Source organism: Prauserella alba (assembly GCF_024171735.1).
Classification (GTDB): Bacteria; Actinomycetota; Actinomycetes; order Mycobacteriales; family Pseudonocardiaceae; genus Prauserella; species Prauserella alba.
In genome coordinates this window covers 689,049-916,990 of record NZ_JAMTCH010000004.1, presented here as the reverse complement: position 1 = coordinate 916,990, position 227,942 = coordinate 689,049, and the positions used below count along the sequence as shown (strand labels likewise).

Annotated in this window: 209 protein-coding genes, 2 tRNA genes, 2 pseudogenes and 1 riboswitch (1 of these 214 only partly in view); of the genes and pseudogenes, 119 read left to right on the top strand and 94 right to left on the bottom strand. The window is 69.4% G+C overall.

All coding sequences use genetic code 11. The features are described from left to right. Positions 1 to 45: 45 nt before the first annotated feature. The 3 genes from LY12_RS13100 to LY12_RS13090 are packed head-to-tail and all read left to right on the top strand — an operon-like array spanning position 46 to position 3,353. A complete protein-coding gene (locus tag LY12_RS13100) occupies positions 46 to 1,533 on the top strand; it encodes an FAD-dependent oxidoreductase (RefSeq protein ID WP_253856406.1) in 1,488 nt (495 codons plus the stop codon). Next, positions 1,530 to 2,672 carry a DUF7802 domain-containing protein gene (locus tag LY12_RS13095; RefSeq protein ID WP_253856404.1) on the top strand — a complete coding sequence of 381 codons (1,143 nt, stop codon included), beginning with the start codon at positions 1,530 to 1,532 and terminating at the stop codon, positions 2,670 to 2,672. Before LY12_RS13100 ends, LY12_RS13095 begins: the two co-directional genes overlap by 4 nt. A 27-nt stretch (positions 2,673 to 2,699) precedes the next feature. Continuing rightward, positions 2,700 to 3,353: a TetR/AcrR family transcriptional regulator gene (locus LY12_RS13090; protein WP_253856402.1), complete on the top strand. Its 654-nt coding sequence runs from the start codon at positions 2,700 to 2,702 to the stop codon at positions 3,351 to 3,353. Between the two features lie 90 nt (positions 3,354 to 3,443). Here the strand turns inward: LY12_RS13090 and LY12_RS13085 are convergent, their stop codons facing one another. Then, positions 3,444 to 3,932: a DUF2231 domain-containing protein gene (locus LY12_RS13085; protein WP_253856400.1), complete on the bottom strand. Its 489-nt coding sequence runs from the start codon at positions 3,930 to 3,932 to the stop codon at positions 3,444 to 3,446. Positions 3,933 to 4,010: 78 nt separating this feature from the next. On the opposite strand from LY12_RS13085, the gene LY12_RS13080 reads away from it, so the two are divergent. The 11 genes from LY12_RS13080 to LY12_RS13030 all read left to right on the top strand — a co-directional run bounded on the left by LY12_RS13080 (position 4,011) and on the right by LY12_RS13030 (position 16,663). Then, complete coding sequence (locus tag LY12_RS13080) at positions 4,011 to 4,565, top strand: sigma-70 family RNA polymerase sigma factor (RefSeq protein ID WP_301302494.1); 555 nt, start codon at positions 4,011 to 4,013, stop codon at positions 4,563 to 4,565. After that, positions 4,562 to 5,254: an anti-sigma factor family protein gene (locus LY12_RS13075; protein ID WP_253856398.1), complete on the top strand. Its 693-nt coding sequence runs from the start codon at positions 4,562 to 4,564 to the stop codon at positions 5,252 to 5,254. The genes LY12_RS13080 and LY12_RS13075 overlap by 4 nt, the downstream gene beginning before the upstream one ends. 107 nt (positions 5,255 to 5,361) lie before the next feature. Next, complete coding sequence (locus LY12_RS13070) at positions 5,362 to 5,889, top strand: COG4315 family predicted lipoprotein (RefSeq protein WP_253856396.1); 528 nt, start codon at positions 5,362 to 5,364, stop codon at positions 5,887 to 5,889. Positions 5,890 to 6,159: 270 nt separating this feature from the next. Continuing rightward, positions 6,160 to 7,167 (top strand): 2,3-diaminopropionate biosynthesis protein SbnA, encoded by a 1,008-nt coding sequence (sbnA, locus tag LY12_RS13065; protein ID WP_253856394.1) that lies wholly within the window; start codon positions 6,160 to 6,162, stop codon positions 7,165 to 7,167. A gap of 11 nt (positions 7,168 to 7,178) precedes the next feature. Next, entirely contained in the window at positions 7,179 to 8,195 is a 1,017-nt protein-coding gene (sbnB, locus tag LY12_RS13060; RefSeq protein WP_308292109.1) for a 2,3-diaminopropionate biosynthesis protein SbnB, read from the top strand. A gap of 6 nt (positions 8,196 to 8,201) precedes the next feature. Beyond that, on the top strand, positions 8,202 to 9,899 hold the full coding sequence (locus LY12_RS13055; RefSeq protein WP_253856392.1) for an IucA/IucC family protein: 1,698 nt from the start codon (positions 8,202 to 8,204) through the stop codon (positions 9,897 to 9,899). 10 nt (positions 9,900 to 9,909) lie between these two features. Beyond that, on the top strand, positions 9,910 to 11,193 hold the full coding sequence (locus LY12_RS13050; RefSeq protein WP_253856390.1) for an MFS transporter: 1,284 nt from the start codon (positions 9,910 to 9,912) through the stop codon (positions 11,191 to 11,193). Continuing rightward, the gene (locus LY12_RS13045) at positions 11,186 to 12,892 is read left to right on the top strand and encodes an IucA/IucC family protein (protein ID WP_253856383.1); all 1,707 of its coding nucleotides are present in this window, start codon (positions 11,186 to 11,188) and stop codon (positions 12,890 to 12,892) included. Before LY12_RS13050 ends, LY12_RS13045 begins: the two co-directional genes overlap by 8 nt. After that, positions 12,889 to 14,640, top strand: a complete 1,752-nt coding sequence (locus tag LY12_RS13040; protein WP_253856382.1) for an IucA/IucC family protein — start codon at positions 12,889 to 12,891, stop codon at positions 14,638 to 14,640. The genes LY12_RS13045 and LY12_RS13040 overlap by 4 nt, the downstream gene beginning before the upstream one ends. Beyond that, positions 14,640 to 15,410 carry an HpcH/HpaI aldolase family protein gene (locus LY12_RS13035; protein ID WP_253856380.1) on the top strand — a complete coding sequence of 257 codons (771 nt, stop codon included), beginning with the start codon at positions 14,640 to 14,642 and terminating at the stop codon, positions 15,408 to 15,410. The genes LY12_RS13040 and LY12_RS13035 overlap by 1 nt, the downstream gene beginning before the upstream one ends. Next, a complete protein-coding gene (locus LY12_RS13030; RefSeq protein WP_253856379.1) occupies positions 15,407 to 16,663 on the top strand; it encodes a type III PLP-dependent enzyme in 1,257 nt (418 codons plus the stop codon). Before LY12_RS13035 ends, LY12_RS13030 begins: the two co-directional genes overlap by 4 nt. A 120-nt stretch (positions 16,664 to 16,783) precedes the next feature. On the opposite strand, the gene LY12_RS13025 is transcribed toward LY12_RS13030, so the two are convergent. Both LY12_RS13025 and LY12_RS13020 read right to left on the bottom strand, forming a co-directional pair. Continuing rightward, entirely contained in the window at positions 16,784 to 18,295 is a 1,512-nt protein-coding gene (locus tag LY12_RS13025) for an SLC13 family permease (RefSeq protein ID WP_253856378.1), read from the bottom strand. A 310-nt stretch (positions 18,296 to 18,605) separates the two neighbouring features. Further along, positions 18,606 to 20,060, bottom strand: coding sequence for an alanine/glycine:cation symporter family protein (locus LY12_RS13020; protein WP_253856377.1), 1,455 nt, complete (start codon positions 20,058 to 20,060; stop codon positions 18,606 to 18,608). Between the two features lie 367 nt (positions 20,061 to 20,427). Between LY12_RS13020 and LY12_RS13015 the strand changes: the two genes are divergently transcribed. From LY12_RS13015 to LY12_RS12960, 12 genes are all read left to right on the top strand, one after another. Then, the gene (locus LY12_RS13015; RefSeq protein ID WP_253856376.1) at positions 20,428 to 21,333 is read left to right on the top strand and encodes a dihydrodipicolinate synthase family protein; all 906 of its coding nucleotides are present in this window, start codon (positions 20,428 to 20,430) and stop codon (positions 21,331 to 21,333) included. Between the two features lie 132 nt (positions 21,334 to 21,465). Next, the gene (locus LY12_RS13010) at positions 21,466 to 22,965 is read left to right on the top strand and encodes an aldehyde dehydrogenase (NADP(+)) (protein ID WP_253856375.1); all 1,500 of its coding nucleotides are present in this window, start codon (positions 21,466 to 21,468) and stop codon (positions 22,963 to 22,965) included. 48 nt (positions 22,966 to 23,013) lie between these two features. Further along, positions 23,014 to 24,015, top strand: coding sequence for a proline racemase family protein (locus LY12_RS13005; RefSeq protein WP_253856374.1), 1,002 nt, complete (start codon positions 23,014 to 23,016; stop codon positions 24,013 to 24,015). A 56-nt stretch (positions 24,016 to 24,071) separates the two neighbouring features. Continuing rightward, positions 24,072 to 25,226 carry an NAD(P)/FAD-dependent oxidoreductase gene (locus LY12_RS13000; RefSeq protein ID WP_253856372.1) on the top strand — a complete coding sequence of 385 codons (1,155 nt, stop codon included), beginning with the start codon at positions 24,072 to 24,074 and terminating at the stop codon, positions 25,224 to 25,226. Further along, positions 25,223 to 25,561, top strand: coding sequence for a (2Fe-2S)-binding protein (locus tag LY12_RS12995; RefSeq protein WP_253856370.1), 339 nt, complete (start codon positions 25,223 to 25,225; stop codon positions 25,559 to 25,561). Before LY12_RS13000 ends, LY12_RS12995 begins: the two co-directional genes overlap by 4 nt. Then, positions 25,554 to 27,044: an FAD-dependent oxidoreductase gene (locus LY12_RS12990; protein ID WP_253856369.1), complete on the top strand. Its 1,491-nt coding sequence runs from the start codon at positions 25,554 to 25,556 to the stop codon at positions 27,042 to 27,044. Before LY12_RS12995 ends, LY12_RS12990 begins: the two co-directional genes overlap by 8 nt. Before the next feature lie 82 nt (positions 27,045 to 27,126). Then, the gene (locus LY12_RS12985) at positions 27,127 to 27,798 is read left to right on the top strand and encodes a GntR family transcriptional regulator (protein ID WP_253856367.1); all 672 of its coding nucleotides are present in this window, start codon (positions 27,127 to 27,129) and stop codon (positions 27,796 to 27,798) included. A gap of 88 nt (positions 27,799 to 27,886) precedes the next feature. After that, on the top strand, positions 27,887 to 28,546 hold the full coding sequence (locus LY12_RS12980) for a hypothetical protein (RefSeq protein WP_253856365.1): 660 nt from the start codon (positions 27,887 to 27,889) through the stop codon (positions 28,544 to 28,546). 473 nt (positions 28,547 to 29,019) lie between these two features. Beyond that, the gene (locus LY12_RS12975) at positions 29,020 to 29,289 is read left to right on the top strand and encodes a metal-sensitive transcriptional regulator (protein ID WP_253856363.1); all 270 of its coding nucleotides are present in this window, start codon (positions 29,020 to 29,022) and stop codon (positions 29,287 to 29,289) included. A gap of 249 nt (positions 29,290 to 29,538) precedes the next feature. After that, complete coding sequence (locus LY12_RS12970; protein WP_253857349.1) at positions 29,539 to 30,957, top strand: MBL fold metallo-hydrolase; 1,419 nt, start codon at positions 29,539 to 29,541, stop codon at positions 30,955 to 30,957. 38 nt (positions 30,958 to 30,995) lie between these two features. Beyond that, positions 30,996 to 31,589, top strand: a complete 594-nt coding sequence (locus LY12_RS12965) for a rhodanese-like domain-containing protein (protein WP_372493506.1) — start codon at positions 30,996 to 30,998, stop codon at positions 31,587 to 31,589. Positions 31,590 to 31,664: 75 nt separating this feature from the next. Continuing rightward, positions 31,665 to 32,447 (top strand): sulfite exporter TauE/SafE family protein, encoded by a 783-nt coding sequence (locus tag LY12_RS12960; RefSeq protein WP_253857345.1) that lies wholly within the window; start codon positions 31,665 to 31,667, stop codon positions 32,445 to 32,447. Positions 32,448 to 32,524: 77 nt separating this feature from the next. Here the strand turns inward: LY12_RS12960 and LY12_RS12955 are convergent, their stop codons facing one another. From LY12_RS12955 to LY12_RS12925, 7 genes are all read right to left on the bottom strand, one after another. Further along, positions 32,525 to 33,253: an MIP/aquaporin family protein gene (locus tag LY12_RS12955; RefSeq protein WP_253856361.1), complete on the bottom strand. Its 729-nt coding sequence runs from the start codon at positions 33,251 to 33,253 to the stop codon at positions 32,525 to 32,527. 125 nt (positions 33,254 to 33,378) lie between these two features. Then, complete coding sequence (locus tag LY12_RS12950) at positions 33,379 to 34,131, bottom strand: SDR family NAD(P)-dependent oxidoreductase (RefSeq protein WP_253856359.1); 753 nt, start codon at positions 34,129 to 34,131, stop codon at positions 33,379 to 33,381. Next, positions 34,128 to 34,889, bottom strand: a complete 762-nt coding sequence (rpiA, locus tag LY12_RS12945) for a ribose-5-phosphate isomerase RpiA (protein WP_253856357.1) — start codon at positions 34,887 to 34,889, stop codon at positions 34,128 to 34,130. Before rpiA ends, LY12_RS12950 begins: the two co-directional genes overlap by 4 nt. Before the next feature lie 28 nt (positions 34,890 to 34,917). Beyond that, complete coding sequence (locus LY12_RS12940) at positions 34,918 to 35,559, bottom strand: HAD family hydrolase (protein WP_253856355.1); 642 nt, start codon at positions 35,557 to 35,559, stop codon at positions 34,918 to 34,920. Further along, the gene (xylB, locus tag LY12_RS12935) at positions 35,559 to 37,061 is read right to left on the bottom strand and encodes a xylulokinase (protein ID WP_253856353.1); all 1,503 of its coding nucleotides are present in this window, start codon (positions 37,059 to 37,061) and stop codon (positions 35,559 to 35,561) included. Before xylB ends, LY12_RS12940 begins: the two co-directional genes overlap by 1 nt. A 22-nt stretch (positions 37,062 to 37,083) precedes the next feature. Continuing rightward, positions 37,084 to 38,535, bottom strand: coding sequence for an aldehyde dehydrogenase family protein (locus LY12_RS12930; RefSeq protein ID WP_253856351.1), 1,452 nt, complete (start codon positions 38,533 to 38,535; stop codon positions 37,084 to 37,086). Between the two features lie 143 nt (positions 38,536 to 38,678). Next, positions 38,679 to 39,392 carry a FadR/GntR family transcriptional regulator gene (locus tag LY12_RS12925; protein WP_253856349.1) on the bottom strand — a complete coding sequence of 238 codons (714 nt, stop codon included), beginning with the start codon at positions 39,390 to 39,392 and terminating at the stop codon, positions 38,679 to 38,681. A gap of 182 nt (positions 39,393 to 39,574) precedes the next feature. On the opposite strand from LY12_RS12925, the gene LY12_RS12920 reads away from it, so the two are divergent. From LY12_RS12920 to LY12_RS12910, 3 genes are all read left to right on the top strand, one after another. After that, positions 39,575 to 40,774: a fumarylacetoacetate hydrolase family protein gene (locus LY12_RS12920; protein WP_253856347.1), complete on the top strand. Its 1,200-nt coding sequence runs from the start codon at positions 39,575 to 39,577 to the stop codon at positions 40,772 to 40,774. Then, positions 40,771 to 41,724, top strand: a complete 954-nt coding sequence (locus LY12_RS12915) for a C-terminal binding protein (protein WP_253856345.1) — start codon at positions 40,771 to 40,773, stop codon at positions 41,722 to 41,724. The genes LY12_RS12920 and LY12_RS12915 overlap by 4 nt, the downstream gene beginning before the upstream one ends. Before the next feature lie 74 nt (positions 41,725 to 41,798). Beyond that, entirely contained in the window at positions 41,799 to 43,307 is a 1,509-nt protein-coding gene (locus LY12_RS12910) for an aldehyde dehydrogenase (NADP(+)) (protein ID WP_253856343.1), read from the top strand. Between the two features lie 54 nt (positions 43,308 to 43,361). Here the strand turns inward: LY12_RS12910 and LY12_RS12905 are convergent, their stop codons facing one another. Continuing rightward, positions 43,362 to 44,573, bottom strand: coding sequence for a cytochrome P450 (locus LY12_RS12905; RefSeq protein ID WP_253856340.1), 1,212 nt, complete (start codon positions 44,571 to 44,573; stop codon positions 43,362 to 43,364). Positions 44,574 to 44,735: 162 nt separating this feature from the next. Then, positions 44,736 to 45,119, bottom strand: coding sequence for a DUF488 domain-containing protein (locus LY12_RS12900; protein WP_253856332.1), 384 nt, complete (start codon positions 45,117 to 45,119; stop codon positions 44,736 to 44,738). 225 nt (positions 45,120 to 45,344) lie between these two features. On the opposite strand from LY12_RS12900, the gene ykgO reads away from it, so the two are divergent. Beyond that, a complete protein-coding gene (ykgO, locus tag LY12_RS12895) occupies positions 45,345 to 45,467 on the top strand; it encodes a type B 50S ribosomal protein L36 (protein ID WP_183782934.1) in 123 nt (40 codons plus the stop codon). 130 nt (positions 45,468 to 45,597) lie between these two features. On the opposite strand, the gene rpmF is transcribed toward ykgO, so the two are convergent. After that, on the bottom strand, positions 45,598 to 45,759 hold the full coding sequence (rpmF, locus tag LY12_RS12890) for a 50S ribosomal protein L32 (RefSeq protein WP_253856330.1): 162 nt from the start codon (positions 45,757 to 45,759) through the stop codon (positions 45,598 to 45,600). Between the two features lie 21 nt (positions 45,760 to 45,780). Beyond that, positions 45,781 to 47,025 (bottom strand): ribosome hibernation factor-recruiting GTPase MRF, encoded by a 1,245-nt coding sequence (gene mrf, locus LY12_RS12885; RefSeq protein WP_253856328.1) that lies wholly within the window; start codon positions 47,023 to 47,025, stop codon positions 45,781 to 45,783. Between the two features lie 262 nt (positions 47,026 to 47,287). Here mrf and LY12_RS12880 point away from each other — a divergent pair, with 262 nt between their 5' ends. From LY12_RS12880 to LY12_RS12870, 3 genes are all read left to right on the top strand, one after another. Beyond that, entirely contained in the window at positions 47,288 to 49,120 is a 1,833-nt protein-coding gene (locus LY12_RS12880; protein WP_308292108.1) for a calcineurin-like phosphoesterase C-terminal domain-containing protein, read from the top strand. A gap of 341 nt (positions 49,121 to 49,461) precedes the next feature. Then, the gene (locus LY12_RS12875; protein WP_253856321.1) at positions 49,462 to 49,641 is read left to right on the top strand and encodes a hypothetical protein; all 180 of its coding nucleotides are present in this window, start codon (positions 49,462 to 49,464) and stop codon (positions 49,639 to 49,641) included. Then, positions 49,638 to 50,675, top strand: a complete 1,038-nt coding sequence (locus tag LY12_RS12870; protein WP_253856320.1) for a fatty acid desaturase family protein — start codon at positions 49,638 to 49,640, stop codon at positions 50,673 to 50,675. The genes LY12_RS12875 and LY12_RS12870 overlap by 4 nt, the downstream gene beginning before the upstream one ends. A 17-nt stretch (positions 50,676 to 50,692) precedes the next feature. Here the strand turns inward: LY12_RS12870 and LY12_RS12865 are convergent, their stop codons facing one another. Further along, positions 50,693 to 51,184 carry a DUF6292 family protein gene (locus tag LY12_RS12865; RefSeq protein ID WP_253856319.1) on the bottom strand — a complete coding sequence of 164 codons (492 nt, stop codon included), beginning with the start codon at positions 51,182 to 51,184 and terminating at the stop codon, positions 50,693 to 50,695. 345 nt (positions 51,185 to 51,529) lie between these two features. On the opposite strand from LY12_RS12865, the gene LY12_RS12860 reads away from it, so the two are divergent. Next, positions 51,530 to 52,015, top strand: coding sequence for a DUF5994 family protein (locus tag LY12_RS12860; protein WP_253856318.1), 486 nt, complete (start codon positions 51,530 to 51,532; stop codon positions 52,013 to 52,015). Positions 52,016 to 52,174: 159 nt separating this feature from the next. Continuing rightward, positions 52,175 to 52,600 (top strand): nitroreductase family deazaflavin-dependent oxidoreductase, encoded by a 426-nt coding sequence (locus tag LY12_RS12855; protein ID WP_253856317.1) that lies wholly within the window; start codon positions 52,175 to 52,177, stop codon positions 52,598 to 52,600. 67 nt (positions 52,601 to 52,667) lie between these two features. Here LY12_RS12855 and LY12_RS12850 read toward each other — a convergent pair whose 3' ends face one another. From LY12_RS12850 to paaI, 3 genes are read right to left on the bottom strand one after another with little or no spacing between them, the layout of a single operon-like run. Then, positions 52,668 to 53,282: a TetR/AcrR family transcriptional regulator gene (locus LY12_RS12850; protein ID WP_253856314.1), complete on the bottom strand. Its 615-nt coding sequence runs from the start codon at positions 53,280 to 53,282 to the stop codon at positions 52,668 to 52,670. Between the two features lie 22 nt (positions 53,283 to 53,304). Then, positions 53,305 to 54,651, bottom strand: coding sequence for a phenylacetate--CoA ligase PaaK (paaK, locus tag LY12_RS12845; RefSeq protein WP_253856312.1), 1,347 nt, complete (start codon positions 54,649 to 54,651; stop codon positions 53,305 to 53,307). Positions 54,652 to 54,665: 14 nt separating this feature from the next. Continuing rightward, complete coding sequence (gene paaI / locus LY12_RS12840) at positions 54,666 to 55,055, bottom strand: hydroxyphenylacetyl-CoA thioesterase PaaI (protein ID WP_253857343.1); 390 nt, start codon at positions 55,053 to 55,055, stop codon at positions 54,666 to 54,668. 282 nt (positions 55,056 to 55,337) lie between these two features. Here paaI and LY12_RS12835 point away from each other — a divergent pair, with 282 nt between their 5' ends. The 7 genes from LY12_RS12835 to paaE all read left to right on the top strand — a co-directional run bounded on the left by LY12_RS12835 (position 55,338) and on the right by paaE (position 62,158). Continuing rightward, positions 55,338 to 56,207, top strand: coding sequence for a 3-hydroxyacyl-CoA dehydrogenase family protein (locus LY12_RS12835; RefSeq protein WP_253856310.1), 870 nt, complete (start codon positions 55,338 to 55,340; stop codon positions 56,205 to 56,207). 127 nt (positions 56,208 to 56,334) lie between these two features. Continuing rightward, on the top strand, positions 56,335 to 58,401 hold the full coding sequence (paaZ, locus tag LY12_RS12830) for a phenylacetic acid degradation bifunctional protein PaaZ (RefSeq protein ID WP_253856305.1): 2,067 nt from the start codon (positions 56,335 to 56,337) through the stop codon (positions 58,399 to 58,401). Then, entirely contained in the window at positions 58,398 to 59,363 is a 966-nt protein-coding gene (paaA, locus tag LY12_RS12825; RefSeq protein WP_253856303.1) for a 1,2-phenylacetyl-CoA epoxidase subunit PaaA, read from the top strand. The genes paaZ and paaA overlap by 4 nt, the downstream gene beginning before the upstream one ends. Next, positions 59,360 to 59,644, top strand: coding sequence for a 1,2-phenylacetyl-CoA epoxidase subunit PaaB (gene paaB, locus LY12_RS12820; protein ID WP_183649888.1), 285 nt, complete (start codon positions 59,360 to 59,362; stop codon positions 59,642 to 59,644). The genes paaA and paaB overlap by 4 nt, the downstream gene beginning before the upstream one ends. A 42-nt stretch (positions 59,645 to 59,686) precedes the next feature. After that, positions 59,687 to 60,565, top strand: coding sequence for a 1,2-phenylacetyl-CoA epoxidase subunit PaaC (gene paaC / locus LY12_RS12815; protein ID WP_253856301.1), 879 nt, complete (start codon positions 59,687 to 59,689; stop codon positions 60,563 to 60,565). After that, complete coding sequence (gene paaD, locus LY12_RS12810) at positions 60,559 to 61,068, top strand: 1,2-phenylacetyl-CoA epoxidase subunit PaaD (RefSeq protein WP_253856299.1); 510 nt, start codon at positions 60,559 to 60,561, stop codon at positions 61,066 to 61,068. Before paaC ends, paaD begins: the two co-directional genes overlap by 7 nt. Further along, entirely contained in the window at positions 61,052 to 62,158 is a 1,107-nt protein-coding gene (paaE, locus tag LY12_RS12805; protein ID WP_253856297.1) for a 1,2-phenylacetyl-CoA epoxidase subunit PaaE, read from the top strand. Before paaD ends, paaE begins: the two co-directional genes overlap by 17 nt. Positions 62,159 to 62,624: 466 nt before the next feature. On the opposite strand, the gene LY12_RS12800 is transcribed toward paaE, so the two are convergent. The 6 genes from LY12_RS12800 to LY12_RS12775 form a co-directional block, all read right to left on the bottom strand. Beyond that, a complete protein-coding gene (locus tag LY12_RS12800) occupies positions 62,625 to 62,966 on the bottom strand; it encodes a hypothetical protein (RefSeq protein WP_253856295.1) in 342 nt (113 codons plus the stop codon). Between the two features lie 944 nt (positions 62,967 to 63,910). Then, positions 63,911 to 65,779, bottom strand: coding sequence for a serine/threonine-protein kinase (locus LY12_RS12795; RefSeq protein WP_253856293.1), 1,869 nt, complete (start codon positions 65,777 to 65,779; stop codon positions 63,911 to 63,913). Next, the gene (locus LY12_RS12790) at positions 65,776 to 67,650 is read right to left on the bottom strand and encodes a serine/threonine-protein kinase (protein ID WP_253856292.1); all 1,875 of its coding nucleotides are present in this window, start codon (positions 67,648 to 67,650) and stop codon (positions 65,776 to 65,778) included. Before LY12_RS12790 ends, LY12_RS12795 begins: the two co-directional genes overlap by 4 nt. Then, entirely contained in the window at positions 67,650 to 68,696 is a 1,047-nt protein-coding gene (locus LY12_RS12785) for a tryptophan--tRNA ligase (RefSeq protein WP_253856290.1), read from the bottom strand. Before LY12_RS12785 ends, LY12_RS12790 begins: the two co-directional genes overlap by 1 nt. A gap of 71 nt (positions 68,697 to 68,767) precedes the next feature. Next, positions 68,768 to 69,580: an SGNH/GDSL hydrolase family protein gene (locus LY12_RS12780; RefSeq protein WP_253856289.1), complete on the bottom strand. Its 813-nt coding sequence runs from the start codon at positions 69,578 to 69,580 to the stop codon at positions 68,768 to 68,770. 168 nt (positions 69,581 to 69,748) lie between these two features. Beyond that, on the bottom strand, positions 69,749 to 71,791 hold the full coding sequence (locus LY12_RS12775; RefSeq protein ID WP_301302493.1) for a propionyl-CoA synthetase: 2,043 nt from the start codon (positions 71,789 to 71,791) through the stop codon (positions 69,749 to 69,751). Positions 71,792 to 71,817: 26 nt separating this feature from the next. Between LY12_RS12775 and LY12_RS12770 the strand changes: the two genes are divergently transcribed. Then, a complete protein-coding gene (locus LY12_RS12770; RefSeq protein ID WP_253856285.1) occupies positions 71,818 to 73,491 on the top strand; it encodes a serine/threonine-protein kinase in 1,674 nt (557 codons plus the stop codon). Between the two features lie 96 nt (positions 73,492 to 73,587). Here LY12_RS12770 and LY12_RS12765 read toward each other — a convergent pair whose 3' ends face one another. Further along, the gene (locus tag LY12_RS12765; protein WP_253856283.1) at positions 73,588 to 75,144 is read right to left on the bottom strand and encodes a dolichyl-phosphate-mannose--protein mannosyltransferase; all 1,557 of its coding nucleotides are present in this window, start codon (positions 75,142 to 75,144) and stop codon (positions 73,588 to 73,590) included. Positions 75,145 to 75,301: 157 nt separating this feature from the next. Here LY12_RS12765 and rsmI point away from each other — a divergent pair, with 157 nt between their 5' ends. Next, positions 75,302 to 76,129, top strand: coding sequence for a 16S rRNA (cytidine(1402)-2'-O)-methyltransferase (gene rsmI, locus LY12_RS12760; protein WP_253856275.1), 828 nt, complete (start codon positions 75,302 to 75,304; stop codon positions 76,127 to 76,129). On the opposite strand, the gene LY12_RS12755 is transcribed toward rsmI, so the two are convergent. Then, on the bottom strand, positions 76,096 to 77,481 hold the full coding sequence (locus LY12_RS12755; protein ID WP_253856272.1) for an aminodeoxychorismate synthase component I: 1,386 nt from the start codon (positions 77,479 to 77,481) through the stop codon (positions 76,096 to 76,098). The genes rsmI and LY12_RS12755 overlap by 34 nt on opposite strands. Before the next feature lie 118 nt (positions 77,482 to 77,599). On the opposite strand from LY12_RS12755, the gene LY12_RS12750 reads away from it, so the two are divergent. Beyond that, entirely contained in the window at positions 77,600 to 78,619 is a 1,020-nt protein-coding gene (locus LY12_RS12750) for a glycoside hydrolase family 183 protein (protein WP_253856270.1), read from the top strand. 10 nt (positions 78,620 to 78,629) lie between these two features. On the opposite strand, the gene LY12_RS12745 is transcribed toward LY12_RS12750, so the two are convergent. The 6 genes from LY12_RS12745 to LY12_RS12720 form a co-directional block, all read right to left on the bottom strand. Continuing rightward, positions 78,630 to 78,935, bottom strand: a complete 306-nt coding sequence (locus LY12_RS12745; protein ID WP_253856268.1) for a HigA family addiction module antitoxin — start codon at positions 78,933 to 78,935, stop codon at positions 78,630 to 78,632. Further along, positions 78,922 to 79,203, bottom strand: coding sequence for a type II toxin-antitoxin system RelE/ParE family toxin (locus tag LY12_RS12740; protein ID WP_253856265.1), 282 nt, complete (start codon positions 79,201 to 79,203; stop codon positions 78,922 to 78,924). The genes LY12_RS12745 and LY12_RS12740 overlap by 14 nt, the downstream gene beginning before the upstream one ends. Positions 79,204 to 79,282: 79 nt before the next feature. Further along, entirely contained in the window at positions 79,283 to 79,876 is a 594-nt protein-coding gene (locus LY12_RS12735) for a GH25 family lysozyme (protein WP_253856263.1), read from the bottom strand. An 83-nt stretch (positions 79,877 to 79,959) separates the two neighbouring features. After that, on the bottom strand, positions 79,960 to 80,727 hold the full coding sequence (locus LY12_RS12730) for an ABC transporter permease (RefSeq protein ID WP_253856262.1): 768 nt from the start codon (positions 80,725 to 80,727) through the stop codon (positions 79,960 to 79,962). Continuing rightward, entirely contained in the window at positions 80,717 to 81,772 is a 1,056-nt protein-coding gene (locus tag LY12_RS12725) for an ATP-binding cassette domain-containing protein (protein WP_253856260.1), read from the bottom strand. The genes LY12_RS12730 and LY12_RS12725 overlap by 11 nt, the downstream gene beginning before the upstream one ends. Before the next feature lie 303 nt (positions 81,773 to 82,075). Further along, positions 82,076 to 82,690 (bottom strand): PadR family transcriptional regulator, encoded by a 615-nt coding sequence (locus LY12_RS12720; RefSeq protein ID WP_253856259.1) that lies wholly within the window; start codon positions 82,688 to 82,690, stop codon positions 82,076 to 82,078. A gap of 197 nt (positions 82,691 to 82,887) precedes the next feature. On the opposite strand from LY12_RS12720, the gene metG reads away from it, so the two are divergent. The 10 genes from metG to LY12_RS12670 all read left to right on the top strand — a co-directional run bounded on the left by metG (position 82,888) and on the right by LY12_RS12670 (position 95,477). Further along, positions 82,888 to 84,681, top strand: a complete 1,794-nt coding sequence (gene metG / locus LY12_RS12715; protein ID WP_253856258.1) for a methionine--tRNA ligase — start codon at positions 82,888 to 82,890, stop codon at positions 84,679 to 84,681. A gap of 165 nt (positions 84,682 to 84,846) precedes the next feature. After that, the gene (locus LY12_RS12710) at positions 84,847 to 85,698 is read left to right on the top strand and encodes a TatD family hydrolase (protein ID WP_253856257.1); all 852 of its coding nucleotides are present in this window, start codon (positions 84,847 to 84,849) and stop codon (positions 85,696 to 85,698) included. 333 nt (positions 85,699 to 86,031) lie between these two features. Next, positions 86,032 to 87,402 carry a resuscitation-promoting factor gene (locus LY12_RS12705; RefSeq protein WP_253857341.1) on the top strand — a complete coding sequence of 457 codons (1,371 nt, stop codon included), beginning with the start codon at positions 86,032 to 86,034 and terminating at the stop codon, positions 87,400 to 87,402. 79 nt (positions 87,403 to 87,481) lie between these two features. Then, positions 87,482 to 88,354, top strand: coding sequence for a 16S rRNA (adenine(1518)-N(6)/adenine(1519)-N(6))-dimethyltransferase RsmA (rsmA, locus tag LY12_RS12700; RefSeq protein ID WP_372493524.1), 873 nt, complete (start codon positions 87,482 to 87,484; stop codon positions 88,352 to 88,354). A gap of 91 nt (positions 88,355 to 88,445) precedes the next feature. Beyond that, a riboswitch (SAM riboswitch) is annotated at positions 88,446 to 88,533 on the top strand. Positions 88,534 to 88,847: 314 nt separating this feature from the next. Continuing rightward, entirely contained in the window at positions 88,848 to 89,858 is a 1,011-nt protein-coding gene (locus tag LY12_RS12695) for a methionine ABC transporter ATP-binding protein (RefSeq protein WP_253856255.1), read from the top strand. Between the two features lie 77 nt (positions 89,859 to 89,935). Then, positions 89,936 to 90,205, top strand: coding sequence for a type II toxin-antitoxin system Phd/YefM family antitoxin (locus LY12_RS12690; protein ID WP_253856254.1), 270 nt, complete (start codon positions 89,936 to 89,938; stop codon positions 90,203 to 90,205). After that, complete coding sequence (locus LY12_RS12685; protein ID WP_253856252.1) at positions 90,202 to 90,615, top strand: type II toxin-antitoxin system VapC family toxin; 414 nt, start codon at positions 90,202 to 90,204, stop codon at positions 90,613 to 90,615. The genes LY12_RS12690 and LY12_RS12685 overlap by 4 nt, the downstream gene beginning before the upstream one ends. 157 nt (positions 90,616 to 90,772) lie before the next feature. Next, positions 90,773 to 91,765: a 4-(cytidine 5'-diphospho)-2-C-methyl-D-erythritol kinase gene (locus tag LY12_RS12680; RefSeq protein WP_253856250.1), complete on the top strand. Its 993-nt coding sequence runs from the start codon at positions 90,773 to 90,775 to the stop codon at positions 91,763 to 91,765. 170 nt (positions 91,766 to 91,935) lie between these two features. Next, positions 91,936 to 93,729 carry an ABC-F family ATP-binding cassette domain-containing protein gene (locus tag LY12_RS12675; protein WP_253856248.1) on the top strand — a complete coding sequence of 598 codons (1,794 nt, stop codon included), beginning with the start codon at positions 91,936 to 91,938 and terminating at the stop codon, positions 93,727 to 93,729. 65 nt (positions 93,730 to 93,794) lie between these two features. Beyond that, positions 93,795 to 95,477, top strand: a complete 1,683-nt coding sequence (locus LY12_RS12670) for a fatty acyl-AMP ligase (RefSeq protein WP_253856245.1) — start codon at positions 93,795 to 93,797, stop codon at positions 95,475 to 95,477. A gap of 38 nt (positions 95,478 to 95,515) precedes the next feature. Here LY12_RS12670 and LY12_RS12665 read toward each other — a convergent pair whose 3' ends face one another. The 7 genes from LY12_RS12665 to LY12_RS12635 all read right to left on the bottom strand — a co-directional run bounded on the left by LY12_RS12665 (position 95,516) and on the right by LY12_RS12635 (position 102,384). After that, the gene (locus tag LY12_RS12665; RefSeq protein WP_253856243.1) at positions 95,516 to 95,908 is read right to left on the bottom strand and encodes a DivIVA domain-containing protein; all 393 of its coding nucleotides are present in this window, start codon (positions 95,906 to 95,908) and stop codon (positions 95,516 to 95,518) included. A 197-nt stretch (positions 95,909 to 96,105) separates the two neighbouring features. Further along, entirely contained in the window at positions 96,106 to 96,699 is a 594-nt protein-coding gene (gene pth, locus LY12_RS12660) for an aminoacyl-tRNA hydrolase (RefSeq protein WP_253856241.1), read from the bottom strand. A 20-nt stretch (positions 96,700 to 96,719) separates the two neighbouring features. Beyond that, positions 96,720 to 97,367, bottom strand: coding sequence for a 50S ribosomal protein L25/general stress protein Ctc (locus LY12_RS12655; protein ID WP_253856239.1), 648 nt, complete (start codon positions 97,365 to 97,367; stop codon positions 96,720 to 96,722). 486 nt (positions 97,368 to 97,853) lie between these two features. Then, positions 97,854 to 98,834: a ribose-phosphate diphosphokinase gene (locus LY12_RS12650; protein ID WP_253856238.1), complete on the bottom strand. Its 981-nt coding sequence runs from the start codon at positions 98,832 to 98,834 to the stop codon at positions 97,854 to 97,856. Beyond that, on the bottom strand, positions 98,831 to 100,303 hold the full coding sequence (gene glmU, locus LY12_RS12645; RefSeq protein ID WP_253856230.1) for a bifunctional UDP-N-acetylglucosamine diphosphorylase/glucosamine-1-phosphate N-acetyltransferase GlmU: 1,473 nt from the start codon (positions 100,301 to 100,303) through the stop codon (positions 98,831 to 98,833). Before glmU ends, LY12_RS12650 begins: the two co-directional genes overlap by 4 nt. A 63-nt stretch (positions 100,304 to 100,366) precedes the next feature. Next, entirely contained in the window at positions 100,367 to 102,103 is a 1,737-nt protein-coding gene (locus LY12_RS12640; RefSeq protein ID WP_253856228.1) for a GGDEF domain-containing protein, read from the bottom strand. A gap of 209 nt (positions 102,104 to 102,312) precedes the next feature. After that, positions 102,313 to 102,384, bottom strand: a tRNA-Gln gene (locus LY12_RS12635). Positions 102,385 to 102,580: 196 nt separating this feature from the next. Between LY12_RS12635 and LY12_RS12630 the strand changes: the two genes are divergently transcribed. The 6 genes from LY12_RS12630 to LY12_RS12605 all read left to right on the top strand — a co-directional run bounded on the left by LY12_RS12630 (position 102,581) and on the right by LY12_RS12605 (position 111,299). After that, positions 102,581 to 103,525 (top strand): acyl-CoA desaturase, encoded by a 945-nt coding sequence (locus tag LY12_RS12630; protein WP_253856226.1) that lies wholly within the window; start codon positions 102,581 to 102,583, stop codon positions 103,523 to 103,525. 111 nt (positions 103,526 to 103,636) lie between these two features. Beyond that, complete coding sequence (locus LY12_RS12625; protein ID WP_253857339.1) at positions 103,637 to 104,233, top strand: TetR/AcrR family transcriptional regulator; 597 nt, start codon at positions 103,637 to 103,639, stop codon at positions 104,231 to 104,233. Positions 104,234 to 104,394: 161 nt separating this feature from the next. Beyond that, a complete protein-coding gene (gene mfd / locus LY12_RS12620; protein WP_253856224.1) occupies positions 104,395 to 107,961 on the top strand; it encodes a transcription-repair coupling factor in 3,567 nt (1,188 codons plus the stop codon). A gap of 564 nt (positions 107,962 to 108,525) precedes the next feature. Next, positions 108,526 to 109,467 (top strand): hypothetical protein, encoded by a 942-nt coding sequence (locus LY12_RS12615; RefSeq protein ID WP_253856222.1) that lies wholly within the window; start codon positions 108,526 to 108,528, stop codon positions 109,465 to 109,467. Next, on the top strand, positions 109,464 to 110,429 hold the full coding sequence (locus LY12_RS12610; protein ID WP_253856220.1) for a nucleoside triphosphate pyrophosphohydrolase: 966 nt from the start codon (positions 109,464 to 109,466) through the stop codon (positions 110,427 to 110,429). The genes LY12_RS12615 and LY12_RS12610 overlap by 4 nt, the downstream gene beginning before the upstream one ends. A 9-nt stretch (positions 110,430 to 110,438) precedes the next feature. Further along, positions 110,439 to 111,299, top strand: a complete 861-nt coding sequence (locus LY12_RS12605) for a lysozyme family protein (protein ID WP_253856218.1) — start codon at positions 110,439 to 110,441, stop codon at positions 111,297 to 111,299. A gap of 112 nt (positions 111,300 to 111,411) precedes the next feature. On the opposite strand, the gene LY12_RS12600 is transcribed toward LY12_RS12605, so the two are convergent. Continuing rightward, positions 111,412 to 111,864: a tetratricopeptide repeat protein gene (locus LY12_RS12600; RefSeq protein ID WP_253856216.1), complete on the bottom strand. Its 453-nt coding sequence runs from the start codon at positions 111,862 to 111,864 to the stop codon at positions 111,412 to 111,414. A 154-nt stretch (positions 111,865 to 112,018) separates the two neighbouring features. Here LY12_RS12600 and LY12_RS12595 point away from each other — a divergent pair, with 154 nt between their 5' ends. The 6 genes from LY12_RS12595 (at position 112,019) to LY12_RS12570 (ending at position 118,044) form a co-directional block, all read left to right on the top strand. Then, the gene (locus LY12_RS12595; RefSeq protein WP_253856214.1) at positions 112,019 to 112,618 is read left to right on the top strand and encodes a VOC family protein; all 600 of its coding nucleotides are present in this window, start codon (positions 112,019 to 112,021) and stop codon (positions 112,616 to 112,618) included. Positions 112,619 to 112,798: 180 nt separating this feature from the next. Further along, a complete protein-coding gene (gene eno / locus LY12_RS12590; RefSeq protein WP_253856212.1) occupies positions 112,799 to 114,085 on the top strand; it encodes a phosphopyruvate hydratase in 1,287 nt (428 codons plus the stop codon). Between the two features lie 7 nt (positions 114,086 to 114,092). Beyond that, positions 114,093 to 114,632 carry an FtsB family cell division protein gene (locus LY12_RS12585; RefSeq protein WP_253856206.1) on the top strand — a complete coding sequence of 180 codons (540 nt, stop codon included), beginning with the start codon at positions 114,093 to 114,095 and terminating at the stop codon, positions 114,630 to 114,632. Beyond that, complete coding sequence (locus LY12_RS12580; RefSeq protein WP_253856205.1) at positions 114,625 to 115,131, top strand: DUF501 domain-containing protein; 507 nt, start codon at positions 114,625 to 114,627, stop codon at positions 115,129 to 115,131. The genes LY12_RS12585 and LY12_RS12580 overlap by 8 nt, the downstream gene beginning before the upstream one ends. 144 nt (positions 115,132 to 115,275) lie before the next feature. Then, positions 115,276 to 117,030, top strand: coding sequence for a lytic transglycosylase domain-containing protein (locus tag LY12_RS12575; RefSeq protein ID WP_253856204.1), 1,755 nt, complete (start codon positions 115,276 to 115,278; stop codon positions 117,028 to 117,030). Positions 117,031 to 117,090: 60 nt separating this feature from the next. Further along, positions 117,091 to 118,044 carry a Ppx/GppA phosphatase family protein gene (locus LY12_RS12570; RefSeq protein ID WP_253856203.1) on the top strand — a complete coding sequence of 318 codons (954 nt, stop codon included), beginning with the start codon at positions 117,091 to 117,093 and terminating at the stop codon, positions 118,042 to 118,044. Positions 118,045 to 118,292: 248 nt separating this feature from the next. Here the strand turns inward: LY12_RS12570 and LY12_RS12565 are convergent, their stop codons facing one another. Then, on the bottom strand, positions 118,293 to 119,792 hold the full coding sequence (locus tag LY12_RS12565) for a S10 family peptidase (RefSeq protein WP_253856202.1): 1,500 nt from the start codon (positions 119,790 to 119,792) through the stop codon (positions 118,293 to 118,295). A gap of 83 nt (positions 119,793 to 119,875) precedes the next feature. On the opposite strand from LY12_RS12565, the gene LY12_RS12560 reads away from it, so the two are divergent. The 7 genes from LY12_RS12560 (at position 119,876) to LY12_RS12530 (ending at position 124,793) form a co-directional block, all read left to right on the top strand. Continuing rightward, positions 119,876 to 121,015, top strand: coding sequence for a macrolide family glycosyltransferase (locus LY12_RS12560; RefSeq protein WP_253856201.1), 1,140 nt, complete (start codon positions 119,876 to 119,878; stop codon positions 121,013 to 121,015). A gap of 42 nt (positions 121,016 to 121,057) precedes the next feature. Beyond that, complete coding sequence (locus LY12_RS12555; protein ID WP_253856200.1) at positions 121,058 to 121,771, top strand: uracil-DNA glycosylase; 714 nt, start codon at positions 121,058 to 121,060, stop codon at positions 121,769 to 121,771. Between the two features lie 37 nt (positions 121,772 to 121,808). Next, positions 121,809 to 122,093: a FitA-like ribbon-helix-helix domain-containing protein gene (locus LY12_RS12550; RefSeq protein ID WP_253856198.1), complete on the top strand. Its 285-nt coding sequence runs from the start codon at positions 121,809 to 121,811 to the stop codon at positions 122,091 to 122,093. Then, positions 122,090 to 122,491 carry a type II toxin-antitoxin system VapC family toxin gene (locus LY12_RS12545; RefSeq protein WP_253856196.1) on the top strand — a complete coding sequence of 134 codons (402 nt, stop codon included), beginning with the start codon at positions 122,090 to 122,092 and terminating at the stop codon, positions 122,489 to 122,491. The genes LY12_RS12550 and LY12_RS12545 overlap by 4 nt, the downstream gene beginning before the upstream one ends. 126 nt (positions 122,492 to 122,617) lie before the next feature. After that, on the top strand, positions 122,618 to 123,112 hold the full coding sequence (locus LY12_RS12540) for a GNAT family N-acetyltransferase (protein WP_253856188.1): 495 nt from the start codon (positions 122,618 to 122,620) through the stop codon (positions 123,110 to 123,112). 159 nt (positions 123,113 to 123,271) lie between these two features. Beyond that, positions 123,272 to 124,594, top strand: a complete 1,323-nt coding sequence (locus tag LY12_RS12535; RefSeq protein WP_253856186.1) for an NAD(P)/FAD-dependent oxidoreductase — start codon at positions 123,272 to 123,274, stop codon at positions 124,592 to 124,594. Positions 124,595 to 124,719: 125 nt separating this feature from the next. Beyond that, positions 124,720 to 124,793 (top strand) — tRNA-Leu (locus LY12_RS12530). Between the two features lie 60 nt (positions 124,794 to 124,853). Here the strand turns inward: LY12_RS12530 and LY12_RS12525 are convergent. The 8 genes from LY12_RS12525 to LY12_RS12490 form a co-directional block, all read right to left on the bottom strand. Next, positions 124,854 to 125,705 carry a DUF72 domain-containing protein gene (locus LY12_RS12525; RefSeq protein ID WP_504967628.1) on the bottom strand — a complete coding sequence of 284 codons (852 nt, stop codon included), beginning with the start codon at positions 125,703 to 125,705 and terminating at the stop codon, positions 124,854 to 124,856. Between the two features lie 74 nt (positions 125,706 to 125,779). Beyond that, positions 125,780 to 126,802 carry an LLM class flavin-dependent oxidoreductase gene (locus LY12_RS12520; protein ID WP_253856184.1) on the bottom strand — a complete coding sequence of 341 codons (1,023 nt, stop codon included), beginning with the start codon at positions 126,800 to 126,802 and terminating at the stop codon, positions 125,780 to 125,782. A gap of 302 nt (positions 126,803 to 127,104) precedes the next feature. Next, entirely contained in the window at positions 127,105 to 128,319 is a 1,215-nt protein-coding gene (locus LY12_RS12515; protein WP_253856183.1) for a dipeptidase, read from the bottom strand. Positions 128,320 to 128,350: 31 nt separating this feature from the next. Further along, entirely contained in the window at positions 128,351 to 129,820 is a 1,470-nt protein-coding gene (locus LY12_RS12510; protein WP_253856181.1) for a sodium/proline symporter, read from the bottom strand. Further along, complete coding sequence (locus LY12_RS12505) at positions 129,820 to 129,969, bottom strand: hypothetical protein (protein WP_253856179.1); 150 nt, start codon at positions 129,967 to 129,969, stop codon at positions 129,820 to 129,822. Before LY12_RS12505 ends, LY12_RS12510 begins: the two co-directional genes overlap by 1 nt. After that, positions 129,966 to 130,646, bottom strand: coding sequence for a hypothetical protein (locus LY12_RS12500; RefSeq protein WP_253856178.1), 681 nt, complete (start codon positions 130,644 to 130,646; stop codon positions 129,966 to 129,968). Before LY12_RS12500 ends, LY12_RS12505 begins: the two co-directional genes overlap by 4 nt. Continuing rightward, the gene (locus LY12_RS12495) at positions 130,643 to 131,464 is read right to left on the bottom strand and encodes an aspartate/glutamate racemase family protein (RefSeq protein ID WP_253856176.1); all 822 of its coding nucleotides are present in this window, start codon (positions 131,462 to 131,464) and stop codon (positions 130,643 to 130,645) included. Before LY12_RS12495 ends, LY12_RS12500 begins: the two co-directional genes overlap by 4 nt. Further along, complete coding sequence (locus tag LY12_RS12490; RefSeq protein ID WP_253856174.1) at positions 131,461 to 132,420, bottom strand: Lrp/AsnC family transcriptional regulator; 960 nt, start codon at positions 132,418 to 132,420, stop codon at positions 131,461 to 131,463. Before LY12_RS12490 ends, LY12_RS12495 begins: the two co-directional genes overlap by 4 nt. 265 nt (positions 132,421 to 132,685) lie before the next feature. Here LY12_RS12490 and LY12_RS12485 point away from each other — a divergent pair, with 265 nt between their 5' ends. Next, on the top strand, positions 132,686 to 135,571 hold the full coding sequence (locus LY12_RS12485; protein ID WP_253856172.1) for a glycosyl hydrolase: 2,886 nt from the start codon (positions 132,686 to 132,688) through the stop codon (positions 135,569 to 135,571). Between the two features lie 144 nt (positions 135,572 to 135,715). Continuing rightward, positions 135,716 to 136,108 (top strand): VOC family protein, encoded by a 393-nt coding sequence (locus tag LY12_RS12480; protein ID WP_253856170.1) that lies wholly within the window; start codon positions 135,716 to 135,718, stop codon positions 136,106 to 136,108. Positions 136,109 to 136,228: 120 nt separating this feature from the next. Here the strand turns inward: LY12_RS12480 and LY12_RS12475 are convergent, their stop codons facing one another. Beyond that, positions 136,229 to 136,864: a TetR/AcrR family transcriptional regulator gene (locus LY12_RS12475; protein WP_253856168.1), complete on the bottom strand. Its 636-nt coding sequence runs from the start codon at positions 136,862 to 136,864 to the stop codon at positions 136,229 to 136,231. A gap of 104 nt (positions 136,865 to 136,968) precedes the next feature. Here LY12_RS12475 and LY12_RS12470 point away from each other — a divergent pair, with 104 nt between their 5' ends. Together LY12_RS12470 and LY12_RS12465 are read left to right on the top strand one after the other, a co-directional pair. Further along, complete coding sequence (locus LY12_RS12470; protein WP_253856167.1) at positions 136,969 to 137,538, top strand: NADPH-dependent FMN reductase; 570 nt, start codon at positions 136,969 to 136,971, stop codon at positions 137,536 to 137,538. A 20-nt stretch (positions 137,539 to 137,558) separates the two neighbouring features. Further along, the gene (locus LY12_RS12465; RefSeq protein WP_253856166.1) at positions 137,559 to 139,007 is read left to right on the top strand and encodes an MFS transporter; all 1,449 of its coding nucleotides are present in this window, start codon (positions 137,559 to 137,561) and stop codon (positions 139,005 to 139,007) included. Positions 139,008 to 139,074: 67 nt separating this feature from the next. Here LY12_RS12465 and LY12_RS12460 read toward each other — a convergent pair whose 3' ends face one another. Beyond that, positions 139,075 to 141,150 carry an MMPL family transporter gene (locus tag LY12_RS12460; RefSeq protein WP_253856165.1) on the bottom strand — a complete coding sequence of 692 codons (2,076 nt, stop codon included), beginning with the start codon at positions 141,148 to 141,150 and terminating at the stop codon, positions 139,075 to 139,077. Between the two features lie 87 nt (positions 141,151 to 141,237). On the opposite strand from LY12_RS12460, the gene LY12_RS12455 reads away from it, so the two are divergent. Then, positions 141,238 to 141,741 (top strand): MarR family winged helix-turn-helix transcriptional regulator, encoded by a 504-nt coding sequence (locus LY12_RS12455; protein WP_253856164.1) that lies wholly within the window; start codon positions 141,238 to 141,240, stop codon positions 141,739 to 141,741. 137 nt (positions 141,742 to 141,878) lie between these two features. On the opposite strand, the gene LY12_RS12450 is transcribed toward LY12_RS12455, so the two are convergent. The 3 genes from LY12_RS12450 to LY12_RS12440 form a co-directional block, all read right to left on the bottom strand. Then, complete coding sequence (locus tag LY12_RS12450) at positions 141,879 to 142,574, bottom strand: fasciclin domain-containing protein (RefSeq protein WP_253856163.1); 696 nt, start codon at positions 142,572 to 142,574, stop codon at positions 141,879 to 141,881. Positions 142,575 to 142,680: 106 nt separating this feature from the next. Further along, the gene (locus LY12_RS12445; RefSeq protein WP_253856162.1) at positions 142,681 to 144,294 is read right to left on the bottom strand and encodes a molybdopterin-dependent oxidoreductase; all 1,614 of its coding nucleotides are present in this window, start codon (positions 144,292 to 144,294) and stop codon (positions 142,681 to 142,683) included. A gap of 42 nt (positions 144,295 to 144,336) precedes the next feature. After that, positions 144,337 to 145,116, bottom strand: a complete 780-nt coding sequence (locus LY12_RS12440) for a DUF1295 domain-containing protein (protein WP_253856161.1) — start codon at positions 145,114 to 145,116, stop codon at positions 144,337 to 144,339. A 406-nt stretch (positions 145,117 to 145,522) separates the two neighbouring features. Here LY12_RS12440 and LY12_RS12435 point away from each other — a divergent pair, with 406 nt between their 5' ends. The 7 genes from LY12_RS12435 (at position 145,523) to LY12_RS12405 (ending at position 152,267) form a co-directional block, all read left to right on the top strand. After that, a complete protein-coding gene (locus LY12_RS12435; protein WP_253856159.1) occupies positions 145,523 to 146,794 on the top strand; it encodes an NAD(P)/FAD-dependent oxidoreductase in 1,272 nt (423 codons plus the stop codon). Continuing rightward, on the top strand, positions 146,791 to 147,504 hold the full coding sequence (locus LY12_RS12430) for a DUF1365 domain-containing protein (RefSeq protein WP_253856158.1): 714 nt from the start codon (positions 146,791 to 146,793) through the stop codon (positions 147,502 to 147,504). Before LY12_RS12435 ends, LY12_RS12430 begins: the two co-directional genes overlap by 4 nt. Continuing rightward, a complete protein-coding gene (locus tag LY12_RS12425) occupies positions 147,501 to 148,784 on the top strand; it encodes an SAM-dependent methyltransferase (protein WP_253856156.1) in 1,284 nt (427 codons plus the stop codon). The genes LY12_RS12430 and LY12_RS12425 overlap by 4 nt, the downstream gene beginning before the upstream one ends. A 50-nt stretch (positions 148,785 to 148,834) precedes the next feature. After that, positions 148,835 to 149,437, top strand: a complete 603-nt coding sequence (gene sigK / locus LY12_RS12420; RefSeq protein ID WP_372493503.1) for an ECF RNA polymerase sigma factor SigK — start codon at positions 148,835 to 148,837, stop codon at positions 149,435 to 149,437. Next, the gene (locus tag LY12_RS12415) at positions 149,437 to 150,186 is read left to right on the top strand and encodes an anti-sigma factor (RefSeq protein ID WP_253856154.1); all 750 of its coding nucleotides are present in this window, start codon (positions 149,437 to 149,439) and stop codon (positions 150,184 to 150,186) included. The genes sigK and LY12_RS12415 overlap by 1 nt, the downstream gene beginning before the upstream one ends. Positions 150,187 to 150,206: 20 nt before the next feature. Then, the gene (locus LY12_RS12410; protein WP_253856152.1) at positions 150,207 to 151,547 is read left to right on the top strand and encodes a cryptochrome/photolyase family protein; all 1,341 of its coding nucleotides are present in this window, start codon (positions 150,207 to 150,209) and stop codon (positions 151,545 to 151,547) included. Between the two features lie 123 nt (positions 151,548 to 151,670). After that, entirely contained in the window at positions 151,671 to 152,267 is a 597-nt protein-coding gene (locus LY12_RS12405; RefSeq protein WP_253856150.1) for a CBS domain-containing protein, read from the top strand. A gap of 210 nt (positions 152,268 to 152,477) precedes the next feature. On the opposite strand, the gene LY12_RS12400 is transcribed toward LY12_RS12405, so the two are convergent. Together LY12_RS12400 and LY12_RS12395 are read right to left on the bottom strand one after the other, a co-directional pair. After that, positions 152,478 to 152,846, bottom strand: coding sequence for a hypothetical protein (locus LY12_RS12400; protein WP_253856147.1), 369 nt, complete (start codon positions 152,844 to 152,846; stop codon positions 152,478 to 152,480). A gap of 127 nt (positions 152,847 to 152,973) precedes the next feature. Continuing rightward, positions 152,974 to 153,438: an ATP-binding protein gene (locus LY12_RS12395; RefSeq protein WP_253856145.1), complete on the bottom strand. Its 465-nt coding sequence runs from the start codon at positions 153,436 to 153,438 to the stop codon at positions 152,974 to 152,976. 271 nt (positions 153,439 to 153,709) lie between these two features. On the opposite strand from LY12_RS12395, the gene LY12_RS12390 reads away from it, so the two are divergent. Further along, positions 153,710 to 155,137, top strand: a complete 1,428-nt coding sequence (locus tag LY12_RS12390; RefSeq protein WP_253856143.1) for a PP2C family protein-serine/threonine phosphatase — start codon at positions 153,710 to 153,712, stop codon at positions 155,135 to 155,137. 113 nt (positions 155,138 to 155,250) lie between these two features. Beyond that, positions 155,251 to 156,273, top strand: coding sequence for an ABC transporter substrate-binding protein (locus LY12_RS12385; RefSeq protein ID WP_253856141.1), 1,023 nt, complete (start codon positions 155,251 to 155,253; stop codon positions 156,271 to 156,273). Between the two features lie 123 nt (positions 156,274 to 156,396). Here LY12_RS12385 and LY12_RS12380 read toward each other — a convergent pair whose 3' ends face one another. The 3 genes from LY12_RS12380 to LY12_RS12370 all read right to left on the bottom strand — a co-directional run bounded on the left by LY12_RS12380 (position 156,397) and on the right by LY12_RS12370 (position 159,951). Continuing rightward, positions 156,397 to 157,734, bottom strand: coding sequence for a coiled-coil domain-containing protein (locus LY12_RS12380; protein ID WP_308292107.1), 1,338 nt, complete (start codon positions 157,732 to 157,734; stop codon positions 156,397 to 156,399). Between the two features lie 101 nt (positions 157,735 to 157,835). Continuing rightward, a complete protein-coding gene (locus LY12_RS12375) occupies positions 157,836 to 158,561 on the bottom strand; it encodes a class F sortase (RefSeq protein WP_253856139.1) in 726 nt (241 codons plus the stop codon). A 1-nt stretch (position 158,562) separates the two neighbouring features. After that, complete coding sequence (locus LY12_RS12370) at positions 158,563 to 159,951, bottom strand: MSCRAMM family protein (RefSeq protein ID WP_253856137.1); 1,389 nt, start codon at positions 159,949 to 159,951, stop codon at positions 158,563 to 158,565. Positions 159,952 to 160,441: 490 nt separating this feature from the next. Between LY12_RS12370 and LY12_RS12365 the strand changes: the two genes are divergently transcribed. Next, positions 160,442 to 161,263: a Bax inhibitor-1/YccA family protein gene (locus LY12_RS12365; protein ID WP_253856135.1), complete on the top strand. Its 822-nt coding sequence runs from the start codon at positions 160,442 to 160,444 to the stop codon at positions 161,261 to 161,263. A 425-nt stretch (positions 161,264 to 161,688) separates the two neighbouring features. Here the strand turns inward: LY12_RS12365 and LY12_RS12360 are convergent, their stop codons facing one another. The 5 genes from LY12_RS12360 to LY12_RS12340 all read right to left on the bottom strand — a co-directional run bounded on the left by LY12_RS12360 (position 161,689) and on the right by LY12_RS12340 (position 166,805). Further along, on the bottom strand, positions 161,689 to 162,720 hold the full coding sequence (locus LY12_RS12360; protein WP_253856133.1) for a C40 family peptidase: 1,032 nt from the start codon (positions 162,718 to 162,720) through the stop codon (positions 161,689 to 161,691). Further along, complete coding sequence (locus tag LY12_RS12355) at positions 162,717 to 163,811, bottom strand: dipeptide epimerase (RefSeq protein WP_253856132.1); 1,095 nt, start codon at positions 163,809 to 163,811, stop codon at positions 162,717 to 162,719. The genes LY12_RS12360 and LY12_RS12355 overlap by 4 nt, the downstream gene beginning before the upstream one ends. Position 163,812: 1 nt before the next feature. Further along, on the bottom strand, positions 163,813 to 164,958 hold the full coding sequence (locus tag LY12_RS12350; protein WP_253856131.1) for a DUF819 family protein: 1,146 nt from the start codon (positions 164,956 to 164,958) through the stop codon (positions 163,813 to 163,815). A 140-nt stretch (positions 164,959 to 165,098) separates the two neighbouring features. Beyond that, positions 165,099 to 165,419, bottom strand: coding sequence for a DUF3870 domain-containing protein (locus LY12_RS12345; RefSeq protein ID WP_253856130.1), 321 nt, complete (start codon positions 165,417 to 165,419; stop codon positions 165,099 to 165,101). 165 nt (positions 165,420 to 165,584) lie between these two features. Continuing rightward, positions 165,585 to 166,805 carry an acetyl-CoA C-acetyltransferase gene (locus LY12_RS12340; protein ID WP_253856129.1) on the bottom strand — a complete coding sequence of 407 codons (1,221 nt, stop codon included), beginning with the start codon at positions 166,803 to 166,805 and terminating at the stop codon, positions 165,585 to 165,587. A 113-nt stretch (positions 166,806 to 166,918) separates the two neighbouring features. On the opposite strand from LY12_RS12340, the gene LY12_RS12335 reads away from it, so the two are divergent. After that, on the top strand, positions 166,919 to 167,845 hold the full coding sequence (locus tag LY12_RS12335) for a pentapeptide repeat-containing protein (RefSeq protein WP_253856128.1): 927 nt from the start codon (positions 166,919 to 166,921) through the stop codon (positions 167,843 to 167,845). Between the two features lie 275 nt (positions 167,846 to 168,120). On the opposite strand, the gene LY12_RS12330 is transcribed toward LY12_RS12335, so the two are convergent. Next, complete coding sequence (locus LY12_RS12330) at positions 168,121 to 169,998, bottom strand: bifunctional metallophosphatase/5'-nucleotidase (protein WP_253856127.1); 1,878 nt, start codon at positions 169,996 to 169,998, stop codon at positions 168,121 to 168,123. Between the two features lie 134 nt (positions 169,999 to 170,132). Here LY12_RS12330 and LY12_RS12325 point away from each other — a divergent pair, with 134 nt between their 5' ends. The 3 genes from LY12_RS12325 (at position 170,133) to LY12_RS12315 (ending at position 174,369) form a co-directional block, all read left to right on the top strand. Continuing rightward, the gene (locus LY12_RS12325; RefSeq protein ID WP_253856126.1) at positions 170,133 to 171,506 is read left to right on the top strand and encodes a cystathionine beta-synthase; all 1,374 of its coding nucleotides are present in this window, start codon (positions 170,133 to 170,135) and stop codon (positions 171,504 to 171,506) included. A gap of 117 nt (positions 171,507 to 171,623) precedes the next feature. Next, a complete protein-coding gene (locus LY12_RS12320; RefSeq protein WP_253856124.1) occupies positions 171,624 to 173,048 on the top strand; it encodes a hypothetical protein in 1,425 nt (474 codons plus the stop codon). Between the two features lie 163 nt (positions 173,049 to 173,211). Beyond that, positions 173,212 to 174,369 (top strand): cystathionine gamma-synthase, encoded by a 1,158-nt coding sequence (locus LY12_RS12315; protein WP_253856122.1) that lies wholly within the window; start codon positions 173,212 to 173,214, stop codon positions 174,367 to 174,369. A gap of 85 nt (positions 174,370 to 174,454) precedes the next feature. Here LY12_RS12315 and LY12_RS12310 read toward each other — a convergent pair whose 3' ends face one another. Then, positions 174,455 to 174,730 (bottom strand): hypothetical protein, encoded by a 276-nt coding sequence (locus LY12_RS12310; protein WP_253856120.1) that lies wholly within the window; start codon positions 174,728 to 174,730, stop codon positions 174,455 to 174,457. Between the two features lie 108 nt (positions 174,731 to 174,838). Between LY12_RS12310 and ilvA the strand changes: the two genes are divergently transcribed. Next, on the top strand, positions 174,839 to 176,062 hold the full coding sequence (ilvA, locus tag LY12_RS12305) for a threonine ammonia-lyase (protein ID WP_253856118.1): 1,224 nt from the start codon (positions 174,839 to 174,841) through the stop codon (positions 176,060 to 176,062). A gap of 219 nt (positions 176,063 to 176,281) precedes the next feature. Here the strand turns inward: ilvA and hppD are convergent, their stop codons facing one another. After that, positions 176,282 to 177,490 (bottom strand): 4-hydroxyphenylpyruvate dioxygenase, encoded by a 1,209-nt coding sequence (hppD, locus tag LY12_RS12300; protein ID WP_372493502.1) that lies wholly within the window; start codon positions 177,488 to 177,490, stop codon positions 176,282 to 176,284. Between the two features lie 121 nt (positions 177,491 to 177,611). Here hppD and LY12_RS12295 point away from each other — a divergent pair, with 121 nt between their 5' ends. Continuing rightward, entirely contained in the window at positions 177,612 to 178,088 is a 477-nt protein-coding gene (locus tag LY12_RS12295) for an Lrp/AsnC family transcriptional regulator (RefSeq protein ID WP_253856116.1), read from the top strand. A 117-nt stretch (positions 178,089 to 178,205) separates the two neighbouring features. On the opposite strand, the gene LY12_RS12290 is transcribed toward LY12_RS12295, so the two are convergent. From LY12_RS12290 to LY12_RS12275, 4 genes are all read right to left on the bottom strand, one after another. Beyond that, complete coding sequence (locus tag LY12_RS12290) at positions 178,206 to 179,012, bottom strand: MBL fold metallo-hydrolase (protein WP_253856114.1); 807 nt, start codon at positions 179,010 to 179,012, stop codon at positions 178,206 to 178,208. Between the two features lie 114 nt (positions 179,013 to 179,126). Beyond that, positions 179,127 to 179,624, bottom strand: coding sequence for a transcription elongation factor GreA (gene greA / locus LY12_RS12285; RefSeq protein WP_253856113.1), 498 nt, complete (start codon positions 179,622 to 179,624; stop codon positions 179,127 to 179,129). Between the two features lie 190 nt (positions 179,625 to 179,814). Continuing rightward, positions 179,815 to 180,219: a DUF4307 domain-containing protein gene (locus LY12_RS12280; RefSeq protein ID WP_253857335.1), complete on the bottom strand. Its 405-nt coding sequence runs from the start codon at positions 180,217 to 180,219 to the stop codon at positions 179,815 to 179,817. Positions 180,220 to 180,370: 151 nt separating this feature from the next. Further along, the gene (locus LY12_RS12275; protein WP_253856111.1) at positions 180,371 to 180,544 is read right to left on the bottom strand and encodes a hypothetical protein; all 174 of its coding nucleotides are present in this window, start codon (positions 180,542 to 180,544) and stop codon (positions 180,371 to 180,373) included. Between the two features lie 67 nt (positions 180,545 to 180,611). Here LY12_RS12275 and mca point away from each other — a divergent pair, with 67 nt between their 5' ends. Together mca and LY12_RS12265 are read left to right on the top strand one after the other, a co-directional pair. Then, the gene (gene mca / locus LY12_RS12270; RefSeq protein ID WP_372493523.1) at positions 180,612 to 181,472 is read left to right on the top strand and encodes a mycothiol conjugate amidase Mca; all 861 of its coding nucleotides are present in this window, start codon (positions 180,612 to 180,614) and stop codon (positions 181,470 to 181,472) included. A 29-nt stretch (positions 181,473 to 181,501) separates the two neighbouring features. Beyond that, positions 181,502 to 181,801, top strand: a complete 300-nt coding sequence (locus tag LY12_RS12265) for a hypothetical protein (RefSeq protein WP_308292106.1) — start codon at positions 181,502 to 181,504, stop codon at positions 181,799 to 181,801. A 19-nt stretch (positions 181,802 to 181,820) separates the two neighbouring features. On the opposite strand, the gene LY12_RS12260 is transcribed toward LY12_RS12265, so the two are convergent. Together LY12_RS12260 and LY12_RS12255 are read right to left on the bottom strand one after the other, a co-directional pair. Then, positions 181,821 to 182,450 carry a VOC family protein gene (locus LY12_RS12260; RefSeq protein ID WP_253856108.1) on the bottom strand — a complete coding sequence of 210 codons (630 nt, stop codon included), beginning with the start codon at positions 182,448 to 182,450 and terminating at the stop codon, positions 181,821 to 181,823. Positions 182,451 to 182,633: 183 nt separating this feature from the next. After that, the gene (locus tag LY12_RS12255; protein ID WP_253856106.1) at positions 182,634 to 183,353 is read right to left on the bottom strand and encodes a GNAT family N-acetyltransferase; all 720 of its coding nucleotides are present in this window, start codon (positions 183,351 to 183,353) and stop codon (positions 182,634 to 182,636) included. A 186-nt stretch (positions 183,354 to 183,539) separates the two neighbouring features. Between LY12_RS12255 and LY12_RS12250 the strand changes: the two genes are divergently transcribed. The 3 genes from LY12_RS12250 to LY12_RS12240 all read left to right on the top strand — a co-directional run bounded on the left by LY12_RS12250 (position 183,540) and on the right by LY12_RS12240 (position 188,448). Continuing rightward, on the top strand, positions 183,540 to 185,567 hold the full coding sequence (locus tag LY12_RS12250; protein WP_253856103.1) for a thioredoxin domain-containing protein: 2,028 nt from the start codon (positions 183,540 to 183,542) through the stop codon (positions 185,565 to 185,567). Positions 185,568 to 185,727: 160 nt separating this feature from the next. Beyond that, positions 185,728 to 187,614 (top strand): acyl-CoA dehydrogenase family protein, encoded by a 1,887-nt coding sequence (locus LY12_RS12245; RefSeq protein WP_253856101.1) that lies wholly within the window; start codon positions 185,728 to 185,730, stop codon positions 187,612 to 187,614. Positions 187,615 to 187,665: 51 nt separating this feature from the next. After that, positions 187,666 to 188,448, top strand: coding sequence for a hypothetical protein (locus tag LY12_RS12240; RefSeq protein ID WP_253856099.1), 783 nt, complete (start codon positions 187,666 to 187,668; stop codon positions 188,446 to 188,448). Here the strand turns inward: LY12_RS12240 and LY12_RS12235 are convergent. After that, the gene (locus LY12_RS12235; RefSeq protein ID WP_253856096.1) at positions 188,435 to 189,640 is read right to left on the bottom strand and encodes an MFS transporter; all 1,206 of its coding nucleotides are present in this window, start codon (positions 189,638 to 189,640) and stop codon (positions 188,435 to 188,437) included. The two genes, LY12_RS12240 and LY12_RS12235, sit on opposite strands and share 14 nt — an antisense overlap. Before the next feature lie 82 nt (positions 189,641 to 189,722). Here LY12_RS12235 and LY12_RS12230 point away from each other — a divergent pair, with 82 nt between their 5' ends. Beyond that, positions 189,723 to 190,184: a winged helix-turn-helix transcriptional regulator gene (locus LY12_RS12230; protein ID WP_253856094.1), complete on the top strand. Its 462-nt coding sequence runs from the start codon at positions 189,723 to 189,725 to the stop codon at positions 190,182 to 190,184. On the opposite strand, the gene LY12_RS12225 is transcribed toward LY12_RS12230, so the two are convergent. Both LY12_RS12225 and LY12_RS12220 read right to left on the bottom strand, forming a co-directional pair. Beyond that, positions 190,181 to 190,621 (bottom strand): NUDIX domain-containing protein, encoded by a 441-nt coding sequence (locus LY12_RS12225; RefSeq protein ID WP_253856092.1) that lies wholly within the window; start codon positions 190,619 to 190,621, stop codon positions 190,181 to 190,183. The two genes, LY12_RS12230 and LY12_RS12225, sit on opposite strands and share 4 nt — an antisense overlap. A 132-nt stretch (positions 190,622 to 190,753) precedes the next feature. Next, on the bottom strand, positions 190,754 to 191,692 hold the full coding sequence (locus LY12_RS12220) for an AraC family transcriptional regulator (RefSeq protein WP_253856090.1): 939 nt from the start codon (positions 191,690 to 191,692) through the stop codon (positions 190,754 to 190,756). Between the two features lie 202 nt (positions 191,693 to 191,894). On the opposite strand from LY12_RS12220, the gene LY12_RS12215 reads away from it, so the two are divergent. Both LY12_RS12215 and LY12_RS12210 read left to right on the top strand, forming a co-directional pair. Continuing rightward, the gene (locus LY12_RS12215; protein WP_253856089.1) at positions 191,895 to 193,118 is read left to right on the top strand and encodes a cytochrome P450; all 1,224 of its coding nucleotides are present in this window, start codon (positions 191,895 to 191,897) and stop codon (positions 193,116 to 193,118) included. Position 193,119: 1 nt separating this feature from the next. Next, complete coding sequence (locus tag LY12_RS12210; RefSeq protein ID WP_253856086.1) at positions 193,120 to 194,130, top strand: 2Fe-2S iron-sulfur cluster-binding protein; 1,011 nt, start codon at positions 193,120 to 193,122, stop codon at positions 194,128 to 194,130. A gap of 176 nt (positions 194,131 to 194,306) precedes the next feature. Here the strand turns inward: LY12_RS12210 and LY12_RS26255 are convergent. After that, positions 194,307 to 194,787, bottom strand: a pseudogene (locus LY12_RS26255) (GNAT family N-acetyltransferase). Positions 194,788 to 194,926: 139 nt separating this feature from the next. After that, positions 194,927 to 195,379 (bottom strand): anthrone oxygenase family protein, encoded by a 453-nt coding sequence (locus LY12_RS12200; RefSeq protein ID WP_253856084.1) that lies wholly within the window; start codon positions 195,377 to 195,379, stop codon positions 194,927 to 194,929. Between the two features lie 84 nt (positions 195,380 to 195,463). Between LY12_RS12200 and LY12_RS12195 the strand changes: the two genes are divergently transcribed. Then, positions 195,464 to 196,051, top strand: coding sequence for a TetR/AcrR family transcriptional regulator (locus LY12_RS12195; protein ID WP_253856083.1), 588 nt, complete (start codon positions 195,464 to 195,466; stop codon positions 196,049 to 196,051). A 16-nt stretch (positions 196,052 to 196,067) separates the two neighbouring features. Here LY12_RS12195 and trhA read toward each other — a convergent pair whose 3' ends face one another. Further along, positions 196,068 to 196,763: a PAQR family membrane homeostasis protein TrhA gene (gene trhA, locus LY12_RS12190; RefSeq protein WP_253857333.1), complete on the bottom strand. Its 696-nt coding sequence runs from the start codon at positions 196,761 to 196,763 to the stop codon at positions 196,068 to 196,070. A 126-nt stretch (positions 196,764 to 196,889) separates the two neighbouring features. Here trhA and LY12_RS12185 point away from each other — a divergent pair, with 126 nt between their 5' ends. Both LY12_RS12185 and phoH2 read left to right on the top strand, forming a co-directional pair. Further along, positions 196,890 to 197,669: an isoprenyl transferase gene (locus LY12_RS12185; protein WP_253856081.1), complete on the top strand. Its 780-nt coding sequence runs from the start codon at positions 196,890 to 196,892 to the stop codon at positions 197,667 to 197,669. A gap of 569 nt (positions 197,670 to 198,238) precedes the next feature. Continuing rightward, positions 198,239 to 199,633, top strand: a complete 1,395-nt coding sequence (phoH2, locus tag LY12_RS12180; RefSeq protein WP_253856079.1) for an RNA 5'-3' helicase PhoH2 — start codon at positions 198,239 to 198,241, stop codon at positions 199,631 to 199,633. A 152-nt stretch (positions 199,634 to 199,785) separates the two neighbouring features. Here phoH2 and guaB1 read toward each other — a convergent pair whose 3' ends face one another. Further along, entirely contained in the window at positions 199,786 to 201,234 is a 1,449-nt protein-coding gene (guaB1, locus tag LY12_RS12175) for a GMP reductase (protein ID WP_253856077.1), read from the bottom strand. A 92-nt stretch (positions 201,235 to 201,326) separates the two neighbouring features. Here guaB1 and LY12_RS12170 point away from each other — a divergent pair, with 92 nt between their 5' ends. Further along, a complete protein-coding gene (locus LY12_RS12170; RefSeq protein ID WP_253856075.1) occupies positions 201,327 to 202,211 on the top strand; it encodes an AraC family transcriptional regulator in 885 nt (294 codons plus the stop codon). Next, entirely contained in the window at positions 202,208 to 202,645 is a 438-nt protein-coding gene (locus tag LY12_RS12165) for a VOC family protein (RefSeq protein ID WP_253856073.1), read from the top strand. The genes LY12_RS12170 and LY12_RS12165 overlap by 4 nt, the downstream gene beginning before the upstream one ends. Before the next feature lie 47 nt (positions 202,646 to 202,692). Here LY12_RS12165 and LY12_RS12160 read toward each other — a convergent pair whose 3' ends face one another. Then, positions 202,693 to 203,664, bottom strand: a complete 972-nt coding sequence (locus tag LY12_RS12160; protein WP_253856071.1) for a helix-turn-helix transcriptional regulator — start codon at positions 203,662 to 203,664, stop codon at positions 202,693 to 202,695. A 61-nt stretch (positions 203,665 to 203,725) separates the two neighbouring features. Between LY12_RS12160 and LY12_RS12155 the strand changes: the two genes are divergently transcribed. Together LY12_RS12155 and LY12_RS12150 are read left to right on the top strand one after the other, a co-directional pair. Beyond that, positions 203,726 to 204,328, top strand: coding sequence for a DinB family protein (locus tag LY12_RS12155; protein ID WP_253856069.1), 603 nt, complete (start codon positions 203,726 to 203,728; stop codon positions 204,326 to 204,328). 1 nt (position 204,329) lies between these two features. Further along, entirely contained in the window at positions 204,330 to 204,767 is a 438-nt protein-coding gene (locus LY12_RS12150) for a VOC family protein (RefSeq protein WP_253856068.1), read from the top strand. Positions 204,768 to 204,945: 178 nt separating this feature from the next. Here LY12_RS12150 and LY12_RS12145 read toward each other — a convergent pair whose 3' ends face one another. Beyond that, positions 204,946 to 205,482: a winged helix-turn-helix transcriptional regulator gene (locus tag LY12_RS12145; RefSeq protein ID WP_253856066.1), complete on the bottom strand. Its 537-nt coding sequence runs from the start codon at positions 205,480 to 205,482 to the stop codon at positions 204,946 to 204,948. On the opposite strand from LY12_RS12145, the pseudogene LY12_RS12140 reads away from it, so the two are divergent. Next, positions 205,431 to 206,963, top strand: a pseudogene (locus tag LY12_RS12140) (MFS transporter); the annotation flags it as partial. The gene LY12_RS12145 and the pseudogene LY12_RS12140 overlap by 52 nt on opposite strands. A 28-nt stretch (positions 206,964 to 206,991) precedes the next feature. On the opposite strand, the gene LY12_RS12135 reads toward LY12_RS12140, so the two are convergent. The 3 genes from LY12_RS12135 to LY12_RS26100 all read right to left on the bottom strand — a co-directional run bounded on the left by LY12_RS12135 (position 206,992) and on the right by LY12_RS26100 (position 209,998). Continuing rightward, positions 206,992 to 207,450, bottom strand: coding sequence for a GNAT family N-acetyltransferase (locus tag LY12_RS12135; RefSeq protein ID WP_253856064.1), 459 nt, complete (start codon positions 207,448 to 207,450; stop codon positions 206,992 to 206,994). 74 nt (positions 207,451 to 207,524) lie between these two features. After that, entirely contained in the window at positions 207,525 to 209,000 is a 1,476-nt protein-coding gene (locus LY12_RS12130) for an ATP-dependent DNA ligase (protein WP_253857331.1), read from the bottom strand. After that, positions 208,901 to 209,998 carry a DMT family transporter gene (locus LY12_RS26100; RefSeq protein ID WP_253856052.1) on the bottom strand — a complete coding sequence of 366 codons (1,098 nt, stop codon included), beginning with the start codon at positions 209,996 to 209,998 and terminating at the stop codon, positions 208,901 to 208,903. The genes LY12_RS12130 and LY12_RS26100 overlap by 100 nt, the downstream gene beginning before the upstream one ends. 169 nt (positions 209,999 to 210,167) lie before the next feature. Between LY12_RS26100 and LY12_RS12120 the strand changes: the two genes are divergently transcribed. Then, positions 210,168 to 210,746: a TetR/AcrR family transcriptional regulator gene (locus LY12_RS12120; protein ID WP_253856050.1), complete on the top strand. Its 579-nt coding sequence runs from the start codon at positions 210,168 to 210,170 to the stop codon at positions 210,744 to 210,746. 214 nt (positions 210,747 to 210,960) lie between these two features. Here the strand turns inward: LY12_RS12120 and LY12_RS26095 are convergent, their stop codons facing one another. Next, positions 210,961 to 211,578, bottom strand: a complete 618-nt coding sequence (locus LY12_RS26095) for a GntR family transcriptional regulator (RefSeq protein WP_253856048.1) — start codon at positions 211,576 to 211,578, stop codon at positions 210,961 to 210,963. Beyond that, positions 211,575 to 213,047, bottom strand: coding sequence for an FAD-dependent tricarballylate dehydrogenase TcuA (tcuA, locus tag LY12_RS12110; RefSeq protein ID WP_253856046.1), 1,473 nt, complete (start codon positions 213,045 to 213,047; stop codon positions 211,575 to 211,577). The genes LY12_RS26095 and tcuA overlap by 4 nt, the downstream gene beginning before the upstream one ends. A 104-nt stretch (positions 213,048 to 213,151) precedes the next feature. Between tcuA and LY12_RS12105 the strand changes: the two genes are divergently transcribed. Beyond that, the gene (locus tag LY12_RS12105; protein ID WP_253856044.1) at positions 213,152 to 213,685 is read left to right on the top strand and encodes an AbrB family transcriptional regulator; all 534 of its coding nucleotides are present in this window, start codon (positions 213,152 to 213,154) and stop codon (positions 213,683 to 213,685) included. After that, positions 213,685 to 214,224, top strand: a complete 540-nt coding sequence (locus LY12_RS12100; protein WP_253856042.1) for an AbrB family transcriptional regulator — start codon at positions 213,685 to 213,687, stop codon at positions 214,222 to 214,224. Before LY12_RS12105 ends, LY12_RS12100 begins: the two co-directional genes overlap by 1 nt. On the opposite strand, the gene LY12_RS12095 is transcribed toward LY12_RS12100, so the two are convergent. Beyond that, entirely contained in the window at positions 214,212 to 215,177 is a 966-nt protein-coding gene (locus LY12_RS12095) for a LysR family transcriptional regulator (protein ID WP_253856040.1), read from the bottom strand. The genes LY12_RS12100 and LY12_RS12095 overlap by 13 nt on opposite strands. A 224-nt stretch (positions 215,178 to 215,401) precedes the next feature. Between LY12_RS12095 and LY12_RS12090 the strand changes: the two genes are divergently transcribed. The 3 genes from LY12_RS12090 (at position 215,402) to LY12_RS12080 (ending at position 219,702) form a co-directional block, all read left to right on the top strand. Then, positions 215,402 to 216,496 carry a PrpF domain-containing protein gene (locus LY12_RS12090; RefSeq protein WP_253856038.1) on the top strand — a complete coding sequence of 365 codons (1,095 nt, stop codon included), beginning with the start codon at positions 215,402 to 215,404 and terminating at the stop codon, positions 216,494 to 216,496. A 40-nt stretch (positions 216,497 to 216,536) separates the two neighbouring features. Further along, positions 216,537 to 217,631: a Bug family tripartite tricarboxylate transporter substrate binding protein gene (locus LY12_RS12085; RefSeq protein WP_253856036.1), complete on the top strand. Its 1,095-nt coding sequence runs from the start codon at positions 216,537 to 216,539 to the stop codon at positions 217,629 to 217,631. Positions 217,632 to 217,725: 94 nt separating this feature from the next. Further along, a complete protein-coding gene (locus tag LY12_RS12080; protein ID WP_253856034.1) occupies positions 217,726 to 219,702 on the top strand; it encodes a tripartite tricarboxylate transporter permease in 1,977 nt (658 codons plus the stop codon). 121 nt (positions 219,703 to 219,823) lie between these two features. Here LY12_RS12080 and LY12_RS12075 read toward each other — a convergent pair whose 3' ends face one another. Then, on the bottom strand, positions 219,824 to 221,221 hold the full coding sequence (locus tag LY12_RS12075) for a class II fumarate hydratase (RefSeq protein WP_253856033.1): 1,398 nt from the start codon (positions 221,219 to 221,221) through the stop codon (positions 219,824 to 219,826). 210 nt (positions 221,222 to 221,431) lie between these two features. Here LY12_RS12075 and LY12_RS12070 point away from each other — a divergent pair, with 210 nt between their 5' ends. After that, complete coding sequence (locus LY12_RS12070; protein ID WP_253856031.1) at positions 221,432 to 222,460, top strand: NAD(P)/FAD-dependent oxidoreductase; 1,029 nt, start codon at positions 221,432 to 221,434, stop codon at positions 222,458 to 222,460. Positions 222,461 to 222,464: 4 nt separating this feature from the next. On the opposite strand, the gene LY12_RS12065 is transcribed toward LY12_RS12070, so the two are convergent. The 5 genes from LY12_RS12065 to LY12_RS12045 form a co-directional block, all read right to left on the bottom strand. Continuing rightward, the gene (locus LY12_RS12065) at positions 222,465 to 223,352 is read right to left on the bottom strand and encodes a S1 family peptidase (protein ID WP_372493501.1); all 888 of its coding nucleotides are present in this window, start codon (positions 223,350 to 223,352) and stop codon (positions 222,465 to 222,467) included. After that, a complete protein-coding gene (gene glpX / locus LY12_RS12060; protein ID WP_253856027.1) occupies positions 223,352 to 224,404 on the bottom strand; it encodes a class II fructose-bisphosphatase in 1,053 nt (350 codons plus the stop codon). The genes LY12_RS12065 and glpX overlap by 1 nt, the downstream gene beginning before the upstream one ends. Before the next feature lie 118 nt (positions 224,405 to 224,522). Beyond that, positions 224,523 to 224,819, bottom strand: coding sequence for an exodeoxyribonuclease VII small subunit (locus LY12_RS12055; protein ID WP_253856025.1), 297 nt, complete (start codon positions 224,817 to 224,819; stop codon positions 224,523 to 224,525). 75 nt (positions 224,820 to 224,894) lie between these two features. Then, the gene (xseA, locus tag LY12_RS12050; protein WP_253856023.1) at positions 224,895 to 226,157 is read right to left on the bottom strand and encodes an exodeoxyribonuclease VII large subunit; all 1,263 of its coding nucleotides are present in this window, start codon (positions 226,155 to 226,157) and stop codon (positions 224,895 to 224,897) included. After that, on the bottom strand, positions 226,154 to 227,050 hold the full coding sequence (locus LY12_RS12045; RefSeq protein ID WP_253856021.1) for a lipid droplet-associated protein: 897 nt from the start codon (positions 227,048 to 227,050) through the stop codon (positions 226,154 to 226,156). The genes xseA and LY12_RS12045 overlap by 4 nt, the downstream gene beginning before the upstream one ends. Positions 227,051 to 227,293: 243 nt before the next feature. On the opposite strand from LY12_RS12045, the gene LY12_RS12040 reads away from it, so the two are divergent. Continuing rightward, positions 227,294 to 227,942 carry the 5' portion of a 4-hydroxy-3-methylbut-2-enyl diphosphate reductase gene (locus LY12_RS12040; RefSeq protein ID WP_253856019.1) on the top strand. Its footprint extends 344 nt past the window's final position, so only the first 649 of its 993 coding nucleotides appear in the window; its start codon is at positions 227,294 to 227,296; its stop codon lies off the right edge, out of view.

Here is a 227,942-nt window from a genome sequence, read left to right as displayed (position 1 = left end):
CATACAGTTTTCGAGAATCTGTATGATCAACGCGGAGGTCGGTCGATGGTGCTCGGCAACGTGGCGGTGGTCCTCGGGGGTAGTGTCGGCGGCTTGTGCAGCGCAGGGGCGCTCGCGCCGCACTTCGACCACGTGGTGGTGCTGGAACGCGACGAACTGCCCGCCGAGGCCGAGCATCGGCAGGGAGTGCCGCAGAGCAAGCATCCGCACTTCCTGCTGAACTCGGGCAGGCGCGCGATCGGAAAGCTGTTCCCCGGTTTCGAGGACGAACTCATCGCCGCGGGCGGACTCCACCTGATGCCCTCGATGGATGCGGCCTACCTCGACGGTGAGGGATGGTCGGCGCGCAAACGCAGTGCGATGACGATGATCTACAGTTCGCGCATCCTCATCGAACGCGTGCTGCGCGACAAGATCCGCGGGTTGTCCAATGTGGAACTTCGCGAGGGTGTCGGTGTCAGCGGGCTCACGGTCCACGACGGAGCGATCACCGGGGTACAGCTCTCGACTCCCGGCGGCGACGAGCACCTCGATGCGGACTTCGTCGTCGACGCGATGGGGCGTGGTTCCTCGGTGGGTGACTGGCTCGCCGCCGCAGGCTGGCCGTCCCCGCCGGTGCAGACGCTCGATGCCAAGGTCACCTACACCTCCCGGTGGTACGACCTACCGCCAGCCGGGCAGCGGCCGTCCTCCTGGTGGTGGCAGCATCTCGTGATCATGCCGACCCCCGACAAGGGCAGGCACCCCGCTGAACACGACTTCCTGGTGAACTTCTTCCCGGTCGAGGGTGATCGTGTCATCGCCTGCATGGGTTCGTGGGGACACAAGATGCCCCGCACCACCGAGCAGTTCGTCGAGTCGGCCCGCAGGGTGCGGACACCGTTGTTCGCCTCGGCCATGGAACAGTCCACCCCTACCTCGCCGGTGCACCTGACCCGTTCGACCGGCAACAAGTGGCGCCGGTTCGACCGGTGGTCGACGCCGCCGAAGGGGCTCGTGTTCGTCGGCGATTCGATCTGCGCGTTCAACCCGTTCTACGCGCAGGGCATCAGTTCCGCGGCGAATTCGGCGCTCCTGCTGCGAGAACACCTCTCGCGGGGCCGGCGTCTCGACGGGAAGTTCTGTGCGCGATTCCTGCGCAGGCAGCGCACCCTGCTCGGGGTGCCGTGGCGCCTGGCGATGGCGCGGGACCAGGGCTACGAATGCGCGGTCGGCACGGAGCAGCTCCCCAAGTGGAAACGCCGGATTCTCGCAGCCGTTTCCGGCCCCGCGTTCAGCCTCATCGTCGGCGCCGCCCGCGAGGACGCCGTCGTCGACGAGCATTTCTCCAAGGTGTTCAATCTGGACGAATCGCTGGGCCGGATGATGACGAACCCGCGGGTGCTCGCCGGCCTCGTGCGCTATCGCATCCGCGCGGCGCTGGGGCGTGAGCGGGTTCCGTACGGATTCGATCCCCAGGCCGAACCACCCGCCACCGACTACTCACCGGCCGACGCCGCGAGTACCCCGGCGGGTGCCGGGGCGCAGCCATGACCGACACGGCGTGCGGACCGCACGCCGAGGAGGCCACGCGCGTCCTCGGCTTCGACTGCGCCGACGTGTCCTCGGTGGTCTCGCTCCGCTGGCCCTGGGAACTCACGAACTGGACGATGCCGCTGCTCGAACTGCTCGTCATCGGCGGAGTCGTGTTCGCACTGGTGCATGCCGTTCGCCGATACCGCAACGGCGATCCGGTCAACCTGGCGTTGTGGTGCGCTTCGCTCGTGTATCTGTTCGTGATCGAACCACCGCTGTACTTTCCGGAATGGTTCGGTCTCGACGAGCTGTACGGGTTCATCTTCGCCCACAACCGGTTCACCGCGGGATTCATGGCGGACCGATTGCCGCTCTACATCGTGGCGTTCTATCCGATGATCAGCCAACTGGCCTACGAGCTCGTGCGGTCGCTCGGGATCTTCCGGTGGCGCGGTGCATTGGCAGGATCGGTGGCCGTGGCCCTGGCCTGTCAGGTCTTCTACGAGATCTTCGATCACGTCGGTCCGCAGCTGAAGTGGTGGACGTGGAACGACGACAACCACATCGTCAACCATCCGGCGATGGCATCCGTGCCGTTGACCAGCATGCTGCTGTTCGCGTCGGTGTCGATGGGCGCCATGACGTATCTCGTCGTGCGCCTGACGGCAACACCAGCGGCGGACGGCCGGCCGCGGCGAGGGTGGGACCTCGGGCTGCGCGTACTGCTGGCCGGAGTCCTGACACCGGTGGCCATGGTGATCGCCAACGTTCCGTCGAGCCTGTTCGGTGGCGCGACACCCGATGGCACCGCCCGGGCGTGGATCCTCGGTATCGAGCTCGCCCTCATCTGGCTCGCCGGCGGCTGGATCATCGTCTCGCACCTGAGAGACCCCGGCCGCGGGCCCGGCGAACCACCGTCGGCCTTCGCCCGCTACTACCCGGTGATCTACCTCGGGGCGATGGCGGTGTTCTGGGCCGCGGCGCTGCCGCAGTACCTCGCGGCGCAGTACCTCGGGGCGCAGGACGGCATCACCCGCGACGGCACCCCGACGGGAAGCGGACCCTACGTGGTCGCCTGCTTCCTCGGAGCCGGTCTGCTCGTCGCCCTGCTCCATCGCAGGGCCCGAACCCACCGGACGGATCCTGCCGGTGTCTGACCTTCGCCTTCGGGGAAGATGGCACCCATGGGTCACCACGGATGGCAGGGAAACCCGCCTGGCGCCGAGGAACAGGCACGTCGTCGCATCGTCGAGGCGGCGATCGCGTGCATCGGGCGCACCGAGGTTTCCAAGATCAGCTTGTCCGATGTCGCCACCCAGGCCGGTGTGACACGCCAGACCGTCTACCGCTACTTCCCGGGGCTCTCGGAGATACTCAGGGCCGTCGGGCAGGCGGGCGCCGACGAGTTCGCCGAGCGCATGCAACAGCACCTGGCCGCCTGCGACAGTCCCGCCGAGGCAGCGGTGGAATCGGTGGTGTTCGCAGTCCGAACCGTGCCCGACGAACCCTATATGGGCCTGCTGCTGCAAGCGGGCGAACCGGACTACTTCACCGCCGGGTCGACCTCTCCCGCGGCCTTCGCCCTCGGCGCCCGCATCCTGCGGAACGTGCCGGTGGACTGGCCAAGTGCCGGAGTCACCACCGACGAGGACCTCGAGGGACTCGCCGAGGTTCTGATGCGGCTGTTCATCTCGTTTCTCCAGTACCCCTCGACCCCGCCCCTCACCGACGACGGGATCCGATCCCTGGTCCGCCGCTGGGTCGGACCGTCCCTCGGTGGACACCCCGCACGGCGCGGTGAACCCGGCGACCTCACGCAGGATCGGACGGCGCCGTAGCCGGTCGGCAGGAGACCACTGCTCCGGAGGGCCGCGCGGAGAAGCGCATCGGAGGTTTCCGGCACCTGTCCGCGCGTTCGGGTGAGCAGGTCACGGCATGACCGAGCCCCACACCGAGCGGCTTCCGGAGTGGCCCGTGAGGACCAACACGGTCACGTTCCCGGCGGCCACGGCGATCACCGCGACGCCGAGGAGCAGCGAGCCGATCATGGCTGCGCGCTGCCTGCCCGCCTGGCGGAGAGCAGCCACTTCCCACCGGAACCACCCCCATTGTGCTGTCGCGACCAGGAACAGGCCGACCGACCACGGGAGCAGCATCCGCCCGTAGCGTTCGTGTTCCAGCACCGAGGGCAAGGGGCCGACGACGCTCGCGAGCGCCTGCCCGGCGGTGATCGTGACGGGTACGAGGACGGCGACGGCCAACGCTGCGAGCGGGGTCACCAGGCCGAGTCGGTGGCGTGCGGCCGGCCAGAACTGTGCGAACAACAGCGCGAGCACCACCAGCGGAACCAGCACGACCACGGCGTGGACGAGCAGCGGATGCAGCGGTAGGCCGAAGAATGTCCCGGTATCGTCCATGGTGGGAGACACGAGGCGCGCACCCGCAACGTTCACTCCGGCGGTGAACTCTCGGATGCTCCGCACCGTGTTGTGGATATGGGCGAGGGCAGCACCGGCGAACAGCGACGGCCGGGTCGGTCGGGAACCGATGCGAGCCGCGTCGAGATGCTGCGCGACCTGCACGACCGCTACGCCACCGCGCTGTGGCGGTACGTGGTTTCGCTGACGAAGCGACCAGCCGACGCCGACGACATCGTGCAGGAGACGCTGCTGCGGGCTTGGCGCACGCCGAGCGTGATCAGGGACGACCCGGTTCGGGTCCGTGGGTGGTTGTTCACCGTCGCCCGCAACCTGGTCATCGACCAAGCGCGCAGCGCGAGCCGGCGCCACGAGCACGCGACCGCGGAATCGGCGGAGGAGGTCGCCGAGGATCGCGTGGATCGGCTCTTCGACGCGATGCTGGTCACTGACGCGCTCGCTTCACTGGGCCCGCACCACCGTGAGGTGATCGTGCGGGCCTACTACGGCGGGCTGAGCACGGCAGAGCTGGCCGAGCAGCTCGGCATCCCGGAGGGGACGGTGAAGTCGCGGCTGCACTACGGGCTGTGCGCCCTGCGCCTGGCGTTCCAGGAGAGAGGGGTGACCCGATGAATCGGCAGGACCACGAAGGCTTCGCCGAATGGGATGCCGCCTATGTGCTCGGCGCACTCAACCCGGCGGATCGGCGAGCCTACGAGGAGCACCTGGAACAGTGCCCGCTGTGCCGCGATGCGGTCGGCGAGCTCGCTTCCATGCCGGGCCTGCTCGCGCAGATCCGGCCCGGCCCCGAAGCCGACCCGCCGGATCAGCACCGCGAACCGGCCGATCTGATGGACGCCATGCTGCGCAGGGAACATCGGCGCGGTGTCCGTCGCCGCCGGCGGCTGCTCGCGTGGACGACCGCCGCAGTCGTTGTGCTCGTCCTCGTGCTCGCGATTCCGGCCGCCCTGGTGCATCGGCCCGCTGCGGATGCCGTGTCGGTGGGACTGGAGCCGGTCGGTTCGGTTCAGCCGTCGATGGACGTCGACGTCACGCTCGCGCCGGAAGCGTGGGGAACCCGGCTGTCCATCGAATGCGAGTACGCCGCTCGGCTGGACTACGGACGGCAGCGGTCGTGGTACGCGCTCGTCGTGACCGATGCCGACGGCACCAGCACCCGGGCGTCGAGCTGGCAGGCCGTTCCCGGTGAAACCGTCGTTCTCGGTGCCGCGACCGCGGTGAGCCTCGACGACGTCCACTCCGTCACCGTGGTCACCGCCGGTGGCGAGGAAGTGCTCACCGCGCCGGTTCCCGAGCGATAGGGGCCGAATCCGCATCCGGTGGATGAACCGCAGCGGCTCGCGCCTCGTGTTTCCCGAGTGCCCCGAACAGTGGGCCAGCACCCGCGAGGACAGGAAGGCGCGAAACGATGAAAACCGGACACACCCTCAAGGCCGTGGCGGTGCCACTCCTCCTGCTCACGTTGACCGCATGCGGTGCGGGCGACGGGGGATCCTCATCGGACGGCGGTGACAGCGGCAACGGAGGCTACGGAGCACCCCCGGCCACCGGCGACGGAGATTCCGGCGGTGGAGCCTCCGGCGAAGCGCCGGGGCTGCGAACCGCCGACACCCGGCTCGGCACGATCGTCGTCGACGACGACGGCATGGTTCTCTATCAGTTCGACAGCGACGACCGCGGTTCGGGAACGTCGACCTGCGAGGGGCAGTGTGCGCAGAACTGGCCCTCGGTCCCGGGCGGTGAGACGCCCGACGTCGACGGTGTCAGCGGCGAGGTCGGCACCATCACCGGCGTCGACGGCCGGTCCCAGCTCACCCTCAACGGATGGCCGCTGTACTACTACGCAGGCGACCAGGCGCCCGGCGACCTGAGCGGGCAAGGCGTCGGAGACGTCTGGTGGGTCCTCACACCGGAGGGGGAGCCGATCCGGGACTGACTCGGCGGCGAGCGTGGGCCGGCGAGTGATTCCGTGACGTCGGCCGCTCGTCCCTCTTCGATCGAGTACGGCTGGTCATCACCGGCGCCACAGGCCGTACCAGGACTTCCTGCCTGCCGGCCGGGAGTCCCGTCCTCGCGCTCCGTGATGTCAAGACCACTCGCACGGTGAGGCTACTCACCCGGCTTGGCTATTTAAGTAAGGCTAGCCTTTGCTAACGTGCCAGGGCGTCGACACCGCCCGTTCCGGCCGCTCTAGCAAGGGAGAAACGTGGCTACTGCCGCCGACACTGTTGCCGAGCCCGACGAGTCGATTGCCGAGTCCGTTTTCGACTGCGTCGGCAACACCCCGGTCGTCGCACTGAACCGGCTGTTCTCACAGCCGGACGTCGACGTCCTCGCGAAGTTGGAGTTGATGAATCCGGGCGGGAGCATGAAGGACCGCTCGGCCCGGTACATCGTCGACTCCGGTCTGCGCGACGGATCGATCACCCCGGGCTGCAGACTGGTCGAGAGCAGCTCGGGCAACTTCGGCATCGCGCTGGCGATGGCCGCCCGGGTGCGGGGCCTGCGGTTCACGTGCGTGCTCGACCCCAAGACGACGACGGCCAACCTGGCGTTGCTGCGCAGCCTCGGCACCGATGTGGAGATGGTCGACGACGTCGACGATGCGGGAGGTTATCTGCACTCCCGCATCCGCAGGGTGAACGAACTGCTCACCGCGGACCCCGACGCCGTGTGGATCAACCAGTACGCCAACGACCGGAACTGGCAGGCGCACTATCACGGCACGGGCGCGGAACTGGCCGAGCAGCTGGTCCGCCCGCCGGACTACCTCTTCGCCGCGGTCAGCACGACCGGCAGCATCCTCGGATGCTCGCGCAGGCTCCGCGAGGAGTTCCCCGACATGCGGGTGATCGCGGTCGACTCGGTCGGCTCCGTGATCTTCGGCGGCGCTCCCGGCCCGCGGGACATCCCGGGAATCGGGTCCAGCCGCGTGCCCGAGCTGTGCAGGCCGGAGGAGATCGACGAGGTGGTCTACGTCGACGACGTCACCGCGGCGACCGGATGCAGGCAACTCCTTGCCACGGAAGGGGTTTTCGCGGGCGGCTCCACGGGCGCGGTGGTCGCCGCGATCCAGCGGACGCTGCCACGGCTCGACCATCCCAGCCGGATCGTCGCGGTGTTCCCCGACCGCGGTGACCGGTACCTCGATCTCGTCTACGACGACAACTGGCTCACCGGCGCCCGCCGGCGCCGTACGGAGCACCCAGCGTGAAGGAGGAACCGGTGGCAGACGACGCCGTCCGGATGCTGTACCTGTCCCGATCCGATGTCGCCGCCGTCGGTGGCGACCACTCCGACCTGTACGTCGGCGCGTTGCACGAAGGGCTCGTCGCTCATGCGAACGGCGACACCGTGCAGCCGCTCAAGCCGTATCTGCGCACCGATGGACCCGACGGGCACATCGCGGACCGCATCATCGCGATGCCCGCACACGTCGGTGATCCCGGCCTGTCCGGGATCAAATGGATCGGCAGCAAGCACGACAACCCCACGCGCGCAGGCCGAGAGCGTGCCAGCGCACTGATCGTGCTCAACGACCCGGCGACGAAATACCCGGTCGCCGTCATGGAAGGCAGCCTGATCAGTGCCTGGCGCACCGCGGGCGTCACCTGCCTGGCCGCGCGGCACCTCGCGGTGAGCGGATTCACCGACGTCGCACTGGTCGGCTGCGGGCTCATCGGCAGCACCCAGGTCACGGCGCTGCTGCAGCAGTTCGACCACATCACGACCGTGCACCTCTACGACGTCAACGCGGACGCGGCCTGCGGGCTGGCCGACCGGATCACCCGGGACCACCCGAACGTGAAGGCGGTCGTGGCCGACACCGCCGAGGACGCGGTCGGCCAGGGCGATCTCGTCGTGCCGTGCACGGTCACCGACCAGCCCTACATCACGTTTTCCTGGCTCAAACGGGGAGCGCTGCTGTGCAATGTGTCCATCATGGACGTCCACAAGGACGTGTTCCTGGGCGCGGACAAGGTCGTCGTGGACGACTGGGAGCAGAGCAACCGCGAGAAGAAGATCATCAATCGGCTGGTGCTGGAGGGCTCGTTCTCCCGCGAGCAGCTGCACGCCGAACTCGGCGAGATCCTCACGGGTGATCGCCCCGGCAGGGACAACGACGACGAGATCATCGTGCTGAACCCCATGGGAATGGCTGTCGAGGACATCGCCTGTGCCGGCGAGGTCTACCGGAGGGCCACCGAGTCGGGCACCGGCACGTGGCTCGACCTGCACTGATCGGTGATGGCGATGCTCTCGGAGGTCGATGGCGGGGCGGCCGAACTGGTGCTGCGTGACCTCGTGGACGCCCTCATCCAGGAGAACGTGGCGGGTTTCGGCGAGGCCGGTGCGCGTGCCGACGGAACCCTGGCCGTCCCGGTCGCGGACGGCGAGGTGACCGTCGCCGTCCGCGACGGCGGCGGTCTGCAGCGGTATCGCCTCGACCGCGGGCCCGCCCGCCACAACGGCGGGCCCGTGAGCCCGGACGAGCTGGTGCGACTGGTCGCACCGCACGCGGCCCAGGTCGGCGGCGTTTCCGGGGACGTCGCGACCGCGGTGGAGCACGCGGCGACGGTACTCGCGGCGCGGTGTCACGGGGAGACCGTCGACCTGTTGGAGGGGGAACGCATGGCCGCGACGAGAAACCGCCCGTTCCATCCCACGGCGCGCGCAGCGGCGGGGTGGCAGGCGGCCGAGCTCGCGCGGTACGGCACGGCGAGGCAGGCCGCGCTCGGCCTGGACTGGGTCGCGGTGGACACCCGGTTCGTCCGCACCGGCGGTGACCCACGGTCGACGGACCTCGCCGCGCTGGTTCTGCAGGGCGACGAGTTGCCACGGCTGCAGGAGACCGCCGCGCTCGCCGGGGTGGACACCACGAGGTACACGATCCTGCCGGTCCACCCCTGGCAGTACGAGAACGTGCTCGGCCGCGAGTTCGCCGACGAACTCGCCACCGGCGCGATCGTGCCCGTGATGCGCGACCTCGGGCGCTTCCACCCGACGGCGTCCCTGCGCACCCTGACGACGTCGCCGCCGGGGCCTCGTCACCTCAAGCTTCCGCTGGGCGTGGCCACGCTCGGCGCGGCGCGGCTGTTGCCACCCCGCTACCTCGCCAACGGCGACAGTGCCCAGCGCACCATGCGCGCCGCCGTCGACCGCGATCCGGTCCTCCGGGCGCGCGTACGGCTGTGTGACGAGGGCATCTGGTGCGGCTGGTCCGACGGCGACGAGTTCGCCGACCGGCCGGGGCAGCTCGCCGCACAGGTACGGACGTACCCGGAGCTGGGGGAGGCCCTCGCCGTGCCGATGGCGGCCCTCGCCGCGCACGAGTGGCGCACGCTGGCACCGGTCCTCGTGCCGGATGGTGATCCGGTGCGGTTCTTCGCCCGGCTTGCGCGCGGGTTCTGCGAGCTCGGACTGGGTTTCCTGCGCCACGGCGTGCTTCCCGAGCTGCACGGGCAGAACGTGGTGACCGTCTTCGACGGCGGGGAGGTACCCGGATTCGTCCTGCGGGACCACGACACGCTGCGGTACGTGCCGGAACGGATGGCCGCGGCCGGACTGGCCGAACCGGCCTACGCCATCAAACCGGGCGCGCGGCAGTCGCTGCGGCTCGACACCGCCGAGCAGCTGATCGGCTACTTCCAGACGCTCGGACTCCAGGTGAACCTCTACGGCATCGCCGACGCGTTGTGCCGCCACTTCTCGCTCGACGAGCGTGCACTGTGGACGCAACTGCGGCGGGAGATCGTCGCGTGCCTCGACCGGATGGAGTTGCCGGACCGGTTCGGTGACACGCTTGCCGACTGCCTGCTGCATGCCCCCACCTGGCCGAGCCGCACCGTACTCGGCCCACTGCTGGAGCGAGGGGCGTCGAGCGGTGTCTCCATGCCGGCCGGCACCGGAACGGTGCCGAACCCGCTGGCCGGGGTGCGGGAATGACGGTGCGGTGATGACGCAGCCGAAACGGATGTTCGCGGTGCTCTGGCTCGGCCAGTTCGCGGCGACGGCGGGACTGACGGTCGTCGTTCCGCTGCTGCCGTTCTACCTGGCCAGTCTCGGCACGCCGCCGGGGGACATCGCACTGTGGACCGGGATCGCGCTGGCGGCCCCCGCGGTGACGCAGATGCTCACCGGTCCGCTGTGGGGCGCGGTGGGAGACCGCTACGGGCGCAAGGCCATGGTGGTGCGTGCGCACGCGGGGCTCGCGATCTCGCTGGTACTCATGGCGACGGCGAGCACGCCCGCTGCCTTCGTCGCGTTCCGCCTGCTGCAGGGCGCGTGCGGCGGCGTGGTGAGTGCGACCGCCGCCTTCGCCGGCACGCTGGCCACCGGGCACCGGCGGGGCCGCGCCCTCGGCGGCCTGTTCGGCGCGACCGCGGCCGGTGCTCTGCTGGGGCCGCTCGCGGGTGGTGTGCTGGCCGGTACGTGGGGATTCGGGCCGATCTTCGTGACCGTCGCGGCACTGCTCGCGTGCTCGAGTGTGGCCGCCGGGTGGCTGCTCACCGAACCCGAACCCGAACCCGACACCGAGCGGGAGCCCGGGGCCGGACGCACGGCGACAGCCTCGGAGGGCGCCCCGCTGCGCGCCGCCCCGTTGCGGGAGGCCGCGGGAATCCTGGTGAGCCGCGCCGACACCCGCAATGTGCTGCTCGCGGGGCTGGCGGGACAAGCCGCGATCTATGCGCTCGTCGTGGTTTTCGCGCCGCAGGTACACCGCATCACCGGCTCCATCGCCGACGCGGCGGTGTGGGTCGGCATGCTGCAGGCGACGACCTGGGCTGCCTCGTGGGCGGGAGGCCCGTGGTGGGGCCGCTACAACGACCGCGCCCCCGCCCAGCGCGGGTTCGCGATCGCCGCTGCGTGCTGCGCCGTCGCGACCGCCCTGCAGGCCGCGGTGACCTCTGTGGAGCTGTTGATCCCGTTGCGCCTGGTGCAGGGGTTCTGCTTCGCCGCATTCCTGCAGTCGGTGCTGCACGTGGCGAGTGGGCGGGTGCGGCAGCGGCTCTCCGGCACGGCGTTCGGCTTCTCCACCGGGGTGCTCGACCTCGGTCAGGTCGTCGGACCGTTGTTCGGGGCGGCCATCGCGGTCACGCTTCCGCCGGTGGGCGCCTTCGGCGTCATCGGCCTCGTGCTGGGCATCGCCGCCCTGCTGGCGGTGCGCAGTGCCGTGCAGCGCGACGGCCACGATCCGACGACCACCGCCCGCCCCGAACCGAGGAGTGCACATGTCTGATGCCTGCGCGCAGGCGGCCACCCGGCAGCGACTGGTCAACGCCTTCCTCCGCGAGATCGGGCACGAGGTGCGCGGGCCGATGGTGCGCGTACCGCTGTCGTCGATCGACGACACGCTCACGATCGAGCTCGCGCACGTCTCGCCGTTCGGCCACCACGTGCCCACCCAGGCGATACGCCTCGACGGTGGTTCCGGCGTGCTCGGCCACGATCACCTCGTCGACATCCTGCTCGACGAGCTGGTGGCCCGGTACGGCGGCGCGGAGAACCGGGATGAGCTGGCGCGGCAGATCGCCAACAGCACCGGGCACATCGCGCTGTTCCTCGCCCGCGAGGAACCGGCCGGTGCGGGTGCCGGTGCCACCCGAGAACCCGCGACCGGTGATGCCGACGCCGGTGCTTCGAACGCCGCTGCTCCGAATGCCGGAGATGCCGGCGCCGGAGGCGTCGAGGTCGGTGACTCCGAGTTCGCAGGACTCCGTGCCCGCGAAACCACTCGGCGTGCGGAGCAGTCGCTGCTGCGCGGGCATCCGTTCCACCCGACTCCGAAAAGCACGGAAGGCTTCGACGACCAGGACCTGCGCCGCTACGCACCCGAGCTGGGCGGCGAGTTCGCGCTGCACTACTTCGCGGCCGATCCCGCGCTCGTGCGCTCGGATCACGTCGTGCCGGCCCGATGGCTGCCGTCCGGTGTGGACGGACCACCGGACAGGACACTGCTGCCGGTGCACCCGTGGCAGGCCGACTTCCTCGCCAAACAGCCCGAGATGCAACCGCTGCTCGACCGTGGTGCCGTCGCGGCGTTGGGCCCGCTCGGGCCGACGGTGTACCCGACGTCGTCGGTGCGGACCGTGTGCGATCCGGCCTCGGCGGTCGCCTGGAAGCTGCCGCTGCATGTGCGGATCACGAACTTCGTGCGGAACAACCCCGTCGAGCACGTCCGCAGGGCGGCCGATGCCGGGCGGCTGATCGCGGGACTCCGGCACCGGTGGCCGGCGGAACTCGGCGTGCTCGTCGAGACCGGGTATCGCATGCTGGATCCGGACGTCGCGGGTGACCTCGCGGCGGAGACGGCCGTGTTGTTCCGCGAGAACCCGTTCCCCGGCACGGAGTGGGCACCCCGGGTGGTGGCCGGGCTGCTGGAGCCGGGACGCGGCGGGGAGGAGCCCGCGTTGGCCGCTCTGGTGCGGGAATCGGGCGCCGGCCCGGCCGCGTGGCTCCGCCAGTACGCGTCGATCTCGTTGCGACCGCTGCTGCACGCGTTCACCGCCGACGGGGTGAGCTTCGAGGCGCACGTGCAGAACTCGCTGGTGCACACCGATCACGGCTGGCCGACTCGCTTCTGGGTGCGCGACATGGAGGGCACCAGCGCGAGCGCGGACCGGGCCGACGTGGCGCCGGGCTCGCCGCTGCGCTACAGCGACGACGAGGCCTGGCTCCGGCTGCGCTACCACCTGGTGACCAACCACTTCGGACATCTCGTCCACGTGCTGGGCACGCACACAGGTGTGGGGGAGGAGGAGCTCTGGGCGCAGCTGGCCGGCTTCCTGCGCGATGACTGTCCGGGCCGTTACGCGGCCGATCTGCTGACCTCGCCGACACTGCCGGCGAAGGCGAATCTGGTGAGCCGGTTCCTCGAACGCGGGGAACGGCCGCTCTACGTCGAGGTGGGAAACCCGTTGCACGAGGTGAGGACGTGACCGTGGAGTTCGTCGAGCGCGCGCTGACCGGACCGGGCTTCGGCACCGTCCGGCGCAGGGTGTTGCGCCAACTACTGGAATCCCTGATCTACGAGCAGGCCATCGATCTCGAGGAGATCGGGCCGTGCCGCTACCGGGTGGCGGGAAAGGAGGTGTCCTACGAGTTCACCGCGTTCCGCCGGCACGGCTTCGCCAGGGTGGGCCTCGGGCGCGACCCCGTGCTGCGCATCGCCGGTGCCACCGAGGAAGCCGAGTCCGCACTGCGATTCCTGCACGAGACGCGTGACGTCATCAAGGCGGACCCCGATTGCCTGGAACGGTTCGCCCGCGAGCTCGCGCGCACCGAGTTCAACGACGCGCTGGCGCAGGCGGCCCGTGCCGAGCGAGGCGACGTGCTCGCCGAGTCCGACTACGACCGGCTCGAGTGCGCCGTCACCGACGGCCACCGGTATCACCCGACCTACAAGTCCCGTATGGGTTTCGACAGCGAGGACAACGTGGCGTTCGGGCCGGAGTTCGCGCCAGGAGTGCGCCCGCTCTGGCTGGCGGCGCGGCGGAGCATCGCCGAGGTGTCGAGCGTGCCCGACGTGGCCGAGTCGGCGTACCTGCGTGATCAGCTCGGCGAGACCTACGACGAGTTCGTGCGGCGCGCCGACCCTGCGGAGTACACCTATCTTCCGGTGCACCCGTGGCAGTGGCGCGAAGTGGTCTCGGGCGCTTTCGCCGAGCAGCTCGCGTGCGGCGACATCGTGGTGCTCGGCGAGGATCCTGAGCAGTTCCTGCCACAGCAGTCGATCCGCACACTGTCGTGCGACGGCCGTCCTTACCTCAAGCTCGCACTGTCCATCGTCAACACCTCGACGCGCCGGGAACTCGCGCCGCACACCGTGGCCAACGCACCGCGGATCTCCGGATGGCTGCGCGAAGTGGTTGACGGCGATCCGTTTCTGCGGGAGGAGTGCCGGCTCATTCTGCTCGGGGAGGTGATGGGGACGGCCGTCAGCACCGACACCGCCTCCGGCGACACCGCTATTGTCTCCGGCGACACCGAGGGCACACTGTCGTGCATCTGGCGGGAGAACCTGCACGATCAGCTCGAGGCGGGCGAGCAGGCCGTGCCGTTCAACGGGCTGACCGCCTGCGAAGCGGACGGCACGCCGTTGATCGACCGGTGGGTCAGGCGGCTCGGCCTGGCCGAGTGGCTCCGGCAGCTCGTGGACGTCAGCGTCCTGCCGGTGATCCACCTGCTGTGCCGGCACGGGATCGCGGTGGAATCACATGCGCAGAACATGGTGCTGGTGCACGCCGGTGGGGTGCCCACCCGGGTGGCACTGAAGGACTTCCACGACGGCGTGCGGTTCTCCCGCGCAGAACTGGCCGAACCCCGGCGGTGCCCGGAGCTGCGAGCGACCCCCGAGCACCACGGCAACCGCAACTCGTTCGTCGAGACCGACGACCTCGGCCTGGTCGCGGACTTCGTGCTCGACGCGTTCTTCTTCATCAACATCGGCGAGCTCGGCATCTTCCTCGGCGACGCCTACGCGTTCGACGAGCGGGAGTTCTGGGCGATCGTGCGGGAGCGCATCGGAGCCTACCGGCAGCGTTTCCCCGAGCTGGCGGAGCGCTTCGCGACCTTCGACGTGACCAAACCCTGCATCGACGTCGAGAAGTTGACGAGCCGCAGGCTGCTTCCCGACACCGAGCTGCGGTTGCACACCGTGCCGAACCCCCTGGCCGAGGAAGGCTGATGCTGACGACGAATGCGCTCAAGCAGAAGATCCGCGCGGGCGAAGAGGCTTATGGGCTGTTCTGCGCCACCCCGGCCCCCGCCATGGTGGAGATGATCGGCTGCGCCGGTTACGACTTCGTCATCATCGACACCGAGCACACGCTGGTCGATCCGCAGCAGGTCGAGAACATGATCCGCGCCGCCGAAGCGGTGGGTCTCACCCCGCTCGTGCGGGTCGCCGAAGGCGACACGGCGGGCATCCTCCGCGTGCTCGACGCCGGTGCCATGGGCGTCGTGCTGGCCCACGTCCGCCGGAGGTCCGATGTGGACGCAGCTGTCCGGGCAGCCAAGTACGCGCCAGAGGGCATGCGCAGCCTGAACGGTGGCCGCGTGCCGGGATTCGGCAGCATCGATCTCGCCGAGTACCTCCGCAGGGCCAACGCCGAGACCATGGTCGTCGCGATGATCGAGGACGCCGAAGGTGTCGACGACATCGCGTCCGTTCTCGACGGTGGTGGCATCGACCTCGTGCTGGAGGGTGCCGCCGATCTGTCCCAGTCCTACGGTGTGCCGTGGCAGACCCGGCACGAGAGGGTGCGCGACGCCGTCCGCGAGGTCCACGAGGCGTGCGCCGAGCGCGGGATGCCGTTCTGTGCCCTTCCACGCGAGCGCGACGACCACGAGGAGTGGCTGGCCGCGGGTGTGCGCACGTTCGTGCTCGGCGAGGAACGTGGGATCGCGGCGCGTGCGCTGCGCGCCCACCTCGCCGAGGCCAGGAGGCGGGGATGACCGAGGCGGCAACGAACGAAACCGGGATCGGCGAGGCCGGTGCCAGCCGGCCCGGGATCAGCCAGGTGCTCGCCGGTCTCCTCACCGACCGGGTCGCGGGCGACGACCCGGTGTGCCTGTACGGCTACGACCTCGATGCGCTCACCCGGCACGTGCGGGCCACCGTCGACGCGTTGCCGGAACCGTTCCGGATGTTCTATGCGATGAAGGCCAACAGTGCGCCGGAGATCCTGGAGGCGTTGGCGCCGCACGTGGCGGGGTTCGAGGTGGCCTCGGGCGGTGAGGTGGCGAAGGCGCGTGCCGCCGGTCCGGGCTCGGCCGTGATCTTCGGCGGCCCCGCGAAGACGGAACGGGAGATCGCCGACGCGATCGGACACGGGGTCACGCGGCTGCACGCGGAGAGCGTGCTGGAGCTGTACCGGATCTCGGAGGTCGCCACGCGACTGGCCGCTCGCGTCGACGTGCTGCTGCGGGTGAACCTCACGGGCCCGTTCCCCTCGGCGACCCTCGCGATGGCGGGCCGCCCGACGCAGTTCGGCATCGACGAATCGGTGCTCGGCGAGGCGGTGGCCGCGGCGAAGCAGCTTCCGGGAATCCGGCCGGTCGGGTTCCATCTGCACTCGCTGTCGAACAATCTGTCCGCGGCCGCTCATCTGGAGATGCTGGAGCTGTATCGCGGCAAGGTGCTCGAGTGGGAGTCGGCGTTCGGCATCCGGTGCGAAGTGCTGAACGTCGGTGGCGGCATCGGCGTCAACTACGCCGACCTCGGGGCACAGTTCGAATGGGAGGGTTTCGCCCGCGAGTTGAAGGGTTTCGCGGAACGGTTGCCGCGGCACTGGACCGAGGTCGACTTCGAATGCGGGCGGTACCTGACGGCGGCGTGCGGCTACTACGCGGTGGAGGTGCTGGACGTGAAGACGAATCACGGCACGCACTACGCGATCGTGCGGGGCGGCACGCACCATTTCCGGCTGCCCGCGTCGTGGCAGCACAACCATCCGTTCACGGTGTTCGGCGTGGACGAGTGGCGCTCCGGCGCGCCGAGGCCCGAGGTGCGTGACGCTCCGGTCACGGTCGTCGGTGAACTGTGCACGCCGAAGGACGTCCTCGCACGGGACGTCCCGCTGCCTCGGGTGCGTGCGGGGGACGTGCTGGTGTTCCAGCACGCCGGGGCCTACGGCTGGGACATCTCCCACCACGACTTCCTGTCGCATCCCCATCCGGAGCACGTCTACTTCCGTGGAGGACGGTAGGGGCGCTGGGATACGTTCGAACACGATCCGTTCGAACACCCGGGAGGTCCGCCGCCTGCGGGAGCGGACCTCCCGGGTGTGGCACGCGTGCGAGTGCGCGCCGTCGTCCGGGCCCGTGGGCTACAACCCGATGCCCAGGATCCAGCCGCCCAGCGTGTAGACGCCCAGTGTCACGAGCACGATCCCGATGATGTTCAGCCAGACACCGCCCTTGATCATCTGCCCGATCGTGACGTGACCGGAACCGAACACGATCGCGTTCGGCGGAGTGGCGACCGGCAGCATGAAGGCGCACGTGGCGGCCAGCGCCGCCGGCACCACGAGCAGCATGATGTCCATGCCCAGTCCGGCTGCGACCGCGCCGAGAATGGGAACGAAGATGCTGGCCATGGCGGTATTGCTCGTCAGCTCCGTCATGAACAGCACGATCACGACCGCGGCGGCGACGAACAGGATCGTCGGCAGTACGTCGAGATTGGCGACCTGGTCACCGAGCCAGGTCGCGAATCCGGTCTCCTCGAACTGTTTGGACAGTGCGAGACCGCCGCCGAACAGCAGCAGGATTCCCCACGGCAGCTGTTTGGCCGTGTCCCAGTTCATGGTCCGCATGCCGCGCCGCACGGGCAGGATGAACAGCAGGACCGACGCCATCATCGCGATCACGCTGTCATCGGCGTACTCCAGCCAGGTGAGCGCGGCTCCGCCCATGATCTCCTCGTCGGCCAGCAACGGCAGGATGATCCAGGCCGCAGCTGCGCCGACGAACACGCCGAGTGCGTTCTTCTCGCCGCGTGACATCGGGCCGAGTTCGTGGAGCTGCTCACGGATCAGGTCCCGGCCGCCCGGCAGTTCGGTGAGCTTCGGCCGGAACACCACCTTGGCCAGGATCAGCCAGGCGAGGAACAGGAACACGACGGCGATCGGCAGGCCGAACAGCATCCACTGGCCGAACCCGATCGAGATGCCCTGCTCGCTGAGATAGCCGACCAGCACGGCGTTCGGAGGCGTCCCGATGATCGTGCTGAGCGATCCGATCGACGCGGCGTAGGCGATGCCGAGCATCAGTGCCGTGGCGAAGTTCGGATCTCCCTTGCCGTCACCCAATTGCAGCACCAGCGCGAGCACGGACACGCCCACGGGTAGCATCATCACCGCGGTCGCGGTGTTGCTGACCCACATGCTCAGGAACGCGGTCGCGATCATGAACCCGGCGATGAGCCGCACGGGGCTCGTGCCCACCAGCAGCACCGTGCGCAACGCGAACCGTTTGTGCAGGTCCCAGCGCTGCATTGCCAGGCCGATGATGAACCCGCCCATGAACAGGAAGATGATGTCGCTCGCGTAGGGCGCCGTGACGTCGTCGATCTCGGCGACGCCGAACAGCGGGAACAGCACCAGGGGCAACAGAGCGGTCGCCGCAAGGGGGATCGCCTCGGTGACCCACCAGGTGGCCATCACCAGGGCGATCGCGGCGGCCGCCTTGCCGTCCGCCGACAGACTGTTCGGCAGCACGACGTACAACAGGGCCGCGAGCACGGGGGCGAGCCCCAAGCCGATCCACCGTCGCGTATTGGCACCGCCGGCATCCGCCTCGCCGACCGCGGTTCCCGACTCACTGTTGGTCTGTGACATGGAGCACCTCCCGATCTGGTCGGGAAATGTACCGTGATCGGCTCCCGATGTGTCCATTCGGTACCGCCCCGTTGCCTCGTCGCAGGAAGTGCGGCGATCGACCTCGGTCGCCAGGTGGTGCGGGTACCGCGTGGCGACCGAGGTCGGTCCTTCTCCGGGGCCGTCGGTTCAGGGGTGAGTGGCCGGGGCGCCGGATGCAGGATCCCGGAAGCAGATAGCCGGATGTAGGTACCCAGGTGCCGGCAGCCCGGTTCTCGGGAGACCCGGTCCGCTGCGCATCGGACGCGGGTCTCCGGTCGCGATACGATTCTCAGCGGGCGGAGCGCGCCGCGGAGCTGTGCCCGGCTTCGGGTTCCCAACAGTCGAGGTTGCCGAGGCCGATCGAGGCCGGGTCGAAGGTCGGATCCAGCCCTCGCCGTCGTTGTGCGTCGAAGTCGCGCAGGGCCCGCAAGGCCGGTTTCGTCAGCAACAGCAGGCACAGCATGTTGACCCAGGCCAGCGAGGCGTAGCCGATGTCTCCGATCGCCCAGATCAGGTCGGCGGACTGCACCGCGCCCCAGAACGTCATCGTCAGGAGGGCGGCTTTCAGGACGGCGGTGGCCGCGGTCGGGGTCCGGCGGAGCACGTACGCCAGATTCGTTTCGCTGATGTAGTAGAAGGCGACCAGTGTCGAGAAGGCGAACAACGCGAGCGCCACCGCGACGAAGGGACCACCAGCCCCTGCGGACACCGAGTCCATCGCGGCCTGGGTGTACGCAGGTCCGGCTTCGGTGCCGGGGAGGTTCGACGCCAGGGCGGGTCCTTCCGCAGGCTCGACGTTGTACGCACCGGTCACGATGATCATCAATCCGGTGGCCATGCAGACGAACAACGTGTCGATGTAGACGGACAAGCACTGCACCAGACCCTGTTTGGCCGGGTGGGAAACCTGAGCGGCCGCGGCGCTGTAGGTGCCCTCGCCGACACCGGCGACGTTCGAGAACAGTGCGCGGCGCACACCCCACGCGATCGCCGCTCCCAGAATGCCCCCGTACACGGAGTGGGCGCCGAATGCGCTCGAAAGCACCAGCCCGACGGCGGAAGGCAGCGCTGTCACGTTGAACGCGAGCACGACCACGGCCGCCAGGATGTAGGCACCAGCCATGAACGGGACGATCACCTGGACGAACTTCACGATGCGTTTCCGCCCGCCGATGATGATGAACGCCAGTGCCACCGTGATGACGACCGCGCTGATCAGCGGGTCGACGCCGAGGGCCGAGTCGAAGCTGCTGGAGATGGCGTTGGACTGGATGCCGGGCGCGAGGACCGCGTAGAGCAGCGCCGCGACGACGGCCGCGCCGACCGCGACCTTCCGTAGTCCGAGGCCCTTCTCGATGTAGTACGGCATGCCGCCACGGAACTGACCGTCGATACGGCGCTTGAAGATCTGGGCGAGCGTCGATTCCACGAAAGCAGTCGCCCCGCCCAGGAAGGTCATCGCGGCCATCCAGAACAGGGCTCCGGGGCCGCCTGCGGCGATCGCCGTGGCGACACCGGCGATGTTGCCGACGCCGACCCGGCTCGACATGGCCAGCGACAAGGCCTGAAACGGGGAGATCCCCTCGCCGGACTGCTGCTCCCCTCGCGCGAGCTGCCGAATCATCGTCGGGAGCAGTCGGATCTGCATGCATCGGGTCAAGAACGTCAGTAGCAGTCCGAAGCCCAGCGCCACGACCACCAGTGGCGTCCAGAGCCACTCGTTGATCTGTGTCAACACTTCCATTCGCGAGTCCTCCTCGTCGAGTCGGCGAATGCGATGTGCCATGTAACATTGCACTACCGTGAGATGTCCAGAGCGCGCCGAAAAACATCGCGACGCAGTGGGGTCGCGACACAGAGTGGGGTCGCGACACGCCGGAGTCGCGGTACCCGGGACCGGTGTCGCAACGGATCGGTGTCGCAGGTCGCACCGGCCGACAGGACACCCTGCGCCGGCTGCACGTCGGCTGTGCGATCCCAAGGGTCGCGGGCCCTGCTTCTTCCGAAGCGGTGGCGATGTGCACCCAGGGGCAGTGGACCCTTGCGGATGACAGTGCAATGTCACATACTACGGTTGTTTTGCATTTCGTTCCCAATGAAGGGGAGGCTCGATGACCGAGCAGCTCAAGCCCTGGCACGGCATCCACGTCGCCTCGGCCCTGCAGTTCAACGATGACCTGTCGGTCGACTACGACGGCTTCGCCGAGCACGTCCGGTGGCTCGCCGCGAACGGCATGCACGGCATCACGCCGAACGGTTCACTGGGCGAGTACCAGACGCTGACCGCCGAGGAACGGGCTCGCGTGGTGGCCACCGCGATCGAGGCCGCCCCGGACGGTTTCCACGTCATGCCGGGCGTCGCGGCCTACGGTGCCCTCGAAACCCGCCGCTGGGTGGAACATGCCGCCGAGTCCGGAGCGCACTCGGTCCTGCTGCTGCCCCCGAACGTCTACCGCGCCGACAAGGCGGCGATAGTGGAGCACTACCGCGCTGCCGCGGAAGTCGGCATTCCGATCGTGGCCTACAACAATCCCTTCGACACCAAGATCGACCTGTCTCCGGCACTCTTGGCCGAGCTGCACTCGGAGGGTTACATCGTCGGAGTCAAGGAGTTCACCGGCGACGTCCGGCGTGCCTACGAGATCGCCGAGCTCGCACCGGATCTCGACCTGCTGGTCGGCACCGACGACGTCGTCCTCGAGCTGGGTCTGGCTGGAGCCGTCGGCTGGATCGCGGGCTACCCCAACGCGCTGCCGGCCGCGAGTCTCGAGCTGTACAACCTGGCCACGTCGGGCGACGCGGCCGACATCGCCAAGGCGTTGCCGCTGTACCGGGACGTGCACTCGCTGCTGCGCTGGGATTCCAAGACCGAGTTCGTCCAAGCGATCAAGCTGTCGATGGACGTGGCCGGCCGCAAGGGCGGTCCGTGCCGCCCGCCGCGGTCGCCGCTGTCCCCTGAGGTCGCTGAGCGGGTCGTCGCCGATACCAAGAACGTGTTGGCCAAGGGCTACAAGTAAGCGGATGTGGGCGGGACGGACCGCGCCGTCCCGCCCACGTTCGGCGCCCAGCGGCGAGAACCGGCCACCCTGGTGCGCCCTCGACGTCCCCACCGCGTCCACGCGTAACCGCATGGAAAGGCACCACCACCGATGACGACCACCGACACGAATCCGGCTCGCGCGCTCGCGGCACCGGAAGAACCGACCACGGCCGAGGAAGTCGATCGGATCGTCGCCGCTTCCGCAGCGGCCGGCCGCGTCTGGGCGAGCAGGGACCGCGGCGACCGCAGTCGTGCGCTCGAGGCCGTGGCCGACGCGCTCGACGACGCCGCTGCGGTGCTCATCCCGATCGCGGAGCGCGAGACCCACCTCACGGAGGGCCGGCTGCGTGGTGAGCTCGCACGCACGACATTCCAATTGAGACTCTTCGCCGAGACGGTCGGGGAGGGCTCCTATCTCGGCGCGCGGATCGACAATGCCGATCCCGACTGGCCGATGGGAGCGCCGCGGCCGGAGCTGCGCCGTTCCCGGGTGCCGCTGGGGCCGGTCGTGGTCTTCGCGGCAAGTAACTTCCCGTTCGCCTTCAGTGTCGCGGGTGGTGACACCGCCTCGGCACTCGCCGCCGGCTGTCCCGTCATTCTCAAGGCTCATCCCGGGCACCCGGATCTGTCCGCGACGACCGGCGCCGTGGTGCAGGCCGCGCTGGAGAAGGCCGGTGCCCCGGCCGGGCTGTTCGACCTCGTATGGGGTGCCGAGGCGGGCCGAGTCGCGCTCTCGCACGCGCAGGTCAAGGCGGGCGCCTTCACCGGCTCCATCGCGGGCGGTCGTGCGCTGTTCGACATCGCGTGCTCGCGGCCCGAGCCCATCCCGTTCTTCGGGGAACTGGGCAGCGTCAACCCCGTGTTCGTGACTCGCGCGGCCGATGCGGCGCGAGGGGCCGAGATCGCCACGGAGTTCACCGGCTCGTTCACGCTGGGCGCGGGGCAGTTCTGCACCAAGCCCGGCCTGCTGCTCGTCCCGTCCGGAGCCGCCGTCACCGAGGCGCTGCGCGACGCCGAACTCTCGCAGTCGGCTCCGCTGCTCGGCGACCGCATCGCGGCCGGCTACCACGAAACTCTCCGGCGGCTGAGCACGGAATCCGGGGTCGAGGTGCTGCGACGCGGATCGAAGCCGGAGGGCGAGGCTCCGACCCCGACGCTGCTGGCCACCCACGTCACAACGTTGCTCGCCGATCCGGACCCGCTCGTCACCGAGTGCTTCGGCCCGGCCGCTCTGGTGGTCACCTACGACGACGAGCGGGAACTCGTCGACGTCGCCAGGGCCATCGGCGGTCAGCTGACCGCGACGCTGATCGCGGAGGAGACCGACGTCGTGGCCGCCGATCTCACGCGCGTCCTTGTCGAGAAGGCCGGCCGGCTGCTGTGGAACCAGTGGCCCACCGGTGTCTCGGTGACCTACGCCCAGCAGCACGGCGGTCCGTACCCTGCAACGACTGCACCGGCGACCACCTCGGTCGGCACCGCCGCGATCGACCGTTTCCTGCGCGCCGTTGCGTTCCAGAACTATCCGCAGCACCTGCTGCCCGACGAATTGAGCGATTCCCCCGCCGCGCCCGTCCCCCGTCGGGTCGACGGTGTTCCGCAGAACTGATTCACCCCGAACCGGCTCGGCCCGGTTCGCAGCTGAGAGGAGCGGTCGATGAGGACCGGTCGTGTCCTGCACGCCGTCGATTCCCACACCGAGGGCATGCCCACCAGGGTCGTCACCGGCGGCGTCGGGGTCATTCCCGGGGCGACGATGGCCGAGCGGAGAAAGTGGTTCATCGAGAACAGTGACGATCTGCGCACCCTCCTGATGTGCGAACCCCGTGGGCACGCGTCGATGTCGGGCTCCATCCTGCAGCCGCCCACTCGCGGGGACGCCGACTGGGGTGTGCTGTTCATCGAGGTCTCCGGACTGCTGCCGATGTGCGGTCACGGCACCATCGGCACCGCCACGGTTCTGGTCGAAACCGGGATGGTCGCGGTGACCGAACCCGTCACGCGGGTTCGCCTCGACACGCCCGCAGGCCTGGTTGTCGCCGACGTCGCGGTCCGCGACGGGCACGCCGAATCGGTGACGATCAAGAACGTGCCCTCGTTCAGCCACGTCCTCGATCAGCGGGTCGACGTTCCCGGTTTCGGCCGGGTCGGCTGCGACATCGCTTTCGGCGGCAACTTCTACGCCATCGTCGACCTGGACGAGCTGGGTCTGCCGTTCGACCGGTCGGCCAAACAGCAGCTCCTCGAAGCCGGTCTCGCCATCATGTCGGCGGTCAACGAGCAGGCCCCGCCGGTGCACCCGGAACGTCCCGACATCTCGGGCTGTCACCACGTCTATCTCAAGGCGCCCGGCTCGACGGCCGCACACTCGCGGCACGCGATGGCCATCCACCCGGGCTGGTTCGACCGCTCGCCGTGCGGCACCGGCACCAGTGCCCGGATGGCGCAGCTGCACGCCCGCGGCGAGCTCGCCCTCGACACCGAGTTCGTCAACGAATCGTTCATCGGCACGACCTTCCGGGGCAGGCTCGTCGAGCAGACCGAGATCGGTGGGCGCGTCGCCGTGGTCCCGACGATCACCGGACGTGCGTGGGTCACCGGAACCGCCCAGTACATGCTCGACCCCTCCGACCCGTTCCCGGCAGGCTTCGAACTCTGAAGCGGCAGTCACGCGGCAAACGTCCCCGTGTCCAGAACCGACAACCGGAGGCAGCCATGGCCCACACCGCCGACGTCGTCATCATCGGCGCGGGTGCTCTCGGCGCGGCATGCGCCTATTTCGCCACCGAACAGGGCCTGCGTGTCCACATCGTCGAGCGTGGCGAGATCGCGGGCGGGACCACCAGTGCCTGCGAGGGCAATCTGCTGGTCTCGGACAAGGAGGCAGGCCACGAACTCGACCTGGCGTTGTATTCCAATCAGGTCTGGCGCCGTGACCTCGCCCCGTACAACCATCTGTGGGAGTTCGAGAACAAGGGCGGCTTGATCGTCGCGGCCACGGAGTCCGGTGCCCGGAATCTCGCCGAGCTAGCCGGGCGTCAGCGCGAAGCCGGGATCGACGTCACCGACGTCGCCGCCGACGAGGTGCACGCCTACGAACCCCATCTCACCGAGGACCTCACCGCCGCCGCCCACTACCCGCAGGACTGCCAGGTCCAGCCCATGCTCATGGCAGCGCAGCTCATCCGCATCGCCCGCGAACGCGGTGCCCGGATCTGGACGCGCACGGAGGTCACGGACCTGCACCGCGACGGCGACGCGGTGGCCGGTGTGGTCACCAGCCGCGGCACGATTCACGCCGACCACGTCATCAACGCAGCCGGGACCTGGGCGGGTGACATCGCGCGGCTCGCCGGAGTGTCGGTGCCGATCCTTCCGCGCCGCGGGTTCGTGCTGATCACCGAACCGCTGCCGCGAACGGTGTTCCACAAGGTCTACTCCGGCGACTACGTCGCCAGCACCACCTCGTCCGACGAGGGATTGCAGACGTCCACGGTCATCGAGGGCACCAGGGCGGGCACCATCCTCATCGGATCCTCCCGCGAGCGGGTGGGCTTCGACTCCACCGTGTCGTTGCCCGCGCTGCGGCAGATCGCGGCCAAGGCGTTGACCCTGTACCCCGTGCTGGCGAAGACCAAGATCATGCGCAATTACCACGGATTCCGCCCGTACTGCGCAGACCATCTGCCCGTGATCGGCCATGATCCGCGTGCGCCCGGGTTGTGGCACGCCTCGGGGCACGAGGGCGCAGGCATCGGGCTCTCGGTCGGTTCGGCGAAACTGTTGGTCCAGCAGCTGACCGGCCGGGAACCCGATCTCGATCTGACTCCGTTCGCGCCAGAGCGCTTCGACCTCGTGGAGGCATCATGAGTCCCGCCCATCAGCACGACGTCCCTGACGACGCGACCGCTGAACCCGAGCGTTTCGAGGTCGCCTTCGACGGCCGCCCGTTACCGGCGACCGCGGGGCAGAGTGTCGGTTCGGTACTGACCGATGCCGGGATCCGGTCATGGCGAACGACCCGCACCGGACATCGACCGCGCGGCCTGTTCTGCGGGATCGGGGTCTGCTACGACTGCCTGATCACCGTCGACGGCGAGCCCAACCAGCGCGCCTGCCTGGTCCCCGCCCGGCCCGGCATGACGCTGTCGAGCACCGTGCCCGGCAACGGCCCCTTCGAGACGGCAGGTGACACCGATGACTGAGCGGCCCCGCGACACCGCATCCACGAGCCCTCGTTACGACGTCGCCGTGGTCGGGGCAGGCCCGGCCGGCCTCGCCGCCGCCGTCGCCGCCGCCGAGGCCGGGCGCCGGGTCGTGCTCGTCGACGCCGGAGGGCAGCCCGGCGGCCAATACTGGCGCCATCCTGACGAGACCGCCCCTCGCGGCGACGAATCGCTCGGCCACCACGACTGGTCCACGTTCACGGCCTTGCGCAGCCGACTTCACGGGCTCGTCCGGCGGCGGCGCATCACCCACCTGCCGTGGCGCCAGGTGTGGTTCGTGGAGCGTCCGTCGGTCGGTGACGAGCCGCCGGCCCACACCCTGCATCTGACCACGTCCTACGCCGGGGCGGACACCGGCGGCGAAGGTCCCGACGCGGTCACCGGCGACGCGGTGATCCTGTGCCCCGGCGGGTACGACCGCCAGTTGCCGATCCCAGGGTGGGATCTTCCTGGTGTGATGGCGGCGGGCGGGGTTCAAGCCCTGCTCAAGGGGCATCGCACCGTGGCGGGCCGCCGTGCGATCGTCGCCGGTACCGGGCCGTTCCTGCTGCCGGTCGCCACCGGCCTGGCTCAGGCCGGTGCGGACGTCGTGGCTGTCTGCGAGGCCGGATCGATCACCGGATGGTCCCGGGATCCGCTGGCCGCCGCTGCGGTCCCCGGCAAGGCGCGCGAGGCCCTCGAGTACGCCACCGAGCTGATCCGCCATCGCATTCCGTACCGGCAGCGCACGGCCATCACCGCGATCCGCGGCACCGAAGCCGTCCGGTCCGTCGAACTGTCGCGGCTGGATCGGGAGGGGCGCATCCGCGAGGACGCGGGCACGGCGGACGTCGACCTCGTCGCACTCGGATGGGGTTTCACGCCCTCGCTGGAGCTCGTCTCGGCGACGGGTGCGGCGACCCGCAAGGACATCGACGATTCGCTTGTCGCGGTCGTCGACGACGAGCAGCGCGCAACGGTGCCCGGGGTCTACGTGGCCGGCGAGGCCACCGGCGTCGGGGGCGCGATGCTGGCGGTCGCCGAAGGCGAACTCGCGGGCCTGATGACCGCACGGGACCAGCGCGCACCGGTATCCCAGGGAAACGTGCGGACACTGCAGAAACGCATCACTCGGCATCGGCGCTTCGCCGCAGCCATGCACGCCGCCCACCCGGTTCCCCGCCACTGGCACGAATGGTTGAGCCCGGAGACCACGGTCTGCCGTTGTGAGGAGGTCAGCTATCGGCAGGTGTGCGGTGCCCGCGACGAACTCGGGGCCGGCGACGCCCGTACGGTCAAGCTCATGGCGCGTCCGGGGATGGGCTGGTGCCAGGGCCGCGTCTGCGGTTTCGCCTCGGCGAAGCTCGCCGCCGCCACGGAGGGCAGGGCGCTCACCGCCGACGACCTCCGGCCGACGGCCAAGCAGCCCTTCACCGCACCCGTCTCGCTCGAGCAGCTCGCGGAGAGTCCGCGATACGAGTGAACCGAGACCGCGGGGTGAGCACTCGCGGCACCGGCTGTGCGACGTCACATACCATGACCGTGACTAGATCGTGGAGGTAGTGGTGGCTCCGAAGCTGGTTCAGATGGAGAAGGTCAGCATGCGTGACCGCGTCGGGCGGGCGCTGCGGGCGGCGATCATCTCCGGTGAGATGGAGCCCGGCGTCGTGTACTCGGCGCCTTCCCTCGGTACGCGGTTCGGCGTCTCCGCCACTCCGGTCCGTGAGGCCATGCTCGACCTGGTGCGCGAGGAACTCGTCGAGATCGTGCCCAACAAGGGTTTCCGGGTGACGGAAGTCAGCGAGACCGATCTGGATCAGATCACCGAGATCCGCTTGCTCATCGAGCCCCCGGCGGTCAGCAAGGTCACGCCGATCATCCCGGACGCCGACTTCGCCGAGCTCAGGGAGCTCGCCCAGAACATCGTCACCGCGGCCGAGGCCGGTGACCTGGTCGAGTACACCGAGGCGGACCGCGTGTTCCACCTGCGGTTGCTCTCGTACGCCGACAATCCGCGCATGACCAACCTCGTGTCCGACCTGCGTGCCCACACCCGCCTGTTCGGCTTGGCCGCGCTGCGTGAGCGAGGCGAGCTGGTCGACGTTGCACGTGAGCACCACGACATCGTCGACGCGCTCCACGCACGTGACCAACACCAAGCCGAGTCGCAGATGCGAGCCCACATCAGCCAGGTCCGGGGGCGTTGGGCCAGCCCTGGTCCGGAACCGGCCGACTGACCCCGGCGGCCACCTGCCCCGGCCGGTCGGCGTTCCTTTTCACTCGTTTCGGCCGAAACGTCGCGGTCGCGCCGCTAAGGTCACGATCATGAAGACGTTCGTTTCATGGCGGGGTGCGCTGGCCGTCGGGCTCCTGATTCCCGCGCTCGCGGGCTGTGGCGGCTCGAACGAGGGCGAACAGCAGGGCGACACGGTCGACGGGGTTCCGCAGCACTGGCTGACGGCTACGGCCGACGGTTGGGAAGGTTCCAAGGGGCAGGCGAACGGCGTACTGACCGTCGAACACGGCACTGATTGCCTCGTGCTCCCGGACGGGGCGACCCTGGAGGGGGAACCGTTCACGTCCGACGGTGCGGGCTGGGGTCCCGAGGGCGGCGAAACCGGCTACCGCTACCGGTGTGAGACCGAGACCGACGACCACATCGCCTCGTCGCTGTCGCTGGTCCGGCTCGACGACGCCGCGGCGGTCGACGAGTACGTGGAGGGCTTCCTCGCCACCGGTGACAGTTCCGTGCAGGACAACACCACGGAAACGCTGACCGCCCGGGGTGCGGAGGTGCACGTCCTCGTCACCGACTACATCACCAACCCGAAGGCGGGCAGCGCCTACACGGCGGTGCTCGCCGACCGTGATTCCTCGGCACTCGTTCAGCTCGAAGTGAGCAGCCTCGACGACGAGGACCTCGAGCGCTACTCGACCCGGAACCTCGCCGACGATCTGGCGGCCATCGTCGCGGCCGCCGGATGATGCGGCCCCGCTGACGGCGTCTCCCGACGTGCGCCCGGCTCGGGCGGCACGGGTGCCGGAACCTCACGCTGCTCGGACTTGACCGTCGGCGATCCGCGTGGCGACCCCGCGACGGGACAGCACACCTTGATTGTCCGATGTGGACTCTGCTGGCCGGCCGGATGCGTTGCGGGGCCGTGGGTTCGTGCTTCACATGCGGTGTGGTGACGACGCGTCGGATACGGACGGGTACGCGGGCTCGTAGACGGAAGTCCGCGTGCCCGGCGGTTCGGCGACCATCGCCCGTGCGGCGCGCTGGTCGGCGCCTCGTTTCGGACGGCGCGGTGCCGCCACCGAACGGCTGGCGACAACGCCTGCGGGCGTTCGGTTTCTCGGACCAGCCGGCTCTCGCCGGGCCTTGGCGGCTCCCTCCTTGTGGTTGAAATACCCCAGGGGGTTTATTACGTTGTGGCGAGAGAAGGGAGATGGTCGTCGTGGAGATGAAGCCGGAGATGGTGGGCGACGCGCTGACACGGTTGCGCAGGGCCAGGGGGCAGTTGGGTGGTGTGATCGAAGCCATCGAGGAGGGCCGCGACTGTGCCGAGGTGTTGACGCAGCTCGCAGCTGTTTCCCGTGCGCTGGACCGGGCGGGATTCAGGATCGTGGCCAGTGGCATGCGGCACTGTCAGCAGGCTCGCGACGATGGTGACGAACCGCCGATGACCGAGCAGGAACTGGAACGCTTGTTCCTCGCACTCGCCTGAGCGGGACATGTCCGCGGTGCCCCGTCGGCGGCGTCGGCGTTGCACATTGGTTGAATACCCCCAGGGGTTTAATCGCAGGGCCGGTCGGCAAGCGGTCGGCCATCGCCGACGATGCCTTCGCAGCAAGGTGCCGTGGTACCCGCAGCCCAGTACCCGGATGCCCGGTACGCGCTGTTTCTCCGCGTGTGGGGCGTCGGGGTGGATCGAAACAGGACACGAGATGGAAAGGGGAGACCGGCGGTGACGACGATGGATACGCCGAAGGAGCCCGAACAGCAGGTGGGCGGCCTGGCCGTCGAGGTGATCGAGACGTCGTCGCTGGGGGATCGCAGCTATCTCGCCACCGACGGCGAGGTCGCCGTGGTCGTCGATCCGCAGCGGGACGTCGACCGTGTGATCGCGGCCGCCGGGCGGCTCGGCGTCCAGATCGTGCTGGTGCTCGAGACGCACGTGCACAACGACTATGTGTCCGGTGGTCTCGAACTGGCGCGGCTGACCGGGGCGGACTACGGACTGTCGGCGGCCGACGAGGTGCCGTTCGACCGGCGGCCGCTGTCGGACGGCGAGGTCGTGGAAGTCTCGGCGCGGATGCGGGTGCGGGCGGTGGCCACTCCGGGGCACACGTTCCACCACCTCTCCTATGCGCTGGAAGGCCAGGACGGACCGGTTGGCGTGTTCACCGGCGGATCGCTGCTGTTCGGCACCACCGGGCGCACCGACCTGCTGGGGGAGCAGCACAGTGAGGATCTGGCGCGTCATCAGCACGCTTCTGCGCGGCGGCTCGCGGCGAACCTGCCTGACGGCGCCCAGATCTGGCCGACCCACGGATTCGGCAGTTTCTGCTCGGCCACACAGGCCTCGGGCGATTCGGCAACCCTGGGGGAGCAGAAGCGCATCAACCCGGCGCTGACGCTGTCGGAGGGCGAGTTCGTCGAACAGACCCTGTCCGGGCTCGACGCCTATCCGGCGTACTACGCGCACATGGGTGTGCAGAACACCAGTGGGCCGGAACCGCTGGACCTGCGCGAGCCGGCACGTGCCGAACCGGAGGAGCTGCGGCGTCGCCTTGAGCACGGCGAATGGGTCGTCGACCTGCGGTCCCGCAAGGCCTACGTCGTCTCACATCTCGCCGGAACCGTCAGTCTCGGACTGGACGGGCCGATGGCGACCTGGCTCGGCTGGATGATCGACTGGGGCGCCCCGATCACCCTGCTGGGCGAGTCGCGCGAGCAGGTCGGCGAGGCTCAGCGCGAGCTGGCCCGTATCGGCATCGACAAGTTCGCCGCGGCGGCGGTCGGCACTCCGAAGGAGCTGGCAGCCGACCCGGATCAGGTGCGCAGCACTCCGACCGCGACCTTCGGTGATTTGGCCGCGGCGCTGAGCGGGGATCCCAACGGGCTTCCGGCGCCGGAGGTGGTGTTGGACGTCCGGACCAACAACGAGTTCGGCGCCCGGCACGTCACCGGTGCCGTGCATGTGCCGCTCTACGAGCTCAAGGACCGGCTCGACGAGGTTCCCACCGGCGCGGTCTGGGTGCATTGCGGAAGCGGTTACCGCGCCACCGCCGCGGCGTCGCTCCTCGAAGCCGCGGGCCGCACGGTCGTACTCATCGACGACATGTTCGACGCCGCTGCCCAGGTCGACGTGCCGATGACCGGCGGAAGCTGACAGCACGACACCGAACGAATTGCGGAGGTATCCCCGGAGTGCCCCAAACATTGCCGAAGACCGTGGACACCGCGCAGGTCCGCGAATTGCGCGACGTCGATCCGCAGATCCGGCTGATCGACGTGCGCGCACCCGGCGAGTTCGCCTCGTCGCACATCCCGGGCTCCTACAACGTCCCCCTCGATCTGTTGAGGGAACACCGCGAGGAACTCACGGCCCGGCACGGCGACCCGGTGGTGCTCGTGTGTGCCTCGGGTGGCCGTGCCGAGCAGGCACGCGGTCTGCTGGAGAACGCCGGGCTGGAACGGCTGAGCGTCCTGCACGGCGGTATCGCCGGGTGGGAACAGCAGGGAGGGGAGCTCAACCACGGACGCGGCACCTGGGCCATGGAGCGACAGGTACGGCTGGCCGCCGGGTTGCTCGTACTCACGGGCGTGGTGGCGAGCATCGCCTACGAACCGCTCAAGTGGATCGCGGGGTTCGTCGGTGCCGGCTTGACGTTCGCGGCGGTGAGCAACACGTGTGCGATGTCCCGCGTGCTCGGACTGCTGCCGCACAACCGCAGCCGCACCGACGACCGCGTGCTCCTCGAAGCCCTCACCGAGCGCAACGGTGCCGAAGGCCGAGGCTGATTACCGGTGTGGGTACGACTTCGCACACCGCGCGGGTGGTTGCCGACCGACGCGTTGGGCGGCTAGGTGTTTCCGTTGCTGTTGGCCGCGGTGTTCGGCGCCGTCATCGGATTGGCGTTGGGATTGCTCGGCGCCGGTGGTTCGATCCTCGCGGTGCCTGCGTTGGTCTACGGCGTCGGACTGCCCTGGGAGACCGCGGTTCCGGCGTCGCTGGTGGTGGTCGCACTGTCCTCGCTGGGAGCGCTGCTGCCACGCGAGCGTCGGACGGCGGTGCGGTGGCCGGTCGCGTTGGTGTTCGGTGCGGCGGGTGTCCCGGCCGCCTTCGGCGGCACGACCCTTGGGAAGCTCCTTCCACAACGCTGGCTGCTGTTGGCGTTCGCAGCGCTCATGATCGTCGTCGCTGTGCGCATGCTGCGTGGCGGCGAGAATCAGACCGGTGCCTGCCGCACGGTGCAGGGTGGGATCAACTGGCGCACCTGTCTTCCCAAATCGGTGCTCACGGGTGCGTCCGTCGGGGTGCTGACGGGATTGTTCGGTGTCGGCGGCGGTTTCGTCGTCGTACCGGCCCTCACCCTGTTACTGGGCTTGGGGGCCCAACAGGCGGTCGCGACGTCCCTGGTGGTCGTTCTGATCAACTCGGTGGCCGGGTTCACCGCGCACGCGGGCACGGCCGGTGACATCGACTACCGGATCCTGCTGCTGTTCGCCGGTGCGGCGCTGGCCGTGTCGGTCGTGGCCGCACGGTGGTCGGCCAAGCTCGACGCGTCCACGGTTCGCCGCTGGTTCGCCGTCGTCGTGCTGGCCGTGGCGGGGTTCGTCGCGACGGCTTCCTTCGCCGGCCCATCGGTCGTGGGCTGACGGCAGGCGGTTCGCCGACAAGACGAGCCCGCCGTGCGGCGGATCGGCGCACGGCGGGCTCGGCGATGCGGCCCCCGTCAGACGACGACGGGCGTGACGTGGAACAGGAGTCCCGCCACGGCTCCGCCGAGCAGCGGTCCGAGGATCGGGATCCAGCTGTACGACCAGTCGGCGCCCTCACGACGTCCCATCGGCAACAGCGCGTACACGATGCGCGGGCCGAGGTCACGTGCCGGGTTGATCGCGTAACCGGTCGGGCCGCCGAGCGACGCGCCGATCCCGACGACCAGCAACGCGACCGCCAACGGGCCGAGCCCGGTCGGCGTGTTGCCGAACACCAGCACCACGTACACGAGTACGAACGTGCCGATGGCCTCGGTCACCACGTTCCAGCCCGGCGTGCGCAGCGCCGGCCCGGTGGCGAACACCCCCAACGTCCCGGAGTGGTCCTCCTCGGCGTCGAAATGCTTCTTGTACGCCAGATACACCAGCACGGCGCCGAGCATCGCACCAAGCAGCTGCCCGGCAAGGTAGACCGCGACGTGCCACGGCGTCGCGGGAACGCCCGGTGCGAGGTCGTTACCGGCGACCCAGATGCCCGCCGTCACCGCGGGGTTCAGGTGCCCACCGGAGTACGCCGCGGCGTACACACCGGCGAACACCGCGAGCCCCCACCCGAAGTTGATCAGCAGCCAGCCGCCGCCGAACCCCTTCGTCGTCGCCAGGCTCACGTTGGCACCGACACCGCAGCCCAGCAGGACGAGCAGGGCGGTGCCCATGGTTTCGGAAAAGAGAACGCTCCCCATCGAGCCTCCTTGACGTCACCGCAGGGACGCGCGGAATCGGCGCGCGAATTCGGAAACGCGCGCGACTCAGGGCGTCAGCAGTGGGAAATGAGAATGTCAGAAATGTGCCGGGTGGCGGTGAGAACTCACCAGACGGTGTAGCCGCCGTCGACGACGAGGTCCGTACCGGTGCAGAAGCTGGCTGCCTCGGAAGCCAGGAACACCACGGCCGGTGCGATCTCGCGAGGCTCGGCCACCCGGCCCATCGGCGTGCCGTCGAGCCATGCGCGGCGCCATTCGTCGTTGTTCATGCCGCGTTTGGTCAGTTCGGTGCCCACGTATCCCGGTGAGACGGAATTGACCCGGACCCCGCGGTCGGACCATTCACCTGCGAGCGACTTGGTCAGGTGGACGACCGCGGCCTTCGCGGCGTTGTAGGCGGACTGCGGCTGCGGGCGGTTGGCGATGTGCCCGCTCATGCTGCCGGTGTTGATGATGCTGCCCGAGCCCTGCTCCAGCATGCGCTTGCCCGCGGCGCGACAGGAGTAGAACACGCCGTCGAGGTTCACCGACAGAACCCGGCGCCAGTCCTCGTCGCTCAGGTGCTCGCTCGGGTGGTTGTGAACGATGCCTGCATTGTTGACCGCGACGTCGAGCGAGTCCGCGGTCTGCACGACGTGGTCGACTGCGGCGTCGATGCTCGTCGAGTCGGTCACGTCGGCCGCCACGAATTCCGCCCCGAGTTGCTCGGCGGTGGCCTTGCCGACGTCGGCGTCGAGATCGCACACGAACACCCGGGCGCCTGCGTCGCACAGTCCCTTGGCGATCGCGGCGCCGATGCCCTGCGCGCCTCCGGTGACCAGTGCGGTCCTGCCTTCGAGCGTGTACGGGTTGGTCACTTCGTCTCCCTACCGGTCGTCGAGGGCCGCGCCGACGGCGCGGAACTGACATCTCGGATCTCGTGTGTTCCGTCGGCGCGGCCGATCACCATCTCGTCGGCGATCCCGGTGAACAGCCCGTTCTCCACGACCCCCGGGATCCAGTTGAGCTGGCCGTCCAACGCGACGGGGTCGAGGATCCGCTGCAGGTGGGCATCGATCAGGTAGTTCCCGCTGTCGGTCACCACCGGCTCGTGACCGTTCATGCGCAGGGGCAGGTCCGGGTTCCGGTAGCCGAGCCGCTCGAGCAGCGCGGCGACCGAACGACGTGTCGACTCCCACGAGAACGGCACGATCTCGATGGGCAGGGGGAAGGCACCGAGGGTCTCGACCACTTTGGACTCGTCCACCACGGCGACCATGCGGCGGGAGGCATCGGCCACGATCCGCTCCCACAGCAGACACGCGCCGCCGCCCTTGATCATGGCGCCGTCGCCGTCGATCTCGTCCGCGCCGTCGATGGTCACGTCGAGGTGCTCGACGTCTTCGAGCGTCGTCAGTGGGACGCCGACCTCCAGAGCCAGGTCTCTGGTGCCGGTCGACGTCGGCACCCCGATGACATCCAGGCCGCCGGCGACGGCTTCGCCCAGCTTGCGGACGAACCAATGCGATGTCGTGCCGGATCCCAGGCCGATGATCATGCCGTCGGACACGTAGGCGTCGATGGCGGCGGTTCCCGAGACCACCTTGGCGGTGTCCTGTGACGTGCGTGGTTCCATGAACTTCCTGTCTGCCGTTCCTGCTGTGTTAGGCCGGTCGGATTCGTTCGAACAGTTCGTGGAACCGCTCGATCACGGTGTGCTCGCCCACGTGTCCCCAGGCGACGTGCACGTAGTCGACGCCGACCCGCTTCGCGGTCTCCGCGTCGATCGCGGTGTCGCCGACGTACAGCGACTCCGACGGCGGGACCTCAAGGCGGTCGAATGCGGTACGGAGGTGCTCCGGGTCGGGTTTGCCGGCCGAGACCTCGTCGATGCCGACGACCGCGTCGACGGCGCCTGCGAGACCGGTGTGGTGCAGCACGCGGTGGGCGAGTGCCGACCGTTTGTTGGTGCACACGCCGATGCGTACGCCGTGGGCGTGCAGCTCGGCCACCGCGTCGCCCGCGTCGGCGTACAACGTCGTCTCCGCGACCGGATCGGCGGTGTACGCGGTGGTGTAGTCGGCCAACGCGGTGTCCACACCCGCCTCGGAGCCACCGGCGAGCGCCAGCGCCCTGCCGACCAGGGCACGCGCTCCCTCACCGAGGAGGCCACGCACCTGATCGGCCGTCACGGGAGGTAATGACTGCGCTGCCAGGGCCGTGTTCAACGCGCGGGTGATGTCCGGAGCGCTGTCCACCAACGTGCCGTCGAGGTCGAAGACGACGGCGCGCGCGCCAGGCGCCATCACGCGTCCGCGGTGGCGTAGAGCGGTCGCAGCCCTTCGTACAGGGCGCGGTGCCGGGCGAAGACCGAGTCGTAGACGCGGGTGCTGCCGGTGTCCGGGGTGAACGTGCGCTCGATGCTCACCCCGGACACCGCCTCGTCCAGACTGCCCCAGTAGCCGACTCCGACGCCGGTCGCCAGCGCAGCACCGTAGGCTCCGCCCTCGGTCGCGCCGGTGACGGTGACGGTCTCCCTGCCGAGGACGTCGGCGAGCATCTGCAGCCACAGCGTCTCGCTCGTCGCTCCGCCGGAGGCGACGACGCGGTCGCACTCCAGTCCGGCCTGTCTGCAGACCTCGAGGATCTCCCGCATGTTCAGCAGCACGCCTTCCAGGACGCTGCGCGAGAAATGCCCGAGGTGGTGCATCGGAGTCAGGCCGATCCAGCTCGCCGACGCCTCCGGGGCGAGATTTGGCGATCTCTCGCCGAGGAGGTAGGGAAGGAACAACAGCCCCTCCGCACCGGGTTCGACGTCCTTGGCCAGTGCGACGAGTTTCTCGAACGACACGGGGTCGGCGGTCGTCACCGGTGCCAGCGCGTCACGCAGCCACTGGAACGCGCCTCCCGCGCTGAGTGAGACACCCATGACGTGCCAGCGGCCCGGCCCGTTGCCGCACGAGACCTGCACTCGCCCGCTCGGGATGTTCGGGCAGCTCGCCGCTCCACCCGCGACAATGCCCGCCGTCCCGATGGTGAAGCCGACCGGCCCCGGGTCGATGAGCCCCATCGCGGTGGTCTGGATGACGGCGTCGCCACCGCCGCCGTACACCTGGACGCCCTCGGGGATGTTCCAGCGACGTGCCAGTTCCGGGAGCAGCGCCCCGGTGGCGTCGATGGATTCGACCGCGTCCGGAAGCAGTCCGCGATCGATGTCCAACAGTTCGAGCAGCTCGTCCGACCAGGTGCGCTCCGCGACGTCGAACAGTCCCGTGCCGGAGGCGTCCGACACGTCCGTGACGTGGTTTCCCGTCATCTTCAGGCGCAGGTAATCCTTCGGGTTGAGCACGTGCGCCATGCGCGTGAAGAGTTCGGGCTCGTTGTCCCGGAACCAGATGATCTTCGGTGCGGTGAATCCGGGCAGCATCCGGTTGCGGGTCATGCGGATGAGCTCGTCGAGTCCGCCTGCGCGCTCGGTGATCCAGTCGCATTCGGCGGCCGCTCGTTGATCGTTCCACAGAATGGCGTGTCGCAGCGGCTGTCCGTTGGAGTCCAGAGCGGTCAGGCCGTGCATCTGTCCGCACAGGCCGATGCCGACCACTTCGCGTCCCCGCTCCGGAAGCGAGGCGGTCACCGCCGCGATCGCCTCGTCGGTGGCGCGCCACCAGTCGGCGGGGTCCTGTTCCGCCCAGCCGGGACGGAGGTTGTGAACGGGATAGTCCCGCGATTGCTTGGCGACCACCTCGCCCGTTTGGGATACGGCTATGACCTTGCACGACGAGGTGCCCAGATCGATGCCAATCAGCATGATGCGACCGTCCTTTCGCGCCTCACTGCGCGTTGTGGCGGAGCCGGATGTGCTTGAGTTGCAGGTAGTTCTCGAGTCCTTCGTGGCCGTGTTCGGAGCCGAAGCCGCTTTCGCGCCGGCCCCCGTATGGCGCGTTGATGATTCCCGCGTCGACGTTGTTCACCGCGACGTTGCCGAAGTCGAGGTCGCCCGCGAGCGTGAACGTCTCCGTGGTGTCGGTGGTGTAGGCGTATGCGGCCAGTCCGCCGGGCGCGGCGTTGGCGCGGGAGACGGCGTCATCGAGCTCGGTGAACCGTGCGACTCCCACCAACGGCCCGAACGTCTCCTCGTGCATGACCAGTGCCTCGTCCGGTGCATCGGCCACGACGGTCGGGCGCAGGAACAGCCCCGGGGAATCCGAACGCGGCGGCTCACCTCCGGCGACGACTCGCGCCCCCTGCGCGCGGGCGTCGGCGATGTGGTCGAGGGTGCGCCGGTACGTCTCGGGCATCGTCATCGCGCCGACGTCGGCATCCGGCTCGGCGAGCCCGTCGGCGACGGTCAGCGCGTCGGCGGCCTTCGCCAGCCCGGCGACGAACTCGTCGTACACCCCGTCCTGCACGTAGATCCGGTTGATCGCGATGCAGATCTGCCCGGCGTTGCGGAAGGACCGCCGGGTCGCGCCCGCGATCGCGGCGTCGACGTCCGCCCGGTCGGTGACGACCATCGGGCAGCTGCCGCCCAGTTCGAGTGACAAGCCGGTGATCCCGCTGACGGAGCGGTAGATCGCCTGCCCCGTGCGCATCGACCCGGTGAACGCGATCTTCGCGACGTCCGGGTGCTCGGCCAGTGCCTGACCGGCCTCCCCGTCGCCGTACACGAAGTTGACGACACCCGGGGGCATCGCCTCGGCGACGCATTCCGACAGCAGCTGCGCCGACCCCGGCGTGTACTCCGACGGTTTCAGCACGATCGTGCAGCCCGCGGCGGTCGCACCGGCGAGCTTCCAGCCGGTGAGTTCGATCGGATAGTTCCACGGCACGATGCCCGCGACCGGCCCGATCGGCTCCTTCTGCACGATGCTGAGGAAACCGGCCGTGTCGTTGGGAATCGTCCGGCCGAAGACGCGTTCGGCCTCTTCCGCGTAGTAGTGCAGCGCGGACACGAACTTGGTGACCTCGCCGCGTGCCTCGCTGCGCGGTTTGCCCTGTTCGCGGGTGATCGAGACGGCCAGCTCGTCGACGCGGGTCGCGCAAACCTCGGCCAGCCGATGCAGGTGGCGGGCACGCTCGGCGGGCAACGTCTTGCGCCACGCGGGGAACGCGCGTACCGCGGACCCCACGGCCGCGTCGACGTCACGGGAGGTCGACCGCGGTGCCACGGCGGCGAGGGCACCGGTCGCGGGGTTGTGCCGGTCGATCGTGCCGCCGCCGGAGTCCCGCCAGTCTCCGCCGTGGAAGTTCCGGCACGTGATCACGTCGGTGTGAGGTTGCATGGTGCTGTGTCCGCTCTCATGGACGGCGGACCCGGTGCGGTTTCGGTCGTCACCGAGTGGGGCACTCCGGATCCAGTAATTTGTATGATGATCGGACTTTAGCTCTGGACGGACATCGACCGCAACCCGTTCCGGGTGCCGCTTCAGGTGGGCTCGTCGCCCTTTCGGCCGGGAGCGAGGCGATCGGCGTGCCGCATGATCCGCCGGAGATGGTTCTCCGTCGCGAACCGTGCGCGTGACGGGTCACCTGCGGAGATGGCGTCGGCGATCTCGGCGTGCTCGCGCACGGTGTCGGTCGCCTCCGACGGATATGCGGGGCCGGACGAGTACGTTTCGCGCAGGAAGCCGTTGATCGGTTTGATCATCAGCGAGAAGAACGGGTTTCCGCTGGCCTTCGCCAGGATCTCGTGGAACGACAGGTCGGCGTCGAGGAACTTCTCGCGCACGTCGAGGTTGGCGGCGAGCCGGTCGTTCTCCGCCTGCATCGCCTCGAGGTGCGCTTCCTCCCTGCGCGCCGCCGCGAGTACCGCCATCTCGACCTCGAGTACGAGTCGCAGTTCGAGCAGCTGCTCGAAGCTGCCTTCGCTGAGTCGGAGAAGCAGCGAGTACTGGTCGGCGATCAAGCGGCCGTCGAACTCGGAGACGACCATGCCGCGCCCCGGCTTCACCGTGACGAGTCCTCGCTGGACCAGCAGTCGGGCCGTCTCGCGCACGACCGTGCGGCTCACGTCGAACCGGTCGGCGAGCTCGGCCTCGGTGGGCAGCCGTTCGCCGACCGGCAACCGCAGGATCTCGTCCTGGAGCGTGTCGGCGAGGGTCTCCGGAAGCCGCCGCCGGGCGCCGTGATCGAAGTTCATAGCACGATTGTATGGGCTCACCGGGCGCTGTATGACGACGTGTGTGCGCAGGTCGCCGTGCGAAAGAGTGACAGATGCGGGGTGCTAGTCGTGTTCGAGGTGGGGTTCACATCTGGTGTGGACGAGTATTTGTATGACAAACTGACATTTGCTGGGTTCGACACGGCAGGGAAGGCACATCTGTGAAGCTCACCGACTACGCCAGCAGCGTTCTCCCGGACGACGCCGACCGGGCGACCCTCGTGGCACGGATTCACGACCCCGGAAGCGGGGGACCGTGCGTCGCCGCACTGCGAGGAGACGCGCTCGTCGACCTCACCGAGGTCACGCCTACGGTCGCCGACCTGTTGGACCGGCCGGACGCCGTCGACGTGGTACGCACCGCGCAGGGTTCGCGCAGCTGGCCGCTCGCCGACGTGCTGAAGGCGACGTTCGACAACGACCGAACCCGGGCGCGCCTGCTTGCTCCTGTGGACCTGCAAGTACTCAAGGCCGCGGGAGTGACATTCGCGCGCAGCATGATCGAGCGTGTCATCGAGGAACGGGCGGCAGGCGACCTGCATCGCGCCGAGGAGATCCGCGGCAAGCTCGGCGCACTGGTCGCGGGTCACATCTCGCAGGTCGTGCCCGGATCCGAGGAAGCCGCACGGGCGAAGGAAGTGCTGGTCGCCGAAGGACTGTGGTCGCAGTACCTCGAGGTCGGCATCGGTCCCGACCCGGAGATCTTCACCAAGGCACCCGTGTTGTCTTCCGTCGGTACCGGCGCGCAGATCGGCGTCCTGGAACGCTCGACGTGGAACAACCCCGAACCCGAACTCGCCGTCGTGGCGGATTCCCGCGGTGCGCCGATCGCCGCCACCCTGGGCAACGACGTCAACCTTCGCGACTTCGAGGGGCGCAGCGCACTGCTGCTCGCCGAGGCCAAGGACAACAACGCGTCGTGCGCACTCGGCCCGTTCCTGCGTCTGTTCGACGACGGTTTCGGCCTCGACGACGCGCGTGGGATCGACGTCGAGCTCGAGATCACCGGCCGCGACGGGTTCTCGCTCAGCGGTGTCAACCCGGTCAGGGAGATGAGCAGGGACATCCGCACACTGCTCGAACACGCACACGGCCCGCATCACCGCTATCCGGACGGGTTCGTGTTGTTGACCGGCACGATGTTCGCTCCCACCGAGGACCGCGACGTCCCGGGACAGGGCTTCACGCACAAGATCGGTGACATCGTCCGCATTTCGTCCCCGAAGCTCGGGGCTCTGGTCAACGAGGTCAACACCGCCGAGGAAGCGCCGGACTGGACGTTCGGGATCCGTGCGCTGCTGCGCAATCTTGCCGCGCGCGGACTGCTGTCCGGTGCGCGGGGACAGGAGGTTCCGGCATGAGACGCGTCGTCGTCACCGATCACGCCTTCGGCGATGTGACCGGCGAGGCCGCGGTCGCCGACCGGCACGGCGCCGAGTTCGCGGTGCACCAGTGCCGGACCGAGGAAGAGACCGTCGAGGCGGTGCGGGGTGCGGACGTCGCGTTCGTCAACTTCGCCCCGACGACCCGTGCCGTTCTCTCCGCCATGGCCGACGGTGCGGCGGTGATCCGTTACGGCATCGGCTACGACAACGTCGACGTCGCTGCCGCGGCCGACCTCGGTGTCACCGTCGCGAACGTGCCGGACTACGGCGTCGACACGGTCGCCGACCACACCGTCGCCTGCCTGCTGACACTGTTGCGCAGGCTGACCCGGTTCGACCGGGCCGTGCACCGGGACGGCTGGTGCGCTCCCCGCGACCTCGGGTCGGTACCCGGGTTCGCCGGCACCACGATCGGCCTCGTCGGCCTCGGGCAGATCGGGCTCGCGGTCGCGAAGCGGTTGGCGCCGTTCGGTTTCACCGTGCTGGCCCACGACCCCTACGCCGACGCGCACGCGGCCGCCGCCCACGGTGTCCGGCTGTCCGAGTTGGACGAACTGCTCGGTGCGGCCGACGCGGTGTCGTTGCACGCCCCGTTGACCGCGGAGACCAGCAAGCTGCTCGACGCGTCGGCCTTCGCCCTGATGCGCAGGGGAGCGTTCCTCGTGAACACCTCCCGCGGCGGCCTCGTCGACCAGGACGCGCTCGCCGACGCGGTCGAGTCGGGTCAGGTCGCCGGTGCCGCACTCGACGTCTTCGATCCCGAACCGCTCGCGGCGGACTCCCGGTTGCGGGAGCTTCGCGAGGTTTTGCTGACCCCGCACGCGGCGTTCTTCTCGGACAGCTCCCTCGCCGCGTTGCAGCGGCTGGCGGCCGAGGAGGCCGACCGCGCGCTGTCGGGCAAACCGCTGCGGTGTCCGGTGCGTTGACGGACACTGTCGAGGCGGTTCCGGCGGTCGCGCCACCCGAACCGTTCCCATCGGCGAGTCTCGACGGAAAGGTGATGTCGTTGAACCAGGGAGTCGATCCGCGTACCGGCGAGCCGGTCGGTGATCCGGTCCCCGACACCCGCGCCGAGCAGGTGCGCAGCGTCGCGCAGCGCGCGGCCGACTGCGCACCGCGGTTGGCCGGCCTGCCCTACGCCGGGCGGGGCCAGTTGCTGAACGCGCTGGCTACGGCGCTGCGGCAGAACGAGAACGAGCTGGTCGAGCTCGCCGACCGCGAGACCGCGCTCGGCAGTCCGCGGCTCCCCGGCGAGCTGGCCCGCACGGCGGCGCAGTTGGACATGTTCGCCGACGTGCTGCGTGACGGCGCCTTCTGCGAAGCGGTCATCGACCGGCCGGATGCGAACGCCGTCCCGCCGCACGGGGACCTGCGCCGCATGCTCGTGCCGCTCGGTCCGGTCGCGGTGTTCGCGGCCGGCAACTTCCCGTTCGCGTTCTCGGTGCTCGGCGGTGACACCGCGAGTGCACTGGCCGCCGGGTGTCCCGTCGTGGTGAAGGCCCATCCAGGGCACCCCGGCCTGTCCGAACGGATCGCGGACCTGGCTGCCGGGGCCCTGTCGGAGGCGGGCGCTCCCGACGGGACGTTGAGCGTCGTGCACGGTTACGAGGCGGGGCCCGCACTGGTGACCGATCCGTCGATCACGGCGGTCGGTTTCACCGGGTCGACCGGTGGCGGTCGGGCGCTGTACGACCTGGCCGTCGGACGGGAGAACCCGATTCCGTTCTACGGGGAACTCGGCAGCATCAACCCGGTCGTCGTCACCGGGTCCGCGGTCGACGCGCGCGGCCGCGAGATCGCCGAGGGGCTGGCCGGTTCCTTCCGGCTCGGTACCGGGCAGTTCTGCACGAAGCCGGGCGTGGTCTTCGTGCCCGCCGATTCCGGCTTCGACTCGCAGGCTGCCGACGCTGTGCGGCCGTCGGCGCCCGCGCCGATGCTCACCGCGCGGATGCGGGACGCCTTTCAGTCCGGCGTCGCGGCCCTGTCGGAGGTGCCCGGCGTGCGTGAGCTGGTGAAGGCCGAGCCGCTGGACGCCGACGGTCACGACGTCCTCCCTGCAGTGCTGGCCGTGGACGCCGAGACCTTCGCCTCCCGGGCCGATGCGCTGGCGGGCGAATGCTTCGGTCCGGTCACCGTGCTCGTGGAATACCGCGACACCGACTCCCTGCACCGGGCTCTGCGCACCGTGCCGGGCAGCCTCACGGGAAGTCTGCACGCCGAACCCGGCGATCCCACGGCGGGTGACATCGTCGGGGTGCTTCGGGAGAGCGTCGGGCGGATCATCGTCAACGGCTGGCCGACCGGCGTGGCCGTGACCTGGTCGCAGCACCATGGCGGGCCGTGGCCCGCCACCACCGATCCGCTCCACACGTCCGTGGGCGCCACGGCGATCCGGAGGTTCCTGCGCCCGGTGACCTACCAGGACGTGCCGGACGAGCTGCTTCCCGAGGAGCTGCGGGACGGCAACCCGCTCGGCATTCCCCGGCGCGTCGACGGCGTCCCGGCCTGATGTGATGCCGGTCCCTCCCCGCGGCGGGACCCGGCATCACGCGTCGGTGGGCCGTCACGCCGGCGTGCGGTCGATCCAGAGTTGTGTCGGGGCCCGGGTGAACACACCTGCCTCGGCGGGCGCTCCGTCGGCGAACCGTACCGTGGGCATGGCGTCGAGCAGCATGTCCACGCCGACCTCGATCTCGGTCTTCGCCAGCATGGCCCCGACGCAGAAGTGCCTGCCGAGGCAGAACGCGAGGTGGTCGGCCGCCGCGGAGAACGCCTTGGTGGTCGACAGGTCGTCGCGGAAGATGTCGAACGTCTCCGGATTCGCGTAGTGCTGCTCGTCCCGCCCCGCCGCGCCGATCAGGCAGGTGACCGTGCTGCCCGCGGGCACGACTCCGCCCGACAGTTCGACGTCCTCGCTGGGTTGGCGCATGATCATGTGCACGGGTGGGGAGAAGCGCAGCGTTTCCGCGAAGGCGGCCCCGATGAGCGAGCGGTCCGCCCGCACGGCTTCGAGCTGGTCGGGATGTTCGAGCAGGTTCTTCATCAGACTGGCGATCGCTTTGTCCGTCGTCTCGCCGCCTGCGGTCAGCAACAGGCTGCAGAACGCCTTGATCTCCTCGTCGGACATGTGCTCGCCGTCGATCTCGGCGGCGCACAATGTCGAGAGCAGGTCGTCACCCGGGTTCTGCCTGCGCTGCCGGATGATCGGGATCAGGTATGAGGCGAACTCCTCCTTGGTGCGCATTCCCTCGGCCATCACGTCCGGGTCCTGCGTCAAGTTGGACAGGAACGCCATGATCGACGTGTACCACTGGTGGAACTTGTCGTGGTCGCTCTTCGGAAGTCCGAGCATGTCGACGATCACGTTGATCGGAAACCGGGTGGCGAAATGCTCGACGAGGTCGACCGGGTTCCGATCACGCAGCCCGTCGATCAGTTCCCGGCTGTTTCGCTCGATGACCGGGAGGAACTTCGTTTCCAGCTCGTTGCCGCGGAACGCCGAGGACACCAGTGCCCGGTGTGTGGCGTGCTCGCGGCCGTTCATCTGCAAGATGGTCCGGCCGTGGACCGGTTCGAGCTGCCAGTCGTAGTTGTCACTGGTGAAAACCGGGTCGCGGAAGGCCTTCTCGACGTCGTCGTATCGAGAGATGAGGTAGCTCTGCATTCCCTCGTGCCAGATCAGCGGGTGCTCGTCGCGCATGATCCGGTAGTGCGGGTACGGATTCTCGGCGAATTCCGCGGAAAGAATGTCGGGTGCTTCGTGCAGAGCAGTCATCGTGAGCGATCTCCTTTGATCAGAAACGACGGACGACTCGAACCGGAACGCGCTCAGGACCACCGCCGTCCGCATGCACCTCTCGTCGGCGACCACGACATCCTGCGGTCGCATATGAACCGGATCACACTCGTAGCAGTATCGAGTCCGCCGAAATCCATGTCAAGGATTCGCATGGAATGAAGTCGATGGATGCAGTAGATCGGCCAGTACCTGTGCGTGGCTGTGTGGGACGTCCTTGGTGGCGGTCAACAGGGTGAGGCCGTCGGGGTTCGCGCGCCCCCGTAGCTCCGCCAGGGCCGTCGCGGCGTCCGGCGATTCCAGTTCCGCCAGGTAGCGGCGGCGGAACTCGGCGAACTTCTCGGGGTCGTGCGCATACCATTTCCGAAGTTCGGTCGACGGCGCGATCGTCTTGACCCAGTCGTCCAGTCGGGCGGACTCCTTCTTCATGCCTCGTGGCCACACGCGGTCGACGAGTACGCGCGCGCCGTCGTCGTCGCGTGGGGACTCGTAGATCCGGCGTACCCGCACGGTTCTGCTCGCCACTCTCCTGCCTCCTTCGCGGATCGTGACACCGGCTGCGGCTTGCATGGGTGCCAGCCGGCGGGCCACGTTCATGGTGCGCCGACCGCGGGTTACCCGGCGACCGCCCGGGCCCACGGGTGGTCGTCGAGGAGCGACCGCCGCCGTCGTTGCCCGCTACGGGACGTAATTGGAAATGATAACCATTATCGTCTATGGTGTTGGCCGGTCCTGCAAGAAGGAGTGGTGATGAAGGTCCGCAAGTCGCTGCGCTCGTTGAAGCAGAAGCCCGGCGCGCAGGTCGTGCGCAGGCACGGCAGGGTGTTCGTGATCAACAAGAAGAACCCGCGCTACAAGGCGCGCCAGGGCTGATCTGCCCGGCCGTTCCGGTTCTCGGAGCGGCCGACGGCCTGCGCCGTCGTGTCCGCCCCTCTGGGGCGGTGAAAAGGCGAGGCGTGACCGCGTGTCACGCCTCGCCTTTTCCAGTTCCGTCGGCGGATGCCTATTCGCCGCCGTAGCGGTGGTAGTAAGCGACGAGCCTGCGTGGCACGAGTTTTCGTTCGCCGCGCACCACGATCGGCACCAGGTCCGGAGCCTTCGCCTTCCACTGTGAACGCCGCGTCCGGGTGTTGGCGCGCGACTTCTTGCGTTTGGGTACTGCCATGGTGTGTGCCCTTCGGTGTGTTCAGGACTCGTTTCGTCCGTTGTGGACCGTCTCCGAATCGGAGTCGGCATCGGTGTCGTCGCACGGTTCCTCGTGCCACGCCCCGAACGGATCCGGGTAGTGGGCCCAGGCCCGGCGGCCCGCTGCGAGTTCCTCGTCGGTCAGCAGTGCGCCGCGCAGCGTGTCCTCGACGAACTGCGGATCCGCCTCGTGGGAGATCACGACGATCTCCTGGTCCCGGTCGCCGAACAGTGGGTCCCAGCGCAGTGACGCGAGCGTCCGCCGTTCGGCCGAGACGTCCGTCCACTCCGGAGCGTCCGGCGAGTCGAGCCACGGGCCGAGGTGACCGACGCCGAGTCCGCCGCCCGCCGATTCCAGCCACAGCGCCACGTCGGGCTGGCTGGCGATCCACACGCGGCCACGGGCGCGCAGTACGCCGTCGAGCAGCACGTCGATGGCTTCGTGCAGGCGTTCCGGGTGGAAGGGTCTGCGTTCGGAGAAGACCGCGACGGCGACGCCGCAGTCGGGGTGCAGCGGCGGCTGGCCGCGCAACAACGCTCCGTGGGGGTCGTCGCCCGTGCCTCGCCGCGCGTCGGACGGCACCGCCGCGAGCAGTGTGTCGCGATCGGTCACCGCGAGGTCGAGCACGGGTGCCGACGGGGCGACGCGCTCGAGGATCGCGTTCGTCCTGGCCGCTGACCACGCGTCAGCAGCGCGTCCGGCGGACACGACCACGTCGGCGAACTCGATCTGGGCCAGTGCGACGTGGGCGACCGTCCGCTCGTCGTCGGCGGATCCGTGCAGCCCGCGTTCGGCCATGGTCGTGTCACCCGTGACGTCGTGGACGAAGCTCTCGGCGTCGATGGCCGTGACCACGACTGCCAGGTCGATGTCCTCGCCCACCGGGCGGTCGCCGAGGACGACGTGCTCGATGGTCAGGCACACCTGCTCGGGGTCCATGGCTTCGTCCAGCTGCAGCACGATCCGTTCGACGGTGGCGTCGGCGGCCAGCCGCCGCAGCAGTGGGAGCAGGTCTTCGCGCACGGTGCAGGTGACGCAGCCGTGGGCGAGTTCGACGATCGTCGTCGTCTTCCCGGTGCCGAGCCGTACGGTGCGCCGCACGACGCCGGACGAGACCTCGCGCAGGTCGTGGTTGACGACTGCGGTGGCCGGGTCTTCGTCCTGCAGTCGCAGCGCGACATCACGGTCGGCGGCGGGGGAGACGCCGCTGACGACGATCACGGGGGTTCGAGGGTGGTCCGTCACGGCACACATCGTAAACGATAGTGAAAACCATTTCCAATAAGGGTCGTGGTGTGCACGTGCGGGTCCGCCGTGGGGCAAGGCCCCGCCTCGCTTCGGCCGATCGTCGTCCCTTTCGCTCGTGTTCGCCGGTTGTGCGGAACCTGTTCAGCCTCGTCCGGAATGGTTGCTTCCTGCCGGTCCTCGGCCGGTCAACGGCCCCCGACACATCGGAGCGCAACGTATGTTCAGGTCAGCCGAACGAGAACGCAGAACCCTACGTGCGGTGGTCGCGGCGTGCTCGGCCGTGGCGATCGCCGCGACGTCGGCCGCCGTCGTGGCCCCGGCCGCAGGCGCCCAGCAGGAGCAGGCAGGCGACGGCGTCTACCGCGGTGAGGTACAGGTGGTGCCGGCCTCGGCGGGAACCACCGAGCAGAACGTGCTGACGGGCACGGTGTTCGTCGACGACAACGAGGACTCCAGCGCGGGCGACGGCGAACGCGGTCTGGCGGGCGTCGTCGTGTCGAACGGGCGCGACGTCGTCACGGCCGACAGCGAGGGCCGCTACCGGCTGCCCGCGTTCGACAACATGACGGTCTTCATCACTCAGCCGAACGGCTACCAGGTTCCGGTCGACGAGTACAACGTCCCGCAGTTCCACTACAACCACCTGCCGGAAGGCTCGCCGGACCTGAAGTACGGCGGCATCGAGCCCACCGGACCCCTGCCGTCGGCCGTCAACTTCCCGGTGGTCGAGAGCCCCGGCACCGCGGCGCCCGAACAGAGCTGCGTCGTCGCAGGCGACCTGCAGACCTACAACCGCACGCAGCTCGAGTACGCGCGCAAGGGCGCCATCAACGACCTGGCCCAGCGGAACGACTACGCGAGCTGCGGTTCGCTGTTCGTCGGCGACGTCGTCGGTGACGACCTGTCGCTGTACCCGGAGGTGAAGGAGCTCACCAAGCAGACCAACGGGCCTGCGCGGTTCCTGCCTGGCAACCACGACCTCGACTTCGACGCGGCGACGCCGGAGCACTCGTTCGACACCTTCCGGGCGCAGCTGGCGCCGACCTACTACTCCTACGACGTCGGCGACGTCCATTTCGTCGCCCTGAACACCGTCGAGTACCCGTGCACGCCGGACGAGGACAATCTCGACGGCCTCGGCTCGCACTGCGACGACCCGGAGGGTGACCCCAGCTACAACGGCTCGATCGACGACCGGCAGCTCGCGTGGCTCGAGCGCGACCTCGAACACGTCGCCAAGGACAAGCTGATCGTCGTCGCGGGCCACATCGGGCTGATCAACTACAACGACCAGGCCAGCGCGGTGCACCAGACCGACCAGGCACGCGACGTGTACGAGTTGCTCAAGGGCCGCAAGGCCGTTGCCGTCTCCGGCCACAGCCACACGACCGAGAACATGAAGAAGGGCGACTCGGCGCAGGGCTGGAAGGACACCCTCGGCCTCGACAAGCTGCCCTTCCCGCACATCACCGCAGGTGCCATCTCCGGTGACTGGTACTCCGGCGAGGTCACCGAGGACGGTTATCCGACGGCGATCGGCAAGGACGGTGGCCGCCCCGGAGTGCTCACGCTCGACATCGACGGCACGAAGTTCCAGGAGCGCTACACCGTCACCGGCGCCGACGACAGGGTGCAGACGCAGCTCGGCATCAACAGCCCGACCTACCGCGAGTGGTCCGAGGAACGGGCCGAGTGGAACGAGAACCCGCAGGGTGACGCTCCGGAGCTCGACGAGCCGCTCGTCGTCGACTCCGGCGACCTGGCGGGAACCACCTGGCTCACGACCGACTTCTGGATGGGTGCCAGCGGTTCGTCGGTGAAGGTCGCGCTCGACGGCGGCCCGGCGAAGAAGGCTGCGCGTACGCAGGAGATGAACGGTGAGGCCAAGCGGAACGGCCCGGAGTGGTCGGATCCCTACGCCGTCGCCCAGCAGCTCGTGCACGGCGGGAGCATCGCGGACTCATCGATGCATCTGTGGCGCTACGAGCTGCCCGTCGACCTGGAACCCGGCGAGCACACCGCCGAGGTGACGGCCACCGACTCGTACGGCCGCGAGTTCACCGATTCGCTGACCTTCGAGGTCGTCGGGTAACTCCGTGCCGTCATCGGGGTCCCGGCCGGGGCGCGTCTCCGGCCGGGACCCGGCGTCCGGCCACGGCGGCGGAAGGATACCCACGCCGAAACCGTCGCCGGTGTACTGCGAGCGGGCCGAACGTGTAGGGTCGAAATCGGCGGGCCCTCCGTGCACAGCCAGCAGCTGTGATCAACGTCGACCGTCCGAACGACGCCGAGCTACGCGACCTGCCCCGAATTTTGCTTTTCCGAACGGACCTCGCCACGAAGCGAAGCGTCGAGTTCGCTCAGTTCGTACGCACTTGCGTGCACATGTACAGAGCCGACGGCCGAGACCGTCGTCGCCAAGGAGTTTTTCCCATGTCCACCACCCACGTTGACCAACGTGTATCCGGAACCGACGTCGCACCCGTGGTTTTCAGCCACGTGCCGACTCAGACCCCGACCGCCGCGCCGGTGACGGCCGCCGCGGCCGACCGCGCGCGCAGCGTCGCGTTCTCCGCCGCCCCCGCCGCGTTCGGAGGCGAACTTCCCCGATGACCGATTACGCCGAAGCTCCCGCGAAGACCGGCGGCGAGTACGCGGCTCTGCTCCACGAGGTGCGCGAGGCGGGCCTGCTGCGCCGCCGGTACGGCTACTACGCGCTCCGGATCTTCGCCAACCTGCTGGTGCTCGCGGGTGCCTGGGTGGCGTTCGCGTTCCTCGGTGACAGCTGGTGGCAGCTCGGCATCGCCGCCGTGTTGGCCGTGGTGTTCGCCCAGTTGGCGTTCATCGGCCACGACGCGGGGCACAAGCAGATCTTCCGGACTCGTAAGCCGAACGATGTCATCGGCACCGCGCACGGTGGGCTCGTCGGGATGAGTTACCGCTGGTGGGTCAGCGGGCACAACCGTCATCACGCGAACCCCAATCACGAGGAACACGACCCCGACCTCGACATTCCCGCGCTGGCGTTCACCAGCAAGCAGGCCCGGCTCAAACAGGGTTTCCTGCGCTGGATGGCCAAGCACCAGGCCGTGCTGTTCTTCCCGCTGCTCTGCCTGGAAGGACTGAACCTGCACGTCAACGGTGTGAAGGCGGTGTGGCAGGGCAAGACGAAGGGTCGCAAGGTCGAAGGTGCCCTGCTCACGGCCCACTTCGTGGCCTATCTGACCGCCGTTTTCCTGGTGCTGTCGCCGGGGCTCGCCGTGGTGTTCATCGCGGTGCACCAGATGTTGTGGGGCGTCTACATGGGATGTTCGTTCGCGCCGAACCACAAGGGCATGCCGACGATGACCGGTCAATCGGTCGACTTCCTGCGCAAGCAGGTGCTGACTTCCCGGAACGTGCGGGGTGGCTGGTTCACCGACTTCCTGCTCGGCGGGTTGAACTACCAGATCGAACACCACCTGTTCCCCAACATGCCGCGGCCGCACCTGCGCCGTGCCCAGCCGATCGTCCGACGCTTCTGCGACGACCACGGCATCCCCTACAGCCAGACCGGTCTGCTCCGGTCGTACCGGCACGTTCTGGAACATCTGCACGAGATGGGCGCGCCGTTGCGCGCGGCCGACCGGGCCCGTTCCGCCGCGTAGCGTCGGTGGACGGACCGTCAGCCGGAGGCGTAGCCGGAGAGGCGGACGGCGAGGGCGTGCCGGTCGACCGGCTTCGCCGTCGACGGCTGCGGTGCGGTGTACGGCACCGCCGGCTGTGTGGACGTGGTCCGATTGGGCACTGTCTGCGTCGTCGTGGTCTGCGGCTGAGCGGTCTCCGGCCGGGTGCCGGTGAACGTGCTCGCGACCCAGTGGGATACCGCACGTGGCGACGGAACCGGTTCGCCTCCCAGCCGCGCGATCACGACCGCGCGTTCCGCGGGCGTGGTCTCCACCGCGACCGACCATCCGGTGCGCTCATCCCAGATCAGCATCAGGTCGTGGCCCGGCCACGACGGCCACCGTGTCGACAACCCGAGATAGGCCGTTGCGGTGTCGCTGATCTCGAAGCTCATGCTTTCGGCGGGGACGTCCAGTTCGTCTGCGACCGCGCGGATGTAGCCGTCGAGCCCGCGCCGCAACGCAGGTGTGCTGTCGATGTCGGTGTCCATGTGAGCGCCTCGATCCTCCGTATCCGCCGCGAAACAGGTACTGCGGCGAAACGGAGCCACCGCTCGACAGCGCCACCGCTGAACAGCACCACAGAGAAACAGGGCTGCGGTGATCCAGGACTGCGTAGCACCAGCACCAGCACCACACAGCGGCATCGCGGCTCCGTGCGGCATCCGCCTCACCCCGACATTACGTCATCCGGCGCCGAAAAGCGGGATCACCGCGGTGGTGAAGGCGCGTAAACTCGCAGGTGTCGACGGCATTTCGCACGCGCGCGACCGAGCCCGCGGCGCCGACGACGAACCACCGCGTGGCCGCGATCACGGCCGGGACGGAGCATCGGCATGATGTCGATCCCGCACACGCCCGGTGTAGGCACACCGGTACCCGCCACGTCGGTACCGCTGCCGAACGTGCGGCCCCGGGTCACGACCGAACCGCTCCCGACGGGACACGTCGACGGAGCATGGTGGCCCTGCTCCCGGGACTTGGCCGCCGAACTGCCCGAATTGCTCGATGCCCTCGGGTCGCAGTGGGGCCCGTGGGAGCGGGTGACCTACAACCTGACGATGTGGGAGCCCGTCGCGCGCGGGAGGCTGGTCGTCGACGGCCACCGGATCCGGGCGGAGGGATTCCACTCCCAGCGACCGGAAACCGTGACGGTCATCGGAGACCACGGCCGCTGCCGCCTGACGCTGCTCGTGGTTCCGCCCGAAGCCTTCCCGGCGTCGGCCCGTGCGTCGCTGGCGGACGCGTCGCAGCGCGGCGACCCGGCCGAGATGGCGATGTCGACGCAGCGCCGGGAACTCGACGGCGGGCGTGTCCGATGAACCCCACGAGGGACTTCGGCGGTCGACCTCGAGATCGCCTGGCAGCTTCACCCCGAGTTCTGGGTCGGGGCTACGCCGGGATCTCCGGCAGGCGGGAGAGTTGACACTGTCCGAGGATGAACAGGCGGAAGTCGATCGAGAACTACGCAGGAGGACGGCATGAGCGACGTTGCGAACTTCAACCGGCAGACGATCGAGGAGTTCCGTGCCCATCACGGCAAGGTCGGCGGCCCGTTCGAAGGCGCACCGCTGCTGTTGCTGCACACCCTCGGCGCTCGCACCGGAAGGCAGCGCGTCAACCCGATGATGTACCTGGCCGACGGCGACCGCTATCTCGTGTTCGCGTCCAAGGCGGGGGCCGACACTCACCCGGACTGGTACTGGAACCTGCGCGCCAACCCGAGCGCCCGGATCGAGGTGGGCGACATCGACCTGGACGTCGAGGCGACCGAGCTCGATGAACCCGAACGCACCGAGAAGTTCCGCATCCAGGCGGAGCGTTACCCCGGTTTCGCCGAGTACCAACGCCGGACGGACCGGACCATTCCCGTCATGGCGCTCACCCCGATCGCACAGACCCCCTGACCGGGGCCCGGTCCCACAGACCCCTGACCGGGGCGGCGACGGACCCGCGGACCGGTCGTGGGCCGGATCAGGTGTCGCGCTGCAGGCGCAGGCCGTCGAAGGCCACCGTCGCCACGGCGTCGGCCAACGTCTCGGCGTCGACACCACCGCGCGGCCGGTACCACTCGACCAGCGAGTTGACCATGCCGAACAGCAGCCGGGCCGACGTCGCCGGGTCGACGTCCGGACGCAGATCGCCGTCGGCGGCGGCCTTGCTGACCAGGTCCGTCACGATCTGGTCGAACTCGCGCCTGCGCGCCAGCGCCGCCTTCTCGACCTTCGTGTTCCCGCGAATACGCAGCAGCAGTGTGACGAACGGCAATTCCTGCACCAGCACGCCGACACTCGCCCGCACCAGCTGTTCGAGCTTGTCGATCGCGGGCCCCTCGACCTCGTCGAGCCGCTCCACCTCCGCGAACAGCCCGTCGAGTGCTCGGCCCACGGCCAGCTGCAGCAGCTCGTCCTTGCTGCGGACGTGGTGGTAGATCGCCGACTTCGTGATGCCCAGCTTGCGCGACAGGTCCTCCATGCTGGTGCCGTCGTAGCCGCGCTCGTTGAACAGCTTGACCGCGACCATCAGCAGCGACTCGAGGTCGTAACCGGGCCTGCCGCGCCTGCCCTGGGTCCGTGGTGGTTCGGTCATGGCGACATCATCGCAGGTCGGCTCACTGTGACGGCCGCTGGTCGACGACCCGGCGGAGCTTGCCCACCGAGCGTTCCAGCGCTTCCGGATCGACGACCTTCACGCCCACGGTCACCCCCACGCCGTCCTTGACCCGCTCCGCGATCTCAGCCGCCGCGGCCTTCCTGCGGTCCTGCGGTGCGTCCGGATGGGCCTCGACGAGGACGGTCAGGTGATCCATGCGGTCCTGCCGCGTCAGCCGGAGCTGGAAATGTGGTGCGAGGCCGTCGGTGCCCAGCACGACCTCCTCGATCTGCGTGGGGAAGACGTTCACACCCCTCAAAATGATCATGTCGTCGCTGCGGCCGGTCACCTTGTCCATCCGCCGGTACGCCGGCCGCGCGGTGCCGGGGTGCAGCGCGGTGAGGTCGCGCGTGCGGTAGCGGATGATCGGCAGCGCCTGCTTGGTGAGCGAGGTGAACACCAGCTCGCCGGTCGCACCGTCGGCCAGCACGGTGTCCTCGAGCGGATCGACGACCTCGGGGTAGAAGTGGTCCTCCCAGATGTGCAGGCCGTCCTTCGTCTCGACGCACTCCTGCGCCACCCCCGGGCCCATCACTTCGGACAGTCCGTAGATGTCGACGGCGTGCAGGTTCATGCGGTCCTCGATCTCGCGGCGCATGTGCTCGGTCCACGGTTCCGCGCCGAAGATGCCGACCTGCAGGGACGTGGTGTGCGGATCGATGCCTTGACGTTCGAACTCGTCGAGCAGTGTGAGCATGTACGACGGCGTCACCATGATGACCTCCGGCCGGAAGTCGGTGATGAGCTGCACCTGCCGGGCGGTCATGCCACCCGAGGCCGGAACGACGGTGCAGCCGAGCTTCTCGGCGCCGTAGTGTGCACCCAGTCCGCCGGTGAACAGTCCGTAGCCGTAGGAGACGTGGACCTTGTGGCCGGGGCGCCCACCGGCGGCGAAGATGGATCGCGCCATGACGCTCGACCAGTTGTCGATGTCGGACGCGGTGTAGCCGACGACCGTCGGCTTTCCCGTCGTGCCGCTCGAGGCGTGAATGCGGCTGACCTCGGTCTCGGGTACCGCGAACATGCCGAACGGGTACTCGTCGCGCAGGTCCTGTTTGGTCGTGTACGGGAACTTCGCGAGGTCTGCCAGCTGGCGGCAGTCGTCGGGGTGCACGCCTGCCTCGTCGAACTTGCGGCGGTAGAGCGGAACGTTGTCGTAGGCGTGCCGCAGTGTCCACTGCAGACGCTGGAGCTGCAGCGCGCGGAGTTCGTCGATGCTCAGCCGTTCGGGAGCGGACAGGTCGTCGAGCGCGGGCGCCGTGCCGAGTCGCTGCGTGTTCGGCACCTCGTTGTGCGTGGTGGTCATGGTCGCGGGGCTCCTCAGGACGTGATCTGACCGACGGTTCTGCTGCGGCCGCGGAACTCGGCGACGGTTTCGCGGCCCGCGGCGGTCTCGCGGTGCACGGTGACGTCGTAGATGCCGTTGCGGCCGTACCGGGTGCGTTCGGCAGCCTCGGCCACGAGGGCGTCGCCCAGCCGGGCGCTGGTGACGAACGAGATCTCGGCTCCCGACGCGACGGTGACGGGACCGTGGCTGTTGCACGCGGCGGCGAACGTCGTGTCCGCCAGCAGGAACAGGTATCCGCCGTGTGCGATCCCGTGGCCGTTCACCATCTGCTCGGTGACACGCATGGTCGCCACGGCGTTGCCGTCGCGGGCCCGCGTGACGTCGATACCGAGCGCGGCCGAAGCGGTGTCGGAGTCGAGCATGGTTCGAGTGGCCTCACTGACGTGCGCCGCCGGGTCGTCCGCAGCGCGGCCGGTTGACAGCGGGTCGTCCGTCGCCGGGACGTGGGCCGCCGGATGGGACACGAGGCTTCACCGCCTTGCCTGTTCGCCGGGGCTCGCTCGCCGTGGCGTGCTCACCTGGCCGGCTTGCTCGTAGCGCGGATCGGGTACTGACCGGGTCTTGCTTACTGACCGAATGGACGGTAATGAATTCGCGTGAAGAGTAAAGGCCAGTGCGAGAACCGATGTCAAGAGGAGAATCCCATGAACGAGGCGTCCGTGCCCAACGTTCCGGCGGCGGTCGGGGTGATCGGCGGTGGCCGGATGGGTGCAGGGATCGCCCAGGTCTTCGCGGCGCTCGGCTCCAGGGTCGTCGTCGTGGAGAGTGGCGAGGAGGCCGCCGCAGCGGCGCGACAGCGGCTCGCCGACGGCCTGGCCAAGGCGGCCGAGCGCGGCAAGCTCGACGATCGGCCCGAGGCGGTGCTCGAACGCGTGGCCGTGGTCGAGGACGTCACCGGCTTGCCCGGCCATGCGGAACTGGTCGTGGAAGCCGTGCCCGAACGGCCCGAGCTGAAGGTCGAGGTGCTCGCCGGAGTCGAAGCGGCCATCGGTGCCGGCACCGTACTCGCCAGTAACACGAGTTCGCTGTCCGTCGCCGAACTGGGCGCCGCGCTGGCCCGCCCCGAACGCTTCCTCGGCATGCACTTCTTCAACCCCGTTCCGCCGTCGAAGCTGGTCGAGATCGTCACCCCGCCGCGTGTCACCGGAGACGTCGTCGACCGGGTCACCGGCTGGGTGCGGGCTCTCGGCAAGACCGACGTCGTGGTGCGCGACTCGCCCGGGTTCGCCACCAGCAGACTCGGCGTGATGCTCGGACTCGAGGCCATCCGGATGCTCGAGGAGGGGGTCGCCGACGCCGAGGCCATCGACAACGCGATGGAGCTCGGTTATCGCCATCCGATGGGCCCGTTGCGCTCGACCGACCTCGTGGGTCTCGACGTGCGGCTCGCGATCGCCGATTACCTGCATTCGACGCTCGGCGAGCGATTCGCCCCGCCCCGGTTGCTGCGGGACAAGGTCGCCGCCGGTGAACTCGGACGCAAGGCAGGCAAGGGGTTTCACGACTGGAGTTGACTGCGGGGCGGGCGGGAGGTCTTGCCGGGATGGTCCGGCCCGCGCTAGCATTAATTCCCGACCGTTCGGTTGGTAATTACCGGGGTTTGCGGTCACGCACGGTTTGTGATTACGAGAGCGAGGATCGATGGGCAACGGAGCCGAGTCGGACGCGGGCGGACCGAGTCCCGGGGTGTTGCGCAGTTACGTCGGCGGGCGCTGGCAGCGGGGCGCCGGCGACGGTGCACCGGTGTGCGACGCCGTGACGGGCGCCGAGGTCGCCCGGGTGTCGACCGAAGGCATCGACATGGCCGCCGCGCTCGACCACGGCCGCCGGGTCGGCGGTCCCGCACTGCGGGAGCTGACGTTCCACCAGCGCGCCGCATTGCTCAAGGCGCTGGGCTCCCACCTGCGCGAGCACCGCGACGAGCTCTACGCGCTGTCCGCACGTACCGGCGCCACGCGCGGCGATTCGAAGTTCGATGTGGACGGTGGGATCGGCGTGCTGCTCGCGTACGCGAGCAAGGGCAAGCGCGAGCTGCCGAACGACACGGTGTACGTCGACGGCGACGTCGAACCGCTCAGCAAGGGCGGCACGTTCGTCGCCCGTCACGTCGCGTCGCCGCTGCGGGGCGTGGCCGTGCAGATCAACGCGTTCAACTTCCCGGTATGGGGTCCGCTGGAGAAGCTCGCGCCCGCCTTCCTCGCCGGGATGCCGAGCCTGATCAAGCCCGCGAGCCAGAGCGCCTACCTCACCGAGAAACTCGTCGACCTGATCGTCGAATCCGGAATCCTGCCCGAAGGGTCGGTCCAGCTCGTCTGCGGAAGCGCGGGCGACCTGCTCGACCATGTCACCGAACAGGACGTCGTGTCGTTCACCGGCTCGGCGGACACGGCGCGGAAACTGCGCAGCCACCCGGCGATCATCCGGGGCGCGGTGCGATTCAACGCCGAGGCCGACTCGCTGAACTGCTCCATCCTCGGCCCGGACGCCACGCCGGGCACGGCCGAGTTCGACCTCTACGTCGACCAGCTCGTGACCGAGATGACCGTCAAGGCGGGCCAGAAGTGCACCGCGATCCGGCGGGCGTTCGTACCCGAGACGCTGCTCGGCGACGTCGCCGAGGCCGCGCGGCAGCGGCTCGCGAAGGTCACGGTCGGCGATCCGGCGAGCGCCGACATGGGGGCGCTGGTCAGCCTGGAACAGCGCGAGGAGGTGCGCCGCAGCCTGAAGGCGCTGCAGAGCGCGGCGACGGTCGTGTACGGCGACCCGGAGCACGTGGCCGTCGACGGTGCGGACGCCGAGCGGGGCGCGTTCCTGTCCCCGGTCCTGCTCTCCGGCGACCCAGAACGGGCCGAGCCCCACGAGGTCGAGGCCTTCGGCCCGGTGTCGACGCTGCTGCCGTACACCTCGACCGAGCAGGTCGTCGAGTTCGCCGCGCGCGGCAAGGGAAGCCTGGTCGGCTCGGTCGTCACCGGTGACGCGGACTTCGCGCGGGAGGTCGTGCTCGGCGCCGCCCCGTGGCACGGCAGGTTGCTGGTGCTCGATGCCGAGGACGCGCGCGAGTCGACCGGGCACGGTTCGCCGATGCCGCAGCTCGTCCACGGCGGGCCGGGGCGTGCCGGCGGCGGTGAGGAGATGGGCGGCATCCGCGGCGTGCTGCACCACATGCAGCGCACGGCCGTGCAGGCCAGCCCTGCAGCGCTCACCGCGGTGACCGGGCGGTGGACCCAGGGAGCCCCGCGGACGACGACCGACGTGCACCCGTTCCGCAAGTCCCTCGCCGCACTGCGCGTGGGTGACGCGGTCGTCGCGGGTCCGCGCACCGTCACAGCGGAGGACGTCGCACATTTCGCCGAGTTCACCGGCGACACGTTCTACGCCCACACCGACGAGGCGGCAGCAGCGGAGAACCCGCTGTTCGGCGGCATCGTCGCCCACGGCTACCTCGTGGTGTCGATTGCGGCGGGGCTGTTCGTCTCGCCGGAGCCGGGTCCCGTGCTCGCCAACTACGGGCTCGAGAACCTGCGCTTCCTCACACCCGTCAAGCCCGGCGACGCCTTGACCGTCACGTTGACCTGCAAGCAGATCACCCCGCGGGAGAGCGCCGACTACGGCGAGGTGCGCTGGGACGCCGACGTGACCAACGCCGACGGCGACTCGGTCGCGAAGTACGACGTGCTCACCCTCGTCGCGAAGGAGGCTGCGGCATGACCGTCACGGAACCGGCACCGTCCGAAGCGGACCTGGAGCGGCACTTCGAGCACACGATCGCCAAGGACCAGCGCATCGAACCGCGGGACTGGCTGCCCGAGGCCTACCGGAAGACGATGGTCCGGCAGATCGCGCAGCACGCGCACTCCGAGATCATCGGCATGCAGCCGGAGGGCAACTGGATCACGCGGGCGCCGTCGTTGCGCCGCAAGGCGATCCTGCTGGCGAAGGTGCAGGACGAGGCGGGGCACGGGCTGTACCTCTACTCCGCGGCCGAGACCCTCGGCGGTGACCGCGGCGACCTCACCGAGAAGCTGATCAGCGGACGGCAGAAGTACTCGTCGATCTTCAACTATCCGACGTTGTCGTTCGCCGACGTCGGCGTGATCGGCTGGCTCGTCGACGGCGCGGCGATCTGCAACCAGGTGCCGCTGTGTCGCAGCAGCTACGGGCCGTACGCCCGCGCCATGATCCGCATCTGCAAGGAGGAGTCGTTCCACCAGCGGCAGGGCTACGAGCTGCTGATGACGATGATGTCCGGCACGGAGGCGCAGCGGGAGATGGTGCAGGACGCCGTGGACCGGTACTGGTGGCCTTCGCTGATGATGTTCGGCCCGCCGGACGACGACTCTCCCAACACGGCGCAGTCGATGGCGTGGAAGATCAAGCGCCACACCAACGACGAGCTCCGGCAGCGGTTCGTCGACATGACCGTGCCGCAGGCGGAGGCGCTCGGGGTGACACTGCCGGATCCCGAGCTGACGTGGAACGCTGAGCGCGGGCACTACGACTTCGGCTCCATCGACTGGGACGAGCTGAAACAGGTCATCTCCGGTGGCGGACCGTGCAACACCGAGCGCGTGGAGCGCCGGCGCGCGGCGCACGAGGACGGCGCGTGGGTACGCGAGGCCGCGGCCGCGCACGCGAGGAAACAGCAGCAGCGGAAGGAGGTCGCGGCATGACGGGCGAATGGCCGCTGTACGAGGTGTTCGTACGGGGCAAGCGGGGACTCAACCACGTGCACGTCGGATCGTTGCGGGCCGCCGACGACGACATGGCGCTGCACAACGCCCGCGATCTGTACACGCGGCGCAACGAAGGCGTGAGCATCTGGGTCGTGAAGGCCGCGGACATCGCCGCATCGAGTCCCGACGAGAAGGACCCGTTCTTCGCCCCGTCCGGCGACAAGGTCTACCGGCATCCGACCTTCTACGACATCCCCGAGAACGTCCCGCACATGTAGGTGGCCGGGGCGGGGATCCGCCTCACGAACGAGGGAACGAAGATGGCTTTCGACAACGCCTACGAGGCGCTCGCCGATGCCCACGACGACGCACGGTGGGCGTTCGGCACCGGATTCGAGGATCCGTTGTCCGGAGTGGACACCACGGTTCCGTCCGGTGTGGATGGCGAGGGTCTCGCGCAGTACTGCCTGATGCTCGGCGACGACGCGCTGGTGCTGTCGCACCGGCTGCAGCAGTGGTGCACCCGGGCTCCCGAGTTGGAGGACGAGGTCGCGATCGCCAACATCGGCCTCGACCTGCTCGGACAGGCGCGGTTGTTGTTGGCGCGGGCGGGCAAGGCCGACGGCACCGGTCGCGGTGAGGACCACTACGCCTACTTCCGCGGTGAGCACGAGTTCCGCAACGTCCGCCTCGCCGAACGCGAGCACGTCGACTTCGCACAGCTGGTCGTCACGGTGCTGGTTGTCACGACCTGGCGGCTCGCGGTGTTCCAGCGGCTGCGGTCCTCGGCCGACCCGGTGCTGGCCGCGATCGCCCACAAGGGCGTCAACGAGCTGAGCTACCACCGCGACTACGCGGCCCAGTGGGTCGTGCGGCTGGGAGACGGTACGGAGACCTCGCACGCCCGCACGGTCGCGGCACTGGAGGACGTGTGGCCGCTGGTGGCCGAGCTGTTCGAGACGCACGACGTCGAGCGCAGGCTGCCCGGCGTCGCGGTCGATCCGGCCGAGGTGCGCGGCGAGTTCGACGACGTGCTCGCGCAGGTGCTGTCGGCGGCGACTCTGGAGATCCCGGAGGTTCGCGCGAAGGCGGGTGTCGCGGGAGGCAAGGGCCGCGACGGCAGGCACACCGAGGCGATGGGATATCTGCTCGCGGAGCTGCAGAGTGTCGCGCGGGCCCATCCGGAGGCGACATGGTGACCACGAGGGCGGCCGTGACCGCGCGGGAGGTCGCCGAGACGGTGACCGATCCGGAACTGCCGATGCTCACGCTGGCCGACCTGGGTGTGCTGCGCGAGGTCGGCGAAACCGCCGACGGCGTCACGGTGTCGATCACGCCGACCTACAGCGGCTGTCCGGCGATGGACACCATGCGCGACGACCTGGTGCACGCACTGCAGCGGGCGGGTTTCGAGCGGGTCGAGGTTCGCACGGTGCTGCATCCGCCGTGGAGCACGGACTGGATCACCGAGCGGGGCCGCAGGCGGCTCGCCGAGGCTGGCATCGCCCCGCCGGGCGCCGCGCCGCAGCGGGGCGATGGGCCCGTGCCCGTGCAGCTGCTGCCGCCCCGGCGACGGGTGAGCTGTCCGCACTGCGGGGCCGCCGACACCGAGGCGGTGTCCGAATTCGGGCCGACCGCGTGCAAGGCGCTGCGCCGATGCCCCGCGTGCGCCGAGCCGTTCGAACATGTCAAGGAGATCTGACGTGACCGTATCCACCACACCCGTCCGGCCCCGGCTGCGCGGCGAGTTCCACACGCTGACGGTCTCCGGCGTCGACCGGTTGTGCGACGACGCGGTCGCCGTCACGTTCGCCGTGCCGCCCGAACTGGGCGACGTCTACGACTTCCGGGCTGGGCAGTCGTTGACCGTGCGGGCCACGATCGACGGCCGCGAGGAGCGCCGGTCGTACTCGATCTGTGCGGCGGAGGGAGGCTCGCTGCGGATCGGCGTGCGGGAGGTGCCGGGTGGACTGTTCTCCGGCTGGCTGGTGCGCGAGGTGCAGCCCGGTGACGAGGTCGAGGTCGGTACGCCGACGGGCACGTTCACCCCGTCGGACACGGCGGGCAGGCACGTATTGATCGGCGCGGGCTCGGGGATCACTCCGCTGCTGTCGATCGCCGCGACCGTGCTGCGGGATCCGGCCGCGACCGTGACGCTGTTGTACGGCAACCGCCGCAGCGACACCGTGATGTTCGCCGACGACCTGGCCGATCTGAAGGACCGGTATCCGCAGCGGCTGGAACTCGTGCACGTGCTGTCACGGGAACCGCGCGAGGCGGAGCTGTTCACCGGCAGGCTCGACCCGGACAAGATCCGCGGGCTGCTGACTCTCGTCGGCGATCCGGCGGAGATCGCCGGATGGTGGTTGTGCGGCCCGTTCGACCTGGTGGCCGGGGCGCGGGAACTGCTCGGCGACGTGGGCGTGCCTGCCGACCGGGTACACGCGGAACTGTTCTACGCGGGTGATGTGCCGCCGGAACCCGTTCGGCACGTCGAGCGGCAGTCGGACGCCGGCACCTGCGACGTGACGGTCGTACTGGACGGCAGGCGCACCACGACGGCCCTGCCCGGTGATGTGTCCATTCTGGATGGTGCGCAACGGGTTCGGCCGGATCTGCCGTTCGCCTGCAAAGGCGGGGTGTGCGGCACGTGCCGGGCGAAGGTCACCGGTGGTGAGGTCGCCATGCGCCGCAACTTCGCGCTCGAACAGGCCGAGGTCGACGCCGGTTTCGTGCTGACCTGCCAGAGCGTGCCCGTCTCCGGCGAGGTCACGGTGGACTACGACGTGTGAGCCGTCGTGTGGCGCGCCGTCCGCACGTCCTGCACCCCACGCGTGTTGCGCTCCCCGGGGCCCGTGTTGCGGTTTCCGGGGGTCGTGTTGTCGATTCCGGGGACCGTGTTGCGGTTTCCGGGGGTCGTGTTGTCGATTCCGGGGCCCGTGCGTTTTCCGGGCGTGTGTGGCCGGTGGCGTGTTCGGGTGAGGACGGGTTCGCGGGGCGCGGTGTGAGTCGCTCCGTGCCGTCGGCACCGCGGGGCCGCCGTTGGCCGTCGACGGGACCCCCACCGGCCCAAGCCCGGTCGTGGTCGTGATCGCAGTGCCGGGCAGGGAGGTGACACCACGGCATGACGCACTCGCGGTCCCGGACACGCACCAGTTCCCGGGTCGCCGCGCTCGGTCGTCGCCGGTGCGCCCCGGATCCACCGGCTCGCCCGTACCCGGATCGCACAGCACCGCATGTCAGAACTTCGCTCGTTCGTCATGATCTCGCGGGTGGTCGGTGCCGGGATAGGCCCGCAACCGTCCAGCTCGCCCCCTCGTCGGAGATCGACAGAGCCGCGTCGACGGGGACGTGCACAGAGAGCATCGCCGCAGCCTCGGGCGCTGCCGTTCCCGGACCGCGCCCCAGAAGCAGGTCAGCGGGCACGTCCGCGCGTAGTTGATCGAGCGTCCGCCCGTCGTCGCCATCACGGAGCAGTGACTGCGCCAGTGCATCCACGTCCGAGTAGCACGCGGCGGCGATCTCCGCGGGCACGCTCACTGCCAGGGACGACGACACGGGCTCCGGAAAGCGCAGCACGGGCTCCTGGGAATGCAACACGGCGAGAGATTTGCCGTGGCTGGCGGTTTCAGGTTCTGAAGATGTCATCTATACTTCGCGGAAAACGCAGGGCAGGCGTTATGGGTCCGACAGGGAAGCCCCGCTGGAAGCGGTGGCGCAGAGCTCTGTTTATTTCCGGAAACGTAGGGGTCGTGGCCTACGCCGTAGGTGGAGTAATTGTACTGTTCTCGCATGGGTATATGTCCGCATTTGTTGTTCAGGTGACGGTCTTCCCGGCTTCGATGATTGTTCTCCAGGTTGGAAGGACGTTGCGTGAACGGCAGATCAAGCAAGCGGGATTCAGGCTCTCGTGGCGCGACTTGTGGAGAAATGAAAGCTAGTGCAAAGGGCTGCTGTGGCGGCGGGTTGCGAGTGTGGTGTCAGACCGTCCAGTGTTCGGTGCCCCACTCTTCACGCGTGTTTAAACGCACACGTCGGCGAATGTTCTAGTGCGGTGAGGGTTGGATCAAAGGTCTGTGGAAAATAACGAAAAGCCAAGATGAAATCGACGCGACAAGATATTTGTGATTGCTGAACTTTTCGGAGTACTGGCCGGATTTGGGGGGAATGCGGCTCAATATTCACATGTCGGGCAGTTCGCAAGCTCCAGATGAGGCCGCGACTACGGCGTTCGACGGTGGGGTGGAGGATGCGCCAGCTCTTCGCCAGGAGTCCCTGGGCGTTTGTCAGTAGCGGGCCGGCATCAGCTCCGGGCCGGGGTGAACTGCGGGCCGGGGCGGCAAGCAGTGCTCGTGTCGCGCGCGTCCTGGTCTACACCGAGAACGATGGGGCAACATGATCGGCCCACCACGGACAAGGGCCAGTGCTGGCGGTGTTGCTGGCCACGCTGTGGCGCCGTGACGACGACACGGGCTCCCGAATCGACAACACGCGCCCCGGGAAGCGCAACACGCGCCCCGGGAAGCGCAACACGGCAGGTGGGGTCAGCTTGCGGGTGGCAGGTTCTTCAGTACGGCGTTCGCGATGCCCTTGGCTTTCTCGCACGGCTTGGCGTTGTCGTTGTGAGGTGTGTAGGTCACGCCGACGGTTTCGATCGTGGGCATGACCTTCTCGGTCTTGCCGCCTTCGAAGTCGCGGTGCTTCCACTCGATGGCGCAACTCGACGACCGCTTGGACTGATACCCGGTGACCCCGTCGAGCTGGACCTCTTCGACGTCGCGGTAGCTGTTGTTCGGCCCGAACGTCTCGGAGTAGGCGAGGTCGGCGCGCAGGCTGCCGTTTCCGTTGATGGCGTCGATCCGGCACGTGCTGAGGTCGTCGGCCGTCTTCGACTGGACCACGCCCAACTCCCGCCTCGCCGCATCGTCGTCCACCAGTGCGCAGATGTCGGTCCGCGCGAGGCTGTTCTCCGGGAGACCCTGCTTCGGCGGTTCCGTACGCAGCTTGTCGACGGCCACATCCAGTGCCTCGGTCAGGTATTCGCACAGGCCGGAGTCCTCGGACACGTCGATCGTGATCGCCTGCTGCGGCGACGACGGCAGCGCGACCGCCCTGGTGCAGCCGGAGCTCGTGCCCTCCTGCAGCACGGACTGACCGGCGACCCGGTCGCCGGTGGCGCTCATCCGCGAACGGTCGATCGTCGCGCCGATCTCGAGGTTGACCCGGCCGGAACTGAACCCGCCCTCACCGTAGCGGCACCGGTGCAGATACATCGAATAGCTGGACGGCTGCAGCGTCGTGTCGCCGAAGGTCTCGTCCTTCAACAGCGCACACGCGTCGACGTCGCGCAGCCGGTCGACGCTGAGCGCCTGGGCCACCGGCTCGCGCTGCTCGGGTTCGATCACCGTGCCCGCGACGGGGGCCATGCCCTGCGTGACCGCCAGGGCCACCACGGCCGCGCCCGCGCCGATCAGCGCGGTCACCTTGGGCCAGCGCGGCTTGCGCGGAGGTGGCGGCGGTTCGGGTGGCGGCAGGGCCAGCACGTGCCGGACCTCCGCCTCCTGCGTGTCGATCAGCTGCTGGATCTCCGCCGGCCAGACGGGGCCCTCGTGGTCGATCGGCCCGACGAGATCGAGTAGTTGCGCCGGTGTTGGCCGGGCCTCGGGTTCGTGGGCGAGGCAGGCCTCGATCACCGGCAGGATCTCCGGCGGCACCCCGTCGAGCTGCGGCGGCTCGTGCACCACGTTGTAGAGGGTCTGCGCGGCGGTCGTGCCGGTGAACGGGCCCTGCCCGGTCGCGGCCATCACGAGCAGCGCGCCCAGCGAGAACATGTCGCTCGCAGGCGTGAGGTCCTTGCCCTCGGCCTGTTCCGGAGACATGTAGGCGGGCGAGCCGACGACCGTTCCGGTACTGGTGAACTCTGCGCCCTCGGCGGCACGGGCGATACCGAAGTCGATCACGCGCGGGCCGTCGGAGGTGAGCAGGACGTTGCCCGGTTTGAGGTCGCGGTGGATCAGCCCGGCGCGGTGCACATCGGACAGTGCGGTGGCCAGACCGGCGATGAGCCGCCGCATCGACGGAACCGGCAGCGGCCCGTTCGCGTCGATCGCGTCCCGCAGCGACGGTCCCGCCACGTACACCGAAGCCAGCCACGGCGCCTCGGCCTCGGGGTCGGCGTCCATGACGGCGGCGGTGTAGGCACCCGACACCCTGCGGGAGGCCTCGACCTCCTGCCGGAACCGGACGCGGAAACCGTCGTCCTTCGAGAAGCTGGGGTGGATGCGCTTAACAGCGGCGACCCGGCCGTCCTGGCTCAGGCACAGGAAGACCTGGCCCATGGCGCCCTCGCCGAGCAGCACCAGCGGGCGGTAGTGGCCGATCGGATAGGACTGGTCGGGCTGCAGCGGCTTCATGACGTCGGTAGCCCTTCCATCACCGCGTCGCTGAGTTTGCGGGCTCGGTCGCACGCCTGCTCGGCGGTGGTGTCCTCGTCGTCGTACCGCCCGCGGTAGGAGACCTCGACGACCTGCGCGTAGTAGTCGGAGTCCTCGCCGGTGACGGGCGCCTCGGCCCACTCGACGGTGCACGAGGCGGAGCCGGTCGAACTCGGCCGCTGGTAGACGTCCTTGCCGCCGACCTCGATCTTCTCCACGTCGTCCGACGACGATTCCGCCGGATCGCCGGTGATGTCGATGGAAACGGCCGCCTCACCCCCGCCGCTGTAGGTGCACTCGCGCAGGTAGTCCGACTCGACCGACGGCGTCTGCCCGAACACGTCCTGGGCCTGCTGCCTGCTGATGAGCAGGCACGGGTCGACCTCGGCCAGCGTGCGGTACTGCTCGGCCCACGTTCCGCCGCCCTTGCGGGCGGCCTTCACCGCTTCCCCGAGGTACTTCCGCCCCAGCTGGCACGGCTTGTAGTCCTTGGCAGGCTTGTCGTCGCCGTACCGGCTGACGCGGAGTTCGATGCCGTTAGTCGGCATCTGCGGGAGCACACCCGCAACGGTGCAGTCGCCGTCCTCGGGGCCCCTGACGAGCGTGGTCAGGCCCGCCGTCTGGCCCGCAGCCCTGCTGGAACTGGACACGCGCGCGCCGAGCTGCAGCGTGGCCGACACGTCCTCGCTCACGTCGAACCGGCACTCGTCGAATTCCGTGCTGCCGGCGGTCTTCAGGCCGGAGACGAGCTTGCACGGGTCGAGTTTGCGCAGCGACGTGGGAGCCAGCGGTCCGGTGGCCGCCTCGGTCGTGGGGATCGGGTCGGGCGCCTGCGCTGCCACGGTCGTGGCGGTGCCCGCTTCGGGGCGCGTGACGCCGATGAGCGCGGTCACGCCGAGTGCCGCGACCATGATCAGCGCGGCGAGCGCGACCACCAGGCCGCTGCGTGACTTCCGCAGGTCCGACCCGGCGAGCACGGCGTCGACGTCGTCCTCGCAGCGCCGGATCTCCTGCTGGACCCGCTCCGGCCACGGGTTGTTGGTGGGGGGCAGGCTGCCGATCAGCCCGCGCAGTTGATCCGGGGTGGGCCGCTGGGCGGGGTCGCGTGCCAGGCACGGGCCGATGATCGCCATCAGCTCCGGCGGCACCTTGCTCAGGTCGGGCTCACCGTGGACGACGTTGTAGAGGGTCTGCGGCGTGGTGTTGCCCGCGTACGGGCTCTTCCCCGTCGCAGCCATGACCAGCAGCGTGCCCAGCGAGAAGATGTCGCTGGCCGTGGTCAGGCTGCGGCCCTCGGCCTGTTCCGGCGAGGTGAAGCCGGCGGAACCGACGACCGAGCCGGTGCTCGTGAGCTCGGAGCTGCCTTCGACGGCTCGGGCGATGCCGAAGTCGATCACCCTGGGGCCGTCGGAGGCCAGCAGCACGTTGCTCGGCTTGAGGTCACGGTGGACGAGACCGGCGCGGTGGATGTCGGCCAGCGCCGACACCAACCCCGCGGCGAGGTGCCGCACCGCCGTCGGCGGTAGCGGACCGGCGGTGTCGATCGCGTCCTGCAGCGACGGCCCGGCCACGTACACCGAAGCCAGCCACTGCTGCTCCGCTTCGGTGTCGGCATCCATGACGGCGGCGGTGAAAGCGCCCGAGACCTGCCTGGACGTGGCGACCTCGCGGCGGAAGCGCTCCCGGAACCCCTGGTCGTGCGAGAACGCGGGGTGGATGCGTTTGAGCGCCGCAGGCCTGCCGTCGGGCGCCATGGCCAGGTACACCCGGCCCATGCCGCCTTCGCCGAGCATCGCCAGCAGGCGGTACCGCCCCGCGTACTCCCGGTCGCCTTCCCCCAGAACCTTCATCAGCGCGCCACGCCCGTCAGCCCGATCGCCTCGCGCGCCTGCGACAACACGCGGCCCGCGCGGTCCCGCGCCTTCTGCGCACCTTCCGCGAGCACCGTGTCGAGTTCGCTCCCGGGCTCCATCAGCGCCTCGTAGCGTTCGCGCAGCGGGGCGAGTTCGGCGTTGAGCACCTCGAACAGGACGTTCTTGAGCTCGCCCCAGCCCATGCCGCCCGCTTCGAGCCGCTTGCGGGTGTCCGCGACGACGCTCGCGTGGTCGTCCGACGCGAACTGTTCGAGGATCTGGAACGGCGCGGAGGTGTCCGGGTTCTTCGTGTCCTCCACCGGCGTGCTGTCGGTGGGGATGCGGCGCACGAGCTTGAGGAGCTTCTTCTCGGGCAGGAAGAGCGGGATCGTGTTGTCGTACGACTTGCTCATCTTGCGGCCGTCGAGACCGGGCAGCGCCTGCCCGCGGCTCTCGTCCGGAACGATCGCCTCCGGCACCTTGAACGTGTAGTTCTTGCCGTACACGTGGTTGAAGCTGCCCGCGATGTCGGCCGCGTACTCGACGTGCTGCAGCTGGTCCCTGCCGACCGGTACGACGTCCGACTCCATGATCAGGATGTCGACGGCCATGAGGATCGGGTAGTTGTACAGACCCATGTTGACGCCGGCGTCCGGGTCCTCACCCGCCTCGACGTTCTTGTCCCGGGCCGCCTTGTAGGCGTGGGCGCGGTTCATCAGGCCCTTGGCCGTCATGCACGACAGCATCCAGTTGAGCTCGAAGATCTCGGGCACGTCCGACTGCACGTAGAACGTCGTGCGCTTCGGATCCAGGCCTGCAGCGAGCCACGTCGCGGCGACCGAGCGGGTGTACTGCCGGAGTTCCTGCGGGTCGCGCACGCTGGTGAGCGCGTGGTAGTCCGCGATGAAGTAGACCGAGTCGTACTCCTCGGTGAGTGTCAGCGCGGGCCGGATCGCGCCGACGAGATTGCCGAGGTGCGGCTCACCGGTCGGCTTGATGCCGGTCAAGGAGACTTTCGCTCCGCTGGTTACGGCCTGTGACATGGGGGTCATCGTACTGGCCGCCGCTCACGCGATTGCCGGAAGGCGGCAACTCGTGGCGGGGCGCGGGACCGTCAGGCCGGCCGTGGTGTGTCGTGATCGACGGACAGTAGGTCGTCGAGCACGGGCCGCAGTTGCGGCTGTTTCGGAGTGAAGCCGTCGCCCGAGCAACGACCGGTGAGATGGTTCATCACCCGGGTGCGCGCCGTCGGCAGCACCGAGCCCCAGAACCACCGCGCGTGGGAGAGCGGGCCCGGCGAGTCGGGCGCACCGGGCAGCGGGGCGAGCCAGCTCGCGTCGTACTGCACGCCGAGTGTGTCGAGCACGTGCCCCGCTACCCGCCGGTGGCCGTGCTCACTCAGATGCAGCCGGTCACGCCCGAAGTAGCGCAGGTCATGGACGGACTCGTCCGGCCACAGGTCGACCACGCGGGCGCCGTGGGCGTCGGCCGCGGACCGCACCGCGTCGTTGAACGCCTCGATGCGCGAGCGCATCCACCGGACCAGCGGCAGCCGCCCGGACACGTCGGAAAGCGTGAACACCACCACCTCGGGAGCGATGTCGGTGAGCAGCCGCAGCGCGGCGCGCACGCGACTCGCCACGACCTCACGGTCATAGCCGCGGGTCGCCATGAGGTCGTTGGCCCCGCCGCACAGCGCGACCAGGTCGGGTTCGAGATCGGCCGCCGCGGGCAGCTGCTCGACGACGATCTGGTCGAGGCGTTTCCCCCGAACTCCCAGATTGGCGTAGTGCAATCCGGGTTCGTCGCAGGCGAGGCGTTCTGCGACGAGATCGGCCCAGCCGCGGTAGACGGGCCTGCCCGGGTACGGGTCGTCGAGGCCTTCGGTCAGGCTGTCGCCGAGCGCCACGAAACGCTGGTAGGACATCTTTCGCTCACACCCTGTTCGGTTCGGCTTCGCTCGCGGGTCGGGCGGCGTTGCCGCTGCCGGTGGAGTGTCGCCACGAATGGCCTACACGTTACCGGCCTGTGACCGGTTCGGCCGTTTCGGAGCCTATGCCGCGGGCACGAGGGTGAGAAACCCGGCGGACCGTCGTCAGCCGTCGGCGCGCAGTACGGGTTTCAGCGCCGTGAGGACATCCGGGTCCTCGATCGTCGACGGCACCGGCTCGTCCCGGCCGTCGGCGATGCCGCGCATGGTCTTGCGCAGGATCTTGCCCGAGCGGGTCTTCGGCAGCGCCTGCACGACCGACACCTCACGGAACGCGGCCACCGGGCCGATCTCCGAGCGCACCGCCCCCACGAGCTCCTCCCGCAGCCGTTCCTCCGTGATGTCCACACCCGCCTTGAGTACGACGAACCCGCGCGGCAACTGTCCCTTGAGCTGATCGGCCACGCCGATCACGGCGCACTCGGCGACCGCGGGGTGGGCGGCCAGCACGGCCTCCATCGACCCGGTCGACAACCGGTGACCCGCGACGTTGATGACGTCGTCGGTGCGCCCCATGACGAACAGATAGCCGTCGGCGTCGAGGTATCCGGAGTCGCCGGTGAGGTAGTACCCCTCGTAACGGGAGAGGTAGGCCTCCTTGAAGCGTTCGTCGTCGCCCCACAACGTCGGCAACGCGCCGGGAGGAAGCGGCAGCCGGATCGCGATCGCGCCCTCCGTTCCCGCGGGCAGCGCCACCCCGTCCTGATCGAGGATCTGCACGTGCCAGCCTGGCACCGGCATGGTCGCCGACCCTGGCTTGACCGGCATCGGTTCTAGACCGCGCAGGTTGGCCGCGATCGGCCAGCCCGTCTCCGTCTGCCACCAGTGGTCGACCACCGGCACGCCGAGATGGTCGTGCGCCCAGTGGTACGTCTCCGGGTCGAGGCGTTCACCCGCCATGAACAGCGTCGTGAAGCCGCCGAGGTCGTAATTGCCCAGTTCGGCCGCGTCCGGGTCGACGCGTTTGACCGCCCGCAGTGCCGTCGGCGCCGTGAACAGGGCCTTCACCCCGTGTTCGGAGATGACGCGCCAGAACGCGCCCGCGTCGGGCGTACCCACCGGCTTGCCCTCGTACAGCACCGTCGTGGCACCGATGAGCAGCGGCGCGTACACGATGTACGAGTGGCCGACGACCCAGCCGACGTCGGAGGCCGTCCACCACACGTCGCCGGGGTGGATGTCGTAGACCGCGCCCATCGACCAGGCCAGCGCCACGGCGTGGCCGCCGTTGTCCCGTACGACGCCCTTCGGTTTGCCCGTCGTACCGGACGTGTAGAGCACGTACAGCGGATCGGTCGCGGCGACCGGTACCGGGTCGGCAGGCGTCGCGCCGGACATCAGATCCGTCCAGTCGACGTCGCGGCCGGTCATCGCGCACCGGCTCGCCTCACGCTGCAGCACGACCACGTGGTCCGGCTGGTGGGCCGTGGCGGCCAGCGCGTCCTCGACGATCGGCTTGTACTCGACGACCCGGCCCGGCTCGATACCGCAGGAGGCCGCGACGATGGCCTTCGGCTTCGCGTCCTCCACTCGCGCGGCCAGCTCCTTCGGGGCGAATCCGCCGAACACCACCGAGTGCACCGCGCCGAGCCGCGCGCAGGCGAGCATCGCGATGACGGCCTCGGGCACCATCGGCATGTAGATGATCACCCGGTCGCCCTTGCCGACCCCGAGTGAGGCCAGGCCGCCCGCGAACCGTGCCACCTCGTCGCGCAGTTCGGCGTAGGTGTAGGTGCGCTGCGACGACGTGACGGGCGAGTCCCAGAACAGGGCGTTGCGGTCGCCGTGGCCGGACTCGACGTGCCTGTCGAGTGCGTTGTAGGCGGTGTTGAGTTCGCCGTCCGGGAACCACCGGTACAGCGGGGCGCGCGCGTCGTCGAGGGCCTTCGTCGGCGCCTTCGTCCAGCTCACCCCGCGGGCGGCGGCCAGCCAGAAACCCTCCGGGTCGGTGATGCTGCGCTCGTAGGTGTCGGCGTACGCGCCCATCGCGGCTCTCCTTCGTACTCTGCGCTGAGTCCGGTGAGTGTCGACCGTAGGACGTTGCACGTGCGCTGCACCAGAGCGCGCGCCGGCGAGGCGGATGCGTCCGGTCCTACGGTGGCCGACATACTGTGTGCACGGCCCACGGCACAGGGCCGCCGGCGTCATCAGCGACACGCACGAAGGAGCGAGAGGTGGAATCGATCGCTGGCTCGTTGTTGTCGCTGGCGTACCGGATCTTCCAGCCCGGGTTCTGCCCCGGCGACTGGGTGTGGGCCACCAGCATGGCCGGCCTGCTCATGGGCCTGTGGCCCGTGTTCGGCGCGCTGGTCATCGCGATCGTCCGCAAGTTCACGGGCAACCGCTACACCGGCGCACCGTTGATCGCGATCGGTGCGATCGCGGTGGTGACGGTGCTGGTGATGCCGTGGCTGCTCGCGACGGGCATCTCGGGCATCTTCCGCGACGTCTTCGCCGGTGGCACCGGTGGGCTCACCCAGACCGACATCGCCAACATGGCCAAGGAGTACTGCTTCGTCGGCCCGCAGACCGAATACCTCGGGGGCGGCCAGAACGTCTACGAGACGCTGTTCTACCCCTCGGGCGACTCCCTGGCTTACGGCTACTACCTGGGCGGTCTCGTCGGGTTGCCGATCCTCACGTTGCTGGCGGTCATGCTGCTTGGCCGGGTGGCGCTGCGCCGCGGTCCGAAGTGGCCCGGCCGGTTCATCTGGGGCTCGTACGTCGCGTTCGTCCTGCTGTCGGCGGGCGTCGAGGCCAACACGGCCGTCCACCTGTGGCTGGGCTTCCTGCCCGCCGTGATCCTCGGGATCATCCCGGTGGCGATCGTCGGCGCTCCCAGCTGGTCGACCATCCAGCGGTCCGACGCTCCGCCCGAACCGCGGCCGGCTCCGCGTCCCGAGCCGCCCAGGCAGCCCGAACCGGAACCGCAGCGCCAGTACGCGCCCACGGCCGTCGCGCCGTCGCCGCCGCCCGTCGCAGCCGCCGCCGTCGCGCCCGCCGCGTCGACCGGTTCGGACGGCCGGTTCGAGCGCATCCGCCGACTCGGCCAGGGCGGATTCGGCACCGTGTGGCAGGCCCGTGACACGCAGCTCGGCCGCACCGTCGCGCTGAAGATCGCCCACGTCACCGACCAGGAGACCGAGGAACGCATGCGGCGCGAGGCCCGCGCGCTGGCCATGCTGTCGCACCCGAACTGTGTGCGCGTCTACGACCTCGTCGAGGAACACGACGGCATGGCGCTCGTCATGGAGTACCTCGAGGGCCGGTCGCTGGCCGACACCGTCGACAACGGCGGCGCGCTCGACGACATGTCGGCCGGCAGGTTGTGGGCCACGCTCGCGGGTGCGCTTTCCGCAGCACACGAGAAGGACGTGCTGCACCGTGACATGAAGCCGTCGAACGTCATCCTCGACCCGCAGGGCATGCCGCACCTGATCGACTTCGGGATCGCCCGCAGCAAGGACGACGCCAAGCTGACGGCCACCGGCATGATGATCGGCACCCCGGACTACACGGCACCGGAGATCGCGGAGGGTTCGACCGCCACCCCGGCCTCGGACGCCTGGCAGCTGGCCGCGACCGTCAGCTTCGCGCTGTGCGGGCATCCGCCCCGGGGCACGCGCGAAACGCCGATGGCCGCGCTGATGGCCGCCGCCCGCGCCGAACCGGCGAGCCACCTGCCCCGGCAGAGCGTCCATGCCCGGCTGCTGCGCGCGTCGCTGGACCCGCAGCCGCGGAACCGGCCGACGCTCGCCGCCGTGGAGCGGGAGATCGGCGGCTGGCTCTCACGGATCGGTTCCTCCGCCGACGGTCCGGTGACGCAGATCGTGCCGCGTTCGCAGTGAACTGAGACCCCGGTGGGCCCGCCCCGGCAGGCGGGACCGGCCCGGATGTTCGCCGTCCCGTACGTCGTGGCCGGTGAGGTCTCCGCGCGGGCGGCCTCACCGCCACGACGGCAGCCACAGCTCCGCGTTCCACCGCTCCGGCGTGATCGGTTCGCCGACGAGGATCGGCCAGAGCCAGACGAAGTTCGCCACGACCAGCCCGGTGTACAGCGACACCACGAGCAGTCCCGTGCCGCGGCGCTCGAAACCCGCCTTCGCACGGCCCAGCAGGTGGCCGAGTACCAGCGTGAGGCCGAGGATCAGGAACGGCGCCAGCGGGGTGGCGTAGAAGAAGTACATCTGCCGGTCGAGGTTCACGAACCACGGCAGCAGGCCCGCGCCGTAACCGACGAGCACGGCGGCGTAGCGCCAGTCGGCGCGGAAGACCATCCGCCACAATCCCCAGCCGAGCACCGGCAACGCCAGCCACCACATCGCCGGGGTGCCGATGAGCATCGTGGCCTGGACGCAGTCGCTCTGCCCACAGCCGTCGATCTGGTTGCCGGAATCGTGGTGGTACAGCATCGGGCGCAGGCCCATCGGCCACGTCCACGGCTTCGACTCCCACGGGTGCGGATCGCCCTTCGGGGTGGCCAGGCTGCTGTGGAAGTCGAGGACGTTCAGCGTGTACAGCACCAGGTTGCGCAGGGCTCCGGGCAGGAACGCCAGCGAACCGTCGCCGCTGATCTCGGCGTAGTGCCGGTCCGTGGCCGTTTCGCTCGCGAACCACGCCCACCACGTGGACACGTACACCAGCACCGAGATGACACCGATGCTCCACAGCGCCGGTGCCAGATCGCGGCGCACCACGCCCATCCACGGCCGGGCGACGCCGGCGGTACGGCGGGCTGCGACGTCGAACGCGATCGTCAGCAGGCCGAACGCGACGACCCAGTACATGCCCGACCACTTGATGCCCGTCGCCAGCCCGAGCATCACGCCGGCGCCGAACCGCCACCAGCGGAAACCGAGCCGTGGGCCGAACGGCGTGTCCCAGGCCCAGCCGTTGCGCACGGCCGTCGCGACCCGCTCCCGGACTTGGTCGCGATCGATCAGCACGCAGCCGAACGCCGCGACGACGAACAGTGCCTGGAAGATGTCGAGCATCCCCATGCGCGACTGCAGGTGCAGCACGCCGTCGCAGATGACGAGGATGCCGGCGATCGCGCCGAGCAGGGTCGAGCGCGTCAGCCGCCGGGCGATGCGGACGATCAGCAGGATGATCAGCGTGCCCGCGAGGGCCGCCGTGAGCCGCCAGCCCCAGCCGTTGTAGCCCAGCAGCCACTCGCCGACGGCCATGAGCTGTTTCGCCAGCGGCGGGTGCACGACCAGTTCGTAGCCGTAGTTGTCCTCGTAACCGCCGTTGCGCAGCATCTGCCACGCCTGCGGGACGTAGTGCTTCTCGTCGAAGACCGGCGAACCGCCGTCGGTCGGGTGGCCGAGGTTCCACAGGCGCAGGACGCCGCCGACGGTCGTGATGACGAGAGTGACCCACAGGGCGCGCATGCGGTCGGCCGGCATCGGCGTGCCGAGCAGCGCGGCCTCCCGGTCGGATGGCGGCTGCCCGGCCGGACCGGTTCCGGCGCGGCTCGGTCGGGGCAGAACGGCGGTCACGGAGGCCGATCTTACGGGCGGCGATGTGAAACCCCGTGCAGGCCGCGGTGGGGTCGGAAAGCCCCCGGGGGCACCTTGGTTGCATTGAGTGCAACCAAGGTGCCCCCGGGGGTACGGCCGCGAGGTCGGCGGGAAGCGTGCCCGATAGCCTCGCCGTATGCCGTTGATCCTCGCCGGGACGCCGCTCGGCGACCGCAGTGACGCCAGCCCCCGTCTCGCGGAGACGCTGCGGACCGCCGACGTCATCGCCGCCGAGGACACGCGCCGCCTGCGGTCGCTGGCCACGGCGCTCGACGTCGCACCGGTGGCCAAGGTCGTCAGCTTCTACGAGGACGTCGAGAGTGCGCGGCTGCCGAAACTGCTCGACGCCGTCCGCGAGGGCGACACGGTCGTGCTCGTGACCGACGCCGGGATGCCGAGCGTGTCGGATCCCGGTTTCCGCCTGGTGGCGGCGTGCGCGGAGGAGGAGCTGCCCGTCAGCTGCGTGCCGGGGCCGTCGGCGGTGACCACCGCGCTGGCGTTGTCGGGTCTCGCGCCGGACCGGTTCTGCTTCGACGGCTTCGCACCGCGCAAACCAGGGGAACGCGCGCGCTGGTTCGCCGAGCTCGCCGACGAGAAGCGGACGACGGTGTTCTTCGAATCGCCGCATCGGCTGGCCTCACTGCTGGCGGACGCGGCCGAACGGCTGGGCGCCGACCGCCGCGGCGCCGTGTGCCGCGAGCTGACCAAGACGTACGAACAGGTGCGCCGCGGCACGCTCGGCGAGCTGGCCGAGTGGGCCGCAGACGGTGTGCGCGGCGAGATCACCGTGGTGCTGGCGGGTGCCGCGCCGCGGGACGTGAGCGTCGCCGACCTGGTCGATGAGGTCACGCGGCGGGTCGAGGCGGGTGAACGTCTCAAGGCCGTGGCCGCGGAGGTCGCGAAGGAGACCGGCGTGTCGAAGAAGGAGCTCTACGACGCCGTGGTCGCCGCGCGGGCGGACTGACGCGACGGCGACCCACCGTCGCCGGGCGGTGCGGCCAGCAGCGTCTGCAGCGGTGCCGCCTTGTCGAGGCATTCGTCCCATTCGGCTGCCGGGTCGGAATCGGCCGTGATGCCGCCGCCGACGCCGACGTGCACCTCGCCTGCCGCGATCTCGAAGGTGCGGATCGCGACGCTGAGTTCCATGCCCGCGACCGGTGAGGCGAGTCCGACGGCGCCCGTGTACAGCCCCCGCGCGACCGGTTCGAGTTCGGCGATCAGATCGAGCGCTCGGATCTTCGGCGCCCCCGTGACCGAACCGGGTGGGAACGCCGCGTGCAGCAGTGCCGTGTCGTCGGTGTCCGGCGCGAGGGTGCCGACGACCGTCGAGTCGAGATGCCACACGCCCGGCGCCGGTCGGACGGCGAGCAGCTCCGGCACGCGCACACTGCCGATCTCGCACACCCGGCCCAGGTCGTTGCGCACCAGGTCGGTGATCATCACGTTCTCGGCGACGTCCTTGACCGACTCGCGCAACAGGTGCGCACCCGCGTCGTCCTGCGGTCCGCGGCGGGGCCTGGTGCCCTTGATCGGTGTCGACCGCACCGCCGTGCCGTGGCGGGCGACGAACAGCTCCGGCGACATCGAAACGGCGGCGCCCCACGGCCCGGCGAGGTAGGCGCCGCGGGCCGGGTGCAGCCGGCTGGTGCCCTCGGTGAACAGCGCGAGGGGTGAGCCGTCGAAGGTGCCGGTGAACCGGGTGCAGATGTTGGCCTGGAACACCTCGCCGGCAGCGATGGCCCGCACGCAGTCGGCGACTGCGCGTTCGTGGTCGGCCCGAGGCGGTCGGTGCAGGGACGTCGCGTGCCAGGTGTGTGTCGCCGGGTCCGTGGGCGCTTCGGTGCAGGCGGACGTGAGCAGCTCCTGGAACTCGGCGGCGTCGGCGTCACCGCCCGGTGTGCCGTCGAGGGCTTCGAACCACCATCGACCTTCGGCGTCGAGGCGCAGTACGTGGCCCGCCCAGCCCCACACCGCGGGCGGCAACGGGCCGTCGCGGCGGGAGGGGTCGGACAGGTCGTAGGAGAGGTAGCCGAACCAACCGCCGCCGACCGAGCCCGTCTCGGCGGTGCCTGCGGGTGCCGCGATGTCGGAACCGGCGGTATCGGCGGGAAGCCGGGACGGCGTGGCCAGCGCGTCGGCACGGTCGGTGACGGGTTCGAGGTGGACCGACGGTGCGAGCACCGCACGGGAGCCGAACCAGTCGCCGGTCAGCGCGGCCGGACCCGGCAGAGCGCGGTCGCGAGCGCGGCGGGCCAGCGCAGTGAGGACCTGTCCGGGGGACAGGTCGCAGTCGAGTGCCGTTCGCCGCAGCCGCATGCCCCGCATTGTCCCCGGTCGGTGGGGGAACCGGGCGGAAGGTGTCGTACGCGACGGCGGCGTGTGTTCCGGGTGATCGACACGGGCGCGGCGGCCGGGACGCCGCTACGTTCGCGTCATGGACGTCAGGCCTGGGAAGACCGAGCGGATCGCCAAGGTGACCGGGGCGGACTCGGCGAACCACACCGCCGAGCGGTTCGCGTTCGCGGCGACCGACCTCGGAGTCCTGTGGGATGCCGGAGGCGGCAGGGTGTTCGCGCTGTTCGGTGACACCTTCGGCGAAGGGTGGGGTGGTCACGGCGCCGGCCCGGGGTCGGCGGACTGGCGCAGCAACGTGCTCGCCTGGTCGGCCGCGCGCGACCTCTCCGGCGGGCTGCCGCTCGACGGCGTCGTGGCACGTGCCGACGGTGGTGCGGCGCAGGTCATCCCGTCCGGCAGGCGGGAAGTGACGGTGGTGCCGAACGGCGCGATCACCGTCGACGGCGTGCACTACGCGCACTACATGTCCGTGCGCGAGTGGGGAGAGCCCGGTCATTGGCGCACGAACCATGCGGGCGTCGCGGTGTCCCGCGACGACGGGCGCACGTGGCACAGGCCGAGGACGGCGCGATGGCGGAACCGCGACGGCCACAGCCGGTTCCAGCTGGGCGCGTTCGCCCGCGACGGCGAGCACGTCCTGCTGTTCGGCACGACCAACGGCCGCCACGACGTGCCGTATCTCGCCAGGACGCGCCCCTCGGACCTGCTGCGGGTGCGGGCGTACGAGTACTGGGACGGTTCCGGGTGGCGTGGTGACGAGGACGCGGCGGCACCGCTGTTCGACGGTTCGGTCGGGGAGATGTCCGTCGGCTACCACCGCGGCTGCGACCGCTGGCTGATGCTGCACCTCGACGAACCGCGCCGCGGCATCGTGGCCCGCACGGCACCGGCACCGACCGGTCCGTGGACCGGCGGCGACCTCGTCGTCTCCGGCGACGAACACCCCGCGGTCTACGGCGGATTCCTGCACCCGTGGTCACTCGACGGGACGCTGGCCGACGCGTCCGGCCCGTCCGGCGGGTTCGACGTCCACTACCTCGTCTCGCAGTGGGGCCCGTACAACGTGTTCCTCACCAGAACGCGGTTCGAGGTCCGGTAGTCAACGGCCGTTAGGCAGCCGCCATCGGTTCGATGTGTTCGAGCTGATCGCCGATCGCGTCGCGCGCGGTCTCGACGTCGTAGGACTCCTGGAGGCGTGTCCAGTAGTGGTCGTTCAGCCCGAAATAGCGTGACAGCCTGAGACCGGTGTTGGCGGTGATCGCCCGCTGTCCCTTGAGGATCGCGCCGATCCGCGACTCGGGTACGTGGATCGCCTTGGCCAGCGCATACGCGCTGATACCCATGGGAACGAGGAAATCCTCGCGAAGGATCTCGCCCGGGTGGATCGGTTCGTGGGCTTTGTCAGTGGTAGTCAACGATCTCGACCTCCTCGGGTCCGCTGGTCGTCCAGCGGAAACAGATGCGCCACTGTTGGTCGACGCGGATGCTGTAGGTGCCGGCTCGGTTTCCTTTGAGTTGTTCGAGCTTGTTGCCAGGTGGTACCCGTAGTTCGGTGAGACGGTCGACGACGTCCAGTTGCCGGAGCTTTCGGTGGGCTACCCGCTGTACGCTTGGCGGGAGGGTGCGTACATGTTCGCGTAGCCATACCTGCTCGGTTCGCTTATCGCCGAACGACCGGATCATGTGCGGATACTACCGTGATGCGTATGCAATCGTAACGCGGTGGCATGGCAGCCGGTAGGGCAAGTGGACGCGGCGCCGCTCACAGCAGCACGTCGGCGAGCGTGAAGGGGTAGACGAGTGCCGACGTGGCCGCGGGGCCGCTGCCCGTGTGCTGGTGGATGCCGAGCCTGCTGTGGAACCAGCCGGGGCGTCCGGGGATGCCGTTGTCGCGCACGAGCCACAACACGACGCCGGAATCGGCCCACTTGTCCGGGTGGAACCGGTGATGCCAGTCCTCGAACTCGGCGTAGACCAGTACCTTCCCGATGCCGGCCTCACCGCGGATCGTCTTGATCCACGTCTTGACGAACCGGTCGTCGATCCCGGCCGCGCGGGCGTCGAGCGCGGGCGCGAGCACTCCGGGCGCGAACGCTCCCAGCGGCGCGCCCGTGCGCACGACGTGCCGTGCCTGGTCGATGGCCCCGCCTTCCCTCGCCAGGTGGCGGATGCCCGCGTGCACGCCCGCGTCGAGTGCGCACGTGAGCTGCCGTGCCGAACCGGAGTCGCTCCAGTTGTGGTTCTCGGTGACGGTGATCGACGCGAACGTGACGGCCCTGCCGCGCAACGCCGTCCAATCGGGCACGGATTCGCGCAGATGCAGTCCGACGCCGCTCGCGCCCGCGGGCTCCGTCACGAGTCCCCCTAGCTGCCTGAAGCGATGGTGACGGCCACCCTACGTGCGTTCGCGCACGTCAGGCGGCCATCACCAGCGGCGTGTCAGGCGTTCTCGCGGCGGAACGTGCGCGCGCCCCAGTAGACGCACAGCGACATCAGCACGACGAGCACGATCGACCCGGTGAGCATCGCGTCGACGGAGAAGTCGCCGCGGAACCCGGCGCGCCCCGCGTCGACGATGTGCGTGAACGGGTTGACCCGGGAGATCGCGTACAGCCAGTCCGGTGCGAGGCCGGTCGTGATCGGCACGAGGATCCCCGACAGCAGCAGCACGGGCATCATCACCGAGTTCACCAGCGCTGGGAATGCTTCTTCGTTGCGCAGCGTCAACGCCACTGCGTACGACGCAGACGCCAGCGTCACCGACAGCATCCCGACGATCAGCAACGTCAGCAGAATCCCGCCCAGTGGTGCCGACAGGTCGAACACGAGGAACGCCAGCGTCGTGATGATGATCGCCTGCGCCACGGTCGTCAGTCCGTTGGTCAGTACCTTGCCGAGCAGCAGCGCCACGCGGCTGGCCGGGGTGACCCGGAGCCGCTCCACCACACCGTTGCGCAGGTCCGCCAGCAACGAGAACCCCGCGGTCGTCGCGCTGAACAGTGCGAGCTGGATGATCAGCGCAGGCGTGAGGATCGTCCAGCTGCTCCCGGGTGGGAACCCGGGCGTGCTGGTCACGATCCGCTCCATCAACGGCCCGAACAGCACCAGATACAGCACCGGCTGCATCACGCCGATCGCCAGCCATGCCGGATTCCGCGACAGCAGGGTCGCGTCGCGCCGGAAGATCAGCCAGATGTCACGCAACACGGGTCGTCTCCTCGTTCCTGTCGCTGTCGTTCCCGTCGTTGTCGTCGGCCGCAGTCCCGTTGGCCGCAGTCCCGTCGGCCGTATCGGTGTCGCCGCCGTCGGAGTCGCGGAGGCTGCGGCCGGTGAGGGTCAGGAACACGTCGTCCAGCGTCGGCCGCTGTACCTGCATCGACTGCATGGTCAGCCCTTCGGCGTCGAAAGCGCGCAACAGCGCGGGCAGCGCCGTGTCGCCACGCGGCACCCGGAACCGCACCTCGCCCGGTGTCGTGACCAGGTCGTGGGCGCCGTCGGCCCGGCCGACGATCTCCGCTGCCCTGGTCGTGACGTCCTCGTCGACCCCGAGCACCACGCCGTCGCCCGACACCCGAGCCTTGAGTGCGTCCGGGGTTCCCTCGGCGACGATCTCCCCACCGTCGATGACGAGGATGCGGTCGCACAGCGTGTCCGCCTCTTCCAGGTAGTGAGTCGTGAGGAAGAGCGTCACGCCCTGTTCGGAGCGCAGCGTGCGAATGTGCTCCCAGAGGTTCGCCCGACTCTGCGGGTCGAGGCCCGTCGTGGGCTCGTCGAAGAACACGAGTTTTGGTGAGTGGATCAGCCCGAGCGCGATGTCGAGCCTGCGACGTTGGCCGCCGGAGAGCGTCTTCGTCAGTCGCTGGTCCAACCCGGACAGGTCGAGCTGTTCGGTCAGTTCCTTACCCCGTGCGATCGCGTCGGCCTTGCCGAGCCCGTACAACCGGCCCTGCAGTTCGATCTCTTCGGCGACCTTGCATTCCGGCCCGGTTCCGCCGCCCTGCGCGACGTAGCCGATGCGCCTCCGCACGCCGACCGGGTCGGCGCGCAGGTCGCAGCCGGCGACCCGGGCCTCGCCCGCGGTGGGCGTGAGCAGGGTCGTCAGCATGCGCAGCGTCGTCGTCTTGCCCGCGCCGTTCGGGCCGAGGAATCCGACGAGTTCGCCCTCGGTGACGTCGATGTCGACGCCTTTGACCGCCTCCACTGTGCGCCCGCGCGACGTGAACCGTCGCTGCAGGCCGCGTGCCTTGATCAACAGAAACCCCCGTCGAAGAGATGTGCGGATCCGCCGCCGTTCCGGGACGCGGCGGGTCGCTGGTGCGGCCGAGTTGGCCGTCGACGCCCCACTGTCCTCCGCACAAGTCGGCTAGTCAAATTTGATTAGATGCTTGTGGGTGCGCTATACTGAGCCTGGCGCGGGGAGGACGAATACGCGAAGAGTTTTCGCCTCGGATGGCGTCCGCTGAGCGCGAACGGCGGGCGATGAGTCGCACCGCAGTCGCACGGACCGCACGACCGGACGGTCGTCGCGGTGGTGCGGAATCAGGACGCGGCGTTATCAGGACGTGGCGCTCGGTGTGGCGGAGCCGAAGTTGTGCCCGGCGTCGTCGGCCATCACGTACTCGCCCGCGCGCAGTCGTGCGATGAGGTCTGTGGTCCACGAGATGTCGGCGTCGCAGTGTGCGAGCCACAGCCGGTACAACTCGTCGACATGCGCTGGGTGGCCCGGTCCGGTGCCGTTGTCGAGGACGGTCGCGACGTTCTCCCGCTGCCCGTCGAGTTGGCCGAGGCGGTGTTCGAGCAGGTCGATCGCCAACCGGCGGGGCAGTGCCGTGACGAACACGAGCGCGGCGGCGAACTCATAGGCGCCGCCAGCCGCCCCGTCGACGTCCGCGATGCGTTGCTGCAGCTCCTGCTGGAACGCGTCCTCGCCCGCGTCGGTCAGCGTGTAGGCGAGTCGGTCGGGGCCTCTGCCCTGTGGGGTCTCGACCTGCCTGAGCAGGCCTTCCAGCGCGAGCTTCTTCAACGCGTGGTAGATCGAACCCGGCTGGACGTTCGCCCACTTGTCGGCCGACCACGACAACAGCTCGCGCCGCACCTGGTAACCGTGCGCGCCACCCGAACCGCCGTGCATCCGCACCACACCGAGCACGAGCAACCGCGTCGCCGACACCGCCTCCGACCTCCGTCCCTGGTCGCATCGCCGAGAGGTGTCATCCTCCCACCCGCCGACCCTGCCGCTTCGTCGAAGGTTGCCGGGGCGCCGGCCGGGCCCCGCCCCTCAACGAGGCGCTTCGCGCCACGGTGTTCGCCCACCCGTCTCCCCGCCCCCCAACGAGGCACTCCGCGCCACCGTGTTCAATTTCAAGTATGAGCACCTCTGTGTTGACCGCGGTGGCCTGGCCTTACGCCAACGGTCCCCGCCACATCGGTCATGTGTCCGGTTTCGGCGTCCCCTCCGACGTCTTCTCGCGCTACCAGCGAATGGCCGGAAACCGGGTGCTCATGGTCTCGGGCACCGACGAACACGGCACACCGATCCTGGTGCAGGCCGACAAGGAAGGTCTCTCGCCGCAGGAGACCGCCGACAAGTACACCCGCCAGATCAGCCACGACCTGCGCGGGCTCGGACTGTCGTACGACCTGTTCACCCGCACCACCACCGGCAACCACGCCGACGTCGTGCAGCAGATCTTCCTTGCGCTGCACCGCAACGGGTACGTCGTGCCGAAGACGACCACCGGCGCGGTCAGCCCGTCGACGGGACGCACGCTGCCGGACCGCTACATCGAAGGCACCTGCCCGCTCTGCGGCTACGACGGCGCACGCGGCGACCAGTGCGACAACTGCGGCAACCAGCTGGACGCCGCCGAGCTGAAGAACCCGCGTTCCCGGATCAACGGTGAGAAACCAGAGTTCGTCGAGACCGAGCACCTGTTCCTCGACCTGCCGGCCTTCACCGAATCGCTCGGCGACTGGCTCTCCACCAAGACCGACTGGCGCCCGAACGTCCTGAACTTCACCAAGAACCTCGTCGACGACATGCGCCCACGGCCGATCACGCGTGACCTCGACTGGGGAGTGAAGGTGCCGCTCGACGGTTGGCGGGACCAGCCGCTCAAGCGGTTCTACGTGTGGTTCGACGCCGTCATCGGTTACTTCTCGGCCAGCGTCGAATGGGCCCGCCGCACGGGCGACCCGGACGCGTGGAAGCCGTTCTGGACGGATCCCGAAGCGCAGTCCTTCTACTTCATGGGCAAGGACAACATCACGTTCCACGCTCAGCTGTGGCCCGCGTTCCTGCTCGGTCACAACGGTCAGGGCGACAAGGGCGGCGAGGCCGGTCCGTACGGCACGCTGAACCTGCCGGGCGAGATCGTCTCGAGCGAGTTCCTCACCATGAGCGGGTCGAAGTTCTCGACCTCGCGCGGCACCGTCATCTACGTCGAGGACTTCCTGCGTGAGTTCGGCCCCGACACGCTGCGCTACTTCATCAGCGTCGCGGGACCGGAGACGCAGGACACCGACTTCACGTGGGACGAGTTCGTGCGCCGCACCAACTTCGAACTCGCCAACGAGTGGGGCAACCTCGTCAACCGGTCGATCTCGCTGGCGCACAAGAACAACGGCGGCGTGCCCGCACCGACCGCGCCCGCACCCGCCGACGAGGAACTGAAGGCCCTCGCCAAGGGAGCGTTCGACACGGTCGGCACGCACCTGCGGCACTCGCGGTTCAAACAGGCCGCCGGCGAGGCCATGCGGGTCGTGTCGGCGGCGAACAAGTACCTGTCCGATCAGGAGCCGTGGAAACTCAAGGAGGACCCGGACCGGCGCGACGCGGTGCTGCACACGGCGCTGCAGGTGGTGTCGGACGCCAACGCGCTCCTCACGCCGTTCCTGCCGCACGCCGCGCAGAAGGTCCACGAGGCGCTCGGCGGCACGGGCGTGTGGGCGGCGCAGCCGGAGTGTCACGACGTCGAGGACCTCGACATCCCCGGCAGGACGAACCCGATCCTCACCGGCGACTACGCGAGCGAGCAGGCGACGTGGGAGTCGACGCCGGTGGAGGTGGGCCGCCCGTTGGCGAAGCCGTCGCCGTTGTTCGCCAAGCTCGATGCCTCGCTGGGCGAGACCGGCCCGGACTGGGCGCCCGTCCAGAGCTGAACGTGACTGTGACGCCCCCAAGGGCACCTTGGTCGCGTTGAGCGCGACGAATCCTCCCCTGATCATGACCGTGGAGCCGTCACGACCTGTCCGGGCGCGAGGGGAAGAAAAGGTGCGTTGAGTGCAACCATGGTGCCCTTGGGGGCAACCGAGCCGGGAGAAGACGTGAGCCGGAAGAAGGATCGCGACGCACCGCCGCCGGTGCCGGAGCGACTGCCCGCATCGGTGGTTGACGCACACACTCACCTCGACGCCTGCGGGGACGGGACGGTCGCCGACGTGACGGCGTTGCTCGACCGTGCGGGCCGGGCGGGCATCGAGCGCGTGGTCACGGTCGCCGACGACCTCGCCGCCGCCCGCTGGGCCGCGGAGGCGGCGACGTGGGACGAGCGGGTGTTCGCCGCCGTGGCGATCCACCCGACCCGCACGGCGGACTTCGGTGAGATCGAGAAGGCCGAGATCGAGCGGCTCGCGGCGGCGGAACGTGTCGTGGCCGTCGGCGAGACCGGTCTGGACTACTACTGGGACTACTCGCCCCCGGAAGCCCAGCAGGCGGCGTTCCGCTGGCACATCGACCTCGCCAAGCGGATCGGCAAGCCGCTGATGATCCACGACCGCGAGGCACACGAGGACCTGCTGCGCATTCTCGAGGAAGAGGGCGCGCCGGACACCGTGGTGTTCCACTGCTTCTCCGGGGACGCCGAGATGGCGCGCCGCTGCGTCGACGCAGGCTACGTTCTGTCGTTCGCGGGCACCGTCACGTTCCGCAACGCCCGCGGGCTGCACGATGCGGCGAAGCTCGTGCCGCCGGAGCAGTATCTGGTCGAGACCGATGCGCCGTTCCTCACGCCACACCCGTTCCGGGGACGACCGAACGAGCCGTACTGCGCGGCCTACACCGTTCAGGGGCTCGCAGAGCTGCGTGGGGAGCCGGTCGGCGTGGTCGCGGACTCCGTTCGGAGTAATGCCGAGCGGGTGTTCGGCCTGCCGTCGTCGCAGACGGTCACCTCGGCGTGAGCGGGCTGCGACAACGGCGTGGGCGTTACCGTCGAACGGCCCAGGTGATGAAGGTCACGGGATCGCGCGCCGTGTTTGCGCAACCCATTGGCACCCGTTACGGTCCCGTGACCGTGCCGGTTGAGAACGACTGTCTCGATGCGGCACGCCCACAGTCACGTCGGTGTTCGTCGGGGACGACATCGCCCGCGGGGCAACGGACCGCGCGGGAATGTCAGGGGACGACGCTGACTGCGGGAGTCCTGGCCATGCGTGAAAGGGATCGACCCTGTGACTGGTAGCTACGGGCGCGCAGACGCGAGCTCGTCGTCGGCTTCGGCCGGCTCGACGGCTCTGCTCGACCGACCGAGCGACCCAGAGTTCTCCTCCGACCCGCGGATCACGCGGGACGACATCCTCGCCGTGCTCGGCCCCGACGCCGACGCACTCATGGCCGAGGCCAATGTCGGTGTGGACGAACTCATCCGGCTGATCAACGCCGAGACGACGATGCTGCCGCCGATCGTCGACACCCCGGCCGCACCGGCCGCGGTCGCCGGCGCGAGCGCCGAGGAGCCCGAGGACGGCCTCGCGGGCGCGGTCAAGACGTGGAAGAAGCGCTTCCTCAAGGGATCGGTTCTCGCCATGCTGATCACGCTCACCGGTGGCGGTGCAGCGGCGCTGGCGATGAACAAGAGCGTCACGCTCGACATCGACGGCAGCGAGCAGACGGTTCGCAGCTTCGGCGACACCGTCGGCGAAGTCCTTGCCGACGCCGACATCGACGTCGGCAAGCACGACGCGCTGTCTCCTTCGCCGCAGGCCGAGGTCGGCGACGGTGGCGTCATCACGCTCGAGCGTGGGCGCCACATGACGGTGTCGGTCGACGGCGAGCAGCGTCAGGTGTGGGTCCGCGCGACCACCGTCGACGAGGCGCTCACCCAGCTCGGGATGGAGGACCTCAAGAACGAGGGCGCGAAGCTGTCCGCGCCGCTCGACAGCGAGGTTCCGCTGAAGGGCATGACGCTCGAGGTCAAGACGCAGAAGAGCGTCACGGTCTACGACGGCGGCAAGGAGCCCCGCGAGGTCACGACCCATGCCGTCACCGCGGGCGACCTTGTCGACGAGCTCGGCATGAAGCTCGGTCCGCAGGACCGCATCCAGAGCGGCAAGCAGATGAGCCTCGAGGACGGCGCCGAGGTCTACATCAGCCGCACCGGCGTCTCGGTGGTCAAGCAGAAGGAGACCATCGAGCCCGAGGTCCGCACCATCGAGGACCCCGAGCTGGAGCAGGGCAAGGAGGTCGTCGAGAAGCCGGGCAAGGCGGGCGAGGAACTCGTCACCTACCGGGTCACCAAGAAGAACGGCGAGGAGATCGCCCGCGAGGAGATCGACTCCAAGGTTCTCAAGGAGGCCAAGGACAAGGTCGTGCGCGTGGGCACCAAGGAGCCCCCGCAGCCGCAGATCACCGGCGGCGCCGTGTGGGACCGGCTGGCTCAGTGCGAGTCCGGCGGCGACTGGTCCATCGACACCGGCAACGGCTACTACGGCGGTCTCCAGTTCGACAAGCAGACCTGGGATGCCTACGGCGGCGACCAGTACGCGGCCTACCCGGACGAGGCGAGCCGCGAACAGCAGATCGCCATCGCCACCAAGGTGCGCGACGCCCGCGGCGGCAGCTACAGCGCCTGGCCGGCGTGCTCGTCGGAGCTCGGCCTGCCGTAACCCGCCGTCGAACGCCTGCACGTCTCCAGCGCCGCCCGGTACCCCTTCGCGGGGTGCCGGGCGGCGTTGTGCTGAACTCATTGCCGTGACCGCTGAACCACCCGGGCTGCTCGGGCCCGCCGAGATCCGGCGGCTCGCCGCCGAACTCGACGTCCGCCCGACGAAGAAGCTCGGCCAGAACTTCGTGCACGACGCCAACACGGTGCGCCGGATCGTCGAGCTCGCCGAGGTCGGGCAGGACGCCGCCGACACCGTTGTGCTCGAGGTCGGCCCCGGCCTGGGTTCGCTGACGCTCGGCCTGCTGGGCACCGGGGCACGCGTGGTCGCGGTGGAGATCGATCCGGTGCTCGCGGGCCGCCTCGAACGGACCGTCGCGGCACACGCGCCGGAGGCTGCGCCACGACTGACGGTCGTCGCCGACGACGCGCTGCAGCTGGACGCCACGCGGGTCGGTGAACCCGGTGCGCTCGTGGCGAACCTGCCGTACAACGTCGCGGTTCCGGTGGTGCTGCATCTGCTCGCCGAACTGCCGTCGTTGCGGCGGGTGCTGGTCATGGTCCAGACCGAGGTGGCCGACCGCATGGCCGCGGGTCCCGGTGGCCGGGTCTACGGCGTGCCGAGTGTGAAGCTCGCCTGGTACGGCACGGCCCGCAAGGTCGCCGCCGTACCGAGATCGGTGTTCTGGCCCGTGCCGAACGTCGATTCGTCCCTCGTGGCGTTCGACCGTGGTCCGGAGCGGACCGGAGTCGACCGCGACACCGTGTTCGCCGTCGTCGACGCGGCGTTCGCGCAGCGGCGGAAGACGCTGCGCGCGGCGCTCGCATCGTGGGCGGGTTCGGCCGAACGCGCAGGCCGGGTCCTGACCACCGCCGGTGTCGATCCGCGTGCCAGAGGCGAACAGCTCGGCATCGACGACTACGTGGCGATTGCCCGAGCCGCCGCGGAAACATAACGTCGACGCGGCCGTCAACCCGGCCGCCCGCGATGTGATCTACGCCCGCGGGCTTGCCTTTCCGGCCGGGTTTCCGGTCTACTATGTGGGAATTCCATCCCGAGCGACCGAGAGACCTGGCTCGTCGACGTCGCAGCAACCTCCTTCGAGGACGGTGCTACCGCCAGGAGCGATGGAGGAACGCGATGTTTTTCCCCGAGCCGCTCACCCGGCGTCTGGTAGTCGATCACCGGCGGCGCACCGTGTCTGCGTGTCGTCGCTCCGCCGCCTTGGCCTGAGCGCGCAGCGTCGCCCCTCGTGCGACGAACCCTCCCGCGGAGCCGCCCGCCGGCCCGCCGCAGGGGCCACCTCGTCCGACCTGTGAACCGGCCGTGAGCCGGGCGCCGCAGCGCGAGGTCCGCGCCGCCATCCGATCCGACCTCCCACCGTTTTCTCCCGGCCCCGGTTTGCGACCGAGCGGGCCGGTGAGGCCCTGAGCTGTCTTGGAGCTGCTGTGATCACCGTCGAGAACGTCAGCAAGTCGTTCCGCAACACCGAGTCGGACGCGCCCGTGCAGGCGCTGCACGACGTCAACCTGGACGTCGGCGCAGGCGCACTGTTCGGTGTCGTCGGCGAACCCGGTGCGGGCAAGTCGACGCTGGCGCGCTGCGTCGCGCTGCGGGAGCGGCCGGACCGCGGCTCGGTCCGCTACGACGGGCTGAACACGACCGCCCTCGACGGCCGCAAACTGCGGGAGGCGCAAAGCCAGGTCGCGGTGGTCGACTCGCGGCTGCGGCCGGAACGGACCGTCGCCGGCAACATCGCCGCCCCGTTGGAGCGCGTGGGCGTCGACGGAGCGCGCAGGAGGCAGCGCGTCGCCACGCTGCTCGACGTCATCGGATTGAGCCGCGCGGCAGCCCAGGTGCCCGCCGACCTGACGCCGGGCCAGCAGCGCCGAGTCTCGGTGGCGCGTGCGCTGGCGGGCGGGCCCGCGGTGCTGCTCGCCGACGATCCGACCGAAGGGGTGGACGCCGACGAGAGTGGTTCCGTGCTGTCGGTGCTGGACCGGGCACGTGCCGAACTGGGTGCGACCGTGCTGCTGACCACGTCGGACGTGGGCGTGGCGCGCCGCGTGTGCGACGACGTGGCGCTCCTGGACCACGGGTCGGTCGTCGAGAGCGGCAACCTGCTGACACTCGCGGGCACGCGCGGCAGTCGTGTCGCCCACGAGCTGCTGCCGTCGGTCGAGACGTCCCCGTCGGAGGCGGCGCGTTTCGACGTCGTGGTGGACGTGGTGCTGGTCGGTTTCGCATCGGTCGGTGCGCTGCTTCCGGAGGCGGGCAGTCGCTTCGACGTCGAGATCGCCACGATCGGCGGTGGCCTGACACGGTTCGGCGACACGCCGGTGGCGCGGTTCCGCATCGGCCTGCGCGGCCAGCGGGCCGACGCCGCACTGGCGTGGATGGCCGAGCGTGGTGCCCACGTCACGCACACGCTCTGCGGACTGCGCACCGTCGCGGCCTGACGAACGCGCGTGTACTGCACTCCGGGTGCAATAGCGTTCTTGTAGCGATGCCGGCGGCAGGTCGCTACCATGGAGCTATGAGCACGGAAATCCGGCAGTCGGATCTGCGGAACGACAATGCCGCGATCATGAGAAGAGTGTCCGCGGGTGAAGCATTCGTTGTGACGGTGAACGGGCGCCCGGTGGCCGACGTCCTGCCGCACCAGCGGGACACGACGCGCCGGTTCGTCCCGGTCGACGAGGCGGCGCGGTTGCTCAGCCACCAGACGCTGGATCGTGCTGCGTGGGTCGCCGACATCGCTGCAGTGCCGTTTCCGGACGACGTCGAGGATCCGTGGGAGCGGTGACACGGCGCGGTTTGCTCGACACATCCGTCGTGATCGACTACCCGGCGGAGAAGGTGGCTGCACTGGTCGACGAAGTCGCGGTGGCGGCGATCTCGGTGGGTGAACTCGAGTACGGTGTGACGGCAGCGACCGACCCTGTCGTTCAGGTGCAACGGCGACGTGCACTCCAGGCCGTAACCGCGACGTTCGACGTGTTGCCGTTCGACGCCGACTGCGCCGAGTACTACGGAGCGCTGGCGGGCGCCGTTCGCGCGGCAGGGCGGGATCCGCGGCCGCGGCGCCTCGACCTGCAGATCGCGGCCACCGCCGTCCGCTACGGGCTGGTGTTGCTGACGCGGAACGCCGATGATTTCAAGGGAATCGAGGAGTCACTGGTCGTCGAAGACATGCTTGCGTCGTCTCGTTCCTGACCGCTCGCGGTGCGACCGCCGCGCGGGAGTGACGTGCACGGGTGACTCGCCGCGGTCCGGCGCGCCTGCGCCCACCCGTCGCCCGGCCGCCACCCCTCGTCGACGCGCTGATGCGCGGCTGTGCCGGACGCACCGGGGCGCCAAGTACCCTGGGTATGTGCTTGCCGTCGTACCGACCCCCGTGACCGTCACGGTGCCGTCCAAGATCAACGTGCACCTGGCTGTGGGACCGGCGCGCGACGACGGGTACCACGAGTTGACGACCGTGTTCCAGGCGTTGTCGCTGACCGACACCGTCACCGTGTCGGCCGCCGAGGAATCGTCCCTGCAGGTGCGCGGCGAGGGCGAGAAGGCCGTGCCGCGTGACGAGCGCAACCTGGCCTGGCGGGCGATCGACGTCCTCGCCGAACATCTGGACACGACCCCGGCCGAGCTGGGCCCGGTGCAGATCGCGCTGGAGAAGAACATTCCGGTGGCGGGCGGCATGGCGGGCGGCAGCGCCGACGCGGCGGGCGCGCTCCTCGGGCTCGCGACGCTGTGGAAACTCGACCTCTCGCGGGACGAACTCACCCGGCTCGCGGCGAAACTCGGCAGCGACGTGCCGTTCTCCCTGCTGGGCGGAACCGCGCTCGGCACAGGCAGGGGCGAGGAACTGCTGCCGGTCCTGACGCGGCACACGTTCCACTGGGTGCTGGCGTTCGCCCAGCGTGGCCTGTCGACGCCGCGGGTGTACAAGGAACTCGACCGGCTCCGCGAAGCCGGCGAGCCGCCGCCTGCCGCAGGCGACCACGACGTGGTCATCGAGGCGCTGGCCTCGGGGGACCCGCACCGCCTCGCCGAACTGATCGGCAACGACCTGCAGATCGCCGCCGTGTCGTTGCGCCCGAACCTGCGGCGCACGCTGCGTGCGGGCGTCGAGGCGGGTGCGCTGGCGGGCCTGGTGTCCGGCTCGGGTCCGACGTGCGCGTTCCTGTGCGAGGACGCCGAGTCCGCGGTGCAGGTGTCCGCGCGGCTGTCCGGCGCGGGGGTCTGCCGGACGGTGCGGGTCGCCAGTGGTCCGGTGCACGGGGCGCGGGTGGTCGAGTCGGACGGTGGGCCGCCGGGCGGCGAACCGCCGTGGGATCCGACCCCGCCGCAGGCACACGCATGACCCTCACCGCGCTCCCGGCCGGGTCCGGAGTTCCGGGTTCCAGAGTTCCGGGGTCCGGAGTTCCGGACGGGGACCTGCGGGAGGCGGTGGGCAGCACTGTCACCATCGGCCACGCCACGAGCGTGGTCGCACACAGCGTTTCCGCATCGCGCGAGAGGTTTGTCTGACGCATGGCCAACCTGGTCAATCTCGAATCGGTGAGCAAGTCCTACGGTGTCCGGCCGCTGCTGGACGAGGTGTCCCTCGGCGTCGGCGAAGGGCAGCGCATCGGCGTCGTCGGGCTCAACGGCGGCGGCAAGACGACGCTGCTCGAAGTGCTCGCAGGCATCACAGAGCCCGACTCGGGACGGGTGAGCCGCTTGCGGGATCTGCGCCTGGGCGTCGTCACGCAGCGAACCGACCTGCCCGACGGCAGCACCGTCGGCGAGGTCGTGCTGGCCGATTTCGGCGCCGAGCACGAATGGGCCTCCGATGCGCGGGTGCGTTCCATCGTCGACGGGCTGGGCATCGCGGCGATCGGGCTCGACACACCGACGGCCACCCTGTCCGGTGGGGAACGCCGCCGGGTCGCGCTGGCGGCCACGCTCGTCGGTGAGCTCGACCTGATCGTGCTCGACGAGCCCACCAACCACCTCGACGTCGAGGGCGTGCGGTGGCTGGCCGATCACCTGCTCGCGCGCAAGTCCTCGCTCGTGGTCGTCACGCACGACCGCTGGTTCCTCGACACCGTGTGCGGCCGGACGTGGGAGGTCACCTCGGGCCGCGTCGAGCAGTACGAGGGCGGCTACGCGGACTGGGTGTACGCCCGCGCCGAACGCGCCCGGCTCGCCCAGGCGGCGGAGGAGAAACGGCAGAACCTGGCGCGCAAGGAGCTCGCGTGGCTGCAGCGCGGTGCGAAGGCGCGCACCTCGAAACCGAAGTTCCGGATCGAGGCCGCCGAGGCGCTGATCGCGGACGTGCCGCCGCCGCGCGACACCGTCGAGCTGATGAGCTTCGCCAAGCGCAGACTCGGCAAGACGGTGCTGGAACTCGAGGACGTGTCGTTGAGCGTCGGCGACCGGACGCTGCTCGACCACGTCACATGGCGGATCGGCCCCGGCGACCGGATCGGCCTCGTCGGCGTCAACGGTTCCGGCAAGACGACGCTGCTCAAACTGCTCGCAGGGGAACGCGAGCCCGAGACCGGCAGGCGCGTCGAGGGCAAGACCGTCCACCTGGCGCACCTGAAGCAGGAACTCGACGACCTGCCCGCCGACCTGCGGGTGCTGCAGGCGGTGGAACGCGTCGCCGCGCGGGTGCAGTTCGGCAAACACGAACTGTCCGCCTCGCAGCTGGCCGAGAAGCTGGGTTTCCCTCCGAAACGACAGTGGACCCCGGTCGGTGACCTCTCCGGTGGGGAACGGCGCAGGTTGCAGCTGGTGCGGCTGCTCATGGCCGAACCGAACGTGCTGCTGCTCGACGAGCCCACCAACGACCTGGACATCGACACGCTCCAACAGCTCGAGGACCTGCTCGACGGCTGGCCGGGCACGCTGATCGTCGTCTCGCACGACCGGTACCTCACCGAGCGTGTGTGCGACAACGTCGTCGCCCTGTTCGGCGACGGCACGATCACCGACCTGCCCGGCGGGATCGACGAGTACCTGCAGCGCAGGCAGACCATCGCCGACCGGCCCGCGGGCGAGCGGGCCCCGGCATCCGGGGCCGAACCGCAGGCCGACGCCGAGCAGGGCGCGCCGAAGCTGTCCAACTCCGAGTGGCGGGCCATCACCAAGGAACTGGGCAAGCTCGAACGGAAGCTCGATGCGATCGGGGAGAGGGAGTCGAAGCTTCACGCGGCGCTCGCGGACGCGGCAACCGAGCCCGACCGGCTGATGGAGCTCAACAACGAGCTGAAGGCGTTGCACGCCGAGAAGGACGAGCTGGAACAGCGGTGGCTGGAAGCGTCCGAGGCCGTGGAGTGACTCATTCGGGCTCGGATGTGTGGCCTGTCCCCGCTTCCGTGTAACCCTTGGTTACAGTCTGTGTCATGAGCCGGTTCGTGGACACGATGGTCGCCAACGCGCAGGCGGGCGGCACGCAGCGGGGGATGGTCACGGGTGAGCCCTCGGAGCCCGTGCGCAGAACATGGGCGGAGGTGCACGGCCGTGCCCGGTGCCTCGCCGGTGATCTGATGAGCGGCGGATTCGAGGCCGGCGGTGCGGTGGCCGTCCTCGCCGCCGCACCGGAGCTGATCGCCCCGACCGTGCAGGGCGTGTGGCTGGCAGGCGGCAGCGTGACGATGCTGCACCAGCCGACGCCCAGGACCGATCTCGCGCACTGGGCTGCCGACACGCTGCAGGTGCTGCGGATGATCGGGTCGGACCTGGTGCTGCTCGGCGAACCGTTCGGACAGCTGGCGCCCGTGCTGGAGGAGAACGGCATCCAGTACCGCACGATCGAGACACTGCTCGACGGCGAACCGATCGCGGACCCGGTGCCGACCGCCGAGGAGGACCTGGCACTGCTGCAGCTCACCAGCGGCTCCACCGCCGAGCCGAAGGCCGTGCGGATCACCCACGGCAACCTCTTCAGCAACATCAGCGCCATGGCACGACGTTCCGAACTGGACCCGGGCAGCGACGTGATGGTGTCGTGGCTGCCGACGTTCCACGACATGGGCATGGTCGGCTTCCTGACCGTTCCCATGACGTTCGGCGTCGAGCTGGTCAAGGTCACCCCGGTGGAGTTCCTGAGTGCGCCGCTGCTGTGGCCGGAGCTGATCACCCGCTACCACGGAACCATCACCGCCGCGCCGAACTTCGCCTACGCCATCGTGGGCCGCAGGCTCGCAAGGGTCGACGACGGGGAGGCCTACGACCTGTCGACGCTACGGATCGCCCTCAACGGCGCAGAGCCGATCGACGAGACCGCGGTCGCCACCTTCACCGGGGCGGGCGGGCGGTTCGGCATGCCCGCCGAGTGTGTGTTCCCCGCGTACGGGCTAGCCGAGGCCACGCTCGCCGTATCGTTCGCGCCGCTGTCGACCGGGCTGACGGTCGACGTCGTCGAGGCCGGCCCGCTGGAGTCGGAGAACCGTGCCGTCGCCGTCCCCGAGGGCGACGAGCGGCGGGGCACCGAGCAGGTCCGCGGATTCGCCGTGCTGGGCAGGCCGCTCGACGGCATCGAGGCGCAGATCGTCGACCCCGGCGGAGCGGTACTCGGCGAACGTGAGGTCGGGGAGATCCGATTGCGGGGCGAGGCGATCACGCCGGGATACCTGACCGTCGACGGCCCCGTGGCGACGCAGGACGCAGCGGGCTGGTTCGCCACCGGCGACATCGGCTACCTGGTCGACGGGCAGATCGTGATCTGCGGCCGCAGCAAGGACGTCATCATCCTGGGCGGTCGCAACGTCTACCCGACCGACGTCGAGCGGGCCGCGAGCTCCGTCGACGGGGTGCGGGCCGGCAACGCGGTGGCCGTGCGGATCGACGCGGGCACCCGCCGCGAACGGTTCGCCGTCGTGCTCGAGTCGAAGGCGGCGGGCGACGAGGCCGAGGAAACGCGCATCGTCAAGGAGGTCACGGCGCGGGTGCGGGACGCGGTGGATGCGCGGCCCTACGCGGTCCTCGTCCTGCCGACGGGCAGCCTACCGAAGACACCGTCCGGCAAGGTGCAGCGCGCGGCGACCGCCGAGCAGTACCGCGACAGGATGGACGCCGGCGCCTGATCCGTCGGGAGACCAGGCGCCAGGCGGGCTCGGTGGGGTCAGCCGTCTCGGGAGCGCCCCGGCGCCGAGTCGGCTGCGGGAAGGTTCACGACCGGGATGTCGGCGGTGGGGACGTCGGTGACCGCGGGCGATTCGGTGCGTGCAGCGGGCACGTGGTGCGCATCGCCGGTGACGCCGGTGCGTGCCAGCAGCGTGTCCTCGACGCGGTCGAGGAACTCGTCGACGCTTTTCTCGTCGTACCCGCGCTTGCCGATCGGCGGGCGCGCGAACTGGCTGTGGTGCACCTCGGCCGCTGTCAGGTCGTCCTGGTCGGACAGGGTTGCCACGATCCGGTCGATCAGCGTGTCGACCTCGTGTTTGGCGTAACCGCGCCTGCCGAAACCGGAATCGGGGAAGGCGATGGTGCGTACCTCGTCTGCTGTGATCGCCATGACCTGCACCTCCACGTCGGGTCACTCGCGGCCTTCTGTGATAGCCGTGGTGGTGAGACGCCGGGAAGGGCGCAGCTATGATGCGACTCGTTCAGGGGTACGGGACGACCCTGTCGGGTTAGTTTGCGTGTCCGATGTGACGCTCCGTGCCTGCGCGGCCGGTGGGGTCGGCGGCGCACGCCGGTCATCGGGCCTGATCAGGAACCGTGGTAGGCGTTCTGCGCAGCCGTCAGCCCCCGGGACACCAGTTCCTCGACGGCGTCGGCGCAGCGGTCGACGTTGAGTGGCAACTCGCGCCGCTCGGTCGTCGAGAAGTCCTTCAGTACGAAATCCGCGGCGTCCATCCGGCCCGGCGGCCTGCCGACGCCGAAGCGCACCCGGAAGTACTCCTTGGTGCCGAAGGACTTCGTGATGGAGCGCAGTCCATTGTGTCCGTTGTCGCCGCCGCCGAGCTTGAGCCGCAGCGAACCGTAGTCGACGTCCAGCTCGTCGTGGATCACGACCAGACCACTCGCGTCGACCTTGTAGAAGCGGGCGGCGCCCACGATCGGGCCGCCCGAGAGGTTCATGTACGAACGCGGCTTCGCCAGCACCACCTTGCGGTCGCCGAGGCGCCCTTCGATTATCTCGGCGCCGCTCTTGTGCGCCTTGAACTTCCCGCCGAGTCGGGACGCGAGCTCGTCGAGAACCATGAAGCCCACGTTGTGCCGGTTGCCGGCATAGCGGGGCCCGGGATTGCCGAGGCCGGCGAGCAGTACCTGCTCGCCGGCCCCGGGAAGATCGTTCGTCATGTTCGACGGAGAAGTGAGCGTCAGCTCTCCGAGCTGTCGCCGCCCTCGGCGTCGGAGGGCTCCTCGGTCACGCCTGCACCCTCGGCGTCGACGTCGGCCTCCATGGCCTCCTCGGTCGGCGCCTCGTTCACCGCGACGACCAGCACCTCCGGGTCGGTGACCAGCTCGGCGCCGCGCGGCAGCGTGACGTCGGACGCGTGCACGGTGTGGCCCGCCTCGGCGCCGTCGATGTCGACCTCGAACTGCTCCGGGATGTGCAGCGCCTCGACCTCGATCTGCACGGTGTCGACGTCCTGGTTGACCAGCGTGCCCGGGGCCGCGGTGCCGTTCAGGACGATCGGCACGTCGACCGTGACCTTCTCGCCGCGGCGCACGACGAGGAGGTCGACGTGCTCGATGTAGTTCTTGAGCGGGTGGACCGTGATGGTCTTGGTCAGCGCCAGCTCGGTCTTCTTGTTGTTCGAGCCGTCGACGTCGAGCGTCAGCACGGCGTTCTGGCCGTTCTCGCGCACGACGCGGGCGAAGTCGACCGCCGGCAGCGCGAGGTGCCGCGGGTCCTCGCCATGGCCGTACAGCACCGCCGGGATCTTGCCGGCACGGCGGGTGCGGCGAGCCGCTCCCTTGCCGAACTCGTTGCGGGGTTCGACGGTCAGGCGTACCTCGGACACGGTGATGCACTCCTCGCGGTGGGGCCCAGGTGGATGGGCTGTAGCTTGCTTGGTCTTACTGGGGCGTCGTTGGGTCTACGTTGTCGGCTGCTGGTGGGTGCCAGCGGTTGTCGCCTGTGGCTCCTCCGGCGGCGAGTACCACGACGTGCGCGCACGGGTGGCCTCTCAAGCCGCCGCGTCGATCACGTCGGGCGCCGGACTCGCATCCGGCCCCGCCTCGCCGAGACAACTCGCCCAGTGTAATCCAGCCGGAAGCGGTGCTTGACCCCCGCCCCGGTCTGTGCAAACGGCCACGCCGACGGGACCGGGTGAAATGCCGGGAAGCGGCAGCAGCCGCCGGGCAGGAGAGTGGCGTCGGTACCGACATGACGCGACCCCACGGCGTGCCGTCCGGCCGCCATGGGGTCGCGTCGAAGCGGGCGTCACCGCCGGTGTGTACCGGCGCCGCGCATCAGTCCGCGGGCGCCGCGCATCCGGCGCCGGCTGTCACGCGCTGCCGTCGAACAGGCTCGTCACCGAGCCGTCCTCGAAGACCTCCTGGATCGCGCGCGCCAACAGCGGTGCGATCGACAGCACGGTCATCGTCGGGAAGCGCTTCTCCTCCGGGATCGGCAGCGTGTTGGTGACGATCACCTCGCGTGCCTTCGAGTTCGCCAGCCGCTCGGTCGCCGGATCGGAGAGGATGCCGTGCGTCGTGGCGATCACGACGTCGGAGGCGCCCTGATCGAGCAGCGCTTCCACTGCCTTACTGATCGTGCCGCCGGTGTCGATCATGTCGTCGATCAGCACGCAGAGCCGGCCGTTGACGTCGCCCACGACACGGTTCGCGACCGCCTGGTTCGGCTTGTCGGGGTCACGCGTCTTGTGGATGAACGCGATCGGCCGGTCGCCCAGCTGCTGGGCCCACTTCTCGGCGAGCCGTACGCGGCCGGAGTCGGGGGAGACGACCGTGATCTCGTGGTCGCTGTAGTGCTCGTTGATGTAGTCGGCGAGCACGTTCTGCCCGTGCAGGTGGTCGACAGGGCCGTCGAAGAAGCCCTGGATCTGCGCCGTGTGCAGGTCGACCGTCAGGATGCGGTCGGCGCCGGCCGTCTTGAGCAGGTCCGCCACCAGCCGCGCCGAGATCGGCTCACGGCCCTTGTGCTTCTTGTCCTGCCGCGAATACGGGTAGAACGGCACGATCGCCGTGATGCGCTTGGCGCTACCCCGCTTCAGCGCGTCGATCATGATCAGCTGTTCCATCAGCCACTCGTTGATCGGCGGGGAGAAGCTCTGGATGACGAAGGCGTCGGTGCCACGCACGGACTCCTGATACCGCACGTAGATCTCGCCGTTCGCAAACGTGTGCACCGTCTGCGGGGTGACCGTCACGTTGAGGTTCTTCGCGACCTCTTCGGCGAGCTCGACGTGTGAACGCCCCGAGAAGAGCATCAGATTCTTCTTGGGTGTTCCGGACTTCGGACTCATGCTGGCGACTCCCCGTCGGTGTCGGTTTCCTGCTGGTCGGCGGCGGCCTGCTCGGCGGCCTCCGCCGCTGGGGTACCCGGCCTACGCCGCGGCACCCAGCCTTCGATGTTGCGCTGCGGTGCCCCTGATACCGCGAGCGCGCCGGGCGGGACGTCGTCCCGGATCACCGTGCCGGCGCCGCTGTAGGCGCCGTCCCCCACGGTGACCGGGGCGACGAACATGGTGTCCGAGCCCGTTCGGACGTGCGAACCGATCGTGGTGTGGTGCTTGGAGATGCCGTCGTAGTTGACGAACACGCTCGAGGCGCCGATGTTGCTGTGCTCGCCGATCGTGGCGTCACCGACGTAGGTCAGGTGCGGCACCTTCGTCCCGCAGCCGATGTCGGCCTTCTTCGTCTCGACGAACGTGCCGATCTTGCCCGCCTCGCCCAGTTTCGTACCGGGGCGCAGATAGGCGAACGGTCCGACCGAGGCGTCGTCGCCGATCACGGACTCGCTGCCGTGGGTGCGCACCACGTTCGCGCGTTCTCCCACTCGCACGTCCGTCAACGTCGAATCCGGTCCCACGGTCGCGCCCGCGCCGACGGCCGTGGCGCCGCGCAGCTGCACGCCGGGCTCGATGACGACATCACGGGAGAGCGTGACATCGAGGTCGATGCGGGTGGCTGCGGGGTCGACGACCGTGACGCCCTCGCGTTGCCAGCGGGTGACGATGCGGCGGTTGAGTTCGGAGCCGAGCGCGGAGAGCTGGACGCGGTCGTTGACGCCCTCCGTCAGCCACGGATCGGCCACCGGCAACGCACCGACCCGGCGCCCGTCGCCGCGTGCGATGCCGAGGATGTCGGTCAGGTAGAGCTCGCCCTGCGAATTGTCGGTCGACAGCCGCGAAAGCCCGTCGGAGAGGACGGCGGCGTCGAAGGCGTACACCCCGGAGTTGATCTCCGTGATGGCACGCTGAGCCTCGTCGGCGTCCTTGTGCTCGACGATCCCGGTGACGTCCCCGGCGGTGTCGCGCACGATGCGGCCGTAGCCCGACGGGTCGTCGACCACCGAGGTGAGCACGGTGACCGCGTTGCCGTCGCGCTCGTGGGCGGCGAGGAAGTCGGTCAGCGTCGGGGTGTCGAGCAGCGGCACGTCGCCGTAGGTGACCAGCACCGTGCCGGAATCGCCCGCGGGGAGCGCTTCGAGGGCGCAGCGCACCGCATGGCCGGTGCCGCGCTGCTGCTCCTGCACGGCCGTCTTCACCGCGGTGCCGATCGTGTCGGAGACCACGTCGAGGTGGGCGCCCACCTGTTCGCGGCCGTGCCCGACGACGACCACGAGCTCGTCAGGCCCCAGGCCGGCAACGGCCCGGACGGCGTGTTCGACGAGCGGGCGCCCCGCGATCGGGTGCAGCACCTTCGGGAGTTCCGAACGCATGCGGGTGCCCTCGCCTGCGGCGAGGATGACTGTGCTCAGCGGCCCGGTCACGGCACTCCTTGGATTCACCGGGGATGGGATTCACCGGGGATTAATCTCGGCCGGTTAACGATCCTACGTCCGTTGGCCGGCGCCGGACGTGGGGCCGTCCTCTGATGCGGTCTCCGTCTCGTCGTCGGCCTCTGCGCACGACGCGATCCGGTTCCCACCGCAGCGTTTCGCCTGGTACATGGCGGCGTCGGCGCGGGAGAGCACCTCCTCGCCGCGTTCGCCTGCCCGCAGGGCGACCAGCCCGACCGACAGGGTCACACCGTGCGACAAGTGCCGTGGCAGCTCGTCGACGGCCGTTACCGCGCGGTTCATCGCCTGGTGTGCCGCCGACAACGTCGCTCCCGGCAGCAGCGCGATGAACTCGTCCCCGCCGTAGCGCGCGACGATGTCGTCCCCGCGCAACGAATCCCGGAGGGTGCTGGCCACCACGCGGAGCACGTCGTCACCGTCGGCGTGGGAGCGGTGGTCGTTGACTCCCTTGAAGCCGTCGAGGTCGATCAGGGCCACCGCGAGCGGGTCGCTGGAAGTCGAGGTCGCGAACCTGCGGAGCCGTTCGTCGAGCGCGCGACGGTTGGGCAGGCCGGTCAGCGGATCCTGCAGTGCCTGCTGCGTGACGGCACCGTGTGCGGCCGACAGCCGTTCGTGTTCGCGGCGGGTGTCGAGGGCTGCGCTCTGGGACTCGCGCATGGACCACAGTTCGGCTTCCAGCGCACCCGCGTAGTCGGCCAGCTGCGCTCTGGGGTCGCCGATGTCGTACCGGTCGGCGAACCGGGCGAGCTCGTGGATGAGGCCGATGCGCATCGACGGCTGTGGATACTCCTCGGGAATGTGGTGGCGATCCTCCATGAGCAGCCGGAACGCCTCCTCGTGTTCACCGACCGACTCCAGGCAGCGGGCGAGCGCGATCGCCAGCAGCGGATTGTCGTACGGGTACAGCGGCGTGGCGCGCAGGCTGCGGAGGCGGTCGATGTGCGCATCGCTCGGCGCGGCGAGCGCCAGCGCGGATGCCAGCGACGCGACCTGGTCGACCGCGGCCACGCCGGCCTTGCGGGGGAACAGTGACTCGGCGAACGGCGCTTCCACGGCGATCGCCATCGAAGCGGCCGTGCGGAACCGCTCACCGGCCTCGTCGCTGCGGCCGACACGTTCGAGGCGCAGCCCCCAGCCGAGCAGCATCTTCACGCGGTTCATCAGCAGCATCGTGATCTCGTGCGGCCCCGCGCTGTCGCGGACGGCCTGGTGGGCCCGAGTGATCACCTCTTCGGCGACCTCGTAGACGCCGAGCTGGTTCAGCACGATCCAGCAGTCGTTGAGTGCGGTCGACAGCAGCCGGTCCCAGGCGCGCCTGCCCAACCCCAGTTCCTGCGACGGCGGATCGTCGAGCAGTGCCAACGCCCTGGCGATCTCCGTCAACGCGGCGTCGTCGTGCCCCGCGAGTACGAGGCGACGGCCACGCAGTGCGTGCGCATCCGCACGTAGCAGCGTGGCGCCGTGTCTACGGGTGTGCGCGAGCATCTCGTCGAGCTGCCTGCCCGCCTGGTCGGCCGCGCTCGCGCTGATGAGTCGCGACAAGGCCGCAGCCCGCAGCATCTGGGCGACGAGCAGTGGTTCGCCGCGCCGCTGGGTCTCGTGGAGCAGTTCGTCCAGTGTCGTAATGATGTCCGGCTGCTCGTGCTTCTCGCTGCGCTGGACGAGGGCGATCAGTTCCCGGGCACGTCCGAGCAGCCAGGCGTCGGACTTGTCGCCGAGCGCCGGATCCACCGGATCCTGCGGTGCCGTCCCCGCGGACTGCGCACCCACGGCGCCGCGTGCAGTCCCGGCGGAATGCGCAGTTCCGGCGGGGTGCGCACCGGAGTCGGCCGTGACTCCGGTGGTTGCGGCCGCGGCGGATGGACCCGTGCCGCGTGTTGCGGCCGCGCCGCCGGGGGCGGCGCCGGGCTCGGCCGCGACCTTGGACTCTTCGCCGTCCAGCGGACACACACCCCCTGGGCTGCCGGGATTCCGCTCTGCTCCGCCGCCAGGGCTCGAACCTGGACTGTCAGAACCAAAATCTGAAGTGCTGCCAATTACACTACGGCGGATCGCGCCTGGTCAGGATATCCACTGCAGGTTGCACGCTGCGCGCAGGTCCCGGCCGTCGGTTTTCGCCTCTCCCTCAGGCGGGAAACCTCCTGTACCGTAACTTACGCAATCGTAGGTTAGGTGACCCTTCCACCGTCGCCGTTGGTCCGCCGACGGCGACGGTGACGGCGGTCCTCGTGGAAAGAAGTGACGTGCATGACGGCAACTCTGGACGCGGACGAAACACCGAAGGCCGGTCGTAAGCCGATCCTGGACGGCCAGCGCACGCCCGGCGTTCAGTTCGCGGTCTATCTCGGTGTGCTGGCTCCGCTGGCAGCGCTCATCGCCGCGGTCCCCTTTGCGTGGGGCTGGGGTCTTTCGTGGGTCGACGTCGGCCTCTTCGTCGTGTTCTATGCCTTCTCCGGACTCGGTATCACCGTCGGGTTCCATCGCTACTTCACGCACGGCTCGTTCAAGGCCAAGCCGTGGCTCAGGGCGCTGCTGGCCATCGCGGGCAGCAGCGCGGTGCAGGGGCCGGTGATCACGTGGGTCGCGGATCACCGCAGGCATCACGCGTTCTCCGACCGCGAGGGCGATCCGCACTCGCCGTGGCTGTTCGGCACGACGCCGGTAGCCGTCGCGAAGGGCTTCTGGCACGCCCACATGGGCTGGCTGTTCGAGCGGGATCAGAGCAACCACGGACGGTTCGCACCCGACCTGCTCAAGGACGAGACCATCAGCCGGATAGACCGGCTGTTCGGACTGTGGACCCTGCTCAGCTTCGTTCTGCCTGGCATCATCGGCGGGCTCGTCACCTGGTCGTTGTGGGGCTTCGTAACGGCCTTCTTCTGGGCCGGTCTGGTGCGGGTCTGCGTGCTGCACCACGTGACCTGGTCGGTGAACTCGATCTGCCACATGCTCGGGGAGCGGCCGTTCAGTGCCCGTGACCGTTCGGCCAACTTCTGGCCGTTGGCCATCGCCTCGTTCGGCGAGTCGTGGCACAACCTCCACCACGCCGACCCGACGTCGGCTCGTCACGGTGTGCAGCGTGGGCAGATCGACATCTCCGCCCGCGTGATCTGGGCATTCGAGAAGCTCGGCTGGGCGCACAAAGTGCGCTGGCCCACGGCCAAGCGCCTGGAGAAGCTCTCGACTGCGTGAGCAAGACCGGCTGCCTGTACGGTTCGGCAAATGGCAGGTCGACGGCGCGCTAAGCGGGACGCGGCCGCCGCGGGGGCTCAGTCCGACGCTCCCGCGGTGGCCCGCGTGCGCATGACGGGCACGGAACGCAGGCAACAGCTGCTGAACGTCGCCCGGACACTGTTCGCGGAGAAGGGCTACGACGGCACGTCCGTCGAAGAGATCGCGCGGCGCGCGAACGTCTCCAAGCCAGTGGTGTACGAGCACTTCGGGGGTAAAGAAGGCGTCTACGCGGTCGTGGTGGACCGGGAGGCGCAGGCGATCCTCGACCGCATGGTGTCGAGTCTGCACGCCGATCATCCGCGGGCGATGCTCGAGCAGGCCGCGAGTGCCTTGCTCGGCTACGTCGACGAATCCCACGAGGGATTCCGGATCCTGGTGCGGGACTCGCCGGTGGCGAGCTCGACGGGAACTTTTTCCACGCTGCTCAACGACATCGCCAGTCAGGTCGAGGACATCTTCGGCGAAGAGTTCTCGGCGCGCGGCTACGATGGCAAACTCGCACCGCTGTACGCGCAGGCTCTCGTCGGTATGGTCGCCCTGACCGGGCAGTGGTGGCTCGATGCGCACAAACCGAAGCGGGACGAGGTGGTCGCGCATCTGGTGAACCTCGCGTGGAACGGCCTGTCCAACCTCGAGCACAAGCCGAAACTGCGCGTGACCGAGTGAGCCTGCCCGCGCCGGCGACCCCGTCGGCACGGGCTCCGTCGACCGGCGGCGAGGACGTAGGCTGGGAACCAGAACCCCATAGTTCGACGATTCGAGTACCTGTGCCCGGTTTTCGCCGGGCACAGGTGTGTCCGCGTGTTCGCACCCGAGGGAGACGCTCCGTGTCCCAGCCGCCGTTGGCCGGCCTGTTGTCGGCCACCCTCCCCGATTCCGCCCTGCGCACGGTTCTCGAGCGTGCGGGCGCACCGCTGCTCGACCTGGACGGTGCACCCGCGACGCGGCAGCTCGTGCTGTCGGCGCTCGCGTCCGACTCCGGTGCGGCCAAGCCGGTCCTCGCCGTCACCGCGACCGGCCGGGAAGCCGAAGAACTCACCGCGGCGCTCGAGAGCCTGCTGGGCGAGGACGCTGTCACCGACTTCCCGTCGTGGGAGACGTTGCCCCACGAGCGGCTGTCGCCACGGGCGGACACTGTCGGCAAACGGTTGGCCGTGCTGCACCGGCTCGCCCAGCCGGGCCACGGCGGCCTGCGTGTCGTCGTGGCGACGGTGCGGAGCCTCATCCAGCCGATGGCGCCCGGGCTCGGCTCCCTGGCTCCGGTCGATCTCCGGGTCGATGAGGAGCTCGACTTCGAAGGCGTGCTCGAACGACTCGTCGAGCTGGCCTACACACGCGTCGACATGGTGGAGAAGCGCGGCGAGTTCGCCGTTCGGGGCGGCATCCTCGACGTCTTCGCACCGACCGACGAGCATCCGCACCGCGTCGAGTTCTGGGGCGACGAGGTCAGTGAGATTCGCGCGTTCTCGGTCGCCGACCAGCGTTCCCTGCCGGGCGAGATCTCCGAGGTGACCGCGTCGCCGTGCCGGGAACTGTTGCTGACGGGCGACGTCAAGACCCGTGCGGCGGAACTGGCGGAAGAACACGCCACCGATGCACAGCTCGCCGAGATCCTCACCAAGCTCGCGGACGGCATCCCGTCGGAGGGCATGGAGTCGCTGATCCCGGTTCTGTGCGAGGGCGAGCTCGAACTGCTCACCGATGCGATGCCGGAGGGCACCCACGTCGTCCTCTGCGATCCGGAGAAGATTCGTGCGCGTGCCGCCGATCTCGTCCGCACCGGACAGGAGTTCCTGGAGGCGTCGTGGACGTCTGCCGCGGACGGCGGGCGCGCCCCGATCGATCTCGGCGCCTCGGCGTACCGAGGGCTCGGTGAGGTGCGTACGCACGCGACGGAGTCGAACCGTGCCTGGTGGACGTTGTCGCAGCTGACCAGCGAGGACGACGCCGTTCACATTGGTGTCGATCAGGCTCCGGCCTATCACGGCGAGCTCGAGAAGGTCGTCACGGATCTGCGGGCACACACGGCGGCGGGCGGCGCGGCCGTGGTCGTCGTCGCGGGATCGGGTACGGCGCAGCGTGCCGTCGAGCAGTTGTCGGCGGGCGAGGTGCCCGCCACCTACGCCGAATCTCTCGCCGAACACCCGAAACCCGGCATTGTCACGGTCACCTGCGGTGCGATCAGCGACGGGTTCGTGGCTCCGGACAGCGCCCTCGTCGTGCTGAGCGAATCGGACATCACGGGGCGCGGCGCCAGCGCCGGGCGGTCGGGGCGTGATCTGAACACCAAGATGCCTTCGCGGCGCCGTAACGCGGTGGATCCGCTCGCTCTCAAGGCGGGGGACTACGTCGTGCACGACCAGCACGGCATCGGCAAGTTCGTCGAGATGGTCCAGCGCAGCATCGGTGGGGCGACGCGCGAGTACCTCGTACTCGAGTACGCCGCGTCCAAGCGGGGACATCCCGGGGATCGGTTGTTCGTGCCCAGCGATCAGCTGGACGAGGTTTCCCGCTATGTGGGCGGGGAGCTGCCCACGCTGAACAAGCTCGGCGGTTCCGACTGGAAGAACACGAAGGCGAAGGCCCGCAAGGCCGTCAAGGAGATCGCCGCCGAACTGGTTCAGCTCTACGCCGCGCGACAGGCCGCGCCCGGCCACATGTTCGGTCAGGATTCCCCGTGGCAGGGCGAACTGGAGGACGCGTTCCCGTTCGTCGAGACGAACGACCAGCTCGCGGCCATCGACGAGGTCAAGAGCGACATGGAACGCAGCGTCCCCATGGACAGGGTGATCTGCGGCGACGTCGGGTACGGAAAGACCGAGATCGCGGTGCGTGCGGCGTTCAAGGCGGTACAGGACGGCAAGCAGGTCGTCGTGCTCGTGCCGACCACGTTGCTGGCACAACAGCACCTGAACACCTTCACCGAGCGAATGGGCTCCTTCCCGGTGACCATCCGCGGCATGTCGCGGTTCACCGAACCGGCGGAGGCGGACAAGACGCTCGAGGGGCTCGCAGCCGGTGAGATCGACATCGTCATCGGTACGCACCGGCTTCTGCAGAGCGGTGTGCGGTACAAGGACCTCGGCCTGGTGATCGTCGACGAGGAGCAGCGGTTCGGCGTCGAGCACAAGGAACACATCAAGGCGCTGCGAACGCACGTCGACGTGCTGACCATGTCGGCGACTCCGATCCCCCGCACGCTCGAAATGAGCATGGCGGGCATCAGGGAGATGTCGACGATCCTCACGCCGCCGGAGGACCGGCACCCGATCCTGACCTACGTCGGTGCCTACGACGACAAGCAGGTCGGGGCGGCCATCCGCCGTGAACTGTTGCGCGACGGCCAGGTGTTCTTCGTGCACAACCGGGTCTCGTCGATCGAGAAGGCCGCGACGCGGTTGCGTGAGCTCGTGCCGGAGGCGCGGATTGTGACCGCGCACGGTCAGATGCCCGAACACAAACTGGAACAGATCATCCAGGGCTTCTGGCAGCGGGACTTCGACGTGCTGGTCTGCACCACCATCGTCGAGACCGGACTGGACATCTCGAACGCCAACACGTTGATCGTCGAGCGTGGCGACATGCTGGGCCTCGCGCAGCTGCACCAGCTCCGAGGCCGGGTCGGCCGCGGCAGGGAGCGGGGCTACGCCTACTTCCTGTATCCACCCGAGAAGCCGCTCACCGAGACGGCCCACGACCGTCTCGCCACGATCGCGCAGAACACCGAGCTCGGTGCCGGTATGGCGGTGGCGATGAAGGACCTCGAGATCCGGGGCGCGGGCAATATTCTCGGTGCCGAGCAGTCCGGCCACATCGCCGGTGTTGGTTTCGATCTGTACGTCCGGCTGGTGGGCGAGGCGGTCGACGCCTTCCGGCGAAGCGCCGGAGCCGAGCCGGCCGAGGACGAGGCTCCCGCCGAGGTGCGGGTCGACCTGCCGATCGACGCCCATCTGCCGCACGACTACGTGCCCGGTGAGCGATTGCGGCTCGAGGCCTACCGCAAGATCGCGGCGGCGACGGACCAGTCCGAATTGGACAGCGTGCTGGACGAACTCGTGGACCGCTACGGTCAGCCGCCGGAACCGGTGCGCAGGTTGCTTGCGGTGGCGGCCTTCCGGCAAGCGTGCCGCAAGGCAGGTGTGACCGAGGTGACCGTGCAGGGCAACACGATCCGCTTCACGCCGCTGCCACTGGGCGATTCGCAAATGGTGCGGTTGAAGCGGCTGTACCCCAAGGCTGCGTACAAGGCGGTGACGCACACGGTGTCGGTGCCGAAACCGACGGAAGGGCCGGCGGGTGGCCGGATCGGAGCGCCACCGTTGCGTGACGAGGCGCTGCTCGATTGGTGCGGCAACTTGCTGAAATCGATGACGCAGCAGCCCGCGGCGGTGTGAGCGCACGCGATGCCGGCCGCGGCGCCTTCGCGGCCGGTCATGGCGGGCCACCTTTGATGTGACCGGAATTTCGAACGTGCGGTCGTGGAATGTGCGCTCGGGTCTTTCTTGGATTTCCGCTCGGGGCATGCCTCAACGGTAATCCGGGATTCGACCCGGGGAAATTCCCGGAAACGACGATTGTTTCCGCAGGGAATTCGACACTCGCGACACGGGTCGAACCGCTCCCGATGGGGCGCCGGGTAGTGCAATCCGTTCCGTGCCAGGGGGTTCAGGGCCGAGTCCGGTTGTCAAATCGCGTCGGTTCGTACCTCCCGTCGGCGGTCCGGCCGGACCGCCGACGGGAGCCGGTCGGGTGCTTCAAGCGGCCGTCGCAGCGACGGCGGGCGCGCAGGCGGGCATCCAACGGTGGAGCCGGTACCGCTCGACCTGGCGTTCACGGCGCGGTCGCCCCGGTGTCGCCACCGTGGGATCGGCCCGGCCGGACGGAAGTAGGTGTGTGCCGTGCACGTGGTTGCGTGGAACGGTGGGGTGTGTGCGAAGCTGCCGCCTGTGATCCGGATCATGCGTCGCCCCATCGCGTTGTTCACCGCCCTGCTCGCAGGTCTTGTGCTGGCCGGCTGCGGCGCGGGGCCGAGTCAGGTCCACTCGGCGGCCATCGTCGGCGACCGGTCGGTGCCGCTCGACGACGTGCAGCAGGAGATCGACTGGCTGCTGGACAACGTGCCGCAGGCGCAACAGGCACAGCGACAGGGCAAGGTCGACATGTACGCGCGCGAGGTCGTCCGCGGTCGCGTTGTCCACGAACTGGCGCAGATCGCGGCCGAACGCGAAGGTGTCCGGGCCGATCCGGCCGAGATCGACGAACTGATCCGGGGCAGTGGTGGTGCGGACCAGGTGTCGCGTTCGGCCGGCGTCGAACCCGACCGGGTGCGTGATCTCGCCTCGGATCAGGTCGTGCTGCAGGAGCTTGCGCGTAAGTACCTCGGCAGCCTGTCGGTGGACCTGCTCGGCACGGTCGTCACCGGAGACGAACCCGGCAACAGCGCCAAGGAGAAGGCGACCGCGCTCGGCAGGCGGATCGCGGACGATCCGGACCGGGCACGGGCAACGGTCCGGCAAACGGGCCATCAGTTGGTCGACGAGGAGCTCGACTTCGCGGAAACGCTCCAGAACGACCCGGAACTGGCGACGACCGCGGTGTTCGGTTCCCAGCAGGGCACCGTGGTGGTCGTCCAGCCAAGCCGGCAGCGGGCGGGCTGGTTGGTCGGACTCGTGACCGAACGCCGGACCGCCGAGCAGGCGGACGCGGAGGCGGCCGAGCCACAGGTGAACCCGGAGTATCTCTACTTCGCGGGCCTGCGCATGCTGCAGCCGATCGCGGAGGAGGTCGGCGTGCGGATCAACCCGCGCTACGGCGTGTGGGACGAAGCGGCGTTGGCGCCGGCCCCGAACGAGGACGAGTTGACCGGAAGGCTGTTGCGGTCACGTACCGTGAACTCATGACCTGGCGATCGCCGACGGTGGTGCTGTGCAGTCCGGCGCTGCCGGATCATGTGCCCGCTGCCGCGCTGAGTGTGGTCCGCGGGGCGGAACACGTCTACGCGGCCGTGGGGCTGCCGGACACGCTGCGCGCGGCGCTGGATGCGAAACCGGCTCCGCATCCCGAGGAGCTGACGCGGCAGAGCGGTGTCGTGCTCGTGGCCTCCGACGCCGGTGACCCCGGTGCGGCGGAACTCATCGCCGAGGGTGCCACCGTGATCGAGTCTCCTGCGCCCCCGCTGGAACGGGCCGTCGAAGTCATGGACCGGCTCCGATCTCCCGGTGGTTGTCCGTGGGACGGGAGCCAGACGCATGAGTCGCTGCGCCGGTATCTCGTCGAGGAGACCTACGAGTTGCTCGAGGCGATCGAGGACGGCGACCGGACCGCGCTGCGTGAGGAACTCGGCGACGTGCTGTTGCAGGTGCTGTTTCACGCCCGCGTCGCGGTCGAACACGAATCCGATGCGTTCGACATCGACGAGGTCGCGACCCAGCTGGTGGCGAAGTTGGTCGGAAGGCACCCGTATCTGTTCACCGCCGCGGGCCGGGTGGATTCGGCCGAGCAGCAGCAGATCGCCTGGGAAGAGCTGAAACAGCAGGAGAAACAGCGCGAGTCGCTCGTGGACGGAGTGGCGCTGGGACAACCGGCAGCCGCGCTCGCGGGCAAGCTCGGCCAGCGGACCGGCCGGGCGGGGGTACCGTTCGATCTGATGCCGCCGGGCGCGGACGACGGGTCGCGGTTGTTCCGGATCGCGGCGGCGGCCGCACGTACCGGCACCGACGCCGAAGGCTCGCTGCGCGGAGTCGCCAAGGAGTTCGCCGCACGCGTCAGGGATGCCGAACGTGCCGCGCGGGCCGCGGGCCGCGAACCGGCCGAGCTCGATGCCGACGGATGGCGGGAGTTCTGGCCGGTGTCATCCGCGTAGCCTGGCCGGGTGAGCGAACGCCCTTCGTCCTCGACACCCCGTGGCGATGGTGGGCCGTCGTGGCCGCTGCCCGGTCCGGCGCTTTCGCGCATCGCTCTCACCCTGGCTCTTGTCGCGACCGGCCTGATCCTGGTGTTCACCGTCGGCACGAACCGCGACGAGGAACCGAACGCCGAGGGCGCTGCGCCGCCGCCCCAGCCGACGTCACGGTCACGCCCACAGCCGACCGTGCCCGCCCAGGCCACGCCGGCGCCGGTCGACCGGCCGTCGCAATCGGACGAGGACGAGCTCGACGAATGGTCCCGGAAGATCGAACACGCGACCGGGATCCCGGCACGGGCCGCGGCGGCCTACGGGCGCGCGGAGATGTGGTTGCGCGGCGACCGGCCGGAGTGCCATCTGTCGTGGAGCACGCTCGCGGCGATCGGCCAGGTCGAGTCGCGGCACGGTGCCGCGGGTGGTGAACCGGGGATCGGTGTCGACGGCGTGCCGGCCACGCCGATCATCGGCCCACCGTTGGACGGGTCACGGGGGCGTGCCCAGGTGAGGGACACCGACCGCGGCGAGGTCGACGGGGACGCGACCTGGGATCGGGCCGTCGGGCCGATGCGGTTCCTGCCGGCACAGTGGCAGCGCTGGGGGAAACGGGCGACCGGGGACGGGCGTGCCGCCGATCCGCAGGACATCGACGACGCGGCGCTCACGGCGGCGCGGCTGCTCTGCGCCGAGGACCGGGATCTGGCGACGGCGAAGGGCTGGTGGAAGGCGGTCGGCGGCTTCCGCGGCCCGGTCACGTCCGGCGGCGCCGACGAGTACGCGGGCCGGATCGCCGACCAGGCCGAGGTGTACGCGGGTCAGGCTTCGGGCTGACGGCACGGGGACACGGTGAGCCCGCACCGGCAACGTGCGTCGCCGGCCCGTGTCCGCAGCGCGGCCGGCTCGGCCCAGGGCGGTGTCAGCCTCGCGCCGGTCGCGCCCCGCTTCAGGTTCCGCTGCCGCCGAGTGCGAGGCGGGCCGACACCTCGCCGATCGCGTCCTGGTACTCGGCCTGCGGGTGCATGGCCGAAGCCATCCGCAGCTGGCCGAGGGCCTCGGCGAACCGGCCGAGCCGTTGCAGTGTCTTGCCGAGAACGAATCGGGCGTAGTGGTCGGACGGGTCGTGTTCGATGACCTTGCGCAGGGCGTGTTCGGCTCGCCGCAGCTGCGCGGAGTGGAAGTAGGCGCGCCCCGCGAGCAGTTGGACGCTCGGCTTGTCGGGTTCGGCTTCGAGCACGGGCCGGAGCGCCTTGAGTGCGTCGAGCGGGCGACGCCGTTTCACGAGGGCTTCGGCTTTCCGGAATGCGTGCACGGGAGAGTCGCCGGTGTGCGCCGCCTGCCGGCCGGCAGAACTCGGAGGCCCGGCCGGAGGTGGATTCGGTGGCGTCGATTCACCCATGGTTCAGCGACGGTACCCGCGTCGGAGACGCATTTCGAGACCTTGACCGGCCGCCCGTCCGATGATCAACCTGGTGGCGGAGTGTGTGCCGGGGTGCGCTGAGGCCCCGGGGGCATGATAAGTGGCGATCATCCGTGTGGTGGACTAGCCCGCCATGAGCGACCCCGCGATGACAGGCGACGACCCGAGATATCTCGGCATCGCGCCGTACCTCTACTACACGGACGCCACCGAGGCGGTGGAGTGGCTCACCCGCGTGTTCGGGTTCACCGAGAAGGTCCGCTACGTCGACGCGGCCGGCGAGGTCTTCCAGGCGACGCTGAGCGCGGGCGGTTCCGACATCCACCTCGCCGGTGTCGGTGACGACTACTGGCCCGCGAAGGGCGTCGACGGTCCGGTCGGCCAGCTGAACGTGGTGTACGTCGACGACGTCGACGTCCAGTTCGAGCGGGTCGACGAGGCCGTCGGTGACGGTGTCCAGGTGTCGCGCCCGCAGGACCAGCCCTACGGGGCGCGGCTGTTCACCGTGCAGGACGTCGGCGGCAACAGCTGGACGTTCTGGCAGCACATCTCGGACACGGCCGACCTGCCGGCGGGCTGGCGGGAGATCCGCCAGGGCGAGACGGTCACCCGCGGTGCCGACGGTCTCCACGACGCGGGCGCCGAACCCGCAGGCGGAGCCGACGGCGGAGAGGACGCGGACCGCGGCGAGCCCGACCGTGCCGACGGGATCGGTGAGCAGACCACAGGCTGACCCGATCCACAGGCTGACCTGATCGGGTGCTGAGATGTTCACCACTCGCCGTGCGAATCGCCATCTGTGCACGTCGGCGTGCGCGTGCCTCCAACGGGTGACCTACGACGCCCGATACGCTCCCTTCGAGGCGACTACGTTGAGTGCCGTCAGAACGGCACAACCGGGTGAGGAGCAAGTGTGGCGGTGATCGAGCAGGTAGGCGCGCGGGAGATTCTCGACTCTCGTGGCAACCCGACGGTCGAGGTGGAGGTGGCCCTCGACGACGGAACGCTGGCGCGGGCCGCGGTTCCGTCGGGTGCGTCGACCGGTGAGCACGAAGCCGTGGAACTGCGTGACGGCGACCCCAATCGCTACGGCGGCAAGGGTGTCGAGCGCGCCGTGGCCGCGGTGCTGGACGAGATCGGCCCCGATCTGGCGGGGGTCGACGCGGTCGACCAGCGCATCGTCGACCAGAAGCTGCTGGACCTCGACGGCACGCCGGGCAAGTCGCGGCTGGGCGCCAACGCCATCCTCGGCGTCTCGCTGGCCGTCGCGAAGGCCGCGGCCGACTCGGCCGACCTCGAGCTGTTCCGCTACCTCGGCGGTCCGAACGCCCACGTGCTGCCGGTCCCGATGATGAACATCCTCAACGGCGGTGCCCACGCGGACACCGACGTCGACATTCAGGAGTTCATGATCGCTCCGATCGGCGCCGAGTCGTTCAGGGAGGCGCTGCGCTGGGGCACGGAGACGTACCACGCGCTGAAGTCGGTGCTGAAGTCCCGCGGCCTGGCGACCGGCCTCGGCGACGAGGGTGGGTTCGCCCCCAGCCTGAGCAACAACCGTGAGGCTCTCGACATCATCGTCGAGGCGATCAAGAAGGCCGGCTACCAGCCCGGTCGGGACATCGCGCTGGCGCTCGACGTGGCGGCGACGGAGTTCTACGCCGACGGCGTCTACACCTTCGAGGGATCGAAGCGCAGCGCCGAGGACATGAGCGCCTACTACGCGGAACTGGCCGAGGCCTACCCGCTGGTCTCGATCGAGGACCCGCTGTCGGAGGATGACTGGGACGGCTGGGTCACGTTGACCTCGCAGCTCGGTGACAAGCTGCAGCTGGTGGGTGACGACCTGTTCGTCACGAATCCGGACCGCCTCGAGGACGGCATCTCGCGTGGCGCGGCGAACGCGCTGCTGGTGAAGGTCAACCAGATCGGCACCCTGTCGGAGACGCTGGACGCCGTGGCCCTGGCGACGTCGTACGGCTACAAGTCGATGATGAGCCACCGTTCCGGAGAGACCGAGGACACCACGATCGCCGATCTGGCGGTGTCCACGGGCGTCGGCCAGATCAAGACCGGCGCGCCCGCGCGCAGTGAGCGCGTGGCGAAGTACAACCAGTTGCTCCGCATCGAGGAGACCCTCGGGGACGCCGCCCGCTACTCGGGCGACCTGGCCTTCCCGCGGTTCACGCCGGAGAGCTGACGCGACCGTGGCCGACCGGGGGAGAACACGGACCAGGCGCGGCGGGGGCCGAGCACGCGGCTCGGCCCCCCGCGACCTGCGGTCGTCGCAACGCACTCGGCGTTCTGGCGACCGCAGGTCGGCCCTGCGCCGCCCCGCGGCTGCGAAACGTGCGGCGAGCGCCGCCAAGGTACTGGGGATGTCCACGACGCGTCGCGCCGCCGTCGTGGCGATCGTGGTGTGCGCGCTGGCCTTCACGATCGCCGTGCCGCTGCGCACGTACCTGTCGCAGCGTGCGGAGGTCGCCGAACAGGAGGCCCGGCAGGAGCAGCTGCAGCAGCAGGTCGAACGCCTCGAGCAGCGGAAGGCCGAGTTGTCCGACCCGGCGCAGGTCGAGGCCGAGGCGAGGCGCAGACTTCGGTATGTGATGCCGGGCGAGACGCCGTACATCGTGCAGCTTCCGGAGGATGCGGCGGCCGAACCGGAACCCGCACGGGGAGACGACTCGCCTGCGCGTCACGGAGCCTGGTACGAGCAACTGTGGGATGGCGTGACCGAAGGTGAATAAGACCGATTTCGAACCGGTGACCGAGGCGGACCGGGAGATCATCGCGGAGCAGCTGGGCAGGCCGCCCAGGGCGCTGCGCGCGATCGCGGCGCGCTGCGACAGCGGCCACCCCTGCGTTGTCCAGACCAGTCCGCGGCTGGAGGACGGCACGCCCTTCCCGACGTTGTACTACCTGACCTGCCCGAACCTGAACTCGCTCGTCGGCGGGCTCGAGGCACGCGGCGTGATGCGGGAGATGACCGACCGGCTCGACTCCGACGAGGACCTCGCCGCGGCGTATCTCCGGGCCCATGAGGCATATCTGGCCGAACGCGACGCGATCGATCCGCTCGGCCACGAGGTCACCGCGGGAGGCATGCCGAAGCGGGTCAAGTGCCTGCACGTCCACCTCGCGCACACGCTCGCGCGCGGCGAGGGCGTGAATCCGTTCGGCGACGAGACGCTGCGCCTCCTGCACGAACTCGACTGGCCGAACGGCGACTGCGCCGCCCGGTCCTGACTCCGACCCCTGCAACGTCCGGTCGCCGTCGATAACCCGACCGGACCAACCTCGCGAGTAGCAACGCCTGCGCGTGTGGGAGCAGTGTCCGTTGGGCATTCCTCCGGCGGATACGAGCGTCGCCGGCGCACGCGAGGAGGGGGCGTGGACAGACCGCGAAGAGCCCGATTCCGGGAGAAATCAGCTGCCATCGTGTTGGCGGGATTGCTTGCGGTAGTGCCTGCGGCGTTGCTGAGTGACAGGGCGGAACTCGCCTACGGCTGGACGGATCCGACGGCGGCGGAACCCGGCGACGGCGCAGGCAGTACCGAGAGCAGGAATCGTGTCGGGGTCGACGGCACTCTGCCGTCCCCGCCCACGCCCGGGAAGCTGATGATCGAGATGCCTGCGCCGGGACCGCTGGGGATTCCGGGCAGCATGCTCGAGGCGTACCGGAAGGGCGCGCGTTCGCTGGGCGCCGAACGGCCGGACTGCGGCGCCGACTGGGCGTTACTGGCCAGCATCGGCCGGTCGGAGTCGAACCACGCGCGGGGCGGGTTCGTCGACGCCGAGGGCACCACGCGGGAACGGATCACCGGTCCGCCGCTGAACGGAGGCCCCGGTGTCGCCACGATCCGCGACACCGACGGCGGTGCGCTCGACGGCGACACGACGTGGGACCGCGCGGTAGGCCCGATGCAGTTCGTGCCAGGCACGTGGCGCAAGTACGGCGCGGACGGCAACGGCAACGGCCGGGCCGATCCGAACAACGTGCACGATGCGACGCTCGCCGCAGGACGGTATCTGTGCTCGGGAGGGATGAACCTGCGGTCGGACGGTCAGCTGCGGGCTTCGCTGCACCGCTACAACGATTCGCGTTCGTACGTCGAGACCGTGATCCGCTGGGCGCAGGCCTACCGCGACGGTGTGCTGCCGATCCCCGACAGCGACGTGCCGCTCGGCGCGCCTCCGGAAATCCTGGCCGAACCCGGCAGGCCGCAGCCGTATCCCGAGCAGCAGCCGCCCCCGGACGTGCTCGCCGCGCCGGGCCCCGAGCATCGCCCCGGCGGTTCGGGCGATGCCGGCAGGCCCGGCAGCGGGGGCGGCCGGATCACGGTGACGAAACCAGCACCGCCACGTCCGCCGAACGGGTCCGGCCACGGCGACGGGAACAGCGGCGAGGGGAACAGCGGCGAGGGGAACAGCGGCGCCGGTGACAGCGGCGACGGGAACAGCGGCGGACCCGGGCACGGTGATCGGCCGGGCAATGGTGATCGGCCGGGCAACGGTGGCCGGCCAGGCAACGGCGGCGACGGCGGACCCGGCGAGGGCGACGGCGGCGACGGCGGACCCGGCGAGGGCGACGGCGACAAACCCGGCGACGGCAACGGCGGCGATGACGGCGACGAACCCGGCGGCGATGAACCCGGCGAGGGCGGCGACGGCGACGAACCCGGCGACGGCCATGGTGACGGACCGGGCGACAAGCCGACGACGACACCACCCGACGTGCCGCAGCCGCCGAAACCGACCGAGCCGAAGCCGACCGAGCCGAAGCCGACCGAGCCGAAGCCGACCGAGCCGAAGCCGACCGGGCCGAAGCCGACCGGGCCGAAGCCGACCGGGCCGAAGCCGACCGGGCCGACGACACCGACCACGCCCACCGCTCCGGATCCGTCGCCTTCGGAACCGTCGACGTCACCTTCGCCTCCGCCGGAGGAGTGTCCGACACCGGAGGAACTGGAGACGATGGCGAAGAAGGGCGAGCAACCACCGAGGTGGTGCCTGTGCCCCGGCGATCCGAAGACACCCGACGACGACGAGGTGCTGCCGCCCGACGAGTGCGAGTGGCCGCCCGGTGAACCACGACCGCGCCCGGAGGTGCCGGCATCGCCCTCGGCGCGGCCGGAAGGCCGGTGAGCCGTCGTGGTCCGCAGCGGGTGCTGCGGGCCGGTGGCGGGGAGCGTTTAGTGTTGGCGCATGCCTCGTGTAGCCGCCATCGACTGTGGGACCAACTCGATCCGCCTGCTGGTCGCGGAGCTGACACACCGCCACGACGGCAGTGTCGACCTGCGTGACCTGCACCGGGAGATGAAGGTGGTGCGGCTCGGTCAGGGCGTGGACGCCACCGGCAGGCTGGCGCCCGAAGCGCTGGAACGCACCAGGGAGGCGTTGGCCTCGTACACGGTCGCGGCGCGCCGGAAAGGCGCCGAGAAGGTGCGCATGGTCGCCACGTCGGCGACGCGCGACGCGAGCAACCGCGACGAGTTCTTCGCCATGACCCGCGAGGTGCTCGGAGTGGAGGCCGAGGTCATCACCGGGGACGAGGAGGCGCGCCTGTCGTTCACCGGTGCGGTGGGTGAGCAGGACCCGGACGACGGGCCGTTCCTCGTCGTGGACGTCGGTGGCGGGTCGACCGAACTCGTGCTGGGCACCTGGGACGGTGCACAGGCCGAGATCCTGGCCGCCAAGTCCGTCGACATCGGGTGCGTGCGCCTCACCGAGCGGGCGTTGCCGAACGATCCGCCGACCGCCGAGGACGTCGACACCGCCCGCGGGGTCGCGCGCGAGGTGCTGGCCGAGGCTTTCGACCTGGTCGACGTCGCGAAGGCGAAGACGTGGATCGGCGTGGCGGGAACGATCACCACGCTCTCGGCGCTCGCTCAGGACCTGCCGGAGTACGATTCGCAGGCCACGCACCTGTCACTGTTGTCGCACGCCACGATCGACAGGATCACCGCCGAGCTGCTGGCCGCCGACCACGACGCCCGCGCGGCCAGGAAGGTCATCCACCCGGGCCGGGTCGACGTCATCGGAGCTGGATCGCTCGTCGTGCAGACGCTCGCCGAGGAGCTGCAGGCCCGCGGCGGCCCCGATTCTCTGCTGGTCAGCGAGCACGACATCCTCGACGGCATCGCGCTGTCGCTGGCCTGAGAACGGGCCGTGGGTGATCAGAAGGAGCGCATGCTCCGCGGCGAGTGATACCTCGACGAGCCCGACCTGGCCGGAAGCGGTCCGCGATGCACGCGCGCGATCGCCGCACGGCGGTGGAACGGGCTCCGCGAGCACCCGCCCGTGGGCGTCGGTGCGCGCGGAGCCCTTCCCCGTGTCCGGCGGAGCAGTTTCCGCAGCTCTGCAGGAACGGCGGCGCCCCGGGAGGCGCCACGGGCGGTGTCGTCGGATCAGCGGTTGGACGCGGACTTGACGAAGGCGGCCAGGTCCTTGCCCTGCTGCACCCGCGATTCCGGCCGGACGTACATCATGTGGCCTGCCGGGTAGTACGCCGTCTCGACGTTCGCGTGCAGCTCCTGCGGGATCCGCAGCTGGGCGATCACGTGCTCGGCGGCGTAGTAGGGCGTGGCGCCGTCGTAGTGGCCGAGCGCGACGTGCACCTTCAGATGCGGATTCTCGCGCATGGCCCCGCTGAGCGAGTCGACCACCGACACGGCGCGGCCTTCGAAGTCCGAATAGGACCACGCCCGGTTCACGTCCATGGACAGGATCTCGTACGGCAGATCGCTCTCGTACTGCAGTTCTGCTCGCACGTAGTGGTTGAACGCGGCTGAGTAGGCCCCGATGATCCGCGACACCGACGCGTCGTCGCTCATGTGCTCGCGGCCGCCGTCGGGTTCCCAGGTGGTGAACCGGCCGTCCATGCGCCCGGTGACGAGTCCTTCGTCGCGCAGCAGCTCGGTGAAGAACCGTACGTGCTCGATGCGCAGGTTGACCCGGTCGACGTAGTCCTCCGACAGCCCGGTCAGCTCGGCCAGCTTCGCCACGACCTCCGCGCGCTCGTCGGCGTCGAGCCGGGCGCCGCGCTGCAGCGCCCACGGCAGGTCGCGGGAGGCGAACTCCTCGGCCTCGGCCAGCACGTCGGCGAGCTCGCGGTCGCCGTGTTTGCCGTGGTAGTGCGCGATGGCGGCGTAGGTGGGCACGAACAGCGAGTACGGCAGTTCGTTGCCCTCGGTGAACCGGATCGTGCCCATGTCGAGCACGGACGAGATGAGCAGCAGTCCGTTCAGGTACAGGCCGTGACGGCTCTGCAGGTGGGCGGCGAGCGCGGCCGCGCGCAGCGTGCCGTACGACTCGCCCGCGACGAACTTCGGCGACAGCCACCGCTGGTTGCGCGAGGTCCACAGCCGGATCACCTCGCCGACGGATTCCACGTCGGGGGTGAAGCCGTGGTAGTCGCCGGGCTTCTCCCCGTCCACCGCACGCGAATAGCCCGTCGACACCGGGTCGATGAACACCAGGTCGCTGTGGGCCAGCAGCGTGTCGGGGTTGTCGGCGAGGCCGTACGGCGGCGGCTCGGGGTCGTTCACGTCGCCTGCCACGGCGCGCCGCGGGCCGAGTACACCGAGGTGCAGCCAGATGCTCGACGAGCCGGGACCGCCGTTGAAGGCGAACGTCACGGGCCGCGTCGTCGGGTCCGCGCCGTCGAGCGTGTAGGCGGTCACGTAGACCTCGGCCTTCGGCTTGTGCCCGTCGAACGTCCCGTCGTCGAGGACTTCCTTGCGCAGCACGATCCGCCCGGTCTGCGCCGTGTAGGCGAGCTTGCGGCGTTTGACGGTGATCGAGTGCCGGGTGGTGACGAGATCGTCGGTCGGCTCGGCCTGCGATTCCGGCGGGGCGGTGTCGGTCTCGGCGGTGCTCTTCGCGTCGGTGTCAGAGGTTTCTGGCATGTCTCCAACCTATGTGTTCACCGCGGCCGGGCGCTCCGAAATTCGCTGTGCCCGATGTCGCCGGTGCTGCAAGGATCCCCGGTATGCATCTCGTCATGGTCGGCGTCACCGCGCCGAGTCACGTTTATCCCGGTCTCGGACTGATCGCCGAACTCGTCGAGCGGGGGCACCGGGTGACGTACGTCGTCGGCGACCGGCTGGCCGACCTGGTCGCCCCGACGGGCGCCGAGGTCGTCACACACGAGTCGATCATGCCCGCGGCCGACGAGCACTGGCCCGAGGACATGGGCGCGGCGATGCAGGTCTTTCTCGACGACGCGATCACGGCGCTGCCCGTCGCAGGCGGCATCGACCGGCCCGACGCCGTGCTGTACGACATCGGCGGGTTCGCAGGCCGGGTTGCCGCTCACCGGTGGGGTGTGCCCGCGGTTCAGCTGTCCACCGCCTACGTCGCGTGGGAGGGCATGGCCGAGGAGATGGCGGAGTTCAACGAGGCACTGAGGACGTCGCCGTCGGGAGAGAAGTACTACGCGACGTTGCGTGCGTGGCTCGACGAGAACGGCATGGACATCGAGGCCGACGAGTTCACCGGAACACCGCCGTCGTGCGTGGTGCTGATCCCACGGGTGCTGCAGCCGAACGTCGAGCGCGTGGCCGACCGGTACGTGTTCGCCGGTCCGTGCGTCGACCCTGCCCGGCGCACCGGATGGACGCCCGAACCGGGGGACGACCGGCCGCTCGTGTACGTCGCGCTGGGTACGAGCTACACCGAACGGCCCGACATCTACCGGGCATGCGTCGACGGGCTGGCCGGCGACCACCGCGTCGTGCTCGCCACGGGCAAGGTCGACCCCGCCGGCCTCGGTGAGTTGCCGCCCGGCGTGACGGCCGCTCGCACCCAGCCGCAGTTGGACGTGCTGGAACACGCGTCGGTGTTCGTGAGCCACGCGGGGATGGGCAGCGCGGCCGAGTCGCTGTGGTTCGGAGTGCCCACGGTGCTCGTGCCGCAGGCCGTCGACCAGTCCGCGAACGCGGGCATGCTCGCCGAGGTCGGCGCAGGAGTGCTGCCCGAGGAGCCGTGGGACGCCGCGACCCTGCGCAGCGCTGTGGACGCAGCCCGCGACAAGGCCGGCCGCGCGCGCGAGCTCAGGGCGGAGGTGCGTGCGGGCGGCGGCATCGACAGGGCGGCCGACGCGGTGGAACGACTGTGCGCGCGCCGCTGACGAGGAGGCGTCGTCGTCGGAGGAACGCGGGCGAGGGGGAGAATGGCGGTTGTGGGACGGACGCTGGCCGAACTGGACGCCGACCTGACCGAATGCCGAGCGTGCCCGCGGCTGGTCGAATGGCGGGAGCACGTCGCCGAGACCAAACGTGCCGCCTACGCCGATGAGACCTACTGGGGGAGGCCGGTCCCGGGGTTCGGCCCCGCCGACGCCGCGCTCGTGATCGTCGGGTTGGCGCCCGCGGCGCACGGCGCCAACCGGACGGGGCGCATGTTCACCGGGGACCGCTCCGGAGACGTGCTGTACCAGGCGTTGTACGACGTCGGTCTCGCGTCACAGCCGACCGCGACCCATGCCCGTGACGGCCTCGAGCTGTACGGCACCCGGATCACGTCGCCGGTGCACTGCGCGCCGCCGGCCAACAAGCCGACGCCGGCGGAGCGCGACACCTGTGGCGGCTGGCTCGCCGCGGAGCTCGACCTGCTCGCACCGACCGTGCGGGCCGTCGTCGTGCTGGGCGCGTTCGGCTGGCAGGCGTTGCTGCCGGTGCTCGCGCGGGCGGGGTGGGAGGTGCCGCGGCCGCGGCCGTCGTTCGGCCACGACGTCCACGTCGAGCTGGCCGGTCCGGCGCCGCTGCACCTGGTCGGGTGCTACCACGTCAGCCAGCAGAACACCTTCACCGGACGGCTCACTCCGGCGATGCTGCGGGAGGTGCTGGGCCGTGCGAAGGGGCTGGCCGGCCTCGACGAGGGATGACTTGACGGTAGCTGCGCCATGACTGCAAAATGCAGTCATGGCGGTGTTGACCATTCGGGACGTGCCGGACGACGTCAGGGACGCGTTGGCCCACGACGCGCGGGAGCGCGGGCAGTCGCTGCAGGCCTTCCTGTTGAGCGTGCTGCAACGGCAGGCTGCGTTCGGTGGTAATCGGCAGCTGCTCTCGGAGATCGAACGGGAGCTGAGCGAAGGTGGTGGAGCCGAGGGCGACGCTCCGGACGCCGCGGACCTCCTGGAGCAGGCAAGGCCGGAGGGGCGGGGCGGCGGAGTCGGGAACCCGGGCGCGGGTGGCGCCGGGTGATCGTCGTCGACGCCTCGGTCCTGGCGAACATGCTGCTGTACGCGGACGGTCGCGGACGGGGCGCACGGGCCGTGTTGGCGCGAGACGTCGAGTGGGTGGCACCCGAACACTGGAAGGCGGAGGTCTTCTCGGTTGCCAGAGGGCTCACGCTCGGCGGCAAGATCAAGGAAGGGCAGGCCGCTCGAACCGTGAAGCGGATCCCGTTGCTCGGTGTCGAGACCGTTTCACTGGACGAGTTCCTCGTCCGGATGTGGCAGTTGCGCGACGCCGTCAGCGGGTGCGACGCGGCGTACGTCGCATTGGCGGAGGCGCGCGGTATTCCGCTCGTGACCGCGGATGCGCGGCTTGCGCGCGCGGCGATGGGGCATTGTCGAGTGGAACTGGTCGCGCAGCGTTGAAGGCTCTTTCCCCGCACTGAAGTGTTGCCGTCCGGCCCTGTTGTGTTCCGGTGCGCCGAAGCGTGTACCCGGCCGGAGTCGATCGGCCGTCGGCGTTACACCCGGACTCTGGAGGTGCGATCCGAGATGACGGTCCCGCGGTGCGAGTTGCGCCCGCTCGATGCGGCCAATCTGTCCGACCTGCTCGCGGTGGCGGTCGCCGAGACCGACCCGCTCGAGGTCATGCCGCCGGTGGCCGGGGAGCCGGGCTGGAACGAGGCTCGACGCCGGGCGTTCCGCGCGTTCCACCTGGCCAGGTCGATCGAGGCGGAGCAGCCGGTGGAGACCACGTACGTGGTGGTGGTCGGCGAGCGGGTGGTCGGAGCGGCGCGCCTCGAACCGGTCGGCCGAGACGTCGAGATCGGGCTGTGGCTCGGGCGGTCGCACCGCGGCAGGGACCTCGGCCGCACGGTGCTGGCGGAGCTGCTGACGGCGGCACGTGCGACGGCGGCACGGCGCGTGGTCGCGAGCACCACCGTCGCGAACGTCGCCGCTCGGCGGCTGCTGAGTGACCGGGGAGCCGTGCTCTCCGTTCACGGCGACCGGGTCGACGCGGTACTGGACCTGGCCCGCGGCCGGTGACCACGAGAACGGACGAGAACGCCTGCCGAGGCCTTGCGTTCGCCGCATAGAACGGTGTAAAGCTCATGTCAACTGAATCGTTTGCGTGAAGGCGGCGACACCGATCACACCTGGCCAACCCCGTTAGTGGGGACTGGCGGTTAGTGGGAAACTGAGCACATGGCAGTCAAGTCGGAACCGACGAGGATCCTCATCCTCGGCGGCGGATACGTCGGCCTCTACACGGCGCTGGGCCTCCAGAAGAAGCTCAGGGCCAACGAGGCGTCCGTGACGATCGTCGATCCGCAGCCGCACATGACCTACCAGCCCTTCCTTCCGGAAGCGGCCGCCGGGTCGATCGAGCCTCGGCATGTGGTGGTGCCGCTGCGCCGGGTGCTCCGACGCTGCCACGTGCTCACCGCGCGCGTGAACAAGATCGAGCACGAGCGCAAGACCGTCACGGTCGAAGCCGCGGACGGCCACATCGAGCAGCTCGGCTACGACGTGCTCGTCGTGGCGCTCGGCTCCGTGCCGCGCCTGCTGCCGATCCCCGGTCTCGCCGAGCAGGGCATCGGCATCAAGACGGTCGGCGAGGCCATCTACCTGCGCAACCACGTCTTGACCAAGCTGGACGAGGCGTCCAGCACGCTCGACCCCGACCTGCGTAAACGCCTGCTGACATTCACGGTCGTCGGCGGCGGATTCGCCGGTATCGAGGCGCTGGCCGAGCTGGAGGACATGACGCGCGACGCCTCGACGTACTACGAGAACATCGACCCCGACGACATCCGCTGGGTGCTCGTCGAGGCCGCGGGGCGGATCCTGCCGGAGGTGCGCGACACGCTCGGGGTGTGGACGGTCGAGCAGCTCGAGAAGCGCGGCATCGAGGTGTACCTGTCGACGGCGGCGAAGTCGTTCGAGAACGGCCACGTCGTGCTCTCCGACGGCACCGAGTTCGACAGCGACACCATCATCTGGACCGCGGGTGTGAAGGCCAACCCGGTGGTCGCCGAGTCCGACCTGCCGACCGACAAGCGCGGCAGGCTCGAGGCGACCGCGGCGCTGAACGTGGTCGGCCACCCGGACGTCTGGACCTCGGGTGACGTCTCCGCGGTGCCGGACCTCTCGCGCACCGAGGAGGATCCGACGGCCACCTGCCCGCCGAACGCCCAGCACGCCGTGCGGCAGGCCCGCCACCTGGCGAAGAACATCGTCGCCTCGCTGCGCGGTGGCAAGCCGACGGACTACTACCACAAGAACCTGGGCGCCGTGGCCGGTCTCGGACTGCACAAGGGTGTGGCCGACGCGATGAAGATGAAGATCAAGGGCTTCCCCGCCTGGCTGTTCCACCGCGCCTACCACGTCCACGCGATGCCGACCTTCAACCGCAAGGTCCGCATCATGCTGGACTGGGCACTCGGCGGGCTGTTCAAGCGCGAGACGATCTCGCTCGGGCAGATCAACAACCCGAAGGAAGAGTTCAACCGGGCATCCAAGTCCTGACCGCGCTGCGCACCGTGTGAATTTCGAATGCGGCCCCGAGGTGAACGGCCTCGGGGCCGCATTCGTTGTTCCGGGGGTGGGGGTTCACGGCCGTTGCGGGTGCGCAGGGCCTTAAGCTGCTAGGTGCCCCCGTAGCCCAACCGGCAGAGGCAGTCGGCTTAAAACCGATCCAGTGCGGGTTCGAACCCCGTCGGGGGCACTCCGAGGATTCGCGGACGAGATGCGCGGCGGCGAACCGTGATCCGACGGTCGCAGGGTGTCAGAACAGGGTCGCCGGTTCGGCCGGCTCCGGCTCCGGCAACGGGTCGAGGTCGGGCACCAGGGTTCGGACGTCGTGGTGGAATCGGCGGGCCAGCATGGGCGCGTCGCGGTTGTCGGGAGTGTGCAGGAAGACCGTCGGCGAGCGGCCTTCGCGCAGCCACTCGGCCACCACCGTGGTCCACGGCTCCCAGCCCGCGATCGTCTCGTCGACCGAGTCCCTGCCGAGGTAGCGCACGATCGGCCGGTCGGTCAGCGCGCGTGTTCGCCGCGGCAGCCGTGGTTTCTGTCGCCACGCTTCCTGTTCGGCGTCACTGGTCGGCGGGCTGCCGAACAGCAGGGTCGTGTCGAAGGGAACCCATTCGGCGTTCGCGCCCGCGAGCGTGGCCTCGAGCCGGGAGGCCGCGTCGGCGTCGGCGAAGAACACGGGATCCCGCACCTCGACCGCACGCGGGAGGTCGGGCGGAAGCCTGCGCAGGAACCGGCCGAGCGCGTCGAGCGCAGGCGGGCCGAACGACCGCGGCAGCTGTGCCCACAGCACCGCGCGCTCGCCGAGCGGTTCGATCGCGTCGAGGAACGCGCGCATCTCGGCCTCGACGCCGGCGAACCGGCGCTCGTGCGTGGCGATTCTCGGCAGTTTCAGTACGAACCGGAACTCGGGGTCGGTCTGGGCCGCCCAGCCCGCGACGGTGTCGCGCGTGGGCGTGGCGTAGAAGGTGGTGTTGCCCTCGACCGCGTTGCACAAGCCGGCGTAGGCGCGCACGCGTCGCGCAGCCGGCAACGACGGCGGCACGAACCGTCCCTGCCAGGCCTGGTGTGCCCACATCGCACAGCCCACACGAAGACGTGCCACCCGATCAGCTCCCTTCGACCGCCACCGACGCCTCCACTCGCCGGAGGCTACGTGCTACGCCTGTCGCTCCGCGGTCAACGCCAGCCGAGTGCCGGTGCCACGTGGGTGAGGATGCTGTCGAGGATGTGCGCGTTGTAGTCGACCCCGAGCTGGTTGGGCACGGTGACGAGCAGCGTGTCGGCGGCAGCGATCGCCTCGTCCTCGGCCAGCCGTTTGACGAGCACGTCCGGCTCACCGGCGTACGAGCGTCCGAAGACGGCGCGGGTGCCCGCATCGAGGTAGCCGACCTGGTCCTCGGACTTGCCTGCGTCGCCGAAGTACATGTCGTCGAGTTCGCTGACGATGGGGAAGATGCTGCGGCTGACCGAGACTCGCGGGGTGCGTGCGTGTCCTGCCGCGTGCCACGCCTCGCGGTAGGCCTCGATCTGCTTGCGTTGCTGGACGTGCAGCGGCTCGCCGCTCTCGTCGTCCTTGAGCGTCGAGCTCTGCAGGTTCATGCCGAGCCGTGCCGCCCACTGCGCCGTGGTGTTGGAGCCAGAGCCCCACCAGATGCGCTCGCGCAGGCCGTCGGAATGTGGTTCGACGCGCAGCAGACCGGGTGGGTTGGGGAACATGGGGCGCGGGTGTGGTCGCGCGAAGCCTTTACCGTCGAGGGTCGAGAGCAGCGTCTCGGTGTGCTCGCGGGCCATGTCCGCGTCGCTCGCGCCCTCTCGCGGCTCGAAGCCGAAGTAGCGCCAGCCGTCGACGACCTGCTCGGGTGAGCCGCGGCTGATGCCGAGTTGGAGCCGTCCGCCCGCGATGAGGTCGGCGGAGCCCGCGTCCTCGGCTGTGTAGAGCGGATTCTCGTAGCGCATGTCGATCACGCCGGTGCCGATCTCGATGCGGTTCGTGCGCGCGCCGATCGCGGCGAGCAGTGGAAACGGCGACGAGTGCTGCCTCGCGAAGTGGTGGACGCGGAAGTAGGCACCGTCGGCCCCGAGTTCCTCCGCCGCGACGGCGAGTTCGACCGCCTGAAGCAACGCGTCCGAGGCCGAGCGCGTCTGCGAGTGCGGCGCGTCGGACCAGTGGCCGAAGGACAGGAACCCGATCTTCTTCACTCCCGGTGCAACGCGCCGCGGCGGGATTTGTTCCGCAGCACGAGGGAACAGCCTCGCGGCGCGCCTGAATCGCACCTGCGCGGCCTGGCGTCGCGGCAAGGCGGTGCCAGGAGATGTAGGCGGCGTCGAGCGGTTGGCGACGAATCGGGGCGTTGTCACGACTCGTGCCCACCGCGCCGGGCCCGGTGCTGTCGTGATGATCGGCCCATTCCGCACGGTGGGCCGCGACGATCTGTTCTCGGGCGCGGTCGTGAGTGTTCCGAGTGGTGACGAAGACCCCGAAACACTCACGACCGGCGCTGTCACCACACCTGGTTGAGCACCCTCAGGATGTTGCCGCCGAGCACCTTCGAGATCTCGTCGTCCGAGAAGTCGTGCGCGACGAGCCACCCGGTGATGTGGTGGAACTCCTCGGCGGGGTTCTCGACACCGTCGACGTACTCGACCTTGTCGAACTCGGGGCCATCGTGCGCCGCGGAGATCGACAGGTGCTTGGCGAACGTGTCGTGGAGGCCGACGTGATCGCCGAACAGTGTGTCCGGCCCGAACGCCACGTGGTCGATGCCGACGAGGTCGACACAGTAGGTGAAGTGCTCCATGAACGCATCGAGGTTGTGGGCCGGATGATTGGTGCTCATGGTGGTGTGCGGCGCCGCCTCGATGCCGATCACGCCACCGCGCTCCGCACAGGCGATGATCACGTCGTCGGGCTTCATGCGCTTGGTGGGCCACACCGACCGAGCACCGGCATGCGTGATGAAGATCGGCGCCTTCGAGGTCTTGATCGTGTCCATGCTCGTGCGGTCCCCGGAGTGCGACACGTCGATCGCGATGCCGAGCTTGTTCATGCGCTGCACGGCCTTCTCACCGAAATAGGTGAGCCCGCCGTCGTGGCGTTCCCGCAACCCGGTGCCCAGGGTGTTGGATTCACTGTAGGCGATGCCTGACTGACGCACGCCGAATCCGTAAAGGACGTCGAGCCGGTCGACCTCGTTCTGGATCGGCGTGGCTGCCTCGAGCGCGGGTACGAGCGCGATCTGTCCGTTCTCGCGGGCGGCGGTGATGTCGCTGACGCGCTCGGCGCGGATGACGAAGTCCTGCTTCGCGATGTCGGAGTAGCGCATGCCCAGGTCGACGAGCACGTCCTCCCATTTCCAGCCCATCTGCGAGGTGATGCAGCAGGTGCCGTCCATGAAGTTCTCGAAGACGGCATCGATGCCGGATATCGAAAGACCCTCGTAACCGGTGTGGTGCCTGCCGGTGCGGTTGTAGTCGAAGGTCTCGGTGATGTCCTCGGGGAACACGCTGGTGTGGTCGTGCAGCGAGATCACGGTGTTGTCGGCCAGCAACCGTGCGACCCGGCTCCGCTGGGCGTCGGAGAGGTCGGGTCCCCGTGAGGGAACTCGGCCGATCTCCTTTGCCAGGGTGAACTCGCGATAGTCCTCACCGGGGGTGAGGTGGTCGAAGGATCGGTAGCCTTCATAGCGCAAGGGCTGTGCCCCGCTCTTCTGGGACATGTGGATGTTCTCCTTTCCAGAGGTAGACCGTTCAGCTGGTGGTGACGGCGTCGTGGTCCTCGGTGTGCCGGGTGGGGTGGTCGAAGAAGAGCGCGAGGTCGTCAGGGCGCATCGGCTTGCTTGCGAGCGAGCCGGCGATCATGCCGGCGAAGCCGGCGGCCACGCCGGGAACGATCGGTTCGACGACGGGACTGCCGAGCACGTACCAGGTCAGGCACGCCCCGAAGCCCGCGATCATCGCGCAGACGGCACCGGCACGGGTGGCCCGTCGCCAGTACAGGCCCAGCAGGATCGGGGCTGTGACGGTGCTGCCGAGCAGAGCGGCGTAGCTGAGAACGACGAACTGAACGATGTCGAGTTCCTGAAGCGTGAGTAGCACCGGGAGGGCACCGATCACGAGCGTCGCCCACCTGTTGATGCGAGTCCGCTCCCGTTCGGAGGTGCCCGGCCGGATCAGGGCCGTGTAGATGTCGTGGGAGATCGCGGGTCCCGCCACGAGCAGCACCGAATCCACCGTGCTCAGCACGGCCATGACGACGGCCGTCAGCAGCAGCGCCCCGACGAATGGGGGGAGCACCTCGGACGACAGCACCGTTGACGCCGCATCGGCGATCGAAAGGTTGGGGTACAGCACCCGCATGACCATGCCTGCGACGCCGATGCAGATCCCGGTGAGCAACACGAAGAACAGTGCGACCCCGGATGCTCGACGGCATGTGCGGTCGTCGGGCATCGCGTAGAACCGCAGCAGCAGGTACGGGGCGCACAGTGCGGCCAACCCGAATCCCAGCCAGAAGCCGCCGATCTCCCTCCAGCCGAAGCTCCAGCCGATGAAGTCAGGGGCGATCGCGGGCAGGGATTCCGTGAGCGCCGAGAACCCGCCGGCGTGGCTGATGAGCAATGGCAGGCCGACGACGATGCCGATGGCCATCATGATCTGCTGCAGGAAGTCGGTGCGGATCACCGCGGTCATGCCGCCGATCACCGTGTATGCGACGACGAGAATCATCAGGATCACCGCACCCCAATAGAAGGGGATGCCGAACGCGGTCTCGAGGATGACGCCGCCTGCCTGATACTGCGCCGACATGAACACGAGGTATGAGAGGACGAGCAGCACGGAGATCACCGCGCGCGGTATCTTGCCGCCGAACCGATCGGCGATGAAGTCCGGGAACGTGAGGGCGTTGCGTTCGTGCGCGTACCGCCGCAGCCGTGGCGCGATGATGTACGCAGCGATCAGGAATGCGACCCAGATACCAGCCCAGCCCCACATGAAGGACGCGCCGGTGAGGTAATGGATTCCGACGGTGCCGACGAAGGTGCCGGCGCTCATCTGGGTGGCGGCGATACTGGCGCCACCGGCCCACGCGCCGACCTTGCGGCCCGCGACGAAGTAGTCCTCCTCACCACTGCTGGCGCGATACGACCGCCAGCCTTCGAACACGAGCACGAGGAGAAAGCCGGCCAGCAGCACGAGAAAAGCGGTGCGGAAATCCATCACTGCTCACCGCCGTCATCGGCTGTTCTCCGGGATCTCCGGCCGGCGAGCGCAACGCTGAGGATCGTGAGTACGATGCCGGCGACGACGGCCGTGTCGAACGGCACGCCGAACGGGGTGACTAGGGTTGCGGATGCGAGGGGGCTCATCTGCGAACACGCTCCTTTCGGAAGCTGTGGTACGCCCAGGCGATGATGACGACGGTGACGAGCACGAGGCCGACCGTCGACGACCAGAACCCGATCGAGGTCCGTGAGGTGTTCCCGTACTCAGCGACCAGCACGGACGGGAGCGAATGGCCGCGGTGGTGCAGCACGGTCCGATCGTCATCGGAGGTTTCGACGTGGTACGACGGCATGGAATCGCCGGTCAGTCGCATTCCCGGTGGCAGCGTGATCTCGATGTTCACGCTCGCGGTGCGGGCGGTCGCGATGTCAGGGATTGCCAGTGGTAGGCCGTGTGTACCGTCCACGCGCCGTACGTGCTGTTCCACTGTGTACTCCGAGGTTCCCGCGGGCAGCGTGGCCTCGGCACGGATCCCGTTCATGGGACCGAGATCGGTCAACCCGCTCACTGCGGTGAGTTCCGTGACTTCGGCGTTGTCGCGGGGGAGTACGAGCAGCTCGATCGGTGTCGTCTCAGCGGTCGGTTCGACGAGCCTGTAGGTCGCGCGCAGGACATCGGTGGCGCCGGCGTTCATCGTGACCGAGACGTCCGCACGCGTAAGGGTGGTCGGCGCGGGTTCCTCCTGTGCGGCCGCCGGTGAAGCGATGCCAAGCATCGCGCCGGTCGCCAACACGATGGGTATGACGATTCTTCTCGTCATGCGGTGACCTCCATGGAGTGTTCCGCTTCGCGCAGCAGACCGGTGTCGACGACGTCGTCGGCGAGCGCGGGTGGGAGGGGGTAGGCGTGTCTGCTGTGGGAAAGCCCCATGCGGTGCAGCGTTTGCGCGTGGTGCACCGCGGCGCGGATCGGGTTGATCACGGGCACGCCGAGCTCCGCCGTGAGCCGCTCGGCCGCGCCGAGGAAGCCCATACTCATACAGCCGAGTACCAGGGTGTCGGCCTCGCCGGTGGCGAGAGCGTTCGCGCATTCCGCTCGCAACGCCTCGTAGGCCGCATCGTGGTCGGAGTTGATGGCGAGGACCGACAACTCAACGGAGCGAACTTCGTGGAGCGCGTCGAGGACGCCCGTCTCCCACGCGATCCGGCGCAGGAGTGGGCGGACACCGTCGGCGACTGTGACGATCGAGAACCGGTGGCCCAGCGTGCAAGCCAACGACATTGCCGCGGCGGCGGGCCCGACCACCGGCGAGTCGGCGATCTCACGTAGTCCGTCGAGTCCGGGATCGCCGAAACAGCCCAGTACGACAGCATCGGCCCCGCCCTGTTCCGCTCGTCGCAGTGCGGTGCCCATCGCCGGAACGGCCAGGTATTCCTCGTACGCGGACTCGACCGAGGCCGGACCCCGGTCCACGGCGGTGACGGTGATGCGAGTGTCATCGCCTGCCCACTGCTTGAGCAGGCCGGCGCGGCGCCGCATCTCGGCTTCGCCGAGCGGTGTCACATGCATCGGTGCCGGGAGCAGATAGGTCAGCTGCATCGGACCTCCGGACAGGTCGAGTGGTTTGGACCGGCTCATTCGAGCGTGAACGGCCGGTAGGCGCGCTTGTGGTTCTCCAGTTCGAGCGCCACATCGATGGAGCGAATGCCAGGCAGTGCGCCCAGTACGCGCGTGGTGAAGGTGTAGATCTCGGCAGGCTGAGGGAGGATGACCTCGCATACGAGATCTGCCGAGCCTGCGGTTGCGGACACATACCGCACCTCGGGCCGGGCCGCCACGAGTCGGGCGACCTCGTCGAGAGAGTCGGCGGCCACGCGGAGCCAGAGCAACAATTCGGTGCGGAAACCGAGCGTCGTTGGCGAGACGAGCGTGCTGAACACGAGGGCGTGCGTGGCCACGAGCCGTTCCACGCGCCTGCGTACGCCGGTCTCGCCGAGTGTGAGCGTCTTCGCGATGTCGCGATACGGGCGTCTGCCGTCCTCTGCGAGCACCGCGAGGAGGCGACGGTCGACGTCGTCGAGCTCCACTTCGGTCGGGGTGTCTGTGGTGCACGGCTCCGGTGGGTAATCGACGTCGCCGAGCAGAGCGCGACTCCAGTCGTGGCGCATCGTGAAGTTCTTGGTGATCAGCGCTGACGAGGAGCGGTGGACCCCGGGTAGTGCTCCGAGCTCGTCCGTCAGCGTCGTGACCAGCTGGTGCTGGGACGGCACGATCAGTTCGGTCACGACGTCCCAGTCGCCGGTCGTGATGGTGAGGAACCGCGTGTCGGTGCGTTCGGCGAGCGTGTCGACGACGCTCCGCACCGAGTCGGGGGCGCAGTCGAGCTGCACCAGCACGGGTTGCCCAAGGCCGCACACGAGCGGATCCGTGACGCCGACGACGTGCACGGTGCCGTCGTCGAGCAACCGGCTGCCACGGCGCGACGCTGTGCTCTCTGTGGTGCCCGCCAGTTTCGCGATGTCGGACCACGAGCTGCGGCCATCCAGTTGCAGCGCCGCGACGATACGGCGGTCGAGGTCGCTGAGCTCCGGCAAGGTGCATTCCTCCGCGGGCGTACTTCCAACGTCGTCACATGGGTGATTCAGGCTTAGTTACCACGAGACTACGAGATGGAGGCCGATATGTACATATAAATGCATGATATCGGCTGACAGCCGTGAATCTGGGGCGACGTGTGGTGGTACGCCCGTGTCGATCGCTGCGGCAGATATGCCTCGATCGGCCGGTGGCGCGGTGGTTGACTGCTCGATTCGCGAACGTCTAGCTTCTTTGAAACGTTTCAACAATGAGGCGGGTGGAATGCTCGATCGCAGGCGGTTCATGTACGGCGGAGCATTGGCAGGGCTCGCGGTGGTCGGCGGTATGACGCTGCCGGCGCGGGCGACGAGACCGGGCCCCGTGCCGAACCCGATCCGGTGGCCCTCGTTCGATCGGGAAACGCGGCCGTGGACCCGCTGGTGGTGGCTGGGCAGTGCGGTCACGGAGGACGGTCTTCGAGAGGAACTCGACCAACTCGCGGACAATGGGTTCGGCGGGGTCGAGATCCAGCCCATTTACGAATCCCAGCGCGACGAGGATCGGATCCGGTGGTACCTGAGCCGCGAATGGTTCACCGCGCTCGACACTGCGCTCCGGTCGGCGGGGGAGCGTGACCTGGGTGTCGACCTGACGTCGGGGTCCGGTTGGACTTTCGGTGGCCCGTGGCTGGACGTGCGCCAGAGTGCCGGCCGTGCCCTGGTCGAACATTGGGAACTGCAGGGAGGGCAGCGTCTCGAAGACCGGGTGAAAACGATTCATCCGCCCCATCCGGACCTGGTGGACGAGGAGCGGTTGTCGCGGCCGGACCTGCGCCCACCGATGCCGACGATCCCCGAACCCGAACTGGCCGCGCTGGTGGCCCGCGAGGTGGACACCGGCGACACCGTGGACCTCACCACGCGGGTGAACGCACACCGGAAGCTGGACTGGACCGCCCCGCCCGGCCGTTGGCGGCTCACCGGTGTGTTCAACGGCTGGGTCCTCAAGCGGGTCGAACGAGCAGGCCCCGGTGGCAAGGGCCTGATGGCGGACTACTTCGATGAGAGCGCGATCCGGCATCACCTCGACCACTTCGGCGACGCCGTCGGCGGGCGGCGGGGGATTCGCGCGCTGTTCCACGACTCGTTCGAACTGGGCGGAATCGACTGGACGCCGACGATCTTCCGTGACTTCACCCGGCTACGCGGATACGACCTCACGCCGCACCTGCCGGAGCTCTTCGGCGAGCACGCGGCCTCCGAGATGCGGACTCGGCTGCTGTCGGACGTCCGCGAGACCTTCTCCGATCTGTTCCTCGAATGTTTCGCGCAGCCGTTCACCGAGTACAGCGGGGAACGCGGCTGGCTCACCCGGAACCAGGCACACGGATCGCCCGCGAACCTGCTCGACGTCTACGGCGCGGCCGACATTCCGGAGACCGAGTACACCGGCGGTGAGAACATCCCGATTCCCGGGCTGCGGCACGGCGCCGGTCCCCAGGACCCGGTGCCGCTGGTATGGCGGATGGCGTCCTCGGCCGCCCACCTTGCCGGCGGAAAACTCGTCGGGGCGGAGACGGCCACCTGGCGAGACGAGCACTACCACGTGGCGTTGTCGCAGCTGAAACCTGCGGTGGACGTCCTGTTCGCCGCCGGGATCAACCACGTGGTGTTCCACGGCACGACCTACTCGCCGCAGGACGCCGTGTGGCCGGGCGTCAACTTCTACGCGGCCACCCAGCTGCGACCGGAGAATCCCTGGTGGCGGTATGTTTCCGAGCTGACCGGATACATCACGCGGTGTCAGTCGATCCTGCAGCACGGCCGGCACGGCAACGACGTGCTCGTGTATTGGCCGCAGCACGACGTGTGGGCCACGCCCGACGGTGGCGGCATGCGGGAACAGGACGGCGAGCTGACCCCGGACTACCACTGGGACGGCGAAGGCTGGATGTATCCGCATCCGAGCGGTGCAGACAAGGTCGCCGGCGGTCTGGAGCGCAGGGGCTGGCAGTTCGACTGGGTGTCCGACCGGCAGCTCGCTGAGTTCCACGAGCGCAACGGCGTTGTCTCCAATGGACGGTCGGACTACGCGGCCGTCGTCGTCCCCGGCGCGGAGCTGATGCCGGTGCGCACACTCGTCAAGCTCCACGAGCTCGCCGCAGCCGGAGCCACGGTGATCTTCGTGGGTGGGCTGCCCGGTGACGTCCCCGGCCTGGGACGGCTCGACGCCCGGCGGCGTAGGTTGCGAGACCTGACCGGAAAGCTGACCGCGGAGAACGGCGTCACGGGCCGGACACATCGGGTCGGCGCCGGTCACGTCGTGATCGTCGATCGCGACGATGGTGTGAACGACGCGCTGACCGGTGCCGGGGCGGTGCGCGAGCCGCTCGCCGATGCGGGACTGAACGTGTTGCGCCGTTTCCACGACGACGGCGCGGACTATTTCGTGGCCAACCTGACCGGCCAACCGGTCGACGGCTGGCATGCCTTGGGAACAGCGGCCGCGTCGGTCGCGGCGCTCGATCCGTTGCGGGACGAGCGCGGCCGTGCCCGGCACCGGCGTGCGGGCCGGGGAAGCCAGGTGCGGCTGGCGCTCGACCCGGGAGAGAGCATCGTCCTGCGCGCGTTCGAACGGGAGCACATCAGCGCGCCCGGTCACCGGACATCGACGCCCACCGGCAGGCGCCACGACGTCCGCGGCCGCTGGACGCTGGAATTCCTGGACGGTGGTCCGCACCTTCCGCCCGGGCGAAGTCTGGACACGCTCGTGTCCTGGACCGAGCTGGGCACACCGGAAGCGGCGTTCTCGGGGACTGCACGGTACTCGCTGACGTTCACGCTGGCGCCCGAGGACGCGAAACGTGCGTGGGTGCTGGACCTCGGCGCCGTGCGGGAGACGGCCAGGGTGACGGTGAACGGTGAGGGACTGGGTGCCGTGTGGGCGATTCCCTTCCGGATTCCGGTGGACGATGCGCTCCGGCCCGGCCACAACGTGTTGGAGATCGAGGTGACGAACCTCGCGGCGAACCGCGTCCGGGCGCTGGCGCGGGGCGGGACGTTGCCCGACAACTACTTCATGAGCTGGCGGACCACGCCGCCTGCGGAGTGGGACGTGCAGCCGTCCGGGTTGCTCGGCCCGGTGCGGCTGGTCGAGGTCGAGGAGTGAGGTCGTCACGGACACCGGGCCGCGCTCCGGAAAACGCCTCGCACGGGCCGCCTCGCCGGGGTACGGTCCTCCATCGTTGCCGCCGGGCCCGGGGTCCGTCGCGGCGGCCGTCCGCTGATCCCACGATGAAAGCAGGTTTCGTTCATGGCGTGTCGTATGGGTGAACTCGTACTCGATTGCCGCGACCCCGAGGTGCTGGCGCGGTTCTGGTGCGAGGTCCTCGACTTCGTCGAACTCGGGCGCGAGTATCCCGAGGGTGTCGACGGTTACGCCATCGAGATCGGCCCGCGTGAAGGGTTCGGCGGGCCGCAACCGACGATCATCCTCCGCACCGGCGAACCTGCCGAGGCGAAGTCCAATTTGCACATCGACCTCAACCCCACCGACCGCGCCCCGGAGGACGAACTCGAACGGCTCCGGCAGCTCGGCGCGCGGCAGGCCGACATCGGCCAGACCGGCGGGGAGCCGTGGAACGTGCTCGCCGACCCGGAGGGCAACACGTTCTGCCTGCTCAAGGCGCGCATCGACCCGCTCTGACGACGGCGGGACCCGGCAGTCCGGGGCCCGGATCGACGGCGTGACCGCGTCGGCCCACGGCCGCGCGCGGTGGCCGCGCATGCGCGGCGCGCGGTGCTCGTGTCCGACGTTCCTGCGTGCCTACCGGGGCCGGTAGGCACGCAGGAACACCTTCACTCCGGCCGCGACGATCGCGTCGCGTTCGGCTTCGTCGATGGGCAGGGCGCCGTAGTAGGTCCGGCCCTGTATCTCACTCCCGACCAGCGCGACGAAGTGCAGTGCCGCGCGGTTGGCGTCGCCGATCTCCAGCAGACCGCGTGCGCCCAATTCGGCCAGCCTGCGCGCGAGGTCTCCCTGCACGGGCCCCGGCCCCGTCTCCTGCCACGACCGCAGCACGTCGTCCGGGACGTGCCCGATCTCGGCCTGAATCTGCCGCACCAGAGCGAAGTGCGCTCCGAACCGCGGCATCACGGTCGTGAAGGCGTGGCCGAGTGCGGTCAGATCGGATTCCAGGTCGACGATCTTGCCCAGGTGCCGGTCGAGATCGGCCAGTTGCACCTCCCGGACCTGCTCCGCGCTTTCCAGGATGACCGCGCGGAACAACTCCTTCTTGTCGGTGAAGTGGTTGTAGATGGTGCGGGTCGACACTTCGGCCTCGCTCGCGATGGCGCCGATGCTGGCGCGGCTGTAACCGTCACGTCCGAACACCTGGCGGGCCCCGTCGAGGATGGCCTGCCGCTTCGCGGCTCCCCGCTGCGAATCGTTCTCCCTGCTCAAAGCACACTCCCATCGAATAAGTACAACGTCTATTGCACTTAGTGCAATACATGTTGTACTTTACCAGTTGTCAGCTTCCCGCACCTCGACATCCAGGAGTGTCCATGTCCGCACTGCGCATCGCCGTCATCGTCGGAAGCAACCGCGAGGGCCGCTTCGGTCCGACCGTGGCCGACTGGTTCGCCGAACAGGCCGCCGGCTTCGAGGGAATCGACGTCGACGTCATCGACGTGGCCGCCATCCCGCTGCCGACGGTCATCGACTTCGGCGCGGCACCCGACCCGCACGTGACCGCACTCGGCGAACGCCTGGCTGCCGCCGACGCCTACGTCGTCGTCACGCCCGAGTACAACCACAGCTTCCCCGCGCCGCTGAAGAACCTGATCGACCTGTACCGCACCCAGTGGCAGGCCAAACCGGTCGGCTTCGTCTCCTACGGCGGCATGGGCGGCGGCCTGCGTGCCGTCGAGCAGCTGCGCCTGGTCTTCGCCGAGCTGCACGCGACGACCGTGCGTGACTCCGTCAGCTTCCACAACGCGTGGAATCACTTCGACGAGTCCGGTGCTCCGCTCGACGAGGGCTGCAACGCCGCAGCGAAGGGCATGCTCGGCCAGCTGACCTGGTGGGCGCGTGCGCTGCGCAACGCGCGTGCCGTCGAGCCGTACGCGGCGTGACGGAGCGGAGGTCCGGACCGGTGAAGAACAAGCTGACCCTGGCGGTCGTGCTGCTCGGCTACCTCACGCTGCCGATGTCGATGTCCGGGGCGACGGTGGCGTTGCCCGGCATCGGCACATCACTCGACGCGTCGGGAAGCCTCCTGCAGTGGGTGGTGACGGGCTACTTCCTGACCGCGTCGTCGTTCATGCTCGTCGCCGGGTCGACCGCCGACGTGTTCGGCAAGCGACGGATCTACCGCATCGGAGCGGTGATCTACGGGCTCGGCAACCTGGTGGCCGCCCTCACCCCGAACATCGTGCTGCTCGACGTGGCCCGCACGGTCACCGGTGTCGGCGCCGCCGGCGTGATGGCGGGTGGCGGCGCGATCCTGGCCTCGACGTTCACCGGCAACGAGCGCACCAAGGCCTTCGCGGCGATGGGAACCGTCGCGGGTGTCGGCATGGCAATCGGCCCGACGCTGGCCGGCTGGCTGGTCGGCACACTCGGCTGGCGCGCCACCTTCGGCACGTTCGCGGCGGCGGGCGCAATGCTGCTGGTGGGCACGCTCGCGATGGCCGAGTACCGCGCCGAGCGGCGCACCCGCGTGGACTGGGTGGGTGCGGTGACCTTCATCGCCGGCATCGCCGCGGTCATGTTCGCCATCACGCAGAGTTCCCGAGCCGGGTGGACGAGCCCGCTGGTGCTCGGGCTGCTAGCGAGTGGCGCTGCACTGCTCACGGCGTTCGTCCTCGGCCAGCGGCACAACGCGAATCCGGTGCTGGACCTGTCGCTGTTGCGCAACCGCCGCTTCGTCGGCTGGCTGCTCGCCGGTGTGGTGATGGTGGTGGGCTTCGGCGGGATGCTCTCGTACCTGCCGACCTACCTCCAGGGCGCTGTCGGGATGTCGGCGCGGGACTCGGGGTTGATGACGATGATGTCGACCGTCCCGACACTGCTGCTGCCCGTGCTCACCGGCCGCATGGTCAACCGGGGCGTCCCGCCACGGCTGCTGATCACGACGGGCCTGTTGCTGATCTCGGCGGGCAACGCCTGGCTCACCCGGCTGCATCCCGAGATCACCGGCTGGGAGCTGCTGGGCCCGCTGTTGACGATCGGCGTCGGGATCGGCCTGGCCACCGGTCTCATCGACGCCCAGGCGATGAACCAGGTCGAGCAGTCCCGCACCGGCATGGCCGCCGGGCTCGTCAACACCGTCAGAGGTGGAACGCAGACGTTGGTGATGGCGCTGTTCGGCTCGTTGCTCATCACACTGCTGAGCGGCACGGCGGTCGGCGGCCGTGCCGGCGCGGTCGCCACGGGGGCGCTCACGAACGGAGAGCAGGCCGCGTACCTGACCGACGCCTGGCACACCATCCTCTGGGCAGTCGCGGCCCTGACCGCACTCGGTGCGGTGACGGTCGGCACGCTGCTCGCCCCCGCCCGCCGGGCCTCGGGGGACGCACCGGCGGAGGCCGTCCTGACGTAGCCCGGCGGGCGTCCCGAATGCAAGACACGCCATGCTGAGTGCAGGACACGCGGAGTGAGTGTTCGTCTCAGCCGCGTTCCCGTAGTCGCGACGGCCACCAGATGTGCCTGCCGATGTCGATGGCCAGAGCCGGCACGAGGAGGGACCGCACGATCAACGTGTCGAGCAGCACCCCGAACGCGACGATGAACGCGATCTGCGCGAGGAACAGGATCGGCAGCACGGCCAGTGCCGCGAACGTCGCGGCGAGGACGACCCCCGCCGAGGTGATGACGCCACCGGTGACCGTCAGGCCGCGCAGCACGCCGGCCCGGGTTCCCTGCCGGATCGTCTCCTCGCGAACCCTGGTCATGAGGAAGATGTTGTAGTCGATACCGAGCGCGACGAGGAAGACGAACCCGAACAGCGGCACGACGGGATCGGCGCCGGGGAAGTCCAGCACGTGGTTGAACACGAGAGCGGAAACGCCCATGGTCGCGGCGAACGACAGCACGACCGTCGCGATCAACAGCAGCGGCGCCAGCAATGAGCGCAGCAGTAGCGCGAGCACCGCGAAGATCACCACGAGCACGATGGGAACGATCAGATTGCGATCTCGCTCCGAGATGTCCTGCGTGTCGAGCAGGGTCGCGGTGCGGCCGCCGACCTTCGCGTCGGCGGCCGGCACCGCGTGCACGGCGTCGCGCAGCCGTTCCACGGTGGCGACGGCCGATTCCGAGTCGGCCGGATCGGAGAGGACCGCCTCGATGCGGGCCAATCCGTTCTCGGTCCGGGGCTCACCGTTCGGGCCGGTCGTGACCGACACCTCGGCAACGCCGTCGACCTGCGCCGCGGCCGCTACGTCGTCGACTCGGCCCGCGTCGGTGATGATCGTCGCGGGACTCCCGGAACCGGCGACGAAGTGTTCGCTCAGGACCTCCTGACCGGCGACCGAGTCCACCTCGCTGAGGAAGATGTCGGACTCGGCGGTGCCGGAAGCGCGCAGCTGTGGGAGGAACGCCGCGCCCACGAGCAGCACCACGGTGGTGCCCACCCAGATCAGCCTCGGTGACGAGCCGACGCGGGTCGCGATCCGCCGCCAGACGCCGCTCTCCTCGGGATGTGGTGAGCCAAGCTTCGGCCGGTACGGCCAGAACGCGGCTCGGCCGAACACGGCGAGCACGGCCGGGAGGAACGTCGTCGCCGCGACCAGCGCGGAGCCGATGCCGATCGCGGCCACCGGACCGAGGCCCTGGTTGGAACGGAGATCACTGAAGAGCAGACAGAGCACACCGAGGATCACGGTGCCCGCCGATGCCGCGATCGGCTCGATGGTCGCCTTCCACGCGGCAGCCATGGCCGAGAGTCTGTCGTCGGAGTCCCGCAACTGCTCCCGGTAGCGCGACACCAGCAGTAGTGCGTAGTCGGTCGCAGCGCCGAACACCAGGATGAACAGAATGCCCTGGCTCTGCCCGTTGAGGTCGATGACCCCCTGGTCGGTGAGCAGGTAGACGACCAGACTCGCCAGTCCGAGCGCGAACACGCCCGACAGCAGCACCAGGACCGGAAGGAGCGGGCTGCGGTAGACGAGGACCAGGATGACCGCGACGACCGAGCCTGCGACGAGTAGCAGGAGCCCGTCGATGCCGCCGAACGCCTCGCCCAGGTCGGCACCGAAGGCCGCGGGCCCCGTGACGAGCACCGTCAGGCCGCCGGGTCGGTCGGAGGCCAAGGTCTCGCGGATCTCCTCGACGGCCGTGTCGGGAGCGGTGCCGGCGGCGATCGGTACCACGAGTTGCAGCGCCCGGCCGTCGTCCGAGGGCATGGGCGGCGGCAGTTCACCCGGCACACCGGGGACCTCGGCCAGCTGCGCCGACTTCTCCGCGAGGAACCGTCGGTCGGCCGCCGTCACATCGGCGGTTCGTTCGGCGACGACGATGGCGGGCACGAACTCGTCGTCGGTGAACATGCGCTCGAGTTCGGCCACATTGGTCGACTCGGCCGTCTCGGGCAGGAAAGCGGAGTTGTCGTTCTCGGCGACCTCGCTGAGCTTGCCCGCGAACGGCCCGCCCACGCCGCCCACGACGAGCCAGCCGACGATCAGCAGAGCCGGAAGCAGCCACCGCAGGACACCACGTCGACGTGCCGTGCCAGTAGGGTTCATCCTCACGCTCCGGTCACCTCGCCCAAAGTATTTCGATTGTCAAACTACATGCGAGGAGCGGTACCGGCAGCAAGGAGGTGGTAGTGCATGGCAGGGGAGGAAGTCGCACTTGGCCGACCGAACCCCGACGATTCGGACGCCGTGCTGATTCGCCTGTTGCGGCAACTGAACGTGGAGACCGACCGGTTCGCGGAGATGTTCGGTGAGGCGCACGGCTTGTATCGAACCGACCTCAACGCGCTTGTCGTGATCATGGATGCGATGCACCGCGACGATGCGATCTCGCCGGGGGAACTGGCCCAGGCGCTGCAGCTGAGCCCTTCGGCCACCACGGCGGTACTCGACCGCTTGGCGAACGCCGGGCACGTCGAACGTTGCCGGAGCGCCAGCGACGGACGGCGAACGGAACTCCGGCTTCCGGAGGCGACACTGCGGCTCGGTGAAGAACTGTTCCGGCCGCTCGGAGCAGAGCTGGGGACGGTGTGGTCGTCGTTCGATGCCGCGGAGCGCGACACCATCGTCCGATTCCTCACGGTCAGCATTCGGGCGACCACGACCGTCCGAACGCGATTGCTGGAGGACGACGAGTGATCGCGGGCAGGCAGACACCCGGCGGCCTGCTCGCCGGCGCGGACACGACGGCCGAGGGCGGCGGGTAATTCATACCCGCCGCCCCGTGATGCGGTCCGCCCGGTCACTGCTTCCGCCTGATCACTGTGTCTGCTCGGTCACTGTTTGCCGGGCTGCAGGACCTTGTCGATGACGAAGACGGTCGCGTTGGCCGTCGGCACGTTGCCGCACAGCACCTTCGCCCCGTTGACCGTCGGAGCGTCGGCGCTGCCGCCGATCTCCACTTCGCCACCCTGGACGGTCTCCACCGATCCTGCGTCGACGAGGCCCGCCGCGTCCATGCGCTCCGGCACGACGTGGAAAGTCAGTGTCTTGGTCAGATCTTCCTTCATCTCCGGGTCGTTGAGCAGCGCGTCGAGCTGATCGGCCGGGATCTCGTCGAACGCGGGGTCAGCGGGCGCGAACACGGTGTAGTTTGCGTCCTGCTTGTTCAGCGTGTCGACCAGTCCGGCGGATTTCACCGCGGCGGTGAGCTTCTTCAGCAGCGGGTTGTTGCTGGCCGCGGTACCGACCGGGTCGTCGACCATGCCCTGTACGGAACCCTCGTTGTTCGGGTCCGTGGGCACCTGTGAACAGCCGGGTCCGAAGACGTCGTCGGCAGTGGTCATGCCGTCGTTCATGCCTCCGTTACCCGACGAGCTCGGCGGAGCCGACGACGATGCCTGGTCCTGACCACCGCCCTGATCGCCCTGGTTACCCTCGGCAGCGGTGTCGCCGCCACCGCATGCGCTCAGCCCGAGTGCGAGTGCGGCGACCGCACCCGTTACCGCGGCATGCCGACGAATGGTCCTCATCCGGAATCAACTCCTCGTTCTGTCTACGTAGTTCGGGTTCTTTCAGGCATTCGGCACCGTGGGCCGCATCGATTGGTGTCCGAAGTGGAAATCTCGGAAACGCGGGCTACGTGGCGGTGCAGAAGATGGAGTGCCATCCCGTGGCGCCGTCCGGGACCGGCGGGACACGGCGAGCCTGTTGGGTGTAGCCGGATTTGTCGGTCGCTCGGCACTCGATGTCGTGGCCGCCCGGAGGGAATTCGATCTCGGCCCGCCACATTCGCCAGGTCTGTTCGTTGACCTCCGTGGCGAGGTCGGCCTGCTGCCACGGGCCGCCGTCCACGCGCACCTCGACCCGTTCGATGCCGGTCGGCTGTGCCCATGCGACACCGGCGACGGTGAACTTGCCGGCGGGGAACTTCTGGAAGGGCTGAGGACGGTCGATCCGGGACTGCGTCTTGATCGGCGCACGTTCGGCCCAGCCGCGCTCCTCCCAGTAGGTCTGCTTGTCGAAGGTCGTCAGTTCCATGTCGGCTAGCCATTTCGTCGCCGACAGGTAGCCGTAGAGGCCAGGCGTGACCATGCGTACCGGGAAGCCGTGTTCGGCGGGTAGCGCTTCGCCGTTCATGCCGTAGGCGAGGAGGGCGCCGCGGTCGGCCTCGCGCAGCACGTCCAGCGGGGTTCCTGCGGTGTAGCCGTCCACGCTGGTGCTGAACACCTGCTCGGCGCCGCTCCGGACGCCGACCTCGTCGAGCAGGTCCCTGATCGGGACGCCGGTGAAGGTCGCGGTCGAGACGTAGTCGCCACCGACCTGATTGGACACGCAGGTCATCGTGACCGTCCGCTGCTCGACCCTCCGGGTGATCAAGTCGTCGAAACCGAGCGTCAACTCCTTGTCGACCATCCCGTGGATGCGCAGCCGCCAATCGTCCAGTCGGATCCTCGGCACGGACAGTGCGGTGTCGACGCGGTAGAAGTCCTTGTTGGGGGTGATGAACGACGGCGTTCCTTGGGAAGCGAAGTCCGCCCCGCGCGGAACCGGCGGATTGGCCGGAACGATCCGTCCGACCTCGGTGCGGGCCGCGTCCACTCCGGACCGGTTCGTGAGAAGCCGCCCGCCGGCCGCGGCTCCGCCTGCGACAACCGTGACCCCGGCGGCGGCGAGCACGAAGGTGCGCCGCGAGGCGGTCGACGACGTGGCCGCTGTCGCGGTGTCATCCCCTCCGGTCTCGCCGGAACCGGCGTCGCCTGCCGTGACCGTGTTGCCGTCGGGGCGGTGTGCGGTCGCGGGGCGCGACGCGAGCCGGTGGAGCCACCCGAACACTCCGAGGCCGGACACCAGCGCCACCGCGGCCGGAAGGGCGTCGGGGACGGCGAGGTCGCGGCGGAACAACGCCGCGATCACCCCGATCACGCCGAACGCTCCGATGATCACGAGACCGGGTGTGGCGGTGCGCCGCGAGAGCAGTCCGGCGATCACCGCGAGCAGCAGGATCACCAACCCCATGCCGCCGAGCAGGACGAGCTTGTCCGACTCGCCGAACTGCCGGATGGCGAACTGTTTCACCGGTTCCGGAGTGAAGTCGATCGCGGTGTTGCCGACGGCGAGGTACGGCGACGCGTTCGGCGAGGTGAATCCCGACGCCAGGTGCCCGGCGCCGAGGGCGAACGCCACAGAGGCGAAACTCGCGAACATCGCACGGAGCGCACCGGGGGCAGGAGCGGCCGCTGGAGTTGACATATCGATGATTCGGCGCCGCCGAGGCCTCCGCTTGGTCGCGGGTCAGTGGTTCTTGGGCGGCATCGGCAGGAAGCCGCTTGTCCGCGCGACGTAGTCGGCGTAGCCGGGCCGCGTTTCCCGCAGCCGGCGTTCCGTCAGCGGCTTTCCGGTGCCGCGGGCGAGCAACCAGGTCATGAGTATCGGGGAGAGCACCGTAGCGGCACCTGATAGCTGCTGGGCGGCGATCAGGTACAGCCCCCACCACACGCAGGCGTCACCGAAGTAATTGGGATGCCGGGTGTAACGCCACAGCCCCCGGTCGAGCACGCGGCCCGCGTTCGCCGGATCCGCGGCGAACCGGCGCAGCTGCTCGTCGCCGATCGCCTCGAAGGTGAATCCGACGCACCACACCAGCACGCCGGCGACGCCGAGAACACCCATCTCGCTCGGTCGCTGCTGGGCAAGGACCACGGGGAGCGAGACGAACCACATCACCCCCGCCTGGGCCAGGTAGGTGCGGACGAACATCCGAACCGCCGGACGCGACGTGGCCCTGGCCGACATCGCCCGGTAGCGGTGATCCTCGCCCTGCCTGGCATTGCGCAGGTGGAGGTGCACCGACAGTCGAATACCCCACACGATGACCAGGGCGGTCGCCAGCAGCGCACCGCCCGACCCGTTCGGTTCTGCGGCGAAGCCGACTGCCGCGATCGTGGCGAACCCGGCACCCCATGCGGTGTCGATCGTGTCGTAGCGGCCCCGCAACCGTGCGACACCGAACGTGATCACGACGACGAGCAACGCAACACCGAGCGCGAGTGCCGCGGCGGCAGGAAGGCTCATCCGCGCTCCCCTCGAATCCCGGTCATGCCTGCGGTTGCGGCCGCGCCCGGTGTGCGTTCGCCAGGCCTCGGCTGCGCCGGAGCTCGTCGGTGAGGTCGCCGAACGTCGAGGTCACCGGGCACGCATGCGCGTGCAAGTCCCCGTCCCCGTCCCGTTGCCTTCCCGGTGCGCATACCGCGCATTCGGAGCCGATTGCGTGCGCGCTCGCCCACACACGCGCGTGTGTCTGCCATCACATGGGCAATCGTTTCGGCAACCGGATCCGAATAGCGGGTATGCGAATCGCGGAACCTGCGGCCAGGTGTTCGGCGTGCAACGGCGTCGCGGCGGGAGTCACCGGTTCGGCGCGTCCACGCGGGCCGGGTGCGCGGTCGGTGACCGGCCGGGCCGATGAACAGGAGGGGGCATGACCGAACCCACGGTGGCTGTGATCGGTGCCGGAGTATCCGGGCTGACCGCAGCGTATCTGCTGAGCCGACGCTACCGGGTGACGCTCTTCGACGCCGACGACCGGCTCGGAGGGCACGCCCATACTCACGACGTCGTCACGTCCGACGGCAGGGCGATCGCAGTGGACAGCGGGTTCATCGTGCACAACGAGCGCACCTACCCCAACCTGATGCGCCTGTTCGACGAACTCGGTGTGGCTACGCAGGACACCGAGATGTCCATGAGCGTCCGCTGTGCGGAATGTGGCTTGACGTATGCCGGTGCGAAGGGCCTGACCGGTCTGTTCGCCGAGCCGGCGAGTCTTGCCCGGCCGGCGTATCTGCGCCTGCTCGCGCAGGTGCGCCGATTCCACCGTAGTGCCAACGAGCTGCTCGACGTGGGAACGGACGACCACTCGACACTCGGCGCATTCCTCGCCGACGGCCGCTACTCACAGTTCTTCGTCGACCACTTCGCGGTTCCGCTGGTGTCGGCGGTGTGGTCGGCCGGACCGGAGATCAGTCTGCGGTATCCGGCTCGCTACCTGTTCGAGTTCCTGCGCAACCACGGCATGCTGTCGGTCGGTGGATCGCCCGCCTGGCGCACCGTCGTCGGTGGTTCCCGGAGTTATGTCGATCGCATCGGCAAACAGCTTCACGTGGTGCGCGTGTCCGCCCCGGTCCGTTCCGTGCTGCGCCGTCCGGAGGGGGTCGAGATCCGTGGCGACGACGATACGGTGCACGTGGCCGACCACGCGGTGGTCGCCACTCACGCCGACGATGCGCTTCACATGTTGGCAGCGCCGACCGCTGCCGAGCGCGAGATCCTCGGCGCCTTCACGTATTCACGGAACGAGGCCGTGCTGCACACCGATGCCCGGCTCGTCCCGGCGGGTCGGCGCGCACGGGCGTCGTGGAACTACTGGAAGCCTGCATGCGCAGCGGGGACGGACGAGGTCCGGGTCAGCTACGACATGAACAGGCTGATGCGGCTGGCCGAGCCCGAGGACTACATCGTCACCCTCGGTGATGTCGGTCGGGTCGATCCGCGGAAGGTGATCGCCGCACCCACTTACCGACACCCGATTTATACCCCTGAATCTGTCGCTGCGCAGCGCAGACTGCACGAGCTCGCCGACGATCGGGTCAGTTTCGCGGGTGCGTACCACGGCTGGGGGTTCCACGAGGACGGCTGTGCCTCCGGGGTGCGGGTCGCCGAGAACCTCGGTGCGGGCTGGGGGTCGCGGTGACCGCGCCCGCGCTCTACGACGTCGTGGTGACACACACCCGCCACGTCGGCCTCGCCCGGTCCTTCCGCAACCACCTCTACACCTGGCTCGTCGACCTGGACCGGCTGCCTCGACTGCCGTGGTGGTTGCGTCCCTTCGCCGGCTTCGACGCGCGTGACCACCTCGGGGCGAAAGACGAGCCCATCCGCCGCAATCTCGATCGGTGGCTCGCCGCTCGCGGCGTGCGGCTGGACGGCGGCCGGATACTGATGCTGGCACACGCCCGCGTACTGGGGTACGTGTTCAACCCGATCACCGTCTACTGGTGCCATTTTCGCGACGGTCGGCAGGCCTGCGTCGTCGCGGAAGTGCACAACACGTACGGGCAGCAGCATCGCTATCTGCTGTCGCCGGACCCGGACGGCCGAGCCGAAGCGGACAAACAGCTCTACGTGTCGCCGTTCCTGCCCGGTCACGGCCGATACCGCATGCGGTTGCCGCGACCGGCCGAGCGGCTGGCCGTTCGGGTCCAGCTCGGCGACGACGGGAAGCAGCTGCTCAGCGCCACCATGACCGGTACCCGCGAGCCCGCGACCAACCGTGCACTCGTGCGCATGCTGCTGCGCAGGCCGTTCGTGCCACAACGGGTTTCCGCCTCGATCCGCCGTCACGGCGTTGCGCTGTGGCTGCGGAGAGTTCCGATCACCCCGCGCCGTCAGGAGAATCGATGAGTACCACCGACGCCGGCCTGCACCACGCCGGATTCCACGAGGCGTCCGCCAACGCGATCGCCGCTGGACCGCCATTGCCAGGGCAGGACGTCCCCGGCGCACCACACTCGCCGTTGCGTGCCGCGGCGGCCGGCAGGCTCTTCCGGCACGCGGTCCGCCGGCTGCCGGTGCGCGTCGCGGTCGCGGGCGGGGAACGCCTCGGCGCCGGTGGCCCCGAGGCGCCCCTGATGCGGATCGAGCGGCCGGGGGACTTCTTCCACCGGCTCGGAGCGGACGGCAAGATCGGTTTCGGGGAGGCCTATCTGGCCGGTGACTGGTCGAGTCCCGACCTCGCGGAACTGCTGACCCGATTCGCGGCGCAGCTGCCCAGCCTGGTCCCGGCGCCGCTACAGGTCCTGCGCCGTTGGGTCGACGCCACCCAGCCGGGGTCGGAACGTAACACCACGTCGGGCGCACGTCGCAACATTCACCGGCATTACGACCTGTCCAACGAGTTCTTCGCCGCTTTTCTCGACGAGACGATGACCTACTCGGGCGCGCCGTTGAGGCCGGGCGACGATCTCGAGGCCGCGCAACTATCCAAACTGGACTCGATGCTCGACCTGGCCGGAGTGCGGTCGGGAACGCGGATGCTGGAGATCGGCACTGGGTGGGGATCATTGGCGATACGTGCCGCGCGACGCGGCGCCTCCGTCACGACCGTCACGTTGTCCGAGCAGCAGCGGAGACTAGCCGTCGAGCGGGTACGGGCCGCCGGGTTGGACGACGTGGTCGACGTGCAGCTCCGCGACTACCGGGAGGTCGAGGGCCGCTACGACGCGGTGGTCAGCATCGAGATGATCGAGGCGGTCGGCTGGGAGTACTGGCCGTCCTACTTCGCAACACTGGACCGACTCCTGGTGGACGGCGGCCGGGCGAGTATCCAGGCCATAACGATGCCGCACGACCGGCTGCTGGCCACCCGCGACTCGTACACCTGGATCCACAAGTACGTCTTTCCCGGCGGGCTGCTCCCGTCGGTACGCGTCGTGGAACGCAACGTCGAGGTCAACACCGGTATGGCGCTGGCCGAACGGCGCGGCTTCGGACCCGGCTACGCGGAAACACTGCGGCGCTGGCGGGAGCGACTGGCCGAGCGACACTCCGCCGTCGCCGAGCTCGGTCTGGGCCGAACACTGCCGCGGGTGTGGGAGTTCTACCTGGCATACAGCGAAGCGGGATTCCGCTCCGGCTATCTCGACGTCTGGCAGTTCGGTCTGCACAAAACCGCTCGTCGCTGAAGAATGTCGGGGCGGCGCGGTAGGCGTCGCAGGGGAGGGAGTTGATTGGTGTGGATGACGGTCCGCAGTCTGCCGAGCCGCCGCTGGGATGGGCTGGGCAGCCGCAGCCCGCTCCGGACGCGCGTGCCCTGTTGGTGGAGGTCGCCAAGGGGAATGAAGCAGCCTTCGAACAGCTCTACGAGTTGATCGTCAGGCCTGTCTTCGGGCTCGTGCGCCGCTTGCTCCGGGACGCCGCGCAGTCCGAAGAGGTCACCCAGGAGGTGCTCGTCGAGGTGTGGCGCACCGCGACGCACTATCGGCCCGAGAAGGGCGGCGCCATGACCTGGGTACTGACCCTCGCGCACCGGCGCGCGGTGGACCGGGTGCGGGCCGAGCAGTCCGCGGCCGACCGTGAGGCCAAGGTGGGTTCCCGCTCAGGAGCCCGCGCGTTCGACGAGGTCAGTGAGTCCGTGCTCGGTCGCCTGGAACAGCGCCAGGTGCGCCGGTGTATGTCCACATTGACCGAACTGCAGCGGGAATCGGTGCTGCTGACCTATTACCGCGGTTACACCTACCGAGAGGCGGCCGAGTTGGTGGGCTCGCCGACGGCCACGGTGAAGACCCGCCTGCGGGACGGGCTGATCCGCCTGCGCGATTGCCTGGGGGTGGGCTGATGAGCAACGAGATGGCAGGTCTCACCGGCGCCTACGCGGTGGACGCGCTCACGGGACCGGAACGCGCCGAGTTCGAGCATCACCTCGCCGAATGCGGTGAGTGCGCGCAGGAAGTGCGGGAGCTGCGGGAAGCGGCGGGTATGCTCGGCGTCGCCGCCGCCGAGGAACCGCCCGCCGAGCTCAAGGGCCGTGTACTGCACGAGATCGCACACACCCGGCAGGAGCCGCCGACGGCTCAACCGGTGCCGATCGGGACACGGAAGGCGCGAGCGACGTCCCGGTTGGCCACGCGCCTCGCCGTTGCCGCCTCGGTCGTCGGGATCGGTCTGGCCGCCGTGTTCGGTGTCGCCGCATGGCAGTCACAGCAGGAACTCGACCAGGCACAGCAGCGGATCGAGCAGGCGGGCGAGCGGGGAGCCGAGATGGCCCGCCTGCTGCACGCCCCGGACGCCAGGATCATGCATGCCTCCGAGGGAGGTGCCGTGGCGACCGCGATCGTCTCGGCCGAACTCGGCAAGGTCGTGTTCATGAGCGAACACATGCCGGCCGCACCGGAGGACAAGGTGCACCAGCTCTGGGCCATCAACGAGCAGGGAGCCACCTCGATGGGGGTACTCACCGGCGGCGACGTACCGGTCACGGCGGACATGCCCGGCGACACCACGAAGCTCGGCGTGACGACCGAACCGGCGGGAGGGTCGCAACAGCCGACCACCGACCCGTTCATGTTGCTGTCCCTGCGCGCCTGACCCGGAAAGGCCTATCCCCGATGCGGACCTCGATCGCGCTGTTCACGCGAGATCTGCGGATCAACGACAACCCGATGCTGTACGCGGCTGCGGTCGGTGCCGACAGGGTCGTACCGCTGTTCGTGCTCGACCCGGGGCTTCCCGCCCCGCCGAACCGCGCCGCGTTTCTCCACAGGTGCCTTGCCGACCTGGACGCCGCGCTCCAGGACCTCGGCGGGGCGCTGATCATCCGGCGGGGCGACCCCGTCACGGCGGTTTCCCGGTTGATCGCCGAGAACGACGTGTCGGACGTGCATGTCTCGGCGGACGTCAGTGGCTACGCCCAGCGCAGGCAGGAACGGCTGGAGGAGATCCCCGGCGTCGCCGTACACGTCCACGACACGGTCACCACCGCCGCGGCGCCCGGTGAGATCACACCCACCGGCGGAGGCGATCACTTCGCCGTCTTCACTCCGTATCTGCGGCGGTGGCAGGCAGCGGCGAGACGGACACCGCTGCCGCCGCCACCCCGGATCACGACGCCGGAAGCCGATTCGGCGGAGCCGCGCGACGTCGCACAGGGAGACGGGCTCCGCGCTCCGGAGCTCGCCGACGGTGGGGAGCGAGCCGGCCGCGCATTGTTGGCCGAATGGGCCGCCAACGCCGTGACCGGCTACGCCGAAGGGCGTGACGACCTGGCGGGCGATCGCACGTCGCGGCTTTCTCCGCACCTGCATTTCGGCACCCTCTCGCCGGTGGAAGTGCTGCACCGCGCGGGCGGAGGATCACAGGGAGCGTGGGAGTTCGGCAGGCAGCTCGCCTGGCGGGACTTCCACCATCAGATGCTGGCCGCCCGGCCGGCGACGGCGAGGCAGGACTACCGCCCCCGCGGCGACGACTGGCGGGACGCGCCCGAGGAACTGGCGGCGTGGCGCGAGGGCCGCACCGGCTATCCGATCGTCGACGCCGGGATGCGCCAGCTGCTCAGGGAAGGCTGGATGCACAACCGTGCCCGCATGATCACGGCGAGCTTCCTGACCAAGACCCTGTACGTGGACTGGCGGGAAGGAGCGCGGCACTTCCAGTGGCACCTCGTCGACGCCGATGTGGCCAACAACCAGCTGAACTGGCAATGGGTCGCGGGTACGGGTGCCGACACCCGGCCGAATCGTGTGCTCAACCCGCTCCGGCAGGCGATGCGGTACGACCCGGCGGGCGATTACGTGCGCCGGTACGTCCCGGAGTTGCGCGGCATTCCAGGGGCTGCGGTGCATGAACCGTGGCGACTCCCTTCGTGCGAGCGCCGGGCGCTGGACTACCCGGACCCGGTCGCCGACCTCGCGGAGGGCAGGCAGCGTTTCCTGTCCGCCCGGAACGGCTGAGGGACCGAAGTCCCAACGGATCGGTGACAAAGGCAGGCAGTCGCGGCACGTGAGCGCTCGTAGCGTCGGGAACAAGCCTCGGCACGGTGTTCGCCGGGCGCGGCGATGTTTGGGAGTGCGCCGATGAAAGCACGAGACCTCATGACCAGGCCGGTCGTGTCGACGGGCCCCGACACTCCGATTCGTGACGGCATCTCGCTGTTGCTGCACCACGGTTTCGCCGGGCTGCCCGTCGTCGACGAGGGAGAACGGGTGATCGGTGTCTTCACCGAGGCCGACGCGCTGCGCGCTGCCGGCGCAGGCCCGCTTCCCACGGGCGTGACCGTCGGCGACGCGATGACCAGTCCGGCCGAGGTCGTCGACGCCGACACCGATGTTCTCCGGGTGGCGACGAAACTGTTGGCGGACCGGTGGCGGTGCGTCCCCGTCGTGTACGACGGTGTGCTGGTCGGGGTGATCAGCCGTCGCGATCTGCTGGGGCCGCTCGTGCGTCAGGACGACGCCGTCGCGGCGCAGTTGCGCCGCACGCTGGCCGACTACTCGGGCCACGGGCGGCGCTGGGCGGTGGACGTGGTCGGCGGCACAGCCACCATCCGGGGTGAGTTCGCCGATCTCGCCGAACGCAGGGTGGTCGACGCGCTGGCGCGCACCGTGCCGGGCGTGACGAGCACCGACGTCGCCGCGCTGATTCCCCAGCAGCGATCGTCGTCCTGGGGCTGAGGGGCGCGGTCACCGATTCCTCCGGGCAGGCCGAGGCCGTCGCCGGCCTGCCAGGAGTCCCGGTTCACCCGTTGCTCGCAGCGCATCCTGACGGTCGCCGGGGTGCCGGAACGACCGGGGAGCCGGGCAGCGGCCGAGGCGCACCGGAAACCGCACCGGGCGCTCCTGCCCGACTGGCCGGTCCCGGGTGCAGGACACGCGGGACGTGACTCAGCACTTCTCCTTGGGGACGTAGCCCTGCTCGCAGGCGTATTCGAGCTGCGCTTCGCCTGCCGTGTCGCCGCGGCCTCGTCCGCCGGGGTCGAGATGGCCCTGATACTCCTTGCAGTCCGGGTTGAACTCGCCCGCCTCGAGGGCTCGCTCCCCACAGCCCGGTCCGGTGTCCGCGCCGCCGGTCCTGGCCGACGGGTTTCCCGGAGACGTCGGCTGCGAGTAGGGCACCGACCCGGACGGCGGTGCCGCGGACGCGGAGGTCGTGGACGTGGGTGCGGGGTTCGGGTCGTCGGTGCACGCGGCTGCCCCGGCCAGCACGACGGCAGGCAGCAGCAGTGCCGGTACGAGTCGTGCCCAGGTCGTCATTCACCCATTGTGGGTCCGCCCGAAGGTGGATGTCGGCGTGGGTACCCCTCGCGGCTCCCTCGCCGGGGCGCTCACCTGCAGCGCAGGCCGTCCCCTCGGACGCGGGACGCCTCCGGGAGCGGGACCCTCAGGGCCGGAGCGCCGGCTGCGAAACCCCTCGTTCGGGCGATGTCAGCGGCGTGAACGGCAGCTCCGCCCACACGACCTTGGCGTCCCGGTTCGATGCGCCGTGGGCCTGGTCGACACCCCAGTCGTCGGCGAGTGCCGCCACCAGCAGTAGGCCACGACCGTGGTCGACGTCGGGTCCGGGGTGCAGCACGACGGGCTGCCGGGGGTCGGTGTCGGACACCTCGATGCGCAGCCGCTCCGGACGGGCGCGCACGCGCAACCTGCACGGCGGGCTCCCGTGGACGACGGCATTGGTCGCCAGCTCGGTGACCAGCAGCAACACGTTCTGGCGCAAGGACTCGTCACCGATGCCGAGCGCGGCGTCCACGGTGTGGCGGGCATCGGTGGGACTGCACGGCGTCATGTCCAGCGCGATGTCGACTACGAGGGTGTCGGCCGCGACACGGCTCTGCTCAATCATCATCGTCAGCCCCGTCGGCTCGGCGGTTGTCGCCGTCGATGTGGCAGAGTCGGCCGGTGGGCTGTGGAACGCCCGGTTTCCGGGGACTCCGCCGATCGGGCGTCGACCGCGGGATCGTTCACAACCTCCGTGTGCCCTCTGTCGTGGGTCGGTACACGCATCCGGACGAACTTCTCGCGTTGCGCTTCTTGGGTGACACTCACGCGGCTGTCACGAGACATCTTCGCTGGCAGCGGGCATAGTGGAGGCCCAGCTTGTGCGGAGGTGAGTCCCGGTGAGTGTCGAGCGTGAGTTGAGCGGCCCGCTCAGCGCTGAACTTGCCAGGGCTGTGCGCGCGGGGCGACTGCCTGCCGACGCCTGGGCAGTGCTGGCCGAGGTTCTCGAGAGCCTGGACCCGGCGACGCCCGTAGGGCACGTCGTGGAGTCGTTGACCGACATCGTGCCCGGCCAACTGGGTGAGACAGAGTTGCCCTCCCAGGAGGTGCGCACTCCCGCCCGCGGCAGCCGCGACCGGGATCTTCGGTGGCGGCTGACCGACAAGCCCGTCGTGGGGTCGCCGTCGCGTGACGACATCGACCGCACGGCCTTCCTCGACGAAGTCAGCCGCGCCTCCGCGACGTCCCTCAACAGCGCCGAGATGCTCTCGCAGGTCTCGGCACTCGTCCAATCGCACCAGCTGGCCGACGTCACGCGCGTGTGGCGCTCGACCGACGACGGTCTGCGGTGTGCAACGCCGTCGTCCGGCGACGTGCGTCCCGACCTGACCGCCCAGCAGGCGCTGATCACGCGCCGGTCCGTCCGCACCGGGTCGAGCAGGCTGAGTGTGCCGTTGCTGGCGGGACGTCACGCCCTCGGGGTGCTGGATCTGGAGCGCAGGCACCGCGGCTTCACCGCCGACGACGTCTCGCTGGCGCACGCCGTCGCGGGGCGTACCGCGCTCGGCCTGCGCAATGCCTACGAGTACGAGCGGGAGCACGAACTCGCTCAGCGGCTGCAACACGCGATGCTGCCTGCACTGGTCGAATTGGACGAATTCGACATCGCCGCGCGGTATCGCTCGTCGACGCGCGGTGTCCACATCGGCGGTGACTGGTACGACGCGTTCAGCCGTTCCGACGGCACGGTCGTGCTCACCGTCGGCGACGTCACCGGGCACGGGCTCGACGCGGCCGTCGTGATGGGGCAGCTGCAGAACGCGCTGCGTGCCTACGCGCTGGAGGGGCACGGCCCCGCGTCGTCGTTGCGGCTCGTGCACGAACTGCTGAGGGAGAGCCGGGGCTCGCTCTACGCCACGGCCGTGGTCGTCGAGGTGCAGCTGCGCAGCGGCATGATCCGGTGGGCGAGTGCGGGGCATCCGCCGCCGCTGGTGCAGGACGCCTCCGGTGACGTCGTGTACCTCGACGCCGAGCACGGTCCGATGCTCGGTATCGATCTGACGCCGTCGATACCCGAGCACCGCCGCAGCCTCACCCCGGACTCGTCCGTCGCGCTGTACACCGACGGGCTGATCGAACGCCGCAGGAGCGACCTCGATGCCGGGATGGCACGTCTCGCGACGGCGTTCGAGCGGTGCGGCGACGGCAAGGTCGCCGAGCGCACCGACAACGTGCTGCACGAGATGCTCGGCGGCACCGATCACGACGACGACGTCTGCCTGCTGCTGTGCCGCTGGCTCGGCCCGGCCCGGCCTGACGTCCCGTGATGTGCCGGCTGCCGGTGGGCGTGGGGGTGTCGGGTATGCGACGTCCGGGCCGCCGTGTCGAGGTTCGTCACAGGGGCTAGGTTTTTAACTTAGGCTTGCCTATCTTGGTCGGCATGTCTGGAACACTGCCCGGTCCCTACCGGATGTCCCGCCGCGGCCTGCTCACCGGTGCCGCCGCTCTCGCCGCAACCGGCTTCCTGTCCGCCTGTGGCCCCAACACCTCGAACGACGAGGACGCCGGTGGCGGTTCGGGCGGGTGGTCGTTCACCGACGACCGCGGCGAGAAGGTCACCCTCGACCGCACGCCCACCCGTATCGCGGGCCTCAACGACGCCATCGCCTCCCTGTGGAACTACGGCATCGTTCCGGTCGCGTCGTTCGGCTACACCGGCCTCGACGCCGACGTGAACTTCGACGGCAAGGACACCTCCAAGGTCACCGAGGTCGGAGCCACGTACGGCGAGATCAACCTGGTGCGCCTCGAAGCGCAGAAACCCGACCTGATCATCACGCACGCCTACCCCGAGGACTCCTCCGGCAAGGTCGACCCGAAGAAGCCGCTGTACGGATTCAAGGACCTCAAGCAGCAGGAGGACGCCGCGAAGATCGCGCCGATCGTGGCGCTGTCGATGACCGGCTCCGCCGACGAGGTCGTGGAGCGCACCACCGAGTTCGCGAGATCGCTCGGTGCCGACCGCAAGCTCCTCACCGAGAAGAAGCGCGAGTACGACTCCGCACGCAGCCGCCTCCGCGAGGCCTCCTCGTCCGGCCTGACAGTCATGGCCGTCGCGGCGTACGAGACCGACGGCGTCCACATCGCCAAGGCCGCGGACGACCCGGCGCTGCGCAGCTACACCGAACTCGGCGTGAAATACCCCGACCCGGGCGGCGGCGACTACTACTGGCGTCAGGTGGCGTGGGAGAACATCACCGACTTCCGCACCGACGTCGTGCTGTACTCGCTGCGCGCGATGAGCGGCGACGAAATGCTCAAGCAGCCGACGTTCGCGAACCTGCCCGCCGCCGAGGCGAACCAGGTCTACCCGTGGGAGTTCAGCGCGATGGACTACGTCGCGCAGGCCGCCACGATCAACCGCCTCGCCGAGAACCTCGAAGGCGCACGCAAGGTCGTGTGACCCGCCGGTGTGGTGGGTTCGCCGCCTCGGCGGGCCCACCACGCGGCGACACCACCAACGACGACGGCGGCATCACGCCGGTGATGGCCACTGCCGGCCGAGCTGGTCCCGGTCGTCCGGCTCTCACTCCGAAGAGGAGTCCTTGGGAGTCGGCGAGGGCCGCTGCGCCGGCGTGCTCGGCGTCGTCGTCTCGGCGGCCGAGTCCCCGCTGCCCGATGCGGCGCCTGCCGACTCCGCGCTCGCACTGCCGGAACCCGCTGCACTGCCGGAACCCGCTGCACTGCCGGAACCCGCTGCACTGCCGGAACCCGCTGCACTGCCGGAACCCGCTGCGCTGTCGGAACCCGCGGCGTCGCCGGAGCTCGCCGTGTCGCCGCCGGACGTCGCGCTGTTCGTCCCGGCTTTCACGGGCCGCTGCGCAGGGCGGGTGGCTTCGGCGTCACCCGAACCGTCCTGCGAACCGGACGCCGAATCGCCCGCGGAACCGTTGCCGGTTACGTGGGAGAGCTGCACGGCGTTGGCGGTCTTGGCCGCGTCGAACGGCGTGCTCAGCGACTCCGGCAGTTCCGACAGCTCGGTGTCCTCGTCGTCCACCGGGTCCAGCGCCGACTCGCCCGCGTGCAGCGCATCCTCGGCTGCCTTGAGCCGGGCACGCGCCTCGTTGCGGATCTTGGTGAGCCGTTCGACGACCCCGTTGGCCTCGGCCGTCCGGCGCTCGGCGTCCGCCGTCGCGTCGTCGACGAGCTTCTTCGCCTTCGCCGAGGCCTCGTCCACCATGCGCTTGGCCTCGGTGGTCGCTTCGGCGATTCGGCGTTCCGCCGCGTTCTTGCTGGCTTCCTTGGTGTCGGCGACGTGCTTCTCGAGCGAGGCCTTCTCCGCGGCCATCTTCTTGTCGAACTCACGCTCGATGGTCCGGCGCTTCTCCTCGGCCTCGCGGTCGAGCCGCTCCTGCCGCTCGGCTGCCTCGGTGGTCATCTTCTGCACGTCGGCCTTCGTCGACGCCAGCGCGTCGGTGTGCTCGCGCTGCAGCTCCTCCGCGTGCTGGTCGAGGGTCTCGACCAGCTTCATGTAGCGCTCGTGCAGCTTCTTCGAGACCTCGCCGCTCTCGGCCCACGTCTTCGTGGCCGCTTCCTCCGCGCGAGTGACGACCTCTTCCGCCCGCGTGTTCGCGAGATCGACGGAACGCTGCATGCGCTCGTCGAGATCCTCGGGACGCTCCGGTGGCTTCTTCAGCTCCTCGACCCGGTTCTGCAGCCGGGTCACCTCCCGGCGGGCGTTCTCGAGTTCGCGGGACAGCGTCGTGAGCCGCGCGTTCGCGTTGTCGCGGTCGGCCACGATCCGCTGCACCTGAGCCTCGAGGTGCTCGACGTACTGCAGAACCTGGGCACGGTCGAACCCGTGCCACGCCTGGCTGAATTCCCGCCGCAGCGGCAGCAGTCGGTTGTCGTGCTCGGAAGCCATACTCAAGACCGTACCTTTGCGAGCGCCGGCTGTGGTGACAGGACGCCTGGCCCGGTTCCTCGCGGCCGGCGACCCGGCCACGGGCCGCCGGCCACGAGGGCTCAGCCGGGCTCGGCGATCACGACGCGGTTCTCCGAGTAGCCGGTCGTACCGCCCTGCCACCGGCCGCCACAGGTGACCAGTACGGCGCGGTGCCTGCCGCTCTGCCCGAACAGTTCGCTCGCCCGCGCCGGCACCTCGTCCTTGTCCAGCGTCAGAATCCGCGAGACTTCGTAGCGGAACTTCTTCCCGTTGTCGTCGGCGATCGTGACGCGCTCACCGACCCGCACCTGCCACAGCTCGGCGAACGGGCCTTCCCGGCCCTGCCAATTGACATGACCCGCGAAGACGCTGGCGCCGCTGGGGGCGCCGAGCCCGGCGCCCCACCACGTCGCCTCGCCGAGGTTCTCCGGAACGGGCAGTACAGCGTCCGGACCGAGATCGCGGCGTACGAGGGCCGCCGACCCGCCGTCGGGCAGCCGGATCGTGCCCGGCCGCTGCCCACTCGGTGCGGGGGCGACCTCCGGTTCGCTGCCGTGTTCCGGCTGCTCGCCGGACTCCGACTCCTGATGGGAGCGCGTCGGATCGCCGGCCTTCTCCGAGGTCGTCGGTTCGGGTTGCTCGGCCGCGGTGTGCTGCCGGGAGGTCTGCCTGTCGGCAGCGGGCTCGGCCGTTCCGGCGACGGCGTCGGTGGGCGGCATCAGCACCGCCGCGCCCACCAACGCCTGAGCCGCCAACACCGAAGCCGCTCCCAGCAGATAGCCGGCGACCCGGTCACGCCTGGCCACGTCAGTCTCCGGACAGCTGCCGGCGACGGACCACTAGCCCGGACGCGACCGCGACGGCGAGTGCCAGGCCGCCCATGCCGAAGAGCGCGCCGGTCGGCGTCGACGTCGTCGTCGGGCTCTGTGCCATCGGCTGGCCCTGCTCACCGGCGGGAATCACGGTCGGCACCTGATCGGCCTTGTTGCTGATCGTCAGTTCGAGCGTGCCGCCGGGTTGTACCTTTCCGCACGCCGATGGCGGATTGTCGGGATCGAACGCGTCGGCATAGCCGTTCGGCGGGCTGACCTCGATGATGCAGATCCGTTGCGGCGCGCGCAGCCCGTCCACCGTGGCCACTCCGCCGTCGCCCTCCGTCGTCACCACGGCGGGCTTGCCGTCCTCGCCGACCACGGGCTTGCCGTCGTCGCCCTTGGCAGGCGACTCCTCGTCGCCCGCGGTGACGCGCAGCGGGACACCGGCGATGCCCTTCTCCGACTCGGCGTCGATCTTCGTGACCTTCACGCCGCCGGGAGCGTTCTTCGCCGCCCCGGTCGCCGATGCCGTCAGCTCCTGCTCACCTCCGGTCGAGACCACCCGCTGGGTGTCGGCGGTGACCGGGTCCTGGACGTACGGTCGCGCGGCAGGGGCCGACATGGTGGCCGTCACCGACGGCTTCTCGGCCTGCGGTGTGACCGGGAAAGTGGCGGTGCCGTCCTCGCCCGTCGTCACGTTCGCCCGCTCGCCGCCGACCTGCGCACCCTCGGCGGACAGGGTCACCGGAACGCCCGGAACGCCCTTGCCCGCGGCGTTGGTCACCGACACGGACCATTCGTCCGCCTCGCCGATGGTCTGCTTCTGCTCGGGAGCGGTGACGTCGGCCGTCCACGGGCCGCGGTTGGCGTTGGCGTCGCTGCGCAGCCGCTTCACCGCGTTCTTCGCACCCTGCGGCAACTTCGCGAACTGCCCGTCGACGTTGTAGGCGATCCGGTCGAACGGCAGGTTGCGGTCGAGGTCCGCCGGCGTGCGCGGGGCAGCAGTCCACGAATGCAGGAGATGGGCGAGCGCGGCGGCCTCGTCGTCGTTCTGCGTGTCGCCGTAGCGCAGCAGCAGGTACGAGATGTTCGCGGCCGTGTCCTCCGGAATCTTCTCGCCCCACTTGGTCAGCAGCTCGTCGCCGGGCCGGTACTGCTCGCCCGAATCGGGTGCCTTCAGAGCGAACTGCACACAGAACACCTGCTTGCCGCCGACGACGTAGGAGCCGTGCCAGTCGCTCTCGCGGTTCTGTCCGCCGTAGGGCTGGCCGGGCGTGGTGCGGTGACCGTTGCCCTCCTTCACCTCGGCCGAGGCCACGGGCGCGACGACGACCAGTGAGAACGCGGCCAGCGCGACCGCCACGAGCAGTCGCAGGGCCACGGCTGGTGAAAACGCGGTGGGTGAAAACGGAGTGCTCAGGGTGCGCTGCGCGCCGGCGGAGGCGGCAGCGCCCCGGATGCGGGAAGGGCGCAGGGTAGGCGCCACGGGAGTCCCCCTAAGGTCACGAATGCGGCGCCCGCGGTGCTCCACACCCCCAGAGGCGGCCGAACGTCATCGGCCGGGGCTCGTCGGGGCGACCCCGGCTGACTGCTCGGGTGGCACGGTTACGCGGGTGGTACAGCTGCTCCGGTGCTACGGCGGGCCCGCGTTCGGTAGTCGGTCGGATACGGCTGGTGATACTCGCTGCCCGCCGCGTCACCGGCAATCGGCCACTTGAGTGGACCTGGTTCGGTCGCGGTACACGATGTTTCCCACGTCCGTGCCACCCGCCCCGGGGATCGTGGGTAAAGTCGGGTTTACCGACCTACGGGAACCGGCCGGCGCGTCCGGTCGTTGTACCGGTGCAAGGCCAGTAGATCCAGGAGGATCAGTGCGAACCTCAAGTAACCCAGCCTTCCGCAACCTGCCGCACGGTGCGGCCGGTCAGGCGTCGTACGCGGGTTTCCAGCAGCCGCAGGGCGGCGTCCCCGGTTACGGGACCCCGCAGGCGCCCTCGGGTGAGGCCGACCGCCCGATGACCGTCGACGACGTCGTCATGAAGACCGGCGCAAGCCTCGGCGTGACGCTGGTCATCGGCATCATCACCGCGATCTGGGCTCAGGGGCAGATCATGGCCGGGTCCATGGGTGCCGTCACCGGCGCCATGATCGGCGGCATGATCGTCGGCCTGATCCTGGCCCTGGTGATCATCTTCAAGCAGATGGCCAGCGCGCCGATGACTCTCGCCTACTCCGCCGCCGAGGGTGTGTTCCTCGGTGCGATCAGCGGCGTGTTCGAGATGATCGTCGAGGGTGTCGCGCTGCAGGCCGTCGTCGGCACCGCCGCGGTGTTCGTCGTGATGCTGGTCGTCTACAAGACCGGCGCCGTGAAGGTCACGCCGAAGTTCCGCAAGTGGATGATCGGTGCCATCGGCGGTGTCGCCGTCCTGATGCTGTTCAACCTCGTGATGAGCCTGTTCGGCGTCAACGTCGGCCTGCGCGACGGGGGCACCCTGGCCATCATCTTCAGCATCGTGTGCATCGGCGTGGCCGCGTTCAGCTTCCTGCTGGACTTTGACATGGCCGACCAGGCGATCCGCCAGGGCGTGCCCAACAAGTTCGCCTGGTACGTGGCGTTCGGCCTGATGACGACGCTGGTCTGGCTGTACCTGGAGATCCTGCGCCTGCTGACCTACCTGCAGGGCGGCGAATAAGACTCTCCGCGCTACACCTCCTGCGGCAGCCGCCCGGCCCATTCGGCCGGGCGGCTGCCGTTGTTCAGGGGACGTCCCGGTCCTCGGCTGCCCTGTCCTCGGCCGAGCGCGGCGCGGCCCCGGCGGGCCGGTGAGTACGCAGGCGAGGACCACCGGGGTGGCCGTCGACGAAGGTCGGCATCCGGTCGAGTGAGTGCGCGTGGCTCGGGGTGCGCGCCCGACGAACCGACCCGGTCGATCCGCCTCCGTCCGAGACGCACAGGCAGGTCCGAGGCGAACCAGGACCGTGACGAGAAGCGGCCCCCGGGTGGCGTGACCGTCACCCGGGAGCCGCTTCTCGATGCTGTTCGAACCGTGCCAATGCTCGAGCGGCGCAGGCCCGGTCGTGCAGTGTCAGCGGTGCAGTGTCAGTGGCGCAGTGCCCCTCAGATCATGCGCTTGGCGCCGGAGAACTCGTCGTCGGTGTCCCAGTCCTGCCAGTCGACGATCGACACCGATTCGGATGCGTTGGGCGCGTGGATCATTTTCCCGTTCCCGATGTACATGCCTACGTGGTGCACGTGGCCGACTCCGCCGGGCTGGGCGAAGAACAACAGATCACCGGGCTGCAGATCCTCGATGGCGACGTCCTGGCCGTGCTCGGCCTGCGCCGACGAGTCCCGCGGGATCGACACGCCGTGGGCGCGGTGGACGCTGTAGGTGAAGCCCGAGCAGTCGAACCCGTACGCGGACACGCCGGCCCACAGGTAGCGCAGGCCCAGGAACTGCTTCCCCGTGGCGACCAGGTCCTCACCGGTGGGCGCAGCGGGTTGTTCACCCTGGTCGTACACGTCGACCGCGTCCTGCGCGAGCCATGCTCCGGAGCCGTCCGGCAGTGCGACCCGCACCGCCTGCGGTGTCTCGGCGAGCACGGGAAGCCGCGTGTTGAAGCTGATCTCCGACAGCGGCCGGCTGCCGGTGGGGGTGGCCGTCAGCCACGTCCGCTCGTCGGTGACCTGCGCCCACGGGCGGGTTTCGGTCAGGGTGTCGAACCGGTCGCTCTCGACGAGCTGGTCGACGGGCAGCCAACCGGGGTAGCCGCGATCGTCACGCGGGGTGTCCTGCCCCTCGACCACGACGTGGGCCCACTCGCCGGCCACCTCGGTGACCTCGACCTCGGAACCGAGCACGGCCTGCGTCTCGAGCTTGCCGGTGAGCCAGCGCCGCGTCTCGGTGTCGGCCAGGTTCCGGTTCCACCGGTCCAGATCGACGGGGTTGGTCAGCGACGGCGCGTCGATCGGCCGGTCCAGCCCTGGCTCGACCCACAACGTCGCGGTGGTCACGTCGACGAACGCGTGGTCACCCGCTTCGATCCCGTGGCCCTGCGCGGCCTCGTGCGGTGCGGCCGCTGCCGCGCCGGCACTCGCGCCGACCAGCCCCGTGGCCAGCAGCGCGACCGTCGTTCTGCGGAGGTTCATACCTTTTCTCCTTTCACCCATGGAGCAAAACCGATTCCCGGGCCGGGATGGAGATGCATCTCGCTGCCGCGCAGGCGGTAGCCGCCGGTGAGGTCCGGGTCGTCGATCCACTCGGCGGAATCGAGGTCGACGAGGGTGACCGCGGGGTGAGCGGCTGCGAGGTGGGCGGCCGCCGCGATGGAGATCCTCGGCTCCATCATCGCGCCGACCATGCATTCGATCCCGGCCGCGTGCGCGATGTCGGCGATGGCCAGCGCCTCGCCGATCCCGCCGCACTTGGCCAGCTTGATGTTGAGCAGGTCCGCAGCCCGCCGCTGCACGATCTCCAGCGCGCTGTGCGGTGAGGACACCGATTCGTCCGCCATGATCGGCACGTCGACCGCGGCCGTCACGGCGGCCATGCCCGCCAGGTCGCGGCCGGCGACGGGCTGCTCGACCAGTTCGAGGGGGATCCCGGCGTCCTCGATGGCCCGGATCACGCGGATCGCCGACTTCACGTCCCAGCCCTGGTTGGCATCGAGCCGGAACCGCACGTCCTGCGCGGCCTCCCGGACCGCGCGGAGCCGGTCCAGGTCCGCGCGCCAGTCGTTGCCGAGTTTGATCTTCAGCACGTCGAAGCCGTCGCCGACCGCCTCGACAGCGGCGTCGGCCATGCGCTGCGGCGTGTCGAGGCTGACGGTCATGTCGGTGCGCAGCACCGTCGCGGCATCCCCGCCGAGGGCCTCGGCCAGCGGCACGCCGAGTGTGCGTGCCCAGGCGTCGTGCAGCGCGACGTCGACCGCAGCCTTGGCTGCGAAGTTCCCGACGCAGGAGTCGGCGATGCCCGCCGCGATCCCACGTCGCCCCGCGCCGGACCGGTCGGCCAGGGCCTGTTTCACCGGCCCGTTCAGCACTGCCAGTACCGAATCGACGGACTCGCCCGTGACACCGAAGGACTGGCCCGCCGAGCCGTGGCCGACGGTGCCGTCGGCCAGCTCGATCTCCACGAGCACGCCGAGCATCGTGTCGACACGTCGACGAGCCGTGATGAACGGGCGCGCCAGTGGCGCCGAGTAGGGCCGTGCCCGCAGGTCCGCGACGGCGGGCAGCACCTCAGATCACCCCCAGCACGTTCACCGTCGCCAGCCCGATGAACGTGCCCGAGAACGCACCGATCAGGGCGAACAGCACACCCACGGGCACCATCTGCCGGTGGAACGCGCTGGCCACGACCGGTGCCGAGGCCATGCCGCCGAGGTTGGCCGTGCTGGCCACCGCCAGGCTCGACAGCTCGGACTTCGTGAGCTTGGCGTAGACGACCATGATGGTCGCGTGCGCCATCAACGCGATCACGCCCATCAGCAGGTACAGCGGCGCTTCGGCCAGCGAGGAGAAGTCGGAGCCGGAGGCGATGATGCCGATGATCACGTACAGCATCACCATCGCGAGTTCGGACGAGCCCGCGGTCCTGCCGAATCGGGTGGAGGCGATGACCAGGCCGAGCACGCTGACGATGAGGATCGTCCACGTGGTTCCGGTGACGACGTCGCCCAGTTCCGGCAGCAGGCCGCCGACCCAGGTCGCGGCCGCGGACACGAGCAGGCTGAAGCCGATCAGTGTCATCAGTGAGGTCAGGTCTATCGAGTGTTCCCGCTCGTCGGCCGCGTGCCCGTCGAAGTTGATCGCCTTCGCCTTGGTCCACCGGTTGAACCGGTCGGCGACGCCGACGGAGCTGAACATCACGAGCAGCCACAGCGAGTAGAGCACCGTGTCGACGATCAGCACGTAGCCGATCAGCGTCTCCGGTGCGTCCACGATGGACTGCACCGCGACCAGGTTGGCCGAGCCGCCGGTCCACGACGCGGCGAGTGCACCGAGCGCCTTGTACGCCTCGCCCTCCAGGGTCGCCTGGAAGATCAGGAACGCGACGACGAAGCCCACCGCGATGCTGAGCGCCGAGATCACGAACGTCAGCAGGAGCTTCGGGCCGAGTTTGATGATCTTGCGGATGTCGCATTTGAACAACAGCAGCAGGATCATCGCCGGCAGCAGCGCATCCTTCACCGCGTCGCCGGTCGCCTCGACCGAATCGGACTCACCGAACACGCCGAGCGTGTTCAGCAGTGCCGCTCCGAGGTAGAGCAGCACGAAACCGGGCACGTACTTGAGGAACCGGTACTGCCTGCGCTGGGTGACGTAGACGATGACCGCGGCCAGCCCCAGCAGCACACCGAGATAGAGGAACCCGTCCGTAATCATGTTCGCGTCGCCGCCGTCCTTTCTTCCTCACACACAAAAAAAGTCGGAAACGCGCACCCGACCGAGGTGGTCGTGGTACGTGTTTCCGACTGGGTCCGGCCCGGTCAGGGGCCAGGCAATCGCTGGGTCCTACGGAGGCGTCAGCCCGCGGTGATGCCCACCGCGGTCCGGTACTTGGTCGCGGCGTGGTGCAGTGCCGCGATCAAGGCTCGTTGGGACGAACCGTGATAGCGCGCGGAGATGCGCTCCGTAAGAAGACCTTCGTCCGTGATGCGCTCTCGGGCGAACAAGCCTTTGACGAACCTGTTCGTCAGGGCCAACGTCGCCGAGCACTCGGCATCAAGGATCCGGTGCGTGTCCGGGTCGATCTCGAAGGCGATGAAGAACAGCCCGTACTGACTGGTGATCGGGTTGTTCGAGGGTGCTTTGGCCTCGCCCGTGACGAAGACCGACGTGGACATGGCGAGACATTAGGACAGCGCCGCCTCCCGCCGGTAGTCCTCGGCGGAGCTCACCGGAAGACGTTACCCAACCGTCACCTGCTCCTGCACACACGCGACCACACGCAGTGCGTGCAGGAGCAGGTTCGCGCACCGCCGGGCAAGCCGGGCAGCAAGTTCTCGTTGTCAGCTGAGGCGTTCGAGGACCATGGCCATGCCTTGGCCGCCGCCCACGCACATCGTCTCGAGGCCGAACTGCTTGTCGTGGTGCTGCAGCGAGTTGATCAGCGTCGAGGTGATCCGGGCGCCGGTCATGCCGAACGGATGGCCGACGGCGATGGCACCGCCGTTGACGTTCAGCTTGTCGAGGTCGATTCCGAGGTCGCGGTAGGACGGGATGACCTGCGCGGCGAAAGCCTCGTTGATCTCGACCAGGTCCATGTCGCCGACGGACATGCCGGCGCGGGAGAGGGCCTGCTTCGACGCCTCGACCGGGCCGTAGCCCATGATCTCGGGCGAGAGGCCGGACACGCCGGTGGACACGACGCGGGCCAGCGGGGTGAGGCCGAGCTGCTTGGCCTTGGTGTCGCTCATGATCACCAGTGCGGCGGCGCCGTCGTTGAGGGGACAGGCGTTGGCGGCGGTGACGCGGCCGTCGGGGCGGAACACCGGCTTGAGGCCGGACACGCCTTCGATCGTCACGCCTGCGCGTGGGCCGTCATCGGCGTCAACGACGGTGCCGTCGGGCAGGGTCACGGGGGTGATGTCCTTGGCCCAGAAGCCGTCGGCGATGGCCTTCTCGGCGAGATTCTGCGAGCGCACACCGAACTCGTCCATCTCTTCGCGCGAGATGCCCTTCATCCGGGCGAGATTCTCGGCGGTCTGGCCCATGGCGATGTAGACGTCCGGCAGCTGGCCGTTCTCCCGCGGGTCGGTCCAGCTGTCGGTGGCCTGCTCGGCGGTGGCGGCGGTGCGGGCCTCGGCGTCGGCGAAGAGCGGGTTGTGGGTGTCCGGCAGTGAGTCGGAGTTGCCCTTGGCGAACCGTGACACGGCCTCGACGCCCGCGGAGATGAACACGTCGCCCTCGCCCGCCTTGATCGCGTGCATGGCCATGCGCGTGGTCTGCAGGCTGGAGGAGCAGTACCGGGTGATGGTGCAGCCGGGCAGGTGGTCGTAGCCGAGCAGGGTCGCCACGACGCGGCCCATGTTGAAGCCGGACTCGCCGCCCGGCAGACCGCATCCGAGCATCAGGTCGTCGATCTCGGCCGGGTCGAGCTGGGGCACCTTGTCGAGTGCAGCGCGCACCATCTCCGCGGCGAGGTCGTCGGGGCGCTTGTCCACCAGTGAGCCCTTGCCTGCCCTGCCGATGGGCGAACGGGCTGCGGACACGATCACGGCTTCGGGCATGGTGGACACTCCTTCGGATCGACCTAAGCGGATGCTTACGTACATCCTGCCTGCCGGTGCCCGCCCTGGCCAGTGGTGTTAATCGCACGTCACGTCACTGGCATCATCACGCCGTGTCGAATACCCGGAGCGCAGCGTTACGGCCACGGACGATCGCGATGTGGGCCGTCGGACTGTTGCTGGTCGCCACCGCCGCCGCCACCACGATGCTGTCGCTGCTCGGCGGTGGCCGGCCCGAGGACCGCGCCAGGCTGGACGCCCTGCGTACCGCATCGAGCCTGGTCATCGGGACGGGCGGCGGCGCCGCGCTGCTGCTGGCGGCACGGCGGCAGCGGTCCAACGAGCTCGACCTCCAACAGCGTGACCACGACGCAACCGAACGCCGCATCACCGAGCTGTACGGCCAAGCGGCCGAACAGCTCGGCCACGAGAGCGCCGCGGTCCGGCTGGCGGGCATGTATGCGCTGGAACGGCTGGCCGCCGACCACCGGCCGCAACGCCAGACGATCGTCAACGTGCTTTGTGCCTATCTGCGCATGCCGTTCGACGATTCCGCAGAGGAACGGCAGGTCCGCCTCGCGGTGCAGCGGATCCTGCAGTTGCACCTGCGGCCCGACGTCGAGGACGCCTTCTGGGGCGACATCGATCTCGACCTCTCCGGAGCGCGGTTGCCGTGGTTCAACTTCTCGCGCTGCCGGATCCGCTCGCTGAACTGCCGCGGGGCGGTGTTCACGGAGCTCGCCACGTTCCGCGGATCCGAATTCGGATCCAAGGCCGATTTCGTCGAAGCGTGCTTCCTCGATGACGCGGACTTCCGCAACGTGGACTTCGGCCGGAACGGAAGCCGGTTCCGCGGCGCGCGTTTCGAGGGGCCGGTGCGGTTCGGCGAGCACACCACCGCGAATCTCGCAGGCGCGATGACCAGGACCGGAGCGGGGCGCAACTGGCCGCCGGGATGGGAAGCGCGCGAATCGGAGGGCGATCCAGCATGGGCCGACCTGCGGCAGGTCGAAACCGGTGGGTCACTCGGCGCGTCGTAGTGAACACCGTCCGAGTAATGAACTCCCGAGTAGTGAACACAGTCCGCGAGCAAGGCCTTCGACACCGGAAAGGAGAGGACCGATGCGTGTCATGGGCAGCGTGCCGGGTGGGGCGTCGACGCCGCGCGGCACCGGGATCGGCTCGGTGCCACCTGGGGTGGTGAGCCTGCGGGGCGCGCGGTCGTGGCCGGCGGACTTCCGGTGTCGATCCGTGGTTTGGTGACGGCGGGGCGGCGCGGGAAGCCCGCCGGCTCCCCGCGCCGCCCCGTGGCTCATCAACCGGTTGTGGTGATGCGGCCGTTGCCGCCCTCCGGGTACTGCTCGGCGGTGACGGAACCGCTCAGCCCGTCGGTGAGGTAGCCCTCGACGGCCTGCTGGTAGGTCGTGCCGACCGAGGTGAAGTCCAGATCGCCGAACGGGTAGCCGTCGCCGCCTCGGGCGGAGAAGTCGTTGGTGGCGACCGAGATCGGCGCACCCTCCACGACCCGCCCGTCCTCGACGACGACCGTGCCGTCGTCGAGCGTCACGTCCTGTACGCGCTCGCCCGGTTCCAGCACCTCACCGCTGTTCTCGTCGACGACCTGCGCCTTGCCGTTCGGGTCGTAGGTGAACTTCACCCCGGAGACCTGCATGAACGCGCCCGCGGCGTCGGGGGAGGCCGCCACGCCGCGTTCGAGCAGCTGGCGGAACACCTGACGCGGCACCTCGGGCACGACCGCGACGAAGTTGGAGAACGGTGCGACGTCGTAGGTGTCGAGCGCACTGATGTCGCCCGCGGGCAGCGTCGAGTCGTTGCGGATGCCGCCGCCGTTCTGGATGCCGACCTGCGGCGGCGTCACTCCGTACTCCTCGGCCTTCTGCTCGCCCGTCCAGCGCAGGCCGTCGGCGACCAGGTTGCCGAGGTTCGTCTCCTTCGAGCGCACGTCGCCCCGGACGCCGTTCAGCGGCACCTCGCTGGTCGCGACCGTGGTCTCGGCCAGTTCGTCGAGGTGCTGTGCCACGGGCTCTTCGACCTCGGACCGGATCTTCTCGTCGCCGTGTACCGCGTCGGGGCCGACGCCGGACACGCGCACCGGTCCGGTCTCGGCCTCGTCGACGTCGATGACCTCGCCGCGCCAGTTGAAGTTCAGCACGAGCCTGCCGACGTACTTGTAGTCGCCGGTCGTGGTGACGACGGGAACGCGGTTGCCGTCGGCGTCGTCGGCGTACAGCGGGAAGCCGCGCTCGGCCTCGTCGCCGGGGATGAGCCTGTCGTCGTCGCCGGCGAGGATCTCGCCGCCGCCCGCGCCGACGACCGCGTCCACGCCCTTCAGCTGCGGCACCAGCTCGAGCTCGTTGTCGATGTCCTGCAGGTGCGAGACGAGCAGCACCTTGTCGATACCGCGGTCGGCGAAGTCGGACGCCAGCGCGTTGGTCAGCTTCGCCATCTCGGCGTCGACCTCGACGTTGCGCGGGCTCGACAGCGACGGCAGTTCCGGAGTCGTCAGCCCGATCATGCCGACGCGCTGGCCGCGCGAGCGCAGGACCTTGCTCTTGAGGATCGTGCCGTCCTTGGCGTGGGCGTCGAGCGTCGGCTCACCGGAGACGTCCACGTTCGTGCTCACGAACTCCAGCGAACCGTCGAACGCCGAGATGAAGTCGGCGAACGCCTCGGGGCCGAAGTCGAACTCGTGGTTGCCGATAGTGGTGGCGTCGAAGCCGATCTCGTCGACCGCGCGTGCGTCGTAGAACGGGGCGCCGTCCTCCTGGCTGGCCGAGAATTCCGGACCGGCCAGGAAGTTGTCGCCGCCGGATACGGCGACCTCGCCGCGCCACAGCGCCTGGCCCGGCTCCGGCCAGCCCGTCACGGCGTCCTTGCGCAGGTCGTCCATCACGGTCGCCATGCGCGACGGGCTGCCGTAGGGCTGCTGCCCACCGTCGACGATCTCGCCCTCGTCGGTGCCGTCCCCGGACACGCCGAGCAGCGCGGATTCCATGTCGTTGGCGAACAGGACGTTGAGGGTGAACGCGGGCACGTCGTCGAAGAAGCCGAACGCCTTCGCGTTCGGTGCGGCTCCTGCGACGCCACCGGACGTCGTCAGCAACGCGCTCGCGAGGGCGGTGGCGGTGGCAGCTCGCGCCACCCGCTTGTGCCGTCTCGGCAGGGCTTTCACGGCGGGGACTCCTTGGTACGGACTTGACGGTCGAAACGCCGTGAGCTAATCACAGTGGTCCTTTTCGGACAATGAAATCGAAAAGAACCCCGACTAACGATGTGCAACGGTCATCGGCTGATTACTCTGGCGGCATGGAATACGCCGAACACGTCATCGACCTCGTGGGAGACACCCCGTTGGTCAAGCTGAACTCCGTGACCGACGGAGCAGGCCCGCTCGTGCTCGCCAAGGTCGAGTACGTCAACCCCGGTGGCAGCGTGAAGGACCGCATCGCGCTGCGGATGGTCGAGGCCGCCGAGGCGTCCGGAGAGCTCAAGCCGGGCGGCACGATCGTCGAACCGACCTCGGGCAACACCGGTATCGGCCTCGCGATGGTCGCGCAGCGCAAGGGGTACCACTGCGTGTTCGTCTGCCCGGACAAGGTCAGTGAGGACAAGCGCAACGTCCTCGAGGCCTACGGCGCGCGGGTCGTCGTCTGCCCCACCGCCGTGCCGCCCGAGCACCCCGAGTCGTACTACAGCGTCTCCGACCGGCTCGTCACCGAGATCGACGGCGCGTGGAAGCCCAACCAGTACGCCAACCCGAGCAACCCCGAGAGCCACTACCACTCGACCGGCCCCGAACTGTGGCAGCAGACCGAAGGCAAGATCACCCACTTCGTCGCGGGAGTCGGGACCGGCGGCACGATCTCCGGCACCGGCCGGTACCTCAAGGACGCCTCCGAGGGCAAGGTCAAGATCGTCGGCGCCGACCCCGAGGGTTCGGTGTACTCGGGCGGAGCAGGCCGGCCCTACCTCGTCGAAGGTGTCGGTGAGGACTTCTGGCCGGAGACCTACGACCGCGACGTCGCCGACGAGATCATCGCGATCTCCGACGCGGATTCGTTCATCATGACGCGCCGCCTCGCCTCCGAGGAGGGCCTGCTCGTCGGCGGGTCGTGCGGCATGGCCGTTGCCGCCGCGGTGGAGCTGGCCAAGCGGTGCGACCCCGACTCCGTCATCGTCGTGTTGCTGCCGGACGGCGGCCGCGGGTACCTCGGCAAGGTCTTCAACGACTCGTGGATGGGCGCGTACGGTTTCCTCCCGCCCGATTCGACGGACGCCACCGTCGGCGACGTGCTGCGGCGCAAGGACGGCACCCTGCCCGACCTCGTCCACACCCATCCGCACGAGACCGTGACCGAGGCCGTGGCGATCATGCGTGAGTTCGGCGTGAGCCAGATGCCGGTCGTCAGTGCCGAGCCGCCCGTGATGGCTGCTGAGGTCGTCGGCGCCGTGAACGAACGTGACCTGCTCGACAAGCTGTTCGGCGGTGAGGCCGCGCTCGCCGACATGTTGCAGACCCACATGTCCCCGCCGCTGCCCACGATCGGCGCCGGCATGTCCATCACCGCCGCCATCAACGCGCTGACCTCGGCCGATGGTGCACTGGTGCTGGAGGGTGGCAAACCCGCGGGGGTCGTCACCCGGCAGGACCTGCTGGCGTTCATCTCCGGGCGCGAGTGAGGACAGCTCGTTTTCGCTCGCTGCCAGCGGGGCGTTCCGGGTCACGATTAGGTGTATCCGCTAGCGTGTGCCCGAGCTAGAGACAAGAAGGTCCTCGTCAAGGGAGTTCAAGCCCACATGAGTGCTCCGCAGCCACCGAACCAGCCCGGGGGTGGCGAGCAGCAGCCGCCGCAGGGGCCGCCGAGTGGTTCCCAGCCTGCCCAGGACGGCCCGTTCGAGTCGGCCGAGCCGACGCAGGTCGTGCAGCCCGGCCAGTCGGATCAGGGCGGCCAGATGCCGCAGCAGCCTGCCGATCAGGGAGGCGACGCGGCCCAGCCGCCGCAGCAGCCTGCTGACCAGGGTGGGGAGGCGACGCAGGTCGTCCAGCCTGCGCAGTCCGGCCAGCAGCAGCCGCCGCAGGGCGGCTCCGAGTCGACGCAGCTGGTGTCGCCCGACATGCAGCCGCAGCCGTCGATTCCGTACGCCCCGCCGCCGAGTGCGGCCGACAACCCGGCTGCGGTGAACCCCCAGGGCTACGGTGCTCCGCAGGGGCAGCAGGGTTTCGACCCGTCACAGGGCCAGCCGGGCTTCGGCGCGCCGGGCCAGCCCGGCGGGTTCGACCCGTCGCAGGGGCAGCCGGGCTTCGGCGCGCCGGGTCAGCCGCCGCAGGGTGGTTACGGTCAGCCTCCCGGCCAACCGCCGCAGGGTTACGGACCGCCTCCCGGCCAGCCTGGCGGCTTCGGCGGTCCGCCTCCCGGGCAGTTCGGCGGCCAGCCCGGCTTCGGCGGCCAGCAGGGCGGCGGCAACCCGCAGCTGTTCGCGTGGATCGCCGGGGGTGCGGTCGCGCTTCTCGGGCTCATCGGCACGATCATGGCGATCACGCTGCTGTCCGAGGTGGCCGGCTACGTCGGCTACATCACGTTCTACTGCTGGATGTTGCTGCTCGGCGGGCTCGGAGCGCTGGCAGGCGGCGCGATGCACGCCCTGGCGATGATGAACCCGATGCTCAAGAAGATCGCGCCGATCGCCGAGGCGGTCGGCGGGTTCCTGCTCCTGCTGTTCGCCATCCTGTTTCTCGCCGAGGGTGCGGGATCGTCGGCGAGAATCGTTTTCGAGTTGATCTTCGGCATTCTGGTGCTCGCCGTCGGTGTCGTCGGTCTGATCCCGCAGGCAGCCCAGTTCGTCGGGCTCGGCAATGCCGGCCCCGGTGGCCCTGGCGGCTTCGGTGGTCCGGGTGGCCCCGGTGGTTTCGGTGGGCAGCCGGGTGGTTTCGGGCAGCCGCCGCACGGCCAGCCCGGTGGGTTCGGCCAGCCGCCGCAGCAGCCCGGTCAGCCGGGTGGTTACGGCCCGCCGTCCGGTGGCTTCGGTCAGCCCGGAGGCCAGAACCCGCCGTCGGGTGGCTTCGGTCAGCCCGGCGGTCCCAACCCGCAGTCGGGTGGTTTCGGTGCTCCCGGCCAGCCGCCGCAGGGTCCGCCACCGGGGCAGCCCGGTGGGTACGGCGGTCCGCCTCCGCAGGGACCGCCGCCCGGTCAGCCGCCGCAGGGCCAGCCGCCCCAGTGGTGAGGCGCTGAACAACGCGGCATCGATCTGCGGTGCTGTTGCGCAGAGCACAGAACGATCCACGGAGCCCCGGTCGCCGATGCGGCCGGGGCTCCGTCGGTTCCGGGGTCGAGGTCATTTTCGGTGTCGGGGTGTCCGACGGGCGCGCCCGCAATAGGGTGGGCACATGTCCCACGAATCCGCCGACACAGGCTTCTCCACCCGCGCCATTCACACCGGTCAGGAGCCCGACCCGCGAACCGGGTCGGTGATCGTGCCGATCTACCAGACCTCCACGTACGCCCAGGACGGTGTCGGCGGCACCCGGGAAGGCGACTACGAGTACTCGCGCACCGCGAACCCCACCCGTACCTCCCTCGAAGCGGCACTCGCCGCACTGGAGAACGGCCGTCACGCGCTGGCGTTCGGTTCGGGGATGGCCGCCAGCGACGCCGTGCTGCGCACCACGCTCCGACCCGGTGACCACCTGGTGCTCGGCAACGACGTCTACGGCGGCACGTTCCGCCTCATCGACAAGGTCCTCACCGGCTGGGGCATCACCTACAGCGTCGCGCACCTGTCCGATGTGGACGAGGTGCGTGCCGCGATGCGCCCGGAGACCAAGCTGGTCTGGTGCGAATCCCCGACGAACCCGCTACTGGGTATCTCCGACATCACGACGCTCGCCGGCATCGCGCACGAGGGTGGGGCGAAACTGGTCGTCGACAACACGTTCGCGACGCCGTACCTGCAGACACCGCTCGACCTGGGTGCCGACGTCGTCGTGCACTCGACGACGAAGTACCTCGGTGGCCACTCCGACGTGGTCGGCGGGGCCGTCGTCACCGGTGACGACGGCCTGCGCGATCAGCTGTTCTTCCTGCGGAACTCGGCCGGAGCGGTGCCGGGCGCCTTCGACGCGTGGCTGACGTTGCGCGGACTCAAGACCCTGTCGGTGCGCATGGAGCGGCACTGCGACAACGCCGAGCGCATCGCCGCGATGCTGCAGAGCCATCCGAAGGTCGCCCGGGTGTACTACCCCGGACTGGCCGACCACCCCGGCCACGACGTCGCGGCCAAGCAGATGCGGCGGTTCGGTGGCATGGTCGCGTTCGACCACGTCGACGGGGAACAGGCCGCGCTGAAGGCCGCCGCGGGCACGAACCTCTTCATCCTGGCCGAGTCGCTGGGCGGGGTCGAATCGCTGATCGAACACCCGGGTCGCATGACGCATGCCTCGGCCGAGGGGTCGTTGCTGCAGGTGCCGGCCGAGCTGGTGCGGCTGTCGGTGGGTATCGAGGACGGCGAGGACCTCGTCGACGACCTGCGACAGGCGCTGGGCTGAGCGACGTGTGCCGGGGCCGCGCGGCGAGTTCCGGGCGGCACGGCGATGGTGTTCGCCGGTGGCTGCGCAGGCCGGGCCGCGGCAGCTACGGCCGGTAGTTGCGGGGCGCCTCGTCGTTGCCTCCGGCCGGGCCGCGCTGCTCGCCGGGACCGGTCGTGGGCAGCTCCTCGCTGTCCACGCAACCGCCGATGAACTGCACGCTGTCGGCGTGGCGCACGTACTGACCCGGATCGCCGCAGGACGCGTAGCCCACCGTGAACACAGCCGCTCCGGCGAGTGCCATGGCGGACACGATGCCGGCGAGCAGCGGTGTGACACGGCCCTGCGAGCGTGCGTCCCGCGGTGCCGACGGCCGTGCCATGCTGTTCCTCCGGTCGTGGATTCGTCCCCCTGGGTCAGCTCCAGGGTACCCAATGCTCACGCGCGACATACACGGAAGTCCGATCTCGGAGGGAGAGTCGTCACAGTCATGCCCGCCACGCGGCTCGTCGACCTTGACCGCATCCTGCAAGCACGTGACCTGCTCGACGGTGTCGTCCGCGTGACGCCGATGGAGCACGCGCGCGAGTTCCACGACTCCTTCGGCGGCCCCGTCCATCTCAAATGTGAGAATCTGCAGCGCACGGGCTCGTTCAAGGTGCGGGGCGCGTACACGCGGATCCACGGCCTCTCGGCGGAGGAACGTGCCCGCGGGGTCGTCGCGGCGAGCGCGGGGAACCACGCCCAGGGGGTGGCGCTCGCGGCGTCGCTGGTCGGCACGCAGGCGACCGTGTTCATGTCGCGGAAGGCCCCGTTGCCGAAGGTCGCCGCCACCCGCGGCTACGGCGCGGACGTGCACCTGGTGGGCACGGCGTTCGAGGAGGCGTTCGCGGGCGCGGCCGAGTTCGCGGAACGGACCGGCGCGGTGTTCATCCACCCCTTCGACCACGAGGACATCATCGCCGGTCAGGGCACGGTCGGGCTGGAGATCCTGGAGCAGGTGCCCGACGTCGGCACGGTGCTCGTGTCCACCGGCGGTGGAGGACTCGTGTCCGGCGTGGCGAGCGCCATCAAGGCGAGCAGGCCCGAGGTGCGGCTGGTGGGGGTGCAGGCGGACGCTGCGGCCGCGTTCCCGCCGTCGCTGGCCGCAGGCGCGCCGGTGGGGCTGGACAGCACGCACACACTGGCCGACGGGATCGCGGTGGCACGGCCGGGGGAGCTGACGTTCGAACACGTGACGTCACTCGTGGACGACGTGGTGACGGTCGGTGAGGAGGCACTGTCGCGGGCCGTGCTGAACTGCCTGGAGCGGCGCAAACTCGTCGTCGAACCCGCAGGCGCGGCACCCGTGGCGGCGCTGCTCGAACACGGCGGCGCATTCGAGCCGCCGGTCGTCGCCGTGCTGTCCGGTGGGAACGTCGACCCGCTGCTGCTCATGCAGATCATCCAGCACGGCATGACCGCCGCGGCGCGGTATCTGTCCGTGCGGCTGTGGGTGCCGGACCGGCCGGGCTCACTCGCGGGCGTGGTGACGCGGATGAGCGAGCTCGGCGCGAACATCGTCGACATCGAGCACTCCCGGATCTCCGGAAGGCTCGGCATCGGCGAGGTCGAGGTGGCGCTGAAACTGGAGACGCGGGGTCCGCAGCACTGCGACGACGTCATCGCCGAACTGCAGCGCGCCGGCTACACGGTGGCCTCCGCCGACCACTGACCGCGCACAGTAGTGCCCCCAAGGGCACCTTGGTGCATCGAACGCAGCCACGTGCCAGCGTGCCCGTGAGGGGTGGTGGCCGGGCTGGCGGGCGGGCGCCCCGAATCTTCCCCTCGCTGTGGAAGCGCTGGCGCAGTGCCATTGCCGCGCGTGAGGGGAGGATTCGGCGCATCCAGTGCACCGAAGGTGCCCTTGGGGGCTTTTCTCCCTCCCCCGGGACTAGAGGTTGCCGCGGCGCTCCTGCTCCCGCTCGATCGCTTCGAAGAGTGCCTTGAAGTTGCCCTTGCCGAAGCCGAGCGAGCCGTGCCGCTCGATGAGCTCGTAGAACACCGTCGGCCGGTCGCCGATCGGCTTGGTGAAGATCTGCAGCAGGTAGCCGTCCTCGTCGCGGTCCACGAGGATGCCGTGCTCCTTCAGCGTCTCGATCGGCACGCGCACCTCACCGATCCGCGCCCGCAGCTCCGGGTCGTCGTAGTACGAATCGGGGACCGCCAGGAATTCGACCCCCGCCGCACGCATGGCCTGCAAGGTCGCGATGATGTCGCCGGTCGCCAGTGCGATGTGCTGACACCCCGCGCCGCCGTAGAACTCCAGGTACTCGTCGATCTGCGAGCGCTTCTTGCCGACGGCGGGCTCGTTGAGGGGGAACTTGACGCGGTGGTTGCCGTTCGACACGACCTTGCTCATCAGCGCCGAGTACTCGGTGGCGATGTCGTCGCCGACGAACTCCGCCATGTTCACGAAGCCCATCACGCGGTGGTACCAATCCACCCAGTAGTCCATGTCGCCGAGTTCGACGTTTCCGACGCAGTGGTCGACGGCCTGGAACAGCCGCTTGGGTGCTCCCGCGGGACGGGGCACCGTGGACGTCCGCGCCACGTACCCGGGCAGGTACGGACCGGCATAGCGCGACCTGTCGACGAGCGTGTGCCGGGTGTCGCCGTAGGTCGCGATCGCAGCCATCCGCACGGTGCCGTGGGAGTCCGAGACGTCGTGCGGTTCCGCGAGCACGGTCGCACCCTGCTTGCGGGCGTGCGCGATGCAACGGTCCACATCGGACACCTCGAGCGACAGGTCGGTGACGCCGTCACCGTGTTTGCGGTGATGGTCCAGCAGCGCCGAATCGGGTCGCACGCCGCCGTTGATCACGAACCGTGCCGAGCCGGACTTCAGTACGAACGACTTGCGGTCGGCGTCCCCGGTTTCCGGGCCGGCGTACGCGACGAGCTGCATGCCGAAGGCGGCCTGGTAGAACCACGCCGTCTGGGTCGCGTTGCCGACCGCGAACACGACGGCGTCCATCGCCTTGACCGGGAACGGGTCCGTCGAGTCGTCGTGGTCGACCAGGCCGACGAGCCGTCGGAGCTGGTCGTAGTCGATGTCGTCGATCGCCTGCTCGGAAGGGGTCATCGCTGATTCCGTCGTCATGGACGTGAGCATGACCCCGACGTGCAGAGTGAGCAATTGTCGGTGAATCTACTGGACAATATGTGCAGCCGTGTCACGATGAGTCAGATCAAAATGAACAATCTGCCCAGGGGAGTCCGCGATGACCTTCGACGCGCTCGACGCCCGCCTGCTGTTGCTGCTGACCGATGCGCCGCGGCTCGGCGTGCTCGAATGCGCGCGGCGGCTCGGTGTCGCACGCGGCACCGTCCAGGCTCGTCTTGATCGGCTCTCCGCCGACGGGGTGCTCACGGGATTCCCGCCGGAGCTGCGCCTCGACGCACTCGGGTACGGCCTCACCGCCTTCGCCGTGCTGGAGATCGCCCAGGGCAGGCGGGGTGAGGTGGCGGAGGAACTCGCCGCGATCGACGAGGTGTGCGAGGTGCACGCGACAACCGGTCAGGGGGACCTGTTCGTCCGCATGGTCGCCCGCTCGAACGACGATCTGCAGCGGGTGATCGACGAGGTCGTCGGCGTTCCCGGCGTGCGCAGAACGTCGACGTCGATCGCGTTGTCGACCCCCGTCGCACCGCGGGTGCGGCCCCTGCTGGAGCGGATCGCCCGCGGCGACCGGCCGTGACACTCCCCGTGGCGTTCCGCCCGGAACACCGCCGGCCCGCGCTTGCGGGGCCTCGGCCGCCGTGCGTGGTTGCGGTAGCCGGGTCCGCGGCCGCCGACCCGTGGCCCCCTGCCGTGATCACCCGGACGTCTGCAGCAAGTACAGCGCCACCGATCGGTCGACGATCCGGCTCGCCCCGCCGATGATCGTGGCGTCCCACCAGGCGCCGTAGACGTCGTCGAACGCGAACCCGGCGAGCAGCTCTCCTGCCCTGCGCACCACGCTGGGCCGTTCGGGAATGTGGTTCGGATAGCTGTACATGAACGCGACGAGCTCGCGGTTCGGCACGACCTGCACGATGTCGCCGCTGCACAGCGCGCCCGCACCGCCTGCGCCGTCGCTCCAGTGCAGCACGGTTCCGCCCGCGAAGTGCACACCGAGGTTGACCAGCGTCAGGTCGTCGGCGAGGCGCAGCGTGTCGCCGTCCCAGAACCGGATGCGTTCACTCGGCCTGCCGACCCAGTGCCGGTCACGTTCGTGCAGGTAGATCGGCACGTCGAAGGTGTCGGCCCAGTCGACCATGGTCGTGTAGTAGTGCGGGTGGCTGATCGCGATCGCGGTGATCCCGCCCAGTTCGGTGACCCGGCGGACCATCTCGTCGTCCAGATACGCGACGCAGTCCCACAGCACGTTCCCCGATGCGGCGGGTACGAGGAGTGCGCGCTGGCCGATCGCGAACCGCTCCCGGGTGCCGACGCCGTGCACGCCGGGAGCCTGCGGCTCGACCGCCACCGTGTAGTCGGCGGCGCGCAGCCGTGCCAGGCTCGTCCATTGCTGCCCCGCAGGCGGTACGTACTGGCGCACGTCCTCGCAGATCGGGCAGTCCGGCCGCGGTCGGGAATACTGCGTCCCGCAGGTGAGGCAGATGGGCAGGTCGGCGCTCATGGCACCAGACTGGCAGACCTCGCCGGAGCGGACCTGCGGAAACCGGCCGATGTGACAGCGGCGCGCCCCGGCGTGGGGCCGGGGCGCGCCGCTGTCGTGGTCGTCGGCGGGTCGTCAGCTGGCGCCGTAGGGCACGGCCTTCAGCAACTTGACCTTCTCGGTCTTCCCGTTCGGCAGCGGATACTCGCGCGTCTCGCCTTCCTTCGCGCCGAGCAGAGCCTGCCCGAGCGGCGAGTCCGGCGAGTAGATCTCGAGCTCGCCCCCGCCGCCTTCCTCGCGTGTCGCGAGAAGGAACGTCTCGGAATCGTCATCGCCGTCGTACTGGATGGTCAGCACCATGCCCGGCTCGGCGACACCGTTGTTCGATGGGGCCTCGCCGACCTTCGCGTTGCGCAGGAGCTCCTGCAGGTGACGGATGCGGGCTTCCTGCTGGCCCTGTTCCTCACGGGCCGCGTGGTAGCCACCGTTCTCCTTGAGGTCGCCTTCCTCGCGGCTGTCGTTGATCTTCGCGGCGATGACCGGACGATTCTCGATCAACTCATCGAGCTCGCTCTTGAGCCTGTCGTAGGCATCCTGGGTCAGCCAGGTCACCTTGGTGTCGCTCACGGTCACCATCTCCTCCTAGCCTGCCGAACCTGGGTGTGCAGGCCGGCCGCCACGCTCGACGGCGTGGTTCGAAATAAGGAAAGACACGGCCCCGCAAGGACCGTGCCGATGCTAAAGACTACCACGAAACCATGGCCGAATGCCGCTCAGCGTAAGTACCGCCGGGCATTCAGCGCGCGTTTCACTCCGTTGGCCGCTAGGGGCTTGACAGATACCGTGGAATATCGTAGCTGCAGCCGTAGACGTCGGCCGTGACGGGTCGGCCGATGCTCTGGATCACCGTGGAGACACGTTCGATGCCCGATGCGACCAGAATCTCTTTCCGTCCGCTTTCCTGGCCCGACCTGTTGCGCGCCCGTACAATGCACACCCCTTGGCGGTCCGGGTCGTCGCGGGAGACGTCGATGGTGATCTCCACGGCGTTGCCCGGCCGCTCGTCGTAGGTCACCCGCTGCGCATCGATGGGTGCACCGGCGAGGTTCTGATATCCGACATAGGCGGCGATGCTGCTCGCGACCAGCGCGATCGCCGTGAACGTCCACACCTGCCACAACCGGCGGCGCGGCTTCGTCTTCCGCCTCGCGCCGTACCGGTCGGCCATCACGTCCCGGGTGTGCTGGGGGTCCGCCGGCGCCGCGCCTGCTGCCGACGTGTCTCGGGCGGCGTCGTCGGACGTGGGCTCCTCGGGCAAAACGGAGGCCTCCCGGTCGGGGCTGTCGTGGCTACCAGGAAGATGGATGTCATCCCCGGCGTTACGAGTATCCGGGGAGGCCCGCCGCGGGCGGGTTCGGGGTCGGCGAGCCCGGTCCGGGCGCGTCGGTGAGGCCGCGCAGCGGGGCGCGGGAGGTGGGCCGACGGCGCGACGTCGGCCCCGCAGTGGACAGCAGCGGATACAGCACAGGTGTGAGAGGGGTCTGGTCGGTCATGACTGGATCGAACGGAACTGGGTCGGTCGACACCGGGCAGGCGGAGGCGAGTAACGGGTTGCGGCTCATGGCCGTGCACGCCCATCCCGACGACGAGTCGAGCAAGGGCGCGGCCACCATGGCCCGGTACGTGGCCGAGGGTGCCGAGGTGATGGTTGTGACCTGCACCGGTGGTGAGGCCGGCGACGTGCTCAACCCGGCGATGGACCGCCCCGAGGTGCACGAGCACATGGACGAGATCCGGCGTGAGGAGATGGCCAACGCCGCGAAGATCCTCGGTGTGCAGCACCGCTGGCTCGGTTTCGTCGACTCGGGTCTGCCGGAGGGTGACCCGCTGCCGCCGTTGCCGGAAGGCTGCTTCGCCAGGGTGCCGCTGGACGAGCCGACCGAGGCGCTGGTGCGTGTCATGCGCGAGTTCCGCCCGCACGTCGTCATCACCTACGACGAGAACGGCGGTTACCCGCACCCGGACCACATTCGTACCCACGAGGTGTCGATGGCCGCGTTCGACGCCGCCGCCGACCCCGACCGGTTCCCCGGCGCGGGCGAGCCGTGGCAGGCGTCGAAGGTCTACTACGTGCACGGCTTCTCCCGTGCCCGGATCACCGCGTTCCACGAGGCGCTGCTCGAGGCCGGGCAGGAATCGCCGTGGGCCGAGTGGCTGGAGCGGTGGGACCCGGACAAGCCGGACATCATGGAGCGGGTGACCACCCAGGTGCCGTGCTCGGGGTACTTCGAGCAGCGCGACGACGCGTTGCGTGCACACGCGACGCAGATCGACCCGACGAGCCGGTGGTTCGCGGTTCCGCTCGAGACCCAGCGCCGACTGTGGCCGACCGAGGAGTACGAGCTGGCCCGCTCGCTTGTCGACAGCACCGTTCCGGAGGACGATCTGTTCGCGGGCGTTCGAGAGAAGGTGAGTCCCTGATGTTGCCTGCGGCGATGGCCGGACCGGCGATGACTGCGACGGAGGTGCTGGCCCAGCAGCAGGACACCGGTGGGCAGGGACAGGACTTCGGCAAGTCCTCCCCGGTCGGTCTGCTGTTGATGCTGGTGTTCCTCGTCGCGGTGGTCTTCCTGGTGCGGTCGATGACAAAGCACCTGAAGCGGGTACCGGCGAGCTTCGGCGAATCCGGCGATGACACGGACGAGGGTGCCGGGGACGGCGCCGAGGACAGCCGCGACGACGGCGACGCAGGCACGGCCTCGGCCGTGACCGCCGCTTCCGGGGACAAGGCGAAGCCCGACGAGTCCTGACGCCCGCAACGGGCTGTCGTCAGGCGAACAGGAAGACGTGGCCGGACGGCAGTCGTACGGGCGCGAGCGTCGTGGCGGGCCGGTCGGCGATCTGGATGAGGGCCGTCCATCCCGGCGGTTCGCCGGTCCGAGTGCGGAACACGGCGTCGCTCAGGGCCAGGCCGAGCCCGTCGCGGTAGAAGCGGCCCGCACTGGTGGGGGTCGTCGACGTGTGCACCAGGCGCCGTGGGGTGCCCGGCGTGACCGGATGTGTCCATCCCGCGAACGTGCCGGGTTGCCACAGCGAGACGGCCGCGCCGAACGGGTCGACGACGGTGGCGAGCACGCCGAGGCCCGCGATCGGCGACGGCGGGGCGACCGAGGTGCCCCCGGCGGTCACGGCGGCGTCGTGCACCCGAGCGGCGTCGTCGACGGCGACGTAGTAGCTCACGTGGGGTTCCGTGCCCGGCGGATATGCTCCGCTGCGGAGGCTGCACAGCCCGGCCATCCAGTGGCCCTCGAACCGGGCTTTCCGTACGGTGGCGGGGTCGCGGTGGTCGTCCGGGTCGACGACGCACTCCCAGCCCAGCGCGGAGTCCAGTTCCCGCTCCGTCGCGTCGAGGTCGGGCGTTTTGATGTCCATCCAGCAGAATTCGCCGGCCGGGCGCATACCGAGGATCCTGACCGCCCGATTGGTCGGGTGCAACCGGAACGTCGCGTCGTGGGGGCGCGGGCGGCGCCGCGGCCACGGCCGTGCAGGGTCGCGGGCTCGTCGATGCCGTCGGCAAGCGTGTCCATGACCGATCGCCCGGTCGACAGATCCTGGTGGCCGGTCGTGGCAGCCGGAAGATGATCAGGTCACGTAGGCGCGCAGGGTGCCGACGGTGCGGAAGCCGAGCCGTTGGTACAGCGAGAACCCTGCCGGGCTGGACTGCAGCGTGGCCGTCCGTTGGCCGCGCTCTCGCGCTTGGGCGAGGAGTACCTGCAACAGTTGCGCGCTCAACCCCCGGCGCCGGTGATCGGGATGTGTGACCACCCACTGCACCGAGGTGTCGGAACCGACGTCGAGGGCGACTGCGGCGCTGACGAGCCGACCGGAGTGGTCGCGGATGCCGTGGCCGTGTCCCGCACCGGGCGGGATTGCGGCCAGCAACGGTCCCAAGGCCTGCTGCTGGTAGGCCAGATCGTTGAGTGCGCCGATCTCGCCCAGCTCGGCGGTGCCCACGGCGCCGGCCTCGTTCCGGTCGGCCTCGGTCCCGGTCACCGTCAGGTCCAGGGCCATGGCCGGCATCGCCACGTCGGGCTCCTCGCGACGGCCCGGCGGCGGGCCGGAGCTTGTCCAGAGGCAGTGGGGGAGGTGCTCGCCGGTGGGCGGGGCTGCTGTTCCGACCGGGACAGCAGCGGCGTCGATCCAATGGTGGTTGTCGGCCCAGGGCACGACGGCCCCGAGCGCATCTGATCGCCGGACTTCGGTGGCGTCCGCGCCGTAGCGGCCGAGCGCCGCGAGGGCTTCACCCAGACCGGCCACCGACTGTCGGAGCAAGGCTTGATCCTCGGATTTCGTACTCGACATGGCGCTCAGGCTAGGCGGGCACGCCGATGTTGACCATGGACTGCGCCGGATCTGCTACCACCGTAGGGGTCGGCCGCCGGTTCCGCGGTGCGCGGCGCCGGCTCGGCGTGACGACCGTGGTGCGGACCTGGCGTCCACGGGCCGGGCACGCGTGCATGGCGCGGGGTGGCAGGGGAGACTCTCGGTATGGCCAATCGCCTTGCGAACTCGACGAGCCCGTACCTGCTCCAGCACGCCGACAACCCGGTCGACTGGTGGCCGTGGTGCCCGGAGGCCCTGGCCGAGGCGGCCGAACGCGACGTGCCGATCCTGCTGTCGATCGGCTACGCGGCCTGCCACTGGTGTCACGTCATGGCGCACGAGTCGTTCGAGGACGACGACATCGCCGCGGTGATGAACGAGCATTTCGTGAACATCAAGGTCGACCGCGAGGAACGGCCGGACCTCGACGCCGTCTACATGTCGGCCACCCAGGCGATGACCGGTCAGGGCGGCTGGCCGATGACGTGTTTCCTCACGCCGGACGGCAAGCCGTTCCACTGCGGCACGTACTTCCCGCCCCGGCCGGTGCACGGTATGCCCGCCTTCCACCAAGTGCTCGACGCGGTCGCGAAGGCGTGGTCCGAGCGGCGGGACGAGCTCGTGGAGGGCGCGGGCAAGGTCGTCGACCACGTCGTCGAGCAGTCGGGCCCGTTGCGGCAGCAGACGCTCGACGACGACGCGCTCACCGGCGCCGTCGGAAAGCTGCGGCAGGAGACCGACCCGGGCTACGGAGGCTTCGGCGGAGCGCCGAAGTTCCCGCCGTCGATGGTGCTGGAATTCCTGATCCGGCACTACGAGCGCACCGCCAACCCCGCCGCGTTGTCCATTGTGGAACTGACGGCGGAGGGGATGGCCCGCGGCGGCCTCTACGACCAGCTGGCAGGCGGGTTCTCGCGGTACTCGGTCGACGGCAGGTGGGTCGTACCGCACTTCGAGAAGATGCTGTACGACAACGCGCTGCTGCTGCGCGCCTATACGCACATGGCACGCCGTACGGGCCATTCGGGCGCACGTCGCATCGCCACCGAGACGGCCGAGTTCCTGGTGCGGGACCTGCGCACCGAACAGGGCGGGTTCGCCGCCTCGCTCGACGCCGACACCGACGGTGTCGAAGGGCTGACGTACGTGTGGACGCCGCAGCAGCTCGTGGAGGCCCTCGGTGACGACGACGGTGCCTGGGCGGCGGAGACGTTCGCCGTCACGGAGGAGGGCACGTTCGAGCACGGCACGTCGACCCTTCAGTTGCCTGCCGACCCCGACGACACCGAACGCTGGCAGCGCGTGCGGGAGACGTTGCTGGCGGCGCGGAACCGGCGACCGCAACCTGCGCGGGACGACAAGGTGATCGCCGGGTGGAACGGCTTGACGATCGCGGCACTGGCCGAGGCGGGCGTCGCGCTCGGCCGGCCGGAGTGGGTCGAGGCCGCGAGCGAGGCGGCACGGCTGGTGCTCGACGTCCACGAGGTCGAAGGGCGGCTGCGGCGCAGTTCCCGGGACGGCGAGGTCGGCGACGCCGCCGGCGTGCTGGAGGACTACGCGTGCACCGCGGACGGCCTGCTCGCGCTGCACCAGGCGACCGGCGAGGCCATGTGGTTGTCCGCGGCGCTGCGGCTGCTCGACGAAGCGGTCGACCGGTTCGCCGCCGAGGCGCCAGGGGCGTTCCACGACACGGCCGACGATGCGGAGGAGCTGTTCAGCAGGCCGGCGGACCCGACGGACAACGCGAGCCCGTCGGGCGCATCGGCGTTGGCGAGCGCGCTGTTGACGGCGTCGGTGCTGGCCGGCCCGGACAGGGCCAGCCGGTACCGGTCGATCTGTGAACAGGCCGTCGCGCGTGCGGGTGCGCTGGTGATGCAGGTGCCGCGGTTCGCGGGCAACTGGGCCGCCGTGGCGGAATCGCTGCTGGCCGGGCCGGTGCAGGTCGCCGTCGTCGGGGAGACGGAATCCTCGCGTTCGGAGCTGCTGGCGACGGCGTCGGAACGCGTGCCCGGCGGCGCGGTCGTCGTGGCCGGCGAACCCGAGGCCGGCGGCGAACTCGACGCGGGCAGGGTGCCGTTGCTGGCCGACCGGCCGCTGGTCGACGGTGAACCCGCCGCCTACGTGTGCCGCGGGTACGTGTGCGACCGCCCGGTGACCGATCGGGACGACCTGGTGCGCGCGCTCGCCCGCTGACCCGGTCTGCCCGGCGTCGGCCCGCAGACCGGTCGCGCGGGTGCCGGGTTCGGTGCCGCCGGAGCCGAGTGTCCACTGTGGTGCCCGCGGTGGGGTGAAAGCGGACCGGACCCGTGCATGTCACAGTGCGTTCGTCCGGCTCGTCCGGCACGCTGACGGCATGAACTCCCTGACTGACGTCCTCGACGGCCGGTGGGCGGGTATCCGCCGTGACGTGCGTGCGCAGGTGGCGGGCACGGCCCAGCCCGACGCGTACGGCCTGGGCCGTGAGGAGCACCGCGCGCAGGTGCTCGACCAGCTGCACGAGCTCGCTGCGACCGGCAGGCCGCACCTCGGGTTCCCCGTCGCCTACGGCGGCAAGGGCGACATCGGCGGGACGATCGTCGCGTTCGAGATGCTCGGGTTCGGCGACCTGTCGCTGATGGTCAAGGCAGGCGTGCAGTGGGGACTGTTCGGCGGCGCGGTGGAACTGCTGGGCACGCGAGAGCACCACGAGAAGTACCTGCGGTCGATCATGGACCTGGAGCTGCCGGGGTGCTTCGCGATGACGGAGTACGGCCACGGCTCGGACGTGCAGAACCTGCGCACCACCGCCACGTACGACCCGGCCGCCGAGGAGTTCGTGATCCACACGCCGGACGCCTCGGCGCGCAAGGAGTACATCGGCAACGCCGCGCGCGACGGGCGGATGGCGGCGGTGTTCGCCCAGCTCGTCACCGGTGGTGAGAGTCGTGGGGTGCATGCGTTCCTGGTGCCGATCCGTGACGACGCGGGTGTCGCGATGCCGGGCGTGACGATCGAGGACTGCGGGCACAAGGCCGGGCTCAACGGGGTCGACAACGGCCGGCTCACGTTCGACGGGGTGCGCGTGCCGCGGACGGCGCTGCTGAACCGCTACGGCGACGTCGCCCCGGACGGCACCTACGCCAGCCCGATCGAGAGCGACGGCAGGCGATTCTTCACGATGCTCGGCACGCTCGTGCGCGGCAGGGTGAGTGTCGCGGGCAGCGCGGGCAGTGCGACGAAACGGGCGCTGACGATCGCGGTGCGGTACGGCGATCGGCGCACCCAGTTCGAACGTCCCGGCACCGACGACGAGGTGGTCGTGCTCGACTACCTCGGCCACCAGCGGAAACTGCTGCCCGCGCTGGCGACGACGTACGCCCTGCATTTCGCGCAGGAGGAACTCGTCACCACGCTCGACGAGCTGCAGCGCACCGAGGAACCCGACGAGCGCGCCCGCCGTGAGCTCGAATCGCACGCCGCGGGTGTGAAGGCGGTCGCGACGTGGCATGCGACGTCGACGATCCAGGCGGCGCGGGAGGCGTGCGGCGGTGCGGGCTACCTGGCAGAGAACATCCTGCCGCAGCTCAAGGCCGACACCGACGTGTTCACCACGTTCGAGGGCGACAACACGGTGCTGTTGCAGCTCGTGGCGAAGGGGCTGCTGACGAGCTACGAGCAGGAGGTGCAGGACCTCAGTCCACTTGAGACCGCGCGGTTCGTGGCCGAGCAGGTCGTGGACACCGTGATCGAGCGGACGTCGGCGCGCAAGGTGATCGAACGGATCATGGATGCGAGCCCGCGCCGGGACGACGAGGACTCGCTGTTCGACCGCGCGTGGCAGATCGCCGCGTTCGAGGACCGCGAGGAACACGTGCTCGACAGCCTCGTGAAACGACTGCGGAAAGCGGGCCGTGACAACGGGTTCGAGGTGTTCAACAGTGCGCAGGACCACGTGCTGCGCGCCGGCCGGGTGCATGTCGACCGGATCGTGCTGGAGGCGTTCGTCGGCGCGATCGACCGGTGCACCGACCCCGGCACCAAGGCGCTTCTCGAGCGGGTGTGCGACCTCTATGCGCTGGCCAACATCGAGGCCGATCGCGCGTGGTTCCTCGAGCACGGGCGGTTCACGGCCCAGCGTGCGAAGGCCGTCGTCGCCGCCGTGAACGAGTTGTGCGGCGAATTGCGCCCACGGGCCCGTGAACTCGTCGACGCGTTCGCGATCCCGGAGCAGTTCCTGGCCGCGCCGATCATCGCGGACTAGCCACGGGGCTCCTCACGTCCAGGCTGTCGGCCGTTCCTGATAAGAAGAGTCATGGACGCGGCCGACAGACAGGTGTGGGCGCATGTTGACGAGTCATTTCCGCAGTTGCCCAGCGGCCGGTTTCTGTATGCCTTGGCCAACGTGGTGACCGATGTGGTGCAACGTGGCGTAATACGGGGTGAACTTCAAGCTCTGGCCTATCGTGACGGTCTGCGAGCGGTGCATTTCGCTGATGAGAACCGCGCGCGCCGCGTGGCACTTGCCAAACAGGTCGCCGGGCTGGAGCTACTCGGAACGATCGTCGTGACGCAGATCGGTGCCGCGCAGAAACTCGAGGACTGCAGGTCACGTTTGTTGACCGCAGCCGCAGCCAGATTGCAGCGCGTCGAGCACGTGAGTCGGCTCGTCATGGAATCACGTAGTCAGGCTGACAAGAACGACAGGAAGACGATCGATATCGCCCGGTCGCGTAGACACCTTTCCGGCCGGTTGACCATCGACTTCGCGCGCAAGAGCACGGATCCGGTCCTGTGGGTCGCCGATGTCATCGTCAGTGCTTTCACTGTCGCGGAGAAGGGCGGTGACCCCGAGCCCGGGGAGGTGTTGAACGACGGTCAGGTCATCGACGTGCAGCGCCTCCAGGAACGCGGCGCCCCTGGCTGGCATGCGCAAGGGCCCGGTCCCGCTATCCCGCGGGGGTCCGGGCCCCTACTTCCAGTCACGTCCTCGAACGCCTGGCAGTTCGTCGCAACCGAGTTGCACCTTGATTCTAACGCATCCCGGTTCGCTGTCGAGCCCGAGCAGTTCCTGGCCGCCCCGATCATCGCGGACTAGCGGCAGGCCTCACACGAGGGCGTCTTCTCGTGCCCGTGTGGTTGCGCGCCTGTCCGGCGGTCCAGACGAGGAGTCCGCAGAGGGCGAACGTTCCGCCGAGAACGGCGGATCCCGTCCACCCCGCGGCGGAGTACAGCGTGGTGGTGGCGGTTGCTCCGAGAGCGGAGCCGAGCGAATAGAACAGCATGTAGCCGCCGATGGCGCTGCTTGTCCGGTGCGGGTACGCCTCGGTGAGCACGTGCTGGTTGCTGACGTGCACCGCTTGGACCGCGAGGTCGAGCAGGACGACACCCAGGACGACCAGCCAGAGCGACCAGGTCGCTTGCCCGGATGCCAACCACGACACGGCCAGGAGAGCGAGGGCGCTGCCCGTGACGGCGTTCGCACGACCGGCGTCGGCCCATCGTCCCGCCCGTGCTGCTCCCAGGGCGCCTGCGAGGCCGGCGATTCCGAAGAGGCCGATCTGCGCCGTGGTCAGCTGCCATGGCTCGGCTGCGAGCGGCAGCGCGAGCCCGCTCCAGAGTGCGCCGAACGAGGCGAACAGGAAGAACGTGATCAGCCCGCGTGAGACGAACAGGCGCTTGCGGAAAAGGCCCGCGAGCGAGCCGAGTACCTCGCCGTACGTCGCGCGTACGCCGCGATGCTCCGCGGGGAGCAGCTTCAGGACGAGAACGGTGAGCACGATGAGGAGCACGGCGAGTGCCACGTAGATGCTGCGCCATCCCCAGAGCTCGGCGAGGCCGCCCGCCAGTAAGCGGGATCCGAGAATGCCGATGACGACGCCGGATGTGACGACTCCGATCGTCCGGCCCCGGTCGGCCGCCGTTGCGAGGTCGGCCGCAAAGGCGACGGTGGTCTGGACCACGACGGCGAACAGGCCGGCGACGGCGAGTCCGGCGAGGAGGAACCAGAGCTGGCTGGCGGTCGCCGCGGCCATCGTGCCGACCGCGGCGAGGGTCAGGTGACCGGCGATGAGATGGCGCCGGTCGAGCATGTCTCCCAGCGGTACGAGGAATACCAGACCTGCCAGGTAGCCGATCTGTCCCGTCGCCACCATCCAGCCCAAGCGGGCTTGCGGCACTCCGAGGTCGTGACCCACCTGGACGAGTACGGGCTGCGCGACATAGATCGTCGCAACGGCTACCGAGCAGATCGCGGCGAGCAACATCCTCCGGCCGAACGTGAGAACCACGAGCCCTCCTGATTGGTAGCAAAATGCAACTGATTGCAGAGTGCGGCAGAATGGTTTCAAATCGCAACTCATGGGAGGGGTCATGACGCACGCCGCCCGTTTCGACGGCATGGACTGGACGGACGCGCCGTGCCCGGTCGCGCGCACCCTCGATCTCGTCGGAGATCGATGGAGCCTGCTGATCGTGCGCGACGCGATGGACGGCGCGCGGTCGTTCGGCGACTTTCAGCACCGCACCGGAATCGCACGTAACATCCTGAGCGACCGCCTCCGGCGCCTGGTCGAGCGCGGCATCCTCGATCGGCAGCCGGCACCGTCGGGCCGCCGACAGGTCTACGTGCTCACCGAGGCCGGCCGCGACCTCTTCGCGGTCGTCGTGGCGATGCGCCAGTGGGGCGAGCGACATGCGTTCGCCCCGGGCGAGGTCCACTCCGTCCTCGTGGACGACGACGGGCTCCCGCTGGCCGAGCTACGCCCCACCGACAGTCACGGCTCCACCGTGACCACCGATACGACCACGGTCGTGCCGCCCCACGACGACTAGGTGCGTTCGAGGCGGTAGGACGCGGCCGCCTCCGGTGCGGCTCCCGTGGCCAAGGCGTCGAGGGCCAGTCGGGTCGCGGGGAAGAGCGCGTCCGGCAGTTCGTCGTCGCGAAACCACTGCCAGCTGCGGAACACCTGCGGTTCGAGGACCCGTGGTTCGCCGCGGACATCCCGGGCCACGGCCACGGCGGTCGCCGTGACGCCGGGTTCGGGGGACAGCACGAGGTGCGCGACCTCCACGGTCTCGGCGACGAGTCCGGTTTCCTCGGCGAGTTCGCGCGCGGCGGCCCGTTCGAAGCTTTCTCCCGGGTCGACCGCGCCGCCGGGCAGGCACCAGACGGTCGGTTCGCCTGCCTTGTCCCGCAGTCCGAGCAGTGTCCGGCCGTCGCCGTCCCGCACGACGACGCCGACCCCGACGGTTCCGTTGCCGCTCGCCATCAGCGCAGCCCGGTGACGGAATCGGCGCGGGGCATCGGTTCTCCTCGAACGTACGGACAGGTCCGGACCGCAGCCTACCGCCGCACGGCCCGTAGGAGCCCCATGCCGTCAGAGCGGGGAGGACGTCGAACGTCAGTCTCGCGCCTGTGACGGCGGCCTGCCGTATCGCTTGCGGTAGGCCGCGGCGAAGCGACTGGCGCTGGAAAAACCCCAGTGCGCCGCGACGTCGCTGACCGTCGGTGCGGCCGGGCCGACCAGCTCGGCGTGCGCGCGCCGCAGGCGCACGTCCGTCAGGTACTCGGTGGGTGTGGTCCCGACCCACCGGCGGAACCCCTCCTGCAGCCTGCGCACGGTCGTGCCCGCGACGGCGGCCATCTCACCGGCGGTCCAGGCCCGGCCGGGATCGTCGTGCAGTTCGTCGAGCAGCCTGCGGATCGAGCGTGGCCGGGCAGGTGCGCCCTCGCCCGAATCGGGGCAGCTCGCGAGCAGGAATCCCGCGGCGACCGCACCGGCGAGCTGCTCGGCCACTGGCCCGACGTCGGAGAACAGCTCGGGGTTCTGCAGATTCGCGGCGAGGCTGCCCACGAGCTGTCGCCAGGCGTATGCGGGGCCCGCGTCGAGCCGCAGCTGGTCGGGGAGTCCGGCGCGCAGTCCGGACCGGTCGGTGCCGATGATCCGTTCCGACTCCCGGTCGAGCCAGGCGCTGTCGAACTTGACACCCAGCACGGTGCACGTGGCGTCCCAGTGGCTGATCAGGGACGGCGTGTCCGCCCGGAAGACCGTTCCCTGGCCGGGAACCGACGACACCGGGCCGCGGGCGCCCCTGCTCTCCAGATGGCCCGTGAGTGGCAGGTTCACCTCGTAGGCGCCGGGGTAGTCGCATTCGATCCCGACGTCCGCACCCCAGCCGACATGTCCGACGAGCACCGGGCCGAGGTCGAGCGTGCGCAGCGTCAACCGCGGCTCGCGGCCACCACCCAGCGGCCGGAGCTCGTGGGGAAAATACGCGTCCGCCACCTCCCGGGACGCCTGGTCCCAGTCGTGCGGTGCGCGACCACGTCGTGCGCGCATAGCCACAGACCGTACCCGAGGCACAGATCACCGACCAGGAATGTGCGCGCCGTTCGGGCCCCACGGGTCACTCCGTCGCGACGAAAACTCGTACTGCTCGCGCGATCGGTGTCGTGAGCGCGCGAAGTGTGTCGTCGCGGGGGTGGAGCCGGTCCTACCTTCCGTGCTCATCCCGGACAACGACGTGGGAGGAGACGCCCCGATGACGACCACCGAACGGCCCGATCTGTCCTGGCTCGACGAGGTCACGATGGCCGATCTGGAACGCAATCCGTACGCCACCTACGAACGGTTGCGTGCCGAGGCGCCGCTGGCGTACGTGCCCGTGCTGGGTTCGTACGTGGCCTCGACCGAGGAGGTCTGCCGCGAGATCGCGACGAGCCCCGACTTCGAGGCGGTCATCACCCCTGCAGGTGGCCGCACCTTCGGACACCCCGCGGTCATCGGCGTCAACGGTGACGTGCACGCCGACCTGCGCACGATGATCGAGCCCGCGCTGCAGCCCGCGGAGGTCGACCGTTGGATCGACGACCTCGTGCGGCCCATCGCGCGTCGCTACCTGGAGCAGTTCGAGAACGACGGGCAGGCCGAGCTGGTCGCCCAGTTCTGCGAGCCGGTCAGCGTGCGTTCCCTCGGCGATCTGCTCGGACTGCAGGACGTCGAGTCGGACAAGCTGCGCGAATGGTTCGCCAAGCTGAACCGTTCGTTCACCAACGCGGCGATGACCTCCGACGGCGAGTTCGCCAACCCGGAGGGCTTCGTCGAGGGTGACGAGGCCAAGGCCGAGATCCGGTCGATCGTCGACCCGCTGATCGACGAGTGGATCGAGCAGCCCGACGACAGCGCCATCTCGCACTGGCTGCACGACGGCATGCCGCCGGGGCAGACGCGCGACCGCGAGTACATCTACCCGACGATCTACGTGTACCTGCTCGGCGCGATGCAGGAACCGGGTCACGGCATGGCGTCGACGCTCGTCGGGCTGTTCAGCAGGCCGGAGCAGCTCGAGGAGGTCGTCGACGACCCGACGCTGGTCCCGCGTGCGATCGCCGAGGGCGTGCGCTGGACGTCGCCGATCTGGTCGGCCACGGCGCGGATCTCGACCAAGCCCGTGACGGTGGCCGGTGTCGACCTGCCGGAGGGCACGGCGGTGATGATGTCGTACGGCTCGGCCAACCACGACACGGGCCGCTACGAGGCGCCGACCACCTACGACCTGCACCGCCCGCCGCTTCCGCACCTCGCGTTCGGCGCGGGCAACCACGCGTGCGCCGGTATCTACTTCGCCAACCACACCATGCGGATCGCGCTGGAGGAACTGTTCGAGGCGATCCCCAACCTGGAGCGCGACACCCGCGAAGGTGTCGAGTTCTGGGGCTGGGGTTTCCGCGGACCCACCAGCCTGCACGCGACCTGGGAGGTCTGACATGACGTTCGCGGTCACCGTCGGCGGGCGCAGCGTCGAATGCGACCAGGACCAGGCGCTGCTGGACGCGTGCCTGCGGGCGGGCGTGTGGATGCCGAACTCGTGCAACCAGGGCACGTGCGGCACGTGCAAACTGCACGTCGTCTCCGGCGAGGTCGACCACGGCTCGTCGCCGGTGGAGACACTGTCCGACGAGGAACGCTGCGCGGGGATGGCGCTGGCCTGTCAGGCGCGGCCGCGCGGCGACGTCGAGTTGCGGCCGCAGGGCACGAGTGCGGCGCGGACGGCGAACCCGTTGCGGGACATGGTGGCCACGGTGCGGGAGATCTCCGACATCGCCCGCGACACCCGCCGAATCCTGCTCGGGTTGAACGAGCCGTTGACGTTCGACGCGGGCCAGTACGTCGAGCTGGTCGTACCGGGCTCGGGTGAGCGCAGGCAGTACTCCCTGGCCAACACGGCCGACGAGGACAAGGAGCTCGAACTGCACGTCAAGCTCGTGCCCGGCGGGGTGGCCACCCACGGCTGGCTGTTCGACGGTCTCGCCGCGGGCGACGAGGTGGACATCTCCGGACCGTTGGGCGATTTCCACCTGCCGCCGGAATCCGAGGACGACGGCGGGCCGATGGTCCTCATCGGCGGCGGTACGGGACTGGCGCCGTTGGTCGGCATCGTGCGGACGGCGCTGCGCAGGCATCCGGAGCGGGAAGTCGTGCTGTACCACGGCGTTCGTGGTGAGGACGAGCTCTACGACGGCGACCGGCTCACCGAACTGGCAGGGCAGTACCCGAACTTTCGGTTCGTCCCGGTGCTCTCGCACGAGCCCGCCGACGGCTACCGCGAGGGATTCCCGACCGACGCCTTCGTCGAGGACGTCTCCACCGCACGCGGGTGGACGGGCTGGCTGTGCGGCCCGCCCGCGATGGTCGAGGCCGGGGTCAAGGCGTTCAAGCGCAGGCGGATGGCGCCCAGGAACATCCACCGGGAGAAGTTCACCCCGGCGGATGCCTGAGGAGCCGCGGCCGGGTGTGCCGGCGGGGTCGCGCAGCCCGCGGGCACACCCGACCGGCGAGAGCGCGCGGGAGTGATCACGCTCCCGCGATCGGTGCCGAGGAGCCGCGGCGCCGATCGCGGGGATGCGTCATCGGGTACCGGGTCAGGGTGCGCGGCTGCTCCGCTCGCGAGGCTTCACGTCTCGCGGGTCCACTCGCCGGCGAGTATCGAGTAGAGCACGGAGTCCCGCCAGGCGCCGTTGGTGAAGACGTGATCACGCAGCAGTCCCTCGCGGGTGAAGCCGACTCGCCGGACGACGGCGTGGCTCGCCTCGTTGTCGGGCCCGACGGCGGCCGACACCCGGTGCCGCCGCAACGCTCCGAAGGCCAGTTCCAGCATGGTGCGAACGGTGTCGGTGGCGTATCCACGGCCTTGATGACCGGCCGCGATGGCGTAGCCCAGTTTCGCGGACTCGACACCGGTGAAAGCCGAGGCGCGCGAAGCCGACGACCTCGCCGGAGCCGCCCTTCGGCGACACCGCGAGGTGGTACTCCGACCGCGGTTCGAGTCGTGCGCGTTCCAGGATCCCGTCCAGTAGGGCCGAGGCTTCGCCCCGCGTGCGGGCGTCGAACGCGAGATGGGACGTCACACGCTCGTCGCCGACGATGCGGTGCACGTCGTCCAGATCGTCGCGCGTGAACTCACGGATCCTGACGCGCTCGCCGACGAGATCGATTCGATGGTTCGTCACCGGTGCAACGTAAGCGTGCGTCGCCGAACGTGTGCAGGTGTTGGTGCGACGCGCGGGGCAGCGATCAGACCGCGGTGGCGGCGACCAGCACGAGCATGAAGCTCACGACGATGATCGCGACCCGGACGTGGTGCAGACGGTCCCAGTGCCGGTGCTGTTCGCGCCAGTCGGAGGGATGGTCGTCGGCCGTCCAGGTCGCGGATCGGTTGTTGATCGGGACGAGCAACGCGATCGACAGGATCACGCTGATCACCAGCAGTATCGCCGCGATCGTGGCCGGGCCCGCCGGAGCCCTTCCCCAGGTCACGACCGTCAGGGTTGTGGTGAGCGCGAGTGAGGCGGCGTACCAGATCGGCATGGCCCGGCCGAGCATGCGTGCTCCGTCGGCACGACCTTCGAGCGAGGGGCCGGCCGGCAGTCTGCGCAGGATCGGGTTGACGACGAGTGCGACGGCGAGCTCCACCCCGACCATCAGGCCGACAACGGTCGCGGTGACGACGGCAAGCATCGGAGTCATGGGCGAATCCCTCGGGTTAGCAACGCTAGAATATCTAGCACCGCTAGACTAGGCGCGGGCTGTCGCCGACGGCAAGGAGGATCGATGGCCGAGGGCATCAAGGGCATGGCGACGGCCGAGGGCTCGGCGCGGCGGCGTCGCACCGAGGAGCGACGCAGGCGAATCCTGGACGCCGCCCGCGCCAGAGCCGACGCCGAAGGCTGGGCCGCCGTGACGACCCGCCATCTGGCCGTCTCGATCGGCTACACCCAGCCCGTGCTCTACGGGCACTTTCCCGGTGGCAAGAGCGAGATCATGCGCGCTGTCGCGCTCGAAGGGTTCACCGAGCTGGCGCAGGTGTGCCGGGCCGCGGTCGGCGAGAACGTCGGATGCCGGGCCGTCGAAGCGGTGGCCGTCGCATACCTCGACTTCGCTGCCGCCCACCCTGCGCTCTACGAGGCGATGTTCCAGTCGCCCCTCGATGCGCGGTTCGCGCAGCAGGACGCGGAGTCCGAACTGCGCGAGGGATTCGCCGCGCTCGCCGATGCGATCGGAGACGACGGCGACGGCACCGTGACCGAGGTGCTGTGGGGCGCGTTGCACGGACTCAGCCTGCTGGAACGCGCCGGGCGGCTGCGTACGGATCATCGCGACGAGCGCATCGCGGAACTCGCCGCGCGCTTCTGCCGGTGACCGGCCGGCCCCAGCGTCAGTACATCGACAGCCAGATGGCGATGTAGTGGCAGATCGCGGCCAGCACGGTGCAGAGGTGGAAGAACTCGTGATACCCGAAGGTCTTCGGCCAGTAGTTCGGCCAGTGGGTTGCGTAGAAGACCGAACCGAGAGTGTACAGCGCGCCGCCGACGAGCAGCAGCACCAGCGCGGCCACGCCGCCGTTGGTGGCCAGTTCGGGCAGCACGAACACCGCGACCCAGCCGAGCGCCACGTAGATCGGCACCCCGAACCAGCGCGGCGCCGTCGGCCACAGCATCTTCAGGGCCACGCCCGCGACCGCACCCGTCCAGACGACCGTGAGCACGATGTAGCCCGTGGGCTGGGACATCGCGAGCAGCGTGAACGGGGTGTAGGTGCCCGCGATGAACAGGAAGATCATCGAGTGGTCCGCGCGCTTCATCCACTGGTACCCGCGGGGGCTCCAGATGTGCCGGTGATACAGCGCGCTGACACCGAACAGGCCGAGGACCGTCGCACCGTAGATCGACGTCGCCAGCGCGGCCAGCCCCGACACCGTCGACGCGGCCAGAGCGATGAGAGTGGCGCCCGCGGCCACGGCACCGAAGAAACTCCAGAAGTGCAGGTGCCCGCGCAGCCGTGGCCGGTTCTCGACGGACTTCTCCGGACGCTGTTCTGCCCCGGAACGTTCCTGCGGACGGCCGTCGCTCAGAGTGCTCACCCGGCCCAGGTTAGGGGGCCGCGGGTGTCCGGTGTACCCGTGCGGTGTGAACATCACGTTCCGGGTGCGGGGCGAGCCCGCACCATCGCGCCGCGGGCAGGCGTACGCTGCCTGGACGTGAGTCTTCGGTCGTTAGCCTCCAAGGTCGTGTACCGCCTGTACTCGTGGCGGTTGCAGCAGCAGTCCGGTGGGAAGCATCCCCAGCACATCGGCATCATCCTCGACGGCAACCGCCGGTGGGCCAGAGAGGCGGGCTTCACCGACGTCAACGGCGGGCACCGGGTCGGCGCCAAGCGGATCGCCGACTTCCTCGGCTGGTGTGGTGAGGCGAACGTCGAGGTCGTGACGCTGTTCCTGCTCTCGACCGACAACGTGCGCAATCGCGCGAACGAAGAGGTGCAGGCGCTGCTCCAGATCATCCCGGACGTCGTCGACGAGCTGGCCGCGCCGGGCAACCCGTGGCAGCTCTCGATCGTCGGGGCGCAGGATCTGCTGCCCGCCGACGTCGCGACCCGGCTGACCGCCGCTGCGCAGCGCACCGACGGGCGCAAGGGCATGGTCGTCAACGTCGCCGTCGGCTACGGCGGCAGGCAGGAGATCGCCCACGCCGTGCGCAAGCTGCTGCGGCAGCACGCCGACGAGGGCACGTCCATCCGCGAGCTGGCCAAGATTCTGGATGTCGACCATATCTCCGAACATTTGTATACTTCGGGGCAGCCGGACCCCGACCTCATCATTCGGACGTCCGGAGAACAGCGCTTGTCCGGTTTTCTGCTGTGGCAATCGGCGCACTCCGAATTCTGGTTTACCGAGGCTTACTGGCCGGCTTTTCGGCGAGTCGACTTTCTCCGGGCGTTGCGCGACTACGCGGTGCGGAACCGTCGGTACGGGGGTTGAGCAGGCTGCGGCATCGCGGCGCGGCGCGCGGGGTGTGAACACTGCTCGGTAAAGGTATTGACCTGCAGATACGAGGATGCTACCCGCTTGTTGATCACCGTCTCGGGGTGCCGATCTTGCCCGTCGCAGACGGTTTCTGGTATATGCAGAGCCTATTGCTCTTCCGGCTTTGTAGCGGACCGGAAACCGTTGGTCTTTTCCGGTGAGAACGACGTTCGGGCGCCCGGGTTTCGTGACTTTCGGTGGTGAGTCGCGGGGCGTGCGTGTCCCGTGTCCGGCATCGACGTGACAAATCGGTGAATCACCTGGCTGGATGCCTGCATTTGTTGACGCTCGGCGGTAGTTTCGCGGGTGACGGACCACGAACCGATGTGGTTCGTCGCGGGAGGCCCTGGTCGTGGCAGTGATACAGCGGACGGCGAAGCCGTTCAAGCACACGAGGGGGCCGGCACCGGGCCCTCGTGGCCGTGTGACCTGACGCTTCCGGCGTCGGATCAGCGACCAGCCAGGGCAGTGCCCGGCCCAGCGAGTGCGGGCGTGGTGCCAACGCCCCTGAGGGAGATGCCGTCGTGACTGCGCAGCGTTCGCCCCAAGATGCCTCCGGCCCCGCTACCACCGGCGCCTCGGGCTTCGACCCCGACGCCGCAGGATCCCCAGGTCAGCCCCGGACCTTCGTGCTCGACACCTCGGTACTGCTTTCCGACCCGTGGGCGATGACGAGGTTCGCCGAACACCCGGTGGTCCTGCCGATCGTCGTGATCAACGAGCTCGAAGGTAAGCGGCACCACCCCGAACTGGGCTGGTTCGCACGCGAGGCCCTCCGGTTGCTCGACGACCTGCGCCGCAAACACGGCAGGCTCGACGCACCGGTGCCGATCGGTGAACACGGTGGCACCCTGCACGTCGAACTGAACCACTCGGACCCGACGGTGCTGCCGCCGGGCTTCCGCACCGAGGCCAACGACCACCGCATCCTCGCGTGTTCGCTCAACCTGTCCAACGAGCGCGACGGTGGCGTCACCCTGATCACCAAGGACATCCCGTTGCGGGTCAAGGCCGGTTCGGTGGGCCTCGACGCCGACGAGTACCGGGCCGAGGAGGTCACACCGTCCGGCTGGACGGGCACGGCGGACCTCGACGTGCCCCAGGAGGCCCTCGACCAGCTGTTCTCGAAGGGGTCGGCCGACCTCTCCGACTTCGGCGTGCCCGACGCGGCCGAACTGCCCTGCCACACCGGCCTCCGGCTGCTCGCGGGCACGTCCAGCGCACTCGGCAGGGTCACGCAGGACAAACAGGTCAAGCTCGTGCGCGGCGACCGGGAGGCATTCGGGCTGCACGGCCGTTCCGCCGAACAGCGGATCGCCCTCGACCTGCTGCTCGATCCGGACGTGGGGATCGTGTCGCTCGGCGGCCGTGCCGGTACCGGCAAATCGGCGCTCGCGCTGTGCGCAGGGCTCGAAGCGGTGCTGGAACGCGGGATGCACCGCAAGGTGGTCGTGTTCCGGCCGGTGTACGCGGTCGGCGGCCAGGATCTGGGCTACCTGCCCGGGTCGGAGAACGACAAGATGCAGCCCTGGGCCCAGGCGGTGTTCGACACGCTCGGCGCACTGGTCAGCCAGGAGGTCATGGACGAGGTGCTGGACCGCGGCATGCTCGAGGTGCTGCCGTTGACCCACATCCGCGGCCGATCGCTGCACGACTCGTTCGTGATCGTCGACGAGGCGCAGTCGCTGGAGCGGAACGTGCTGCTCACGGTGTTGTCACGGCTCGGGGCGGCGTCGCGGGTGGTGCTGACCCACGACGTCGCGCAGCGGGACAACCTGCGGGTCGGCAGGCACGACGGCGTCTCGGCGGTGATCGAGAAGCTCAAGGGACACCCGCTGTTCGCGCACGTCACGATGACGCGCTCGGAGCGTTCGCCCATCGCGGCCCTGGTCACCGAGATGCTCGAATACCACGGCTGACCCACGCCCGCCCGTTTTCACGCCCCCAAGGGCACCATGGTTGCACTCAGTGCGACTGTTCTTCCCCTCGCTTCCATCGCCGTGGCCGCGGGGCGCGAGGGGAAGAGTGGTCGCGTTCAACGCAACCAAAATGCCCTTGGGGGCGCTTCGCGTCACCAGCCGCCGGGGAGGGGGCGGCCCTCGGCGAAGCCTGCCGCCGACTGGACACCGACGACGGCGCGTTCGTGGAACTCCTCGAGGCTCGTCGCGCCCGCGTAGGTGCACGCCGACCGCACGCCTGCCGTGACCGAGTCGATGAGGTCCTCGACACCGGGCCGCGTCGGGTCCAGTGCCATCCGCGACGACGAGATGCCCTCTTCGAACAGGCTCTTGCGGGCCCGCTCGTAGCCGTTGTCGGTCCGCGTGCGCGCGCTCACCGCGCGCTTCGACGCCATGCCGAACGACTCCTTGTACGGCCTGCCCTGCTCGTCGTACCGCAGGTCGCCGGGGGATTCGTACGTGCCTGCGAACCACGAGCCGACCATGGCCGCCGACGCGCCCGCCGCCAGCGCCAGCGCCACGTCACGCGGGTGTCGCACGCCGCCGTCGGCCCACACGTGCTTGCCCAGCTCCCGTGCCGCCTCCGCGCATTCCCGCACCGCGGAGAACTGTGGCCGTCCGACGCCGGTCGCCATCCGCGTGGTGCACATCGCGCCGGGGCCGACACCGACCTTGACGACGTCGGCGCCCGCATCGATGAGGTCGCGGGTACCACGGGCCGTGACGACGTTGCCCGCGACGATCGGAACGGTCGAACCGGCCGGCAGCACCGACCGGACCGCCTTCAGCGCCGCGATCATCTTCTCCTGGTGGCCGTGCGCCGTGTCGACGACGAGCACGTCGACACCCGCCTTCAGCAGGGCCTCGGCCTTCGCGGGGACGTCGCCGTTCACGCCGATGGCCGCCGCGATCCGCAGCTGGCCCGCGTCGTCGGACGCCGGCGTGTAGATGCCTGCCCGCAGCGCTGAGACCTGGGTGAGTACGCCCGCGAGCCTGCCGTCGTCGTCGACACCCAGCGCGAGCCGCCCGCCGTGTTCCTGGACGCGCTCGAACACCTCACGCGGCGGGGTGTCCATCGGGCACGTCAGCACGTTCTCGTCGATGATCTCGCCGAGGCGGGCGAAGCGGTCGACGCCGGTGCACGCCTGCTCGTCGACGATGCCGACGGGTTTGCCGTCGGCATCGACGATCGCGACCGCCCCGTGGGCGCGCTTGCCGACGAGGTTGAGCGCGTCGGCGACGGCGTCACCGGGGGTGAGCACGAGCGGGGTGTCCCACACGGCGTGACGGCTCTTCACCCATGACGTGATGTCGGCGACGGCGGCCGGGTCGACGTCCTGGGGCAGCACGACGAGGCCGCCGCGCCGCGCGACGGTCTCGGCCATACGGCGGCCTGCGACCGCCGTCATGTTGGCGACGACGAGCGGAATCGACGTGCCGGTGCCGTCCGCCGTCGAGAGGTCGACGTCGAAGCGGGACTCCACGGCCGAGCGGTTCGGCGCGAGGAACACGTCGTCGTAGGTCAGATCGTGAGCGGGCCCGTGGCCATCGAGAAACTGCACGAGACTCCAGCGTACTGGACAGCGCGGCAGAAAGCGGGTGGTGCCTGTTCGACGGCACGGCGGCGGGGTGCCGATGCGGTCATACTGACGCCATGGACGGGCGTCGACAGGAGGGCGGGTGGGAGTTCGCCCGTGCCCGCGGGTTGGCGTCGGACGCGGTGGTCTCCGCGGTCGGGTACCGGTCCGAGCTCGACGTGCCCGCGGTGCATCGTGGCGTTCCCACGCCGGCCGTCACGTTCGTCCTCAGCCTGGACGAGCCCATCGTCACCGGCCTGACCCCGGAAGCGGCGGTCCGGCCGGACGCCTTCGCGACCCACATCGCACTCGGCGGGTTGCACACCAGCCCGGTCTACCTCGCGCAGCCCCGGGTGCAGACCGGGATCCAACTCGCGGTTCGGCCGCTGGCGGTACGTGCGCTGTTCGGCATCACCCTGGCGGAACTCCGCCAGCAGCCGGTCGACGGGCGCGACGTGCTCGGGGCCGGGGCCGAGTTGTTACGCGAGCGGCTGAGTGAGGCGGGAAGCTGGGCGCGGCGCTTCGCCGTGCTCGACGAGCAGCTGCGCGCGCGGCTGGCAGGCGCCCCGCGCCGGTGCCTGCCACGCGGGGACGTCGCCGAAGCATGGCAATGGATCGCCCACCATCGCGGTACCGGATCGATCGCCGGCCTGGCGCGGCACGTGCAGTTGAGCGAGCGGCAGCTCTCGGCGGTGTTCACGGCCGAGTTCGGGTTGTCGCCGAAGGCCGTGGCGCGATTGATGCGTTTCGAGCACGCCCGCCAGCGCATCACCCGAGCGGTGCGAGCAGGCGGGCCGCTCGATCTCGCCGGCACCGCCCACGTGTGCGGTTACGCCGATCAGTCCCATCTGGTTCGTGACTTCCGCCGGTTCGTCGGGACGTCACCGAGCGGCTGGGTCGCCGAAGAACGCCGAAACATCCAAGCGGGTGCAGCCCCGCCGGCGGAAGAATTTCCCCTATGACTACAGCGAACAGCGCATCAGAAGAAACCGCATCCACCGACGCCCGTCCCGCCCCTACCGTGTGGCCCACTCTGCAGGCCAGGGACGCAGGCGCGCTGATCGATTTCCTCGTCGACACCGTGGGTTTCCTGCGGACAGCCGTGTACGCCGACGGCGACCGGGTCGTCCACGCCCAGCTCGACTGGCCGGAGGGCGGCGGCGTCATGCTCGGCTCGCACCAGCCCGACGGCGACTGGTCACGAGAGCCGGGAACCGCCGGAACGTACGTCGTCACCGACGATCCCGACGGCCTGTACGCGCGATTGCGCGCCGCGGGGGTCGACATGGTGCGTGACATCGAGGACCAGGAGTACGGCAACCGGGAACTGGCCATCCGGGACCCGGAGGGCAACCTCTGGTCGTTCGGCTATTACCGGGGTGAGCCCCGGGCGTGACGTCCGCAGGGCCGTGCGCTCACCCGTCGACGTTCACCCGCCCACGCTCACCTGTCAGCGCCGTTGGCCGTGGCCATGCCGGCCAGTCTGCGGGCGAGGCGGTCGGCGGCCTCGCGCAGTTCGGGCGGTCCGAGGATCTCGCTGTCGAACGGCAGTCGCCCGAGGTGCAGGGCGATCAGGTCGAGGTCGTCGCCTCCCGAGACGAGCAGGCAGCGTCCTTCGGCCTCCGGGGTGACGCGGGCGGCCTGCGGCGGCACGTAGGCGGCGACCTGTTCGGCCTCCGCGTGGACGAGTACGCGCGCGGTGTGGCGGTACGGCGAGGACGTCACCGATTCCTGTACGTAGGCGACCGGATCGGGATGGTCGCGCGGCCGGAAGCGCCACGTCGTGGCGGTCACGTCGTGCATGCGGTCGAGGCGGAACGTGCGCCAGTCGTCGCGGTCGACGTCCCACGCCATGAGGTACCAGCGGTGGCTCGTGGCGACCATGCGCACGGGTTCGACCGTGCGGGTTGCGGCGTCGCCGCGCATCGTCGTGTAGTCGAAGCGGGCGCGCACGGTGTCGCGGCACGCCCTGGCGAGGGTGAGCAGGACGTCGGGGTCGACCTCGGCGCCGGGCGACACGAGTGTGTCGGTCGCGGTGTGCACGGCGCGGACCTCGCTGCGCAGCCGGGGCGGCATCACCTGGTCGAGCTTGGCCAGCACCCGCAGGGCGGCCTCGCCGGTGCCGGCGACCGTGCCACCGGAGGCGACGCGCAGGGACACGGCGGTCGCGATCGCCTCGGCGTCGTCGAGCAGCAGCGGAGGGAGGCGGGTGCCCGCACCGAGCTGGTAGCCGCCGCCGACCCCGGCCGTGGCGTGCACGGGATAGCCGAGCCCGCGGAGACGTTCGACGTCCCGGCGCACCGACCGATTGGTGACGTCGAGTTCGGCGGCCAGTTCGCTCGCGGTCCATACGGGTCTGCGCTGAAGCAGCTCCAGCAGGCGCAGCACCCGTTCGGTGGTCCCCTCGACGGTCATGTCCGGATCCTGGCACACATCGCGGACGGCAACTGTCCGCATTCGGCGCGAGACTGGGTTCATGACCGAATCGACATTCATGACCGAGTCGACGCCCCGGCGGGCGGGTGGCACGTGGAACGCGGTGCTGCGCGATCAGCTCACGTGGCACTGGGACAACCAGGTGCGCGGGCGCCTCGACGGGCTGTCCGACGACGAGTACTTCTGGGAGCCCGTTCCGGGCGCATGGAACGTCCGGCCGCGCGGCACGAGCACGGCACCCATCCAGGGCGGCTCCGGCGCGATGACCATCGACTTCGCCGTTCCGCCGCCCGAGCCCGAGCCGGTGACGACCATCGCCTGGCGCCTGGGGCACGTGATCGTCGGCGTCCTCGCGATGCGCAACGCGTCGCACTTCGGCCGCGAGGCCACCGACTACGCCACGTTCGACTACGCAGGGACGGCCGACGAGGCGCTCGCACAGCTCGACGCCGAGTACGCGACGTGGCTCGCCGGGGTCGAAGCACTGGGTGAGGAGGGGCTCGCCCGGCCGGTCGGCCCGGCCGAGGGGCCGTTCGCCGACAGTTCGATGGCCCGGCTCGTGCTCCATATCCACCGGGAACTCATCCACCACCTCGCGGAGGTCGCACTGCTGCGCGACCTCTACCTGCACACGGAGCGCTGACATGGCACGAGAGCTGCAGATCACGATCGACGCCGCCGACCCGGAAACTCTCGGCACGTTCTGGGCCGACGTGCTCGGCTACCGGCAGATGGACCCGCCGGGCGGGCACGCGACGTGGAACGAGGCGCTCGCCGCGATGGGTGTGCCGGAGGAGCGGTGGAACGACGCGAACGCGATCGTCGATCCGGACGGTGAGGGCCCGCGGATCTTCCTGCAACGAGTTCCGGAGGAGAAGGCGGGAAAGAACCGACTGCACATCGACGTGCGCGCCGCTCCGGAGTTGGAAGGGGAGCCGCGGATGGCCGCGTTGGAGGACGAGGCGCGGCGGCTGACGGCGCTCGGCGCGAAACGGCTCGAACGGTTCGAGCCGGCGCCGCCCCTCGGCTCGGGCTGGATCGTGATGGCCGATCCCGAAGGGAACGAGTTCTGCCTGGACTGATTCCGGGGCGGCCGGCGACTGTGCTCCGGACGTGCCGTGCGCGCTCGGCGGCCGCGTCCACTGTGGCCTGACCGGTCGTCCATAGTGGCCGGGAGTCCGCTTCATCGTGGCCGCGTGCCGGATCGGCGGAGCCCGGCGGCGCAACGCTCACGGGCCGTCGGGCACGGTGAGAAACCGTTCACCCGCCGGCAGGGCCGGAAGCGGTGTCGATCGGGGTCAGCATGCGGTGCGGTCGTTCCAGGGCGCGGGCGACCCGGTCGCTGCGGCGCATCGCGTTGGTGCCGGGGCCGGGCCGGACGACGAGATCCTCGGGGCCGGGCACCTCGCCGCACGTGTGGCAGTGCCCGACGTCGTCGATGTCGGTATCGCACGCCGCGTGGCTGAAGAGCCGGGCGGGATGCGGTCCGCTCGTGTGCCGCTCGCCCCATTTGGACAGGGAGAAGATCGTGGGCCACAGTGCCCGGCCCGTCTCGGTGAGCAGATACTCCGGATGTCCGTCCGAGTCCTCCCGGGTCAGCACTCCGTTGGCGACCAGGGTGTCCAACCGGTCGGTGAGGACGGCTCGGGAGATGTCGAGATGCTCACGCAGGTCCGTGAAGCGGCGCACGCCGTAGAAGCAGTCGCGCAGGATCAGCAGGGTCCAGCGTTCACCGACCACTTCGAGTGCGCGGGCGAGGTGGCAACCCTGCTGCTCGTATCCGGTTCCTAGTGCCACGTCTCCTACCCTACCGCCGATCCGGTCTGTTCACCAGACCAAGTCTGTGTCATCGTGGTCTTGTGAAAAGACCAAATCCTCGAGCGTTCAAGGCCCGCAGCACCGACGGAGCACGCGGGTCGTTCGCTGCGGCGCTGGTGCTCACATCGCTCAGCACGTTCGTCGCGATGCTGGCCTACTCGGGGCCGCTGGGAAACGCAGCGACCGTCACCGCTGCGGTCGCCGCACCGCCGGGAGCGACCCTGTGGATCCTGAGCTCGATGAGCACCGGTCTTGCGGTGAGTCTGCTGACGGCGGGCGCCCTGGCCGACCAGTTCGGCCGTCGCAGGGTCTTCACGTTCGGCGCGTGGATCTTCGCAGCCGGATCCGTGGTCTGTGCCACCGCGACCTCGGCGACACAGTTCGTCCTGGGGCGGGTCGTCGAGGGCGTCGGCGCGGCAGGTCTGATCGCGACCGGGCTGGGACTCGTCGCCGCGGTGACCGGTGACGCAGGAGCCCGCTCGACCACCGCCAGCTGGTGGGGCGCGAGCATGGGGCTGGGTATCGCGCTCGGCCCGTTGCTGACCGGACTGCTCGATCTCGTCGGGCTGTGGCACGTGCCCTACTGGCTGCTCGCCGCGGTCGGGGCAGGCATCGCCGTCGCCGCGCGGTGGTGCTTCTCGGAGATGGCGGTGATTGCGGACAGGCGCCTGGACCTGCTCGGCGCCGCATTGTTGACCGGCGGGTTGGGGCTGGGGCTTTTCGCACTGGTCGAAACGCGGCAGGGTGGGCTCGCGCTCGCACTGATCTGCGGCGGTGGTGCAGTGGCCACGTTGGCGGCCTTCACGGTCAGCCAGCTCCGCGGCAGATCACCCATGGTGGACTTCGGGCTGTTCAGCCGGGGCGACTTCGTGGCGGCCACGGTCGCGGCGACTGCCACCGGTGCCGGTGTGATCGCCCTGCTGTCGTTCGCCTGCACGTTCCTCGTCACCAGCATGGGCATGACCACCTTCCAGGCCAGTGCCCTGCTCGTGCTCTGGTCCGGCACGAGCGCGGTCTCCGCGGTGCTCAGCCGCAGGCTGGCCGCGCGGTTGACCGGAACGGTGCAGCTCGCGATCGGCCTCGTGGCCACGGGGGTCGGTCTGCTGCTGCTCACCGGGCTGGACATCGGCTCGACCGGCACGCGGATGGTGCCCGGCCTGCTCGTCGCGGGCGTGGCCACCGGTGTACTCAACGCCGGGCTGGGACGGCAGGCGACCGCGACCGTCCCGCCCGAACGGGCCGCCGTCGGGGTCGGCATGAACAACACCACCCGCTACGTCGGGGCCTCGATCGGCGTCACCGTCGTTGGTGTGCTCGCCGCCGCCCCTGGCGGTGACCTCCCTGCCCAGCTGTCGGGCTGGAACCATGTGGCCGTGCTGACCGGAACGCTCTCCCTCGTCGGTGCGGCCGTCGTACTGGCCCTGTCCCGAAGTGCGTCCAGGCAGGACAGCGGACCCGGGCGGAATGAGGCACCCCGCACGGCCGTGTTCAGCGGCCGCCGTGGTCCACGCGGTGCCAGGGCCACTCGGCGGCGAGCCAGGTGGCGACCGCATCTGCCAGCCGGTCGTCGAGCTCGGCCCGGTCCGCCCGGACCCATGACTGGACCGTGACGTCGTAGTCCGCGGCCGACGCCGGATACAGGTACACGCAGCCGATAACGTCGCCGGCGGCCGGTTCCAGGACCGTGTAGGTGAACCCGACGCGGTTCGTGAAGTCGGCTGCGTGCCGCACCAGGTCGTCGTGGTTGGCTTCGAGCGACATCCCCTCGAGCGGCGGCCAGTCGCCGTCCGGGTAGCCCGGCGTCGCTCGGATGTGGTCGATGCTGGAGGTCCACGCGGCGTGGTCGGCCTCGTTGTGCTGCGGCCCCAGCGGTTCGAGGTGGAACGAGTCCGTGACGAGCGGTGCGGGCGGTTCGAAGTCGTCCGGGACGAACGCTGCCGAGGTCATGGCGGGACGGCAGCGGGCCCCGACCACGCCGTGCACGTGAGTTTCGCCGCGCGATCCGGCGGCGGCGGTGGTGATCAGTCGCGCCGCAGGGCGCGCACGTCGTCGACGGTGTCGGCGTCGGCCGCATCCTTGTCCTCGCGATAGCGCAGCACCCTGGCGAACCGCAGTGCGACGCCGCCGGGGTAGCGGGTGCTCGTCTGCACCCCGTCCAGTTCGATCTCGACGACCAGCTCCGGCCGCATGTGGACGGTCCAGTCATCGCTGCGCCGCTCCAGTTCGGGGAAGTGGCGAGTCTGCCATGCCAGCAGCTCGTCGGTCAGGCCCTTGAACGTCTTGCCGACCATGATCGGTTCGCCGCCATCCGGATCGCGCGCTCCGAGGTGCAGATTGGACAGATAGCCGGTGCGCCTGCCGTGCCCCCACTCCGCGGCCAGCACGACCAGATCAAGCGTGTGCGACGGCTTGACCTTCAGCCACGCGCGCCCTCGCCTGCCCGCGGCGTACGGCGTGTCCGGATCCTTCACCATGAGGCCTTCGTGACCAGCGTCCAACGACGACTCCAGCAGCGTCGCGGCGTCGGCCGGTGCGGCTTCGCCGGGGATGACGTGCTCGCCCGCGACCCGGTGCAGCGCTTCCCGTCTCCGGTGGAGTGGCGCGTCGAGCAGATCGACGCCGTCGAGGTGCAGGCAGTCGAAGAAGTACGGCCGCAACAGCAACGCCTCGACCTGTTCCTGCCGCGTACTGCCGAACCGTGCCATCGTCTCCTGGAACGGCCGTGGCCTTCCGTCGTCGGTGAGTGCGAGCGTCTCGCCGTCGAGGACCACGGACGTGCACGGCAGTCCACGCACGAGGTCGGCGAGTTCCGCTGCGTGCCGGGTGATGTCACGCAGTGTGCGGGTGTAGACGTGCACGTCGTCGCCGTCGCGGTGCACCTGGATGCGGGCGCCGTCCATTTTGTACTCGACAATCGGGTGCGCGATTCCGTCGACTGCCTGGTCCAGTGAGTCGGCAGGTGAGGCGAGCATGGGCCGAACCGGTCGTCCGAGTTCGAGGTGGAAGGCCCGCAACGCCCCCTGCCCGCCCCCGGCCGCGGCCGCCGCGGTCGTGGCCAGGTCACCGGAGATCATCACCGCCCGCCGGACCAGGTCACCGGGAACGTCGGTGGCGGACGCGATCGCCTCGATCATCACGCCTTCCAGCGCACCCTGTCGCAGTTCCCCCGTGAGCAGCCGTAGCAGGAAGTCCTGTTCCCCCTGGGTTGCCCGGCTCAGCAGGCCCGACAGCAGCTCGGAGCGACGGGAGGCCGATCCGCTGCCGCTCGTGGCGGCGACCTCGCCGAGGAGCGCGTCGACCTCGGCGACCGTGAGCGTCGGCTCCGGTGCACAGCGTCCGAGCAGGTCGCGCAGCGTCCGCCACCCCACGCCGATGCGGCCCTGCGTCGGAGTTCCCGTCAGGAACGCGACCGTGGACGCGAGCTCGTCCGCCGCCGCGCGGCCAAGGACGTCCGCCAGGATCGCGGTCTTGGCCTTGCGTGATCGCGTGGCGGCCAGCTCGCCGGAGGCCTTGGTGACGTCGTCGAGGTGCAGGCAGCCGGTGCCGGGTTCTGGGGCGCCGGGCTCGCGGGGTTCGCCGGGTTCGAAGTCGCGGTGCATGGCTCCATCGTCGCTCGTGGGGCCGACATCTCGCGTGGTGAGCGCAGCGCGAGCAGCACGGCGCCGAAGCACACGACGAGCCCCGCCAGTCCCTCGGCCGTCACCGGCTCGCCGAACATCAGCAGCGCGGCGAGCATCGTCGTCGGCGGGGTCAGGTACAGCAGGGTGGACACCCGGCGCACCGACCCGCGCCTGGCAACCGCCCAGTAGAACCCGTAGCCGCCGAATGTCGACAGAACGACGAGCCAGGCGATCGCGAACCAGAAGTCGCCCGACACCGGTGGGGCGAAGTCGCCCGTGAGGGCTGCGACCGGCATGAACACCAGAGTGGAGAGCGCGGCCTGGATCAGCAGGGACTCGCCGAGTGGGAGCGTCGAGGGGAGCCGGCGTTGCGCGAACGTGCCCGCCACGAGGCTGAGCATCGCCAGCAGCGGCAGCGTGTACGCGAGGGCGGGTGCGCTGCCTGCGAGGTCACCCGACACGACGAGCGCGACGCCGCCGAGGCCGAGCAGCAGGCCCAGCCACTGTGTGGCCGAGGTGTGCTCGCCGAGCAGCGGCCCCGACAGTGCCGCGGCGACAATCGGCTGCAGCGCCGCGATCAGCGCCGACGTGCCCGCGGGAACCCCCAGTTCGGCCGACCACACGACGCCCGACAGGTAGCCGGCCTGGGTCAGCAGTCCGAGCAACCCGTGCACGCCGAGCTCGCGTAGTGGAATGCGCCGACGTCGGAAGGTCAGCCACCACAGCCCCAGTAGCGCGGTGACCACGGCGAACCGCCAAGCCAGCAGGGTCGCACTGCTCGTCAGAGCGGTGCCCATGGTCGCGCCGATGAAACCGGAACTCCAGAGCAGCACGAATCCCACCGCGAGTCCGGCGTCGGTGCGGGACGTTCCCACGAATCCCCCTCGGGTCGGCCGATGGTCGAGTAAACTGACCGGTATAGCTAGTCGTACTATACAGATCTGTTTACCGTCAAGAAGGCCGAGAAGTGGTGCGGCAGGGGTGCGCTCGCCTCCTGCTGGCGCCCGACCGGACACGTTCCGCGCGACCGCATAGGATTCAGGTATGACCGAACAGTCGGCGATGACGCCCGCGGCAGAGCGGGTGCTCGAGGTCGTGGAGAACCTGTTCTACGACAAGGGCATCCACGCCGTGGGCGTGGACATGATCGCCGCGGAGGCGGGGGTCACCAAGAAGACGCTCTACGACAGGTTCGGTTCGAAGGACGTCATCGTTCGGCTGTACCTCGAACGCAGGGACGCCAGATGGCGGGAGCACGTGACCGCGGTCGTCGAACAGCCGGGCCGGTTCGGACCCCGGCGCCGGGTGCTGCTGATGTTCGATGCCCTGGAATCTTGGATGGCCGCGGAGAACCCACGCGGGTGTGCGTTCGTCAACGCGCTGGCCGAGCTTCCCGATCCCGACCATCCCGCACGCCCCGCCATCGGCGACGAGAAGCAGTGGGTGCTCGACTACCTGCGGCAGCTCGTGCGCGACACCGGCGCGCGCAATCCGCGCAAACTCGCGGCATCACTGTTCATGCTGTTCGAAGGCGCCGCCGTCGCGGCCTCGGTCGACGTCGTCCCCGGGGCGGTCGCCGGAGCCAGGGACGCCGCGCGGCAGCTGCTCGACGCCGCGCTCTGAACTGGGCCGCCGATGCTCCGCTGAGTCGTCGAGCCGTGGTCGGCCGGCGTTCGAGGTCTTGCAAAGCTGATACCCGGTTCGGTACCGAAATATCCGCCGGAAGGAATTCATCATCGTTCGAATGAGGATGTTGTTCATTCCTGCTGAATTTCAAGGAGTGGAAGGGCTGAACCGGATACCGGCGACGGCGCCATGGAGGTCACCCAGGCGGTGGTCAACGCCGTCTGAACGCTGATGCGAGGTGGTGGTGCATCAGCGCCGCCGCCTCGCCCGCTTCGTGTCGGCTGATGTGTTCCACGAGTCGTTCGTGCTCGTCCAGGGCGGTCTTCCAGCGCTCGTCGTGGCGCAGCGTGGTCGGGGCTATGCACATCGACTGCACCCCGTACTTCTGGTTGGTCTCCAGCAGGAAGGGATTGCCGCTCGCCTGCCAGATCTCCTCGTGGAACTCGTAATTGATGTCGCGGCGAGCCACGGGGGACGGGTCGGCCAGCTTGCGCTGCTCGGCGACCGAGGCCTGTAGCCGCATCACCACGCTCTCGCTGCGGCGCATGGCGGCCAGTCGGCAGGCCTCCGACTCGAGGGCTGCACGCATCTCGTAGAGCTGGCCGGTCTTCTCGTCGTCCCAGACGGTCACCCTGGTGCGTCGGCCGTGACGTTCGGCCAGTCCGTCGACCACCAGCCGGGCGACCGCCTCCCGGACCGGGGTCCGGGAGGTGCCGACCAGTTCAGCCACTGCCCGCTCATGGAGGTCGTACCCCTGCTCGAGCGAGCCGTCGAGGATTTTCGAGCGCAGCTGTTCGTAGACCACGTCGACCTGGGGGCGGAACGTCACGCAGCGGCGCTCCGTCCGGCGATCCGGCCGAAGACGATCCCGGCCGCCAGGCCGGAGCCGCCCGGATAGTTCTCGCTGAAAAGGCCGCCGAGTGCCTCACCGCAGGCGAAGAGCCGCGGGATGGGCGAGCCGTCCTCCTTCAGCACTCTGGCCCGGGAATCGCCCTTGAGGCCTCCGAAGGTGAAGGTGATCCCGCAGGTGACGGGATAGGCGTAGAAGGGCGGTTCGGCGATCCGGTTGGCCCAGTTGGATTTCGGCGGCTCGGTGCGCGCTGCGCGGCCGTCCTTCACGTTGGGATTGAACTCGGCGGAGGTGTCGACGGAGGCGTTGAACGACTCCACCGTCTCGGCGAAACCGGCCGGGTCGATGCCGGCCTGCTCGGCCAGCTCCTGCAGCGAGTCTGCCACGTGCTCGCCCACCCCGGGTACTTCGTACTCCTGGGAGCGCAGCATGGGGCGCAGTGATGCGTCGAAGATCTGCCAGGCGATGGCACCGGGCTGCATCAGCACCTCCTTGCCGTACTTGGCGTAGGTCAGGTTCCGGAAGTCTGCGCCCTCGTCGAGGAATCGCTTCCCGTGGCGATCGACGATGATACCCAGTGGATAGCTTTGCCGGGTCAGCCGGTTGGTGACCTCGTAGTTGGACTCGTTGTCCTCGTAGCCGGCGTCCCACTGAGTGGCGTGGCAGGAGGCCCAGTCGCCGCCCTTGGCCGCGCCGAGTCGTAGCGCTTCCTGCAGCATGGTGCCGGTGTTGAAGGGGGTTCCTCGGGTGATGGCGTGGTGCCACTCGGCGCCCATGTGCTCGGCCCGCATCTCCTTGTTGGCCTCGAACCCGCCGCTGCCCAGGACCGTCGCTTCGGCGCGGACGGTGTGCTCCTCGCCGAAGCGCTCGAAGGTCACACCGGTGACAGCACCGGCCTCTTCGGTCAGCTTCACGGCTCGGGCCTCGTAGAGGATCTCGATGCCGGTCTCCTCTGCGACGCGGAGATGATCACGGAGCAAGCCCTCACCTCCGTCGACATTGCCCACGTGCAGCCCTCCCCAGAACAGGTAGGCCCCCTCGGGGGTCTCGTAGGCCTGCCGCTCGTACATCAGGCGATACCGCATCCCTTTGGTCTTGAGCCACCGCATGTCGGCGGAGATGTTCGAGGTCAGGATCTCGGTCATGTCCGGATCGTTGCGCCCCATGGTGACCTTCTTCAGGTCTGCGGCGTAGTCCTCCTTCGAGTAGGGCGGCACCTCGCTGCGGCTGTGTCGCTCGTCGGGCTCCACCAGGTCTTTGAGGCTCTCCAGTCCTTCATGGGTCATCCGGGTGGCCCCTGCCGTGAAGTAGCTGTTGCCGCCCGCCTGGGACCTCGGCGCCGCCTCCAGGACCAGCACTTGTCTGCCGGCCTCGCGGGCTGCATGCGCTGCGCACATCGCGGCGTTTCCCGCGCCGACGACGAGAACATCAGCGGTATAGGTAGACATCTATACTCCCTTGGTATGCCAAAAGCTCGTTCAGCATGCCAAGTATCCGACTGGAGCTCAACAGGCACGTATGTCTGGTCAGGGCAGAGAGCGAGGGGAGAGGGTTGAACTCCGAACAGGAACGTCCGCGCTATCGGCAGTGGTTCGGAGTGATGCGGCTCCTTGCCGGAGCAGCCGTGGTGGGCAGCCTCTTCGAGCACCTGGGGATTCCGGCCGGGATGCTTCTCGGCAGTGCGCTCGGCGCGGGTCTGGTCAATCAGCCCGTTACTCCGCGGATGCGCCCCGCCACCTTTCCTCGTGCGATGCGCCAGACGGGCCTCATCGCCATCGGTTTCGTGAGCGGGGTGATGCTCACCGTGGACTCGCTGGTGAGCACCGCTGCCGTCGCTCTTCCCGTGGTGGCCGCCTATCTCGCCCTGGGCATCCTCAATCTGGTCTTCATCACGCTGCTGATGTCTCGCTATCGCGTCGACCCCGCCACGGCTGTGCTGACCGTTACTCCCGGCGGGCTGAGCGAGGTCAGCTCACTGGCTGTCGACAAGGGGGCCCAGCTCGGAGTGGTGCTCACCGTCCACGCGGTGCGGCTGTTCGCCCTCGTCTTCCTGGTACTCCCCATACTGCTGACGGTGCTCGCCTGATGGAGTCAGTTGCACTGGTCGCGGTGATGGCCGGTTCCCTGGGGACGGCGCTGGTCTTCCGCTGGGCTCGGATCCCGCTGTGGGCGCTGACCGGAGGTCTTGTCGGTGCTGCCGTCGTCAACCTAGGCATAGGTCTCGAGGTGGAGGCTCCCGACCTGGTGACCTCGGGAGCCAAGCTCCTGATCGGCACCGCCATCGGGGCCACCCTGAGTCCCGATGTCTTCCGGCAGTTCATGCACTTCTTCGGACCGGGCGTGCTGGCTGTGACCACCGTCCTCGCGGTGGGAGTCTTCTTCGGCTGGGGCTTCGCCGCGTGGGGTCTGATGGAACCGGGCGAGTCCATGTTCGGGCTGTTGCCCGGTGGCGTCGGCGAGATGGTGGCGACTGCGGCGTCTCTGGGGCTCGACGGTGCTGTGGTCACCGGCGCCCATATGGTTCGCCTGCTCACCGTCGTGCTCAGTCTCCCCCTGATTCTCCGGGCCGCTGAGGCCATCCACCGCAGATGGATCGCCGGCAGGGGCAACGGTCAGGAGGAATGAGACCCGGTCCTCGGCTCGGGGGACGGACGTACCTCTGACGGGCCAGCAGTCGGGAAGTCCTGCCGGACCAGTTCCATCAGCACCGAGCGGAAGGCCACCTCGGCCGGGGAATAGACCCTTTCCTCCCGCTGGGCGAGCAGCACATTGCGCACCGGGGCTTCGTCCCCCAGAGTCAGCACCCGGATGTCCGGGTGCTGGATGGCGATGGCACCGCGCGGGGCCATCGCCACTCCGATCCCCACACTCACCATCGCCTGAGCCTCCTGGTAGTTGTTGGCGTAGAGGGCGATCGACGGCCGGAAACCCGCTTTCTCCGCTGCCCGTTCCAGGACTTCCACCACGGGGTGGCGGTTGGCGCGCACGATCCACGACTCGTCGCGCAGCTGTGCGAGGTTGATCTCGTCCTGGTCAGCCAACGGGTGGTGCTTCGAGACCAGGATCACCGAGTCCTCCCGAAACAGCTCCTGCAGGCGCAGCCCTTCGATGTTGACCGGCTGCCACGGGTACTCCCACAGGAAGCACAGGTGGGAGCGCCCCCGTTCGAGATCCTCAAGGAGCTCGTCGAAGCGTCCGCTGGAGACCGAGAGGTCGATGGCCGGGTAGCGCGACTTGAATGTCTCCAGCACCCGCGGCAGGAACGAGGCGGCCATCGTGGGGAAGGCTCCCACGATCAGAGATCCCCTGTTCCCTTCGGCCAGATCGCGAAGGTCGGCCTGTGCGGCATCCAGCTGCCGCAGCACCTTGCGCGCGTGACTGACGAGGATCTGCCCCGCATCCGTGGGGATGATCCCGCGAGGACGGCGCCGGACCAGCGGGTGTCCGGCCTCCCGCTCGAGCTTCTTGAGCTGTTGGGACACCGCGGAGGGGGTGTAGCCGAGCTCGTCGGCGGCCGCGGTGATGGAGCCGGTCTCTGCAACACGTACGAGGACTTCGAGTCGTTGTGGGTTCAGCATCGAACTCCGCTTAAGTAGGACTTCATAGGTGTTCCTCTTCTGTAAATCTACTTTATCTGGCTGCTCGGAGGCTATGTACAGGGTGCGTGTGGCCGCAAGTAACAGGGGTTCCGCCGCCGACGAATGAAGCAACTCTTAATCATGTATCAAACACTGAACATTGTGTTAATTCTTGGGTCCTGTGAGGCTGTGCCGCGATACCGGACAGTGTGGAAAGGCACCTGATGCAGATCTCGGCAAGCTGGGTCCGAGGGGGAACCAGCAAATGTTGGGTGTTCGAGAGGGAGCACATCGAAGGAACCGGATTGACGGCCGACCAACTGCTCCCGCGGGTCTACGGCAGTCCGGACCTGCGGCAGATCGACGGAGTCGGCGGAGCCACGTCGACCACGAGCAAGGCGGTGATCCTTGAACCGTCCGCCGACGCGGACCTCGACGTCGTCTACACGTTCGCCCAGGTCGGCATCGAGGAGTTCACGGTGGACTGGGGCAGTAACTGCGGAAACTGTTCCGCCACCGCCGGTCTGTACGCGCTGGAGCGCGGATGGGTGCAGCTCGCCGACGACGTGACCTATGTCCGGACGTTCAACACCAACAGCGGTCAGAAGGTGGTCCAGCGGGTCCCCACACCGGGGGGAGCCCTGCCGGCCGAGCCGAGTGCCGTCATCCCGGGCACGGTCTATCCCGGCCACGAGGTGGGTCTGGGCTTCGTCGATCCGGGCGGCAAGACCACCGGCAAACTTCTTCCGACCGGGTCCGGCATCGATGTGCTCACCGTCGATGGCGTCGACTATCCCGTCTCGATCGTCGACGCGGGGGCTCCGTCGGTCATCCTCTCGCCGGAGACCGCCGGCCTGGCCGGACTCCCGCACGCAGAGTGGGCCGGGGCCGCGATCACCGAGAAGCTCTCCGTACTGGACAAGATCCGCCGTGCTGGGGCCGTCGCCATGGGGATGACTCCCACCCCGGAAGCGGCCGAGCGCGCTGTCCCCAAGCTCGGAATCGCCGGCCCTGCCGAGGACGAAGATGCCGATATCGAGGTCCTGATGCTCTCGATGGGTAAGCCTCACCCGGCGATGCCCATCACCGGCAGTGTGGCGATGACGATGGCTGTCCTCACCGAGGGGACGGTTCCTCACCAAGCCGTGAAGCCGGGCCGCACGACCGGAAAACTGCGCTTCCGCACCCCGGCCGGGATCATCGTCACCTTCGCCGACGACTTCGGCGGCGAGCTCATCGTCGGTGCTGACCGCACCGCGCGCACCTTGGCCGACGCCACTCTGTACATTCCCGACGCCCCGCTGGAGTACGCCGCATAGGTGCGGCGTACTACGCTGATATGAACGAGGAGATGCAAGGATGCATCCACTCTCCCGACGGAACTTCCTCATCGGTGGCGCCCTCGGCGTCGCGGCGGGCTTGGCCGGATGCGCCCCGCCGCAGGCCGCATTCAACCCTTCGGGTCCCGGAATCGTCGATGTCATCGTTCCCTATGCCGCGGGAGGCGGCACCGACACGTGGGGCCGCTTCGTCTCCCCGTACTTCGCCGAGCTGCAGAACGATGTCTCGCGGTACCAGATCGAGAACATCGCCGGCGGAGGATCCGTGACGGGAACCAACGCTTATGTGGCTGCCGGCGTGAACAACGGCCGGCACATCCTCGTCAGCTCCGGTACCACCTACCTGCAGAGCATGCTGGGGCAGGGGAACGTCGAATTCGACTTCCGGGAAATGGTGCCGCTGGTTCTGCACGGCACAGGAGGCATCCTCTACTCCAATGCCGCCAGTGGCATCCGCTCCATGGAAGACCTCCTCGAAGCAGGCAGTAACGCCAAGATCGGCGGAATCTCTGCCTCCGGGCTGGACCTCGTACCGTTGTTGGCGCTCGACGTCCTGGGAGCCAGTGTCACCGGAGTCTTCGGTTTCGGAGGACGTGGTCCTTCGCGGCTGGCGCTGGAACGGGGCGAGACCGACATCGACTTCCAGACCACCTCCACCTGGCTCGGGCCGCTCTCCTCGATGGCCGAAGCCGAGGAGATCTACCCGCTTTTCTCGGTGGGCGTTCTCGAAGGCGGCGAGGTCGTCCGCGACCCCAACATGCCGGACGTGCCGACGCTCGAAGAGATCTACCGGGACATCCACGGGGAGGATCCCCGGGGTCTGGCCTACGAGGCATACCAGTCATTCGTCACCCCGGCGTTCTTCTACCAGAAGGGGTTCTGGTCCAACGCGGGAACGAGTGACGAGCTCGTCGACGCGTATGCGGAGCTCGTCGGGAAGCTGAACAAGGACGAGAAGTTCCTGAAGGAGGCCGCGGGAGCGCTGGGCGGCTACGAACTGCAGCCGGGCCGTGGCAACGTCGAAGTCTTCCGCAAGGCCCTGAACATCAGGCCCCAGGCCCTCAGCTATGCCAAAGGTTTTCTCACCAACGAGTACGGAGCGGTCCTGAGCTGAGAGCTGTCCTCTCGCACACCGATCATGCGGCTCCGTGGCCGCCTTCATCCGTACCGGCTGTAGCGCCGCAACCGTAGTACTTTAAGGACAACAGATGTTAGAGGCAGCCACTTCGGCATTGGCCAGCTTCGCTGATCCGGCGATGCTGCTGTATCTGATCATCGGAGTCGTCGTCGGACTGGTCATCGGTGTCATCCCCGGGCTGGGTGGCACAGGGGCAGTAGCAGTCCTGATGCCCTTCGTCTTCGTGCTCGAACCGAACCAGGCGATCGCCATGATCATCGGTGCCGTCGCGGTGGTTCACACGTCCGACGTCATCACGTCAGTGGTTCTGGGGATCCCCGGTTCGGCGTCGGCGGCAGTGTTCCTGATGGACGGCCATACGATGGCCAAGGAAGGCAAAGGCGGCCGCGCGCTCTCTGCCAGCTTCATTTCATCCGCCGTCGGCGGCATCATCGGCATCATCGGACTCACCCTGGTCGTGCCTGTGGCGCGGCCGGTGGTCACGGCTTTCGGATCTCCCGAGATCTTCATGCTGATCGTGCTCGGCATTTTCCTCACGGCCATGCTGTCCAAGGGAAATGTCGTCAAGGGGCTGGTGGTCGCCGCCTTCGGAGTCATCCTGGGAATCGTGGGTATGTCCCCGGTTTCGGCCGAATACCGCTACACCTTCGGTTCGGAGTACCTTTCCGAGGGCATCGGCCTCGTCGCGGCTGCACTGGGCATCTTCGGCGTGGCCGAGATCATTCATCTGGTCGCCAAGCGCAGCTCGGTAGCCGACAAGAACGTCAGCCTCGGCAAGGGCTGGGCCAGGGGAGCCCGAGATGTCGTCAAGTACAAGGGAGACGTCCTCCGCGGGGCAGGCGTCGGTGTCGGCGCCGGCATCCTCCCCGGCGTCGGGGCCACAGCCGGGGCATGGCTGGCCTACGGGCAGGCTCAGGCAATCGGAAGCCGCCGCAAAGGCAGCCGCTTCGGCCAAGGCGACCCTCGCGGAGTGATCGCCCCCTCGGCGGCGAGCAACGGTATCGAGTCCGGTGCGCTGATCCCGACCCTGCTGTTCGGCGTCCCCGGTGCTGCACCCTTCGCGCTGCTGCTCGGCGTGCTGCTGATCTTCGGCATCCAGCCAGGGCCCGACCTGATCGAGCAGGACCTCGACCTCATCTACTTCATTGTCTGGGCCTTCGCCATAGCGTCGATCGTCGGTGCGATCTTCGCCTTCTTCATGGCCCGGCCGCTCGCCCGCCTCAGCTTCGTCAGCTTTCCGATCCTGGCCGCGGCCTTGATCCCGCTGCTGTTCATGAGTGGTTTCCAGGAGCCGCTGAGCCTGGGCGTCTTCTACACCATGCTGGCCTTGGGAATCTTCGGCTGGCTTTGCAAGATCTCCGACATTCCCCGGGCTCCCTTCCTGATCGCCTACGTGCTCGCGGTCCCGTTGGAGCGGTACTACTACATCACTGTCTCGGCCTTCGAGCCCGGGGAATGGATGACCCGGCCGTTCGTCATCGTCGTCGCACTGTTGCTCATCGTCACCGTCGGCGTGGTCACCTACCGGAACGTCAAGCGCAAGAGGCTGCACCCGGAAACGGCCGAGGGTGCCTCCGCTGCCGCCGACGAGAGCGGAATCCACGTTCCGCCCGTTGTGGGCGTGGCCATGACCGTGGGTTCGATGCTGTTCTTCATCGGCGCCTTCATCCTTGCGACCGACTTCTCCCCGAACGGCCAACTTTTCCCCTACATGGCCAGCATCCTGGGCCTCGGGCTCGGAGTCGTGGCGCTGGTCAAAGACATCCAGCAGGTACGCAGGGATGGCGGTGTCGGACGGATCGAAGGAGCTTTCCGCGCGCAGCTGCGAGTCGTCGGCGTCTCGATCCTGTGGCTGTTGGCCTTCGTATGGCTGGTCTTCCTGGTCGGCATGTATGTCGGCACGGCCGTCTTTGCTCTGGTCTTTCTCCTCGTCGTAGCCAGGATGAAACCTCTTTTCGCGGTGATCTATGTGGCCGCGATCGTCGGGGCGCTCTACGCACTGGAACAGTTCGCCGAGTTGGTGGCCCCGGTCGGCTGGCTCATCTAGAGCGGCAGCTCGTGGCCGCTGGTGTTCATCGCGGTGTTCCTGCCGTTGGCGCCGCGCACCCGGTCGAGCCTGAACCGTTGAGTGTGATCGGGGGCCGCCACCGCGGCGGCCCCCGATCGGCTCACTTACCGCCGCGTGCCATGCCGAGCACGTCGAGGGCTTCGTCGAGCTGGGTCTCGGTGAGTTTGCCCTGCGCGACGTGTCCGCGTTCGATCACGACCTCACGGATGGTCTTCAGCTCCTTGAGGGCCTGCTTGGCCACGGCAGCGGCCTCCTCGTAGCCGATGTAGGCGTTGAGTGGCGTCACGATCGACGGCGATCCCTCGGCGTAGGCCTGCGTGCGCTCGGCGTTGACGGTCAGGCCCGCGAACACCTTGTCGGCCAGCAGCCGCGCCACGGCCGACAGCAGCCGCGCGGACTCCAGCACGTTGCGAGCGATCACGGGCAGGTTCACGTTCAGCTGGAAATTCCCCTGCGACCCGGCGAAGGAGACGGCCGCGTCGTTGCCGATCACCTGCGCCACCACCTGCAGCGTCGCCTCCGGGATGACCGGGTTGACCTTGCCCGGCATGATCGACGACCCCGGCTGCAGGTCCGGCAGGGCCACCTCTGCCAGGCCCGTGCGGGGTCCCGAACCGAGCCAACGCAGGTCGTTGGCGATCTTGTTCAGCGACACGGCCACCGTGCGCAGCTGCCCGGAGGTCTCGACCACGCCGTCCTGCGAAGCCTGCGCCTCGAAATGGTCGCGCGCCTCGACGAGTGGCAGCTCGGTCACCTTGGCGAGTTCGTCGGCCACGGCCGAACCGAATCCCGGGGGCGCGTTCAACCCGGAGCCGACCGCCGTGCCGCCGATGGGCAGTTCGCCCAGCCGCGGAAGACCGCTGCGCAGTCGTTCGATGCCGAACCGGACCTGCGAGGCCCACGCGCCCGCCTCCTGGCCGAGCGTGATCGGCACGGCGTCCATCAGATGGGTGCGCCCCGACTTGACGACATCGGCCCACTCGGCCGCACGCCGCTCGATCGTCGTGGCCAGGTGCTCCAGCGCCGGGACGACGTCGGTGAGGACGGCCTCGGTCGCCGCGACGTGAATGGTCGTCGGGAACGTGTCGTTCGACGACTGCGAGGCGTTGACGTGGTCGTTCGGGTGCACGTCCCTGCCCAGTGCACGCGAGGCGAGCGTGGCGATGACCTCGTTGGCGTTCATGTTCGACGACGTGCCCGAACCGGTCTGGAACACGTCGATGGGGAAGTGGTCGTCGTGACGGCCCTCCGCGACCTCGTCGGCCGCGCTCGCGATCGCCGCGGCCAGCTCGGCGTCGAGCACCCCGAGGCGGGCGTTCACCCTGGCACAGGCCGCCTTGAGCAGCCCGAGCGCCCTGATCTGAGCGCGTTCCAGCCCTGCTCCGGAGATCGGGAAGTTCTCCACCGCCCGCTGGGTCTGGGCTCGGTACAGGGCATCGGCCGGGACCCTGACCTCGCCCATCGTGTCGTGTTCGATCCGGAATTCCTGCTCTGCCATGTCCCCAGTCTGCTCCAGCAGCTGCCCGACGTGCCCGGTGTCCTCGGGCACGTCGCCGGAACGAGAACCAGGCAGGCGGGTGGTCGGCGGCGCAGGTGCCGGGGCCGTGGGCTTCGCCGGGACTGTAGCGGCGATCACAACACCGGTGTCACGGTATTACGATCAAGGGAGCGCCTCACCCCATCAACGGCGGAAAGGGCGGTGCGCCCCATGGCCGAACCGACCGAGACCCCCGACCAGGCCGAAACCACCGACGTCGACGTGCTGATCGTCGGTGCGGGCCCGACCGGACTGTTCGCGGCCTACTACGCGGGGTTCCGCGGGCTGTCCGCCGCGATCGTCGACTCGCTGCCCGAAACGGGCGGCCAGGTCACGGCCATGTACCCGGAGAAGATGATCTACGACGTGGCGGGGTTCCCCGGAGTTCGCGGACGCGACCTCGTGAAGGGCCTCGTCGAGCAGGCGAGCCAGTGGAACCCGAGGTACCTGCTCGGCCGCAAGGCACACGCCCTCGACGAGGCCGGCGAGCGGCTGACGATGACTCTCGACGGCGGGGCGGGAGCCGAAACCGTCCGCGCCAGGGCAGTACTCATCACCGCGGGCATCGGCGAGTTCACCCCACGTCCGCTGCCGGCGGGCGACGGCTGGCTCGGCAACGGCATGGTGCACTTCGTGCCCGCGCTCGACGAACACGCCGACAAGGACGTCGTGGTGGTCGGCGGCGGCGACTCGGCGTTCGACTGGGTGCTGGCGCTGCACCCGGTCGCCCGCAGCGTGACACTCGTGCACCGCAGAGCGAAGTTCCGCGCCGCGGAATCGATCATCCGCGAAGCGCGTGAGGTCGGGATCAGGATCATCACCGACGCCGAGGTCGCCGAACTGCGCGGCGGTGCCGACGGCGGGCTCGCCGAGGTGTCGCTCGAGATCAAGGACCCGGACACCAAGGAGATCCGGCCGGAAGTGCTGCCCGCCCAGACGGTCGTCGCCGCGCTCGGGTTCACCGCCGACCTCGGGCCGATCGAGGACTGGGGACTGGAGATCCACCAGCGCTCGATCACGGTGGACTCGACCATGGCCACAGCGCGTCCGAGGATCTACGCCGCGGGCGACGTGGCCGCCTATCCGGGCAAGGTCAAGCTCATCGCGACAGGATTCGGGGAGGCGGCCACCGCGGTCAACAACATCGCCGTCGAACTGGACCCGTCGGCACACCTCTTCCCGGGGCACTCCAGCGGCTGACGGCTCAGCCGGCGGTCGTCTCCTCGATCCACTCCGTGTACGCGGGCGCCGACGTGTAGATCGAAGGGCCACTGCCACAGACGGGATCGTTGTTGCCCGCGCGGCTCGACATGCCCACGAGCCGCCACCGCTCGCCCGCACGCACCAGCTGCGGTCCGCCCGAGTCGCCGTAACACGCACCCGCCCCGTCAGGGTTGTCCGTGCACACCTCGGATGCCGCGTCGAACCCGGCGCCACACCGCTCGTCGTCGACGACCTGCGTGTCGACCTGCTGCAGCGTCACCGGTGCCTCGCCGCACCCGTTCTCAGGGCAGGTCTGGCCCCAGCCGAGCAGCCGCGTCGCCGTGCCCGGATCGGTCGGCGCGCCATCGCCGGACGGCGGGTTGTCGGGCTGGTCGTCGGCTGTGGCGAGGTCGATGGGCCGGGCCGACGCCGGCTCGCCCAGGCGGATCAGTGCGATGTCACCCGTCGACCCCGGATACTCGAACGACGGGTGGACGACCACCTCCGCGGCCTCGGCGACCTCGCCGCCACTGGTCCGGTCGTTACTGCCGATGCGCGCCGTCAACGGGCCCGGATCCTGACTCGCACCGTCCTGGCCGCCCGGCTCGTGAACGCAGTGCGCCGCCGTGACCAGCCATGTGGGCCGCACCAGCGCAGCACCGCAGACGTGTTCGCCCTTCTCCTGCAGCGACGCCATGAACGGATACGTCTGGTCCGCGGGGGTGCCGCCAACCAGGTCGGGCTGCACGGACGCCGGTGCCGTCCCTGCCCCGCGATCCGGTCCTGCACCGGGAGCCGCAGCAGCCGACGCCGTGGTCGCCAGGACACCGGCCAGGCATACGGTGACCGCCGCCGCGACGGTCACGCAGCGCGAAACCCGCCCCCGCATCAGGGCAGCGGCGGGACGGTCGCGTCACCGTCGGCGTCGGTGGCGCCGTCGAAGTCGACGGTCGAGAACGTGCGCAGTTTGTTCAGCCGGTGGTAGCCGTCGATCAACCGCACGGTGCCGGACTTCGACCGCATCACGATCGACTCGGTCGTCGCGCCGCCCGCGCGGTAATGCACGCCGCGCAGCAGATCGCCGTCGGTGATGCCGGTCGCGCAGAAGAACACGTTGTCGCCCCGCACCAGGTCGTCCGTGGTGAGGACCCGGTCGAGGTCGTGACCCGCGTCGATGGCCTGCTGGCGTTCGTCGTCGTCCTTCGGCCACAGCTTGCCCTGCAGCTCACCGCCGAGGCACTTGAGCGCGGCCGCGGCGATGATGCCCTCCGGCGTGCCGCCGATGCCGAGCAACATGTCGACACCCGTGGTCGACCGTGCCGCCGCGATCGCTCCCGCGACGTCGCCGTCGCTGATGAAGCGGATGCGGGCGCCCGCCTCGCGGACCTCCTTCACGATCGCCTCGTGCCGGGGCCGGTCCAGGATGCACACGGTCACGTCGGAAACGCTGCTCTGCTTCGCCTTCGCCACCCGGCGGACGTTCTCCGCGATCGGCGCGGACAGGTCGACGACACCCGCGGCCTCAGGGCCGACGGCCATCTTCTCCATGTAGAACACCGCCGACGGGTCGAACATCGCTCCCCGCTCGGCCACGGCCAGCACCGCCAGCGCGTTCGGCATGCCCTTGCTCATCAGCGTCGTGCCGTCGATCGGGTCGACGGCGACGTCGCACTGCGGCCCGTCGCCGTTGCCGACCTCCTCGCCGTTGAACAGCATGGGCGCTTCGTCCTTCTCGCCCTCGCCGATGACGACCACGCCGGACATCGACACCGTGCCGATGAGCTGGCGCATGGCGTCGACCGCCGCGCCGTCCCCGCCGTTCTTGTCGCCCTTGCCGACCCAGCGGCCCGCCGCCATCGCCGCAGCCTCGGTGACCCGGACGAGCTCCATGGCGAGGTTGCGATCGGGCGTCTCGCCCCGTCTCGGCGTGCTGGTGGTCATGCTGCCTCCCGAGGTGGGTGTTCGCGTGAATGAGCGCTCGACGAAGATCGGCGCGGACACTGCTTACAGTCTGCGCGAGCCTGCGTTCATGGAGTTGTCGCGGACGTCACGGTGCGTGTCACTCCGGTGCGTCGTCGCCCGAGCCGCCCGCGGCGTCGCCCGCGCCGGCCTCGGGATCGTCCTCAACCGTAGCCAGCGCGGCCTCGATCCGCTCGCGGGCGCCGGCGAGATGGGTTTCGCACAGCCGCGCCAGCTTCTCGCCGCGCTCCCACAACGTCAGCGACTGTTCGAGGGACAACCCGCCCGCCTCGAGTTCGCGCACCACCTCGACCAGCTGGTCGCGGGCCTGTTCGTAGCCAAGGCCGGCCAGGTCGTCGGGGGCGCTGTCGGCGGTGTCGCCACCGGATTCGCTCACGTCGCGGTTCGCCTCACGTCTCGGATGCGTGCTCGTGCGGACACCGTGCCCGCACGAGCCGGGTCCGGGCGCACACTATCGCGTGGTCGCCGAGATCGCGCCGTCGGTGACCCGCACCCGCAGTTCGGTGCCCTCGGACACCTCGTCGACCGACCGCAGTACCTTCAGCTCCCCGTCGGCGTCGACGTACTGCACCACCGCGTAGCCGCGCTCGAGCGTCGCAGCCGGTCCGAGCGCCGTCAGCCGGGCACGCGCCGCGGTCAGGGCGCTCTGTTCGTGCGTCAGCGTGGTCATGACCGCCCGGCGGGCACGTTCGGCGTGCAGCTGGACGTCGGCCTCCCTGCGATCCACCGGACCGTGCGGGTCGGCCAGACAGGGACGGCTGCGCAGCTGGTCGAGCTGCCTGCGCTGGCCGTCTACCCAGCCGTGCAGTGCCCGCCGGGCCCGGTCCCGCAGCTGGTGCACCCGCGCGGTCTCCTCACCGACGTCGGGCACGATCGTCTTCGCCGCGCCCGTCGGTGTCGAACAGCGCACGTCCGCCACGTTGTCCAGCAGCGGCGAGTCCGGTTCGTGGCCGATCGCGCTGACGACCGGCGTGCCCGCGGCGGCGACCGCCCTGCACAGCGTCTCGTCGGAGAACGGCAGCAGATCCTCGACGCTGCCGCCGCCACGGGCGATCACGATGACATCGACCTCGGGGTTGGCATCGAGCTCCGACAGCGCCTGCACCACCTGCGGCACCGCCTTCGCGCCCTGCACCGCCGTGTTGACGACGTGGAACTTCACCGCTGGCCACCGGTGCTGCGCGTTGGCCAGCACGTCGTGTTCCGCAGCCGAGGCGCGGCCCGTGATCAGCCCGACGCCGCGCGGCAGGAACGGCAACCGGCGTTTCCGTTCCGGTGCGAACAGCCCCTCGGCGGCGAGCAGTTTGCGGAGCCGTTCGATCCGCGCGAGCAGTTCGCCGATGCCGACCGCGCGGATCTCGCTCGCCCGCAGGCTCAACGTGCCGCGGCCCAGCCAGAACGACGGACGCGCGTGCACGACCACGCTGGCGCCCTCGCGGAGCGGCGGGTCGATCGAACGCAGCATGCGCTGCTGGCACGTCACCGACATGGACACGTCGGCGGCGGGATCGCGCAGCGTCAGGAACGCTGTCTGCGTGCCGGGACGGGCCGAGATCTGCGTGATCTGCCCTTCGACCCACACCGAACCGAGGCGGTGGATCCAGTCGGCGATCTTCCGCGCGACCGTGCGGACCGGCCAGGGGCTCTCGGCCGTCGACGGCTGTGCGCCTGCGCTCTGGGTGCCTTCCTGTGCGCCCCGTGCATCGGTGCTCACGACGTGGCGGTCTCGCCGGTCGCGGTGGCGCCGGAGTCGTCACCGGCTGTGCCGTCCTCGGGCTGGGCGCCTGATTCGGCCCTGACGTTGGCGATCCGCCGGGTCAGCATGCCCGTGAACGACGGCCGGTTCTCGTGGTCACGTTCGTAGTCCAGGAGCTGCTGCAGCTCGTCCGCCGAGAACGAGCGCAGTCGGGACCGCAGCTCGGGCAGGCTGAGCGCGTCGTAGTCGTCCACGCCCGCGGGCCCCGACGTCGTCGAGGACGCCGCCGCCGAGGACGCCGCCGCCGAGGACGCCGCCGCCGAGGATGACGTCGTCGACGGTGCCGAGGGTGCGGCCCCGGCGCCGGTCGTCGCTCCCTCGGCGGCGGTGTCGCCTGCGGTCGGGTCGGCGCTGCCGTTCTCGCCCTCGCCGGTGGCCGTCCCGGTGGCGCCGCCGCCGTCGTTCCCGTCGCCGCCGTCGTTCCCGCCGCCGCGCGGGGTGTCGGTCCCGACCGCCGCCGCGATCCGCGTGTCCGTGCTGTCGAACTCCCCGTCCTCGTGTTCCTCGCCGAGCGCCTGCGACTCGGCGTCCCACGGGTCGTCGAACGTGGCCGCCGCTCCCGGGGCGTCGACCCCGGCCCGTGCGTCGGCCTGTGCGGCCTCGGGGTCGTCGTCCTCGTCGAACGTCGCCCAGTTGGGTTCGTCGTCCACCCCGCGGAACGCGGCCAGCGCGTCATCGCCCTTGATCGCGAGCTCGGTGACGTGCTGCTGCACCCGCATCGAGGTCTGCAGCACCTGGCTCGCGACCGTCACCGGCAGCTCGGTCAGGTGTTTCGGCAGGTCACGAACCGTGTCAGCGGTCGAAGCGGCGAGGCCGGCGGCGACCCGCACCGGGAACGGGAAATGCTTCATGCGCCAAGACTGCCGCACGCGACTCCGCCTGCCCAGCCCCACCCCGGTCCCATCCGCACGTGGGGCCGGTGTTTCCACCGGGAACGGGAGTCGCCGCACCGCCGTCCCGCGGACGGTTCAGCCGGCGGCGACCGGGGAAGCGTCGGCTCCGGGACACTGCTGCGCGGCGGGGGTGGCGGTGCGGGCACCGCCACATCGTGCGCGCGATGACGGCCCTTCCCCGCGGTCCGTACCCTGGGAGCCATGAGTGCAGCCAGCCCCAGCGGTGACCAGAACGGCAAGCGTGTGCTGCTCGCGAAGCCGCGCGGGTACTGCGCCGGTGTCGACCGTGCGGTGATCACGGTCGAGAAGGCGCTCGAGATGTACGGCCCGCCCGTCTACGTCCGCAAAGAGATCGTCCACAACCGGCATGTCGTGGACACGCTGCGGGAACGGGGCGTGATCTTCGTCGACGAGACCACCGAGGTGCCCGAGGGTGCGCTCGTCGTGTTCTCGGCGCACGGGGTCTCGCCTGCGGTGCACGAGGAGGCCGAGAAGCGGAACCTGCGCACGATCGACGCGACCTGCCCGCTCGTGACGAAGGTGCACAAGGAGGTCAACCGGTTCGCCCGGGACGACTACGACATCATGCTCATCGGCCACCACGGCCACGAGGAGGTCGAAGGTACCTCCGGTGAGGCGCCCGAGAACGTCCAGCTCGTCGACACCCCGGAGGACGTCGCACAGGTGCAGGTGCGCGACCCCGAGAAGGTCGTGTGGCTCTCCCAGACGACGCTGAGCGTCGACGAGACGATGCAGCGCGTCGACCAGCTCCGCGAGCGCTTCCCCGGGATCGCCGACCCGCCGAGCGACGACATCTGTTATGCCACGTCGAACCGCCAGGTGGCGGTCA

Excerpts from the sequence above, each read along its gene's own strand:
- LY12_RS12070 (WP_253856031.1), top strand. The coding sequence starts at position 221,432 with ATGGCCGAACCGACCGAGACCCCCGACCAGGCCGAAACCACCGACGTC.
- paaK (WP_253856312.1), bottom strand. The coding sequence starts at position 54,651 with ATGACCACCACGCACAACGAGGTGCCGAACACGCAGCGACTCGGCACG.
- LY12_RS12350 (WP_253856131.1), bottom strand. The coding sequence starts at position 164,958 with ATGATTACGGACGGGTTCCTCTATCTCGGTGTGCTGCTGGGGCTGGCC.
- xylB (WP_253856353.1), bottom strand. The coding sequence starts at position 37,061 with ATGCTGATTGGCATCGATCTGGGCACCTCGTCGTGCAAGGTCATAGCC.
- LY12_RS13070 (WP_253856396.1), top strand. The coding sequence starts at position 5,362 with ATGAAAACCGGACACACCCTCAAGGCCGTGGCGGTGCCACTCCTCCTG.
- LY12_RS12265 (WP_308292106.1), top strand. The coding sequence starts at position 181,502 with ATGACTGCGACGGAGGTGCTGGCCCAGCAGCAGGACACCGGTGGGCAG.
- LY12_RS13045 (WP_253856383.1), top strand. The coding sequence starts at position 11,186 with ATGTCTGATGCCTGCGCGCAGGCGGCCACCCGGCAGCGACTGGTCAAC.
- LY12_RS13085 (WP_253856400.1), bottom strand. The coding sequence starts at position 3,932 with ATGGACGATACCGGGACATTCTTCGGCCTACCGCTGCATCCGCTGCTC.
- mca (WP_372493523.1), top strand. The coding sequence starts at position 180,612 with ATGGCCGTGCACGCCCATCCCGACGACGAGTCGAGCAAGGGCGCGGCC.
- LY12_RS12295 (WP_253856116.1), top strand. The coding sequence starts at position 177,612 with ATGACCTTCGACGCGCTCGACGCCCGCCTGCTGTTGCTGCTGACCGAT.
- LY12_RS13090 (WP_253856402.1), top strand. The coding sequence starts at position 2,700 with ATGGGTCACCACGGATGGCAGGGAAACCCGCCTGGCGCCGAGGAACAG.
- ilvA (WP_253856118.1), top strand. The coding sequence starts at position 174,839 with ATGCCCGCCACGCGGCTCGTCGACCTTGACCGCATCCTGCAAGCACGT.
- rpmF (WP_253856330.1), bottom strand. The coding sequence starts at position 45,759 with ATGGCAGTACCCAAACGCAAGAAGTCGCGCGCCAACACCCGGACGCGG.
- LY12_RS12650 (WP_253856238.1), bottom strand. The coding sequence starts at position 98,834 with ATGAGTCCGAAGTCCGGAACACCCAAGAAGAATCTGATGCTCTTCTCG.
- LY12_RS12215 (WP_253856089.1), top strand. The coding sequence starts at position 191,895 with ATGACGACCACCGAACGGCCCGATCTGTCCTGGCTCGACGAGGTCACG.
- ykgO (WP_183782934.1), top strand. The coding sequence starts at position 45,345 with ATGAAGGTCCGCAAGTCGCTGCGCTCGTTGAAGCAGAAGCCCGGCGCG.
- LY12_RS12630 (WP_253856226.1), top strand. The coding sequence starts at position 102,581 with ATGACGGCAACTCTGGACGCGGACGAAACACCGAAGGCCGGTCGTAAG.
- LY12_RS13050 (WP_253856390.1), top strand. The coding sequence starts at position 9,910 with ATGACGCAGCCGAAACGGATGTTCGCGGTGCTCTGGCTCGGCCAGTTC.
- LY12_RS12595 (WP_253856214.1), top strand. The coding sequence starts at position 112,019 with ATGAGCGACCCCGCGATGACAGGCGACGACCCGAGATATCTCGGCATC.
- LY12_RS12360 (WP_253856133.1), bottom strand. The coding sequence starts at position 162,720 with ATGAACCTCCGCAGAACGACGGTCGCGCTGCTGGCCACGGGGCTGGTC.
- glpX (WP_253856027.1), bottom strand. The coding sequence starts at position 224,404 with ATGACCACCAGCACGCCGAGACGGGGCGAGACGCCCGATCGCAACCTC.
- LY12_RS12485 (WP_253856172.1), top strand. The coding sequence starts at position 132,686 with ATGCTCGATCGCAGGCGGTTCATGTACGGCGGAGCATTGGCAGGGCTC.
- LY12_RS12170 (WP_253856075.1), top strand. The coding sequence starts at position 201,327 with ATGGACGGGCGTCGACAGGAGGGCGGGTGGGAGTTCGCCCGTGCCCGC.
- LY12_RS12755 (WP_253856272.1), bottom strand. The coding sequence starts at position 77,481 with ATGCGGCTGCGGCGAACGGCACTCGACTGCGACCTGTCCCCCGGACAG.
- LY12_RS12240 (WP_253856099.1), top strand. The coding sequence starts at position 187,666 with ATGGACGCGGCCGACAGACAGGTGTGGGCGCATGTTGACGAGTCATTT.
- LY12_RS12155 (WP_253856069.1), top strand. The coding sequence starts at position 203,726 with ATGACCGAATCGACATTCATGACCGAGTCGACGCCCCGGCGGGCGGGT.
- paaC (WP_253856301.1), top strand. The coding sequence starts at position 59,687 with ATGGCTTTCGACAACGCCTACGAGGCGCTCGCCGATGCCCACGACGAC.
- LY12_RS12980 (WP_253856365.1), top strand. The coding sequence starts at position 27,887 with ATGAAGACGTTCGTTTCATGGCGGGGTGCGCTGGCCGTCGGGCTCCTG.
- LY12_RS12905 (WP_253856340.1), bottom strand. The coding sequence starts at position 44,573 with ATGACTGCTCTGCACGAAGCACCCGACATTCTTTCCGCGGAATTCGCC.
- LY12_RS12380 (WP_308292107.1), bottom strand. The coding sequence starts at position 157,734 with ATGGCTTCCGAGCACGACAACCGACTGCTGCCGCTGCGGCGGGAATTC.
- LY12_RS12460 (WP_253856165.1), bottom strand. The coding sequence starts at position 141,150 with ATGAACCCTACTGGCACGGCACGTCGACGTGGTGTCCTGCGGTGGCTG.
- LY12_RS12930 (WP_253856351.1), bottom strand. The coding sequence starts at position 38,535 with ATGCAACCTCACACCGACGTGATCACGTGCCGGAACTTCCACGGCGGA.
- LY12_RS12435 (WP_253856159.1), top strand. The coding sequence starts at position 145,523 with ATGACCGAACCCACGGTGGCTGTGATCGGTGCCGGAGTATCCGGGCTG.
- LY12_RS12670 (WP_253856245.1), top strand. The coding sequence starts at position 93,795 with ATGAGCCGGTTCGTGGACACGATGGTCGCCAACGCGCAGGCGGGCGGC.
- paaI (WP_253857343.1), bottom strand. The coding sequence starts at position 55,055 with ATGCTCGACTCCGACACCGCTTCGGCCGCGCTCGGTATCGACGTCACG.
- LY12_RS12065 (WP_372493501.1), bottom strand. The coding sequence starts at position 223,352 with ATGCGGGGGCGGGTTTCGCGCTGCGTGACCGTCGCGGCGGCGGTCACC.
- LY12_RS12455 (WP_253856164.1), top strand. The coding sequence starts at position 141,238 with ATGGCAGGGGAGGAAGTCGCACTTGGCCGACCGAACCCCGACGATTCG.
- LY12_RS12850 (WP_253856314.1), bottom strand. The coding sequence starts at position 53,282 with ATGACCGAACCACCACGGACCCAGGGCAGGCGCGGCAGGCCCGGTTAC.
- LY12_RS12780 (WP_253856289.1), bottom strand. The coding sequence starts at position 69,580 with ATGTCCTACCAGCGTTTCGTGGCGCTCGGCGACAGCCTGACCGAAGGC.
- rpiA (WP_253856357.1), bottom strand. The coding sequence starts at position 34,889 with ATGGAACCACGCACGTCACAGGACACCGCCAAGGTGGTCTCGGGAACC.
- pth (WP_253856241.1), bottom strand. The coding sequence starts at position 96,699 with ATGACGAACGATCTTCCCGGGGCCGGCGAGCAGGTACTGCTCGCCGGC.
- LY12_RS12600 (WP_253856216.1), bottom strand. The coding sequence starts at position 111,864 with ATGGGTGAATCGACGCCACCGAATCCACCTCCGGCCGGGCCTCCGAGT.
- hppD (WP_372493502.1), bottom strand. The coding sequence starts at position 177,490 with ATGACGACGGAATCAGCGATGACCCCTTCCGAGCAGGCGATCGACGAC.
- LY12_RS12200 (WP_253856084.1), bottom strand. The coding sequence starts at position 195,379 with ATGACTCCGATGCTTGCCGTCGTCACCGCGACCGTTGTCGGCCTGATG.
- LY12_RS12310 (WP_253856120.1), bottom strand. The coding sequence starts at position 174,730 with ATGGCACGGCCGTCGGCACCGCGGGACGCACGCTCGCAGGGCCGTGTC.
- LY12_RS12160 (WP_253856071.1), bottom strand. The coding sequence starts at position 203,664 with ATGACCGTCGAGGGGACCACCGAACGGGTGCTGCGCCTGCTGGAGCTG.
- LY12_RS12500 (WP_253856178.1), bottom strand. The coding sequence starts at position 130,646 with ATGACGAGAAGAATCGTCATACCCATCGTGTTGGCGACCGGCGCGATG.
- LY12_RS13095 (WP_253856404.1), top strand. The coding sequence starts at position 1,530 with ATGACCGACACGGCGTGCGGACCGCACGCCGAGGAGGCCACGCGCGTC.
- LY12_RS12220 (WP_253856090.1), bottom strand. The coding sequence starts at position 191,692 with ATGCGCGCACGACGTGGTCGCGCACCGCACGACTGGGACCAGGCGTCC.
- LY12_RS12385 (WP_253856141.1), top strand. The coding sequence starts at position 155,251 with ATGTCTGGAACACTGCCCGGTCCCTACCGGATGTCCCGCCGCGGCCTG.
- LY12_RS12100 (WP_253856042.1), top strand. The coding sequence starts at position 213,685 with ATGGAGTCAGTTGCACTGGTCGCGGTGATGGCCGGTTCCCTGGGGACG.
- LY12_RS12910 (WP_253856343.1), top strand. The coding sequence starts at position 41,799 with ATGTCGTTGAACCAGGGAGTCGATCCGCGTACCGGCGAGCCGGTCGGT.
- LY12_RS12535 (WP_253856186.1), top strand. The coding sequence starts at position 123,272 with ATGGCAGTCAAGTCGGAACCGACGAGGATCCTCATCCTCGGCGGCGGA.
- LY12_RS12955 (WP_253856361.1), bottom strand. The coding sequence starts at position 33,253 with ATGGGGAGCGTTCTCTTTTCCGAAACCATGGGCACCGCCCTGCTCGTC.
- LY12_RS12565 (WP_253856202.1), bottom strand. The coding sequence starts at position 119,792 with ATGCCAGAAACCTCTGACACCGACGCGAAGAGCACCGCCGAGACCGAC.
- LY12_RS12750 (WP_253856270.1), top strand. The coding sequence starts at position 77,600 with ATGGACGTCAGGCCTGGGAAGACCGAGCGGATCGCCAAGGTGACCGGG.
- LY12_RS12690 (WP_253856254.1), top strand. The coding sequence starts at position 89,936 with ATGAGCACGGAAATCCGGCAGTCGGATCTGCGGAACGACAATGCCGCG.
- paaD (WP_253856299.1), top strand. The coding sequence starts at position 60,559 with ATGGTGACCACGAGGGCGGCCGTGACCGCGCGGGAGGTCGCCGAGACG.
- LY12_RS12085 (WP_253856036.1), top strand. The coding sequence starts at position 216,537 with ATGCATCCACTCTCCCGACGGAACTTCCTCATCGGTGGCGCCCTCGGC.
- LY12_RS12785 (WP_253856290.1), bottom strand. The coding sequence starts at position 68,696 with ATGTCACAGGCCGTAACCAGCGGAGCGAAAGTCTCCTTGACCGGCATC.
- LY12_RS12345 (WP_253856130.1), bottom strand. The coding sequence starts at position 165,419 with ATGTCCACGTCGGTCTTCGTCACGGGCGAGGCCAAAGCACCCTCGAAC.
- LY12_RS12510 (WP_253856181.1), bottom strand. The coding sequence starts at position 129,820 with ATGGATTTCCGCACCGCTTTTCTCGTGCTGCTGGCCGGCTTTCTCCTC.
- LY12_RS12445 (WP_253856162.1), bottom strand. The coding sequence starts at position 144,294 with ATGTCAACTCCAGCGGCCGCTCCTGCCCCCGGTGCGCTCCGTGCGATG.
- LY12_RS12855 (WP_253856317.1), top strand. The coding sequence starts at position 52,175 with ATGAGCGACGTTGCGAACTTCAACCGGCAGACGATCGAGGAGTTCCGT.
- LY12_RS12795 (WP_253856293.1), bottom strand. The coding sequence starts at position 65,779 with ATGAAGCCGCTGCAGCCCGACCAGTCCTATCCGATCGGCCACTACCGC.
- LY12_RS12675 (WP_253856248.1), top strand. The coding sequence starts at position 91,936 with ATGGCCAACCTGGTCAATCTCGAATCGGTGAGCAAGTCCTACGGTGTC.
- LY12_RS12615 (WP_253856222.1), top strand. The coding sequence starts at position 108,526 with ATGCGTCGCCCCATCGCGTTGTTCACCGCCCTGCTCGCAGGTCTTGTG.
- LY12_RS12290 (WP_253856114.1), bottom strand. The coding sequence starts at position 179,012 with ATGAGCGCCGACCTGCCCATCTGCCTCACCTGCGGGACGCAGTATTCC.
- LY12_RS13080 (WP_301302494.1), top strand. The coding sequence starts at position 4,011 with ATGGGCGAGGGCAGCACCGGCGAACAGCGACGGCCGGGTCGGTCGGGA.
- LY12_RS12835 (WP_253856310.1), top strand. The coding sequence starts at position 55,338 with ATGAACGAGGCGTCCGTGCCCAACGTTCCGGCGGCGGTCGGGGTGATC.
- LY12_RS13075 (WP_253856398.1), top strand. The coding sequence starts at position 4,562 with ATGAATCGGCAGGACCACGAAGGCTTCGCCGAATGGGATGCCGCCTAT.
- LY12_RS12080 (WP_253856034.1), top strand. The coding sequence starts at position 217,726 with ATGTTAGAGGCAGCCACTTCGGCATTGGCCAGCTTCGCTGATCCGGCG.
- LY12_RS12555 (WP_253856200.1), top strand. The coding sequence starts at position 121,058 with ATGGCGGTTGTGGGACGGACGCTGGCCGAACTGGACGCCGACCTGACC.
- LY12_RS13010 (WP_253856375.1), top strand. The coding sequence starts at position 21,466 with ATGACGACCACCGACACGAATCCGGCTCGCGCGCTCGCGGCACCGGAA.
- LY12_RS12540 (WP_253856188.1), top strand. The coding sequence starts at position 122,618 with ATGACGGTCCCGCGGTGCGAGTTGCGCCCGCTCGATGCGGCCAATCTG.
- paaB (WP_183649888.1), top strand. The coding sequence starts at position 59,360 with ATGACGGGCGAATGGCCGCTGTACGAGGTGTTCGTACGGGGCAAGCGG.
- LY12_RS13055 (WP_253856392.1), top strand. The coding sequence starts at position 8,202 with ATGGCGATGCTCTCGGAGGTCGATGGCGGGGCGGCCGAACTGGTGCTG.
- LY12_RS12570 (WP_253856203.1), top strand. The coding sequence starts at position 117,091 with ATGCCTCGTGTAGCCGCCATCGACTGTGGGACCAACTCGATCCGCCTG.
- LY12_RS12610 (WP_253856220.1), top strand. The coding sequence starts at position 109,464 with ATGACCTGGCGATCGCCGACGGTGGTGCTGTGCAGTCCGGCGCTGCCG.
- LY12_RS12045 (WP_253856021.1), bottom strand. The coding sequence starts at position 227,050 with ATGAAGCATTTCCCGTTCCCGGTGCGGGTCGCCGCCGGCCTCGCCGCT.
- LY12_RS12515 (WP_253856183.1), bottom strand. The coding sequence starts at position 128,319 with ATGTCCCAGAAGAGCGGGGCACAGCCCTTGCGCTATGAAGGCTACCGA.
- paaZ (WP_253856305.1), top strand. The coding sequence starts at position 56,335 with ATGGGCAACGGAGCCGAGTCGGACGCGGGCGGACCGAGTCCCGGGGTG.
- LY12_RS12315 (WP_253856122.1), top strand. The coding sequence starts at position 173,212 with ATGTCCCACGAATCCGCCGACACAGGCTTCTCCACCCGCGCCATTCAC.
- LY12_RS12150 (WP_253856068.1), top strand. The coding sequence starts at position 204,330 with ATGGCACGAGAGCTGCAGATCACGATCGACGCCGCCGACCCGGAAACT.
- LY12_RS12120 (WP_253856050.1), top strand. The coding sequence starts at position 210,168 with ATGACCGAACAGTCGGCGATGACGCCCGCGGCAGAGCGGGTGCTCGAG.
- LY12_RS12165 (WP_253856073.1), top strand. The coding sequence starts at position 202,208 with ATGACTACAGCGAACAGCGCATCAGAAGAAACCGCATCCACCGACGCC.
- LY12_RS12775 (WP_301302493.1), bottom strand. The coding sequence starts at position 71,791 with ATGACGCCGGCGGCCCTGTGCCGTGGGCCGTGCACACAGTATGTCGGC.
- LY12_RS13025 (WP_253856378.1), bottom strand. The coding sequence starts at position 18,295 with ATGTCACAGACCAACAGTGAGTCGGGAACCGCGGTCGGCGAGGCGGAT.
- LY12_RS12625 (WP_253857339.1), top strand. The coding sequence starts at position 103,637 with ATGACGGGCACGGAACGCAGGCAACAGCTGCTGAACGTCGCCCGGACA.
- LY12_RS12425 (WP_253856156.1), top strand. The coding sequence starts at position 147,501 with ATGAGTACCACCGACGCCGGCCTGCACCACGCCGGATTCCACGAGGCG.
- LY12_RS12195 (WP_253856083.1), top strand. The coding sequence starts at position 195,464 with ATGGCCGAGGGCATCAAGGGCATGGCGACGGCCGAGGGCTCGGCGCGG.
- LY12_RS12875 (WP_253856321.1), top strand. The coding sequence starts at position 49,462 with ATGTCCACCACCCACGTTGACCAACGTGTATCCGGAACCGACGTCGCA.
- LY12_RS12470 (WP_253856167.1), top strand. The coding sequence starts at position 136,969 with ATGTCCGCACTGCGCATCGCCGTCATCGTCGGAAGCAACCGCGAGGGC.
- LY12_RS12415 (WP_253856154.1), top strand. The coding sequence starts at position 149,437 with ATGAGCAACGAGATGGCAGGTCTCACCGGCGCCTACGCGGTGGACGCG.
- LY12_RS12495 (WP_253856176.1), bottom strand. The coding sequence starts at position 131,464 with ATGAGCCGGTCCAAACCACTCGACCTGTCCGGAGGTCCGATGCAGCTG.
- LY12_RS12210 (WP_253856086.1), top strand. The coding sequence starts at position 193,120 with ATGACGTTCGCGGTCACCGTCGGCGGGCGCAGCGTCGAATGCGACCAG.
- metG (WP_253856258.1), top strand. The coding sequence starts at position 82,888 with ATGAGCACCTCTGTGTTGACCGCGGTGGCCTGGCCTTACGCCAACGGT.
- LY12_RS12400 (WP_253856147.1), bottom strand. The coding sequence starts at position 152,846 with ATGACGACCTGGGCACGACTCGTACCGGCACTGCTGCTGCCTGCCGTC.
- LY12_RS12940 (WP_253856355.1), bottom strand. The coding sequence starts at position 35,559 with ATGGCGCCTGGCGCGCGCGCCGTCGTCTTCGACCTCGACGGCACGTTG.
- LY12_RS12480 (WP_253856170.1), top strand. The coding sequence starts at position 135,716 with ATGGCGTGTCGTATGGGTGAACTCGTACTCGATTGCCGCGACCCCGAG.
- LY12_RS13030 (WP_253856379.1), top strand. The coding sequence starts at position 15,407 with ATGACCGAGGCGGCAACGAACGAAACCGGGATCGGCGAGGCCGGTGCC.
- LY12_RS12450 (WP_253856163.1), bottom strand. The coding sequence starts at position 142,574 with ATGAGGACCATTCGTCGGCATGCCGCGGTAACGGGTGCGGTCGCCGCA.
- LY12_RS12995 (WP_253856370.1), top strand. The coding sequence starts at position 25,223 with ATGAGTCCCGCCCATCAGCACGACGTCCCTGACGACGCGACCGCTGAA.
- LY12_RS12915 (WP_253856345.1), top strand. The coding sequence starts at position 40,771 with ATGAGACGCGTCGTCGTCACCGATCACGCCTTCGGCGATGTGACCGGC.
- LY12_RS13000 (WP_253856372.1), top strand. The coding sequence starts at position 24,072 with ATGGCCCACACCGCCGACGTCGTCATCATCGGCGCGGGTGCTCTCGGC.
- LY12_RS12340 (WP_253856129.1), bottom strand. The coding sequence starts at position 166,805 with ATGCCCGAAGCCGTGATCGTGTCCGCAGCCCGTTCGCCCATCGGCAGG.
- LY12_RS12405 (WP_253856150.1), top strand. The coding sequence starts at position 151,671 with ATGAAAGCACGAGACCTCATGACCAGGCCGGTCGTGTCGACGGGCCCC.
- LY12_RS12095 (WP_253856040.1), bottom strand. The coding sequence starts at position 215,177 with ATGCTGAACCCACAACGACTCGAAGTCCTCGTACGTGTTGCAGAGACC.
- LY12_RS12550 (WP_253856198.1), top strand. The coding sequence starts at position 121,809 with ATGGCGGTGTTGACCATTCGGGACGTGCCGGACGACGTCAGGGACGCG.
- LY12_RS12560 (WP_253856201.1), top strand. The coding sequence starts at position 119,876 with ATGCATCTCGTCATGGTCGGCGTCACCGCGCCGAGTCACGTTTATCCC.
- LY12_RS12990 (WP_253856369.1), top strand. The coding sequence starts at position 25,554 with ATGACTGAGCGGCCCCGCGACACCGCATCCACGAGCCCTCGTTACGAC.
- paaE (WP_253856297.1), top strand. The coding sequence starts at position 61,052 with ATGTCAAGGAGATCTGACGTGACCGTATCCACCACACCCGTCCGGCCC.
- LY12_RS12280 (WP_253857335.1), bottom strand. The coding sequence starts at position 180,219 with ATGGCCGACCGGTACGGCGCGAGGCGGAAGACGAAGCCGCGCCGCCGG.
- LY12_RS12260 (WP_253856108.1), bottom strand. The coding sequence starts at position 182,450 with ATGCGCCCGGCCGGCGAATTCTGCTGGATGGACATCAAAACGCCCGAC.
- LY12_RS12255 (WP_253856106.1), bottom strand. The coding sequence starts at position 183,353 with ATGTCGAGTACGAAATCCGAGGATCAAGCCTTGCTCCGACAGTCGGTG.
- tcuA (WP_253856046.1), bottom strand. The coding sequence starts at position 213,047 with ATGTCTACCTATACCGCTGATGTTCTCGTCGTCGGCGCGGGAAACGCC.
- LY12_RS12505 (WP_253856179.1), bottom strand. The coding sequence starts at position 129,969 with ATGAGCCCCCTCGCATCCGCAACCCTAGTCACCCCGTTCGGCGTGCCG.
- LY12_RS12865 (WP_253856319.1), bottom strand. The coding sequence starts at position 51,184 with ATGGACACCGACATCGACAGCACACCTGCGTTGCGGCGCGGGCTCGAC.
- LY12_RS13100 (WP_253856406.1), top strand. The coding sequence starts at position 46 with ATGGTGCTCGGCAACGTGGCGGTGGTCCTCGGGGGTAGTGTCGGCGGC.
- LY12_RS12925 (WP_253856349.1), bottom strand. The coding sequence starts at position 39,392 with ATGAACTTCGATCACGGCGCCCGGCGGCGGCTTCCGGAGACCCTCGCC.
- LY12_RS12665 (WP_253856243.1), bottom strand. The coding sequence starts at position 95,908 with ATGGCGATCACAGCAGACGAGGTACGCACCATCGCCTTCCCCGATTCC.
- LY12_RS13020 (WP_253856377.1), bottom strand. The coding sequence starts at position 20,060 with ATGGAAGTGTTGACACAGATCAACGAGTGGCTCTGGACGCCACTGGTG.
- LY12_RS12870 (WP_253856320.1), top strand. The coding sequence starts at position 49,638 with ATGACCGATTACGCCGAAGCTCCCGCGAAGACCGGCGGCGAGTACGCG.
- paaA (WP_253856303.1), top strand. The coding sequence starts at position 58,398 with ATGACCGTCACGGAACCGGCACCGTCCGAAGCGGACCTGGAGCGGCAC.
- LY12_RS12790 (WP_253856292.1), bottom strand. The coding sequence starts at position 67,650 with ATGAAGGTTCTGGGGGAAGGCGACCGGGAGTACGCGGGGCGGTACCGC.
- LY12_RS13015 (WP_253856376.1), top strand. The coding sequence starts at position 20,428 with ATGACCGAGCAGCTCAAGCCCTGGCACGGCATCCACGTCGCCTCGGCC.
- LY12_RS12970 (WP_253857349.1), top strand. The coding sequence starts at position 29,539 with ATGGATACGCCGAAGGAGCCCGAACAGCAGGTGGGCGGCCTGGCCGTC.
- LY12_RS12275 (WP_253856111.1), bottom strand. The coding sequence starts at position 180,544 with ATGACCGACCAGACCCCTCTCACACCTGTGCTGTATCCGCTGCTGTCC.
- LY12_RS12440 (WP_253856161.1), bottom strand. The coding sequence starts at position 145,116 with ATGAGCCTTCCTGCCGCCGCGGCACTCGCGCTCGGTGTTGCGTTGCTC.
- LY12_RS12245 (WP_253856101.1), top strand. The coding sequence starts at position 185,728 with ATGAACTCCCTGACTGACGTCCTCGACGGCCGGTGGGCGGGTATCCGC.
- LY12_RS12860 (WP_253856318.1), top strand. The coding sequence starts at position 51,530 with ATGATGTCGATCCCGCACACGCCCGGTGTAGGCACACCGGTACCCGCC.
- rsmI (WP_253856275.1), top strand. The coding sequence starts at position 75,302 with ATGCCGTTGATCCTCGCCGGGACGCCGCTCGGCGACCGCAGTGACGCC.
- LY12_RS12395 (WP_253856145.1), bottom strand. The coding sequence starts at position 153,438 with ATGATGATTGAGCAGAGCCGTGTCGCGGCCGACACCCTCGTAGTCGAC.
- LY12_RS12090 (WP_253856038.1), top strand. The coding sequence starts at position 215,402 with ATGCAGATCTCGGCAAGCTGGGTCCGAGGGGGAACCAGCAAATGTTGG.
- LY12_RS12410 (WP_253856152.1), top strand. The coding sequence starts at position 150,207 with ATGCGGACCTCGATCGCGCTGTTCACGCGAGATCTGCGGATCAACGAC.
- LY12_RS12320 (WP_253856124.1), top strand. The coding sequence starts at position 171,624 with ATGAGTGCTCCGCAGCCACCGAACCAGCCCGGGGGTGGCGAGCAGCAG.
- LY12_RS12325 (WP_253856126.1), top strand. The coding sequence starts at position 170,133 with ATGGAATACGCCGAACACGTCATCGACCTCGTGGGAGACACCCCGTTG.
- LY12_RS12135 (WP_253856064.1), bottom strand. The coding sequence starts at position 207,450 with ATGACCTCGGCAGCGTTCGTCCCGGACGACTTCGAACCGCCCGCACCG.
- LY12_RS12075 (WP_253856033.1), bottom strand. The coding sequence starts at position 221,221 with ATGGCAGAGCAGGAATTCCGGATCGAACACGACACGATGGGCGAGGTC.
- LY12_RS13005 (WP_253856374.1), top strand. The coding sequence starts at position 23,014 with ATGAGGACCGGTCGTGTCCTGCACGCCGTCGATTCCCACACCGAGGGC.
- LY12_RS12250 (WP_253856103.1), top strand. The coding sequence starts at position 183,540 with ATGGCCAATCGCCTTGCGAACTCGACGAGCCCGTACCTGCTCCAGCAC.
- LY12_RS12225 (WP_253856092.1), bottom strand. The coding sequence starts at position 190,621 with ATGGCGAGCGGCAACGGAACCGTCGGGGTCGGCGTCGTCGTGCGGGAC.
- LY12_RS13035 (WP_253856380.1), top strand. The coding sequence starts at position 14,640 with ATGCTGACGACGAATGCGCTCAAGCAGAAGATCCGCGCGGGCGAAGAG.
- LY12_RS12740 (WP_253856265.1), bottom strand. The coding sequence starts at position 79,203 with ATGATCCGGTCGTTCGGCGATAAGCGAACCGAGCAGGTATGGCTACGC.
- LY12_RS12230 (WP_253856094.1), top strand. The coding sequence starts at position 189,723 with ATGACGCACGCCGCCCGTTTCGACGGCATGGACTGGACGGACGCGCCG.